General features: G+C 72.9%; 198 protein-coding genes, 3 tRNA genes and 5 pseudogenes (2 of these 206 running past the window's edge). 116 read left to right on the top strand and 90 right to left on the bottom strand.

Annotation, left to right across the window (positions count from 1 at the left end; translation table 11 throughout):
- The 3 genes from dhaM to AC5K6T_RS23220 all read left to right on the top strand — a co-directional run.
- On the top strand, positions 1-168 hold the 3' portion of the coding sequence (gene dhaM / locus AC5K6T_RS23230; protein WP_493211851.1) for a dihydroxyacetone kinase phosphoryl donor subunit DhaM. Its footprint begins 225 nt before the window's first position; only the last 168 of its 393 coding nucleotides appear in the window; the start codon falls outside the window, past its left edge; it ends in the stop codon at positions 166-168.
- Positions 152-460: an HPr family phosphocarrier protein gene (locus AC5K6T_RS23225; protein ID WP_493211849.1), complete on the top strand. Its 309-nt coding sequence runs from the start codon at positions 152-154 to the stop codon at positions 458-460. Before dhaM ends, AC5K6T_RS23225 begins: the two co-directional genes overlap by 17 nt.
- Before the next feature lie 75 nt (positions 461-535).
- Positions 536-1,006 carry an ATP-binding protein gene (locus AC5K6T_RS23220; protein WP_493211847.1) on the top strand — a complete coding sequence of 157 codons (471 nt, stop codon included), beginning with the start codon at positions 536-538 and terminating at the stop codon, positions 1,004-1,006.
- Between the two features lie 283 nt (positions 1,007-1,289).
- Here AC5K6T_RS23220 and AC5K6T_RS23215 read toward each other — a convergent pair whose 3' ends face one another.
- The 7 genes from AC5K6T_RS23215 to dnaB all read right to left on the bottom strand — a co-directional run bounded on the left by AC5K6T_RS23215 (position 1,290) and on the right by dnaB (position 10,065).
- Positions 1,290-1,685 carry a hypothetical protein gene (locus AC5K6T_RS23215; protein WP_493211846.1) on the bottom strand — a complete coding sequence of 132 codons (396 nt, stop codon included), beginning with the start codon at positions 1,683-1,685 and terminating at the stop codon, positions 1,290-1,292.
- A 39-nt stretch (positions 1,686-1,724) separates the two neighbouring features.
- Positions 1,725-2,039, bottom strand: coding sequence for a hypothetical protein (locus AC5K6T_RS23210; protein ID WP_493211844.1), 315 nt, complete (start codon positions 2,037-2,039; stop codon positions 1,725-1,727).
- A gap of 39 nt (positions 2,040-2,078) precedes the next feature.
- Complete coding sequence (locus AC5K6T_RS23205) at positions 2,079-4,436, bottom strand: TniQ family protein (RefSeq protein WP_493211842.1); 2,358 nt, start codon at positions 4,434-4,436, stop codon at positions 2,079-2,081.
- A complete protein-coding gene (locus AC5K6T_RS23200; protein ID WP_493211840.1) occupies positions 4,436-5,554 on the bottom strand; it encodes an AAA family ATPase in 1,119 nt (372 codons plus the stop codon). The genes AC5K6T_RS23205 and AC5K6T_RS23200 overlap by 1 nt, the downstream gene beginning before the upstream one ends.
- Positions 5,551-7,680, bottom strand: a complete 2,130-nt coding sequence (locus tag AC5K6T_RS23195; RefSeq protein WP_493211839.1) for a TnsB C-terminal domain-containing protein — start codon at positions 7,678-7,680, stop codon at positions 5,551-5,553. The genes AC5K6T_RS23200 and AC5K6T_RS23195 overlap by 4 nt, the downstream gene beginning before the upstream one ends.
- Positions 7,677-8,396, bottom strand: a complete 720-nt coding sequence (locus AC5K6T_RS23190; protein WP_493211837.1) for a TnsA-like heteromeric transposase endonuclease subunit — start codon at positions 8,394-8,396, stop codon at positions 7,677-7,679. Before AC5K6T_RS23190 ends, AC5K6T_RS23195 begins: the two co-directional genes overlap by 4 nt.
- A gap of 202 nt (positions 8,397-8,598) precedes the next feature.
- Positions 8,599-10,065 (bottom strand): replicative DNA helicase, encoded by a 1,467-nt coding sequence (gene dnaB / locus AC5K6T_RS23185; protein ID WP_493211835.1) that lies wholly within the window; start codon positions 10,063-10,065, stop codon positions 8,599-8,601.
- A gap of 460 nt (positions 10,066-10,525) precedes the next feature.
- Here dnaB and AC5K6T_RS23180 point away from each other — a divergent pair, with 460 nt between their 5' ends.
- Complete coding sequence (locus AC5K6T_RS23180; RefSeq protein WP_493211833.1) at positions 10,526-11,863, top strand: MATE family efflux transporter; 1,338 nt, start codon at positions 10,526-10,528, stop codon at positions 11,861-11,863.
- Between the two features lie 316 nt (positions 11,864-12,179).
- Here the strand turns inward: AC5K6T_RS23180 and rplI are convergent, their stop codons facing one another.
- From rplI to rpsF, 4 genes are all read right to left on the bottom strand, one after another.
- Positions 12,180-12,626 (bottom strand): 50S ribosomal protein L9, encoded by a 447-nt coding sequence (gene rplI / locus AC5K6T_RS23175; RefSeq protein ID WP_493211831.1) that lies wholly within the window; start codon positions 12,624-12,626, stop codon positions 12,180-12,182.
- Between the two features lie 18 nt (positions 12,627-12,644).
- On the bottom strand, positions 12,645-12,881 hold the full coding sequence (gene rpsR / locus AC5K6T_RS23170) for a 30S ribosomal protein S18 (protein ID WP_003949403.1): 237 nt from the start codon (positions 12,879-12,881) through the stop codon (positions 12,645-12,647).
- Between the two features lie 59 nt (positions 12,882-12,940).
- Positions 12,941-13,525: a single-stranded DNA-binding protein gene (locus AC5K6T_RS23165; RefSeq protein ID WP_493211824.1), complete on the bottom strand. Its 585-nt coding sequence runs from the start codon at positions 13,523-13,525 to the stop codon at positions 12,941-12,943.
- A gap of 72 nt (positions 13,526-13,597) precedes the next feature.
- The gene (gene rpsF, locus AC5K6T_RS23160) at positions 13,598-13,888 is read right to left on the bottom strand and encodes a 30S ribosomal protein S6 (RefSeq protein WP_019324683.1); all 291 of its coding nucleotides are present in this window, start codon (positions 13,886-13,888) and stop codon (positions 13,598-13,600) included.
- Between the two features lie 283 nt (positions 13,889-14,171).
- On the opposite strand from rpsF, the gene AC5K6T_RS23155 reads away from it, so the two are divergent.
- From AC5K6T_RS23155 to AC5K6T_RS23145, 3 genes are all read left to right on the top strand, one after another.
- Positions 14,172-14,480: a hypothetical protein gene (locus AC5K6T_RS23155; protein WP_493211821.1), complete on the top strand. Its 309-nt coding sequence runs from the start codon at positions 14,172-14,174 to the stop codon at positions 14,478-14,480.
- A 359-nt stretch (positions 14,481-14,839) separates the two neighbouring features.
- The gene (femX, locus tag AC5K6T_RS23150; protein ID WP_493211820.1) at positions 14,840-15,961 is read left to right on the top strand and encodes a peptidoglycan bridge formation glycyltransferase FemX; all 1,122 of its coding nucleotides are present in this window, start codon (positions 14,840-14,842) and stop codon (positions 15,959-15,961) included.
- A 108-nt stretch (positions 15,962-16,069) separates the two neighbouring features.
- Positions 16,070-17,101 (top strand): alanine racemase, encoded by a 1,032-nt coding sequence (locus AC5K6T_RS23145; protein WP_493211818.1) that lies wholly within the window; start codon positions 16,070-16,072, stop codon positions 17,099-17,101.
- A 233-nt stretch (positions 17,102-17,334) separates the two neighbouring features.
- Here AC5K6T_RS23145 and AC5K6T_RS23140 read toward each other — a convergent pair whose 3' ends face one another.
- Together AC5K6T_RS23140 and AC5K6T_RS23135 are read right to left on the bottom strand one after the other, a co-directional pair.
- Positions 17,335-18,867, bottom strand: a complete 1,533-nt coding sequence (locus AC5K6T_RS23140; protein ID WP_493211816.1) for a glycosyltransferase family 87 protein — start codon at positions 18,865-18,867, stop codon at positions 17,335-17,337.
- Positions 18,868-19,022: 155 nt separating this feature from the next.
- Positions 19,023-21,728, bottom strand: a complete 2,706-nt coding sequence (locus AC5K6T_RS23135) for a transglycosylase domain-containing protein (RefSeq protein ID WP_493211814.1) — start codon at positions 21,726-21,728, stop codon at positions 19,023-19,025.
- 385 nt (positions 21,729-22,113) lie between these two features.
- Here AC5K6T_RS23135 and AC5K6T_RS23130 point away from each other — a divergent pair, with 385 nt between their 5' ends.
- The 3 genes from AC5K6T_RS23130 (at position 22,114) to AC5K6T_RS23120 (ending at position 25,269) form a co-directional block, all read left to right on the top strand.
- Positions 22,114-22,797 (top strand): PadR family transcriptional regulator, encoded by a 684-nt coding sequence (locus tag AC5K6T_RS23130; RefSeq protein ID WP_493211812.1) that lies wholly within the window; start codon positions 22,114-22,116, stop codon positions 22,795-22,797.
- Positions 22,798-22,842: 45 nt separating this feature from the next.
- The gene (locus AC5K6T_RS23125; RefSeq protein ID WP_493211811.1) at positions 22,843-23,925 is read left to right on the top strand and encodes an inositol-3-phosphate synthase; all 1,083 of its coding nucleotides are present in this window, start codon (positions 22,843-22,845) and stop codon (positions 23,923-23,925) included.
- Between the two features lie 81 nt (positions 23,926-24,006).
- Complete coding sequence (locus tag AC5K6T_RS23120; RefSeq protein ID WP_493211809.1) at positions 24,007-25,269, top strand: MFS transporter; 1,263 nt, start codon at positions 24,007-24,009, stop codon at positions 25,267-25,269.
- A 145-nt stretch (positions 25,270-25,414) separates the two neighbouring features.
- Here the strand turns inward: AC5K6T_RS23120 and AC5K6T_RS23115 are convergent, their stop codons facing one another.
- Positions 25,415-26,857: a CCA tRNA nucleotidyltransferase gene (locus AC5K6T_RS23115; protein ID WP_493211807.1), complete on the bottom strand. Its 1,443-nt coding sequence runs from the start codon at positions 26,855-26,857 to the stop codon at positions 25,415-25,417.
- Between the two features lie 344 nt (positions 26,858-27,201).
- Here AC5K6T_RS23115 and AC5K6T_RS23110 point away from each other — a divergent pair, with 344 nt between their 5' ends.
- From AC5K6T_RS23110 to trxA, 7 genes are all read left to right on the top strand, one after another.
- Positions 27,202-29,766: a DUF6049 family protein gene (locus AC5K6T_RS23110; RefSeq protein ID WP_493211805.1), complete on the top strand. Its 2,565-nt coding sequence runs from the start codon at positions 27,202-27,204 to the stop codon at positions 29,764-29,766.
- Between the two features lie 45 nt (positions 29,767-29,811).
- Positions 29,812-32,082 (top strand): murein biosynthesis integral membrane protein MurJ, encoded by a 2,271-nt coding sequence (murJ, locus tag AC5K6T_RS23105; protein WP_493211804.1) that lies wholly within the window; start codon positions 29,812-29,814, stop codon positions 32,080-32,082.
- Between the two features lie 118 nt (positions 32,083-32,200).
- A complete protein-coding gene (locus AC5K6T_RS23100; protein ID WP_493211802.1) occupies positions 32,201-33,895 on the top strand; it encodes a protein kinase family protein in 1,695 nt (564 codons plus the stop codon).
- A gap of 18 nt (positions 33,896-33,913) precedes the next feature.
- Positions 33,914-34,651 (top strand): RNA polymerase sigma factor SigM, encoded by a 738-nt coding sequence (gene sigM, locus AC5K6T_RS23095; RefSeq protein WP_493211800.1) that lies wholly within the window; start codon positions 33,914-33,916, stop codon positions 34,649-34,651.
- Positions 34,648-35,799 carry an RsmA family anti-sigma factor gene (locus tag AC5K6T_RS23090; protein ID WP_493211798.1) on the top strand — a complete coding sequence of 384 codons (1,152 nt, stop codon included), beginning with the start codon at positions 34,648-34,650 and terminating at the stop codon, positions 35,797-35,799. The genes sigM and AC5K6T_RS23090 overlap by 4 nt, the downstream gene beginning before the upstream one ends.
- 188 nt (positions 35,800-35,987) lie before the next feature.
- Positions 35,988-36,950, top strand: a complete 963-nt coding sequence (gene trxB / locus AC5K6T_RS23085; protein WP_493211797.1) for a thioredoxin-disulfide reductase — start codon at positions 35,988-35,990, stop codon at positions 36,948-36,950.
- A gap of 46 nt (positions 36,951-36,996) precedes the next feature.
- Entirely contained in the window at positions 36,997-37,329 is a 333-nt protein-coding gene (trxA, locus tag AC5K6T_RS23080) for a thioredoxin (protein WP_493211796.1), read from the top strand.
- A 105-nt stretch (positions 37,330-37,434) separates the two neighbouring features.
- Here trxA and AC5K6T_RS23075 read toward each other — a convergent pair whose 3' ends face one another.
- The 9 genes from AC5K6T_RS23075 to rpmH all read right to left on the bottom strand — a co-directional run bounded on the left by AC5K6T_RS23075 (position 37,435) and on the right by rpmH (position 44,346).
- On the bottom strand, positions 37,435-38,052 hold the full coding sequence (locus tag AC5K6T_RS23075) for a GNAT family N-acetyltransferase (protein WP_493211794.1): 618 nt from the start codon (positions 38,050-38,052) through the stop codon (positions 37,435-37,437).
- Positions 38,053-38,362: 310 nt separating this feature from the next.
- A complete protein-coding gene (locus AC5K6T_RS23070; protein WP_493211793.1) occupies positions 38,363-39,469 on the bottom strand; it encodes a ParB/RepB/Spo0J family partition protein in 1,107 nt (368 codons plus the stop codon).
- Positions 39,466-40,539 (bottom strand): ParA family protein, encoded by a 1,074-nt coding sequence (locus AC5K6T_RS23065; protein ID WP_493212192.1) that lies wholly within the window; start codon positions 40,537-40,539, stop codon positions 39,466-39,468. Before AC5K6T_RS23065 ends, AC5K6T_RS23070 begins: the two co-directional genes overlap by 4 nt.
- 270 nt (positions 40,540-40,809) lie before the next feature.
- Positions 40,810-41,526: a 16S rRNA (guanine(527)-N(7))-methyltransferase RsmG gene (rsmG, locus tag AC5K6T_RS23060; protein ID WP_493211791.1), complete on the bottom strand. Its 717-nt coding sequence runs from the start codon at positions 41,524-41,526 to the stop codon at positions 40,810-40,812.
- A 136-nt stretch (positions 41,527-41,662) separates the two neighbouring features.
- The gene (locus AC5K6T_RS23055; protein WP_493211789.1) at positions 41,663-42,175 is read right to left on the bottom strand and encodes a Jag family protein; all 513 of its coding nucleotides are present in this window, start codon (positions 42,173-42,175) and stop codon (positions 41,663-41,665) included.
- Between the two features lie 15 nt (positions 42,176-42,190).
- Complete coding sequence (gene yidC, locus AC5K6T_RS23050) at positions 42,191-43,456, bottom strand: membrane protein insertase YidC (RefSeq protein WP_493211787.1); 1,266 nt, start codon at positions 43,454-43,456, stop codon at positions 42,191-42,193.
- Positions 43,457-43,459: 3 nt separating this feature from the next.
- Positions 43,460-43,819 (bottom strand): membrane protein insertion efficiency factor YidD, encoded by a 360-nt coding sequence (yidD, locus tag AC5K6T_RS23045; protein ID WP_493211785.1) that lies wholly within the window; start codon positions 43,817-43,819, stop codon positions 43,460-43,462.
- On the bottom strand, positions 43,816-44,187 hold the full coding sequence (gene rnpA, locus AC5K6T_RS23040; RefSeq protein WP_493211784.1) for a ribonuclease P protein component: 372 nt from the start codon (positions 44,185-44,187) through the stop codon (positions 43,816-43,818). Before rnpA ends, yidD begins: the two co-directional genes overlap by 4 nt.
- Positions 44,188-44,208: 21 nt before the next feature.
- Positions 44,209-44,346, bottom strand: a complete 138-nt coding sequence (gene rpmH, locus AC5K6T_RS23035; protein WP_016644655.1) for a 50S ribosomal protein L34 — start codon at positions 44,344-44,346, stop codon at positions 44,209-44,211.
- 401 nt (positions 44,347-44,747) lie between these two features.
- Here rpmH and dnaA point away from each other — a divergent pair, with 401 nt between their 5' ends.
- The 9 genes from dnaA to AC5K6T_RS22990 all read left to right on the top strand — a co-directional run bounded on the left by dnaA (position 44,748) and on the right by AC5K6T_RS22990 (position 58,537).
- Positions 44,748-46,712 carry a chromosomal replication initiator protein DnaA gene (dnaA, locus tag AC5K6T_RS23030; protein WP_493211782.1) on the top strand — a complete coding sequence of 655 codons (1,965 nt, stop codon included), beginning with the start codon at positions 44,748-44,750 and terminating at the stop codon, positions 46,710-46,712.
- A 1,389-nt stretch (positions 46,713-48,101) separates the two neighbouring features.
- Positions 48,102-49,232 carry a DNA polymerase III subunit beta gene (gene dnaN, locus AC5K6T_RS23025; protein ID WP_493211780.1) on the top strand — a complete coding sequence of 377 codons (1,131 nt, stop codon included), beginning with the start codon at positions 48,102-48,104 and terminating at the stop codon, positions 49,230-49,232.
- A gap of 209 nt (positions 49,233-49,441) precedes the next feature.
- The gene (gene gnd / locus AC5K6T_RS23020) at positions 49,442-50,317 is read left to right on the top strand and encodes a phosphogluconate dehydrogenase (NAD(+)-dependent, decarboxylating) (RefSeq protein WP_493211778.1); all 876 of its coding nucleotides are present in this window, start codon (positions 49,442-49,444) and stop codon (positions 50,315-50,317) included.
- A gap of 82 nt (positions 50,318-50,399) precedes the next feature.
- Positions 50,400-51,539, top strand: a complete 1,140-nt coding sequence (gene recF / locus AC5K6T_RS23015) for a DNA replication/repair protein RecF (protein ID WP_493211776.1) — start codon at positions 50,400-50,402, stop codon at positions 51,537-51,539.
- Between the two features lie 34 nt (positions 51,540-51,573).
- Entirely contained in the window at positions 51,574-52,101 is a 528-nt protein-coding gene (locus AC5K6T_RS23010; protein ID WP_493211774.1) for a DciA family protein, read from the top strand.
- Between the two features lie 765 nt (positions 52,102-52,866).
- Positions 52,867-54,939, top strand: coding sequence for a DNA topoisomerase (ATP-hydrolyzing) subunit B (gene gyrB, locus AC5K6T_RS23005; protein WP_493211772.1), 2,073 nt, complete (start codon positions 52,867-52,869; stop codon positions 54,937-54,939).
- Positions 54,940-54,981: 42 nt separating this feature from the next.
- Positions 54,982-57,573 carry a DNA gyrase subunit A gene (gyrA, locus tag AC5K6T_RS23000; RefSeq protein WP_493211770.1) on the top strand — a complete coding sequence of 864 codons (2,592 nt, stop codon included), beginning with the start codon at positions 54,982-54,984 and terminating at the stop codon, positions 57,571-57,573.
- Between the two features lie 18 nt (positions 57,574-57,591).
- Positions 57,592-58,374, top strand: a complete 783-nt coding sequence (locus AC5K6T_RS22995; protein ID WP_493211768.1) for a DUF3566 domain-containing protein — start codon at positions 57,592-57,594, stop codon at positions 58,372-58,374.
- 86 nt (positions 58,375-58,460) lie between these two features.
- Positions 58,461-58,537, top strand: a tRNA-Ile gene (locus AC5K6T_RS22990).
- Positions 58,538-58,618: 81 nt separating this feature from the next.
- On the opposite strand, the pseudogene AC5K6T_RS22985 reads toward AC5K6T_RS22990, so the two are convergent.
- Positions 58,619-59,141: pseudogene (locus AC5K6T_RS22985) on the bottom strand (tyrosine-type recombinase/integrase); the annotation flags it as partial.
- A gap of 72 nt (positions 59,142-59,213) precedes the next feature.
- Here AC5K6T_RS22985 and AC5K6T_RS22980 point away from each other — a divergent pair.
- From AC5K6T_RS22980 to AC5K6T_RS22970, 3 genes and pseudogenes are all read left to right on the top strand, one after another.
- Positions 59,214-59,561, top strand: a pseudogene (locus AC5K6T_RS22980) (transposase); the annotation flags it as partial.
- Between the two features lie 71 nt (positions 59,562-59,632).
- The gene (locus tag AC5K6T_RS22975) at positions 59,633-59,929 is read left to right on the top strand and encodes a hypothetical protein (protein WP_493211766.1); all 297 of its coding nucleotides are present in this window, start codon (positions 59,633-59,635) and stop codon (positions 59,927-59,929) included.
- Between the two features lie 25 nt (positions 59,930-59,954).
- Positions 59,955-60,353, top strand: coding sequence for a transposase (locus AC5K6T_RS22970; RefSeq protein ID WP_493211764.1), 399 nt, complete (start codon positions 59,955-59,957; stop codon positions 60,351-60,353).
- Between the two features lie 800 nt (positions 60,354-61,153).
- On the opposite strand, the gene AC5K6T_RS22965 is transcribed toward AC5K6T_RS22970, so the two are convergent.
- Complete coding sequence (locus AC5K6T_RS22965; protein ID WP_493211762.1) at positions 61,154-61,588, bottom strand: DUF6344 domain-containing protein; 435 nt, start codon at positions 61,586-61,588, stop codon at positions 61,154-61,156.
- Positions 61,589-61,948: 360 nt separating this feature from the next.
- Here AC5K6T_RS22965 and AC5K6T_RS22960 point away from each other — a divergent pair, with 360 nt between their 5' ends.
- Together AC5K6T_RS22960 and AC5K6T_RS22955 are read left to right on the top strand one after the other, a co-directional pair.
- Complete coding sequence (locus tag AC5K6T_RS22960; RefSeq protein WP_003999697.1) at positions 61,949-62,077, top strand: DLW-39 family protein; 129 nt, start codon at positions 61,949-61,951, stop codon at positions 62,075-62,077.
- A gap of 277 nt (positions 62,078-62,354) precedes the next feature.
- Complete coding sequence (locus AC5K6T_RS22955) at positions 62,355-63,665, top strand: hypothetical protein (protein WP_493211760.1); 1,311 nt, start codon at positions 62,355-62,357, stop codon at positions 63,663-63,665.
- A gap of 295 nt (positions 63,666-63,960) precedes the next feature.
- On the opposite strand, the gene AC5K6T_RS22950 is transcribed toward AC5K6T_RS22955, so the two are convergent.
- Positions 63,961-65,640 (bottom strand): serine/threonine-protein kinase, encoded by a 1,680-nt coding sequence (locus AC5K6T_RS22950; protein WP_493211759.1) that lies wholly within the window; start codon positions 65,638-65,640, stop codon positions 63,961-63,963.
- A gap of 490 nt (positions 65,641-66,130) precedes the next feature.
- Positions 66,131-66,679, bottom strand: a complete 549-nt coding sequence (locus AC5K6T_RS22945) for a helix-turn-helix domain-containing protein (RefSeq protein WP_493211757.1) — start codon at positions 66,677-66,679, stop codon at positions 66,131-66,133.
- Positions 66,680-66,859: 180 nt separating this feature from the next.
- Between AC5K6T_RS22945 and AC5K6T_RS22940 the strand changes: the two genes are divergently transcribed.
- From AC5K6T_RS22940 to AC5K6T_RS22930, 3 genes are all read left to right on the top strand, one after another.
- Positions 66,860-66,932: transfer RNA gene (locus AC5K6T_RS22940), tRNA-Ala, on the top strand.
- Positions 66,933-67,162: 230 nt separating this feature from the next.
- Entirely contained in the window at positions 67,163-67,426 is a 264-nt protein-coding gene (locus AC5K6T_RS22935) for a hypothetical protein (RefSeq protein WP_493211755.1), read from the top strand.
- Complete coding sequence (locus AC5K6T_RS22930; RefSeq protein ID WP_493211753.1) at positions 67,423-67,809, top strand: PIN domain-containing protein; 387 nt, start codon at positions 67,423-67,425, stop codon at positions 67,807-67,809. The genes AC5K6T_RS22935 and AC5K6T_RS22930 overlap by 4 nt, the downstream gene beginning before the upstream one ends.
- A gap of 567 nt (positions 67,810-68,376) precedes the next feature.
- Here AC5K6T_RS22930 and AC5K6T_RS22925 read toward each other — a convergent pair.
- Both AC5K6T_RS22925 and AC5K6T_RS22920 read right to left on the bottom strand, forming a co-directional pair.
- Positions 68,377-69,501, bottom strand: coding sequence for a sensor histidine kinase (locus AC5K6T_RS22925; RefSeq protein WP_493211751.1), 1,125 nt, complete (start codon positions 69,499-69,501; stop codon positions 68,377-68,379).
- Positions 69,498-70,214 (bottom strand): response regulator, encoded by a 717-nt coding sequence (locus tag AC5K6T_RS22920; protein ID WP_493211750.1) that lies wholly within the window; start codon positions 70,212-70,214, stop codon positions 69,498-69,500. The genes AC5K6T_RS22925 and AC5K6T_RS22920 overlap by 4 nt, the downstream gene beginning before the upstream one ends.
- 345 nt (positions 70,215-70,559) lie before the next feature.
- On the opposite strand from AC5K6T_RS22920, the gene AC5K6T_RS22915 reads away from it, so the two are divergent.
- The 6 genes from AC5K6T_RS22915 (at position 70,560) to AC5K6T_RS22890 (ending at position 73,384) form a co-directional block, all read left to right on the top strand.
- Positions 70,560-71,087: a hypothetical protein gene (locus tag AC5K6T_RS22915; RefSeq protein ID WP_493211748.1), complete on the top strand. Its 528-nt coding sequence runs from the start codon at positions 70,560-70,562 to the stop codon at positions 71,085-71,087.
- Positions 71,088-71,380: 293 nt separating this feature from the next.
- Positions 71,381-71,563, top strand: a complete 183-nt coding sequence (locus AC5K6T_RS22910; RefSeq protein WP_493211746.1) for a hypothetical protein — start codon at positions 71,381-71,383, stop codon at positions 71,561-71,563.
- Between the two features lie 17 nt (positions 71,564-71,580).
- On the top strand, positions 71,581-71,919 hold the full coding sequence (locus AC5K6T_RS22905) for an ArsR/SmtB family transcription factor (protein WP_493211744.1): 339 nt from the start codon (positions 71,581-71,583) through the stop codon (positions 71,917-71,919).
- A 139-nt stretch (positions 71,920-72,058) separates the two neighbouring features.
- The gene (locus AC5K6T_RS22900) at positions 72,059-72,211 is read left to right on the top strand and encodes a DUF6126 family protein (RefSeq protein ID WP_493211743.1); all 153 of its coding nucleotides are present in this window, start codon (positions 72,059-72,061) and stop codon (positions 72,209-72,211) included.
- Positions 72,212-72,461: 250 nt separating this feature from the next.
- On the top strand, positions 72,462-72,959 hold the full coding sequence (locus tag AC5K6T_RS22895; RefSeq protein ID WP_493211741.1) for a hypothetical protein: 498 nt from the start codon (positions 72,462-72,464) through the stop codon (positions 72,957-72,959).
- Positions 72,956-73,384: a pyridoxamine 5'-phosphate oxidase family protein gene (locus tag AC5K6T_RS22890; protein WP_493211739.1), complete on the top strand. Its 429-nt coding sequence runs from the start codon at positions 72,956-72,958 to the stop codon at positions 73,382-73,384. Before AC5K6T_RS22895 ends, AC5K6T_RS22890 begins: the two co-directional genes overlap by 4 nt.
- Before the next feature lie 447 nt (positions 73,385-73,831).
- On the opposite strand, the gene AC5K6T_RS22885 is transcribed toward AC5K6T_RS22890, so the two are convergent.
- From AC5K6T_RS22885 to AC5K6T_RS22860, 6 genes are all read right to left on the bottom strand, one after another.
- The gene (locus tag AC5K6T_RS22885; RefSeq protein WP_493211737.1) at positions 73,832-74,173 is read right to left on the bottom strand and encodes an ArsR/SmtB family transcription factor; all 342 of its coding nucleotides are present in this window, start codon (positions 74,171-74,173) and stop codon (positions 73,832-73,834) included.
- 514 nt (positions 74,174-74,687) lie between these two features.
- The gene (locus AC5K6T_RS22880) at positions 74,688-75,044 is read right to left on the bottom strand and encodes a zinc ribbon domain-containing protein YjdM (protein WP_493211735.1); all 357 of its coding nucleotides are present in this window, start codon (positions 75,042-75,044) and stop codon (positions 74,688-74,690) included.
- A 39-nt stretch (positions 75,045-75,083) separates the two neighbouring features.
- Positions 75,084-75,479 carry an STAS domain-containing protein gene (locus tag AC5K6T_RS22875; protein ID WP_493211733.1) on the bottom strand — a complete coding sequence of 132 codons (396 nt, stop codon included), beginning with the start codon at positions 75,477-75,479 and terminating at the stop codon, positions 75,084-75,086.
- Positions 75,480-75,523: 44 nt separating this feature from the next.
- On the bottom strand, positions 75,524-75,946 hold the full coding sequence (locus AC5K6T_RS22870) for an ATP-binding protein (RefSeq protein ID WP_493211731.1): 423 nt from the start codon (positions 75,944-75,946) through the stop codon (positions 75,524-75,526).
- On the bottom strand, positions 75,946-76,353 hold the full coding sequence (locus AC5K6T_RS22865; RefSeq protein WP_493211729.1) for a pyridoxamine 5'-phosphate oxidase family protein: 408 nt from the start codon (positions 76,351-76,353) through the stop codon (positions 75,946-75,948). Before AC5K6T_RS22865 ends, AC5K6T_RS22870 begins: the two co-directional genes overlap by 1 nt.
- Positions 76,350-78,104 carry a SulP family inorganic anion transporter gene (locus AC5K6T_RS22860; protein ID WP_493211728.1) on the bottom strand — a complete coding sequence of 585 codons (1,755 nt, stop codon included), beginning with the start codon at positions 78,102-78,104 and terminating at the stop codon, positions 76,350-76,352. The genes AC5K6T_RS22865 and AC5K6T_RS22860 overlap by 4 nt, the downstream gene beginning before the upstream one ends.
- Positions 78,105-78,851: 747 nt before the next feature.
- On the opposite strand from AC5K6T_RS22860, the gene AC5K6T_RS22855 reads away from it, so the two are divergent.
- From AC5K6T_RS22855 to AC5K6T_RS22835, 5 genes are all read left to right on the top strand, one after another.
- The gene (locus AC5K6T_RS22855) at positions 78,852-79,268 is read left to right on the top strand and encodes a hypothetical protein (protein WP_493211727.1); all 417 of its coding nucleotides are present in this window, start codon (positions 78,852-78,854) and stop codon (positions 79,266-79,268) included.
- A gap of 253 nt (positions 79,269-79,521) precedes the next feature.
- Positions 79,522-80,439 (top strand): hypothetical protein, encoded by a 918-nt coding sequence (locus tag AC5K6T_RS22850; RefSeq protein WP_493211726.1) that lies wholly within the window; start codon positions 79,522-79,524, stop codon positions 80,437-80,439.
- A complete protein-coding gene (locus tag AC5K6T_RS22845) occupies positions 80,436-81,593 on the top strand; it encodes a peptidoglycan-binding protein (RefSeq protein ID WP_493211724.1) in 1,158 nt (385 codons plus the stop codon). Before AC5K6T_RS22850 ends, AC5K6T_RS22845 begins: the two co-directional genes overlap by 4 nt.
- The gene (locus tag AC5K6T_RS22840; RefSeq protein ID WP_493211722.1) at positions 81,590-82,264 is read left to right on the top strand and encodes an ABC transporter ATP-binding protein; all 675 of its coding nucleotides are present in this window, start codon (positions 81,590-81,592) and stop codon (positions 82,262-82,264) included. The genes AC5K6T_RS22845 and AC5K6T_RS22840 overlap by 4 nt, the downstream gene beginning before the upstream one ends.
- Complete coding sequence (locus tag AC5K6T_RS22835; protein ID WP_493211720.1) at positions 82,264-83,493, top strand: ABC transporter permease; 1,230 nt, start codon at positions 82,264-82,266, stop codon at positions 83,491-83,493. The genes AC5K6T_RS22840 and AC5K6T_RS22835 overlap by 1 nt, the downstream gene beginning before the upstream one ends.
- Before the next feature lie 14 nt (positions 83,494-83,507).
- On the opposite strand, the gene AC5K6T_RS22830 is transcribed toward AC5K6T_RS22835, so the two are convergent.
- The gene (locus AC5K6T_RS22830) at positions 83,508-84,167 is read right to left on the bottom strand and encodes a response regulator transcription factor (RefSeq protein WP_493211718.1); all 660 of its coding nucleotides are present in this window, start codon (positions 84,165-84,167) and stop codon (positions 83,508-83,510) included.
- Positions 84,168-84,338: 171 nt separating this feature from the next.
- Here AC5K6T_RS22830 and AC5K6T_RS22825 point away from each other — a divergent pair, with 171 nt between their 5' ends.
- Positions 84,339-87,233 (top strand): nSTAND1 domain-containing NTPase, encoded by a 2,895-nt coding sequence (locus AC5K6T_RS22825; RefSeq protein WP_493211717.1) that lies wholly within the window; start codon positions 84,339-84,341, stop codon positions 87,231-87,233.
- A gap of 411 nt (positions 87,234-87,644) precedes the next feature.
- Here AC5K6T_RS22825 and AC5K6T_RS22820 read toward each other — a convergent pair whose 3' ends face one another.
- The gene (locus tag AC5K6T_RS22820; RefSeq protein ID WP_493211715.1) at positions 87,645-88,352 is read right to left on the bottom strand and encodes a DUF5324 family protein; all 708 of its coding nucleotides are present in this window, start codon (positions 88,350-88,352) and stop codon (positions 87,645-87,647) included.
- A 271-nt stretch (positions 88,353-88,623) separates the two neighbouring features.
- Between AC5K6T_RS22820 and AC5K6T_RS22815 the strand changes: the two genes are divergently transcribed.
- Together AC5K6T_RS22815 and AC5K6T_RS22810 are read left to right on the top strand one after the other, a co-directional pair.
- Complete coding sequence (locus tag AC5K6T_RS22815; RefSeq protein WP_493211713.1) at positions 88,624-89,157, top strand: peptidylprolyl isomerase; 534 nt, start codon at positions 88,624-88,626, stop codon at positions 89,155-89,157.
- A 326-nt stretch (positions 89,158-89,483) separates the two neighbouring features.
- Entirely contained in the window at positions 89,484-90,350 is an 867-nt protein-coding gene (locus AC5K6T_RS22810) for a rhomboid family intramembrane serine protease (RefSeq protein ID WP_493211712.1), read from the top strand.
- A 328-nt stretch (positions 90,351-90,678) separates the two neighbouring features.
- Here AC5K6T_RS22810 and crgA read toward each other — a convergent pair whose 3' ends face one another.
- Entirely contained in the window at positions 90,679-90,933 is a 255-nt protein-coding gene (gene crgA / locus AC5K6T_RS22805) for a cell division protein CrgA (protein ID WP_493211710.1), read from the bottom strand.
- Positions 90,934-91,099: 166 nt separating this feature from the next.
- Between crgA and AC5K6T_RS22800 the strand changes: the two genes are divergently transcribed.
- Genes AC5K6T_RS22800 through AC5K6T_RS22775 form a run of 6 tightly spaced genes read left to right on the top strand, consistent with a single transcriptional unit; the run spans position 91,100 to position 95,491 of the window.
- The gene (locus AC5K6T_RS22800) at positions 91,100-91,879 is read left to right on the top strand and encodes a DUF881 domain-containing protein (protein ID WP_493211708.1); all 780 of its coding nucleotides are present in this window, start codon (positions 91,100-91,102) and stop codon (positions 91,877-91,879) included.
- A 19-nt stretch (positions 91,880-91,898) separates the two neighbouring features.
- Positions 91,899-92,594 carry a class E sortase gene (locus AC5K6T_RS22795; protein WP_493211707.1) on the top strand — a complete coding sequence of 232 codons (696 nt, stop codon included), beginning with the start codon at positions 91,899-91,901 and terminating at the stop codon, positions 92,592-92,594.
- 15 nt (positions 92,595-92,609) lie between these two features.
- Entirely contained in the window at positions 92,610-92,807 is a 198-nt protein-coding gene (locus tag AC5K6T_RS22790) for a hypothetical protein (protein ID WP_493212228.1), read from the top strand.
- Entirely contained in the window at positions 92,804-93,442 is a 639-nt protein-coding gene (locus tag AC5K6T_RS22785; protein WP_493211705.1) for an aminodeoxychorismate/anthranilate synthase component II, read from the top strand. The genes AC5K6T_RS22790 and AC5K6T_RS22785 overlap by 4 nt, the downstream gene beginning before the upstream one ends.
- On the top strand, positions 93,439-94,701 hold the full coding sequence (locus AC5K6T_RS22780; protein ID WP_493211703.1) for a class E sortase: 1,263 nt from the start codon (positions 93,439-93,441) through the stop codon (positions 94,699-94,701). Before AC5K6T_RS22785 ends, AC5K6T_RS22780 begins: the two co-directional genes overlap by 4 nt.
- A gap of 34 nt (positions 94,702-94,735) precedes the next feature.
- Positions 94,736-95,491, top strand: coding sequence for a class E sortase (locus AC5K6T_RS22775; RefSeq protein ID WP_493211702.1), 756 nt, complete (start codon positions 94,736-94,738; stop codon positions 95,489-95,491).
- Positions 95,492-95,780: 289 nt separating this feature from the next.
- Here the strand turns inward: AC5K6T_RS22775 and pknB are convergent, their stop codons facing one another.
- From pknB to AC5K6T_RS22745, 6 genes are all read right to left on the bottom strand, one after another.
- Positions 95,781-97,793, bottom strand: coding sequence for a Stk1 family PASTA domain-containing Ser/Thr kinase (gene pknB, locus AC5K6T_RS22770; protein ID WP_493211701.1), 2,013 nt, complete (start codon positions 97,791-97,793; stop codon positions 95,781-95,783).
- Between the two features lie 169 nt (positions 97,794-97,962).
- Positions 97,963-99,441: a peptidoglycan D,D-transpeptidase FtsI family protein gene (locus AC5K6T_RS22765; RefSeq protein WP_493211699.1), complete on the bottom strand. Its 1,479-nt coding sequence runs from the start codon at positions 99,439-99,441 to the stop codon at positions 97,963-97,965.
- Positions 99,442-99,724: 283 nt separating this feature from the next.
- Entirely contained in the window at positions 99,725-101,170 is a 1,446-nt protein-coding gene (locus tag AC5K6T_RS22760; RefSeq protein WP_493211697.1) for an FtsW/RodA/SpoVE family cell cycle protein, read from the bottom strand.
- Positions 101,171-101,197: 27 nt separating this feature from the next.
- On the bottom strand, positions 101,198-102,751 hold the full coding sequence (locus AC5K6T_RS22755) for a Stp1/IreP family PP2C-type Ser/Thr phosphatase (RefSeq protein ID WP_493211695.1): 1,554 nt from the start codon (positions 102,749-102,751) through the stop codon (positions 101,198-101,200).
- 140 nt (positions 102,752-102,891) lie between these two features.
- Positions 102,892-103,401, bottom strand: coding sequence for an FHA domain-containing protein FhaB/FipA (locus AC5K6T_RS22750; RefSeq protein ID WP_493211694.1), 510 nt, complete (start codon positions 103,399-103,401; stop codon positions 102,892-102,894).
- 10 nt (positions 103,402-103,411) lie between these two features.
- Entirely contained in the window at positions 103,412-104,293 is an 882-nt protein-coding gene (locus AC5K6T_RS22745) for an FHA domain-containing protein (RefSeq protein WP_493211692.1), read from the bottom strand.
- A 629-nt stretch (positions 104,294-104,922) separates the two neighbouring features.
- On the opposite strand from AC5K6T_RS22745, the gene AC5K6T_RS22740 reads away from it, so the two are divergent.
- From AC5K6T_RS22740 to AC5K6T_RS22725, 4 genes are all read left to right on the top strand, one after another.
- Positions 104,923-105,006 (top strand) — tRNA-Leu (locus tag AC5K6T_RS22740).
- 496 nt (positions 105,007-105,502) lie between these two features.
- Entirely contained in the window at positions 105,503-106,966 is a 1,464-nt protein-coding gene (locus tag AC5K6T_RS22735) for a DUF2252 domain-containing protein (protein ID WP_493211690.1), read from the top strand.
- A 357-nt stretch (positions 106,967-107,323) separates the two neighbouring features.
- Positions 107,324-108,079: a J domain-containing protein gene (locus tag AC5K6T_RS22730; protein ID WP_493212190.1), complete on the top strand. Its 756-nt coding sequence runs from the start codon at positions 107,324-107,326 to the stop codon at positions 108,077-108,079.
- A gap of 90 nt (positions 108,080-108,169) precedes the next feature.
- Positions 108,170-108,499, top strand: a complete 330-nt coding sequence (locus AC5K6T_RS22725; protein WP_493212189.1) for a rhodanese-like domain-containing protein — start codon at positions 108,170-108,172, stop codon at positions 108,497-108,499.
- A gap of 210 nt (positions 108,500-108,709) precedes the next feature.
- Here AC5K6T_RS22725 and AC5K6T_RS22720 read toward each other — a convergent pair whose 3' ends face one another.
- The 6 genes from AC5K6T_RS22720 to paaA all read right to left on the bottom strand — a co-directional run bounded on the left by AC5K6T_RS22720 (position 108,710) and on the right by paaA (position 113,748).
- Positions 108,710-109,846, bottom strand: a complete 1,137-nt coding sequence (locus tag AC5K6T_RS22720) for an acyl-CoA dehydrogenase family protein (RefSeq protein WP_493211688.1) — start codon at positions 109,844-109,846, stop codon at positions 108,710-108,712.
- A 150-nt stretch (positions 109,847-109,996) separates the two neighbouring features.
- Positions 109,997-111,064, bottom strand: coding sequence for a 1,2-phenylacetyl-CoA epoxidase subunit PaaE (gene paaE / locus AC5K6T_RS22715; RefSeq protein ID WP_493211687.1), 1,068 nt, complete (start codon positions 111,062-111,064; stop codon positions 109,997-109,999).
- Positions 111,064-111,597, bottom strand: coding sequence for a 1,2-phenylacetyl-CoA epoxidase subunit PaaD (gene paaD / locus AC5K6T_RS22710; RefSeq protein ID WP_493211685.1), 534 nt, complete (start codon positions 111,595-111,597; stop codon positions 111,064-111,066). Before paaD ends, paaE begins: the two co-directional genes overlap by 1 nt.
- The gene (paaC, locus tag AC5K6T_RS22705) at positions 111,591-112,325 is read right to left on the bottom strand and encodes a 1,2-phenylacetyl-CoA epoxidase subunit PaaC (protein ID WP_493211683.1); all 735 of its coding nucleotides are present in this window, start codon (positions 112,323-112,325) and stop codon (positions 111,591-111,593) included. Before paaC ends, paaD begins: the two co-directional genes overlap by 7 nt.
- The gene (paaB, locus tag AC5K6T_RS22700) at positions 112,322-112,609 is read right to left on the bottom strand and encodes a 1,2-phenylacetyl-CoA epoxidase subunit PaaB (protein WP_493211681.1); all 288 of its coding nucleotides are present in this window, start codon (positions 112,607-112,609) and stop codon (positions 112,322-112,324) included. Before paaB ends, paaC begins: the two co-directional genes overlap by 4 nt.
- Entirely contained in the window at positions 112,606-113,748 is a 1,143-nt protein-coding gene (gene paaA / locus AC5K6T_RS22695) for a 1,2-phenylacetyl-CoA epoxidase subunit PaaA (protein WP_493211679.1), read from the bottom strand. Before paaA ends, paaB begins: the two co-directional genes overlap by 4 nt.
- Before the next feature lie 608 nt (positions 113,749-114,356).
- Between paaA and AC5K6T_RS22690 the strand changes: the two genes are divergently transcribed.
- The 3 genes from AC5K6T_RS22690 to AC5K6T_RS22680 all read left to right on the top strand — a co-directional run bounded on the left by AC5K6T_RS22690 (position 114,357) and on the right by AC5K6T_RS22680 (position 117,590).
- The gene (locus AC5K6T_RS22690; protein ID WP_493211677.1) at positions 114,357-115,232 is read left to right on the top strand and encodes a DUF5819 family protein; all 876 of its coding nucleotides are present in this window, start codon (positions 114,357-114,359) and stop codon (positions 115,230-115,232) included.
- The gene (locus AC5K6T_RS22685) at positions 115,229-116,587 is read left to right on the top strand and encodes an HTTM domain-containing protein (RefSeq protein ID WP_493211676.1); all 1,359 of its coding nucleotides are present in this window, start codon (positions 115,229-115,231) and stop codon (positions 116,585-116,587) included. Before AC5K6T_RS22690 ends, AC5K6T_RS22685 begins: the two co-directional genes overlap by 4 nt.
- A 235-nt stretch (positions 116,588-116,822) precedes the next feature.
- Complete coding sequence (locus AC5K6T_RS22680; protein WP_493212187.1) at positions 116,823-117,590, top strand: TrmH family RNA methyltransferase; 768 nt, start codon at positions 116,823-116,825, stop codon at positions 117,588-117,590.
- 220 nt (positions 117,591-117,810) lie between these two features.
- On the opposite strand, the gene paaN is transcribed toward AC5K6T_RS22680, so the two are convergent.
- The gene (gene paaN / locus AC5K6T_RS22675) at positions 117,811-119,502 is read right to left on the bottom strand and encodes a phenylacetic acid degradation protein PaaN (protein WP_493211674.1); all 1,692 of its coding nucleotides are present in this window, start codon (positions 119,500-119,502) and stop codon (positions 117,811-117,813) included.
- A 172-nt stretch (positions 119,503-119,674) separates the two neighbouring features.
- Between paaN and AC5K6T_RS22670 the strand changes: the two genes are divergently transcribed.
- Positions 119,675-121,192, top strand: a complete 1,518-nt coding sequence (locus AC5K6T_RS22670) for a 3-hydroxyacyl-CoA dehydrogenase (RefSeq protein ID WP_493211672.1) — start codon at positions 119,675-119,677, stop codon at positions 121,190-121,192.
- Entirely contained in the window at positions 121,189-121,779 is a 591-nt protein-coding gene (locus AC5K6T_RS22665; RefSeq protein ID WP_493211671.1) for a TetR/AcrR family transcriptional regulator, read from the top strand. The genes AC5K6T_RS22670 and AC5K6T_RS22665 overlap by 4 nt, the downstream gene beginning before the upstream one ends.
- A 195-nt stretch (positions 121,780-121,974) precedes the next feature.
- On the opposite strand, the gene AC5K6T_RS22660 is transcribed toward AC5K6T_RS22665, so the two are convergent.
- Positions 121,975-122,481, bottom strand: a complete 507-nt coding sequence (locus tag AC5K6T_RS22660) for an Lrp/AsnC family transcriptional regulator (RefSeq protein WP_493211669.1) — start codon at positions 122,479-122,481, stop codon at positions 121,975-121,977.
- Positions 122,482-122,654: 173 nt separating this feature from the next.
- Here AC5K6T_RS22660 and pdhA (AC5K6T_RS22655) point away from each other — a divergent pair, with 173 nt between their 5' ends.
- The 5 genes from pdhA (AC5K6T_RS22655) to AC5K6T_RS22635 all read left to right on the top strand — a co-directional run bounded on the left by pdhA (AC5K6T_RS22655) (position 122,655) and on the right by AC5K6T_RS22635 (position 128,729).
- On the top strand, positions 122,655-123,800 hold the full coding sequence (gene pdhA / locus AC5K6T_RS22655; RefSeq protein ID WP_493211668.1) for a pyruvate dehydrogenase (acetyl-transferring) E1 component subunit alpha: 1,146 nt from the start codon (positions 122,655-122,657) through the stop codon (positions 123,798-123,800).
- Complete coding sequence (locus AC5K6T_RS22650; RefSeq protein ID WP_493211666.1) at positions 123,797-124,801, top strand: alpha-ketoacid dehydrogenase subunit beta; 1,005 nt, start codon at positions 123,797-123,799, stop codon at positions 124,799-124,801. The genes pdhA (AC5K6T_RS22655) and AC5K6T_RS22650 overlap by 4 nt, the downstream gene beginning before the upstream one ends.
- On the top strand, positions 124,801-126,309 hold the full coding sequence (locus AC5K6T_RS22645; protein ID WP_493211664.1) for a dihydrolipoamide acetyltransferase family protein: 1,509 nt from the start codon (positions 124,801-124,803) through the stop codon (positions 126,307-126,309). Before AC5K6T_RS22650 ends, AC5K6T_RS22645 begins: the two co-directional genes overlap by 1 nt.
- 141 nt (positions 126,310-126,450) lie before the next feature.
- Positions 126,451-127,392 (top strand): NTP transferase domain-containing protein, encoded by a 942-nt coding sequence (locus AC5K6T_RS22640; protein WP_493211662.1) that lies wholly within the window; start codon positions 126,451-126,453, stop codon positions 127,390-127,392.
- Complete coding sequence (locus AC5K6T_RS22635) at positions 127,389-128,729, top strand: molybdopterin molybdotransferase MoeA (RefSeq protein ID WP_493211661.1); 1,341 nt, start codon at positions 127,389-127,391, stop codon at positions 128,727-128,729. Before AC5K6T_RS22640 ends, AC5K6T_RS22635 begins: the two co-directional genes overlap by 4 nt.
- 277 nt (positions 128,730-129,006) lie before the next feature.
- On the opposite strand, the gene AC5K6T_RS22630 is transcribed toward AC5K6T_RS22635, so the two are convergent.
- Complete coding sequence (locus AC5K6T_RS22630) at positions 129,007-130,122, bottom strand: potassium channel family protein (RefSeq protein WP_493211659.1); 1,116 nt, start codon at positions 130,120-130,122, stop codon at positions 129,007-129,009.
- Between the two features lie 110 nt (positions 130,123-130,232).
- Between AC5K6T_RS22630 and AC5K6T_RS22625 the strand changes: the two are divergent.
- Positions 130,233-130,886, top strand: a pseudogene (locus AC5K6T_RS22625) (potassium channel family protein); the annotation flags it as partial.
- Between the two features lie 125 nt (positions 130,887-131,011).
- Here AC5K6T_RS22625 and AC5K6T_RS22620 read toward each other — a convergent pair.
- On the bottom strand, positions 131,012-131,860 hold the full coding sequence (locus AC5K6T_RS22620) for an ABC transporter permease (protein ID WP_493211658.1): 849 nt from the start codon (positions 131,858-131,860) through the stop codon (positions 131,012-131,014).
- Positions 131,857-132,876, bottom strand: a complete 1,020-nt coding sequence (locus AC5K6T_RS22615) for an ATP-binding cassette domain-containing protein (RefSeq protein WP_493211656.1) — start codon at positions 132,874-132,876, stop codon at positions 131,857-131,859. Before AC5K6T_RS22615 ends, AC5K6T_RS22620 begins: the two co-directional genes overlap by 4 nt.
- Positions 132,877-133,204: 328 nt before the next feature.
- Here AC5K6T_RS22615 and AC5K6T_RS22610 point away from each other — a divergent pair.
- The 5 genes and pseudogenes from AC5K6T_RS22610 to AC5K6T_RS22590 form a co-directional block, all read left to right on the top strand.
- A pseudogene (locus AC5K6T_RS22610) lies at positions 133,205-133,339 on the top strand (NAD(P)H-quinone oxidoreductase); the annotation flags it as partial.
- A 314-nt stretch (positions 133,340-133,653) separates the two neighbouring features.
- Positions 133,654-133,833, top strand: coding sequence for a hypothetical protein (locus AC5K6T_RS22605; RefSeq protein ID WP_493212227.1), 180 nt, complete (start codon positions 133,654-133,656; stop codon positions 133,831-133,833).
- Positions 133,802-133,939: a DUF7848 domain-containing protein gene (locus tag AC5K6T_RS22600; RefSeq protein ID WP_493212186.1), complete on the top strand. Its 138-nt coding sequence runs from the start codon at positions 133,802-133,804 to the stop codon at positions 133,937-133,939. Before AC5K6T_RS22605 ends, AC5K6T_RS22600 begins: the two co-directional genes overlap by 32 nt.
- A 13-nt stretch (positions 133,940-133,952) precedes the next feature.
- Entirely contained in the window at positions 133,953-134,759 is an 807-nt protein-coding gene (locus AC5K6T_RS22595; RefSeq protein WP_493211654.1) for a phosphotransferase family protein, read from the top strand.
- A 78-nt stretch (positions 134,760-134,837) separates the two neighbouring features.
- Positions 134,838-135,818 (top strand): NAD(P)H-quinone oxidoreductase, encoded by a 981-nt coding sequence (locus tag AC5K6T_RS22590; RefSeq protein ID WP_493211652.1) that lies wholly within the window; start codon positions 134,838-134,840, stop codon positions 135,816-135,818.
- Positions 135,819-136,011: 193 nt separating this feature from the next.
- Here the strand turns inward: AC5K6T_RS22590 and AC5K6T_RS22585 are convergent, their stop codons facing one another.
- On the bottom strand, positions 136,012-136,941 hold the full coding sequence (locus AC5K6T_RS22585) for a hypothetical protein (protein ID WP_493211650.1): 930 nt from the start codon (positions 136,939-136,941) through the stop codon (positions 136,012-136,014).
- Between the two features lie 299 nt (positions 136,942-137,240).
- On the opposite strand from AC5K6T_RS22585, the gene AC5K6T_RS22580 reads away from it, so the two are divergent.
- Positions 137,241-137,783, top strand: a complete 543-nt coding sequence (locus tag AC5K6T_RS22580) for a bacterial proteasome activator family protein (protein ID WP_493211648.1) — start codon at positions 137,241-137,243, stop codon at positions 137,781-137,783.
- 506 nt (positions 137,784-138,289) lie between these two features.
- Here AC5K6T_RS22580 and AC5K6T_RS22575 read toward each other — a convergent pair.
- Positions 138,290-139,996 (bottom strand): protein kinase domain-containing protein, encoded by a 1,707-nt coding sequence (locus tag AC5K6T_RS22575; protein WP_493211647.1) that lies wholly within the window; start codon positions 139,994-139,996, stop codon positions 138,290-138,292.
- Between the two features lie 356 nt (positions 139,997-140,352).
- On the opposite strand from AC5K6T_RS22575, the gene AC5K6T_RS22570 reads away from it, so the two are divergent.
- Complete coding sequence (locus tag AC5K6T_RS22570; protein ID WP_493211645.1) at positions 140,353-141,954, top strand: protein kinase domain-containing protein; 1,602 nt, start codon at positions 140,353-140,355, stop codon at positions 141,952-141,954.
- A gap of 619 nt (positions 141,955-142,573) precedes the next feature.
- Here the strand turns inward: AC5K6T_RS22570 and AC5K6T_RS22565 are convergent.
- A complete protein-coding gene (locus AC5K6T_RS22565) occupies positions 142,574-143,266 on the bottom strand; it encodes a response regulator (protein ID WP_493211644.1) in 693 nt (230 codons plus the stop codon).
- Between the two features lie 380 nt (positions 143,267-143,646).
- On the opposite strand from AC5K6T_RS22565, the gene pdhA (AC5K6T_RS22560) reads away from it, so the two are divergent.
- From pdhA (AC5K6T_RS22560) to AC5K6T_RS22550, 3 genes are read left to right on the top strand one after another with little or no spacing between them, the layout of a single operon-like run.
- Positions 143,647-144,834 carry a pyruvate dehydrogenase (acetyl-transferring) E1 component subunit alpha gene (pdhA, locus tag AC5K6T_RS22560; protein WP_493211643.1) on the top strand — a complete coding sequence of 396 codons (1,188 nt, stop codon included), beginning with the start codon at positions 143,647-143,649 and terminating at the stop codon, positions 144,832-144,834.
- A gap of 1 nt (position 144,835) precedes the next feature.
- Positions 144,836-145,816 (top strand): alpha-ketoacid dehydrogenase subunit beta, encoded by a 981-nt coding sequence (locus AC5K6T_RS22555; RefSeq protein WP_493211641.1) that lies wholly within the window; start codon positions 144,836-144,838, stop codon positions 145,814-145,816.
- A 10-nt stretch (positions 145,817-145,826) separates the two neighbouring features.
- The gene (locus AC5K6T_RS22550) at positions 145,827-147,293 is read left to right on the top strand and encodes a dihydrolipoamide acetyltransferase family protein (protein ID WP_493211640.1); all 1,467 of its coding nucleotides are present in this window, start codon (positions 145,827-145,829) and stop codon (positions 147,291-147,293) included.
- A gap of 125 nt (positions 147,294-147,418) precedes the next feature.
- Here AC5K6T_RS22550 and AC5K6T_RS22545 read toward each other — a convergent pair whose 3' ends face one another.
- Positions 147,419-148,315, bottom strand: a complete 897-nt coding sequence (locus tag AC5K6T_RS22545) for a D-alanyl-D-alanine carboxypeptidase family protein (RefSeq protein WP_493211638.1) — start codon at positions 148,313-148,315, stop codon at positions 147,419-147,421.
- A 275-nt stretch (positions 148,316-148,590) separates the two neighbouring features.
- Here AC5K6T_RS22545 and AC5K6T_RS22540 point away from each other — a divergent pair, with 275 nt between their 5' ends.
- Both AC5K6T_RS22540 and AC5K6T_RS22535 read left to right on the top strand, forming a co-directional pair.
- Complete coding sequence (locus AC5K6T_RS22540; RefSeq protein ID WP_493211636.1) at positions 148,591-149,241, top strand: GntR family transcriptional regulator; 651 nt, start codon at positions 148,591-148,593, stop codon at positions 149,239-149,241.
- A complete protein-coding gene (locus AC5K6T_RS22535; RefSeq protein WP_493211634.1) occupies positions 149,238-150,539 on the top strand; it encodes an MFS transporter in 1,302 nt (433 codons plus the stop codon). The genes AC5K6T_RS22540 and AC5K6T_RS22535 overlap by 4 nt, the downstream gene beginning before the upstream one ends.
- A gap of 347 nt (positions 150,540-150,886) precedes the next feature.
- On the opposite strand, the gene AC5K6T_RS22530 is transcribed toward AC5K6T_RS22535, so the two are convergent.
- Entirely contained in the window at positions 150,887-152,476 is a 1,590-nt protein-coding gene (locus AC5K6T_RS22530) for an IS1182 family transposase (protein ID WP_493204997.1), read from the bottom strand.
- A 246-nt stretch (positions 152,477-152,722) separates the two neighbouring features.
- Positions 152,723-153,547: a maleylpyruvate isomerase family mycothiol-dependent enzyme gene (locus AC5K6T_RS22525; RefSeq protein WP_493211632.1), complete on the bottom strand. Its 825-nt coding sequence runs from the start codon at positions 153,545-153,547 to the stop codon at positions 152,723-152,725.
- Positions 153,548-153,765: 218 nt separating this feature from the next.
- On the opposite strand from AC5K6T_RS22525, the gene AC5K6T_RS22520 reads away from it, so the two are divergent.
- Entirely contained in the window at positions 153,766-154,572 is an 807-nt protein-coding gene (locus AC5K6T_RS22520; protein WP_493211631.1) for a carbon-nitrogen family hydrolase, read from the top strand.
- 169 nt (positions 154,573-154,741) lie between these two features.
- Here AC5K6T_RS22520 and AC5K6T_RS22515 read toward each other — a convergent pair whose 3' ends face one another.
- Both AC5K6T_RS22515 and AC5K6T_RS22510 read right to left on the bottom strand, forming a co-directional pair.
- Entirely contained in the window at positions 154,742-155,233 is a 492-nt protein-coding gene (locus AC5K6T_RS22515) for an LURP-one-related/scramblase family protein (protein WP_493211630.1), read from the bottom strand.
- The gene (locus AC5K6T_RS22510) at positions 155,230-156,249 is read right to left on the bottom strand and encodes a GlxA family transcriptional regulator (protein WP_493211628.1); all 1,020 of its coding nucleotides are present in this window, start codon (positions 156,247-156,249) and stop codon (positions 155,230-155,232) included. Before AC5K6T_RS22510 ends, AC5K6T_RS22515 begins: the two co-directional genes overlap by 4 nt.
- A 282-nt stretch (positions 156,250-156,531) precedes the next feature.
- Here AC5K6T_RS22510 and AC5K6T_RS22505 point away from each other — a divergent pair, with 282 nt between their 5' ends.
- A complete protein-coding gene (locus AC5K6T_RS22505; protein ID WP_493212185.1) occupies positions 156,532-156,918 on the top strand; it encodes a cupin domain-containing protein in 387 nt (128 codons plus the stop codon).
- Between the two features lie 203 nt (positions 156,919-157,121).
- Here the strand turns inward: AC5K6T_RS22505 and AC5K6T_RS22500 are convergent, their stop codons facing one another.
- Positions 157,122-158,420 carry a M18 family aminopeptidase gene (locus AC5K6T_RS22500; RefSeq protein ID WP_493211627.1) on the bottom strand — a complete coding sequence of 433 codons (1,299 nt, stop codon included), beginning with the start codon at positions 158,418-158,420 and terminating at the stop codon, positions 157,122-157,124.
- 223 nt (positions 158,421-158,643) lie between these two features.
- Positions 158,644-160,470 (bottom strand): acyl-CoA dehydrogenase, encoded by a 1,827-nt coding sequence (locus tag AC5K6T_RS22495; protein WP_493212184.1) that lies wholly within the window; start codon positions 160,468-160,470, stop codon positions 158,644-158,646.
- A 162-nt stretch (positions 160,471-160,632) separates the two neighbouring features.
- Between AC5K6T_RS22495 and AC5K6T_RS22490 the strand changes: the two genes are divergently transcribed.
- The 3 genes from AC5K6T_RS22490 (at position 160,633) to AC5K6T_RS22480 (ending at position 164,833) form a co-directional block, all read left to right on the top strand.
- Complete coding sequence (locus AC5K6T_RS22490; protein WP_493211626.1) at positions 160,633-161,115, top strand: SseB family protein; 483 nt, start codon at positions 160,633-160,635, stop codon at positions 161,113-161,115.
- A gap of 1,025 nt (positions 161,116-162,140) precedes the next feature.
- The gene (locus AC5K6T_RS22485) at positions 162,141-163,118 is read left to right on the top strand and encodes a pirin family protein (protein WP_493211624.1); all 978 of its coding nucleotides are present in this window, start codon (positions 162,141-162,143) and stop codon (positions 163,116-163,118) included.
- Between the two features lie 470 nt (positions 163,119-163,588).
- Positions 163,589-164,833, top strand: coding sequence for an AI-2E family transporter (locus AC5K6T_RS22480; protein ID WP_493211622.1), 1,245 nt, complete (start codon positions 163,589-163,591; stop codon positions 164,831-164,833).
- Here AC5K6T_RS22480 and AC5K6T_RS22475 read toward each other — a convergent pair.
- Positions 164,788-166,953, bottom strand: a pseudogene (locus AC5K6T_RS22475) (SpoIIE family protein phosphatase); the annotation flags it as partial. The gene AC5K6T_RS22480 and the pseudogene AC5K6T_RS22475 overlap by 46 nt on opposite strands.
- A gap of 251 nt (positions 166,954-167,204) precedes the next feature.
- Between AC5K6T_RS22475 and aspS the strand changes: the two are divergent.
- Entirely contained in the window at positions 167,205-168,968 is a 1,764-nt protein-coding gene (aspS, locus tag AC5K6T_RS22470) for an aspartate--tRNA ligase (protein ID WP_493211620.1), read from the top strand.
- 443 nt (positions 168,969-169,411) lie between these two features.
- Here aspS and AC5K6T_RS22465 read toward each other — a convergent pair whose 3' ends face one another.
- The gene (locus AC5K6T_RS22465; RefSeq protein ID WP_493212182.1) at positions 169,412-170,290 is read right to left on the bottom strand and encodes a helix-turn-helix domain-containing protein; all 879 of its coding nucleotides are present in this window, start codon (positions 170,288-170,290) and stop codon (positions 169,412-169,414) included.
- A 148-nt stretch (positions 170,291-170,438) separates the two neighbouring features.
- Positions 170,439-170,984: an ATP-binding protein gene (locus AC5K6T_RS22460; RefSeq protein WP_493211618.1), complete on the bottom strand. Its 546-nt coding sequence runs from the start codon at positions 170,982-170,984 to the stop codon at positions 170,439-170,441.
- Positions 170,985-171,140: 156 nt separating this feature from the next.
- Here AC5K6T_RS22460 and AC5K6T_RS22455 point away from each other — a divergent pair, with 156 nt between their 5' ends.
- The 4 genes from AC5K6T_RS22455 to AC5K6T_RS22440 all read left to right on the top strand — a co-directional run bounded on the left by AC5K6T_RS22455 (position 171,141) and on the right by AC5K6T_RS22440 (position 172,906).
- Positions 171,141-172,022, top strand: a complete 882-nt coding sequence (locus AC5K6T_RS22455) for a helix-turn-helix domain-containing protein (protein WP_493211617.1) — start codon at positions 171,141-171,143, stop codon at positions 172,020-172,022.
- A complete protein-coding gene (locus AC5K6T_RS22450; protein ID WP_493211615.1) occupies positions 172,010-172,222 on the top strand; it encodes a DUF397 domain-containing protein in 213 nt (70 codons plus the stop codon). The genes AC5K6T_RS22455 and AC5K6T_RS22450 overlap by 13 nt, the downstream gene beginning before the upstream one ends.
- Positions 172,223-172,351: 129 nt before the next feature.
- The gene (locus AC5K6T_RS22445) at positions 172,352-172,564 is read left to right on the top strand and encodes a DUF397 domain-containing protein (RefSeq protein WP_493211614.1); all 213 of its coding nucleotides are present in this window, start codon (positions 172,352-172,354) and stop codon (positions 172,562-172,564) included.
- A gap of 129 nt (positions 172,565-172,693) precedes the next feature.
- Entirely contained in the window at positions 172,694-172,906 is a 213-nt protein-coding gene (locus tag AC5K6T_RS22440) for a DUF397 domain-containing protein (protein ID WP_493211612.1), read from the top strand.
- A gap of 108 nt (positions 172,907-173,014) precedes the next feature.
- Here the strand turns inward: AC5K6T_RS22440 and AC5K6T_RS22435 are convergent, their stop codons facing one another.
- From AC5K6T_RS22435 to AC5K6T_RS22425, 3 genes are all read right to left on the bottom strand, one after another.
- The gene (locus tag AC5K6T_RS22435) at positions 173,015-173,380 is read right to left on the bottom strand and encodes a PH domain-containing protein (RefSeq protein ID WP_493211610.1); all 366 of its coding nucleotides are present in this window, start codon (positions 173,378-173,380) and stop codon (positions 173,015-173,017) included.
- A 94-nt stretch (positions 173,381-173,474) separates the two neighbouring features.
- Positions 173,475-175,193, bottom strand: a complete 1,719-nt coding sequence (gene metG / locus AC5K6T_RS22430) for a methionine--tRNA ligase (protein ID WP_493211609.1) — start codon at positions 175,191-175,193, stop codon at positions 173,475-173,477.
- Positions 175,194-175,375: 182 nt separating this feature from the next.
- Complete coding sequence (locus AC5K6T_RS22425) at positions 175,376-177,448, bottom strand: VWA domain-containing protein (RefSeq protein WP_493211608.1); 2,073 nt, start codon at positions 177,446-177,448, stop codon at positions 175,376-175,378.
- 258 nt (positions 177,449-177,706) lie between these two features.
- On the opposite strand from AC5K6T_RS22425, the gene AC5K6T_RS22420 reads away from it, so the two are divergent.
- On the top strand, positions 177,707-179,800 hold the full coding sequence (locus tag AC5K6T_RS22420) for a PhoX family protein (RefSeq protein ID WP_493211606.1): 2,094 nt from the start codon (positions 177,707-177,709) through the stop codon (positions 179,798-179,800).
- Positions 179,801-179,865: 65 nt separating this feature from the next.
- Here AC5K6T_RS22420 and AC5K6T_RS22415 read toward each other — a convergent pair whose 3' ends face one another.
- The 3 genes from AC5K6T_RS22415 to AC5K6T_RS22405 form a co-directional block, all read right to left on the bottom strand.
- A complete protein-coding gene (locus AC5K6T_RS22415) occupies positions 179,866-181,803 on the bottom strand; it encodes an FUSC family protein (RefSeq protein WP_493211604.1) in 1,938 nt (645 codons plus the stop codon).
- A gap of 373 nt (positions 181,804-182,176) precedes the next feature.
- Positions 182,177-183,136 carry a hypothetical protein gene (locus AC5K6T_RS22410; protein ID WP_493211602.1) on the bottom strand — a complete coding sequence of 320 codons (960 nt, stop codon included), beginning with the start codon at positions 183,134-183,136 and terminating at the stop codon, positions 182,177-182,179.
- Between the two features lie 507 nt (positions 183,137-183,643).
- Positions 183,644-184,090, bottom strand: a complete 447-nt coding sequence (locus AC5K6T_RS22405; protein WP_493211600.1) for a hypothetical protein — start codon at positions 184,088-184,090, stop codon at positions 183,644-183,646.
- A gap of 199 nt (positions 184,091-184,289) precedes the next feature.
- Between AC5K6T_RS22405 and AC5K6T_RS22400 the strand changes: the two genes are divergently transcribed.
- Positions 184,290-185,504: a PP2C family protein-serine/threonine phosphatase gene (locus AC5K6T_RS22400; RefSeq protein WP_493211598.1), complete on the top strand. Its 1,215-nt coding sequence runs from the start codon at positions 184,290-184,292 to the stop codon at positions 185,502-185,504.
- A gap of 29 nt (positions 185,505-185,533) precedes the next feature.
- Here the strand turns inward: AC5K6T_RS22400 and AC5K6T_RS22395 are convergent, their stop codons facing one another.
- Positions 185,534-185,758 carry a hypothetical protein gene (locus tag AC5K6T_RS22395; protein WP_493211596.1) on the bottom strand — a complete coding sequence of 75 codons (225 nt, stop codon included), beginning with the start codon at positions 185,756-185,758 and terminating at the stop codon, positions 185,534-185,536.
- A 116-nt stretch (positions 185,759-185,874) separates the two neighbouring features.
- Entirely contained in the window at positions 185,875-187,341 is a 1,467-nt protein-coding gene (locus AC5K6T_RS22390; protein ID WP_493211594.1) for a M64 family metallopeptidase, read from the bottom strand.
- 180 nt (positions 187,342-187,521) lie between these two features.
- Between AC5K6T_RS22390 and AC5K6T_RS22385 the strand changes: the two genes are divergently transcribed.
- Positions 187,522-188,865: a helix-turn-helix domain-containing protein gene (locus AC5K6T_RS22385; RefSeq protein WP_493211592.1), complete on the top strand. Its 1,344-nt coding sequence runs from the start codon at positions 187,522-187,524 to the stop codon at positions 188,863-188,865.
- Between the two features lie 469 nt (positions 188,866-189,334).
- Complete coding sequence (locus tag AC5K6T_RS22380) at positions 189,335-190,003, top strand: GAF and ANTAR domain-containing protein (RefSeq protein WP_493211590.1); 669 nt, start codon at positions 189,335-189,337, stop codon at positions 190,001-190,003.
- 157 nt (positions 190,004-190,160) lie between these two features.
- Here the strand turns inward: AC5K6T_RS22380 and AC5K6T_RS22375 are convergent, their stop codons facing one another.
- Positions 190,161-190,991 carry a hypothetical protein gene (locus AC5K6T_RS22375; RefSeq protein WP_493211588.1) on the bottom strand — a complete coding sequence of 277 codons (831 nt, stop codon included), beginning with the start codon at positions 190,989-190,991 and terminating at the stop codon, positions 190,161-190,163.
- A gap of 428 nt (positions 190,992-191,419) precedes the next feature.
- Here AC5K6T_RS22375 and AC5K6T_RS22370 point away from each other — a divergent pair, with 428 nt between their 5' ends.
- Entirely contained in the window at positions 191,420-192,382 is a 963-nt protein-coding gene (locus AC5K6T_RS22370; protein ID WP_493211586.1) for a nucleoside hydrolase, read from the top strand.
- 157 nt (positions 192,383-192,539) lie between these two features.
- On the opposite strand, the gene AC5K6T_RS22365 is transcribed toward AC5K6T_RS22370, so the two are convergent.
- Complete coding sequence (locus tag AC5K6T_RS22365) at positions 192,540-193,070, bottom strand: hypothetical protein (protein WP_493211585.1); 531 nt, start codon at positions 193,068-193,070, stop codon at positions 192,540-192,542.
- Positions 193,071-193,271: 201 nt separating this feature from the next.
- Between AC5K6T_RS22365 and AC5K6T_RS22360 the strand changes: the two genes are divergently transcribed.
- Positions 193,272-194,195, top strand: a complete 924-nt coding sequence (locus AC5K6T_RS22360) for a Dyp-type peroxidase (RefSeq protein ID WP_493211583.1) — start codon at positions 193,272-193,274, stop codon at positions 194,193-194,195.
- Here AC5K6T_RS22360 and AC5K6T_RS22355 read toward each other — a convergent pair.
- A complete protein-coding gene (locus tag AC5K6T_RS22355) occupies positions 194,167-194,595 on the bottom strand; it encodes a luciferase domain-containing protein (protein ID WP_493211582.1) in 429 nt (142 codons plus the stop codon). The two genes, AC5K6T_RS22360 and AC5K6T_RS22355, sit on opposite strands and share 29 nt — an antisense overlap.
- Before the next feature lie 444 nt (positions 194,596-195,039).
- Between AC5K6T_RS22355 and AC5K6T_RS22350 the strand changes: the two genes are divergently transcribed.
- The 4 genes from AC5K6T_RS22350 (at position 195,040) to AC5K6T_RS22335 (ending at position 197,399) form a co-directional block, all read left to right on the top strand.
- Complete coding sequence (locus AC5K6T_RS22350) at positions 195,040-195,447, top strand: sortase-dependent protein (RefSeq protein ID WP_493212180.1); 408 nt, start codon at positions 195,040-195,042, stop codon at positions 195,445-195,447.
- Positions 195,444-196,130: a class F sortase gene (locus tag AC5K6T_RS22345; RefSeq protein WP_493211581.1), complete on the top strand. Its 687-nt coding sequence runs from the start codon at positions 195,444-195,446 to the stop codon at positions 196,128-196,130. Before AC5K6T_RS22350 ends, AC5K6T_RS22345 begins: the two co-directional genes overlap by 4 nt.
- Positions 196,131-196,351: 221 nt before the next feature.
- Positions 196,352-196,843 (top strand): RNA polymerase sigma factor, encoded by a 492-nt coding sequence (locus AC5K6T_RS22340; protein ID WP_493211580.1) that lies wholly within the window; start codon positions 196,352-196,354, stop codon positions 196,841-196,843.
- Positions 196,827-197,399: a hypothetical protein gene (locus AC5K6T_RS22335; protein WP_493211579.1), complete on the top strand. Its 573-nt coding sequence runs from the start codon at positions 196,827-196,829 to the stop codon at positions 197,397-197,399. Before AC5K6T_RS22340 ends, AC5K6T_RS22335 begins: the two co-directional genes overlap by 17 nt.
- Positions 197,400-197,772: 373 nt before the next feature.
- Here AC5K6T_RS22335 and AC5K6T_RS22330 read toward each other — a convergent pair whose 3' ends face one another.
- Together AC5K6T_RS22330 and AC5K6T_RS22325 are read right to left on the bottom strand one after the other, a co-directional pair.
- Positions 197,773-198,228 carry a tellurite resistance TerB family protein gene (locus AC5K6T_RS22330; RefSeq protein ID WP_493212178.1) on the bottom strand — a complete coding sequence of 152 codons (456 nt, stop codon included), beginning with the start codon at positions 198,226-198,228 and terminating at the stop codon, positions 197,773-197,775.
- A 182-nt stretch (positions 198,229-198,410) separates the two neighbouring features.
- Positions 198,411-199,442 carry a sporulation protein gene (locus AC5K6T_RS22325; RefSeq protein ID WP_493211578.1) on the bottom strand — a complete coding sequence of 344 codons (1,032 nt, stop codon included), beginning with the start codon at positions 199,440-199,442 and terminating at the stop codon, positions 198,411-198,413.
- 508 nt (positions 199,443-199,950) lie between these two features.
- Between AC5K6T_RS22325 and AC5K6T_RS22320 the strand changes: the two genes are divergently transcribed.
- Both AC5K6T_RS22320 and AC5K6T_RS22315 read left to right on the top strand, forming a co-directional pair.
- Positions 199,951-201,285 (top strand): hemolysin family protein, encoded by a 1,335-nt coding sequence (locus AC5K6T_RS22320; RefSeq protein WP_493211577.1) that lies wholly within the window; start codon positions 199,951-199,953, stop codon positions 201,283-201,285.
- Positions 201,282-202,304: a hemolysin family protein gene (locus AC5K6T_RS22315; protein WP_493211576.1), complete on the top strand. Its 1,023-nt coding sequence runs from the start codon at positions 201,282-201,284 to the stop codon at positions 202,302-202,304. Before AC5K6T_RS22320 ends, AC5K6T_RS22315 begins: the two co-directional genes overlap by 4 nt.
- A 50-nt stretch (positions 202,305-202,354) precedes the next feature.
- Here AC5K6T_RS22315 and AC5K6T_RS22310 read toward each other — a convergent pair whose 3' ends face one another.
- Positions 202,355-202,813 (bottom strand): FMN-binding protein, encoded by a 459-nt coding sequence (locus tag AC5K6T_RS22310; RefSeq protein WP_493211575.1) that lies wholly within the window; start codon positions 202,811-202,813, stop codon positions 202,355-202,357.
- A gap of 7 nt (positions 202,814-202,820) precedes the next feature.
- Complete coding sequence (locus AC5K6T_RS22305) at positions 202,821-204,176, bottom strand: ferredoxin reductase family protein (protein ID WP_493211574.1); 1,356 nt, start codon at positions 204,174-204,176, stop codon at positions 202,821-202,823.
- A gap of 296 nt (positions 204,177-204,472) precedes the next feature.
- On the opposite strand from AC5K6T_RS22305, the gene AC5K6T_RS22300 reads away from it, so the two are divergent.
- Positions 204,473-205,219, top strand: coding sequence for a response regulator transcription factor (locus tag AC5K6T_RS22300; protein WP_493211573.1), 747 nt, complete (start codon positions 204,473-204,475; stop codon positions 205,217-205,219).
- 50 nt (positions 205,220-205,269) lie between these two features.
- On the top strand, positions 205,270-206,733 hold the full coding sequence (locus AC5K6T_RS22295) for a sensor histidine kinase (protein WP_493212176.1): 1,464 nt from the start codon (positions 205,270-205,272) through the stop codon (positions 206,731-206,733).
- Positions 206,734-206,872: 139 nt separating this feature from the next.
- On the opposite strand, the gene AC5K6T_RS22290 is transcribed toward AC5K6T_RS22295, so the two are convergent.
- The 5 genes from AC5K6T_RS22290 to AC5K6T_RS22270 form a co-directional block, all read right to left on the bottom strand.
- A complete protein-coding gene (locus AC5K6T_RS22290) occupies positions 206,873-208,195 on the bottom strand; it encodes an MFS transporter (RefSeq protein ID WP_493211572.1) in 1,323 nt (440 codons plus the stop codon).
- A gap of 92 nt (positions 208,196-208,287) precedes the next feature.
- Positions 208,288-209,514: an acyltransferase family protein gene (locus tag AC5K6T_RS22285; RefSeq protein ID WP_493211571.1), complete on the bottom strand. Its 1,227-nt coding sequence runs from the start codon at positions 209,512-209,514 to the stop codon at positions 208,288-208,290.
- 189 nt (positions 209,515-209,703) lie between these two features.
- Entirely contained in the window at positions 209,704-211,488 is a 1,785-nt protein-coding gene (locus AC5K6T_RS22280; protein WP_493211570.1) for an FAD-binding oxidoreductase, read from the bottom strand.
- A gap of 171 nt (positions 211,489-211,659) precedes the next feature.
- Positions 211,660-212,463, bottom strand: a complete 804-nt coding sequence (locus AC5K6T_RS22275) for a beta/alpha barrel domain-containing protein (RefSeq protein WP_493211569.1) — start codon at positions 212,461-212,463, stop codon at positions 211,660-211,662.
- A gap of 430 nt (positions 212,464-212,893) precedes the next feature.
- Positions 212,894-213,985 carry a VOC family protein gene (locus tag AC5K6T_RS22270; protein ID WP_493211568.1) on the bottom strand — a complete coding sequence of 364 codons (1,092 nt, stop codon included), beginning with the start codon at positions 213,983-213,985 and terminating at the stop codon, positions 212,894-212,896.
- Between the two features lie 427 nt (positions 213,986-214,412).
- Between AC5K6T_RS22270 and AC5K6T_RS22265 the strand changes: the two genes are divergently transcribed.
- The 6 genes from AC5K6T_RS22265 to AC5K6T_RS22240 all read left to right on the top strand — a co-directional run bounded on the left by AC5K6T_RS22265 (position 214,413) and on the right by AC5K6T_RS22240 (position 219,948).
- Positions 214,413-214,856 carry a MarR family winged helix-turn-helix transcriptional regulator gene (locus AC5K6T_RS22265; protein ID WP_493211567.1) on the top strand — a complete coding sequence of 148 codons (444 nt, stop codon included), beginning with the start codon at positions 214,413-214,415 and terminating at the stop codon, positions 214,854-214,856.
- An 836-nt stretch (positions 214,857-215,692) separates the two neighbouring features.
- Positions 215,693-216,949: a sedoheptulose 7-phosphate cyclase gene (locus AC5K6T_RS22260; protein ID WP_493211566.1), complete on the top strand. Its 1,257-nt coding sequence runs from the start codon at positions 215,693-215,695 to the stop codon at positions 216,947-216,949.
- On the top strand, positions 216,946-217,791 hold the full coding sequence (locus AC5K6T_RS22255; protein WP_493211565.1) for a cupin domain-containing protein: 846 nt from the start codon (positions 216,946-216,948) through the stop codon (positions 217,789-217,791). The genes AC5K6T_RS22260 and AC5K6T_RS22255 overlap by 4 nt, the downstream gene beginning before the upstream one ends.
- Positions 217,788-218,291: a cupin domain-containing protein gene (locus AC5K6T_RS22250; RefSeq protein ID WP_493211564.1), complete on the top strand. Its 504-nt coding sequence runs from the start codon at positions 217,788-217,790 to the stop codon at positions 218,289-218,291. The genes AC5K6T_RS22255 and AC5K6T_RS22250 overlap by 4 nt, the downstream gene beginning before the upstream one ends.
- A gap of 71 nt (positions 218,292-218,362) precedes the next feature.
- Positions 218,363-219,271 (top strand): NADP-dependent oxidoreductase, encoded by a 909-nt coding sequence (locus AC5K6T_RS22245; protein WP_493211563.1) that lies wholly within the window; start codon positions 218,363-218,365, stop codon positions 219,269-219,271.
- Positions 219,272-219,435: 164 nt separating this feature from the next.
- The gene (locus AC5K6T_RS22240; RefSeq protein WP_493211562.1) at positions 219,436-219,948 is read left to right on the top strand and encodes a MarR family winged helix-turn-helix transcriptional regulator; all 513 of its coding nucleotides are present in this window, start codon (positions 219,436-219,438) and stop codon (positions 219,946-219,948) included.
- A gap of 396 nt (positions 219,949-220,344) precedes the next feature.
- Here the strand turns inward: AC5K6T_RS22240 and AC5K6T_RS22235 are convergent, their stop codons facing one another.
- Positions 220,345-220,956 (bottom strand): TetR/AcrR family transcriptional regulator, encoded by a 612-nt coding sequence (locus AC5K6T_RS22235; RefSeq protein WP_493211561.1) that lies wholly within the window; start codon positions 220,954-220,956, stop codon positions 220,345-220,347.
- 121 nt (positions 220,957-221,077) lie between these two features.
- On the opposite strand from AC5K6T_RS22235, the gene AC5K6T_RS22230 reads away from it, so the two are divergent.
- From AC5K6T_RS22230 to AC5K6T_RS22220, 3 genes are all read left to right on the top strand, one after another.
- Positions 221,078-221,845: an SDR family oxidoreductase gene (locus AC5K6T_RS22230; protein ID WP_493211560.1), complete on the top strand. Its 768-nt coding sequence runs from the start codon at positions 221,078-221,080 to the stop codon at positions 221,843-221,845.
- 98 nt (positions 221,846-221,943) lie between these two features.
- Positions 221,944-222,303, top strand: a complete 360-nt coding sequence (locus AC5K6T_RS22225; RefSeq protein WP_493211558.1) for a hypothetical protein — start codon at positions 221,944-221,946, stop codon at positions 222,301-222,303.
- 298 nt (positions 222,304-222,601) lie between these two features.
- Positions 222,602-224,656 (top strand): TerD family protein, encoded by a 2,055-nt coding sequence (locus AC5K6T_RS22220; protein ID WP_493211556.1) that lies wholly within the window; start codon positions 222,602-222,604, stop codon positions 224,654-224,656.
- A gap of 159 nt (positions 224,657-224,815) precedes the next feature.
- Here AC5K6T_RS22220 and AC5K6T_RS22215 read toward each other — a convergent pair whose 3' ends face one another.
- Positions 224,816-227,164: an esterase-like activity of phytase family protein gene (locus tag AC5K6T_RS22215; protein WP_493211554.1), complete on the bottom strand. Its 2,349-nt coding sequence runs from the start codon at positions 227,162-227,164 to the stop codon at positions 224,816-224,818.
- Between the two features lie 295 nt (positions 227,165-227,459).
- Here AC5K6T_RS22215 and AC5K6T_RS22210 point away from each other — a divergent pair, with 295 nt between their 5' ends.
- Positions 227,460-227,681 carry a hypothetical protein gene (locus tag AC5K6T_RS22210; protein ID WP_493211553.1) on the top strand — a complete coding sequence of 74 codons (222 nt, stop codon included), beginning with the start codon at positions 227,460-227,462 and terminating at the stop codon, positions 227,679-227,681.
- A gap of 896 nt (positions 227,682-228,577) precedes the next feature.
- Positions 228,578-229,845, top strand: partial view of a peptidase gene (locus AC5K6T_RS22205; RefSeq protein WP_493211551.1) — the 5' portion only. Its footprint extends 25 nt past the window's final position; the window shows 1,268 of its 1,293 coding nt (coding positions 1-1,268); the start codon lies at positions 228,578-228,580; its stop codon lies beyond the right edge, outside the window.

Here is a 229,845-nt window from a genome sequence, read left to right as displayed (position 1 = left end):
CTGACCGCCCGCACCGTGTTGGAAGACCACCCCCGCCCGGACGTCCTGATCGTCGACGCCCCCTTCGTCGAAGGAGCCGTCGCGGCCGTCGTCACCGCCGCGTCCGGCGCCGACCTGAAGACCGTCGCCGACGCCGCCATGGAGGCCCGCCATGTCCGCAAGCTCTGACTCCACCGCCACGGGTGCCACGAGCGCCACGACCGCCTCCCCCCGTGAGACGGCCGTCGTCCTGCCCGCCCATCTGCACGCCCGCCCTGCGGGTCGACTCGCCCGCGCTGCAGCCGGGTTCACCAGCGCCATACAGCTGGAACACGCCGGCCGCACGGTCAATCCGACCGGTGTCCTCGCCGTGATGGGCCTGGGCGCCACGGCCGGAAGCACCGTGACGGTCCGCGCCGAAGGCCCCGACGCGGAACAGGCCGTCACCGCGCTGGCCGGCATTCTCGCCACCGCCGAGTGACCCGCTGCCACGCCACCGCTCCGGACGAGCCGCCGACTCCGCCATGAAGATCCGAGACGAGTGGAGGTGGCCGAGATGACCACCCTGGCCCTGCCCACGTCCGACACCGGCGTGGACCCGCCCCCGCGGGCCGAACACGTCTGCCCGGTTCCGCACATCCCGGAGGGCGTCTTCGCCGTACGCCGCCGCGCACGCGCGGTCCTGTCCCGCTGGGCCCTGCCCACGGGGACAGCCGACGACGCCCTCCTGGTGATCTCCGAGCTCATCACCAACGCGATCGCCCACGCACGGCCCCCTGCCGTGCTGCGGCTGTCCCTGTCCGGGAGCGGCGGCCGGCGGGCCCTCCTCGTCGAGGTCACGGACGCCGGGCCGGTACACCGGCCGCGCCCGTCCCCCGGTCCGCGGCCCGCCGCCCACGCGGAGCAGGCGGAGCAGGCCGAACACGGTCGCGGGACCGGCATCGTCGCCGCCGTCGCCAGGCGTCACGGCACGTCCCGCCGTCCCGGTGGAATCACCCGATGGGCGGAACTCTCCCCGGCGGACTGACCCGGGCGGTGCCGCCGCCACACGCCCCCGCGGCCCCCGCCCCGCCGGGCGGCCCGCCCACGCGAGAACCGCGGGACGAACCGCCGCGCGGCGGGTGTGACGCCCCGGAACGCCCCGCGTTCGGTGAACCACGCTGCCGCTGTAGGTTCTCACTTTCGGTATCATGCGCCGACGCTATGACCTGGAGGCTTCCCTCCAGTCTCACGACGTGTCGGCAGGCGGCTGTCTCAGATCGGTGTCATTTCCTCAGACTGTCCAGCGGGCTGCACCACTGCCAGGGGCGTCACGAACCTGCTTCGACACCCATCCGTTCCACCCACTCACGCACGGACACTGCTCGCTCGATACGGCCGACGATGTCTTTCTTGGACGCTGTGTCCAGGGTCTCCGGGATCTTGTCGAAGGTGCCGGGAAGGACGTCGAGCAGACCCAAGATCTGCTCTCCGGTGTTGACGGTCAACAGTTGCTGGCACCTCCACTGCAGCGGCATCTCGGGACGGTGCGCAAGCCGCTGCACGATCGTCGGGAACAGGTAGTGCGTCGCCTCCGCGGCGAGGTGCTCCCGGAGCCAGTCGACCGGGAGCCGCTGGCTGAAGCCATGCATGGCGGCCTCCTGGGCCAGGTCCAGGAGCTGAGCGGTGTCGGCGGCTCGGACGGTGCGGGGAAGGGGCGGGGCCATGTCGCGATGATGCCAAGAAGCCAGTGCGGCGCCGAGAGGTCAGCTGGGCCGGGATTCGATCTGCTGACGGGCAGAGCCCCAGACATCCTCGAACTCCTCGAAGGTGAGTTGTTCGGGGTCGTGGCCTTCCCATTCCGAGACGGGCAGCTCGGCGGTGATCCCGAACCTGCTGTCGTACTCATGCGGGTGGCCGGCGTCTTGGGCCCGCTGCCACTCAGCGAGAGAGGCGGCTGCGACCGGCGTCAGCTCGGGCCCTTCGAGTTCGACCTGCCGGGTCACCCAGCCGTCAGCGTCGATTTCGAAGTAGAACCAGGTGTCTTCTTCATCCCAGTAGCAGCGCATCCACGTTGTCACAGGACCATGATGGCGTTCGCGGTGCCATGCGTCCGAATGTCAGATGCATGTTCGACTGCGCTCGCCGGGGTGGAGGAAGGTGCGGTGGCTTGGGCCCCCTGGAGGGCGGAGGGGGATGCCGTGACGGTGGGCCCAGACGTTCATGGCTGAGACGCTGATGCCCTTCTCCCGGGCGAGTTCGGGAAGTGGACGCTTGCGGGACACGTACTGCTCGAACAGCCATGCCCGTTCGATGTTGGTGCGACGCCGTCCTTGAGGAGGCCGGACCGCGATGCCGTACTCGCGGGCGAGTCGGCTGATGGTCTTCAAGGTGAATCCGGTGCTCTCTGCGATGGTCTTGAACGACTGGAGTTCGACCTCATAGAGGTGCCTGAGTGTCTTGTCGGGCAATACGGCGCGAGCGGCGTGCATGACGCGGCCGGTGCCGTAGTCGCTGCGGCGCCGACGCGGCAGGCCGGGGGCCGGGTGCTGGTCCAAGCAGTGGTGGGCGGCTTCGGCGGTGGTGGCCAGGGCGCGTGCTGCCCGTCGCAGTGAGAGGTTGTCGACGCGAACGAGTCGGTGGAGTTGATGCAGGTCGATTCCGTGCGGGTCCGGACCGGGGAGGCTGAGGCCGACGAGCAGGTCGGCGGGGGGTTCCCAATCGGTCGGCTCGTGGATGCCGTTGTCGGTGAGGAAGGACTGGCCGGCTTGGTCCAGTGCTGCGGCGAGTTCGGGTGTCTGGACTTTCGCAAAGCGGGTTATCTCGATGCCGAACTGGTAGTCGTCCTCCCGCGCGACGGCAGGCGCGAGACGGACGGGGAGTCCGCTGAGGCGTTGGAACAGGATGCAGCGGGCCACCTTCCCGCGCCGGCCGAGGCCCGGAGTGACTCCGGCAGACCGGGCGATGGCCTGCCATTGTCCCTCGGGTAGCAGACTGTCGTAGCGGAGCCGTCGGCGGCGGGCGTAGTCAATGGGTCCGGGGTGATGGTCGAGATGGTCGGCAAGCCGGTCCAGTGCGACATGGACAGCGGGCCAGCACGGGTCGTCCTGCATGACTTGCAGGACGCGGGAGATCGTCAGCGCGTCGGTCGCCGAGCCGAGTGCGTGGGCGGCCTGGCGATGTTCGAGGTGGGTGCCGACCAAGAGAAGGGCCGCGGACAGGACTGATTGGAGAACCGGGAGTTGGATGGCCTGTTCCGGGCTCAGCCGCAGGGCCCAGGAACGCCAGAGCATGGAGGGAGTGCGGGCCGCGCGGGAGCCGGAGAGGGCGTCGCCGTTGGCAGGTCGTCTCGGAACTGTGTTCACCGTGCGGTAGCGAAGTTGGAAGCTGGGTCTGAGCGAGGGGCCGAGGGCGGCCAAGTGGACGGACTGAAGCACCGGGCTGATGTCCTGGCCCCATTCGTCGACAGTCGTCGTGCTGATCTGCGACCGATTTTCGCGCAGGTCGTCCAGGAGCGGCCGCATAGCGGCTCCCGCGCGGGCGAAGTCGGGTTGGGCGAGGACGTGCAGGGCGGCGGTGACCGCCAATGCGGTGCTGGCCGCGTGCGGGGGCGCCATGAACCCGGGACGGGTGGTCTTTCCCGGGGCGGTCGGTGCGTCCCGCCGGGTGGCGTCCTGGTGGGCGGTGACGAGGTCTCCGGGCAGCCTGTCGGCGAGTTCGGCCGGCGGAACATCGAGGGTGCAGGCGCCGAGCGCGCGGACGTCCGCGAGCAGGCGTGCCGCTGGTTGTAGATGGTTCGCGTAGACGCCGAAGTCCGCGCGGTCCGCGTCGATCGCGGCGAGGAGCCTGCGCTGAGCCGACAGCGCCGGGTGGGACTCGGGGAGGAAAAGTGTGCGCGCTGCGGTGAGGTCGCCCAGGCAGCGGACGCGCCTTCCGTTGCCTTGACCGGGCCGTGGGTTGCCGCAACGGCCGGGTTCCGGGACGAGGTAGCGCGAGGGCGGCTCTCGTCGTTGGGGGCGTTCGCATGCGGGGCAGTTGTCGGCCAGCATTCTGCGGTGCCGCGGGCAGGCGAAGGCCCAGCCCAGGCGCCACCACAGTTCCCAGCGTCCGCCGTTCGCGGCGAGGCAGTCGGGGCAGAACCGCGATCCTCGGCCGCGGCCCCAAAGGGCCGAGCGGTTCACCAATCCGGTCGCCGTGTCGATCATCAGCGCCGTGCCCTGGTAATGGGAGTTCGTCATTGTGTTGACCTGTCGCGTGCTGACGCCGGTGGCGAACGCGATGGCAGCGGCCTCCCGCGGCAGCAGGGTGATCCCGCGCTCTGCCGGCAGGGGACGGCCTTTTCGGGCGGGCAGGCCCAGCCCGGCCATGAGGTTCCCTAGCGGGGTGTGCAGCCGGTGCGCCAGCGCTTCGAGCCAGGAATCGAGGGCTTCGCCGGGCAGCGGTTCCAGCCTCAGCGGCAGTGTCCTCAGCCGCGTCATCACGCCTTCCTCATGCGGGCGGGCCGAGGCCGGCTCGTCAGCCGGTTCGCCTCAAGGGCCAAGGCAATTTCGCGTCGGGCGTGTTCGGATGCCTCGTCGTTCTTCACCGCGTCGAGAAGGGCGCGGGAGAGGTGTTCCGTGCCGGTGCGGACCGCGCGCTGGCACCCACGGTTGATCAAGGTCATCAACGACCCGATGTGGCCGGTGCTGCGAGCGAAGAGGTAGTCCGAGAGATCGTCGGCGAGCATCCCGGGGTGTTTGTCGGCGAGGACCACACGCTGTTCGAGAGTCAGCAGCATCTGCCGCCATTGAAGACGTCCCGGCTCGTCGTCGATCGTGAAAGGCGGCATGCCCAGCCTGGTGGTGCGGCGCCCGGTCTGGGCCAAAGCAGCGTCGCCGCTGGCGCCTCCCTCGCTGAACAGTCCCTTGCCAGCGAGCCCGACACCGATCATCACCAAGGTCACCGGGAACTCGTTGGCTATCCACTTGAGGTGGTTGCTGACCTCGACCCCGGTCGAATTGCCCCACTTGAGGAAGTGGAGGTCGTCGAGGACGAGGAGACGAACCTCGCAGGACAGCACACAGTCGAGAGCCTGCTGGCCCAATTGCGCGGTGGTTCCCCGGAACCGTCCCGGATGCCCGAAGAACTCCAGCAGGGCCCGGTTCAGATCCTTCATCCCGGTGTTGCCCGTCAACCCCACCCGGCAGACGGGCCAGCGTTCATCCCCGGCGGACGTGAACTCCCCTTGTTCCGCGATCTCGCGGCGGTGGAAGTCGCGGGCGAATGCCAGGACCGAAGTGGTCTTGCCCAATCCGGGAAAGGCGTCGATCGCCACGGCGCCCTTGGCTTTGTCGCCGTCTTGCAGGTTGCTGTCGACGATGTCCCACAAGTCTTCGTGCAGTTGGGCCAGTTGCGGGGTTTTGATCGGCCCGATATTGGCATGCCATAGCCGACGCAGCAGGTCGTACTCGATCCTCGCGGCGTCACCGAGCGCCTTCAGCGCAGTTCGCGTCAACGTCTCGGGCTGAATCCGGCGCCGGGTCCGAGCGAACTCCCTGAAGTCCTCCTTGCGGGACAGAGCCAGGTTCTCCAGGACCAGCGGAACGGCCGTGCTCACACGTCCTCCAAGGCATCGGCGTAGAAGTCGTTCTCCTCGGCGACGTCCTCCAGATCGGCCTCGTCGTCATCCCCCGTCTCCGTCACCACATCGGGTTCCTGCGGTTCCGTGGTCTCCTCGTCCTGACCGAGGGCCTTGCGTACGGACGGAAGCGAGACGACCATCTCCACCTCACTCTCCGGAAGTTCGATGGCGGCCTGCTCGCGCGAGAGCCGCAGGGCCATGCGCCGCTCGGCGATCGTGGTGCCCAGTCCGAGGTTCCACCGCTGAAGCAAATCGGCGACAGCGAGCCGGTCGTCGGGGAAGCGATACTTCGAGGCGGCCAGCTGCCGGGCGAATGTCAACGCGTCCTCGCTCAGTGGCATCTTGGCCGACGGTGCGTGCTCCCAGGTCAGGGTGTGCCATTCGCGGGTGTCGGGGTTGCGGAAGTAGATCTTGGTGATGTCGTCGGGGTCCACTTGGAACGGCCAGCCGTTCTTGACCGGACTGTCGTAGGGGCTGCGGACGCCCGGCTCGGGCAGGCCGGGTCCGCTGTAGCGGCGGCGGCCGATCTCGACCCCGTAGTGCTGGACCGTGCGCCACTTCGTCTGCAGGAACTCAAAGGCCAGGTCCCGGTCGCGGGGCGCTTCGATGTAGCCCGCCCGGGCCATGCCGTGCTCGAACATCTTCGCCGGGGACATCCGCAGCCCCGGCAGGCCCGGATCGACCAGGCTCGAGTGCGGTCTGCAGTGATAGACCACCGCGGTCCACTCCCAGATGATTGCCTCAAGCTCGTCGAGGAAGAAGAACGCGTCGTCCTCCGGACTCTCGCCCCGCGAGTGGATGTCGGGCCCCTTGTAGCCGGGCAGCACCTGCAGCAGTCCTTCCCGCAGGGTCCGGAAATAGCGCTCCACCGGGCCCTTGTCGCGGCCCGTTCGTAGCCTCGCCGGCTGAATCGAGATGCCCATCCGGCGGCAGACGCTGGTCAGATGCTCCGAGACGTAAACCTTGCCGTGGTCGACGACCAGCGTCTCGGGGACCAGAGGAGGCGAGGCGAGCCCCGGCCCGGTGACGCCCTCGACGTCGACCAGGACGGTGCGGGGGATGCCGTGCTCGGGCCAGACCGCGTGTCGCGGCCAGTCCCGCCCCGCCGGCCTCGGCCGAAACGACTGGAAGAGCACCGCGCTGACATCCACCGCCTTCGTCGAGACCGGCGTCAGCCGGATCCCCGTGATGCAGCGGGTGTACCAGTCCATCCCGACACTCAATTCGGCCTGAACCCACTTGAGCGTCAGCGGGTCGAATGCGAAGACGTCCAGGCGGGTGGAGTCCATCAGCAGGTACTCGCCCGGCCGTGTCGGCCGCAGCTTGCCGTACTGACCCTCCGGCCGACCTGCGATATCCCGGTTGCGCTTCGTACTCAGCCGGAACAGCGGATGTCGTCGCTCCAGCTCCTCCAGCAGCCGAAATGCCGTCGCCCGACTCGGCTGCGGCACCACACCCTCGCCGAACCGCGCGATCACCCGAGCCCGAGTCCGCTCGATCACCATCGTCCGCGACGGCCTCGACTGATCGGTGTGCTCGACCATCACCTCCACCGCGGTCTCCACCCACCGGTCATCGACCGCGATCTGCGACTTCCGAGTCGGCCCCTTCTTGGGCGCGAGGCCAGCCTCTCCGTGATCCCGGAACTCGGCAATCCACCGCTTCAAGGTGCGCAAGCCCACTCCGAGTTCGGAGATCTTCGCCGCGTATCTGGCCTCCAACGGCCTCTCCGGCGAGTACTCGGAACGAGGTTCCCCGTCGCGTGCGAGTTCGGGGCTGCCGGACCGATACCCCGTCAGCACCTCGCGAACGTGCTCAGCTCGTTCCAGGACCTTCCGCTTCTCCGCCTCGGCAAGCTGCCCGAGAACCACTGAGGCGATCTCACCCTCGTCATCCGCCGACGGCCCCGGACCGTCAGGACTGATCACAGCGCGGTCGGAGAACAGCAGTTCCTTGAGAGACAGCCTCAGAAGTCGCGCATGGCCATCCTTCAAGACCACTTCGTTGCCCGCCGTGGTTGCAGCCATCTCCACCACCTCGACGGACTCCCCGTCGTAGCGGAAGCGCGTACCGACTCCAACTCGTGCCGCAGCCCTGCTCACGCCGCCCTCCTCAGGGTGTGCGAAGGACTGAGCGGCCGGTCGAGATCGGTGACTAGAACCTGCGTCCAGAGCAAATGGTGCATAGCAGCACGGACTTGAGGCACCGGACGGTCCGGCAGACAGCCCGCGGCCTGCCCCAGAAGGAGCCCGTCAAGATCCGCATCCCGGAGCTCTTCCAGAGCCTCACGGCTGAACAGCCAGTCCCTGCGGTAACCCGCCAGGAACCGGATGTTCTCCAGCTCCACGGCCGGAGGCTCGCTCCAGACCTCGTACTTCCATCCCCGCGATTCCACCGCCCGCCGGGTCCAGCCGAAAGTGAACTCCACCTCCGGCTTGGACAACCGGTGCAGCGGCTTGACGTCGACGACCACCGGCACCTGCCCAGTGAGCAGGAGATAGTCCGGAATGTGCCGACGCACCTTCCCCTCCAGCACCGTCTTCAGCAAGAAGGGCTGGGCCACGATGCCGCGTACGGACGGATCGAAGTCAGCAAAGAGCAAGCGCGACAGTTCCAGGCGCGACTCGTAGATCACGTGATCGCGCATCGTTGCCGACCAGTAGGTGCCCGAGTAGTGCTTCTGGCCCTTGTACCAGCGAAACGTCCGCCACGGACGAGCCGACTGCAGGAGGTCGACAGGTGCCGTACTCCAGTCCCGGTCCTCCGCGAGAACACCACGCTGCTGACGGATGCTGACCGTCGCAGTGACGCTATCCATCGCACACCCCCAGCCCACGGGCGATACCCCGCACAGCCAAGGGTGTCAGCGGAACATCGGTGGGCGGAGCGAGCCGGAATCCCCCTCACCCAAAAGGGTGAACGCTTCGACCAGTGAGTCTCACGAAGATGGCATAAGTGCCACCGATGTGCCATCGGAGCTGAGATTGTGCCGCGAAATTTGAGACCCTACAGCCGCCCCGTCAGGTCTGTGCCATGTCCACGAAGCGGGAGTAGTGGCCCTGGAAGGCCACGGTGATGGTGGCGGTGGGGCCGTTGCGGTGCTTGCCGACGATGATGTCCGCCTCGCCGGCGCGCGGGGACTCCTTCTCGTAGGCGTCCTCCCGGTGCAGCAGGATCACCATGTCGGCGTCCTGTTCGATGGAGCCGGACTCACGCAGGTCGGAGACCATGGGTTTCTTGTCGGTGCGCTGCTCGGGGCCACGGTTGAGCTGGGAGAGCGCGATCACGGGGACCTCCAGCTCCTTGGCCAGGAGCTTGAGGTTGCGGGACATGTCGGAGACCTCCTGCTGGCGGCTCTCGGAGCGCTTGGAGCCGCCGGACTGCATCAGCTGGAGGTAGTCGATGATCACGAGTTTGATGTCGTTGCGCTGCTTCAGGCGGCGGCACTTCGCCCGGATCTCCATCATCGACAGGTTGGGGGAGTCGTCGATGTAGAGCGGCGCGGAGGACACCTCGGGCATCCGCCGCGCCAGGCGCGTCCAGTCCTCGTCGGTCATGGTGCCGGACCGCATGTGGTGCAGGGCGACCCGGGCCTCGGCGGACAGCAGACGCATCGCGATCTCGTTGCGGCCCATCTCGAGCGAGAAGATCACGCTCGGGAGGTTGTGCCGGATGGACGCGGCGCGGGCGAAGTCCAGCGCGAGCGTGGACTTGCCCATCGCGGGACGGGCGGCGATGACGATCATCTGGCCCGGGTGGAGGCCGTTGGTGAGGGAGTCGAGGTCGGTGAAACCCGTGGGCACGCCCGTCATCTCGCCGCTGCGGGAGCCGATGGCCTCGATCTCGTCGAGGGCGCCCTCCATGATGTCGCCGAGCGGCAGGTAGTCCTCGCTGGTGCGCTGCTCGGTGACGGCGTAGATCTCCGCCTGGGCACGGTTGACGATCTCGTCGACGTCGTCGTCGGCCGCGTATCCCATCTGGGTGATGCGGGTGCCGGCCTCCACCAGGCGGCGCAGGACCGCCCGCTCGTGAACGATCTCGGCGTAGTACTCGGCGTTGGCCGCGGTGGGGACGGTCTGGACGAGGGTGTGGAGATACGAGGCGCCCCCCACCTTGTTGATCTCGCCTCGCTTGGTGAGCTCGGCGGCGATCGTGATGGGGTCTGCGGGCTCGCCCTTGGCGTAGACGTCGAGGATCGCCAGGTAGATCGTCTCGTGGGCGGGCTTGTAGAAGTCGTGCCCCTTGAGGATCTCGACGACGTCGGCGATGGCGTCCTTGGACAGCAGCATTCCGCCGAGGACGGACTGCTCGGCGTTGAGGTCCTGGGGCGGCACCCGTTCGAAGGCCGGACCCGAGCCCTCCCATGCGTCCCGGTCGTGCTGCTCGTCGCGGGAGCGCGGCGCGTCACTCCGCCTGCGGGAGGCCGGGAGGCGGTCGCTCGGCCCGCTGTCGGCCCACGGGTCGTCCAAGGGCTCGGAAATACTCACCGAGCCACCTCCTCCCGTCCGCCGAGCGGACCTCACCGTGCCCCTCTGTTCTACGGCACGGCACCGACAAAACGAGAAGCCCAACTCCGTTTCTGGCGCGTCGGTTTTGTAGCGATTGCACGGTCGACGGATGGAGCGGGCGCCGGACCACGGTAGGCCCTCGGGCACCGTCAGCCAATCTGGTTATCCACAGGCCATGTGGACGACGGCCCCGATGCTGTGGAGAACTCCGCGAAACCTGTGCACGACCCGGTGGACAGGCCTGTGAACAAGCCCCCACCCGCTCCGAAAAGAACGCCTTGACCTGTGGTTTCCCTACCCACCGGCTGTGCAGGAGAAAAACTTCCCCAGTCGGCCCAAGATCAGGTCCAGCGCTGTGGGCAAGCACACCCACAGTGACGATCGGTAAGGGTCCCAAGTCGATTGCATCTCTTACCTGTGGATGATTACATTGACCGCCATGACCCACGCTCCAGCGCCGCCCCAGGCGGGCCCTCGCCGCCACGACCGAGAGATCCTCACGCTCGCCGTGCCGGCGTTCGGCGCACTCGTCGCCGAGCCCCTCTTCCTGATGGCCGACAGCGCCATCGTCGGCCACCTGGGCACCCCGCAGCTCGCCGGGCTCGGCATCGCCTCCGCCCTCCTCGCGACCGCCGTGAGCGTGTTCGTCTTCCTCGCCTACGCCACCACGGCCGCGGTCGCCCGCCGCGTCGGAGCGGGCGACCTCAAGGCCGCCATCCGCCAGGGCATGGACGGCATCTGGCTGGCCCTGCTGCTGGGTACCGCCGTCATCGCCGTCGCCCTGCCCACCGCGTCCCCGCTGGTCGACGTCTTCGGCGCCTCACCGACCGCCGCCCCGTTCGCGACCACCTACCTGCGGATCTCGGTGCTCGGCATCCCTGCCATGCTCGTCGTGCTGGCCGCCACCGGTGTGCTGCGCGGGCTCCAGGACACCAGGACGCCTCTCGTCGTCGCCGTCGCCGGCTTCGTCGTCAACGCCGCCCTCAACGCCGGCCTCGTCTACGGTGCCGGACTGGGCATCGCCGGATCCGCCTGGGGCACGGTCGTCGCCCAGTGGGGCATGGCCGCCGTCTACCTCACCGTGGTGGTCCGTGGCGCCCGGCGCCATGGAGCCTCGCTGCGCCCCGACGCCGACGGCATCAGAGCCTCCGCGACCGCGGGCGTACCCCTGCTGGTCCGCACCCTGTCCCTGCGAGCCGTACTGATGATCGCCACGGCCGTCGCGGCGCGTCTGGGCGACGCCGATGTGGCCGCGCACCAGATCATCGTGTCCCTGTGGGTACTGCTCGCTTTCGCTCTCGACGCGATCGCCATCGCCGGGCAGGCCATCATCGGCCGGTACCTCGGAGCCGACGACGCCGCCGGGGCCCGGGACGCCTGCCGCCGCATGGTGCAGTGGGGCATCGGGGTCGGTCTCGTGCTCAGTGCCCTCGTCGTCGTCACCCGGCCGGAGTTGCTGCCCCTGTTCAGCGGCGACCCCGCCGTCACGGACGCCGCGCTGCCCGCACTCGTCGTCGTGGCCCTCTGCCAGCCCGTCTGCGGAGTGGTCTACACACTGGACGGGGTGCTGATGGGTGCCGGGGACGGGCCCTACCTGGCCTGGGCGATGCTGGTGACACTGGCGGTCTTCGCGCCTGTCGCCCTGCTCGTTCCCGTGCTGGGCGGGGGGCTCACGGCCCTGTGGGGGGCCATGGCGCTGATGATGACGGTGCGCATGGCGACACTGTGGCTGCGCATGCGCTCGGGCCGCTGGATCGTGACCGGCGCGACGCGCTGACGTTGCCCTCCCGGCCCTCCCGGCCCTCCCGGTCCGCCCTACCCGCCTACCCGCCTACCCGCCCGTCTGACCGGCCCGGCCCGGTCCAGCCCCCTGCGCACGGTTCCGGGGTGCGCCGGGTATCCAGCCTCCCGGACGGTGTTCCGCTGCCGCCCCGGTCGCCCTGCCGAGGGTTCGGCGAACGACGTTTCACGTGAAACAGCCGTGTTTGCCGGAGAAGGGCGGATGGACACGCGGAAGGGGCCGCACCTGACGGACCCGGTTGGATCCCGACGGTGCGGCCCCTTCCTTCAGCTACACGAGCCGAGTGCGGTGATCAGCCCGCGACGACCTCGACGTTGACCTTGGCGGCCACCTCGGGGTGCAGACGCACGGACGTCTCGTGGGCGCCCAGGGTCTTGATCGGCGCGCCGAGCTCAATGCGGCGCTTGTCGACCTCGGGGCCACCGGCAGCCTTGATCGCCGAGGCGATGTCGGCCGGGGTGACGGAGCCGAAGAGCCGGCCGGCGTCGCCGGAGCGGACGGCCAGACGGACGTTCACACCCTCGAGCTGGGCCTTGACGGCGTTGGCCTGCTCGATGGTCTGGATCTCGTGGATCTTGCGAGCACGACGGATCTGCTCGACGTCCTTCTCGCCACCCTTGGTCCAGCGGATGGCGAGCTTCCGCGGGATCAGGTAGTTGCGAGCGTAGCCGTCCTTGACGTCGACGACGTCGCCCGCGGCACCGAGGCCGGAGACCTCGTGGGTCAGGATGATCTTCATGTTTCGGTCACCCTTCCCTTAGCGCGCGGTGGAGGTGTAGGGCAGCAGCGCCATCTCACGGCTGTTCTTGACGGCCGTGGCGACGTCACGCTGGTGCTGCGTGCAGTTGCCGGTCACGCGGCGGGCACGGATCTTGCCGCGGTCGGAAATGAACTTCCGCAGCATGTTCGTGTCCTTGTAGTCCACGTACGTGACCTTGTCCTTGCAGAAAGCGCAGACCTTCTTCTTAGGCTTGCGCACAGGCGGCTTCGCCATGGTGTTTCTCCTGTGTGATCAAGAAGTGTGGGTACGGCCCCCACCCCGGATCCGGGGATCTAGAAGGGGGGCTCGTCCGAGTAGCCGCCGCCGCTGCCGGAGCCACCGCCCCAGCCGCCGCCACCGCCCTGGTTGCCACCGGCGGGAGCGCCGGTCGCCCACGGGTCGTCGGCGGAGGCGCCACCCTGCTGCTGCTGGCCGCCGCCGGAGCCGCCGCCCCAGCCGCCCTGCTGCTGCTGGCCGCCACCGCCGCCGAAGCCGCCGCCCTGGGCACCGCGGCCGGCGGTCTTGGTGACCTTGGCCGTGGCGTTGCGCAGGCTGGGCCCGACTTCGTCGACGTCCAGCTCGAAGACCGTGCGCTTGACTCCCTCACGGTCCTCGTAGGACCGCTGCTTCAGCCGGCCCTGCACGATCACGCGCATGCCTCGCTGGAGCGACTCGGCGACGTGCTCCGCCGCCTGCCGCCAGACGGAGCAGGTCAGGAACAGGCTCTCGCCGTCCTTCCACTCGTTCGTCTGCCGGTCGAAGGTGCGGGGAGTGGACGCGACACGGAACTTCGCGACCGCCGCACCGGAGGGGGTGAAGCGCAGCTCGGGGTCATCGACAAGGTTGCCGACGACCGTGATGACGGTCTCGCCTGCCATGGGGGAACCTCTCGGCGGGTTTGCTGCTGGCTGCTTGCTACTCGAAACCCGAGATCAGCTGAGCGGGAGAGCTCAGTGGGTCTCGGGACGGAGGACCTTGGTCCGGAGGACCGACTCGTTCAGGTTCATCTGGCGGTCGAGCTCCTTCACGACCGCAGGCTCGGCCTGCAGGTCGATGACCGAGTAGATGCCCTCGGGCTTCTTCTTGATCTCGTACGAGAGACGACGACGGCCCCAGGTGTCGACCTTCTCGACCTTGCCGCCGCCATCACGGACGACGGAAAGGAAGTTCTCGATCAGCGGGGAGACAGAGCGCTCCTCGAGATCGGGGTCGAGGATGACCATCACCTCGTAGTGACGCATGTGGAACCCACCTCCTTCGGACTCAGCGGCCACGGTCGTTCCGTGGCAGGAGGGTTGTGATGCGCACGCACCAGTGCCGTCGGTTCTTCAGTAGAACAGCCCCCACTGACAATCGGGCTCTCGCAAGGAGATCCCGGGCCGCGGTCTGGGCAGACACCGGTGCAGACGGTACAGAGTACCCGCACACCGGCTTCCGGTTGAAATCAGTCCGCCGGGGCCGTCAATCTGTACACATCGGGTGTGTAAGGCGCTACGATGCGCCGCCTTCCGCAGGAGGTGCCCCATGGCACAGGCATTGCGACCCAACACCGCCGGCTCTCTGCTGGCCAGCGACGGCAAGCCCCATCCGCTCCAGGACACGCTGATGGCCGTGACCCTGGTGCTGGGGATCGTCTCCTTCGTCACGGCGATGTTCCACAGCCTCCATCTGCTCAGCTCCTGGACCGGTCTGGTGGGGATCTTCACCGGCGCCTACGGACAGTGGATCTCCGAGACCACCCGTGAGCGCTTCGGGCTGATCCTGGGCCTCGGCGCCTCGGCCGTCGGCTTCTTCCTCGGCATGGCACACGGGGGCCTGTTCGGCGGCCTCTGACGCACCGGGGCACAGCCCCCGCAGTGCCCCGGGCGCCGCCTCGCCCCGCTCGACGCGAAGCAGCCGCCCACGGGCGGCCGGATCCCCCCTCCGGCCGCCCGTCCGGCATGTCCGCGCGGCCGAAGGGAGCCTGCCGCCCCGCCGCCCCTCGGACGGCCCAGGCACCGGCAGGTGGCGACCGTGCCGACGGTGCGGGTCTGCACCCCCGTCAGGCGGCCCGGGCCGGCGGCGGCATGCCGTCCGGCCGGGCCGTCAGGGGTCGCACGCCCGGTCGGGCCGCGCGCCGGGCGCAGTAGGCTTCGCGCGAGAGCCGGAGCCCCTGTACCCATGGGGACACACCAGCCCGAGGAGCGCCCCGAATGAGCCTGACCCTGAGGACCATCAGCCGCGAGCAGCATCTGGCGTACATCCAGACCCTGCCGTCCGCGAGCCACATGCAGGTCCCGGCCTGGGCTGACGTCAAGGCGGAGTGGCGCTCGGAGAGCCTCGGCTGGTTCGACGACCGTACCGGGGAACTGGTCGGCGCGGGGCTGGTTCTCTACCGGCAGCTCCCGAAGATCAAGCGCTATCTCGCCTATCTGCCCGAGGGTCCGGTGATCAACTGGTTCGCGCCGAACCTCGAGGACTGGATCCAGCCGATGCTGGCCCACCTCAAGCAGCAGGGCGCGTTCTCCGTGAAGATGGGCCCCCCGGTGATCATCCGGCGCTGGGACGCCGCGTCCATCAAGCAGGGCATCCAGAACCCCGACGTGAAGCGGCTGCGCGACATCGAGGCCGACTTCATCGAGCCGCGCGCCTTCGAGGTGGCGGACAAGCTGCGCCGCATGGGCTGGCAGCAGGGTGAGGACGGCGGCGCCGGCTTCGGCGACGTACAGCCCCGCTACGTCTTCCAGGTGCCGCTGGCCAACCGCTCGCTGGAAGAGGTCCACAAGAACTTCAACCAGTTGTGGCGCCGCAACATCAAGAAGGCCGAGAAGGCCGGCGTCGAGGTCGTCCAGGGCGGCTACCAGGATCTTCAGGAGTGGCAGCGGCTGTACGAGATCACGGCCGTCCGCGACCACTTCCGGCCCCGCCCGCTGTCGTACTTCGAGCGCATGTGGTCGGCCCTCAACAGCGAGGACCCCAACCGGATGCGGCTGTACTTCGCCCGTCACGAGGGCGTGAACCTGTCCGCGGCGACGATGCTGATCGTCGGCGGGCACGTCTGGTACTCCTACGGCGCCTCGGACAACATCGGCCGCGAGGTCCGGCCGTCGAACGCCATGCAGTGGCGGATGCTGCGCGACGCCTACGCGCTCGGCGCCAGCGTCTACGACCTGCGCGGCATCTCCGACTCGCTGGACGAGTCCGACCACCTCTTCGGCCTGATCCAGTTCAAGGTCGGCACGGGCGGCCAGGCCGCCGAGTACCTCGGCGAGTGGGACTTCCCGCTGAACAAGCTGCTCCACAAGGCACTCGACATCTACATGTCGCGCCGCTGAGCGAGCACACGGCTGTCGCGCCACGGTCCGGGCCACAGGCTTCGGTACCGTCGACAGCCGGCATCCCTGAGACAGACCGCAGCAACGAGAAAGGTTCCGGGTCCGGCCATGGCGCTCACGCTCTACGTCGACACCGCGCGCTGGCGGGCGCACCACAAGCACGTCCAGGAGCAGTTCCCCGGGCTCGTCCCGGTCTGCAAGGGCAACGGCTACGGGTTCGGGCACGAGCGGCTGGCGGAGGAGGCCACCCGGCTCGGTGCCGACATCCTCGCCGTCGGTACGACGTACGAAGCCGCCCGGCTCAAGGACTGGTTCGGTGGTGACGTGCTGGTCCTGACGCCGTACCGGCGCGGCGAGGAGCCGGTGCCGCTGCCGGACCGGGTGATCCGCTCGGTGTCGTCGGTGGACGGCGTGTACGGGCTGGTGGGCGCACGCGTGGTGATCGAGGTGATGTCCTCGATGAAGCGGCACGGTGTCAGCGAGCAGGATCTGCCGCAGTTGCACGCCGCGATAGAGAACGTCCGCCTCGAGGGCTTCGCCATCCACCTGCCGCTGGACCGCACCGACGGTTCGGACGCGGTGGAGGAGGTCATCGGCTGGATGGACCGGCTGCGGGCGGCCCGGCTGCCGCTGCACACGATGTTCGTCAGTCATCTGAAGGCCGAGGAACTGGCGCGGCTGCAGCAGCAGTTCCCGCAGACCCGTTTCCGCGCCCGGATCGGCACGCGGCTGTGGCTGGGCGACCACGAGGCGACGGAGTACCGCGGCTCGGTGCTGGACGTCATGCGTGTCGCCAAGGGCGACCGTTTCGGATACCGCCAGCAGAAGGCGGCCTCGGACGGTTTCCTGGTGGTCGTCGCGGGCGGCACCTCGCACGGGGTGGGCCTGGAGGCTCCGAAGGCACTGCACGGCGTGATGCCGCGGGCCAAGGGTGTGGCCCGGGCCGGCCTGGCCACGGTCAACCGGAATCTGTCCCCGTTCGTCTGGGGCGGCAAGCAGCGCTGGTTCGCCGAGCCGCCGCACATGCAGGTGTCGATCCTGTTCGTGCCGGCGGACGCGCCCGAGCCGGCCGTCGGGGACGAGTTGGTGGCCCATCTGCGGCACACGACCACACAGTTCGACCGGCTCGTGGACCACTGACCGCCTCGTGGACCACTGACCGGCCTGTGGACCACCGGCCGCCGGTCCGTACGGACCGCTGACCGGCACCTGGGCCGCCGCTCCGCCACCGGGCCGGCCGCAGGTGCCGTAGGCGGCCGTGAGCCCGTCGCCGGCCACCGGACGGCACCGGCCCGGCCACGTGACGCTGCCGACGGCCGTACGCAGATGTCCCGCGTACGGCCGCTCGTTGCCCTGCCGCGCGCTCTGTTCGCTCAGAGCGAACGACCCTCGGCGTCCTGCTCGGCTCCGTCCGCCGTGGCGCCCGTCCCCGCCGCGCCCCAGGCCACCGGTGTGCCCGCATAGGCCGCATGCCGAGGGTGACGGGCCGCAGCCCCGAGGGCGAAGGCGTCGGGCGCGCCGTCGAGGACTCCGCCCGAGGGGTCGTCGACGCCGTCGCGGCGCACCACGTCGCGCTCCGGCAGAAGGATGTCGCGGACGACGACGACGCACAGGTACAGCGTCCCGGCCAGGTGCACCCCGATCGCCCAGTGGTAGCCGTCCGTCGGCAGGCCCTTGTGGGCGTCACCGCTGGTCGTGTACGCGAGATACATCCAGATCCCGAGGAAGTAGACCACCTCGCACGCCTGCCAGACGAGGAAGTCCCGCCACCTGGGCCGGGCCAGCACGGCCAGCGGCACCAGCCACAGGACGTACTGCGGCGAGTAGACCTTGTTGGTGAGGATGAACGCGGCGACGATCAGGAACGCCAGCTGGGCGAAGCGGGGCCGGCGAGGGGCGGCCAGGGCGAGCCCGGCGACGCCGGCGCAGCACAGCAGCATCAGCAGCATGGCGAGGGTGTTGACGGTGTCGGTGCTCAGCGGATGGTCGGAGTTCTGGGCCAGGATCAGCCAGAAGGACCCGAAGTCGACGCCCCGCTCCTGGCTGAAGCGGTAGAACTTCGACCACCCGTCGAAGGCGAAGAGCATCACCGGCAGGTTCACCACCAGCCAGGCCCCGGCGGCACCGGCGAGGGCCCTGCCGAAGTCGCGCCATCTGCCGGCCCGCCAGCACAGGACGAGCAGCGGCCCCAGGAGCAGGAAGGGATACAGCTTGGCGGCCGTGGCGAGCCCCAGGAGCACGCCGAACGCCAGGGAGCGGCCCCGTGACCACATCAGCATCGCCGAGGCCGTCAGAGCGACCGCCAGCAGGTCCCAGTTGATGGTGGCGGTGAGTGCGAAGGCGGGTGCGAGGGCGACGAGGAGACCGTCCCAGGGCCGTCGCGCGTGGGTGCGGCTGACGCAGACGGCGATGACCGCCGCGCAGGCCATCAGCATCCCGGCGTTGACCATCCAGTACCACTGCTCCTGGTCCTGGATGCTGCCGGTGCCGGGGGTCAGCCAGGCGGCGACCTCCATGAAGACGCCCGTCAGGACGGGGTACTCGAGGTACTCCATGTCACCGGGCAGCCGGTCGAAGTACGGCACAAGCCCGTCGGCGAAGCCACGCCCGTTGTAGAGGTGCGGAATGTCGGAGTAGCAGGCGTGGGTGTACTGCGAGCTGGCTCCGAAGAACCACCCGCCGTCGTAGCAGGGTGCCTTCTGGACCAGGCCGAGGGCGAACATGCCGATCGCCACGAGCGCGATGATCCGCACGGGGGTCCACCGGGTCGTCCCGAGCAGGGCATGCCGTCCGAGAGGCCCACCGATCAGTTCGCTGCCGTTCTCGGCGATCGGATCGGCCCGGGTCGGCGCCACCGGATCGGATCGGCGGGCTTGCGTTCGTTCTGCACTGGGCATGGGGCACATCCTGCCGTACAAGTCCGGGGGAACGGCGAGGGCCGCCGCACCCGGTGGGTGCGGCGGCCCGGTGTTTCACGTGAAACACGCACGGTTTCACGTGAAACACCCGTGTGGGGCGAAAGGGCGGCGTCGCGTGCGGGACGGGACGTGCGTGGCACGCGTCAGCCGGTCGGGCCCCCGAAGAGGCCGCCTCCGCCGTTGTTGCCGCCCCCGTTGCCGTTGCCCCTGCTGTCGCCGTCGGTCGGCGATTCCGTGGGTGACGAGGTCACTCCGCCGTCCGTACCGCCCGTGTCGGTGCCGCCGGTGTCCGTACCGCCGGTGTCGGTTCCCCCCGTGGTGGTGGTGTCGTCGCACTTCCACCACCTGGTACAGGTCTCGGTCGGCGTCGGCGACGGCTCGGGGAGACTCGGCGTCGGCGTCGGGGTCGGGCTGGGCTCCTCCGTCTCGGACGGCGTGGGAGTGGGCGTCGGGGTGGGCTCGGCGTTGACCACCTCACCGATCGGCTGCGGCGTCGGGAACCTCACCAGCGGCTGGCCCTCCATCGCATCCGCCATGTAGTCGTGCCAGATCTCCGAGGGGAACGAGGCGCCGTGGATGGAGGTCTGCTTGCCCGTGCCGTACATCGGAAGGAACTTGCGGTCCTTGACCTTCTCGTCGTCGGGGTAGCGGAACATGCTGACCGCGGTCGACAGCTGCGGGGTGTAGCCCACGAACCAGGCCGACAGGTTGTTGTCGGTGGTGCCGGTCTTGCCGGCCACGTCGCGGCCGGGCAGCTTCGCGTTGGTACCGGTGCCCTTGTCCACCACGGTCTTCAGCACGTCGGTGACGTTGTCGGCGACCTTGGAGGTGAAGGCCTGCTTCGTCTGCACCTTGTGGGTGAAGACCGTTCCGTCCTTGCTGGTGACCTTCTGCACCGAGTACGGCTCGCGCTGCTTGCCGCTGGCCGCGAAGGTGGCGTAGGACCCCGCCATGCGGATCGCGCTGGGGTCGGAGATGCCGATGGAGAACGACGGGAAGCCGGTGCCCGCCAGGCTCGACTCGCGCAGACCGGCGTTGACCGCGGCCTCCTTCACCTTGTCCAGGCCGACGTCCATGCCGAGCTGGACGAAGGCGGAGTTCACCGACTTCCGCATCGCCTCACGCAGGTCGATCTTGAAGTCCGGCGGAGAGCCCAACGACTCCTTGCCGTCGTTCTCCTGGAGCCACTCCTTGCCCTCCTCGTTGTGCCAGACCGACCCGTCGTAGTTCTTGATCTTCAGGTCGTTCTGGCCGCTGTACAGGCTCTTCGGCGAGGCGATGGTGCGCTCGTCCTGGGCCTGCACCTCACCGAGGTCGGGGTCCCGGACGCCCCACGTCATGGCCGCCGCGAGCACGAAGGGCTTGAAGGTCGAGCCGACCTGGGCTCCGGTTTCGTCGGCGTTGTTGGTGAAGTGCTTGGTGGCGTCCGTGCCGCCGTAGACGGCCTTGATCGCGCCGGTCGCCGGGTCCACGGAGGCCGCGCCGAACTGGACGTGGGTGTCCGTGTCGGGGCGCCGCTCGGGGTCGATGTTCTCCTTGCGGACCCGCTTGACGACACTCTCCAGGCTGTCGACCTTCTTCTTGTCGAAGGTCGTGTAGATCGACAGACCGCCCCGCTGGAGAACGTCCTGGGTGATGCCGGTCTCGTCGCTGTGGCTCGCGATGTAGCCGTTGGCGAGGTCGACGAGGTAGCCGACCTGACCGCTCAGCGCCGTGTTGAAGCGCGGGTTCTGGACCTTGGGCAGCTCGGTGTACTTGGCGCGGGTCGCCTGGTCCAGATGGCCGTACTCGACCATTTTGTCCAGCGTGTCCTGCATCTGGCGCAGTGCGCGCTTCTTGTTGGCCTCGGGAGTGGCCGCCTGGTCGATACTGACGGCACCCGCCGGGTCGAAGTACGTGGCGCCCTTCAGCGTGGCCGCGAGGAAGGCGCACTGGCCGGGGTTGAGATCGATGGCGTCCTTGTTGAAGTACGCGCGCGCCGCCGCCTGGATGCCGTAGGCGTTGCGGCCGTAGTAGGCGGAGTTGAGGTAGCCCTCCATGATGTCGTCCTTGGGGACCGACGTACCCACCTTGATGGAGACGAACAGTTCCTTGAACTTGCGCGACACGGTCTGCGACTGGTCGTTCAGCATCGCGTTCTTCACGTACTGCTGGGTGATGGTCGAGCCGCCCTGGGTGTTGCCGCCGCGGGCCATGTTGAACACGGCGCGGGCGATGCCCTTCGGGTCGATGCCGCTGTCGTCGCGGAAGGTCTTGTTCTCCTGGGAGATGACCGCGTTCTGCATCTCCCCGGGGATCTGGGACAGGTTGATGATCTGCCGGTTGGTCTCGCCGCCGGTGGCGACCATCTCGGAGCCGTCGGCCCAGTAGTAGACGTTGTTCTGCGCCGTCGCCGTCAGCTGCACGTTGGGCACGCTCACCAGCGCGTAGCCGACGCCCGCGACGGCGACCATGCCGCCCAGGAAGGTCAGGCCCAGGCCGGTGACGAGCTTCCAGGACGGCACCCAGCGCTTCCAGCCGTACCTGCCCGTGCGCGGGTAGTCGACGATCCGCCTGCGGCCCGGGGCGGCGTCCCGGTCCCTGCCGGCACCGGACGGGGCGCCGCGCCGACCACCGTGGCCGGGCTCGGGCGCGCGGCGGCGTCCGCCGCCGCGCTGGGCTGCGCGCCGGGCCGCGGCACGTCCGCCGTACAGGCTCTCCTCGCCTCCCGTTCCGTACGCGTCGGAAGGAGACCCGGTGGCGCCTCGCGGTTCCGCGCGGCGGCCGGAGGACGAGCCGGACTGGCCGCGCCGGGCCGCGGCGCGTCCGCCTCCCTGCGGCTGCGGCGGTTTGCGACGGTGCTCGCTCATCGAACGACTACTCCTCGGGCAGGCGCACCGTGGTGCGCCTGGAAACGGCGGCTGGTTTCCGGTCCCCCCGAAAGTACGGACGCGGTCGCTTCCGCACTCATCCGTACGACACCGGCAACCATGACGTTCCCCTGCGTCACACGGTTCCCGGCGGTATGCATGCCGCACAGACTACGCACCGCCAAAACCCGTCGGGCCCCGAAGTTCACCCCAAATCAGGCAACTTACTGCCGACGAATCAGTGATGTGACGCCGTTCACGACTCCCCCTCTTGTCGCACCAGCAAGGCCGTTCTATCGTGCTGATGTATCGAGTCGATACATCAGCACGGCATACGAACCGACACGGGGCCCGCTCGACGGGTCGCGGCAGAGAGGAGGCGACGATGAGCCGGCGTTCCGGGATCCTTGAGTTCGCCGTACTCGGCCTGCTCCGCGAATCTCCGATGCACGGCTATGAACTGCGTAAACGACTCAATACGTCACTGGGTGTGTTCCGCGCGTTCAGCTACGGGACGCTCTACCCCTGCCTCAAGACGCTGGTCGCCAACGGCTGGTTGATCGAGGAACCGGGGAGTGCGCCCGAGGACGCCCTCGCCGCCTCCCTCGCGGGCCGGCGCGCCAAGATCGTCTACCGGTTGACGGCGGAAGGCAAGGAACACTTCGAGCAGCTGCTCGCGCAGACGGGACCCGACGCGTACGAGGACGAGCACTTCGCCGCCCGCTTCGCCTTCTTCGGGCAGACCTCGCGCGACGTGCGCATGCGCGTGCTCGAAGGCCGCCGCAGCCGTCTTGAGGAACGCCTGGAGAAGATGCGCGCCTCGCTCGCGCGCACCCGGGAGCGCCTCGACGACTACACCCTCGAGCTCCAGCGCCACGGGATGGAGTCCGTGGAGCGCGAAGTGCGCTGGCTGAACGAGCTCATCGAGAGCGAGCGTGCCGGACGGGACCTCAGGGCCTCCGCCGACGGGAAGCCCGCTCAGCAGGACACCACCACTGGAGCGACGGGCGGCCTGCCCCGGACCGGGGAGACGTCCCGGCCGGATACGCCCGACGACACCGCCACGTGAAGCTCCCGCAAGGGCTTCACCTAGTACACACAGGGAGCAACCGGAATGGGTTCGGTTCGCGTAGCCATCGTCGGCGTGGGCAACTGCGCCGCGTCGCTGGTGCAGGGCGTCGAGTACTACAAGGACGCCGACCCGGCGTCCAAGGTCCCGGGCCTGATGCACGTCCAGTTCGGCGACTACCACGTCCGTGACGTGGAGTTCGTCGCGGCCTTCGACGTCGACGCGAAGAAGGTCGGCCTCGACCTCGCGGACGCCATCGGCGCCTCCGAGAACAACACCATCAAGATCTGCGACGTGCCCTCCACGGGCGTGACCGTCCAGCGCGGCCACACCCTCGACGGCCTCGGCAAGTACTACCGCCAGACCATCGAGGAGTCCGCCGAGACCCCGGTCGACATCGTCCAGACCCTCAAGGACCGGCAGGTCGACGTCCTCGTCTGCTACCTGCCCGTCGGCTCCGAGGACGCGGCGAAGTTCTACGCGCAGTGCGCCATCGACGCCAAGGTCGCCTTCGTCAACGCCCTCCCAGTCTTCATCGCCGGCACCAAGCAGTGGGCGGACAAGTTCACCGAGGCGGGCGTCCCGATCGTCGGCGACGACATCAAGTCCCAGGTCGGCGCCACCATCACGCACCGCGTCATGGCGAAGCTGTTCGAGGACCGCGGCGTCATCCTGGACCGCACGATGCAGCTGAACGTCGGCGGCAACATGGACTTCAAGAACATGCTCGAGCGCGAGCGCCTGGAGTCCAAGAAGATCTCCAAGACGCAGGCCGTCACCTCGCAGATCCCCGACCGGGAGCTCGGCGAGAAGAACGTCCACATCGGCCCGTCCGACTACGTGGCCTGGCTGGACGACCGCAAGTGGGCCTACGTCCGCCTCGAGGGCCGTGCCTTCGGCGACGTCCCGCTGAACCTGGAGTACAAGCTGGAGGTCTGGGACTCCCCGAACTCCGCCGGCGTCATCATCGACGCGCTGCGCGCCGCGAAGATCGCCAAGGACCGCGGCATCGGCGGCCCGATCCTCTCCGCGTCGAGCTACTTCATGAAGAGCCCGCCGGTGCAGTACTTCGACGACGAGGCCCGTGCCAACGTCGAGAAGTTCATCCAGGGCGAGGTCGAGCGCTAGAGGCGTTCGCCACCCACCGGGCCGGGAGGGTCCCCGCGGCAGTGCGCCACGGGGACCCTCCCGTATGTGAGGCTGTGCCCCATGGCCGTCGTCCGCGATCTCCGGGTGCTGCTGCGCTTCAGCGGCTTCCGGCAGCTGCTCGCCGTGCGGCTGCTCTCCCAGGGCGCCGACGGCGTGTACCAGGTCGGCCTGGCCACCTACGTCGTGTTCTCCCCGGAGAGGCAGACCTCCGCCGCCGCCATCGCCTCCGCCATGGCCGTGCTGCTGCTCCCCTACTCCCTGGTGGGACCGTTCGCCGGGGTCCTGCTGGACCGCTGGCAGCGCCGCCAGGTCTTCGTCCACGGCAACCTGCTGCGCGCCACCCTGGCGACGGTCACCGCCGTCCTGATGATCGCCCAGGTCCCCGACTGGCTGTTCTACGCCTCCGCGCTGTGCGTGACCGCCGTGAACCGCTTCGTGCTGGCGGGCCTGTCGGCGGCGCTGCCGCGGGTGGTGGACCGCGAGCGGCTCGTCATGGCGAACTCCCTGTCACCGACCGCGGGGACTCTCGCCGCGATCACGGGCGGCGGTCTGGCCTTCGTGGTGCGCCTGGCGGTCTCCGACTCCGACTCCGTGGTGGTGCTGCTGGGCGCCGGGCTGTACCTGTGCGGGGCCCTCGCCGCACTGCGCGTCCCTCGCCCCCTGCTGGGCCCGGACGGCGCTCTCGACCGGCCGCGGCTCGGCGCAACCCTGTCCGGCACGGCTCGGGACCTGGCCGCCGGGGTCCGGCATCTGGCGTCCCCGGCCCGCCGGGAAGCGGCCGAGGCGCTCGGCGCGATGACCCTCATGCGGTTCTGCTACGGCGCCCTGTCGGTGATGGTGCTGATGCTCTGCCGGTACGCCCTGACCTCCAGCACGGAGGACGGGCTCGCCCTGCTCGGACTGGCTCTCGCCGTGTCCGGGGCGGGGTTCTTCGCGGCGGCCGTGATCACTCCCTGGGCAGCGGTGCGGCTGGGCGCGGGCCGGTGGATCGCCGTGTGCGCGGCGGCCGCCGCCGTGCTGGAGCCCGCGCTCGGCCTCCCCTTCGCCACCGGGCCGCTGCTGGTGGCCGCGTTCGTCCTGGGCCTCACCACGCAGGGCGCGAAGATCTCCACCGACACGATCGTCCAGTCCGCGGTCGACGACGACTTCCGCGGCCGCGTCTTCTCCGTCTACGACGTCCTGTTCAACATCGCCTTCGTCGCCGCCGCCGGCGTGGCCGCACTGATGCTGCCGCCGGACGGCCGCTCCGTACCCCTCGTGCTCACCGTTGCCGCCCTCTACGGTGCCGTCGCGGTGGCCATGGTGCGGTTCGAACGCCGCTGAGCGTCGGGCCGTGTCGGTGAGGGGCGGTGTTTCACGTGAAACACCGCCCCTCACCGACACGGCCCGACGGCCTCTCCTCGCGAACCGGAACGCCGGAAGGGCGTCGTGTTTCACGTGAAACACGACGCCCTTCCTCTGGCCGGACTCAGGCGTCCCGCTGAGCCGCCCACCACTCCTCAAGGGCCTTCGTGGCTGCTTCCGCGCCCAGCGGGCCGTGCTCCAGTCGGAGTTCCAGAAGGTGCTTGTAGGCGCGGCCCACGGCGGGGCCGGGCTTGACCCCGAGGATCTCCATGATCTGGTTGCCGTCAAGGTCCGGGCGGATCGCGTCCAGCTCCTCCTGCTCCTTGAGCTGCTCGATCCGCTCCTCCAGTCCGTCGTACGCACGGGACAGCGCGACCGCCTTGCGCTTGTTGCGGGTCGTGCAGTCGGAGCGGGTCAGCTTGTGCAGCCGGTCGAGCAGCGGGCCGGCGTCGCGGACGTAGCGTCGGACGGCCGAGTCGGTCCACTCACCGGTGCCGTAGCCGTGGAAGCGCAGGTGCAGCTCGACCAGGCGCGAGACGTCCTTCACCAGCTCGTTGGAGTACTTGAGCGCGGTCATGCGCTTCTTCGTCATCTTCGCGCCGACCACCTCGTGGTGGTGGAACGAGACCCGGCCGTCCGTCTCGAACCGACGGGTGCGCGGCTTGCCGATGTCGTGCAGCAGCGCAGCGAGACGGAGGATGAGGTCGGGACCGTCGGTCTCCAGCCCCATCGCCTGTTCCAGCACGATCAGCGTGTGCTCGTAGACGTCCTTGTGACGGTGGTGCTCGTCACTCTCCAGCCGCAGCGCCGGCAGCTCGGGCAACACATGCGCCGCGAGCCCGGTGTCCACCAGCAGGGTCAGGCCCTTGCGGGGATGGTCGGACAGAATGAGCTTGTTCAGTTCGTCCCGGACACGCTCCGCGGACACGATCCCGATGCGCGCGGCCATCTCCGTCATGGCCGCGACCACCTCGGGGGCGATCGCGAAGTCCAGCTGCGCCGCGAACCGGGCGGCCCGCATCATCCGCAGCGGGTCGTCCGAGAACGATGCCTCCGGTGTGCCCGGCGTGCGCAGCACCCGCGCCGCGAGGTCGTCCCGGCCGCCGTACGGGTCGATGAACGTCTTCTCCGGCAGGGCGAGCGCCATCGCGTTCACCGTGAAGTCACGGCGGACGAGGTCCTCCTCGATGGTGTCGCCGTACGACACCTCGGGCTTGCGCGAGGTGCGGTCGTAGGCCTCCGACCGGTAGGTGGTGACCTCGATCTGGTAGCCGTCCTTCTGGGCGCCGACCGTGCCGAAGGCGATGCCCACGTCCCACACGGCGTCGGCCCACGGACGCACGATCTTCAGAACGTCCTCGGGACGGGCGTCGGTGGTGAAGTCCAGATCGTTGCCGAGCCGGCCGAGGAGGGCGTCCCGTACCGATCCGCCCACCAGAGCAAGGGAGAACCCGGCCTCCTGGAAGCGGCGGGCGAGCTCGTCGGCGACGGGAGCGACCCGCAGCGGCTCGGTCAGCGCGCGGTCTCGCTCAGGGGCAATGAGGTGGTCTTCGTTGGCGTTCGGCACAACAGAAGAGGGTACGTGGCCCCGGCGCCCGCGAGCGCCCCCATTACAGGGGAGGGCCGAAGGCGGGCGAGGCCGAGGGCGGGGACGCCCCCGCGACGCCTCGTATGTCCCGCACCGCACCCGTGTGACGCATCTCAAGGCAATCCGTATCCGTCCCGGCCAAGCGCCCATAAGGAACGGACATCGGCCGCCCGCCGATCTTGTGGAGCAGTCCGCGGCACCTACGCTCAGGGCGCATCGTTACCATGCCTGGACGCACACTGCGACGCGCACTGCGACGCACACTGCAGCGAACACTGCAGCACACCTTGCGACGACCACTGACGACGAGGACGGACGAGCGCGTGGCCGAGGCGGCAGACTTCCCGGGGACCCGTCCCTCACCTGCCCGCCGCCTGCTGCGGCGCACCGCCGCCGTGCTCGCCACCGCACCACTGCTCGCCGGTCTCGTCCACCTGGCCGCCGGCCCCGCGGAGGCCGCCGCACGGGAGGGGACGCGGAACTCGGCGCGAGCCGTCTCCGGCTCCAGTACCGTCTCCGTCGCCCTGGACTCGCTCAGCCCCGCGCTGCCCACCGAGGACGACACCCTCACCGTCTCCGGCACCGTCACCAACCGGGGCAAGCAGGCGATCACCGAAGGCCGTCTGGACCTGATGCTCGGCCCGGAGATCAGCACCCGGTCGGGGATCGACGACGCCTTCCGTCGCTCGGGCTACACACCGGGCGCGGACGGCTCGACGGCGGGCGACTCCCAGGAGCTTCCCCGGCTCGTCCCCGGGGTCGCGGAGCACTTCAGCATCTCCGTGCCCGTGGAGGACCTCGGGCTCGGCGCGGCCGGGGTCCACCAGCTCGGGGTGCGGATCTCCGGGCAGACCTCCGCACAGCCCTGGGAACAGGTGCTGGGCTTCCAACGGACCTTCCTGCCGTGGCAGGGCGACGGAGCGGACACCACCACCAGGACGACGTTCCTGTGGCCGCTGATCTCCGACGTCCGCACGACCGCGGAGACCGGCTCCAACGACAAGCAGACGCCGGTGTTCCTGGACGACTCCCTCGCCGAGCAGATCTCCCCCGGCGGGCGCCTGGAACAGCTCGTGGCCCTCGGCAAGGACCTCGACGTGACCTGGGTCGTCGACCCGGACCTGCTGGCCTCCGTCGACGCCATGACGGAGAGCTACGAGATCCAGGGTGCCGACGGCACCACCACCCCGGGACGCAGCCAGACCGCCGCCAAGCGGTGGCTGGCCGAGCTGCAGCGGGCGGTGGCCGGGGAAGAGGTCGTCGCGCTGCCCTTCGGCGACACCGACCTGGCGTCCCTCGCGCACAACGGCACCCGCGTGACCGGCTCGCTGAGCCACTTCAAGGAGGCCACCGACGTCGCCGCCGGCACCGTGGAGACGATCATCCATGTGAAGCCCTCCACCGACTTCGCCTGGCCGGTCAACGGCGCCGTCGATCCGTCGATCGTGAAGGTCGCCACCTCCGCGGGCGCCGACACCGTCATCGCGCGCAGCGACAGCCTCCGGGAGAACGCCGGACTCCCCTACACGCCGTCCGCGCCGCGCCCCATCGGAGGAGGCACCACCGCGGTCGTCGCGGACGCGCGGCTGTCGACGTCGTTCCAGGGCGATCTGACCACGGCGTCGGCCGACACCCTCGCCGTGCAGCGTTTCCTGGCGCAGAGCCTGTCGCTGAACCTGCAGACGAACCGCGAGCGCAGCATCGTGGTGGCCCCTCAGCGCATGCCGAGCGCCAGCCAGGCCCGGACGATGGCGCACGCGCTGAGCGCGCTCCAGCAGGGCACCTGGAGCGCGTCCCGGAGCCTCACGGACACCGCGGCGGCCAAGCCGGACCCGAACGCGACCACGACCGTGCCCGCCGCCTCGGCCTACCCCGCGTCACTGCGCAGGCAGGAACTGCCGCGCACGGCGTTCGAGCAGATCGCGGCCACGCAGCGCAAGCTCGACGGGTTCGAGGTGATCCTCACCGACAAGTCCCGTGTGGTGACGCCGTTCGGGCGGGCCATGAACCGCGCGATGTCCACCTCCTGGCGGGGTCACGCCGTGGCGGCGCAGAGCTACCGCAACGGCGTGGAGGGGTATCTCGACGACCTCGCGGCCCAGGTCGTACTGATCGACAAGTCGGAGACCAAGCTCTCCGGGCGCAGCGCCACCATCCCCGTCACGGTGCAGAACAACCTCGTGCAGGGCGTCGAGCACCTGGTGCTGCGGCTGAGGTCCACCAGCCCGAACCGCCTGGAGATCGGCGGCGAGGCCTTCAGCGATCAGCCGGTGTCGGTGTCCGGCGGGCACAGCCAGTCGGTGAAGTTCACCACCTCGGCCAACGCCAACGGCCGGGTCACCGTGATCGCGCAGCTGTTCACGGAGGACGGGCAGGCCTACGGCGACCCGGTCACCTTCGACGTGAAGGTCACCGAGATCACGGCCACGGTCATGCTGGTCATCGGCGGGGGTGTGCTGCTCCTGGTGCTGGCGGGCTTCCGCATGTACACCCAGCGCAAGCGCGCCGCCGCGCAGAACGGCCCGGACGGGACACACGGGGCGGACGACCCGGACGGCACCGACAGCACCGACAGCACCGACAGCACCGACAGCACCGATGGCAACGATGGCAACGGCGGCACCGACCTCCCGGGGGACGCGTCCGCAGCCGGCCCCGAGAACTCCCCGGGCCCCGAGAACCCGCAGCACCCCGGGGACCGTCTCACCGGGCAGGACGACGACGCCGCGACTCCGGACCGCAGCGGCCCGGCCGCGCGCACCGGGGCGGCCGGGGAATCGGGCCGGCGATCCGGGGCAGACGGGCCGGAGCAGCCGAGTGACCCGACCCCGGACACCGCAGCGGAAAGCCCGGACCCGTCCGGAACGGGTGAGAGAGTGGACCGTTGAGGATGTCGTGGCCGGTGGGCCGGGGACGATGAGGTGGGGTACACCATGAACGCGCCGTACGACGGTGACCGCGGCGGGGCCGCGGGCGGCTCGGGCCACCCCGAGGGCCCGCCGCCCGAGCACGGCCAGGTACCGCCGCAGCACCCCGCGGACATGTACCTCCAGGACGCCTACGCCCAGGACCCCTACCGGGACCGGGACCTCGCCGCCCAGGACCCGGTGTCCGAGGCGCTCTACGACCGCGCCGCGCACCCGCCGCCGCCCCCGGGCAGCTACCCGCAGCAGCCGCTGTACGCGCAGCCGCAGCAGGCGCCGTACGCGCCCGACCCGCGCGTGTGGGCGCAGACGCCGCCGCCCGAGCCGGACAGCGCGACCCAGCACCTGCCGTACGGCGACGACCCGCGCACCACCGAGTACGTCGGGGTCGACGACCTGGTGACGCAGGCCGGCGAGGAACACCACGAGCCGGACGCCTTCGCGCACCTCTTCCGCGACCAGCAGCAGACGGGTCGCCTGCAGGACCAGGCGGCCGTGCCCGGCCCCGCCCCCGCACCGCTTCCGGGCCGGGACCCTGCGGTGGACCACGGCCCGCCGCAGACGCCCGCCGCGCAGCCGCAGGCTCCCGTGCCGCAGTCCGCCGAGCCTCCCGCCCCGGCCGCGGCATCGGCCACGGCGGCGCGCAGAGGCGGCCGGGCGACGAGCCTGCTCAAGTCCAGCGCGGTGATGGCCGCGGGCACGATGGTCTCCCGCCTCACCGGCTTCATCCGCTCGGCGATGATCGTCTCCGCGCTGGGCCTGCTCCTCCTGGGCGAGTCCTTCCAGGTCGCGTACCAGCTGCCGACGATGATCTACATCCTCACCGTCGGCGGCGGTCTGAACTCGGTCTTCGTCCCGCAGCTCGTGCGGGCGATGAAGAACGACGAGGACGGCGGCGAGTCCTACGCCAACCGGCTGCTGACGCTGGTCATGGTGATCCTCGGGGTGCTGACCGTGGTCGCCATGCTCGGCGCGCCGCTGCTGGTGCGCGCCCTGTCGAACCCGTTGGCCTCCAACCCCGAGGCGTTCGACGTCGCGGTCACCTTCACCCGCTACTTCCTGCCCTCGATCTTCTTCATGGGCGTCCACGTGGTGATGGGGCAGATCCTCAACGCCCGCGGCCGTTTCGGCGCCATGATGTGGACGCCGGTCCTGAACAACCTCGTCATCATCGTGACGCTGGGCCTGTTCCTGTGGGTGTACGGCACCGCCGAGCACTCCGGCATCACGGTGGAGAACATCCCCGACCAGGGCGTCCGGCTGCTGGGCATCGGCATCCTGCTCGGTCTGGTCGTGCAGGCCCTGGCGATGATCCCCTACCTGCGCGAGACGGGGTTCCGGCTGCGGCTGCGCTTCGACTGGAAGGGGCACGGCCTGGGCAAGGCCGCGATGCTGGCCAAGTGGACGATCCTGTTCGTGCTGGCCAACCAGGCGGGCGCGCTGGTCGTCACCCAGCTGGCCACCGCCTCGGTCGTGGACACCAAGATCGACGGCACCGGGTTCAGCGCCTACGCCAACGCCCAGCTCATCTGGGGTCTGCCGCAGGCCATCATCACGGTCTCGCTGATGGCGGCCCTGCTCCCGCGCATCTCCCGCTCGGCCGCCGAGGAGGACGCGGGCGCCGTGCGCGACGACATCTCCCAGGGGCTGCGGACCACGGCCGTCGCGATCGTGCCGATCGCCTTCGGGTTCATCGCGCTCGGCGTCCCGATGTGCACCCTGATCTTCGGATCCTCCGGTGCGTCCGCGGCCACGAACATGGGCTACATGCTGATGGCCTTCGGCCTCGGCCTGATCCCGTACTCCGTCCAGTACGTCGTCCTCCGCGCGTTCTACGCCTACGAGGACACCCGCACCCCCTTCTACAACACCGTCATCGTGGCCGCCGTGAACGCGGGCGCCGCCGCCCTGTGCTTCCTGCTGCTGCCGGCCCGCTGGGCCGTGGTCGGCATGGCCGCCGCCTACGGCATCGCCTACGGCATCGGAGTGGGGGTCGCCTGGCACCGGCTCCGCAAGCGGCTCGGCGGCGACCTGGACGGGGCGCGGGTACTGCGCACATACGCCCGGCTGTGCATCGCCTCGGTGCCGGCCGTGCTGCTCAGCGGCGCGGCCTGTTACGGCATCACCCAGGCGCTGGGCCACGGCTTCATCGCCTCCCTGGCCGCACTGCTGGCCGGTGGCGCTCTGCTGCTAGGCGTCTTCTACGTGGGTGCCCGCAGAATGCGCATCGAGGAACTCAACTCCATGGTCGGCATGGTGCGCGGGCGTCTCGGTCGCTGAAAAGGAGGAGGACTCGCGCAACCATCGTCCGTCCCTGTGTGTCGTGCACAGCGACGGACTGTGGGCACAATTGGATTCGGCGTCGCACGGCGCGCAACGGATGGGGAGGCAGACGACGGTGGCGGAACGGAGCAGGGCTGCCGTCGACGTGGCAGACACCAGCGGCGAGCAGCCGTTGACCGCCGAGGCGGACCAGGCGGACCAGTCCACGGCCGACGGGGCGGACCAGAGCGGGGAGCGGGCCACGGAGAACAGCGAGGCACAGGGGAGTGACGGGGCTTCGGGTCCTGACAGGGCCTCACCGCCCGAACTGCACAGCGGGCACAAACTCGCCAGGCGGTACCGCCTCGAGGAGTGCGTCACCCGTCTGGACGGATTCAGCAGCTGGCGTGCGGTGGACGAGAAGCTGCGCCGTGCCGTCGGCGTGCACGTCCTGCCCGCCGAGCACAGCCGCGCCCGTTCCGTACTCGCCGCCGCCCGGTCGTCGGCCCTGCTGGGCGACCCCCGCTTCGTCCAGGTCCTCGACGCGGTCGAGGAGAACGACCTCGTGTACGTCGTGCACGAGTGGCTGCCCGACGCGACCGAGCTGACCGCGCTGCTGGCGGCCGGTCCCCTGGAACCCCACGACGCCTACCAGTTGGTCAGCCAGACCGCCTCCGCCATGGCCGCGGCCCACCGCGAGGGCCTGGCGCACCTGCGTCTCAACCCCAACGCCGTGCTGCGCACCTCCAGCGGACAGTGGCGCATCCGCGGCCTCGCGGTCAACGCGGCGCTGCGCGGCATCAGCTCCGACACCCCCCAGCGCACCGACACCGAAGCGATCGGCGCCCTGCTGTACGCCTCCCTCACCCAGCGGTGGCCGTACGAGAGCGACGCGTACGGCCTGTCGGGGCTGCCCAAGGACGTCGGCCTCATCGCCCCCGACCAGGTGCGCGCGGGCGTCCACCGCGGGCTGTCGGAGCTCGCCATGCGGGCGCTGGTCAACGACGGCGCGACCGCGTCCCGGCACGAGGCCGCCTGCACCACTCCGGAGGAACTGGTCAAGGCGATCGGCGAGATGCCGAGGATCCGGCCGCCGGAGCCGGCGTTCGCCGCGCCTCCCGAGTACCAGCGCACGACCTACCAGCAGGGCAGCTACGGCCGCCCGGCGCCGCACCCCGGCGCCGCACAGCCGGTTCCGGCCCCGCCGCCACCCCTGCAGACCGGTACCGGCAGGATCCTGAAGTGGGCCGTGTCGGCGCTGCTCATCGCCGCCCTGGGCCTGGGCAGCTGGCAGCTCGCGGACGCGCTGATGGACCGGGGCGGCAAGCCCCCGGAGACCAACAAGACGCAGACCACGGACGACGGCGAGAAGAACAAGCCCGAGAAGCCGCAGCCCGTGGCGATCCAGAACGCCCGGGACTTCGACCCGTTCGCCTCGGACCAGTCCGAGAAGCCCGGTGACATAGACAAGGTCTACGACAGCGCCCCGGGCACCTACTGGCAGACCGACTACTACCTCAGCGCCCGCTTCGGCAACCTCAAGTCCGGCGTCGGCGTCATCCTCGACCTCGGCAAGGTCCAGCAGGTCGGGAAGGTCTCGGTCACCTTCGTGGGCAGCACCTCGGTCGAACTGCGTGCCGCCGAGGGGACCGCCCAGCCGCAGAGCTTCGACGCGTTCACCAAGGTGGCCGACGGCACGGGCGCCACCGTCGACCTCGAACCGGGCAAGAAGCTCACGTCCCGGTACCTGCTGGTCTGGCTGACCGAACTGCCGCTGCAGTCGGACGGCAAGTACCGCGGCAGGGTCGTCGACATCAAGGTGACCAGCTGAGAGGAGGGGGGTGGGGGCGTGCGCAGCGAGCGGCAGGTGCCACCGGACGGGGCGGAGGAGACCGACGAGGCCCTGCTGGCCCGGCACGTCGCCGGTGACCCCGACGCCTTCGGCGAACTCGTGCGGCGCCATCGCGACCGGCTGTGGGCCGTGGCGCTGCGGACGCTGGGGGACCGGGAGGAGGCCGCCGACGCCGTGCAGGACGCGCTCGTCTCGGCGTACCGGGCCGCGCACACCTTCCGGGGGAAGTCCGCGGTCACGACCTGGCTGCACCGGATCACGGTGAACGCCTGCCTCGACCGGGTCCGCAAGGCCACCTCGCGCAGGACGGCCCCGGTCGACGACACCGAGCGCCTGGAGCAGCTGCTGGAGCCGCACGAGTCGGCTTCGGCACCCGCGGAGCGCAACGACCTCCACCGGCAGCTCATCGAGGCGCTGAGTACGCTGCCGCACGATCAGCGGGCCGCCCTCGTCCTGGTGGACATGCAGGGCTATCCCGTCGCCGAAGCCGCCCGCATCCTCGATGTGCCGACCGGAACGGTGAAGAGCCGGTGCGCGCGCGGCAGAGCCAGGCTGCTGCCGCTGCTCACCCATCTGAAGCCCGGGCACCCCACGGACGGCGCAACACCGGGCGAGGAGCGGAACCGGACGCACGGGACATCCGTCCCACCGGCAGCGGGACCGCGATCGGCCGGCCGGCGTACTCCCGGACCGAGCGACTCAGCCACAGTGAAGGGCGGAGGTGGGCGAGCGTGACTTCCACGACGGACACGGCCGGGCACCCGGACGTCGCCGAGCTCTCCGACTTCGGCGAGGGGCTGCTCCCACCGTCCCGGAGCACCGTCGTACGGCGCCACCTGGGCACGTGTGCCCTGTGCTCGGACGTCTACGCGTCTCTGGAGGAGATCAGAGACCTGCTCGGCACTCTGCCGGGCCCGTCACGGATGCCCGCGGACGTGGCCGGCCGTATCGACGCCGCTCTCGCGGCGGAGGCCCTGCTCGCCTCGACGGCAGGAGCCGGGCACTCGGCTTCCGGGCCCGTCGCAGCGCCCGATGGGGGAGTCCACGAAGCCTCGCAGGAAGCCCCGCTCGACACCGGACACGCAGCCGAGGCGGCCACGGTCACCGAGGCGGCCGGGGCTGCGGCGCCCGAGGAGACGGACCGGAACGCCGAGCCTCCCGGACCACCCGTCGCGGACGGGCCGGCCGCAGCTTCCTCCCCGTCGTCGGCCACGCGGTCCCTGTCCGGCCCTCCTGCCGCGGCCCGTGCCGGCGTCGCGGGGAGTGGTGCGCCCTCGCCGCACGGCGCCGGCCATGTTTCACGTGAAACACCGGCTCCGCCCGACCGCCCCGCCGGCCGTCCCCGGGCCACGACGGGCCCCGGCCGCACAGTGACCCGCTCCAGCAGACGCAGGGTCGCCTTGCTGGGTACGGCCCTCACCGCCGCCGTCGCCGTCGGGGTCGGCTCCTTGCTGGTCTCCTCATGGCGCGGCGACTCGCCGGCCGGCTCACCGGAGCGGGGGGAGCGTGCCGCCATGGCGGACACCTTCGCCGCGGGGACCCTGGAGCGGACAGTGGACGGTCTTCTGGGCACCGAGGAGAGCGCGAGCAGCGGTTCGCGCACCCCGCGCCTCGGAGTCGAGAATGCCGCTCCCCAGGACGATCCGCAGGTGCTCCGGGGGATGGCGGTTCCCGCCTGTGTGCGCCAGGGCCTCGGCCGCACGGAACCGGCGCTCGCCACCGAGGAGGGTGTCTACAGCGGTCGACCGGTGTGGCTCGTCGTCCTGCCCGATCCCACGGACAACAGCCGGGTCACTGCCTACGTGGTGTCCGCGGAATGCGTGGCTCAGGATTCCGCGGACAAGGCCGAGGTCCTGCTGAAGGACACCTACCCGCGTCCATGAGGCTCCTCGCCCCTGAGTCAGGTGTGCTGCCGGGCCTCACCCGGTCGCCTGCAGCACGCGTGGGCCGCTCCTTCGTGTGCCCGGACACAGCGGGAATGCGCGCCCCTTAGGATCCGTTGGGTGGGGTGAGACTTCCGAGAGAAGCTGCCCCGGTCGAACGACGCAGTCCAGAGACGAGGAATCAAGCCGTGAGCGACGTCCGTAACGTGATCATCATCGGCTCCGGGCCCGCCGGCTACACGGCGGCGCTCTACACCGCGCGCGCGTCGCTGAAGCCCCTGGTGTTCGAGGGTGCCGTCACCGCGGGCGGCGCGCTGATGAACACCACCGAGGTGGAGAACTTCCCAGGCTTCCAGGACGGCATCATGGGTCCGGAGCTCATGGACAACATGCGGGGCCAGGCGGAGCGCTTCGGCGCCGAGCTGGTTCCGGACGACATCGTGACGGTCGACCTGACCGGGGAGATCAAGACGGTCACCGACACCGCGGGCACGGTCCACCGGGCCAAGGCCGTCATCGTCGCCACGGGCTCCCAGCACCGCAAGCTGGGCCTGCCCAACGAGGACGCGCTCTCCGGCCGGGGTGTCTCCTGGTGCGCCACCTGTGACGGCTTCTTCTTCAAGGACCAGGACATCGCCGTGATCGGCGGCGGCGACACCGCGATGGAGGAGGCCACCTTCCTCTCGCGCTTCGCCAGGTCCGTGACCATCGTCCACCGCCGTGACACCCTGCGTGCCTCCAAGGCCATGCAGGACCGGGCGTTCGCCGACCCGAAGATCAAGTTCGTCTGGGACAGCGAGGTCGCCGAGATCCAGGGCGACCCGAAGCTTTCCGGTCTCAAGCTGCGCCATCTGAAGACCGGAGAGCTCTCCGAGCTTCCGGTGACCGGTCTGTTCATCGCGATCGGCCACGACCCGCGCACCGAGCTGTTCAAGGGCCAGCTGGACCTGGACGAGGAGGGCTACCTGAAGGTGGCCGCTCCGTCGACGCGGACGAACGCGACCGGTGTCTTCGGTGCCGGCGACGTCGTCGACCACACCTACCGCCAGGCGATCACCGCCGCCGGCACCGGCTGCTCCGCCGCCCTCGACGCCGAGCGGTTCCTCGCCGCCCTCGCGGACGAGGACGAGGCCGAGCCCGCGACCGTCTGACACTCACCCTTCCCCACCCCACGCACAACCACTTAAGGAGCCCCACGTGGCCGGCACCCTGAAGAACGTGACCGACGACTCCTTCGAGACGGATGTCCTCAAGAGCGACAAGCCCGTTCTGGTGGACTTCTGGGCCGCCTGGTGCGGACCGTGCCGCCAGATCGCCCCGTCCCTGGAGGCGATCGCCGCCGAGCACGGCGACAAGATCGAGATCGTCAAGCTGAACATCGACGAGAACCCGGCCACCGCTGCCAAGTACGGCGTCATGTCCATCCCGACCCTGAACGTCTACCACGACGGTGAGGTCGCCAAGACCATCGTCGGCGCCAAGCCGAAGGCCGCCATCCTGCGCGACCTCGAGGACTTCATCGCCGAGTGACGCCGTTCGTCCGAGACGCGTCGACGTTTCACGTGAAACACGGAGAGGGCCGGCCCCAGAAGGGCCGGCCCTCTCCGTGTGTGCACGGCGGTATGCGGCACGCTGTCACAGGGGCCGCAGCACCGGCTCCTTCTGCACCACGCCCAGCAGCCGGTCCAGCGCCATCTCGACGTCTTCCTTCCAGGAGAGCGTGGTGCGCAGTTCCAGCCTCAGCCGCGGATGGACGGGGTGCGGGCGGACCGTCTTGAAGCCGACGGCGAGGAGGTGTTCGGCGGGCAGCAGACAGCCGGGCCGTTTCCACCGCGCATCCCCGAACACCTCGATCGCCCGAAAGCCGCGCCGCAGCAGATCTTTGGCCACGGTCTGCACCATCACTCTGCCGAGCCCCTGCCTCTGGTAGCCGGGCAGGATGAAGCCCGTCATCAACTGGACGGCGTCGGGCGAGACCGGGCTCGTGGGGAACGCCGCCGAGCGGGGAACGTAGGCCGGGGGCGCGTAGAGGACGAAGCCGACGGGGACGTTGTCGACGTACACGACTCTTCCACAGGACCCCCAGTCCAACAGAACCGCGGAGAGCCATGCCTCCTTCTCCTCCGCCGCCGTACCCGCGCCTACCGCGGTTTCCCCGCTGACTGGGTCGAGTTCCCAGAAGACGCACGAGCGGCAGCGTTGTGGAAGGTCCTGGAGGTTGTCCAGGGTGAGCGGTACGAGCCGACGCCCCATGAAGGCTGTTCCTCGCTTCCTGCGCCCGCGGCATCACGAGCGGCCGTCAGGGCACTGTGTTCTCTGAGCAGGCCGACCACAAACCCGCCGACGGCGCCCAGGCCAAGTCCCGCGCTCAGCAGTCCAGTCCGGCTCATCGTTCGCACGGCCTCTGCCTCCCCTGAGAGGTAATGCCAGGTTGATGCGCCTTTCCCGATCGCATCGTATCCACCCAGCGATTCGCTCGATACCGGCAAAAAGCAAAGAGCGAGCCGTGTTCCGGTACACACCGGACACGACTCGCTCATCCGCGAACGGACGCGGTCGGAACTCAGTTCTCGGCGTCCTCGGCGTCCTCGGCTGCGTCGAGCAGGCTCTTCTGGAGAACGGGGCCCTCCCCGGGTGCCAGGGTGCCGAGGATGCGCTCAAGATCCTCCACCGAGGCGAACTCGACCGTGATCTTGCCCTTCTTCTGTCCCAGGTCGACCTTCACCCGTGTCTCGAAGCGGTCCGACAGACGGCCCGCGAGATCGGACAGAGCCGGGGAGAGCCGGGTGCCGGCCCGGGGGCCCTTGGCCCGCGGTGCCTTCTGCGGCCGCGACCCCATCAGCGTGACGATCTCCTCGACCGCCCGTACCGACAGCCCCTCGGCGACGATCCGGTGAGCGAGCCGGTCCTGCTCCTCCGGATCGTCCACGGACAGCAGAGCCCGGGCATGGCCCGCGGACAGCACCCCGGCAGCGACCCGGCGCTGGACGGTGGGTGACAGCTTCAGCAGCCGCAGGGTGTTGGACACCTGCGGGCGGGACCGGCCGATACGGTCCGCGAGCTGGTCGTGGGTGCAGTTGAAGTCCTTCAGCAGCTGATCGTAGGCGGCCGCCTCCTCCAGCGGGTTCAGCTGAGCCCGGTGGAGGTTCTCCAGGAGCGCGTCCAGGAGAAGCTTCTCGTCGTCGGTGTGCCGCACGATCGCGGGGATGGCCTCCAGGCCCGCCTCACGGCACGCCCGCCAGCGTCGCTCACCCATGATGAGCTCATAGCGCCCGGTCCCGACCTGACGGACGACGACCGGCTGGAGGAGACCGACCTCTTTGATGGAGGTGATCAGTTCGTACAGAGCGTCCTCGTCGAACACCTCGCGCGGCTGCCGCGGGTTGGGCGTGATGGCGTCCAGCGGGATCTCCGCGAAGTGGGCGCCGATGGGAGCCGCAGGGGCGTCCGCCGGGGCAGGTTCCGGGAAGTCCTCTGTTTCACGTGAAACAGGCGGCAGAGTGGCCACCTTCGCGGCTGCCACGCCACGCTCGGTCAGCAGGACCGGCGCCGGTGCGGAGGCCGCGGCCGAGGCACTCCCCACTTCGTCGGCAGCCGGTGTCTTCTCCGTGGATGCCGCGGGGATCAGTGCGGCGAGCCCACGGCCCAGTCCCCTTCGTCGCTCGCTCACTGGATCCCCTCCACCATGCTCGGGTTGTTCTGGGCGCCGATGTGGGCGCGCGTCGGGTCGTAGCTGACCCCCACGCCCTTCAGCGCGATCTCTCGTGCGGCTTCAAGATAGGACAGCGCGCCGCTCGATCCAGGATCGTAGGTCAGTACCGTCTGGCCGTAGCTCGGCGCCTCGGAGATGCGCACCGAGCGGGGGATGCTGGTCCGCAGCACCTCCTCGCCGAAGTGGTTGCGTACCTCGTCGGCGACCTGCGACGCCAGGCGTGTCCGGCCGTCGTACATGGTGAGCAGGATCGTCGAGACATGCAGGGCTGGGTTGAGATGCCCCCGCACCAGGTCGACGTTCCGCAGCAGCTGCCCCAGTCCCTCCAGCGCGTAGTACTCGCACTGGATGGGGATGAGAACCTCCTGGCCCGCGACGAGGGCATTGACGGTCAGCAGTCCCAGCGAGGGCGGACAGTCGATGAGGACATAGTCCAGAGGCTGCTCGTAGGCCTGGATGGCCCGCTCCAGCCGGCTCTCCCGGGCCACCAGCGAGACCAGCTCGATCTCCGCACCGGCGAGATCGATCGTGGCCGGGGCGCAGAAGAGGCCCTCCACGTCCGGGACGGGCTGGACCACATCAGCGAGCGGCTTGCTCTCGACCAGAACGTCGTAGATCGACGGGACCTCGGCGTGGTGATCGATACCCAAGGCCGTGGACGCGTTGCCCTGTGGGTCGAGGTCGACCACGAGGACCCGGGCACCGTGCAGAGCCAGGGAAGCAGCGAGATTGACGGTCGTCGTCGTCTTGCCGACCCCGCCCTTCTGGTTGGCGACGACGATGATCCGGGTCTGCTCGGGCCGTGGCAGGCCCTCCCCGGCGCGCCCCAGAGCCTCGACCGCCAGCTGGGCGGCACGACCGATGGGAGTGTCGTCCATCGGGGGCGGTGTTTCACGTGAAACATCCTCCCCCAGCGACTCGGTACGGGGACCAGGGACCGGATCGGTCATCGGTCCCGCGATGTTGGCGTCGGACCGCAAGGATTCACTCTCCTCGACTTCAGGCTCGCAATGAACAGAGCCTCCCATGTCTTCGGGGTCGTGAACCAGTGAGGCTGTGGCTTCTGTGGAGAAATCCACCTCTGTGGATACCTGAGATCCCGGTTCGAGTGAACGGGAACGCCTGTCGGGCGAGCCAAGGGGCTTACGGTCGCGAGGTTCGGCCGCGGCGCGGCCCCGACTGATGATGCCGTGCAGCAGGGAGCGACGTTTCACGTGAAACACGATGCACAGCACCGACGGCCGAACTGTCGCGACACTCCGTAATGCGCAGCTTTGGCAGCTTATGTGGAGTACGCGTCAACGGCGACGGCGTGCCCGGCCCGTGCGGGCGGCCTTCGCCCGTTTGGCCGCGAAGCGGACACCCCCCGGGCTCTCGCCGACCTCCACCCGGACGACCGTGGACAGCGGGTCGACGACGCCCTCACCCACCTGGAGGACGGACGTACCCACGGCACCCAGCTTGCTGAGTGCCGTGGCGGCGCTCCTGAGCTCCTCCTCGGCGGTGTCTCCCTTGAGCGCGAGCATCTCCCCGTACGGCCGCAGCAGAGGGACACCCCAGGTGGCCAGGCGGTCCAACGGGGCCACAGCGCGTGCGGTGACCACATGCACCGGAGGCAGCTTGCCCATGACCTCCTCGGCCCGGCCGCGGACAACGGTGACATGGTCCAGGCCCAGCAGCTCCACCACCTCGGTCAGGAAGGTCGTACGCCGCAGCAGCGGCTCCAGGAGCGTGATCTTCAGGTCCTCGCGCACAAGCGCGAGAGGAATCCCCGGGAGGCCGGCGCCGGAACCGACGTCGCAGACCGTGACGCCCTCGGGCACGACCTCGGAGAGCACCGCGCAGTTCAGCAGGTGCCGCTCCCACAGACGCGGCACCTCGCGCGGCCCGATCAGACCACGCCGCACTCCGGCCTCGGCCAGCAGCTCGGCATACCGGACCGCGTCCGGGAAGCGAGCGCCGAACACCTCACGTGCCTGCTCGGGCGCAGGGGGGAGCTCCGCTGCCTCCGTCACGAGGGACCGTCCTTCCTTACGCATCGGCGCGACGGCGCCGACACCACCACCGTCACAACAACCATCAGAACTATCAGGCTGACAAAACTGGGCCCCGTCTGCGCTGCAGACGGGGCCGATGGATCGTGTGGACCGGTCAGGCGGGCAACACGACGACGAAGCGCTGGGGCTCCTCGCCCTCGGACTCGCTGCGCAGCCCCGCCGCCTTGACGGCGTCGTGCACGACCTTGCGCTCGAACGGAGTCATCGGCTTCAGCCTCACCGGGGAGCCGGTGTTCCTGGCCTCGGCCGCGGCCTTGGCTCCGAGCTCGGCGAGCTCGGTGCGCTTCGCGGCCCGGTGGCCCGCGATGTCCAGCATCAGCCGGCTGCGGTCACCGGTCTCCCGGTGCACGGCCAGGCGCGTCAGTTCCTGGAGCGCTTCGAGTACCTCGCCGTCCCGGCCGACCAGCTTCTGCAGGTCGCGGCTGCTCGCGTCGCTGATGATCGAGACAGAGGCGCGGTCGCCCTCGACGTCCATGTCGATGTCGCCGTCGAGATCGGCGATGTCCAGCAGACCCTCAAGGTAGTCCGCCGCGATCTCGCCCTCCTGCTCCAGGCGGGTCAGGGTGTCTGCACCCTCGGCAGCGGCGGAGGTGGTGCCTTCCGTCACGGGATGGGCTCCTTCTTACTTCTTGGACGGGGACTTGGGACGCTGCGGACCCTTGCGCTGCCCGGACTGAGCCTTGCTGCGGGTTCCGGCGCCGGGCTTGGCCGCGGCCTTCTTCTGAGCGGCCGGAGCGGAGTCCTCGGGCGTGTCGGACTTCTCCAGCGAGGTGGGCTCGTCGGAGGCCTTCTGGCCGCCGGACTGCCGCTGCGCCTTGCTCTGCCGCTTGGGCTGCTGCCGCTTGGCGGGCGCGGTGGTCGTCGTCGGGCCGTCCTCGGTGACGGTGGCGACGGTGCCCTCGCCCTGCACCACGGTGCCGTCGGCCTGGGCCGCGAGGCCGGCCTTGCCGAGCCCGGTGATGAACTTGCGCTCGTAGTCGTTGCGGTCCCGGCCCTTGGCGACGATGGCCTTGACGATGGCCCTCTCACGGCGGTTGCGCGTCTTGCCGTGGTGCGTGACGTGCTTGTGGAGACGCTCCAGGTAGGCGGCCTGGGCCTTGGAACCCGGGGTCGGGTTGTTGTGGATGACGTACATCTGCTGGCCCATGGTCCACACGTTGGTGGTCAGCCAGTAGACGAGGACACCGACCGGGAAGTTGATGCCGAAGACGGCGAAGATGACGGGGAAGACGTACATCAGCATCTTCTGCTGCTGCATGAACGGCGTCTTCACGCTGGTGTCGACGTTCTTCGTCATCAGCTGGCGCTGCGTGTAGAACTGCGACAGCGACATCAGGATGATCATGACCGCGGTGACGACGCGGACGTCGGTGATGGAGGAGCCGAGCGCCTCCACCTTGGCCGCGCTGTCGGTGAACTTGGCCGCGAGCGGGGCCCCGAAGATGTGGGCCTTCTGCGCGCTGTCCAGCAGCCGCTCGTCGATCACGCCGATGGTGTCACCGTTGGCGATGCCGTTGAGCACGTGGTACAGGGCGAAGAAGAACGGGGACTGGGCCAGGATGGGAAGGCACGAGGAGAGCGGGTTGGTGCCCGTCTCCTTGTACAGCTTCATCATCTCTTCGGACTGGCGCTGCCGGTCGTTCTTGTAGCGCTCCTGGATCTTCTTCATCTCGGGCTGGAGCGTCTGCATGGCCCGGGTGGCCTTGATCTGCTTCACGAAGAGCGGGATCAGGCAGATCCGGATGAGGATCACCAGGGACACGATGGACAGGCCCCAGGCCCAGCCCGTATCAGGCCCGAAGATCGCACCGTACAGGCTGTGGAACTGCACGATGACCCATGAGACGGGTGTCGTGATGAAGCTGAAGAGGCTGGCAATCGTGTCCACTAATCATGCTCCTTGGACATGGGACGGGGTCTCGGCGGCCGGGCTGGACGGTCCGGGCGAAGCGGGTCCGTCGGTGGCCGGTTCGGCGGAGGGCCCGCCCTTGCGTGCGCGCCAGGCGTTGCGCAGCAGTTCGTGCCATCGCGGGCGCTTGCGCGGCGGGACGTGGTCCACACCGCCCAGCGACCACGGGTTGCACCTCAGGATGCGCCAGGCGGTCAGCGCCGTGCCCTTGACGGCACCGTGCCGGTCGATGGCCGTGTAGCCGTAGTGAGAGCACGACGGGTAGTACTTGCACACCGGCCCGAGCAGTGGACTGACGGTCCACTGGTAGAGCTTGATCAGTGCCAGCAGCGGGTACTTCATCGCGCGCCCCCTCCCAGGAGCCGCTCCAGGGCGGCGTCCAGGTCTCGGGCCAGCTGTTCATGGTCGGCGTCGCCCGCACCGGGCAGCGCTCGTATCACTACCAGGCTACCGGGGGGCAGCTGGGCCACTCGGTCACGCATCAGATGACGAAGCCTGCGCTTGACCTTGTTGCGGACGACGGCGCCGCCCACGGCCTTGCTCACGACGAAACCCGCACGGGCCGGAGGAGCGCTCTCCCCAGGCGCGTGCGGGTCCGTTTCACCGCTTCGAAGGTGGACGACGAGCAGCGGGCGTCCGGCCCGGCGTCCTCGTCGTACCGCGGTCGCGAAGTCCTCGCGCCGCCTCAGCCGGTTCTCGGTGGGCAGCACGACGGCATGACCTGACCGGGATCAGGCGGACAGACGGGCGCGACCCTTGCTGCGGCGGGACGCCAGGACGGCGCGGCCGGCACGGGTCCGCATCCGCAGCCGGAAGCCGTGGGTCTTCGCGCGACGACGGTTGTTCGGCTGGAAGGTGCGCTTGCTCACTCGGGGGCTCCAGAAAGAATCGGTAGTGGCGGGGTGCCGTCCTGGCTGTCACCGTGCGCCCACGAGTAGCTCGCGTTAACGCCCGAGTGCACCGCTTTCCGATCACCTAGACGCGATCTGTGCCCATCGGAGGCAGGCGGCAGCAGCCATCGACAACTCGACCTGGTTACGGTACGCGCGGCTACGCCATCCGGTCAAACCAGGGACCGGTGGGAGACACTGTCCACAGCCTGGGGACAACAACTTGAACCGTACCGGCCGCGCTGACTACCGTGGCTGGACTCCGATTCGTTCCCTTGTCCCCCGCACAGCGGGTTTGTACCTCCCGCCCCACCCCCGACCTACATCCCGATCCGTCCCGCACACCACACGTTCGTGGGACCTGTGAGAGAGCGTGCCCTGTGGCTGACGTACCTGCCGATCTTGCCGCAGTGTGGCCGCGCGTTCTCGAGCAGCTCCTCGGCGAGGGGCGCGGGCAGGGCGTCGAGGTCAAGGACGAGCACTGGATCCGGCGCTGCCAGCCGCTCGCGCTGGTCGCGGACACCGCGCTGCTGGCCGTACCGAACGAGTTCGCGAAGAACGTGCTGGAGGGCCGGCTCGCGCCGGTCGTCAGCGAGACGCTCAGCCGGGAGTGCGGCCGCCCGATCCGCATCGCGATCACGGTCGACGACTCCGCGGGCGAGCCGGCCGCCCCGCCGCCGGGCAGCCAGGCGCCCGCGCGCCGCGACGAGCCGGAGCCCGCCCCGTACGAGCGGCACGAGCACTACGGCCGGCATCGCGCCGAGCCGCTGCCGGGCACCGGCGAGCAGCTGCCCACCGCCCGCCCCGCCTACCCGGCGGAGTACCAGCGCCCCGAGCCGGGCGCCTGGCCGCGTCCCGCGCAGGACGAGTACAGCTGGCAGCAGCCGCGGCTGGGCTTCCCCGACCGCGACCCGTACGCGGCGCGCGACAGCTACGCCGACCGCGACCCGTACGCCTCCCCCTCCGCACAGGACTCCTACGGCTCGGCGGCCGCGGACTACCGGCCGCAGCCGCCGGAGCGGCCGTCGTACGACCCGTCGCGGCCGGAGTTCGACGGCGGCGGGCGCGGGGACCGTGCGGACCGCGGGGACCGTGCGGACCGTGCGGACCGTGCGGACCGTGGGGACCGTGGGGACCGTGGGGACTACGAGCAGCGCGACGCCCGCCGCGAGCTGGCCGAGCCCCACACGGGCCCGGGCCCGGGCCCGGGACACGGTGCCGCGCACCGCGGTGGGGGACCTGCGGGCTCGGGTCCGGGCGGCACCGGTCCGCTGGGCACCCGCACCGCGCCCGGTGGCGGTCCGGGGGAGCCCACGGCACGCCTGAACCCCAAGTACCTCTTCGACACGTTCGTGATCGGCGCGTCCAACCGCTTCGCGCACGCCGCGGCGGTGGCCGTGGCGGAGGCGCCCGCCAAGGCGTACAACCCCCTCTTCATCTACGGGGAGTCCGGGCTCGGCAAGACGCACCTGCTGCACGCCATCGGGCACTACGCGCGCAGCCTCTACCCCGGCACGCGCGTGCGGTACGTGAGCTCGGAGGAGTTCACCAACGAGTTCATCAACTCCATCCGCGACGGCAAGGGCGACAGCTTCCGCAAGCGCTACCGCGAGATGGACATCCTGCTCGTGGACGACATCCAGTTCCTGGCGGACAAGGAGTCGACGCAGGAGGAGTTCTTCCACACCTTCAACACGCTCCACAACGCCAACAAGCAGATCGTGCTCTCCAGCGACCGGCCGCCCAAGCAGCTGGTGACGCTGGAGGACCGGCTGCGGAACCGTTTCGAGTGGGGCCTGATCACCGACGTCCAGCCGCCCGAGCTGGAGACGCGCATCGCGATCCTGCGCAAGAAGGCCGTCCAGGAACAGCTCAACGCCCCGCCGGAGGTGCTGGAGTTCATCGCCTCCCGGATCTCGCGGAACATCCGCGAACTGGAGGGGGCGCTGATCCGGGTGACGGCGTTCGCGTCGCTGAACCGGCAGCCGGTGGACCTGGGCCTGACCGAGATCGTCCTGAAGGATCTCATCCCCGGCGGGGAGGACTCCGCCCCGGAGATCACCTCCACGGCCATCATGAGCGCCACGGCGGACTACTTCGGGCTGACCGTGGAGGACCTGTGCGGCACCTCGCGCGGGCGGGCGCTGGTCACGGCGCGGCAGATCGCCATGTATCTGTGCCGTGAGCTGACGGATCTGTCCCTGCCGAAGATCGGCGCACTGTTCGGCGGCCGGGACCACACCACGGTCATGCACGCGGACCGGAAGATCCGCAACCTGATGGCCGAGCGGCGCTCGATCTACAACCAGGTCACCGAGCTCACCAACCGCATCAAGGCCGGCTGACGCCCCGGGGCACGAGGCGTGCCCCTCGCGGCCTCCGGGCCTCCGGACCTCCAGACCTCCCGCACGGGGCCCCGGCGTCCCCCCGGCGTCCCCCGGCCGCCCGCGGGAGAACCTCGGCCCCCTGGCTCGCCGACGGCCGGCGCCGGGTCTCCCGAGCCGTCGAGGCGCCGGGTCGCCGGGTCGCCGGGTCGCCGAGCAGCGGCTCGGCCCGCCCCGGGCGGTCCGCCGGCGCGCCGCTCCTTCCTGGTGCCCGGCACGGCGCCTCGGCAACTCGGCGCCTCGGCGTGGCTGCGCCCCGTCGCGCCGGAGCCCGGGCTTCCCCGTGGCCCGCCGTTCCGGCGCCCGGACGCTCCGGCGCAGGGTCGCCCCGGCGTCCTGGTGCCGCGGCGTTCCGGTGACCCGAGGTCCGCCTCCCGGTGCCCCGGGGTGCGGGCCCGTCGGCACTCGCGGCCGCCCAGCCCGGGAGCCCTCTGCCGGGGCCTCTGACGGACCCGGCGGCGCCTGCGCAGAGCCACCCGGAGACCGTGCGGCGGCGCTCCGGCGGCCCCGCGCAGGCGCCCCGCACCGCGTCCCGCGACGTCCTTCCCGTCTCCGCCGGGTCATCCCGTGTTCGAATTCAGGCCGGGTTACGGCCACTCTCCACAGATTCGGCCACTTTCTTCCGTCCACACCCTGGGGACTGCCGAGTTGTCCCGAACCGTGTCCACAGAAGGCCCTGTTGAAGGACCATCAGACCAGGTCACCTGCCTGTGGATTCGTGGACGAAGGTTCTCCACAGACTGTGGAGAACTCTTCCGTCCACACCCTGTGCACAAGGTTTTCCACCGACAACCCACAGGCTGAGGACGGTTGTCCCCAATGATCCCCGGCTTCTCCACACGTCTGTCCACTGTTCGGCAACGCGGCGCACCCGCCCACCGGGTCGAGTGAAAGGCGTCACACGACGTTGCCCGGTTGCCTTGTGGGAAAGACGCGTAAAGCTGGGGACGACGCTGGGGAGAACTCGGCCCCTCCTGTGCACGGGGTGTGCAGAACTTTCCGTTCTCCACAGAAGGCCCCGGTTGTCCACCGCCTCCGCCCACAGGGTCCGTGGATAAAATTTCGGCGCTGACCTGCGAAAACGAAGTTATCCACGGTATCCACAGGCCCTACTACTACTCCCGACCAGAGAGAGTCCGGGAATCGCTTTGAAGCGGGGGCTGTGCACAACTCGCCCTCCGGCGCCCGACCGCGCCTCGTCACGACTTGACCCCGAGGGGCACCAGCTGTCAGTGCCGTGCGTCAGACTGGTCCCCGGTGTCCTTCCCGTCCCAGGGGCCCGCGACACCGAGACAGACGACGAAGCGAAGCAGGGCGAGAAGCGCCGGCAACAGCAGGAGGCGGCTTACGGTGAAGATCCGGGTGGAACGCGACGTACTCGCGGAGGCAGTGGCCTGGGCGGCGCGCAGCCTCCCGGCCCGTCCGCCGGCGCCTGTCCTCGCCGGCCTGCTGCTGAAGTCCGAGGACGGCCAGCTGAGCCTGTCGGGCTTCGACTACGAGGTGTCCGCGCGGGTCAGCGTCGAGGCGGAGGTCGAGGAGGAGGGCACCGTCCTGGTGTCCGGCCGGCTGCTGGCCGACATCTGCCGGGCGCTGCCCAACCGTCCGGTGGAGATCTCCACAGACGGTGTACGGGCGACCGTGGTGTGCGGCTCCTCCCGCTTCACCCTGCACACCCTGCCGGTGGAGGAGTATCCGGCGCTGCCGCAGATGCCCACCGCGACCGGCACCGTCCCCGGTGAGGTCTTCGCCTCCGCCGTCTCCCAGGTCGCCATCGCGGCAGGCCGGGACGACACACTGCCCGTCCTCACCGGTGTGCGCATCGAGATCGAGGGCGACACCGTCACCCTGGCCTCCACCGACCGCTACCGCTTCGCCGTCCGCGAGTTCCTGTGGAAGCCGGAGAACCCGGAGGCCTCCGCCGTCGCCCTGGTGCCCGCCAAGACCCTGCTGGACACCGCCAAGGCCCTCACCAGCGGCGACAGCGTCACCCTGGCGCTGTCCAGCTCGGGCGCGGGCGAGGGCCTGATCGGCTTCGAGGGGGCCGGCCGCCGCACCACCACCCGGCTGCTCGAAGGCGACCTGCCGAAGTACCGCACGCTGTTCCCGACGGAGTTCAACTCCGTCGCGGTGATCGAGACCGCTCCCTTCGTGGAGGCGGTCAAGCGTGTCGCCCTGGTCGCCGAGCGGAACACCCCGGTGCGGCTGAGCTTCGAGCAGGGCGTGCTGATCCTGGAGGCCGGTTCCAGCGACGACGCACAGGCTGTGGAACGGGTCGACGCCCAGCTGGACGGCGACGACATCTCGATCGCCTTCAACCCGACCTTCCTGCTGGACGGCCTGAGTGCGATCGACTCCCCGGTGGCGCAGCTGTCCTTCACCACCTCCACCAAGCCCGCGCTGCTCAGCGGCCGGGCCGCGCTCGACGCGGAGGCGGACGAGGCGTACAAGTACCTGATCATGCCGGTGCGGCTGAGCGGCTGAGCGGCTGCCCCGTCCGGCGGGTGCGCGGCGTCGTCCACAGGCTGGGGGGGGGAAGAGTTCCCCGGCCTGTGGGAAAGCCCCAGGTGAGGCCGTGGATGCGGGGTCACGTGTGAGCGCGTGGGCCCACAGGTGTGCGTGACCGTCCAGGGTTAGGCTCGGACAAAGGTACGAAGGTGCCTCACACGCCACAGCAACCTAAGGAACAACTGATGGAGCTCGGTCTCGTCGGCCTCGGCAAGATGGGCGGCAACATGCGCGAGCGGATCCGCCGCGCGGGCCACACCGTCGTCGGATACGACCGCAACCCCGACCTCGCCGACGTGGGCAGCCTGGAAGAGCTGGTGGGCAAGCTCAGCGGCCCCCGGGTCGTCTGGGTGATGGTTCCGGCCGGGGACGCGACGCAGTCCACCATCGACCGGCTCGCCGATCTCCTGGAGCCCGGCGACGTGGTCGTCGACGGCGGCAACTCCCGCTGGACGGACGACGAGAAGCACGCGGGGGAACTGGGCGCCAGGGGCATCGGCTTCGTCGACGCCGGTGTCTCCGGCGGCGTGTGGGGCCTGGAGAACGGCTACGCCCTCATGGTGGGCGGCGACGCCGCCAACGTGGCCCGGGTCCGGCCGGTGTTCGACGCGCTCAAGCCGGAGGGCGACTTCGGCTACGTCCACGCCGGCCGGGTCGGCGCCGGCCACTTCGCGAAGATGGTCCACAACGGCATCGAGTACGCCATGATGCAGGCCTACGCCGAGGGCTGGGAACTGCTGGAGAAGGCCGACTCCGTGGACAACGTCCGCGAGGTCCTCCGCTCCTGGCAGCAGGGCACCGTCATCCGCTCCTGGCTGCTGGACCTCGCGGTCAACGCCCTCGACGACGACCAGCACCTGGACAAGCTGCGCGGCTACGCCCAGGACTCCGGGGAGGGCCGCTGGACGGTGGAGGCGGCGATCGATCACGCCGTGCCGCTGCCCGCGATCACCGCGTCGCTGTTCGCGCGGTTCGCCTCCCGCCAGGACGACTCGCCGCAGATGAAGATGATCGCCGCGCTGCGCAACCAGTTCGGCGGCCACGCCGTCGAGCAGAAGTAGCCCGTCCGGAAGCACGTCCGAGCGCACGGACGACGCCACACGCACACGCCATCAGGGGACCGAGGGAGGCCGGCGAAAGACCATGCACGTCACGCACCTGTCGCTGGCCGACTTCCGTTCCTACCAGCGGGTCGAGGTTCCGCTCGACCCGGGCGTGACCGCGTTCGTCGGCCCCAACGGACAGGGCAAGACCAACCTGGTCGAGGCCGTCGGCTACCTCGCCACCCTGGGCAGCCACCGCGTTGCCTCCGACGCGCCCCTGGTCCGCACCGGGGCCGACCGGGCGGTGATCCGCGCCCAGGTGCGCCAGGGCGAACGCCGCCAGCTGATCGAGCTGGAACTCAACCCCGGCAAGGCCAACCGCGCCCGCATCAACCGGTCCTCGCAGGTCAGACCGCGTGACGTGCTGGGCATCGTACGCACCGTGCTGTTCGCGCCGGAGGATCTCGCGCTGGTCAAGGGCGATCCCGGGGAACGGCGCCGGTTCCTCGACGAGCTGGTCACCGCCCGCTCCCCCCGGATGGCGGGCGTGCGCTCCGACTACGAGCGGGTCCTCAAGCAGCGCAACACCCTGCTCAAGACCGCGGCGCTCGCCCGCCGGCACGGCGGCCGCCGCACGGACCCCGCCACCGGGACGGACCTGTCCACGCTCGACGTGTGGGACCAGCACCTCGCACGCGCCGGCGCCGAGCTGCTCGCCCAGCGCCTCGACCTGATCGCCGCCCTCCAGCCGCTGGCCGACAAGGCGTACGAGCAGCTGGCCCCCGGCGGCGGGCCGGTCGCCCTGGAGTACAGGCCGTCGGCGCCCGGCCCGGCGCACACGCGCGAGGACCTCTACGCCCAGCTCATGGCCGCGCTCGCGGACGCCCGCAGGCAGGAGGTCGAACGCGGCGTCACCCTGGTCGGCCCGCACCGGGACGATCTGCTGCTCCGGCTCGGCCAGCTGCCCGCCAAGGGCTACGCCTCGCACGGCGAGTCCTGGTCCTACGCCCTGGCCCTGCGGCTGGCCTCCTACGACCTGCTGCGCGCCGAAGGCAACGAGCCGGTGCTGGTCCTCGACGACGTGTTCGCGGAACTCGACGCCCGGCGCCGGCAGCGGCTGGCCGAGCTGGTGGCCCCCGGCGAACAGGTCCTGGTCACGGCGGCGGTGGACGACGACGTACCGCAGGCGCTGGCCGGCGCCCGCTACACCGTGGCGGACGGCACCGTGGAGCGCCGGTGAGCGGCCCCGGGCCCGTTCCGGGAAGGGAGCGGCGATGACAGCGTCCGAGCTGGGCGGAGCGGCCGAGCCGTCGGGGGTCGACCTCGCGCGGGTGGCGCTGCGCGCGGCGAGGGAGGCGGCACGCGCGCGGGGCGACGCCGCCCTGCAGAAGAAGCAGGCCCGGCGCGGGGGCCTGCGCTCCGGCGCACGCGCCGACGGACGGGACCCGATGCCCCTCGGGCCGGCGATCAACCGGCTCATCAGCGAGCGCGGCTGGGAGACGCCGGCCGCCGTGGGCGGGGTGATGGGCCGCTGGCCGCAGATCGTCGGCGAGGACCTCGCCAAGCACTGTGTGCCCGAGCGGTACGACGAGGACGAGCGGGTGCTGACCGTGCGCTGCGACTCCACGGCGTGGGCGACCAACCTGCGCCTGCTCGCGCCCACCCTGGTGGCCCGTCTCAACCAGGATCTCGGCCAGGGGGCGGTCCGCCTCCTGAAGGTGCTGGGCCCCGGCGGCGCCCCGCGCCGCTACGGCCCGCTGCGCGCCCCGGGCAGCACCGGCCCGGGTGACACGTACGGCTGACCCGCCTCGTCGGCCGGCCCGCCCGCCCCGGCCCGCCCGCTCCGGCCCGTCGCCGCGGGCGGGTCGGCAGGCTGCCGTCAACCCCGTCACCCCGTCACCCCGTCAATCCCATTAATCCGATCAATCTGTCAGCCCCGTCAATCCGTCGGTGGTGTCGGCCATGTCGGTCGTGCAGGCCGGGGCCCGCCCGCCGGCGCGGCCCGGGCTCGGCGGTGCGCCGCGCACCTCCGTTCTCCCGTCCCACGGAACCAGGACCGGGAGACGCGCACCCCTGTCCGCAGCGTCGCCCCCCGCCCCGCGGCCGCCCCGCCCCGCCGGCCGTGCCGCTGCGCCTCAGCGCCCCTGCTCACCCCCGTGGCGCACGTCCTGCGGACTGTCCGCACAGAGGTGAGCGACCTCACAATCGCGGCCACTGAGGCGTCCTTTGTCCACAGGTTTGTTCGGTTTGTCGTACAACCGCACAGGGGTGCGCATCACGGGTGGGCCCCGGAGTAGCGATGGGTTGACGGGCCGAAGCGCTGAGTGGCTCCGTGAGCCTCTTGGAGCCCCCATCCGCATATCGGGACCCGGCCGAGACCGGTTCAGGGCGGCACATGAGGACTCAGGCACCGGCAAACCCCCATCACTGTCAGTCCTACCGGTAGACTGGAAGACAATCCCGCCCCTCACAGAGGGGGACGCCCGGGAGAAGCTGAGCAACGCTGATCAAGGCTTATCAACGCAACATGCCGCAGCCGCTCCGGCAACCGCCGACGAGCTCGGCTCGTGCTGTGCCAGAAAGGGCGCTTCGTGGCCGATTCCGGCAACCCCAACGAGAACATCCCGTCCACCGACGCCGACGCGGCCAAAGCCCCGAACGGCGAGGTCACAGCGTACGACGCCAGCGCGATCACGGTCCTCGAAGGTCTGGACGCGGTCCGCAAGCGGCCGGGCATGTACATCGGCTCGACCGGTGAGCGAGGTCTGCACCACCTGGTGCAGGAGGTCGTCGACAACTCCGTCGACGAGGCCCTCGCCGGGCACGCGGACACCATCGACGTCACGATCCTCGCCGACGGCGGCGTGCGTGTGATCGACAACGGCCGTGGCATCCCGGTGGACATCCACCCCGTCGAGAAGAAGCCGGCCGTCGAGGTCGTCCTGACGGTGCTGCACGCGGGCGGCAAGTTCGGCGGCGGCGGCTACGCGGTCTCCGGCGGTCTGCACGGCGTCGGCGTGTCCGTCGTCAACGCGCTGTCGACCAAGGTCAGCGTCGACATCAAGCGCGACGGCTTCCGCTGGACGCAGGACTACAAGCAGGGAGTCCCCACCGCCCCCCTCGCCAAGCACGAGGCGGTCGAGGAGTCCGGCACGACGGTGACCTTCTGGGCCGACCCGGACATCTTCGAGACCACGGAGTACTCCTTCGAGACGCTCTCCCGGCGCTTCCAGGAGATGGCGTTCCTCAACAAGGGCCTGACGATCCGGCTCACCGACGAGCGGGAGTCGGCGAAGGCCACCTCCGGCGCCGACGAGGCGGGTGCCGACGAGAAGGCCGAGGTCAAGGCCGTCGCGTACCACTACGAGGGCGGCATCGTCGACTTCGTGAAGTACCTCAACTCCCGCAAGGGAGAGCTGGTCCACCCCACGGTCATCGACCTGGAGGCCGAGGACAGGGACAAGCACCTCTCGGTCGAGGTCGCGATGCAGTGGAACAGCAGCTACACCGAGGGCGTCTACTCGTTCGCGAACATCATCCACACGCACGAGGGCGGCACCCACGAGGAGGGCTTCCGCGCGGCGCTCACCAACCTCATCAACAAGTACGCGCGGGACAAGAAGCTGCTGCGCGAGAAGGACGACAACCTCACGGGTGACGACATCCGCGAGGGCCTGACCGCGATCATCTCGGTGAAGCTGAGCGAACCGCAGTTCGAGGGCCAGACCAAGACCAAGCTGGGCAACACCGAGGCGAAGACCTTCGTGCAGAAGGCCGTCTACGAGCACCTCAGCGACTGGCTGGACCGCAACCCGGTCGAGGCCGCCGACATCGTCCGCAAGGGCATCCAGGCGGCCACCGCGCGTGTGGCGGCCCGCAAGGCGCGGGACCTGACCCGCCGCAAGGGCCTGCTGGAGACCGCGTCGCTGCCGGGCAAGCTGTCGGACTGCCAGTCCAACGACCCCGTCAAGTGCGAGATCTTCATCGTCGAGGGCGACTCCGCCGGCGGCTCGGCCAAGTCCGGCCGGAACCCCGAGTACCAGGCGATCCTCCCGATCCGCGGCAAGATCCTCAATGTCGAGAAGGCGCGGATCGACAAGATCCTGCAGAACCAGGAGATCCAGGCGCTGATCTCCGCCTTCGGCACGGGCGTGCACGAGGACTTCGACATCGACAGGCTCCGGTATCACAAGATCATCCTGATGGCGGACGCCGACGTCGACGGCCAGCACATCAACACCCTGCTGCTGACGTTCCTGTTCCGCTTCATGCGGCCGCTGGTCGAGGCCGGGCACGTGTTCCTCTCGCGCCCCCCGCTGTACAAGATCAAGTGGGGCCGTGAGGACGTGGAGTACGCCTACTCCGACCGGGAGCGCGACGCCCTGATCGAGATGGGCCGCCAGCGCGGCAAGCGCATCCGCGAGGACTCCATCCAGCGCTTCAAGGGCCTCGGCGAGATGAACGCCGAGGAGCTGCGCGTGACCACCATGGACCAGGAGCACCGGGTGCTCGGCCAGGTCACCCTCGACGACGCCGCCCAGGCCGACGACCTCTTCTCGGTCCTGATGGGCGAGGACGTCGAGGCCCGCCGCCAGTTCATCCAGCGCAACGCCAAGGACGTCCGCTTCCTCGACATCTGAGTCGGTCTCAGCTGACCGCACCAGGAAGGACCCCCACCAGCAATGACCGACGAGAACACTCCTGTGACGCCGGGCGAAGAGGCTCTGGCGCTGCGCGTCGAGCCCGTCGGGCTCGAGACGGAGATGCAGCGCTCGTACCTCGACTACGCGATGTCCGTCATCGTCTCCCGTGCGCTGCCGGACGTCCGTGACGGCCTCAAGCCCGTGCACCGACGCGTGCTGTACGCGATGTACGACGGCGGCTACCGACCCGAGCGCGGCTTCTACAAGTGCGCCCGTGTCGTCGGCGACGTCATGGGCAACTACCACCCGCACGGCGACAGCTCCATCTACGACGCCCTGGTGCGCCTCGCGCAGCCGTGGGCGATGCGCATGCCGCTGGTCGACTCCAACGGCAACTTCGGCTCCCCGGGCAACGACCCGGCGGCCGCCATGCGCTACACCGAGTGCAAGATGGCGCCGCTGTCGATGGAGATGGTCCGCGACATCGACGAGGAGACCGTCGACTTCACGGACAACTACGACGGCCGCTCCCAGGAGCCGACCGTCCTGCCGTCCCGCTTCCCGAACCTGCTGATCAACGGCTCGGCCGGGATCGCGGTCGGCATGGCGACCAACATCCCGCCGCACAACCTGCGCGAGGTCGCCTCGGGCGCCCAGTGGTACCTGGAGAACCCCGAGGCCTCGCACGAGGAGCTGCTGGACGCGCTGATCGAGCGCATCAAGGGCCCCGACTTCCCCACCGGCGCGCTCGTCGTCGGCCGCAAGGGCATCGAGGAGGCGTACCGCACCGGTCGCGGCTCCATCACCATGCGGGCGGTCGTCGAGGTCGAGGAGATCCAGAACCGCCAGTGCCTGGTGGTGACGGAGCTGCCCTACCAGGTCAACCCGGACAACCTCGCGCAGAAGATCGCCGACCTCGTCAAGGACGGCAAGATCGGCGGCATCGCCGACGTCCGCGACGAGACCTCCAGCCGCACCGGCCAGCGCCTGGTGATCGTCCTGAAGCGGGACGCCGTCGCCAAGGTCGTGCTGAACAACCTCTACAAGCACACCGACCTGCAGACGAACTTCGGCGCCAACATGCTGGCGCTGGTCGACGGCGTGCCGCGCACGCTCTCCCTGGACGCGTTCATCCGTCACTGGGTGCAGCACCAGATCGAGGTCGTCGTCCGCCGTACGCGCTTCCGGCTGCGCAAGGCCGAGGAGCGGGCGCACATCCTGCGCGGCCTGCTGAAGGCCCTGGACGCCATCGACGAGGTCATCGCGCTGATCCGGCGGAGCGACACCGTCGAGATCGCCCGGCACGGCCTGATGGACCTGCTGGAGATCGACGAGATCCAGGCGAACGCGATCCTGGAGATGCAGCTCCGCCGCCTCGCGGCCCTGGAACGGCAGAAGATCGTCCAGGAGCACGACGAGCTCCAGGCGAAGATCGACCAGTACAACCGGATCCTGGCCTCGCCGGTGCGCCAGCGGGGCATCGTCAGCGAGGAACTGGCCGCGATCGTCGAGAAGTACGGCGACGACCGCAAGACACAGCTGGTGCCCTACGACGGCGACATGTCCATCGAGGACCTGATCGCCGAGGAGGACATCGTCGTCACCGTCTCGCGCGGCGGCTACGTCAAGCGCACCAAGACGGACGACTACCGGGCGCAGAAGCGCGGCGGCAAGGGCGTACGCGGCACGAAGCTGAAGGAAGACGACATCGTCGACCACTTCTTCGTCTCCACCACCCACCACTGGCTGCTGTTCTTCACCAACAAGGGCCGGGTGTACCGGGCCAAGGCCTACGAGCTGCCCGACGCCGGCCGGGACGCGCGCGGCCAGCACGTCGCCAACCTGCTGGCCTTCCAGCCCGACGAGGCGATCGCCGAGATCCTCGCGATCCGCGACTACGACGCGGTGCCCTACCTGGTCCTCGCCACCAAGGGCGGCCTGGTGAAGAAGACCCCGCTCAAGGACTACGACTCCCCTCGCTCCGGCGGAGTCATCGCCATCAATCTGCGGGAGCGCGAGGACGGAACCGACGACGAACTGATCGGCGCCGAACTGGTCTCGGCCGAGGACGATCTGCTGCTGATCAGCAGGAAGGCACAGTCGATCAGGTTCACGGCCACGGACGACGCGCTGCGTCCGATGGGCCGTGCCACCTCGGGTGTGAAGGGCATGAGCTTCCGCGAGGGGGACGAGCTGCTCTCGATGAATGTTGTCCGACCGGGTACGTTCGTGTTCACTGCCACCGACGGCGGGTACGCGAAGCGGACCGCCGTCGACGAGTACCGCGTCCAGGGCCGCGGCGGCCTCGGTATCAAGGCCGCCAAGATCGTGGAGGACCGCGGTTCGCTCGTCGGCGCGCTGGTGGTCGAGGAGACCGACGAGATCCTCGCCATCACGCTGTCCGGCGGCGTGATTCGTACGCGAGTCAACGAGGTCAGGGAGACGGGCCGTGACACCATGGGCGTCCAACTGATCAATCTGGGCAAGCGCGATGCCGTGGTCGGCATCGCACGCAACGCCGAGGCGGGGCGCGAGGCGGAGGAGGTCGACGGCGACGTGGCCGTCGACGAGACCGCCGAAGGCACCGCGCCCGCCGGCACGGACGAGGGCGAGGCGCCCTCGTCCGAGTAGCACGAGGAGAGAGTCATCGTGAGCGGAGCCACGGGCGCCGGACCGTCCGGTCCTTCGGCGGGCACCCCCACCGGAACGGACGACGGCGGCCGTGGGCCGGCCGCTCAGAGCGCGCACGGCGCCCAGGGCAGGCACGGCGCCCACGGCACCGGTGGCGCGAGCACATCCGTGACCACATCCTCGTACGACACTCATGGATCCCAGGGGGGAACTGTGACGGACACCCGAGGCCCGCACACCCAGCAGTACGCGGCTGGAGCGGGCCCGGCCGCACCCGGCGCCGACGTGCAGACGGCGTCTCCGCTGCCGGGCGAACGGCAGCCACAGCAGCAGGCGGGGCCCTACCACCCGCCGCAGGCCTACCCGGCCGAGGGCGCCTCCACGAGCGGCGGCGTGCGCCGGCCGCGCACCGGGGCACGCACCACACCGCGGGTGCGCAAGGCACGGCTGCGCGTGGCCAAGGCCGACCCGTGGTCGGTGATGAAGGTTAGCTTCCTGCTCTCCATCGCGCTGGGCATCTGCACCGTCATCGCCTCGGCGGTGCTGTGGATGGTCATGGACGCCATGGGCGTCTTCTCCACGGTCGGCGGCACCATCTCCGAGGCCACCGGCTCCAACGAGTCCAACGGCTTCGACCTGCAGTCCTTCCTGTCGCTGCCGAACGTCCTGATGTTCACCACGATCATCGCGGTCATCGACGTGGTCCTGGCGACGGCCCTGGCCACCCTCGGCGCCTTCATCTACAACCTGTCCGCCGGCTTCGTGGGCGGTGTGGAGCTGACGCTCGCCGAGGACGAGTGACGGGCCCGGGTAACCGATTTTGGGACTGCGCCGGTCGTGCGCTAATCTTCAGGGGTCAGCGCGCGGGACACACCGCACAGCGCGGCGGGGCTATAGCTCAGTTGGTTAGAGCGCATCCCTGATAAGGATGAGGCCACAGGTTCAAATCCTGTTAGCCCCACCAGCGAAAAGGCCCCCGGATCATTGGTCCGGGGGCCTTTTGACGCCATCACTTGACACCATCGCTTGACACCAACAGCGCCGGTCAGCCGATGAGCGGATCTTCCAGGAGGTCGGCGAGCAAGCATGCCGACAGTTCCCGCTCGCTGTCGCCGACCACGTGCGTGTACACGTCCATGGTCATGCTGATCCGGCTGTGCCGGAGGATCGCCTGAGCCATCTCGGGGTGCACCTTCAGGAAGGCGAGCAGGGTCCCGCAGGTGTGCCGGGCGAGCCGGACCGTGATGCGGGGGACGCCGGCCCGCTTCACGAGCCGATCGAAGGTCCGCGAGAAGCCCACGGGGTCGATCATGCCGCCATGCTCCGAGGAGAAGATCAGGTCATGGCCGGGCTCCTGCGACCAGTGTTTCACCGGCGATCTTCCGTTCCAGCTCTTGCCGCTCCCGGCGCTCTTCCAGGGCGCGGGCGCAGAACTCGGGCAGAGGCAGCAGCGCCTGTGACGACTCGGTCTTGAGGTCCTTGAGGACCAGGCCCTCACCCTTGACCCGCTGCACCTGCTTGACCGGGGTGGACCGGCGAGCCTCGAAGTCGATGTCCTGCCAGCCTAGGGCGTGTTTCGAAAGTCCCGCCTGCCTGGCGGCGTCTGGCACGCACGCTCGCCGCGTTGTCGGGCTCGCCCCGATACATCCAGGGTGCCCAGGCCGGGCAGCGGCCGGCCCCGGCGCAGACCACTGCGGGTGCGGGGCGACAAGGCGTACTCGTCCCGCGCGAACCGGGCCTACCTGCGAAGACGCGGGATCCGGTGCACCATCCCGGAACCGGCCGACCAGATCCGCAACCGCAAGCGCCGTGGCCGGTCCGGTGGCCGTCCGCCGGCTTTCGACCGCGAGGACTACAAGTCCCGCCACGCCGTCGAGTGCGGGATCAACAGGCTCAAGCAGCACCGGGCCGTCGCGACCCGCTATGACAAGCTCGCCGTCCGGTTCGAGGCCACCGTCCAGATCGCGGCGATCCACCAGTGGCTGTGAGCCACCGGCCCGGCGCACAGCCGTGCCATCCTGGCCGTCAGCTCGATCAGCACTGCACAAGGGGAGGGCCCGTGGCCGCCGAGTACTACTGCGCCGACAGCGAGAACGGCGACCACATCGACGACCCCTCCGAGGACGCCTTGTTCATGCTGATCGGCGACCTGAACGGGACGGACAACACCTTCGTCGTCATCCAGCCCGACGAAGACGACCCCGCCTGGTTCGCCTCCGTCGCAGTCCTGGACGAGGGCGGATACGAAGTCGTCCGCCGCGACACCACCCGCCGCGAACACGACGTCACCGTCGAGGCCAACCGGGATCGCATCGCGGGCGACCTCACCAAATGGCTAGCCGCCCGCGCTTCCTAAAACACGGCCTAGGCCCAGGACCTCAGTGCGGCGGAGGCCGAGAACGCGTGAGCGTGCGGTGCGGATGTACCGCGCTTCCGAGCCGAAGCCCGTCATCCGCCGCATGGCGGAGGAGCTGGGTGTGCACCACGGGGCTCTGCGCAACTGGATCCGTCAGGCAGAGGCCGACGCCGACGAGCGAGGCGACATGCTCACCACCGCCGAACGTGAGGAGCTGGCCGCCGTCCGCACGGAGAACACCCAGCTCAAGCGCGCGAATGAAGTCCAGCTGGTCAGCCACTCCCGCACAGCGGGGCCGAACGCGGCGCTTACGCGTCCTCTTGCAAGTGATGTCATGGTCATGAACTCTCAGGACCGACATGGACGGTTCCGAGCGCCTCTGTGTACGAGGCATGAGCTTCCGGACATACCCGTAGGCCCGTGAGCTGCCCGCGGACGGTCCGGGCACCGGCCCGCCGGCTCGGGCGCCGGCCCGTCGGCTCGGGCGCCGGCCCGTCGGCTCGGGCGCCGGCCCGTCGGCTCGGGCGCCGGCCCGTCGGCTCGGGCGGCTGTCCGTCGGCCGGGGGAAGCCCCGTCGGCCGGGCGGTGCTGTCGTTGGTTGCATGCGGTTGGCGTGTGGCCTGTGGTGCCGGAGCGCGTGAAGGCCCGGCCGCCGAAGGGGGCGGCCGGGCCTTGCCCATGGGTGTTGGCGCACATCAGAGGCCGTGACGACATGGGCGCGTCACGGAGCGGGCGTTGTGCGGTGAGGCGGTGACAGCACAAGGGGCTGAACGGATCGACGGGTCTGGTGCGTGGGGCCGGCGGACCGACGGCGAGGTTCCCGGAGAGCTGGGGGCGGCTCGGCCGGGGTGGGCCGGGGGCGCTGGGACCGGCCGCGAAGGGGGCCCTGCCCGGGCGGTGGCCGTTCCGGTGCGGCCTGGTCCGTGTGGTGTCTGTTGCGCGTCGTGCCTGGTCCGGGTGGGCCTGGCGGGACCTGTGGTGCCTGGTGGCGCCGGGCCTGGGGCCGGGCTTCGGCTGCCGGTGGCGCTGGTGCCGGTGGAGCCGTACGGCACGGAACCGGCGGGGGGTCCGGGGCGTGACGTGGTGGGGGTCTGCGTCCGGCTGTCGTGTGGTGCGACCGCGGACCGGAGAGCGGTGGTGCTGCCGTGCACCTGTACGGCCGGCGCGTGCCGTGTGACCTGCCCGCGCGGAGACGCGGAGGCGGTACGGGCAACGCTGCGGAGGTCATCGCTGGAGGGGCGTCGTGGTGGTGGTCGCGGCCGCTGCGCCGGCGGGGTGCGCGCGGGTGGGGCCGGTGGCACCGCCGTCGGCGTCCGGGGCACAGGAGTCGCTGTCGGCGGCCGTCGATCCCGCGGCCGACTCCTCCGTCTCGGCCGGCGCGAGGTGGCGGCACGTGGGGGTCTTGCCGTGGGCCTCCGCGCGGATGCGCTGCTTCATCGTCGGCGGCAGTGATCTGGTGTGGGCCGGCGCTGCCCACGAGGGCATCGCGCCCTGCGGCAGGACCGGGTCGCCGCTGTTGCGGGCGGTCCCGGTCTGGGGTACCGAGGGGGTCGCGGCGGCCGGGCCGGCCGTGGTGGCGACGAGTCCCAGCGCCGCGCACAACGCCAGGAAGGCGGTGGCGAAGGCGGTCCACAACTGCATGACCTTGTTCCGGGCCATGGATCCTCACTTTCGGATGGGGCGATTTGCGTACTTTCCTCATGATGTGTATGTGGGCCTCGAAGTGGTGGACCTCCACCCGTGGCGCGTCGATCGTCGGATGAACACCACTCGGACGGGTGCACGCGTACCTGAAATGGCCGTCACGGAATGCCCCAGATCAGCCGGAGAGGCCGGAAGACAGTCGAAATGTCACGTTCCGTGGAGGTGTGATCACCCTCAGATCGCAGCGGCCGGTCATCGCCGACTGCGCTGAGCCGGAGCGGAGTTGAGGCCGGACGCAGGTCACCGATCGATATCGGTCGGTGTGTATAGTCGGGCGCCAGAGGTCCCTTACGTCAAGAAAGACGAGGTCGCGCGGTGAAGAAGCTTCTCCTGGTCGCACTGGCCGCCATCGGCGGGCTCCTCGTGTACCGCCAGATCCAGGCGGATCGCGCCGAGCAGGATCTGTGGACGGAGGCGACCGACTCCGTGCCCACGGGTTCCTGAGTGCCAGCACTCCAGATTCCGAACAGACCCCGGCCGCCCGCGCGGCCGGGGTTTTGTGTGTCCGGGCCGCGCGGCAGGATGGGCCCCGGCCGACGAGGAGGGGTGGCACGGGATGGCGCGGCGTACGGGGTGGTGGCCGGCTGGGGCGGAGGGCGGCCGTGTCCCGGCCCGGGTGCTCCGGCGCGCGCCCTGGAAGCCGGGAAAGCCCCGGACGCTCCGGACGCCTCGGGGGTCCCGGGTGCCGTGGGGTGCACGTACGCGGGCGGCAGCCTCACTCGTGGGAGCCGTCACCGTGCTGGGCGCGGCGACGGTGGCGTACGCGCCGCCCGCACCGGCCGCTGACCCTGCGGACGGCTACGCCTTTGTGGACGGCGCCCGCCGGGTCAGCGCGGCCGAGAACAGCACCGGCGCGGAGCGCCTGGAGCTGGGGGCCGCCTACCGCAGCGGTATCGCGCGCGGCGGGCAGGCCTACTTCCGGATCGCACTGGACGCGGCCTCCGACGCGTATGTCGCCGTGACCGCGGTTCCGCCGCCGGGCACCGAGGTCTCCGTGCTCGACGGCCTGAAGGTGTCCGTGCAGGACGTCGACGGCGGTGTGTGCGACCAGGACACCGAGACCTTCGGCAGTGTCCGGAGCGCCCGCCCGCTCACGGCGTGGAGCATGCGGGAACTGACGCCCCGTCGCACACGTTGTCAGAACGCAGGCACGTACTACGTCGTCGTCGAGTCGGTCCGCGCCCAGAGCTCAGGCGCGGCGTCACTTGAGGAAGGGGGAACCTCCGGGGCCGGGGCGCCCGGGACCGAGGACTGGGAGCTGGAGCTCGTCACCGTGTCGGAGCCGGCGCTGTCGCGGGGCGAGGCCACCGAAGCGCCCGACTCCTGGAACTCCGCCACGCCGACCCCTCTCACCGGCGAGCCGGAGAGCGTCGCCGGCGGCGCGGGCTTCACGCGGGCCACCCGCCTGGGGCAGGGAGTGTGGCAGGACGCCATCCGGCCGGGGCAGACCCTGTTCTACGCGGTACCGCTGGGCTGGGGGCAGCAGTTGTACGCCGACGTCGAGCTGGGCAGTTCACCCGACGGATCCGGCGCCACGGCCGGCGCCCTCGACCTGACCCTGTACAACCCGGCCCGTGGTCCCGTCGACCACGAACGCGCCGGCTACTACGGCCGTCAGCAGTCAGCCGAGCTGGACCCGCTGCCACCCGTCGCCCACGCGAACCGGTACGCCGTGACCTCCAAGGTGAAGGGCATGCGGTTCGCGGGGTCGTACTACCTCGCCGTGCATCTCGCGGACCAGGTGGCAGAACGTTTCGGCGACGGGCCCCTGGGGCTGACCCTGCGGGTGCGTGTGACAGGCGCGGCCGGACCCGGGCCGGACTACGCGGGGGAGCCCGTACCGAAGGGGGTGTTCGGGAGCGCGGGCTCACTGCCGGGCGGCTCCGCACGGGGCGGCGGCTCCGCCGCGGGACGGGGCGGAGCGGACGGGCCGATGACGGCACTCGCGGTGGGCGGGATCGGCGTCGGCACCACGCTGGTGCTCGGCCTCGCGGTGTGGACGCTCGTGGCGCGGAGGCGGGCGGCGGAGTAGGTGTCGGCCATGTCGGCTATGTCGGCGATGTCGGTGGGGTCGGCGGTAGGCACGGTACCGGCGGTGCAGGTCGCGTCGGGACGGGGCGGGCGCCGCCGCGCTGCGGCGGGCTGCGGGGTGGTGAGGCCCGTGGCGGCGGCCCCTTCCTCGCGGGACGGCACCGCTCGTCGTCGGTCGGACGCTGTGGCTGCGCGCTTCCCGTGACCCGTTGCCCGTCCCGGCCGGACCCGTCCCGGCCGGACCCGTCCCGGCCGGACTCCGTCCCGGCCGCCCGGGACCGTGGTGGCCGGGCGCGTCAGATGTGGGCCAGAGCCCAGAAGCCGACGACATAGCAGACGAGCGCGAGCAGCAGGACCGGGACGGTGACCGCGGGCGGCGGGCCGGGGCGTTGGCGTCGACGTCGGCGGCGTCGACCGTCGGCGCGCGGCGTGGGACTCGCCGACGGCGCTGTGCGCGCGGCGGCGGGAACCTGCGCGTCCCGCGCGGTGTACGAGGCCGTGGCGGCATCGCTCTGCGGCTGGAGCGGCGAGCTCGGTGGAGGCGGCTGGAGCGGCCGGGACGCGAAGGGGCTGCGGGCGGGGCCGTACGGGGCCGGAGGGCGGGCCGTGGACGCCGGGGGCACCGGCTGCGGTACGGCGGGTGCCGGGCGGGGGCGGGGCGGGCTGCCGGGAACGGGCGGATGCGAGGCCGTGTCCGGAGCCGCATCCGGTGGGAGGTGGGTCCCCGGGTGCGGCGGCCATGGGGGAGGAGGGGCGTTGGACGGCGTGCGGTCCGGAGCCCCGGGGGCGGGCGGGGTGCGAGGAGTGCCGGTGCCGGAGGGGACCACGTCCGGCGGCTGCGGAGGGGACGGCGGCGGGGAGAGGCCCTGCGGCGGGGCGGCCGGCGGCGGGGGCGGCAGGTGGAAGCTCCCGGTGTCCGACATGGAGACCGGCCGGGCGGACGAGGGCGGGCTGTCCGCCCGGCGGGGATCGCGGGGCGCGGAGCCCGTGCCGGCCCCGTCGGGGCGGTGTGGCGGGGACGGAGGTGAAGCGGCGGGGTCCCGGGAGGGCACGGGGGAATCCGTTCCCGGAGCGTCCTTCGGGCCGGGCGGCCGCCGCAGGGGCCCTTCGGGGCCGAATCCGGGTGGCAGCGGGCCGAGTTGGTCGAAGATCTCGATCGTCTCGTCGTCTGGAGCCTGTTCCGGCAGCAGTTCGGCCACCGAGGCCAGCGCCTTGCGGGCCCCCGTGGCCGTGCGGAAGCGCGCGTGCGGGTCCGGCTGGAGCAGAGTCGCCACGATCTGCCAGAGGGGCTCGGGGACGCCCCGGGGCGCGCCGGGCGTGCCGTGCGCGGTGAAGTGGTCGACGAGCGCCGCGGCGTCCGGCTTGGCCCCCTCCAGCAGGTACAGCGCGACCAGTCCGACCGCGAACAGGTCGGCGGGGAAGTCGGGTTCCTCGCCGAGGAGTTGTTCGGGGGCGAGGTAGCCGGGGGTGCCGACCACGAGGTTGGTCTCGGTCAGGCGCGGTTCGCCCAGCCGCATGGCGATGCCGAAGTCGGACAGGCGGAGCCGGGGGCGCGCCGTGCCGGTGGCCTCCAGCAGGAGGTTGGCGGGTTTGATGTCGCGGTGCACGACGCCCTCCGCGTGCACCGCGGCCAGGCCGGAGAGGAGCTGGTCCAGCAGCGTGGTGACGAGTGCGGGCGGCAGTGGTCCGTAGTCCCCGACGAGGTGCACCAGGGACCCTCCGGCGACCAGGTCCATGGTGAACAGGACCTTGTCGTCGTCGGCGGCCCAACTGGCGGGCGCGAGGACATGGGGGTGGTCGATCCGCAGCGCCTGCTCGCGGACGAACCGCAGCAGGGAATGGGCGTCACGCTGCTGGAGCACCTTGGCGGCCACGTAGCGGCGCCTGCGGTGGTCCCAGGCGCGCCACACGGCGCCGACGCCGCCGCGTCCGATCGGGTCGGCCAGCTCGTACCGGCCGGCGAAGACCTCACCCATCGTTGTGCGCTGCTCCTCCCCCTGCGGAAGACGCCTGTCCCGGTCCCCCCGGGGCGTCTGTCCCGGCCCCCAGGGCACTCACTCCCCCCGCTCCCCCGGTTACTCCCCCGGCAACGCGCCGGTACTCCCGCGGACGTCGGCCTGCGCGGTGGTCCCCCGCCGGATGGCGCGGCGCCGGCGCCGGTGCCGGCACCGATGCCGGGCAGTGCCGTGCGGTGTCGTGCCGGGGAGCCTGCGGCCGTGCCGGGGAGCCTGCGCCGGCACGGAGGGCGGAGGGTGCGGTGCACCGCCGGGCGCGGCCCCGTGCGGCCGGCGCAGACGCCCCCTCGTCTCTCGTCCGGCCGTCACACGTCGGCCGAGCGGCCTCAGCCACCGCCACCGTACGGCCCCGGCCCCGGCTCCGACCCCGGAACCCGGAGCCCGGAGCCTGGAGCCCTGGACTCGCAGAGCCACGGACTGTCCGGCGCGGGAGCCCGGAGCCGTACCGGCGTCAGTTCTGGTGCGCCTGGTAGTGGGCGACGGCGTCGGAGGTGCGGCCCGCGCCGTACACGCGGAGGAACTCGGCCAGTTCCGGGTGGGTGGGTGCCAGGGAGTCGGCGGCGTCGATGATGTCGCCGGCGGCCGCGACGGAGCGCAGCAGCGACTGGATCTCGCGGACGACGCGTTTGACGGTCGGGGCACCCGAGGTGCTCGACGTCTGGGTGACATTGCTCAGCACGGAACCCCCCTGCGACCTCTTGATCTCGTCCATGCGCTCGGTGGCCTCGGCGGCGCTGACGCTGCCGTCGGCGACCTGAGCGGCCAGCTCCTGGAGCTGCTGCACGCGTTGGACGACGGCCGGGTTGCCGATCTTCGCGCGCTGACCGCTCATCAGCTGGGACAGCATCGGCGCCGACAACCCCAGCACCCCCGCGAGACGAGCCTGGTTGAGGCCAAGATCGTCGATGAGCTTACGGAAGAGCGCCCCCAGTGGCTCCCCGTACCAGTTCCGCTGCAGTTCCCGCGCTCTCGCGGTGGCTTCCTGCTGTGCGGCATCCATTGCGTCTCCCCATCGCTACCCCTGAAACCGCGGTTCGCTGTAGCGAACCACGCCGAGCATCCTACGGAGAGTGGTCGGTCGCAGGGGAGCCCCAGTCTTTTTGCGAGATCCCCCGGATCACCCGGTACTCTGTTCCACAGCGCCCTCCCGGTACGCACGACCTCGGGGGACGCTCGTCACGGGGCCTTAGCTCAGTTGGTAGAGCGCTGTCTTTGCATGGCAGATGTCAGGGGTTCGACTCCCCTAGGCTCCACAAGTGAAATGCCCTCTGACCTGCGGAAACGCGGTTCCGGAGGGCATTTTTCGTGCCCACGAGTGGGCGCATCGGTGCCCACTGGAGGCGGGGGATGCCTTGAATCCCAACGGGTTCGGTGGATCTTGTCTCCCCTGTGGGTCCCCTGGGATCTGCGGGGCGAAGGGAGTGTCGGAGGGGGCTCCGGCGAACAGCCTGCTTGTGTGTAGACGTGGCCGTATACTCGCTTCATGTCCGATGCCATGATCCGAGTGCCGTCTGAGGTGCGTGACCGTCTCGCGGTCATCGCGGAGTCCCGGGGTACATCGATCCGCTCGCTGGTGCAGGAGTTCGCGGAGACGACGCTCACGGATGAGGAACGGCGCGAGCGTGCGGAACGGACACGCGCCTACCTGGCCGAGCACTTCGGTGTCGAGGTGAGTGACGAGGAGAGCGTGGCGATGGGTCGCAAGTTGCGCGATGCCTTCGCGGGACAGCAGGGCGCCGCCGCGTGATCCAGCACCACCTCGTCCTGGACGCACCCACACTGCTTGCCCTGGCGGGGAACCGGCAGGTGTCCGCGCTGGTCCACCGGGCCCACTTCGAGCCGGAGATGCGGCTGTGGGCTCCGGTACTGTCGATCCTCGAAGCGGACGCGGAGCATCTTGGCATCGCGGAGCACGTCGGCCAGCTCGATGTCATCCACACGGTCGACCTCGACTGTCCGGGCATGCTCACCGTCGCGCAGCTGCGCAGGGACGGCGTCCCATTCGGGATCGCGGCTGCCGTGCACGCTGTGCGCCATCTTCCCGAGTGGGGAGCGGATGCGCTGGTGGCCACGGTGTCGCCGAAGGTGTACGAGGGTCGGGGTGTGCCGGTCCTCGACCTCAACCGCTGACATCCGACGGCTTCGTCACTGCTGTGAGCGGGGCATTGAGCGGCTGAATTCGGACTTGGGCGACGTAAGCGATCTCGAAGAGGCGATGGAGCTGTATCCCTCCGCCAGCAGGACGTTCGGCTGCACGCGCATGGCGCTGAAGTCTGGGATCAGCTTCCTGGTGACCGGGGCACGGAGCGGCAGGGGCAGCTCGCCGACGCCGTCGACCTCGATGCGCAGGGTACGGGCGGGCATCTCGATGCGGGTGGTGAAGTCCCCGCGCCCCCTCGCGTCGCCGAGCAGTTCCGCCAGGTGTTGGCGTGCCCCTCGCCTCGTGGATGTCCCGTTCCCCTGCTGACCGGCGTGCTCTTGCGGCTGTCCTGAAGATGCTGGTGCCGGGGAGGAATCCGTACCCGGCCGCCAGAGAGGTCCAGCCGGATTCCCGGAGAGGAGCGGACCGGTGGAGCCGCCGCGCTCACGGCCGAGGTGCGGCGCGGCGGGATCCGTCGGTCCGGGCCGGCGGGAGCGCGACGGGCGTGCGGCCGCGTTCCGTCGGACGGCGCCGCCCGGCACCGGGCGGGGTCGTGCTCAGGCGGGCCGGGTGGGGGCCCGTAGCTCGACCTTGTATCCGCCCTGTGGGGTGGCTTCGGCGGTGAGGACACCGTCGAGCAGTTCGGCGCGTTCCCTCAGGCCGATCAGACCGTGGCGGGCGCTGGGCAGGGCGACGGGCGGGCGGGTGGGGGCTGTGTTGGCGACGGTGACGCCGAAGTGCTGCGCGTCGTGCCAGAGGCGAACCTCGGCGCGGGCGCCGGGGGCGTGCTTGCGCACGTTGGTGAGGGCTTCCTGGACCGTGCGGTAGACCGTGCGCTGGGCGGTCGTGCTGATGCCGGGCGGGAGCACGCCGGTCAGGGTGGCCTCGATGCCGCTGTTGGCGATCAGCTGCCGGAGGTCGGCGAGGGTGGGCTGGGGGGTGAGTTCGGTCTCCTTGCCGCCGGAGGCCCGCAGCAGGGCGACCATGTGGCGGAGTTCGTCGAGGGTGTTCGCGCTCAGGGTGCGGATGGCGCGGGCGCCGTCGCGGGCCGTGGGGTCCTTGGCGGCCACCTGCAGGGCTCCGGCCTGCACGGCGATGAGGCTGACCTGGTGGGAGACGACGTCGTGCATCTCGCGGGCCAGTTGGGCGCGCTCACGGGCGAGTACGGTCTGGGCGTACAGGGCGCGTTCGTGTTCGCGGGCCTCCTCGACCTCGGCGAGCTGGCGGGCCATGTCGTGTCCGGCCTGGACGAGCTGGCCGAACAGCACGGGGGCGAAGGACGCGGCCAGCGTGTAGACGAACTGGATGAGCGTCCAGGTCCGGTCGCCGCCGGAGAACGTGTCGGACAGGGGCCGGTCGAGGGTGTCCGCCGCCGCGTTCAGCAGGGCGCAGCCGGCCAGCAGCGGACGGTTGCGGGTGCGGGTGGCCAGTGTGTACAGGGCGGTGATCGGCGCGACGGCCACGTCCATGAACACGGTCATGGGCAGGGTCAGCAGGAAGACGGTCAGCGGGAGGCGCCTGCGCAGGGCCAGCCCGCCGCAGGCGACGGCGGCAGCGGCCCACATCACAGGGGTGCCCTCGCCGTAGAGGTTGATCCAGGCGTCGAGCGCGGCCAGTGCGACGAGGCCCGCGTCGACGGCCCGGGGCGGCACGCGCCGCCACGGCGTCCGGCCCGTGCTCACGGCCCGTCGTCCCCCGCCGTGCTGTCGCCCTGGTCGCCCTGGCCGCCGTGGCCGCCGTGGTCGCCCTGGCCGCCGAGCAGCCCGGCGCGCTCCGCGAGGAGCGCCGCCTGGACGCGGCCGGCGACCCGCAGCTTGGTGAGGATCGAGCTGACGTGGTCCTTGACGGTGCCCGCGCTCAGATGGATGCGGGCGCCGATGTCGGCGTTGGACAGTCCTTCCGCGATCAGGACGAGGACGTCACGTTCGCGGTCGCTGAGCAGGCCGACGCGTGCCATGTCCGCGTCCTGGGGCGCGCCTGCCCCCGGATGGCCGCGCAGCAGCGCCCGGGAGGCCTTCGCAGACATCACCACCCCGCCCGCGGCCAGGGTGCGTACCAACTGGCCGAGCTGTTCGGGCTCGGTGTCCTTCAGCAGGAATCCCGCGGCTCCCGAGCGCAGCGCGGTCAGGACGTACTCGTCGGTGTCGAAGGTGGTCAGCATCGCCACGCGCGGCGGTGCGGGCAGTTCCCGGATCTGCCGCAGGACGGTCAGGCCGTCCACGTCCGGCATGCGGATGTCGAGGAGCACGACATCCGGCAGCTCGCGCCGGATCACCTCGGCGGCCTGTGCTCCTTGCGCGGTCGCCACGACCTCGATGCCGTCGGAGGCGTTCAGGATCAGTTCGAACCCGGACCGCACCAGCGCCTCGTCGTCCACCACCACTACCCGGATCACCGGCGTTCCGCCTCACACTCGTTGCTCTGTCCGGTCTCGTCGCTCTGCCCGGTTCTCCGGCGGTCCGTACACCCGCATCGGGGCGTCCGCGTTCCCCTGCCGTGATCGCCTGCCGTCGACAGTACGTCCGGCACGGTTCGCGGTGGCGCGATCACCGTGCACACCGGACACCTGGCGGACCGGCTCCAGCCGTTCGGGGGGAGCGCTCCGGCCCGTCGGCGGGCAGGTGGGCGAGGGACGGCGGATGGTGGCCGCGGTCCTCGTCCGGTGGAATCGGTCCGTGGGTCCGCCCGACCGAGTCGGCGGGCCGAGTCGCTGCCCGAACCCTTTGAGGACCACCCATCCATGCCCCTCCTGTACCTGCGTCAGCCCGTCCGTGCTCTGCGCCGCTGTGCGGCCCGGCCCTCCGTGTCGTTCGGGGCTGTGTACGGAGCGGTGCTGGCCAGCTCCGTGGTGGCCGCCTCGACGGAGCGGGGGGAGGTGTCGGCCGGCGACCGGCTCAACAGCGTCCAGTGGCTTCTGGTCACGGCCGTCGCATCGGCCCTGGCGCACGGCTACGCGCATCTGATCGCCCTGCGCGGCGACCGTGCCCATCACGGTGTGCGTGCCGCGGTGCGGCTGTTGCTGTCGGAGTGGCCGCTGGTGCTGGCGACGGTGCCGACACTCGTCCTGCTGCTCGGCGCGGCCCGGGGGTGGTGGCCCTCGGCGGGCATCGAGTTCGTGGCCTTCGCCGTGAACGTGGTGCTGCTGTTCGCCTGGGGCCTGCTTGCGGCCCGCGCTGCCGGTCGCACGTGGGGCTCCGCCTTGAGGATCGGCACGGCGGACGCCTTGCTCGGGCTCGCGGTCGTCGTGGCCAACGCCGTCATCAGCTAGGGCGTGTTTCGAAAGTCCCGCCTGCCTGGCGGCGTCTGGCACGCACGCTCGCCGCGTTGTCGGGCTCGCCCCGATACATCCAGTATCGGGGCGACCCTCCGCCTTGCGATCGCACGCACCAGACGCCGCCAGGCCTGCCCTTCGGGCAGACGACGCTACTTTCGAAACACGCCCTAGCCGGTGCCGCGGCAGGACGGCCGGTTCGAGCAGCTCTCGCCCACCCCTACAATTGAAGAGTTCTGCAATTGATTAATTGCGGTGCTCCCTAGATCATCCAGTGTCCGGAGGCCGGAATGAGCGAAGCTGCCGAGGCGCTGCTGGCACGCGTACGCGCGGCTCGCGCCGGGCTGACGGCGGCCCTGGACGCCGCGGACGCGTACGCCGTGGCGGTGGCCCAGGACGAGTTGGACGACGCGGTACGGCTGGCGCGTCGGCACGGGCTCGACGTCGGCGTGCCGAGGGCGACGGAGGAGTGAGCGGAGAGGTGACCGGGATGCCGGTGCCGTTGTACGAGGCCAAGGCCGAGTTCTTCCGCATGCTCGGCCACCCGGTGCGCATCCGCGTCCTCGAACTGCTGCTGGACGGGCCGAAGCCGGTACGCGACCTGCTGGCGGAGATCGAGGTCGAGCCGTCGAACCTGTCGCAGCAACTGGCCGTCCTGCGCCGGTCCGGCATCGTCACCGCCGCCCGGACCGGCTCGACGGTGGTGTACGAGCTGGCCGGCGGGGACGTCGTGGAGTTGCTGGCCGCCGCGCGCAGCATCCTGTCCGTGCTGCTGGCGGGGCGGCGGGACATGCTGGCCGAGCTGCGCCGTTCGGAGGCGGCGCGATGACGGGCGGCGTCCTCCGGTTCCGGATGCCGTGGTCCCCGGGCGGGCGCACGGCGCACGTCGGGTGTGGACGGCTGGGCCGGGACAAGGGGAGGAAAAGGGACCGGGACAAGGGGAGGAAAAGGGAAAGGGGAGAGGTGCGGTGAGCGACGCCAGGGACGACAGGCCCCGTGACGCGGAGAGCCGGAAGGAGCGGGGCGTCGCGCTGCGCGCCTTCTTCTACATCCTGGGCACGCACCTGATCGCGGGCTTCGTGATGCTTCTGTTCTACCTCGGCCAGCACGCCCAGAAGTAGCGCGGCTTGCGTGCGGCGTCCCGCGGTCGCCGCACGCGCCCCGCAAGGGCCGAACGGCCCACAGACCCGGCCACGGTCGGCCCTGGTGCGCGCCCCGTGCGCCCGGGCACGATCGGAGAGGCCCGTGCGCGGCCTCCCGTGGTCGGGGCTGCCCAGGCGGCGGCCGGGGCTGCCCTGCCGCCGTGTCCGAGGACGTCTTCACCCGGGCCGTTGCCATGGTCGCTGGACGAGGGAGAAAGGACGGCCAGGGGTGATCGCTGTAGTGGGGCATCCCGATCTCAGCGCCCCGACGCTCGCGCTGCTGGAGGAGGAACTGCGGTCCCGGCTGGCCGGCCTCTCCAGAGCGGGCAGGGCCGGGCTGGTCCGCGCGGGCCGGGGGTTGCCGGTGGCGTTCGGGCGGGCCGCCCGCAGGGCGGGGCTGGCGCTGGTGACGGTGCTGCCGTCGTGCGACGGTGTGCCCGCGCAGCTGGCCGGGCCGGACCGCAGGGCCGCGGGTGAACTGCTGTTGCTCTCCGAGCAGGTGCGGCTGGTGGAGTACGACCCGGACGACCGCGGGGCCTGCATCGGCGCGGACGAGAGCCTGCTGCGTGCCTGCGGCCGTCTGCTGGCCGTGTGGGACGGCTCCCCGTCGAACGCGCGGGACGCGACGGCCCACCTGGTGGCCTACGCCCGCAGCCACGGAATCGACGTCGAGGTGCTGTGGCCTTCGGGAGCCGGGCACCGGACCCCGGGCGGGGTGCCGTCATGAGCACTCCGCTCCCGTCCTCGCGCTCCGGTCCGCGGATGGTCGAGCTGAGCCGGGAGGAGTCGCTCGGACTGCTGGCCGGCGTGTCCGTTGGGCGTGTCGGCTTCACGCACCGGGCCCTGCCGGTGATCCGGCCGGTCAACCATCTCGTGAACGGCGCCGGCGACATCGTCGTCCGCGCCCACGCCGGGGCGGCGCTGCTGTCCACCGCGTCGGTGTCGGAGGTGGTGGTGTACGAGGCCGACCGGATCGACGAGGAAACGCACACCGGCTGGAGCGTGCTGGTCACCGGCATTGCGAGCCGCCTCACGGATCCGCAGGCCCTCGACCGGTACCGCGCCGAGCTCACGCCCTGGATCGGCGGGGAGATGGAGCACGTGGTGCTCATCCGGTCCGAGCTGGTGACCGGCTACCGGCTGGTGCGCTGACCAGGGCCGCCGTGCGCGGGGCATCGGCACCGGTTCGAGCGGTGAGGTGCGGCCCCGGTGCTGGAGGTGCGGCATCGTCCGATGCCACACCTCCCCAGGACGGCGCTGGTGCCGCGGCGGGCGGCGTGCGCCCCGCCGCGACGCCGGGCACGCACGGTCGCCGCACCGCCCGCAGGCCCGAGTACGTGCCGTGCGAGGCCTTCCGGCCGGCCCGCCGAGAGCATGCGACGGACGCCGCTCCTCGACGGGCGGACCTCACCTGCCGCGACACTAGGGCGTGTTTCGAAAGTCCCGCCTGCCTGGCGGCGTCTGGCACGCACGCTCGCCGCGTTGTCGGGCTCGCCCCGATACATCCAGTATCGGGGCGACCCTCCGCCTTGCGATCGCACGCACCAGACGCCGCCAGGCCTGCCCTTCGGGCAGACGACGCTACTTTCGAAACACGCCCTAGGACGGCCGCTTCGCCTCGCCCTGCAGGTCGGCCAGCAGCTCGGCCTGTCCGGCGAGCACGCCGGACAGGATGGTCCGCGCGACCCGCAGGAGTTCCGCGACCTGCGGGCTCGTGAGCGAGTAGTACACGGTCGAGCCCTCCTTGCGGGTCACGACCAGATTCGCCCGGCGCAGCACGGCCAGCTGCTGGGACAGGTGCGCGGGCTCGATGCCGACCTCGGGGAGCATCTCGGCGACCGCGTGCTCCCGCTCGCTCAGCAGTTCCAGGACGCGGATGCGGGCGGGATGGCCCAGTGTCTTGAAGAACTCGGCCTTCAGCTGGTAGAGCGGCGTACTCATCGTGCCGTCCCCTCTCCGGCACAACACCACGGCCCCACCGGCCGGGACTCGGCGCATCGCATCCACCCACTCGTCAAGAACATGTGGTCCATCCTCGCCTGCGGTGCCGGCCGCGCCGAACCCGCGGGTAAGGAACCGGGCCGTCCGGTCCGACAGTGACGACCTCATGACTTGCCAACATTAGCAAGTCGTGAGGTCCTGTGCGGGGCGTGGGCGCGGATCGCTCCGTCGCGCGGTACCGGCGGGGTCCGGCCCAGGTGTCCGGCCTGCCGTCTCCGGCGCCGCCCGGCGCGGGCGCTCCTCCCCCGGCCCGCGTGTGTGCGCCCGGGCGCGACCCGGCCCTGCGTGCGGACCACCGCCGTGGCGGCGGACCACGGGGCGCTGCTGCCGTGGCGGCCGGATCACGGGGCGCTGCTGCCGTGGCGGGCGGACCACGGGGCACCGCCGCCGTGGCGGCCGGGCACGAAGACTCCCCGGCCTCGTCCACGCGGTCGCCACCGGGGCGGGAGCCGGGTCAGACCTTCTTGACCACGCCGGACTTGAGCTGCATGGCGCCGAAACCGTCGACCTTGCAGTCGATGTCGTGGCCGTCCACACCGTCGACCAGGCGGATGTTGCGCACCTTGGTGCCCGCCTTGATCCCGGTCGGGCTGCCCTTGACCTTCAGCGTCCTGACGACCGTCACGGTGTCGCCGTCGGAGAGCACGTTGCCGACCGCGTCCCTGACCGGCCTGCCGCCCGGGTCACCGTCCGGGGACTCCTCGGTCGGTGACCACTCGTGCCCGCACTCGGGGCACACCAGGAGCGCGCCCATCTCGTAGGCGTACGACCCGGAGCATGCGGGGCAGGGGGGAGGGTTCTTCTCACTCATGGCACAGGTGTCCTTCGGTAGGTGTGCGTCGGATGCGGGTCAGGCCGGCCAGCCGTCGGTGCGCCACGCCTGGTGTCCTTCGTCGGGGGCCGAGGGGCGCCGGGCGTGGGCGGCGAGTGCGGCGGCCAGGTCGCCGTGGACGGGGATGTCCGGGCAGTCGCCCTGCGGGACCAGCGAGCCGTCGGCGGGGATCGCGGCCAGTTCCAGGCTCCGGCCCGCCCCGGCGAGGCGGCGTGCGGCCTCGGTGATGGCCAGCTGGCCGTCCGCGGACCAGCTGCGCAGCTCGGTCAGGTCGAGGACGACCGGTCCGCTGCCACGGGCGACGACCCAGCCGACCGCGCCGGCGAAGCGGCGGACCGCCTCGGGGCCGAGGTATCCGGCGACGGAGAGGATACCGAGACCCTGCTCGCTGGTGTAGCGCCACTCGATGGTCATGGGGTGAACTTCCTTGCGGTGCGGCCCGTCGGGTCCGGTCGGTTTCACAGGGGGAGGGTGATCCAGATGCTCTTGCCCCGTCCGTCGGCGTCCGGGCGGACGACGGCGCTGCCGCCCCTGCCCAGGGTCAGCTCCATGACGGTGGCCAGCCCGCCGGTCCCGCCGCCGAACGCGCCGTACAGCGGGGGCTGGTGGGGGTGGCGGTCGTGCACGGCGAAGGCCAGACAGTCCGGGCCCGCCGCGTAGACGACGGTCAGCTGCGGGGAGCGGACGGCGGCGTGCCGCACGCTGTTGGTCACCAGTTCGCCGAGGATCAGCAGAGCCGGGTCCACGGCGGGATGGCGCAGACCGATGCCCCACTCCACCAGCGCCAGCTCGGCCGTCTCGCGGGCCATGCGCACGGCGGCAGGCGTGGCCGGCACGGTGAGCACGTGCCGGTGGGGGAGCGCTTCCAGTCGGGGGGACATCAGGCCTCCGCCCCGGACAGGCGGAAGCCGCTGACCCTCTTCGGGTGCAGCCGCAGCACCGTGTCGTGGGGGCCGTGCGCCCAGCCGGTGAGCGTACGCCGGTGGTGGGCCGCCTCGTCGGGGTCGGCGATCACCGTGGCGGGGCCGGACACCGTCACCGTCCAGCCGGTGCCCGCCGCCACCCGGATCTCGTCCACCTGGTACGCGACCTCCCCGGGTACGGAGGCCGCCCGGACGGGGGCCCGGACGATCAGGTGTCCGTACTCCCGGACATGCCGGGCGGGCCGTACGACGGTCTGCCCGCGCAGGGGATACACCAGGCGGCCCAGGCTGCTGCCCTCCACCAGCCACAGTGCCTCCGCGCCGGACATTTCGGCCATGCGCAGGGTGGCGGGGGGACGTTTCATCGCACGGGCTCCTCACTCGTCTCGGGGCCCTCGGCCTGCTCCGGCACGGTGGTCCGCGTCTGCCGGGCGGTGCCCGCGGGCAGGACTCCCTCCCGCGCGAGGTGGTCGCGGGCGGCCCGGATCGCCTGCGGTGTGGTGGCGTGGTCCCGGCCCTCGTGCCGCAGCGCCTCCAGCGCGCCGACGGAGTCGAGGACCCGGCGCTGGCCGGGACGTATCCCGGAGGCGAGGACGAGGATGCCGCGCCGGGCCAGCTTCTCCACGACGTCCTTGAGGACCAGCGCACCGGTGGCGTCCAGCGTCGACACCCGGGACATGCGCAGGATGACGACCCGGACGTCGGCGACCTCGGTCAGTTCCAGCAGGAAGCGGTGCGCGGCGGCGAAGAACAGCGGCCCGTCGATGCGGTAGGCGACGATGTGCTCGGCGAGCAGCGCGTGCTCCTCCGCGCTGTGGTCACCGCGGTCGAGGGGCACCTCCTCCAGGCGGGCCTGTCCGGCCACGGCTCGCAGGGCGAGAGCGCCCGCCACGGCGAGGCCGATGATCACCGCGTACACCAGGTCCAGGGCCAGCGTCGCGACGGCGGTGAGCACCAGGATCAGCGCGTCCGAGCGGGACGCCCCGGCCATCGCCCGGAGCGAGCCGACCTCGACCATGCGGATCGCGGTCGCCAGGAGCACGCCGGCGAGGGCGGCGAGCGGGATCTTCGAGACCACGGGCGCCGCCGCGAAGACGATCACGGCGAGGACGGCGGCGTGGGTGAGGGCGGCCAGCCGGGACCCGGCGCCGGTGCGGACGTTGACCGCGGTACGGGCGATCGCGCCGGTCGCGGGCACGCCGCCGAACAGCGGGGCCGCGATGTTGGCCAGGCCCTGGCCGAACAGCTCGCGGTCGGGGTCGTGCTGCTGGCCCACCGTCATGCCGTCCGCCACCGAGGCGGACAGCAGCGACTCCAGGGCCGCGAGCGCCGCCACCGCCGCGGCCGGCGCCAGCAGGGTGCCGAGCGAGCCCGCGTCCAGAAAGCCCAGCGAGGGGGCGGGGAGCCCGGCCGGGAGGTCGCCGATCGGCGCCGCGTCCAGGCCCGCGATCCGGACGACGGCCGTGGCCGCGACGACCGCGACGATGGAGAACGGCACGGCCGGCCGCCAGCGGGCGCCGGCCAGCATGACCGCGGCCACCGCCGCGGCGCAGCCGACGGCCGTCCAGTTCGGATGCCGGGCGAACTCCTCGACGGCCCGCCAGGCGACGGGCAGCACGCGGTCGCCTTCCGGCCTGGGCACGCCGAGGGCGTTCGGGATCTGCTGCAGACCGATCACACAGGCGATGCCCAGGGTGAAGCCCTCGACCACCGGCGCGGGTACGTACTTCATGTACCTGCCTGCTCTGAGCGCGGCCAGCGCGACCAGCATCACGCCGGCCATCAGCCCGACGGTCAGCACCGCGCCCGGTCCGTACCGGGCGACGATGGGCACCAGCACCACGGTCATGGCACCGGTCGGCCCGGACACCTGGACGCCGGACCCGCCGAACACGGCGGCCAGGGCGCCCGCGACCACGGCGGTCGCCAGGCCCGCCTCGGCACCCAGCCCGGAGGAGACCCCGAACCCGAGCGCGAGGGGAAGGGCCACGATCGCCACGGTCAGGCCGGCCAGCAGATCCCGCCGGGGGGAGCGCCGCATCTGCGCGAGGTCGGCGCGGGCGGGCAGGAGCGCGGTGAGGCGGGCTGCTGCCGCCCGGCTGATTCCCGCGATCATCGCGCGGCGGTCTCGGCCGCCCGGGGGCCGGCCTGCCCCGCGGGCTTCCCGGTGACGGACCGGTGAGCGGCCCGCGGCAGGCCGCGGACGCCGCCGCCGGCCGGCCGGCGGGCGACCGCGGAGCCTTGCCGCCGCGAGGCCGGGACACCGGACCGGGGCACCACCGCGGACTGCCGGGACAGCCCGGCCGGCTCCGTCTCGGCGGCCCCCGGCAGGTCCCGCGCCGGCCGCCGCCGGTGCCGGAGCAGCTCCCGGAGCGGGTCCGGCACCCGGATGCGTGCGGGATCCCCGAGCAGCCGGACGCACTCGGTCCTGACCTGGCGCAGCGGAACGGACACGACCCCTCGACTTCCCCTCTCGGCACTCCCGTCCGTGCGGACGGACACGGTTGCGCTGCGCCCGCGGCTACCGGTGGAGCGGGCACAGCAACCTCAGCATGTATGGACTTGCGAAATTTTGCAATTCAGACATCCGTCAGCACCCGTCCGCCCCGGCGTCCGCCCCGGCGTCCGCCCCGATGTCCGCACAGACGTCCGCCCCGGCGGACGTGCGGCCCGCGGCCGGCGGCGCGTCCCCGGCGGGCCGGGCCGTGTCACCCGTGCCCCCGGCCGGCCCGTGCCCTGTCACCCGTGTCCCCGGCGGGCCGGGCCGTGACCTGTACCCAGGTCCGATGTGGCCGTCGGGCCGCCTTCCTATCGTCGACCGCGTTGCGTCCGCACCAGGGCGCAGCCGAACAGGGAGGTAACGGTGGGTTTGAGGAAATGGCTCCCGGCCGCCGGGGCCGCGGTCGCGCTGGCGGCGTCGGGCGTGCTGGCCACCCCGGGCGCGGCGAGCGCCGACAACGGGGACAACAAGGCCGGCTGCGCCCGGGGCGAGATCTGCTTCTGGTACGACGGCGGCACGGTGTACCAGAAGCAGTTCTGGTACACGGCCAACCACGGCGGCAACAACTTCATGTACGCCAACCAGGGCACCTACCGGGTCTCGGACCGGCCGGTGCAGGACAACGCGCTGCAGGTCACCAACCGTGACACCGAGTGCCGGATCCGGGTCGGCAATCTCTCCGGCGGGGTGTGGACCTGGCGGGAGTTCCCGAACAACGGCGTCCGGTACCACCTCGGCGACGTCAACAACCGCAACGACCGGCACGAACGACTCTGCTGAGGCGTGCCGCGGAAGCACCGTCGTCCGCCCGCGGGCGGGGCCCCGCGGGCGTCCGGCGCGGTGCGCCGCAGGGCCCGGGGCGGGCCGCGTACGCCCGGTACGCGGACCGCCCCCGGCGACGCGGCCGGGCGCCGTGCCGGGCACCGCGGCCCGACGGGACCTTCGCGGCACGCCCCTTCACCACCCCCCACGGGACCGGATCCGGTCGCCGGGCGGGCCGGACCGGTCCCGCCCGGCACCCAGGGAGACGCCGATGCGAGAACGACGTACGGGAGCGGCCCTCGGGGCCGTGGTGGTCGCGGCGGTGCTCTCCGCGTGCGCGGCCGAGGCCGCCCAGGCTCCCGACCTGACCGCTGTCCCCACGGACAGGGTCGCCGACGAGATCTTCCGGGCCGACGACATCGAGCTGATCGAACACGTCAGGAACCGGCTCACCGCCGACTGCATGGACCGGCGCGGCTACCCCCAGCTCAAGCGGACCGAACCGGCCCGGCGGTCCAAGCCGTTCACCGACATGAACGTCCGGCCGCCGCTGTTCGCCACCCGCACCGACGCACAGGCGAGACTGCTCGGGTTCGGCGAGCACGAACGCCCCGCAGGCGCCGGAGTGCTCAGCCACGACCGGGACTTCGACAAACAGTTCGAGAAGTGCCGGGACGCCGCGGGCCGCAGGCTCGGGCCCGGGTTCTCCGAGGTCCAGAACCAGAGCTACCGGCTCTACAACGACGTCGCCGACGAACGCGACGCCCTGCTGAAGTCCCCCGAGGAGGCCGCGGTCACCGCCGCGGCCGTGCGGCCCCTGCTCGCCTGCGTCGAGGACATGGGCTTCGGCCAGCGGATCCCCGGCGCCCGGACGCTCGACAGCTTCGGGATCGGCCGGCCCGCCGGCCGCTACGAGGGCACCGAACCCCCGCGGCCGCAACGCGTTCCCGGAACCGTCGAGGTCCTCCCGGCCGTACCCGGGCGGCGCTATGTACCGACGGCCGAGGAGTCGCGGCTGGCCGTCGCGTCCGCCCGGTGCGCGCGCCGGACCGGGTTCGGGGAGAAGAGCGCCGCCCAGCGGGTCCGGATCCTGCGGAAGGCCGTCGCCGCACACGGCTCCGAGATCGCCGGACTGCGGCCGCGGGTCGAGGAACTGGCGAAGGCGGCGGCGAAGCTGGCCGGGCGGTGAGCGGGCCGGCCCTGGCGGCCAGGCGTCGCCGCGCGGTCCTGTCGGTCGCCGCGGCCGTCCTCGTCGCGACCCTGGCCCTGACCGTCGGGATCCTGGTCGGGCCCTCGGTACGGTCACCCGCGCAGGCGGTCGCGGACGCCGCCCCGCCCGCCTCCTCGCCGGTCACGGTCGCCGCCGAACGCCGGGTGCTGTCCGAGCCGGTCATCGCCCGCGGCACGGTCCGGCCGGGCACCTCGGTGAAGGTCACCGCACCGGCGGGGCTGAGCGGCGACACGGCCGTCGTCACCCGTGTCGCCGTGCGGGCCGGGACACCGCTGAAGGAGGGCGCGGTCCTCGCCGAGGTGTCCGGCGCGCCGCTGTTCGGTCTCGTCCTGCCCTTCCCGCTCTACCGCGACCTGGGCGGCGGCCTGCGGGGCCCGGACGTCGAAGCGGTGCAGACGGCGCTGCGGCGGCTCGGCACCGGCGTCCGGGTGACCGGAGTGTTCGACGCGGCGACCGGACGGGCGGTGGAGGGCTTCTACCGGGCCCGGGGCTACCGGCCGGCGCGTCGGGACGGGACCGCGGGGCTGCGCAGGACCGACGTCGTGGCCCTCGACCGGGCCGGCCGCACCGTCTCCGCCGTACGGGTCCGCGTCGGCAGTGTGCTGCGCGGCCCCGACCCGGTGCTGCTGGAACTGGACACCGCCGCAGTGACGGTGCGGGCCGCGGTGGACGGCAGGCAGCGTGCGCTGGTGCGGACCGGCGCCACCGCCGAGGTCGCCGACGAGACCGGGGGCGCGGCCGCCCGGGCCGTCGTCCGCAAGGTGGCCGAGCGGCCCGGGGCGGACGGCTACGCGGTCACCCTGGCCTTCACCGGCGACGCGCTGCCGCCCGGTGAGGACCGCACCGTCCTGGTGACCATCGAGCCCGCACGGAAGACCGGACCGGTGCTGGCCGTTCCGGTCGCCGCCGTGTACGCGCGCCCCGACACGGTCACGTTCGTGACGGTGGAGGGCCGGGACCACCGTCTCACCGACGTGGTGGTCGACACCGGCCGGTCCGCCGGAGGCTGGGTCCAGGTGACGCCGAAGCGGCCCGGCCTGGACGCGGGCACGCGCGTCGTCGTCGGCCGTCCGGCGGGGAGGGCCGGTGCGGACGAGGGGGACGGGCCGTGACCCCGGTGCTGTCCCTCAGATCGGCCGGCCGCAGCTACGACGACGGGCACGTCGTGCGCGCCCTCCGGCCGACCGACCTGGACATCGCACGCGGGGACTACGTCACCGTCACCGGGCCGTCCGGGTCCGGCAAGTCCACCCTGCTCAACCTGATCGGACTGCTCGACCGGCCCGACACCGGGACCTGCCGGGTGCTCGGGCGGGACACCGCGGGACTGTCGGAGGCCGAACGCGGCGCACTGCGCGGCGAGCTGTTCGGGTTCGTCTTCCAGGCCTTCCACCTGGTTCCCGGACGCACGGCGGTGGAGAACGTGGAACTCGGCATGCTCTACGGCCGCCGTCCGGCGGCGCGGCGGCGGGTGCTGGCCCGGGAGGCGATCGAGCGGGTCCGGCTGGCACACCGCGCCGACGCCGACCCGCGGACCCTCTCCGGCGGGGAGCGCCAGCGGGTCGCCCTGGCCCGCGCCGTGGCCGGGGACCCGCTCCTCCTGCTCTGCGACGAGCCGACGGGCAACCTCGACGGCGCCAACACGCGGAACGTCCTGGAGCTGCTGCGCCGGCTGCACGGTGCGGGCATGACCCTCGTGGTCGTCACGCACGACCCGGACGTGGCCGGGCAGGGGACCCGGCGGCTGCGCGTCGACGACGGTGTCGTACGGGAGGAGGCCTGATGTCCGGTGATCCGGCCCGGCCGGTACGGTCCCGGATGCGGGCGCGCGACCTGCTCACCGAAGCGGCCCTCTCCCTGCTGGCCCAGGCTGGGAGGTCGGCGCTGACCGCGGCCGGCGTCGTGCTGGGCTGCGCCGCGCTGGTCGCCGCCATGGGGCTCTCCGCCACCCTGTCCCGCCAGGTCTCCGACTCCTTCGACGTCGCGCGCGCCACCCAGGTCGTGGTGCGCCAGGCCGGGGACACCGGCGGTCCGGCCGCCGGGGCGGTGCCGCCGTGGCAGCGGCCGGCGGCGGTGGAACGGCTGCGGCGGCTGAACGGGGTGGACGCCGCGGGGCCCCGGCTGATCCTGCCCGAACGGCCGCTCACCCGCACGCTGTCCGCCGGGAAGTCCGCCACCCGGGCGAGGATCGCCGGGGTGGACGCCGGCGCCCTCGCCGTGATCGGGCCCCGTCTGGTGCGCGGCCGCGCCTTCGACGGGTTCCACGACCGGTCCGGCGCGCCCGTCGTGCTGCTCCCGGCCGGCCTCGCTCGGGAGCTGGAGATCGACCGCGTCGGTGTCGCCGTCTTCATCGACGACCGTCCCCACACCGTGCTGGGCGTGTTCGACGACGTGGCCCGGGAGCCGGCCACCCTGGCCTCGGTGGTCATGCCCTTCCGTACGGCCCAGGGCCTGGCCGGCGGCTCCCCGGCCGCGCCGCCCGAGCGCGACGTCCTCGTCCGGGTGCGCCCCGGCGCGGCCCGGACCGTCGGCGGCCAGGCCCCGCTCGCGCTGCTGCCGGAGGCCGCGGACCGGCTGGAGGCGGCCGCCCCGCCCGACCCCCTCACCCTGCGCCGCGAGGTCGAGGGCGGCGTCACCGACCTGGTCCTCGTCGCGTCGCTGATCGCCCTCGCGGTGGGTACCTTCTCCATCGCCACGGCGGCGACGGCCGGGGTCGCGGCCCGCGCCCCGGAGATCGGGCTGCGCCGTGCGGTGGGCGCCCGGCCGGTCCACGTCTTCGTCCAGCTGCTCACCGAGACGACCCTGCTGGGGGTGGTCGGCGGCATCGTCGGCAGCGCGGCCGGCGTCGTGACCGTGGTGGCCGTCGCCCTGGCGAACGGCTGGACGCCGGTGCTCGACGTGCGGACCGCGGTGCTGGCCGCGGCCGGCGGGGCGGCGACCGGACTCGCGGCCGGGCTGCTGCCGGGCTGGCGGGCGACGCGGGTGCAGCCGGTGGTGGCGCTGCGGCAGTGAGCCGGGGCGGACCGTCACCCGCCGCCGCCCTGCCGGGCCCCGCCGCGCCGGGCCAGCGCCACCGCGTGCGCACGGTCCCGGGCCCCGAGCTTCATCAGCAGGTTCGTCACGTGGTGCTTGACGGTGCGGACGCTGATCGTCAGGTCCTCGGCGATCTCGGCGTTCGCCGAGCCGTGGGCGATGTGCTCCAGAACCTGGCGTTCACGCGCGGTGAGGGACGCCGGGGGCGCGTACGGGGCCGAGGGCAGCCGGCGCAGCAGCCGGGCGCCCACGGCGGGGCTGACCCAGCGGCCGCCGGCCCCGACGACGACGATCGCGTTGGCCAGTTCCCAGGACAGGGCGGGACGCAGGACGACGCCGGCGACGCCGGCCCGTCCCAGCTCACCCAGCTCGGCGTCGGTCACGGACGGCGGGGCCACCAGCACCGCCGCGGGGGCGGACCGGCCGGCGGTCGCCGGGCTGTCGGTGACCACGACCACCGGGGCCCGCGGCCCGCCGGGCGGGTGGGTCCTGCCGTGCCGCACCACCAGCGACCGGGCGGCCCGCAGCGCCGTCTCGACCTCGCGGGACACGAACCGGCCCGCGAGTTCCGTCCTGACGATCAGGTGCGGCGAGCCGGGACGCCCCGGAAGCCCGGGCCGGGCGGGTGAGATCGGCTCGCAGTAGTAGTACACGGATGGTCCCCCTCGGCAGCCGCTGCGCGTCGTCGTCCGGCTCCAGGACTACCGGCGCCGGTGTTGTTCGCGTTCGGTCCCCTGGTGCCGAACACACAACTCCTGAAAAATCAGGTCCGCCGCGCACGCCGCGGCAGGCGGGAACGACGGGGGAGACGGGGAGGAGGGCCGGTGCCGCGCAAGGAGACGCCGCTCGGACCGGGAGACGGTCCGCTCGTGGAGTTCGCGGCGGATCTGCGGCGACTGCGGAGAAAGGCCGGCAGCCCGCCGTACCGGGAGCTCGCGAAGCGGGCCCACTACTCGATCTCGACCCTCTCCTCGGCGGCGTCCGGTCTGCGGCTGCCGACGCTGGCGGTGACGCTGGCGTACGTCGGTGCCTGCGACGGTGACCTGCGGGAGTGGGAACGCCGCTGGCGGGAGACGGCGGGGCGGCTCGGCGAGGAGCGGTCCGGCCCCGGCGGGGAGGAGCCGGAGGCGCCCCCGCCGTACGCGGGCCTGCGTCCGTTCCGGGAGCAGGACGCGCAGTGGTTCTTCGGCCGGGAGCAGGTGGTGGAGGAGCTGATCGGACGGCTGGCACGGCAGCGGTTCATCGTGCTGCTCGGGGCCTCCGGATCGGGCAAGTCCTCGCTGTTGCGGGCGGGCCTGGTGACGGGCCTGCGGCCGGCCGCGACGCCGGTGCCGCTGACCCCCGGACCCCGGCCGCTGGAGGAGTGCGCGGTACAGCTGGGCGCGCTGGCGGGGCTCACCCCGGGCGGGCTGTACGGGGAGTTACGGCAGGACCCGGCGAACCTGGGCCGTGTGGTGCGGCAGATCACCGCCCGCTCCGGCGGGCCCGGCGGGTTTGCCGGCCCGGTCGTGCTGGTCGTCGACCAGTTCGAGGAGGTCTTCACCCTGTGTCAGGACGACCGTGAGCGCGACGGTTTCATCGAGGCGCTGGTGGCCGCGGCCGGGGACCGGTCCGGCGACTGCCGGGTGGTTCTCGGTGTGCGAGCCGACTTCTACGCCCACTGCACCCGCAACCCCGTGCTGGTGGAGGCGATGCGTGAGGCGCAGGTACCGCTCGGGCCGATGAGCCTGGACGAGCTGCGGCGGGCGGTGGTGAAACCGGCCCAGCGGGCGGGGCTCACCGTGGAGGGCGCGCTGCTGGCGACCCTCACGGCGCAGGCGCACGGCCGCACCGGAGTGCTGCCCCTGCTGTCGCACGCCCTGCTGGAGACCTGGCACCGCAGACGCGGCAACCTGCTCACCCTCGCCGGTCTCGAAGCCGTCGGCGGCATCGAGGGCGCGCTGGTCAAGAGCGCGGAGGCGTTCTACACGGCCCTGGACGCCGAGCAGCGCGACGCGGCCCGCCGGCTCCTGCTGCGGCTGACCGCTCCCGGGGTGGGCACGGAGGACACCAAGCGCCGTATGACCCGCGCGGAACTGGACGAGGACCCCGTCACCGTCGCCGTGGTGGAACGGGCCGCCGCCGCCCGGCTGGTCAGCCTCGACGAGGACCGGATAGAGATCACCCACGAAACGCTGATCGGCAGCTGGCCCCGGCTGCGGGAGTGGCTCTCGGCCGACCGGGACCAGCGCCGCGCACACCGCCGGCTGACCGAGGCCGCCGAGGTGTGGGCGGCCGCCGGAGAGGACCCCGGCGCCCTGTACCGGGGGGCGCGCCTCCAGGCGGCCCGCCGGCTGGCGGACTCCGCCGACGTGGGGCTCAGCTCCCGCGAGCAGGCCTTCCTCGCGTCGAGCACCGCCGCGGAGGCGGCCGAGCTGCGGTCCGCCGTGCGCCGGACCCGGCGGCTGCGTGTCCTCCTGGCCACCCTGGGCGTGATGACGGTGCTCGCCACGGTGGCCACGGTGCTCTCGGTCCGGGCGAACGGGGAGATCACCCGGCAGCGCAACGACGCCGTCGCGCTGAACGCGGCCGCGGAGGCGGCCCGGACGTATCCGGCCGACCCCGCGCTCGCCGTCCAGCTCGCGCTCGCCGCCTACCGGCTGAGACCGCAGCGCACCACCCGCGACGCCCTGCTCAGTACGCTCATGACCACCTGGGCGGCGCACCGCGCGGAGGCCTACACGCTCGATGTGAGCGACGACGGCACGCTGCTGGCCGTGGGGAGCCGTGACCACACCGTCAGCCTGTGGGACGTCCGCGATCCCCGGCACCCCGTGCGGGCGGGCACGGTGACGGGGCACACGGACGCCGTGCAGGCCGTCGCGCTGAGCCCCGGGCGGCGGATCCTCGCCACGGCGGGCGCCGACCGGACGGTACGGCTGTGGGACGTCGCCCGGCCGGCGAGCCCCGCGGCGCTGTCGGTCCTGACCGGCCGGGGCGGCGGCGTCCGCTCGGTGGCCTTCAGCCCCGGCGGCCGTCTGCTGGCCGGCGGCTACCAGGACGGCACGGTGCGCCTCTGGGACATCGGGGACGCCGCCCGGCCGCGGCGCCGGGCGGTGCTCGGCGGGCACACGGACACGGTCCGGTCGGTGGCCTTCAGCGGGGACGGACGCCTCCTGGCCACGGCCGGCCAGGACGGGGCGGTCCGGCTGTGGGACCTCGGCGGTCCCGGCCGGCCTGCGTTGCGGGCCACCTGGAACGCCCATGAACTGAACGTCTTCTGGGCGGAGTTCCACCCCCGTGACCGCCTGCTCGCCACCGCGGGCGGCGGCCGGGAGGCGGTGCGGCTGTGGGACGTCACCGACCCGGCGCGGCCCCGACGGGTGGCGGGGATCACCGGGCACAGCGACGTCGTCGGCCAGCTCGCCTTCAGCCCGGACGGCCGCATGCTCGCCACCGCGAGCGACGACCGGTCGGTGCGGATCTGGGACGTCGGCACGCCGAGTGCTCCCCGTGACCGGGCCGTGCTCACCGCCTACACCACCGCCGTGATGGGGGTCCGCTACAGCCCGGACGGCAGCACGCTGCTGACCGGCGTCTTCGACGGAACCGTACGCCTGCTGCCGACCGACTTCGAGCGGGCCGTCGCCCACGCCTGCGACGGCGTCCGCCCGTCCCTCAGCCGGGGCTCCTGGCACCGCCACCTGCCGGACGTCCCGTACCGGCCGCCCTGCGGGTGAGCGGCGGTCCGACGCAGTGTGGGGCCGGTCCCGGCCCGGGACGCCCGTCGTCCGAGCCGGCGGATGATCTCGTCGTCGTCGCCGTCCGGCACCGCCTTGACTCCCGGCCGGCCGTGGATGAACTCCCTCCGGACGCCTTCGCGCTCGGCGGCGGCGGCGATGCGCTCGAACTCCTCGGCCAGCGTCTGCGGCCGACCCTCGGTGACGTTCACCACACGCCTCCCGCGGTCAGCCTGGTGCTGCGGCGGGAGTGTGTGCCGGGCGTCGCGGCGGGGCGAACGTCGCCTGCCGTGAACGTCGCCTGCCGTGTACGTCGCCTGCCGTGTACGTCGCCTGCCGCGGCACCGGTGCCGCGGCAGGCGGATCTTGCCCGGCGCGGCACCGGTCGCCCGCCGGACGTGGGCATGCCCGTCAGCGCTGCTCTTCCCCTTGCTCCTCCGCCTCCTTGGCGGCGACCTCCGGGTCGAGGACGTCGCTGCCGTCCACGGAGGTGAGGGAGTCGTCCTCGGAGACCTCGGTGGCGGCGGGGGGCTCGACCAGCCAGTCGGGGTTGGCCTGCTTGTCCCACCACTTCCAGACGGCGTAGGCCGCGCCCGCGAGAACGCCCGCCACGGCGAGGGCCTTCACCGCGCGGCCGGCCCGGGCGCGCCGCTCGTGGCGGCGGACCAGCCGGTGGATCTCCTCGGGGGTGACCTGGCCGCGCAGCGCGGCCAGCGCGGCGGCACCGCGTGCGGCCGCCTCGTCCCTCGCCGGGCCCGCGGCGGCCACGGCCTGTTCGATCCTCGGCCGGGAGTACTCGGCGGCCTGCCGGGAGTACTCGGCGGCCTGGCGGGCGGCGTCGCGGGTCAGCGTCGCGGCCTCCTGGGCAGCCTGGTCGACCTTGGGCGGCACATGGGTGCGCGCCTCCGCCAGACGGGGCGCCAGATGGCACTCGTACTGGGCGCGTGCCTGTTCGGCGGCCTGTGAAACCATCGGCGCGAGCCGGACGCGCGCCTCCTGTGCGTAGTGTGCCGCCTTCTCCTTGGCCGTGTCGGCGTAGGGCGCCACCACTTCCGCGGCGTGCAGCACGCTGTCCCTCGCCGAGCCGGTCGCGGCGCGCACGCTGTCGATGCGGGTCACGGGATCCTCCTCCTCGGTGGCGTACGGTATTTCGACTTTCCACCCTTTTACGGATCATGCCTGCTGGTGCGCCGGGCGGCACGCGAGGGCGGGCATATGGGTTCCGACGGATCTGATCGACCCCGGAGCGGACGAGAACAGTGCAACAGCAGCCTGTCGTCGACCATGCCACGGATTGCCGCGCCGCGCTGCGGAACAGCGGTGCCGGACGACGCGGGGCGCCGGGCGTGCGAGGATCGGGGGGTCACACGAAGACAACGGAAGGCAGATCGTGGCCGAGAAGCTCTACGCCACCCTGAAGACCAACCACGGCGACATCGTGGTCCAGCTGTTCCCGGACCAGGCGCCCGAGACGGTCAGGAACTTCGTCGAGCTTGCCCGGGGCGAGCGCGAGTGGGTCAACCCGGCCACCGGCGCGAAGTCCACCGAGAAGCTCTACGACGGCACGGTCTTCCACCGCGTCATCAGCGGCTTCATGATCCAGGGCGGCGACCCGCTGGGCAACGGCACGGGCGGTCCGGGCTACCAGTTCGGGGACGAGTTCCACCCGGACCTGCGCTTCGACAAGCCGTACCTGCTCGCCATGGCCAACGCCGGCCCGGGGACCAACGGCTCGCAGTTCTTCATCACGGTCTCCCCGACCGCGTGGCTGAACCGCAAGCACACCATCTTCGGTGAGGTCTCGGACAAGGCCGGCCAGAAGGTCGTGGACGCCATCGCCGCGGTGCAGACCAACCCGCGCACCGACCGCCCGGTGAACGACGTGGTCATCGAGTCGGTCGTGGTCGAGCAGCGCGAGGGCTGAGGCCGGTCCGGGACCGCCGGCCGGACCGGAGTCCGGCCGGACACCGGACCCGGTGGTCCGGTCGCACACCGGACCTGGTCGCACACCGGACCCGGCCGGGCTGCCGGACCCCGGCCCGTCCGGCCGGGTTCGCTACCCCACGGGAACCATTGGCCCCGCTCGTCCGTAAGGATGAGCGGGGCCTTCTCGGGCCGCCCCGCCCTTCCAGGGCGTGTTGCGAAAGTCCCCGCCCTGAGGGCGGACGACGCCACGTTCGCAGCACGCCCCAGCCGGACCGCCGGACCTCCGGACGCCGCCGGCCGACCCGACCACCGAGGTGACCAGACATGGAGCAGCAGACACCGGACGCCCAGCCCGTCCCGGTGTGCTACCGCCACCCGGACCGCGAGACGGGCGTGCGCTGTACCCGCTGTGACCGGCCGATCTGCCCCGAGTGCATGATCAGCGCGGCGGTGGGCTTCCAGTGCCCCGACTGCGTGCGCGGCGGGGAGGGCCGGGCGCGGGCGGTCGCCCCGCGGACCGTGGCGGGCGCCACCGTCGTCGGGGACACCCGGCTGGTCACCAAGATCCTGATCGGGATCAACCTCGCGGTGTTCATCGCGGTGCGGGCGGACTCCTCGCTGCTGCAGCACCTGGTGCTGTACGGGGCCTGGCCGCCGCAGCCGTTCGCGCCGGCCTCGGGGGTCGCCGGAGGCGAGTGGTACCGCTTCGTGACGTCGATGTTCGCCCACCAGGAGTTCTGGCACATCGGCTTCAACATGCTCAGCCTGTGGTGGATCGGCGGACCCCTGGAGGCCGCGCTCGGCCGGGCCCGGTACCTCACCGTCTACTTCGTCTCCGGACTGGCCGGCGGCGCGCTGACGTATCTGATCGCCTCCCCGTCGCAGGGCTCGCTCGGCGCCTCGGGCGCGATCTTCGGGCTGTTCGGTGCCACCGCGGTCCTCATGAGGCGCCTGGACTACGACATGCGCCCGGTGATGGTGCTGCTGGCGATCAACCTGGTGTTCACCTTCGGCGCCAGCAACATCGCCTGGCAGGCGCACATCGGCGGACTGGTCGCGGGTGTGATCACGGGCTACGCCATGGTGCACGCGCCACGGAAGCGGCGGACGCTGGTCCAGTACGGCACCTGCGCCCTGGTCCTGGCGGTGTCGGTGCTCCTGGCGGTGCTCAGAACCGTTCAGCTGACCTGAGAGCGATCGGTTGTCCACAGAATGTGCCGGCTCTTGCGCATGCTGTGGGCGGACGACGGCGCCCCCTGCGTCTCATCTGCGTTTTCGCAGGTGAAGCAGGGGGCGAAAGAGTGTTCGGAGGAGTGCCGCGCAGTCGTACCGGCGTCAACCCTCCATGAGTTATCCACAGATCGTAGTCTTTTCCCCAGGGGGATGTGGATACGCCGTCGGGCCTGTGGATAACTCGGTGGACAGTCCTGGGCAGAGCTGGCGGAGGAAGCCGGTGGGTGCTAAGGGAGAACCCGCGCGGGACGGTGCGGGGTACCCCCGCCGGTGCTGCGGTGCGCCGTCACTTCCACTGCGTGGAGACGCCGAACCCGGCCGCGATGAAGCCGAAGCCGACCACGATGTTCCAGTTGTCCAGGCCCTCGACCGGCAGCGAGCCGTCCGTCACGTAGAAGACGACGATCCAGGCCAGTCCGATGAGGAACATGGCCAGCATGACGGGCGCGACCCAGGCGCGGTTGGTGAGCTTGATGGCCTGCGCCTGCTTCGACGGCGGCGGCGTGTAGTCGGCCTTCTTGCGGATACGTGACTTCGGCACGAGGGTCTCTCCTGTCGATGCGCTGCGTGGCCGCGCAGGTTCCTTGGGTCGGGCTGGTGCGGTGTGCCGCGAGGACGCATCGGGTGACACATCTGGCGACACTGAGGGCTCCCCCGGACGTCCGTTAGCGTAGTGCTTCCGTGGCGCCGAAGGAGATAAGGGTACGTTGAGCAATTCTGCCGACTCCCCCCGGTCGGATTCCAGTGCCGACCGCCGGGGACGCTTCCGTCCCGTGCGTGTGCTCACGGTCGCCGTCTTCGCGCTCGCCGGTCTGATCTTCTTCACCAGCTTCAACACCGCCAAGGGCACCAACATCCGCACGGACGCCTCCCTGCTGCGGCTCTCCGACCTCATCCAGGAGCGCAGCCACAAGAACGGCCAGCTGGACGAGTCCAACGCCGCCCTGCGGGCCCGGGTCGACTCCCTCGCCGGCGCGGGAGACGGCGGCACCGGCGCGGAGAAGGACCGGCTGGCCGCCCTGGAGAAGCGCGCGGGCACCCGGAAGCTCACCGGCGAGGCGCTCACCGTCACCCTGAACGACGCCCCGCCGAACGCCACCGCCCGGCTGCCCGGCTACCCGGAGCCGCAGCCCGACTACCTGGTCATCCACCAGCAGGACCTCCAGGCCGTGGTGAACGCGCTGTGGCAGGGCGGCGCCGAGGGCATCAAGGTCATGGACCAGCGGCTGATCTCCACCAGCGCGGTGCGCTGCGTGGGCAACACCCTGATCCTCCAGGGCCGCGTCTACTCACCGCCGTACAGGATCACGGCTGTGGGCGACCCGGAGAAGCTCCGCGAGGCGCTCGGCGCGAGCCCGGCGATCCAGAACTACATGGTCTACGTCAACGTCTACGGCCTCGGCTGGAAAGTCGAGGAGGACGGGAGGGTGACGCTGCCGGGCTACTCGGGCACAGTGGACCTGCACTACGCCCAGCCCGTGGAGTGACGTCCCCCTGGAGGCGCCGGTGCGCGTCCTCGTGCGGTCCGCCAGCGAGCTCTGCATCACCGCCGGCACCCTGATCGTGCTCTTCGTCGCCTACCTGCTGTTCTGGACCGGCGTGCGCGCCGACGCGGCGATGGACGAACAGGTCGGCCTGCTGCGCGCGCAGTGGGCCCGGCAGCACGCGCCGTCCGGCCCGTCGCCGTCCGGCCCGTCCGGCGGCGGCAGCCCCGCCGCCGCCCGGCCCTACGCCGAGGGCCGCCCGTTCGCGATCATGTACGTCCCGCGGCTCGGCGCCGGCTGGCGCAAGCCGGTCCTCGAAGGCACCTCCGCCGCCACACTCGCGAAGGGCCTCGGCCACTACCCCGCCACCGCCCGGCTCGGCGGGAGGGGCAACTTCGCCGTCGCCGGACACCGCCGCACCCACGGCGACCCCTTCAAGGACTTCCCCCGCCTGCGGCCCGGGGACGCGGTGGTGCTGTCGGACGGCACCACCTGGTTCACCTACCGCGTCGACAGGGGGCCCTACCGCACCGTCCCCGCCGACGTGGCGGTCGTCGACCCCGTCCCGCGCGCCTCCGGCTACACCCGCCCCGGCCGGTATCTCACCCTCACCACCTGCGACCCCGAGTGGGGGCACAGTCACCGGCTGATCGTCTGGGCGCACCTCGACGGGACCCAGCCCGTGGACACGGGCGAACCGGAGGCCCTCCGCCGTTAATCTGGTGCGGGCGGCGTGAGTCTGGGCCGTGGCACGGACGGAAGGGACGGCATGTACGGCTGGATCTGGCGGCATCTGCCGGGCAACGCGTGGGTGAGGGCACTGATCTCCCTCGTGCTGGTCGTGGCGGTCGTCTACGTCCTCTTCCAGTACGTCTTCCCCTGGGCGGAACCGCTGCTTCCCTTCAACGATGTGACGGTGGACAACCAGTGAGCGCGCGCATTCTCGTCGTCGACAACTACGACAGCTTCGTCTTCAACCTCGTGCAGTACCTGTACCAGCTCGGCGCCGAGTGCGAGGTGCTGCGCAACGACGAGGTGGCGACCGCGCACGCCCAGGACGGCTTCGACGGCGTCCTGCTCTCGCCCGGCCCCGGCGCCCCCGAGCAGGCCGGCGTCTGCATCGAGATGGTCCGCCACTGCGCGGCCACCGGCGTCCCCGTCTTCGGCGTCTGCCTGGGCATGCAGTCGATGCAGGTGGCCTACGGCGGGGTCGTGGACCGTGCGCCGGAGCTGCTGCACGGCAAGACCTCGCCGGTCGAGCACGAGGGCAAGGGCGTCTTCGCCGGACTGCCCTCGCCCTTCACGGCGACCCGCTACCACTCGCTGGCGGCCGAGCCCGGCACGGTGCCGGCCGAACTGGAGGTGACCGCCCGCACCCGCGACGGCATCGTGATGGGCCTGCGGCACCGGGAACTCCCGGTCGAGGGCGTGCAGTTCCACCCCGAGTCGGTGCTGACCGAGCACGGTCACCGGATGCTGGCCAACTGGCTGGCCGAGTGCGGCGACGAGGGCGCTCCCGCCCGGTCCGCGGGGCTCGCCCCGGTGGTGGGCAGGGCCTCGGCGTGACCTCCGACTGGTACGGCCCTCAGGGGTACGCGGCGGCGGAGCAGCCGTACGCGCCGTACCCCTCCGACGTGCCGTACCGGACGGAGTCCCCGGCCGCGCCGGCGTCCCGGGCGGCGCAGGCGCCCCCGGCCCCGGGAGCGTCCCCGGCCGCCGCGCCGGTCCACCCGTACCCGCCGTACGGCCCGCACGGGACGGCCCACGACGCCGGCCGGGCGACGGCCCCCGACGCCCGCGGGGCGGGGGACCGCGGGCAGCACGCCGGGTACGGCGGAGGCCCGGCCGGTCACCGGGACGCCGCGGGCGGGCTCGACGACGCGACCGTGGCGCTGCGGACCGCGGACATCCTCGGCGCGTCCATACCCGGCCCGCCCCCGGGTGCGCCCTCCGGCGCGGTGGGGGCCCCGGAGGCGGCGGGGGAGGGCGCGACACCGGCGGGAGGCCGGGCGGCCCGCAGGAAGGCCGCCAAGGGGCGCCGCGGGCGGCACGGCGGCACCACCCGCCCCGCCGGCCCCGCCGGCCCCGGGGAGGCGGAACCCGGCCGTCCGCTGACCCGGATGGAGGCCCGCCGGCTGGCGCGCAGCCGCAGGCCCGGCCCGGCCGTCGTGGTGAGCCGGGCGATCGGCGAGGTGTTCATCACCACCGGCGTGCTGATGCTGCTGTTCGTCACCTACCAGCTGTGGTGGACGAACGTCCGCGCCCACGCGCAGGCCGGCAGCGAGGCCAGCGACCTGCAGAAGGACTGGGCGAGCGGCCGGCGCAGCCCCGGCACCTTCGAGCCCGGCGAGGGCTTCGCGATCCTGCGCATCCCCGACCTGGACGTGGTGGTGCCGATCGCCGAGGGGGTCAGCGGCAAGAAGGTGCTCGACCGGGGCATGGTCGGCCACTACGGCGAGGGCGACCTCAAGACCGCGATGCCCGACGCGAAGACCGGCAACTTCGGACTGGCCGGGCACCGCAACACCCATGGAGAACCGTTCCGGTACATCAACCGGCTCCGGCCCGGCGCCCCGATCGTGGTCGAGACCCGGGACACGTACTACGTCTACAAGATGACGTCGACGCTGCCGGTGACCCCGCCGAGCAACGTCAGCGTGCTCGACCCGGTCCCGAAGGACTCCGGATTCACCGGTCCGGGCCGCTACATCACCCTGACGACATGCACACCGGAGTTCACCAGCAAGTACCGGCTGATCGTCTGGGGCAAGATGGTCGAGGAACGGCCGCGCAGCGAGGGCAAGCCCGACGCGCTCGTCAGGTAGGCGCCGGCCGCGGTCAGTCGAGGGCGGGAGAACAGTGGCAGCGACCACCGAAGGCACCGGAGCGCAGACGGAGGCGGGCCGGCCGCAGCACCGGGCGGCACGCCGCCGGCCCGGCCCGATCGCCGCGGCCGTCAGCGTCCTCGGCGAACTGCTCATCACCGCGGGCGTGGTCCTCGGACTGTTCGTCGTGTACTCGCTGTGGTGGACCAACGTGCTCGCCGACCGCAAGGCGGACCGGGAGGGCGACGACGTCCGCGACCACTGGGCCCAGGACGCCGGCTCCGGCGGGCCCGGCGCCCTGGACACCAGGGACGGCATCGGCTTCCTGCACGTCCCCGCGATGGGCGGCGACGAGATCCTGGTGAAGAAGGGCACCTCCGCCGAACTGCTCAACGGCGGCGTGGCCGGGTACTACACCGAGCCGGTCAGGGCGGTCCTGCCCACCTCGGGCCGCGACGGCAACTTCTCCCTCGCCGCGCACCGCGACGGCCACGGCGCGAAGTTCCACGACATCGACAAGCTGCACGAGGGCGACCCGATCGTCTTCGAGACCAAGGACAGGTGGTACGTCTACAAGGTGTTCGCCACACTGCCCGAGACCTCGAAGTACAACATCGGGGTACTGGCGCAGATCCCGCCGGAGTCCGGCCGGACGAAGGCGGGCAAGTACATCACCCTGACCACCTGCACGCCCGTCTACACCAGCCGCTACCGCTACATCGTGTGGGGCGAGCTGGTCCGGGTGCAGAAGGTGGACGGCGAGCGCACGCCGCCGAAGGAACTCGGCTGACCGGCCCGCGCCCCGTTCCCCCCGCGCCCCGTTCCCCGCGTTCCCGGTTCCCCGCGTTCCCGGTTCCTGCTTCCCGGCCCGCGGCTGACCCGTCGTCGGCCCGGTCCGGCCCCCGCCGGCTCAGGCCCCCTCGACCCGCGGCGGTGTCCGCGGCGCCGCAGCCCGGCCTTCCGGCACAGAGCCCCGGCCCCCTGCGCTGAGGGGACCGGGGCTCCGTCCTGCGCGGGCCGGGCGGGCGCGGTAGCGGCCGGCCGGGAAGCGGCGGGTCAGCCGCGGGCCGGGCGGCGGGTCAGCCGAGACCGCCGATGAACCCGTCGCCGCCGCCGTCGCCGCCGTTGCCCCCGTTGCCGTTCCCGCCGTCGTTCTGGCCGAAGCTCACCGTCCTGAGGGTGATCTGCGTCCCGGCCGGGTCGTCGGTCTTCCGGTTGGGCTTCGGGCTCTGGTCGATGACGAACGCGTTGTCGCTGCTGTCGCCGTCGAACACGATGTCGGTGAAGCCCTGGGAGGCGAGGATCTGCTTGGCCTGGGCCACCGTGCGGTTGCGCACCTCCGGGACCTGCACCTCGTTCTTCTGCTTCTCGCCGATGTTGATGGTCACCGCGGAGCCCGGGTCGGCCTGCTCGCCCTTGCCCGGCACGGTGTCCACGACCACGCCGGCCAGGCTGTCGTCGTCGACCGGCACGTTGACGCAGTTGCCCTGGAGGTCGTTGGCCTCCATCTGGGCCTTGGCGGCGTCACAGCTCTGGCCGGTCACGTCCGGCACGGTGGCCTGCTCCTTCTCCTTGGCGACCGTGAGGGTGACGGTGGAGCCCTTCTCCACCTCGTCGCCCAGTGCGGGGTCCTGCTCCAGGACGGTGTCGGGGTCGGCCGTGGACGACTCCTCGTAGGTCACCTTGACGGTGAAGTTGTACTTGTCGCCCTCCAGGAGGGACCTGGCCGTCTCCAGGGACTTGCCCGTCACGTTCGGCACGGCGACCTTGGGCGCGCCCGTCGACACCACCAGGTTGACGGTCGAGCCCTTGTCGACCTCGGTGTTCGGCTTGACGTCCTGCTCGCAGATCTTGTCCTTCGCCGTGTCCTCGCACGGCTTGGAGGTGAAGGCGAGCTCCAGGCTGATGTTCTCCGCCATCTGCTGGGCTTCGCTCTTCGTGTGGTCGACGAAGTTCGGCACCGTGGCGACGCCGTTGTCCGCCCCGTCCCCGCTGAAGATCCATTTGCCGATCAGGACGGCCCCGACCAGGACCAGGACGGCCGCCACGACCAGCAGGACCGTGGAGCTGCTGGACTTCTTCTGGCGCCGCCGGTCGGGCCGGTCGTCGTAGCCGAAGCCGCCGTCGTCGGGGTTCATGGGGGGCAGCATCGACGTGGCGCCGGGCTCCGCCTGGCGCAGCGCCGTGGTCGCCTGGTCGTCCGGGTAGCCGCCGTAGCCGACCGAGCCCATCGCGGCGGTCGCGGCGACCGGCTGGCCGTCGAGGCAGGCCTCGATGTCGGCGCGCATCTCGTCGGCGGACTGGTAGCGGTAGTCCGGGTCCTTCACCAGCGCCTTGAGGACGATCGCGTCCATCTCCGGCGTGATCTCGGGGTCGAACACCGACGGCGGCTGGGCCTCCTCGCGCACATGCTGGTAGGCCACCGCGACCGGGGAGTCGCCGACGAAGGGCGGGCGGACCGTGAGCAGCTCGTAGAGCAGGCAGCCGGTGGAGTACAGGTCCGAGCGGGCGTCGACCTGCTCGCCCTTGGCCTGCTCCGGAGAGAGGTACTGGGCGGTGCCGATGACGGCCGCGGTCTGGGTCATCGTCATGCCGGCGTCGCCCATGGCGCGGGCGATGCCGAAGTCCATCACCTTGACCTGCCCGTTGCGCGTCAGCATGACGTTGGCGGGCTTGATGTCGCGGTGCACGATGCCGTTGCGGTGGGCGTACTCCAGGCCCTGGAGGATGCCGATGGTCATCTCCATGGCCCGCTCGGGCAGCAGCTTGCGGCCGCTGTGCAGCAGCTCGCGGAGCGTGGAGCCGTCGACGTACTCCATGACGATGTACGGGATCGAGACCCCGTCGATGTAGTCCTCGCCCGTGTCGTAGACCGCGACGATCGCGGGATGGTTGAGCGAGGCGGCCGACTGGGCCTCCCGGCGGAACCGGGCCTGGAAGGACGGGTCGCGCGCGAGGTCCGCGCGCAGCGTCTTCACCGCCACGGTGCGGCCCAGGCGGGTGTCATGGGCGAGGTAGACCTCGGCCATGCCACCACGGCCGAGCACGTGGCCCAGCTCGTACCGGCCGCCGAGGCGACGCGGCTCTTCCATAAGCTCCTACCAGCCCTCTCCGTGGGTCCCGATCCGCACACTCGTACGGTCGGAGGCTGCCGTCCGGGCCTACCGTACCCGGCTCTCCTTGTGCGACCTGGCCAAGCCCGTCACCTGATACAGGACCGGTACCGCAGCGTGCACCGATGCGAAGGGGGTGTGAGCGGGGTCACTTCTTGCTGTCGATGACCGCCTTCATCACGGACCGCGCGATGGGGGCGGCCAGTCCGCCACCGCTGATGTCGTCGCGGTTGGCCGCGCCGTCCTCGATGACCACGGCGACGGCGACCGGCGCGCTGCCGTCGGCGAGCTTGGCGTAGGAGATGAACCAGGCGTACGGCTTCTCGCTGTTGTTCAGACCGTGCTGGGCGGTACCGGTCTTGCCGCCGACCGTGGCCCCGTCGATCTTCGCGTTGCCGCCGGTGCCCTGCGGGTCGTTGACCACCGACTCCATCATCTCCTGGAGCTTCTGCGCGGTCTCGCCCGAGACGGCCTGGGACATCTCCTGCGGCTCGGTCGTCTCGATGGTGTCCAGGTTGCCGGACTTGAGCTGGTCCACCATGTACGGCCGCATCAGCTTGCCGTCGTTGGCGATGGCCGCGGTCACCATGGCCATCTGCAGCGGGGTGGCCCGGTTGGAGGCCTGCCCGATGCCGTCCATCGCGTTCTGCGGGCGGTTGTCCTCGGGGTAGATGCTCTCCGCCGCGCGGACCGGAATGTCCAGTTCCTTCTGGTTGTACCCGAACTTCTCCGCCTGCTCGATCATCTTGTCGCCGCCGACGGAGTCGGAGAGCTTCGCGAAGACGGTGTTGCAGGACACCATCAGGGCGTAGCGCAGGCTGGCGTTCTTGCACTCGCCGTGCTGGTTGGTGAGGTCGGTGGTGGTGTCCGGCAGCTGGTACGGGTCCGGCGTCTTGGTCTTGTCGTCGATGCCGGAGACCACGCCGTTCTCCAGGGCCGCCGCCGCGGTGACGACCTTGAAGGTGGAGCCGGGCGGGTAGGTCTCGCGCAGCGCCCGGTTCAGCATCGGGTCGTCGGGGTTCTTGCTCTTCTGCAGGTTCTGCCAGGCCTCGCCGTCCTTGTCGGAGTACCCGGTGATGGTGGACGGGTCGTAGGACGGGTAGGTGGCCATCGCCAGGACCTTGCCGGTGGACGGCTCCAGGGCGACGACCGCGCCCTTGCCGCCCTGCTTCTCCAGCCCCTCGAACGCGGCCTTCTGCGCGGCCCCGTTGAGCGTGGTGACGACGTTGCCGCCCTGCCGCTCCTTGCCGGTGACCATGTCCAGGGTGTTGCGGAAGAACAGCCGGTCGTCGGTGCCGGTGAGGAAGGAGTCCTCGACCTTCTCCAGCAGGCCGCCGTCGAACGCCTGCGAGGTGAAGCCGGTGACCGGCGCCCACATCTCGCCGTTCTTGTACGTCCGCTTGTACTTGAAGTCACCGCTCTTCGCCGCGGCCGAGCCGGTGATGGGCTGGCCGTCGACGATGATGTCGCCCCGCGGGTGCTCGTAGCGCTCGATGGCGACCCGGCGGTTGTTGGAGTCGGTGCGCAGGTTCTCCGCCTGGGCGAACTGCAGCCAGTTGTCGCGGATCATCAGTGCCAGGACGAGTAGTCCGCAGAAGATCGCGATTCGGCGCAGGGGCTTGTTCACGTCCGGCCTTTCCACAAGGTGTCGGGTGCGCCTGCTGCTGCAGAGCCTCGTTCTCGGTGATGCTGGCGCTGGTCCTCGGCCGCCCCACAGTGTAGAGGTACGGCCTGAGAGGGCACCGGGACGGTTGAGGCGCCCGCTCGGTCAGTAGACGTCCCGGGCCGCCCGCCGGTTCCCTTGCGGGGGCGGGCCCGGTGGCCTCGCCCCGGGGGCGGGACGCCGGCGGCGGGCGGTGCCGCCGTGGTGACCGGGTTCACGGGGAGCGGTGCGGCGCGTGCCGCTCCGGTCACGAGCCGGGGCGGACCACCTGGGTCATCTCGGCGTCCGGGTTGGGCGCGGGGGACGGCGCGGGCCGGCGCGCGGTGTCGCTGATCCTGAGCAGGATGCCGATCAGCGCCCAGTTGGCGATGACCGAGGAACCGCCGTACGCGAGGAACGGCATCGTCATGCCGGTCAGCGGGATCAGCCCCATCACACCGCCGGCCACCACGAACACCTGGAGCGCGAAGGCGCCGGACAGGCCGATCGCGAGCAGCTTGCCGAACGGGTCGCGGGCGGCGAGGGCGGTGCGCACGCCGCGCTCCACGATCAGCGCGTACACCAGCAGGACCGCCATCAGGCCGGCCAGGCCGAGCTCCTCGCCGAAGGTGGCGAGGATGAAGTCGGAGTTGGCGGCGAAGCGGATCAGCTCGGAGTGGCCCTGGCCCCAGCCGGTGCCCAGGGTGCCGCCGGAGCCGAACGCCCACAGCGCCTGCATGGCCTGCTCGGAGTGGCCGCCGATGCCCTGGCGGGAGAGGGTGTACTCGCGCATCGGGTCGAGCCAGGCGTCGACGCGCTGCTGGATGTGCGGCTCGAAGCTCGCCACGCCGACCGCGCCGGCCGCGGACATCAGCAGACCGAAGACGATCCAGCTGGTCCGCTCGGTGGCGACGTACAGCATGATGACGAACATCCCGAAGAACAGCAGGGACGTGCCGAGGTCGGTCTCGAAGACCAGGATGAGGATCGAGATCCCCCAGACCACCAGGATCGGGCCGAGGTCCCGGCCGCGCGGCAGGTACAGCCCCATGAAGCGGCGGCTGGCGAGCGCCAGCGCGTCCCGCTTGACCACCAGGTAGCCGGCGAAGAACACCGCCAGGACGATCTTCGCGAACTCGCCCGGCTGGATGGAGAACCCGGCGACCGAGATCCAGATCTTGGCGCCGTAGATGTTCTGGCCGAGGCCCGGCACCAGCGGCAGCAGCAGCAGGAACAGCGCGCCGACCATGGAGATGTACGTGTAGCGCTGCAGGACGCGGTGGTCCTTGAGGAAGATCAGCACGACGATGAACAGCGCGATGCCCATCGCCGTGTACAGCAGCTGGCGGGGCGCGGCGGTGCCGGCCTGGCCGATGGACTGCAGCAGCTTCGACTGGTCAAGCCGCCAGATCGCGACCAGCCCGAGCCCGTTGAGCAGCGTGGCCAGCGGCAGCAGCAGCGGGTCCGCGTAGGGCGCGAACCTGCGGACGACGAGATGGCCGACGCCGGCCAGCAGGCCGAGGCCCAGTCCGTAGGCCAGCAGTCCGGGCGGCACCTCGTCGTTGATGGCCAGGCCCACGTTGGCGTAGGCGAAGACCGGGATGACGACGGCGAACACGAGCAGGGCGAGCTCGGTGTTGCGCCGGCTGGGTGCGCCGACGGCGCCGATCGTGGACGTGTGGTGCGTCGACGGGTTGGTAGTGCTGCTGCTCATCGTGTGACGGGGCCTCTCACCGCTCGCCTACTGCTTGCCGCACAGCGAGACGACCTTCTGCTCTTCCTCGGACAGGCTCGGGCCGGGGCTGGGGGCGCTCGCGGACGGGGTCGGGGTCGGGGTCGAGGCCGACGGCGCCGGCGAGGACGGGGCCGACGGGGACGTGGCCGAGGGGGACGGCGACGCCTTGGACGTGAACGAGGCGGGGCTGGCTCCGGTGGCGCCGCCGGCCTGCCCCTCGCCGGTCTCGGCGTTGCGCTCGCTCTCGGCGGCGCGCCGCTCGGCCTGCTTGCGGCAGGCCGAGGCCTGCACCGACAGCTCGTCGATCTTCGCCTGGGCGTTCTTCAGGCCGCCTTCGGCGATCGTGGCCTTGACCGCCTTCTGCTGGTAGGGCGGCAGGTACTTGAGTTCGATCTCGGGGTGGTCCTTCTCCACCTCCGACAGGGACACCCAGGCCAGGTCCTGGCTGATGCCGCGGTAGAGGGCGATGTGCTCGCCGTTGGTGCCGACGTAGTACTGCGTCTGCGTCCAGCGGTAGCCGCCGTACAGGCCGGCGCCGACGACGGCGAGGGCGAGCCCGATGTACAGGGAGCGCTTGAGCCACTTGCGGCGGGGACGCTCCTTGACGAGGTCCTCGTCGCCGTATCCGAAGCCGTCGGCGGGGACGAAGCCGGTGACGTCGCCGGAGCCGGGCGGGCCGAACTCGCCGCCGCCGTGCTGCGGCCTGCGGCCGAGGCCCGAGGCGCGGCCGGCCGGGGTCTGCATGATGCCGTTGTCGTGCAGCGGGTGCTGGTTCTCGGCGACCGCGCCGACCACCACCGGCGCGTCGGAGAGCTGCTCGGCGAGGGTGTCCCCGGTGTCCAGGTCGAGGACGTCGGCGACGATGACGGTGATGTTGTCGGGGCCGCCGCCGCGCAGGGCGAGCTGGATCAGCTCGTGCACGGTCTCCTGCGGGCCCTGGTAGCTGGCGAGGGTGTCCTCCAGCGTCTGGTGGGACACCACCCCGGACAGGCCGTCGGAGCAGATCAGGTAGCGGTCGCCGGCCCGGACCTCGCGGATCGACAGGTCGGGCTCGACGTGGTCGCCGCTGCCGAGGGCCCGCATCAGCAGCGAGCGCTGCGGGTGGGTGGTGGCCTCCTCCTCGGTGATGCGGCCCTCGTCGACGAGCCGCTGCACCCAGGTGTGGTCCTGGGTGATCTGGGTGAGGACGCCGTCGCGCAGCAGGTAGGCGCGGGAGTCGCCGACGTGCACCATGCCGAGCCGCTGGCCCGTCCACAGCAGTGCGGTCAGGGTGGTGCCCATGCCCTCCAGCTGCGGGTCCTCCTCGACCATGTGGCGCAGCTGGTCGTTGGCCCGCTGCACGGCGGTGCCGAGGGAGGTGAGCACGTCGGAGCCGGGGACGTCGTCGTCGAGGGCGACGATGGTGGAGATGGCCTCGGAGGAGGCGACCTCGCCGGCGGCGGCGCCGCCCATGCCGTCGGCGATGGCGAGCAGGCGCGGCCCGGCGTAACCGGAGTCCTCGTTGCCCTCGCGGATCATGCCCTTGTGCGAGCCGGCGGCGAAGCGCAGTGACAGACTCATGCCCACCTCGCCCGTCGGCTCCGCATGCAGCCGGTCGTGTCGAGCCACACTGCCCACCCTCCGGTCGGGAGCGCGCCGGGGCCCGTGCTGCCGGCCGCCGCTGCGTGCTCGCTCCGCTCGCGCTCATTCATGATGTAGCACTACTTCCGCAGCTCGATGACGGTCTTGCCGATGCGGATCGGCGCACCCAGCGGAATCGGTGTGGCGGTGGTCAGCCGGGCGCGGTCGAGGTAGGTGCCGTTCGTCGAGCCGAGGTCCTCGACGATCCACTGGCCGTCGCGGTCCGGGTAGATCCTGGCATGCCGGCTGGAGGCGTAGTCGTCGTCCAGCACGATCGTGCTGTCGTGGGCCCGGCCCAGGCTGATGGTCTGGCCCTGCAGGGCGACCGTGGTACCGGTCAGTGTGCCTTCGGTCACCACCAGCTTGGTGGGCGCGTTGCGGCGGCGACCGCCGGAGGCGGGCTGCTGGCGCTGCTGGGGCGGCGCCTGGCGCGCGGCCTGCTGCGACCGGCCCGCCTCCCGCCGCGCCCCGCGCTGGGTGACCCGCGTACCGAACAGGTCGCTGCGGATGACCTGCACGGCCACGATCACGAACAGCCACAGTACGGCCAGGAAACCCAGCCGCATGACCGTGAGGGTCAGCTCTGACATTGCCCCCGGATCACCCTTCGGCTTGCCTATAGATAACGGTGGTGCTGCCCACGACGATTCGCGAGCCGTCGCGGAGCGTAGCGCGGGTGGTGTGCTGCCCGTCCACCACGATGCCGTTGGTGGACCCGAGATCCTGGATCGTCGGGGGCGTTCCGGTCCGGATCTCGCAGTGCCGGCGGCTCACGCCGGGGTCGTCGATCCGCACGTCGGCCTCGGTGCTGCGGCCCAGCACGAGCGTCGCGCGGGAGATCTGGTGGCGGGTGCCGTTGATCTCGATCCAGTAGCGGGTGCGGCCGCCGGCCGCGGGGGTGCCGGGGGCCGGGCCGTGTCCCGGGCCGGCCGCCGGCGGCGGGTAGCCGTAGCCGCCCGGCCGGGCGCCGGGCGGGGGTGCGGCGGGCATGGGCGGGGCGCCGCCGGGCCGGCCGCCGCCCGTGGCACCCGGCGGCGGGTAGCCGTAGCCGGCGGGGCGCCGGGGCGCCTCGGGGCCGGGCTGCGGAGGCTGCTGGGGCTGGCTGCTGGAGGAGGCGAGGGTGCGGCTGCGCACCCGGTACAGGCCGGTGTCGAGGTCGTCGGCCTTCTCCAGATGGACCTTGATGGGGCCCATGAAGGTGTAGCGCTGCTGCTTGGCGTAGTCCCGGACCATGCCCGCGAGCTCGTCGCCGAGCTGCCCGGAGTAGGGGCTGAGCCGCTCGAAGTCCGGCGTGCTCAGCTCCACGATGAAGTCGTTGGGCACGACCGTCCGGTCGCGGTTCCAGATGGTCGCGTTGTTGTCGCACTCCCGCTGGAGTGCTCCGGCGATCTCCACGGGCTGGACCTCGGACTTGAACACCTTGGCGAAGGTGCCGTTGACCAGACCTTCGAGACGCTGCTCGAAACGCTTCAGGACTCCCATGGGGCACCTCCTCCGTCGCTGTCGTCCTGTCGTGCTGCCGCTTCTTGCCTGGCTGTTTCCTACTGGTACTGCTTACTGATCGTATCCACGCAGCCGTGGATCGGCTGGTTCCCCCTGGTGAACCGGCCGGCAGGTGTCGCCGGGGGCCGACCGGGGGCGTCGGCCCGGAGGCCCGACCGTGGTGCCGGCCGGGGCCGGCGGGGGTGCCGACTGGTTGCCGGCGCTTTCCGACCGTTCCCCCCGCAAGGCCCGTTCGAACTCCGCGGGGGTCCGCTTCTGCCATGGATCGTAGAGGCGGTCACGGACCAGTGTCCCGCACGCGGCGGTGGTCGCGGTCCGGCTCCTGGGCGGACGGAGGGGACCGGTACACGGTTGATACGTGTCGATGACGGTCTCCGGGTGCTGTGACGGGCGGCGGGCAGGGAGCCCCCGGGGGAGCGGGGGCGCGGGGGGACGCCGGGCGCCCGGGGGGGGGGCCGAGGGGCTCCCGGGAGGGCCCGCGGCGTCGTGTGAGGTCCGGGGCGGTGCCCGGTGGAAAGGGATGTGAATCCACCCCGTCCAGCGTGCTAATGTTCTGGATGTCGGAAGGCGCCGGGACGAGAGGAACGGAGCCGGAGGACACACCCAATGCGCGGGTGGCGGAATAGGCAGACGCGCTGGATTCAGGTTCCAGTGCCCGCAAGGGCGTGGGGGTTCAACTCCCCCCTCGCGCACCGGACGAGACGGTCGTCATCGTGAAAGCGATGGCGGCCGTTTCGCGTTGCCGTGGCGGGGCCGGCGCCGGGTGCGCGGGCTTCCCGGGGCTTCCCGGGGCGTTCCGCGGTGCGGCGTTCCCGCGGTGCCCTGCCGCGCGTGGCCGTGCCGTGCGCCCGAGGTGCTGCGGTGCGCCGCCCGGCGCCGTGGTGCGGGCCGTGGTGCGGGCCGTGGTCGGCGCGGGTGTGCGCATACATACCCCTGCATCCCCGTGGCCCCCCGTGGCCCTCTGTGGCTCCGAGGCCTCCGTGGCCCCGTGGCCCCCGGTTGCGGCCCGCGCGCCCGGCGTCCCCGGCCGCCGGCGCCGGTGTGACGAAGGCCACGGGCGCGGGGGCCGGAGGCGGGGCGGGGACGGCCCCGGGCGGGGACCGCCGGGGGCGGGGACGGCGCACGGGGCGGAGTTGTCCACAGGATCTGACGGGTTTCGGCCACCGGCGGTACGGTCGGGCCTGGTCGATGTTCACGTCGGTGCGCGCGCAGGGGTGCGCGGCCGCGAGCACGGGGGAGGCGGTCCGAGTGGCCGAGGCCGGAGCGGAGCGGCGGCTGCCGCGGGTGCGGGGGTTCGCCGAGTGGCCGGGGGCTGCCTCGCCCCGCGAGGAGGGCAGGGAGCTGCGCCGCCGGGTGCCGCGGCACGAGCACGCCGGGCTCGACCCCGACCCGGCCCGCCCCGACGCGGTCGCCGCGGTGGAGGAGTCCGGCCGCGGGCGGCTTCCCGAGCTGACCCCGATACGGGTCGGCCGGATGGCGGCCACACCGTTCGCCTTCCTGCGCGGATCCGCGGGCCTCATGGCCCACGACCTCGCCCGCACGCCCATGACCGGCATCCGTGCCCAGATCTGCGGCGACGCCCACGCGGGGAACTTCGGCCTGTACGGCGACGCCCGCGGCGGCCTCGTGATCGACCTCAACGACTTCGACGAGACGGTCCCGGGCCCCTGGGAGTGGGACCTCAAGCGGCTCGCCGCCTCGCTCGTACTGGCCGGCCGGGAGGCGGGCGCCGACGAGGACACCTGCCGGGACGCCGCCCGGGACGCTGCGGGCGCCTACCGCCGCACCATGCGGCTGCTGGCGAGACTGCCCGTGCTCGACGCGTGGAACGCCATCGCGGACGAGGAACTCGTCTCCCACGCCGACGCCCACGACCTGCTCGGCACGCTGGAGCGGGTGATGGAGAAGGCGCGCGCCAACACCAGCGGGCGCTTCGCGGCGAAGTCGACCGAGCCGGTGCCCGGCGGCGGACGCCGCTTCCAGGACGCCCCGCCCGTGCTGCGCCGGGTCCGCGACGAGGAGGCCGCCATGGTGGCCGCGTCCCTCCAGGACTACCTCGCCACCGTCGCCGAGGACCGGCTGCCGCTGCTCGCCCGGTACGCCGTGCACGACGTGGCGTTCCGCATCGTGGGCACCGGCAGCGTCGGCACCCGCTCCTATGTCGTCCTGCTGCTCGACCACCGCGGGGAGTCCCTGGTCCTCCAGGTCAAGGAGGCCCGCCCCTCCGCGCTGCTGCCGCATCTGGCCACCGCAGGGCTTCAGGTGCCCGCCGCCGGGCACGAGGGCCGGCGGGTGGTGCTCGGGCAGAAGCGCATGCAGGTCGTCAGCGACATCCTGCTCGGCTGGACCACCGTCGACGGGCGCCACTACCAGGTGCGGCAGTTCCGCAACCGCAAGGGCAGCGTCGACCCCTCCGCACTCGCCGCCGACCAGGTCGACGACTACGCCCGCATGACCGGGGCGCTGCTCGCCCGCGCCCACTCGCACAGTGCCGACCCGCGTCTCGTCGCCGGATACTGCGGCAAGAACGAGCAGCTCGACGAAGCCGTCGCCGCGTTCGCCGTGGCCTACGCCGACCGGACCGAGGCGGACCACGCGGGGCTGGTGGCGGGTATCCGCGCGGGCCGGATCGCAGCCGAGATGGGGGTCTGAGGCCATGAGCGGAAGCGGAGCGTCCGCGGGACGGGAGGGCGTGGGGGCGTGGCCTACGCTGGTCGGGTGACGAGCTCGGAGAAGGCGCAGGAGCAGGGCGGGGCCGACGTGACCGGGACCACCGGGACGACGGGCGCGGCGCCCGGTGAGGCCGCGGCCGGAACCCGGCCGGCGGAGCCGGCCGCGCCGGCCGGCCGTCCTGAGCCGGACGAGACCGGTGGGGCTGCCGGGGCCGCTGAGTCCGCTGAGTCCGCTGGGACTGCCGGGGCGGATGGGGCGGCCGGTGCTGCCGGGTCTGCCGGGTCTGCCGGGTCCGCCGCTGAGGCATCCGGGGCGTCCGGTGCGCCGGAGGAGCGGCTGGAGCGGGCGGTGCGGGCCGCCGAGCAGGCGCTGATCGAGTTCGAGATCGCGGTGGAGACGTTCCGGGTCGAGGTCGAGAACTTCTCCCGGCTCCACCACCAGCGGCTCGGCCCGATGTACGCCCGGCTGGAGGAGCTGGACGCGCTGATCGCCGAGGCGCGCGCGGCCCGCACCGAGGACCCCGAGGACCTGCGCCGGGCGCAGGAGCTGCGCGCCCGGGTGCTGCCGATGCCCAGCGTCGAGGAGCTGTTTCACGGCTGGATGGACGGCGACGGGCTGTTCCCGGAGGCCTCCGCGATGCTCACCGACCGGCCCGTGCAGCCGCCGGCCCGGGTGCGCCCGAGCGAGGAGGCCCGCAAGCTGTACCGCGAGCTGGCCCGCAGGGCCCACCCCGACCTGGCCCAGGAGGACGGCGAGCGCAAGCGGCGTGAGGAGTTCCTCACCCGGGTGAACGCCGCCTACGCCCGCGGTGACGCGGAGCGGCTGAGGGAGCTGGCCGAGGAGTGGGCGAGGGGGCCGGAGCCGGAGGACCGGGGCCCGACCCGCGGCGAGGAGCTGTACGCCCGCCTGGACTGGCTGGCCCGGCGCAAGGAGATGCTCGCCGTGGTCGCCAAGGAGCTGGAGGAGAGCGCGATCGGCGGAATGCTCCGGCTCGCCCCGGACGACCCGGACCGTCTGCTGGACGAGATCGCCGAGCAGCTGCTGGCGGAGGTCGCCCAGCGGGAGGCCGAGCTGGCCGAGGCCCGGGGGTAGGGCGGCTCCGGGACGGCTTCCCTTTCCGAGCGAGCTGTGGGGAGGGGCTCGGGCGGGGTCGGGTAGCGTCGGGGCATGACTTTCCCAGGAGTGCCCACGGTCGGGATCGCGCAGCTCAAGGACGACGACTTCCTGCTGGACGTCCGCGAGGACGACGAGTGGCAGGCCGGTCACGCCGAGGGGGCCCTGCACATCCCCATCAGCGAGTTCGTGGCCCGGTACGGGGAGCTGACCGAGGCGGCTCCGCAGGACGGCCGCGTCCATGTGATCTGCCGCTCGGGCGGGCGCTCGGCCCAGGTCACCCGGTACCTCGTGCAGCAGGGCATCGACGCGGTGAACGTCGGCGGAGGCATGCAGGAGTGGGCGGCCGCCGGCCGTTCCGTCGTGACGGACGCGGGGCAGCCCGGCTTCGTCGTGTGAGCTCCCTGAGACCCGCTGAGTCCCGCTGAGTCCCGCTGGGATCCTCTGAGGTCCCCCGAGTCGCCCGCGGGGACGCCGTGCCCGGTGGGTCCCGTGGGGTGCACGGGTCCCGTGGGTCCTGTGCGGCCCCAAGTGTCCCGTGGACACGGGTGCCCGCTGCCCGCTGCCGGGATGCCGGGTGAGGGAGCCCGGACGGGCGGTGACGGGCGGTCAGCCGGAGAGCGGGTGGGCCGCCAGGAGGTCGCCGAGCGCGTCCTCGTGGGCGGCCGCCGGGCCCAGGGACAGCTCCAGGTGCTTGGCCCAGGCGTGGTAGCGGTGCAGGGGGTAGCTGACGTCGGCGCCGAATCCGCCGTGCAGGTGCTGGGCCGTCTGCACCACGCGGCGTACACCCTCCGCGGCCCAGATCTTGGCGACGGCCACGTCCCCGGAGACCGGCAGCGCCCCCGGCGCACCGCAGGACAGCCGCCAGGCCGCCTGCCACAGGGTGACCTCCATGGCGCGCAGGTCGATGTAGCGGTCGGCGGCCTGTACGGCGACGGCCTGGAACGTGGCGAGCGGGTGTCCGAACTGCTCCCGCCCGCCGGTGTACTCGGCGCTCATCCGCAGCACGCGCTCGCCCAGGCCCAGCGCGAGCGCGCAGGTCCCGGTGGCCAGCAGTTCCCGCAGCCACTCCCACGCCCCGTCCGCCGTGACGACCCGGCTCTCCGGCAGGCGGACCGCGTCCAGCCGCAGCTCGCCGAGCCGCTCGCCGGTCGTGGAGACCTGCTCGGCCAGAGCCGTGCCCGGACGGCCGCGCGGGACCAGGGCGAGCACGGTGCGGCCGGCCGGCGTGTGCGCGGGGACGAGGACGTGGTCGGCGTCGTAGGCCCACGGCACCGCGGTCTGGAGGCCGTCCAGCAGCCACTCCCGGCCGTCCCTGCGGGCGGTGACGGCCTGTTCGGCCGGGTCGTGTCCGGTGCGGCCGTGCGGGGCGACCGTCAGCACCACCTCGCCGCGGCCGGTCGCGGCGAGCAGACCCGCGGTCGGCCCGGGCTCCGCGAAGGCCTGGAGGCACGCTGCGGCCGCGCAGCTCTCCAGCAGCGGGACGCGTGCCAGCACCTTGCCGGACTCGCGCAGCACCCGGCAGAGCGCGACCGCGTCCAGGCCCGCCCCGCCGTGCTCCCCGGTGAGCAGCAGGCTCAGCAGGTCCGCCTCGGCGAGCCGGGCCCACAGCCCCCGGTCGAAGCCGGCCGCGACCGCGCCGGGGGTCAGCGCGGGGCTCGGCACGGAGTCGGGCGCCACGTCGGCGAACACCCCGAGAGCCGCCTCGGCGGCCGCTTCCTGCTCCTCGGTGAAGGTGAAGTCCACGGTCCCGGCCTCCCGACGGCTCCGCCGATCCGGCTCCGGCACCGGATCTGAATCTGACGGACCGTCAAGATAGGGCAGGGGGCGGGAGAAGGGAATGCGCGGTCCGGTGCGCGGCGGGCGCGGCCGGGGCGGCCGGCGCGCACCGCGGTGTCAGCGGTCGAAGTCCAGCTCCACCCGTTCCGTCGCCGGGTGGGACTGGCAGGCCAGCACATAGCCGGCTTCCGTCTCCTCCGGTTCCAGGGCGAAGTTGCGGTCCATGCGGACCTCGCCGGAGACCAGGAAGGCCCGGCAGGTGCCGCAGACCCCGCCCTTGCAGGCGTAGGGGGCGTCGGGGCGGTTGCGTAGCACCGTCTCCAGCAGCGACTCGCCGTCCTGCACCGGCCAGGTGCCGCCGCGGCCGTCGAGGCGTGCGGTCACCGTGCTGTGCGCGGGGGCGGCGGCGGTGCGGGGTCTGACGGTGTCCGCGCCGTCCACGTGGAAGATCTCCTCGTGGATGCGGGCGCGCGGCACGCCGAGGCCGCGCAGCGCCTGCTCGGCGCCCTGCACGAGCCCGTGCGGCCCGCACAGGAACCAGCCCGCCACCTCGTCCACCGGCAGCAGCGCGGGCAGCAGACCCGTCAGCCGCTCCTCGTCCAGGCGGCCCGTGGGCAGTCCGGCCTGCTGCTCCTCCCGGGACAGCACCGTCACCAGCTGGAGCCGCTCGGGGTAGCGGTCCTTCAGGTCGGCGACCTCCTCCAGGAACATCGTCGAGGCGGCCGTGCGGTCGCCGCGGATCAGGCAGAAGCGGGCCTCGGGCTCCCGGGCCAGCAGGGTGGAGACGATCGACAGGACCGGGGTGATGCCGCTGCCGCCGACGATCGCCGCGTACCGTCCGGGTGCCGGGTCCAGGGTGAAGCGGCCGGCCGGGGTCATCACGTCCAGTTCGTCCCCGACGTTCACCTCTTTGAGGGCGTACGTCGAGAACGCGCCGCCGTCCACCAGACGCACACCGACGCGCAGGGTGCGTGGGCCGTCCTCGCCGGGGCCGGGCGCGGGGGCGCAGATCGAGTAGGTGCGGCGGACCTCGGTGCCGTCCACCCGCCGGCGCAGCGCCAGGTGCTGGCCGGGGGTGTAGCGGTAGGCGGCGCGCAGCTCGGGGGGCACGTCGAAGGTGAGGGCGACGGAGTCGTCGGTGAGCCGGTCGACCGCGGCCACCGGGAGCGGGTGGAAGCGGGCCATCACAGCTCCTTGAAATGGTCGAAGGGTTCCCGGCAGGCCAGGCAGCGGCGGAGTGCCTTGCAGGCGGTGGCCGAGAAGCGGCTGAGCAGCTCGGTGTCGGCGGAGCCGCAGTGCGGGCACGTCACCGCTTCCGGGGCGGCCGGGGCGGCTCCCGTACGGGTGGGGCCGAGCGACAGCGGCACGGGTCCGCCGTCGCGGCGGACGCGCGGCGGCGCGATACCGAACTCCCTGAGCTTGCGGCGTCCTTCGGGCGAGATGTCGTCCGTGGACCAGGCGGGCGAGAGCACCGTGCGGACGGTGACCTCGCGCATGCCGTGCCGGTGCAGCACGCGCTCGATGTCGGCCGACATCGTCTCCAGTGCCGGGCAGCCGGTGTACGTCGGCGTCAGTTCGACCTCGACGGCGTCCGGGCCCTGCAGGTGCACGGACCGCAGCACTCCGAGCTCCTCCAGGGTGAGCACCGGCAGCTCGGGGTCGGGCACCGACCCGGCCAGCGCGAGGAGTTCGCTCTCCAGCGGGGTGAGGGTCACCATGACGCCCCCGGGTGGCTGCGGTGCAGGTGCTGCATCTCGGCCAGCATCCGGCCGAACGACTCGGTGTGCAGGCCCTCCCGGCCGGCCCCGGCGGTCCAGGCCCCGCCGCGCGGGCCCTCGGGGACGCTCAGGGTGGCCTGCCGCAGCACGTCCTCCACGGCGGTGAGCCAGGCCGCCTCCAGGGCGGCGCCGTCCACGTCCAGGCCTTCGACCGGGCGGAACATCTCGCCGGTGTACCGCCACAGCGTGTCGCAGGCGCGCTGCATCCGCGTGCGGCTCTCGTCGGTGCCGTCCCCCAGGCGCAGGGTCCACTGCCGGGCGTGGTCGCGGTGGTAGTCGACCTCCTTGACCGCCTTCGCGGCAAGCGCCGCGAACGGGCCGTCGCCCGAGGCCAGTTCGGCGTACAGCAGGTGCTGGTAGGTGGAGAAGAGGAGCTGGCGCGCGATGATGCCGGCGAAGTCGCCGCCGGGCTGCTCCACGAGCTGGAGGTTGCGGAAGGCACGCTCCTCGCGCAGGTACGCCAGCTCGTCCTCGTCGCCGGCCATCGACAGCAGCACGCGGGCCTGGCCGAGCAGGTCCAGCGCGATGTTGGCGAGGGCGACCTCCTCCTCCAGGACGGGTGCGTGGCCGATGTACTCGCCGAGGCGGTGGGAGAGCACCAGGGCGTCGTCGCCGAGGGCGAGGGCGGCCGCGGTCGTCGCCGCGGTCGCGGTCGGGGGCGTGCTCACAGGTGCTTCACCCCGTCCGGGATCTCGTAGAACGTCGGGTGCCGGTAGGCCTTGTCGGCGGCCGGTTCGAAGAACGGGTCCTTCTCGTCGGGCGAGGACGCGGTGATCGCGGACGAGGGCACGACCCACAGGGAGACGCCCTCGCCGCGCCGGGTGTACAGGTCGCGGGCGTTGCGCAGGGCGAACTCCGCGTCCGGTGCGTGCAGGCTGCCGGCGTGGGTGTGGGAGAGGCCGCGGCGCGAGCGCACGAAGACCTCCCACAGGGGCCAGTCGGTGGTGCTCATGCGTGCGCCTCCTCGCGCTCCCCGGTGAGCGGGGCGGTGTTCTCGGCGGTGCTGTCCGTGGTGCTGCCGGTGGTGCTCTCGGTGGTGCTCTCGGCGGTGTGCCGGGCGGTGGGATCCGCGGGGAGGGCACCGGCCGTGGCGGGGGCGTGCTTCGCGGCGTAGGCCGCGGCGGCCTCCCGCACCCAGGCGCCCTCCTCGTGGGCGCGCCTGCGCTGGGTCAGGCGCTGTTCGTTGCACGGTCCGTCGCCCTTGAGCACGCCCCAGAACTCGGTCCAGTCGATCGGGCCGAAGTCGTGGTGCCCCCGCTCCTCGTTCCAGCGCAGGTCCGGGTCGGGCAGGGTCAGGCCCAGGGACGCGGCCTGGGGGACGCAGATGTCGACGAAGCGCTGGCGCAGCTCGTCGTTCGAGTGGCGCTTGATCTTCCACTCCATCGACTGCGCGGAGTGCTGGGACTCGTCGTCGGGCGGGCCGAACATCATCAGCGAGGGCCACCACCAGCGGTCCACCGCGTCCTGCGCCATCGCGTGCTGCTCCGGGGTGCCGTTGCTCAGCGCCAGCAGCAGCTCGTAGCCCTGGCGCTGGTGGAACGACTCCTCCTTGCAGATGCGCACCATCGCGCGGGCGTACGGCCCGTAGGAGCAGCGGCACAGCGGCACCTGGTTGGTGATCGCGGCGCCGTCCACCAGCCAGCCGATCGCTCCGACGTCCGCCCAGGTCAGCGTGGGGTAGTTGAAGATCGAGGAGTACTTCTGGCGGCCGCTGTGCAGCTTGTCGAGCAGTTCGTCGCGGCCGGTGCCGAGGGTCTCCGCCGCGCTGTACAGGTACAGGCCGTGGCCCGCCTCGTCCTGGACCTTGGCCATCAGGATCGCCTTGCGGCGCAGCGAGGGCGCGCGGGTGATCCAGTTGGCCTCCGGCTGCATGCCGATGATCTCGGAGTGGGCGTGCTGCGCCATCTGGCGTACGAGTGTCGCGCGGTAGGCGTCCGGCATCCAGTCGCGCGGCTCGATCCGCTCGTCCGCGGCCACCGCGGCGTCGAAGGCGCGCTGGAAGGCTTCGGTCTCGGCGGCGGTGGCGGCAGCGGCGCCGGGGCCGTGCCGTGCCGGTGTGCCGGCCGTCCGATGCGCGGCTGCTGTCGCCATGAGATCCCCCTCGACCTGGGCTCCGTGCGGATTCTCCCGACCGATCGTTCGGTCCGTACGATCCCATGGTGGGTCGGGCGCCTTAAGGTGTCAACCGTTGTGGACAACCGGCGCGGCCCGCGACCGGGGCCACCCGGGCGGCGGCGGGTGAGGCCCCGCCCGGGTGGGCGCCTCACCGGGCGGGGGCCGCGGCTTCCGGCCGGAGGGCTGCGCGGGGCGGGTGGGGCTGAGTACCGTTCCGCGTGCGCGGGCCCGGTGCGGCCCGCGAGGGCCGGGGGACGGCGGGCACGGGCCGCGGCCCGTCCGCGCCGGGGGTTCGCCGCGACGACCGGGCCGCTCGATACGGCCGGACCCGGTCGTATGTCCGTATCGCTGGATGGCTGTACCGCTTGTGTCGCTTGTATCGCTTGTATCGCTTGAATCGCTGTACGGGGATCCCACCGGGATCTCACCGGACATCGGGGAATCGGAATCGGAATCGGGGCGTGATGGACGCGCACGGCGCACGGGAGGCGGGCGACGGGCGCACGCCTGCCCGCAACGGCCCGCCGGAGCCCCGGCAGGCCCCGTCGGCCAGGACCCCGGCCGCTCACCCGGCTCCCGGGCCCATGGCACCCGGGCCCCGGGCCGCCGGCCAGGGCACCGAGCCGGCGGCCGGGGAGCCGTCCGCCGACGGGCCCCCGGCCGCCGTGGATGCCCGGCCGGTCCCCGCGCCCCGGAGCGAGCCCGGTGCCGCCCTCGGCGGACCCTCCGGTGCCGCGGTGGTACGCGGTGCCGCCCCCTCCGACGGGCCCGGCGCAGGGGTGCCCACGGCGGGCGGCGCCGGGGCGCGGGCCCGGGCCGGGATCGGCGCGCTCTCCCCGGGGTACCAGGCCGGCGTGGTGCTGGCGCTGGCCGGGGTCGCGGTGGCCGTGTGCGTCCACCTCGGCATGGTGTTCCTGCACGTCGCACCGTCGAACACGGTGTCCAGGCGGCACGCCGCGACGATCGACGCGTGGGTGTACCCGGAGTTCGAGCAGAACTGGAAGCTGTTCGCGCCCAATCCGCTCCAGCAGAACGTCGCCGTCCAGGTCCGCGCCCGGATCGGGACGGCGGACGGCGGACGGCGTGTCACCGGCTGGCACGATCTGTCGGCGCAGGACGGCCGGGCGATCGACGCCAACCCGCTGCCCAGCCACACGCAGCAGAACGAGCTGCGCAGGGCCTGGGACTTCTTCCTCGCCACGCATGACGCGGACAACCGTCCGTCCGGGGAGCGCGGCCTGTTCGCCGAGTCGTATCTGCGCCGGATCGCGGTGCTCCGCCTGGACCGGGCCGGAGCGGTCCCGCCGGGCGCGGTCGTCGAGCGGGTCCAGGTGCGCTCCCGCACGGTGAACGTGCCGCCGCCGCGCTGGAGCGGGGAACAGGTGTCGCCGAAGCCGGTGCACCGGGTACTGCCCTGGTGGACGGTGTCGCGGGACGAGGCCGAGGGGGTCGTCGGGTGAACCGGTTCTCCCTCGCGGTGTCCGGGGCCATCGGCCGGGTCACGGAGGCGGCGCTGGGCCCGTACCAGACCGCGGTGATCCGGATCGGCTTCGCTCTGACCTGGCTGCTGTTCCTGCTGCGCGAGTTCCCCCACCGGCACGAGCTGTACGGACCCGACGGGCCGTGGAGCTGGGAGCTGGGGCGGCAGCTGGTGGATCTCAACCACGCGTTCACCGTGCTGGTGTGGTCGGACAGCCGCCTCTGGTTCGAGTCGGTCTACGTGCTCGCCGTGCTGTCCGCGGCCGGGCTGCTGCTGGGCTGGCGCACCCGGACGATGTCCGTGCTGTTCATGACCGGAGTGCTCTCGCTGCAGAACCGCAGCGTGCTCATGGGGGACGGCGGCGACAACGTCCTGCACCTGATGAGCATCTACCTGGTGTTCACGCGCTGCGGCCGGGTGTGGTCGCTGGACGCCCGCCGGGCGCGTCGCCGTGCGGCGGCGGGTGCGCGGGGCGAGCCGGCCGTGGACCGGGCGGGCCCGGTGCTGTGGGGGCTGGCCGGGCTGCTGCTGGTGGCGTCCACGCTGGCCGGGAAGCTCGGCGAGGACTGGCTGCTGGAGGCGACCGGGTCCGGCCGTACCGGACTGCCGGTGCTCGCGTGGACCTTCGTGGTGTCCGCGGTCAACGGAACCGGCGCCGTTCCGGCGCTGCTGTGGTCGGCGTGGGCGGCCCAGGGCCTGTGGTGGTGGGCCGGCCGCCGGGCCCGGACCGGGAAGGGGACGGGGCAGCCGCGGATCCTGCTCGACGTGGTGGCGAACCTGCTGCACAACGGCGCGCTGCTGGTGATCATGGCCGAGGCGTGCCTGATCTACGCGACCGCCGGCTGGTACAAGATCCAGGGCTCGCGCTGGCAGGACGGCACCGCCGTCTACTACCCCCTCCACCTGGACTACTTCTCGCCCTGGCCGGCGCTGAGCGATGCGCTCACCGCCAGCGGCACCCTGGTGATGCTGGTCACGTACGGGACCGTGCTGGCGCAGGTCGCCTTCCCCTTCACCCTGTTCCACCGGCGGGTGAAGAACGTCCTGCTCGCGGTCATGATCACCGAGCACGCGGTGATCGCGGTCGTGCTCGGACTGCCGTTCTTCTCACTTGCCATGATCGCGGCGGACGCGGTCTTCCTGCCCACGGCGTTCCTGTTGCGGGCGGACGCCGTCGCGGCCCGCGCGCGGGGGCGGCTGGTACGCGCCGCCGGGCGGGGCGGGCGCCCCGGACCCCGGGAGGGGCCGGAACGCCGGGAGGGGCCGGAACGACGGGAGGGGCCGGCCGGGGAGACGGAGGGGCACACGGCCCCGGCCCGGGCCACCCGGACGTAGGCTTCGCCGCATGAACGACCCCGCGGACGGCCCGTCGGCCGCCTCCCCCGCCCGCACCGGCTCCGCGACGGAGCCGGGTCCGCAGGGCGCCCCGGGCGAACCGGCCGGGGCCGGGAGCGCCCCGCGCGATCCCGGGGGACCCGGGGCGCGGGCGGCTCCGGACGCACGCGGCGCCGGTGCGGCGCCCTCGCAGGCCGCCGGTGGTCCCGCGCCCGCCGCCCCGGCGGGCGGCTCGCTGCCCGCCCGTGACGCCGTGGCGCGCTGGCGCCGGCTGGCCGCTGGTGGGGGCTGCGTCCTGCTGGACGGGTTCCACGCCCTCAAACACGCCCTGCGCTTCGGCGCCGAGGTCCCGGTCGCGGTCACGGCGGGCCGGGACGCGGCGCTGGCGCTGGCGGAGGAGCTGGCGCCGGATGTGCGGGAGACGCTGGAGGGGCTGCTGGCCGAGGTGCCGCAGCCGGTGTACGCGTCGCTGGTGCCGCGTCCGCACCCCACCGCCGTGGCGGCCCTGGCCGTACGGCCGCCGCGCGCGGCCAACCTGGCGCGGCTCGCCCGCTCCCCGCGGACCGCCCCGGTCGTGGTCCTCGACGAGCCGCGCAACCTGGGCAACGCGGGCGCGGTGATCCGGCTCGCCGCCGGGTTCGGGGTGACCGGCGTGGTCACCACCGGCACGCTCGACCCCTGGCACCCGACGGTCGTACGCGGCGGGGCGGGGCTGCACTTCGCGACCGCGGTGGAGCGCCTGGATCCGGCCGGACTGCCCGCCGGGCCGCTGTTCGCGCTCGACCCCGAGGGGGACGACATCCGGGGTGTGCGGCTCCCGGACGACGCCGTCCTCGCCTTCGGGTCGGAGCGCAGCGGGCTGTCGGACGCCGTACGCGCGCGTGCCGACCGGCTGGTGGCCCTGCCGATGCGCCCCCAGGTCTCCAGCTACAACCTCGCGACGAGCGTGGCCATGACGCTGTACCACTGGAGCCTGGGCGGCGCTCCGGGCCCGGTGCGCTGAGCGCTCCGCCGGGAGCGCCCGGTGTGACGCCGGCCGGCCGCGGCGCCCGGGTGGCGGGTCGCGCAGTACCCCGCGCCCTTCGGGGGCTGCCGCACCGCGGCGGGCCTCGCCCGCCGGCTCGGCAGGCGCCGCCCGGTGCGGCGGCCCCCGGCCGGCCCGGTGCCCCGGCCGCGGACCGGCCCGGTGCGGCGGCCGCGCCGGGCCGAGGGCGCGCGGGGGCTCAGGCCTGGCGGCGGACCTCGACCACGCGGAACCGGTTCGCCACGAACGCCCCGTCGCACAGGGCCGCGTTGGCCGCCGGGTTGCCGCCCGAGCCGTGGAAGTCGGAGAAGGCGGCGGTCTGGTTGACGTACACCCCGCCGGTGAGGTTCAGGGAGAGCTGGGCGGCCTCCTCCAGGCAGACCTCCTCGACCGCCCGCTCGGCCTCGCTGTCGGTGGTGTAGGCGCCGACGGTCATGGCGCCCTTCTCGCGGACCGTGCGGCGCAGCAGCTCCACCGCGGCGTCGGTGGAGTCGACGGCGACCGCGAAGGACACCGGTCCGAAGCACTCGCTCATGTAGGCGGCCTCGTCGTCCGGCTTGGCCCCGTCCAGCTTCACGATCACCGGGGTGCGCACGACCGCGTCCGGGAAGTCCGGGTTGGTGATCTCGCGGGAGGCCAGCGCGACCTCGCCGAGCCCGGCGGCGGCCTCCAGACGGGCCTTGACGTCGGGGTTGACGACGGCGCCGAGCAGGCCGCAGGCACGCGCGTCGTCGCCGAGCAGGCCGTCCACGGCGCGGGCCAGGTCGGCGGTGACCTCGTCGAAGGTCTTCGGGCCCTGGTCGGTGCGGATGCCGTCGCGGGGGATCAGCAGGTTCTGCGGGGTGGTGCACATCTGGCCGCTGTACAGCGACAGCGAGAAGGCCAGGTTGGCGAGCATCCCCCGGTAGTCGTCGGTGGAGTCGACGACGACCGTGTTGACCCCGGCCTTCTCCGTGTAGACCTGCGCCTGGCGGGCGTTGGCCTCCAGCCAGTCGCCGAACGCCGTCGACCCGGTGTAGTCGATGATCCGGATCTCCGGGCGGGTGGCCAGGGTCTTGGCGATGCCCTCGCCGGGGCGCTCGGCGGCCAGCGCCACCAGGTTCGGGTCGAAGCCGGCCTCGGCGAGCACCTCGCGGGCCGCCCGCACGGTCAGCGCGAGCGGCAGCACCGCACGCGGGTGGGGCTTGACCAGGACCGCGTTGCCGGTGGCGAGGGAGGCGAACAGCCCCGGGTAGCCGTTCCAGGTGGGGAAGGTGTTGCAGCCGATGACGAGGCCGATGCCGCGCGGCACCGGCGTGAACTGCTTGGTGAGCGCCAGCGGGTCCCGCTTGCCCTGCGGCTTGGTCCACTCCGCGGTGCCGGGGGTGCGCACCTGTTCCGCGTACGCGTACGCCACGGCCTCCAGGCCGCGGTCCTGGGCGTGCGGGCCGCCCGCCTGGAACGCCATCATGAAGGCCTGGCCGGAGGTGTGCATGACCGCGTGCGCGAACTCGTGCGTGCGCCGGCTGATCCGCTGGAGGATCTCCAGGCACACCGCGGCCCGCAGCTCCGCGCCCGCGTCCCGCCAGGCGCGCAGGCCGGCCCGCATGGCGGGCAGCAGCACGTCGAGGTCGGCGTGCGGGTAGGCGACGCCGAGCTCGATGCCGTACGGGGACCGTTCATCGCCCACCCAGTCGTCGGTGCCGGGCTGGCCCAGGTCCAGGCGGCCGCCGAGGAGGGCGTCGAACGCGGCCCTGCCCGCCGCGGCGTCCAGGCTGCCGTGCTCGCCGTACGCCTTGGGGTGCTCGGGGTGGGGGGACCAGTACGCGCGGGTGCGGATCGCTTCCAGCGCCTGGTCGAGGGTGGGCCGGTGCCGGGCGATCAGCTGGTGCGCGGTGAGTTCGGCGGCCATGCGGGACCAACTCCTTGGGTGGAGAACTCTTCGTTGAGCTCGTGGCGGAGCCCGTGACCTGTCCCGGAACATGGGCGGGAACAGGCGGTCAGAGTTAGAGTAACCGAACGATCGGTCGGTTCAAGGGGGTCCGCCGCATCTGTGGAGAACCCCGTGCGGGAGGATCGCGCCCATGACAGCACTCGACCTCAGCAGCCCCGTGGCAGTCGTCGGCACCGGCACCATGGGCCAGGGCATCGCCCAGGTCGCGCTGCTCGCGGGCCATCCCGTACGGCTGCACGACACGGCGCCCGGCCGCGCCCGGCAGGCCGCCGACGCGATCGGCGCCCGGCTGGACCGGCTCGTGGAGAAGGACCGGCTCACCGCCGCCGGCCGCGACGCCGCGCGCGCCCGCCTGCTGCCCGCGGCGGACCTCGCCGAGCTCGCGGACTGCGCGCTGGTCGTCGAGGCGGTCCTGGAGCGCCTCGACGTCAAGCAGGACCTGTTCCGCGCACTGGAGGACGTCGTCGCGGACGACTGCCTGCTCGCCACCAACACCTCGTCCCTGTCGGTCACCGCGATCGGCGGCGCCCTGGCGAACCCCGGCCGGTTCGTCGGCCTGCACTTCTTCAACCCGGCCCCGCTGCTGCCGCTCGTCGAGGTCGTCTCCGGGTTCGCCACCGACGTCACCTCGGCCACCTGCGCGTACGAGACCGCCCGCGCCTGGGGCAAGACGCCGGTCGCCTGCGCCGACACCCCCGGCTTCATCGTCAACCGCATCGCCCGGCCCTTCTACGCCGAGGCCTTCGCCGTCCTGGAGGCCCAGGGCGCGGACCCGGCCACCATCGACGCCGTGCTGCGCGAGTCGGGCGGCTTCCGGATGGGCGCGTTCGAGCTGACCGACCTGATCGGGCAGGACGTCAACGAGTCGGTGACGCACTCGGTGTGGCGGTCCTTCTTCCAGGACGTGCGCTTCACGCCGTCGCTCGCCCAGCGGCGCCTGGTGGAGTCCGGCCGGCTCGGCCGCAAGAGCGGGCACGGCTGGTACGACCACGCCGACGGCGCCGAACGCCCCGAGCCGCACACCGCGGAGCCGGCCGAACCGCCCGCCTACGTCGTCGTCGAGGGCGACCTGGGCCCCGCGGGTGACCTGCTCGCCCTCATCCGGGAGGCGGGCATCCAGGTCCGCGAGGAGGACGAGGACCACGGCACCCGCCTGGTGCTGCCCGGCGGCGGCCAGCTGGCCCTCGCCGACGGCCAGACCTCGGTGGAGTTCCGCGACGTCGTCTACTTCGACCTCGCCCTGGACTACCGGCGGGCCGGCCGCATCGCGCTCTCCGCGTCCCAGGACACCGCCCCGCGCACGCTCTCCGAGGCCGTCGGCCTGTTCCAGGCGCTCGGCAAGAAGGTCAGCGTGATCGGTGACGTCCCCGGCATGATCGTGGCCCGCACGGTCGCCCGGATCATCGACCTCGCGCACGACGCCGTCGCCAAGGGCGTGGCCACCGAGGAGGACGTCGACACCGCGATGCGCCTCGGCGTCAACTACCCCCTGGGTCCCTTCGAATGGAGCCGCCGGCTGGGCCGGAACTGGGCCTACGCCGTCCTCGACGACCTGCACCTGCGCGATCCCTCCGGCCGCTACGCGCCGTCCCTGGCGCTGTACCGCCACGCGTACGCCTCCGACAAGCGGGAGGGGAGCACCTCATGACCACCGCCAGGCGTGACACCTACACCCCCGAGACCCTGCTGTCCGTGGCCGTCCGGGTCTTCAACGAACGCGGCTACGACGGCACGTCCATGGAGCACCTGTCCAGGGCGGCCGGCATCTCCAAGTCGTCGATCTACCACCATGTCGCCGGCAAGGAGGAGCTGCTGCGCCGCGCGGTGAGCCGGGCGCTCGACGGGCTGTTCGGGATCCTCGGCGAGGAGCACGCGCGCGGGGGACGCGCCGCCGACCGCCTGGAGTACGTCGTCCGGCGCATGGTCGAGGTGCTGGTCGCCGAGCTCCCCTATGTGACGCTGCTGCTGCGGGTGCGCGGCAACACGGACACCGAACGGTGGGCCCTGGAGCGGCGCCGCGACTTCGACCACCAGGTCGCCGAACTGCTGAAGGCGGCCGCGGCGGACGGGGACGTGCGCGGCGACGTGGAGGTCCGGCTCGCCACCCGGCTGGTCTTCGGCATGATCAACTCGATCGTCGAGTGGTACCGCCCCGACGGGCGCGGCGGCACCGAGCGCGAGGTGGCCGACGCGGTGGTCCTCCTGGTCTTCGGCGGGCTGCGCCGGGACGGCTGACCGCACCGGCCGCGGCGGGCGGCGGGGCCGCGCCGCGTCGGCCGGTGAGGCGGCGGCGGGGCGGCCGGTGAGGCGGCGGCGGGGCGGCCGGTGAGGCGGCGGCGGGGCGGCTGCTGAGGCGGCCGGGGTGCGCCCAGCGGACGGTGAGGCCGGGGTGCGGGATCGGCCCAGCGGACGGTGAGGCCGGGTGCGGGATCAGCCCAGCGGCTCCAGGTCCTCCTCCTCGAAGACCAGCAGCGTCCGGCTGCTGAGCACCTCCGGTATCGCCTGCAGCCGGGTGAGCACCAGCTCGCGCAGCGCCCGGTTGTCTGAGGTGTGCACCAGCAGCAGCACGTCGAAGTCGCCGCCCACCAGCGCGATGTGGGAGGCGCCGGGCAGCTGCCGCAGCTGTTCGCGCACGGTGCGCCAGGAGTTCTGGACGATCTTCAGGGTGATGTACGCCGACGTGCCCTGGCCCGCGCGCTCGTGGTCGACCCGCGCCCCGAAGCCGCGGATGACGCCGTCCTCCACGAGCCGGTTGATGCGCGCGTAGGCGTTGGCGCGGGAGACGTGCACCCGCTCCGCCACGGACCGGACCGAGGCGCGCCCGTCGGCCTGCAGCATGCGCAGGATGTCCTGGTCGACGGCGTCGAGCGGACGCGGCGGCGGAGCGGCCCCGGCGTCCGCCGCCTCGGCTCCCTCGGCCATTTGTTCAGATGCCATGTCCCCCCGCCTCCCTATCATGGACGTACTGCATCCATCTCAGGCTGTGGAGAACCGATTGTCCACAGCATGGCGGTGCCTGTAGCCAAAATGTGCCGACGACCGAACAATCGGTAGGTGAGGCGCATCACAGACGCTGCGCCTCCTAGCCGCTCCCACGAGGAGGTGCCGTCATGACGGTCATGGAGCAGCGGGGCGGGTACCGGCCGTCGCCGCCGCCCGCCTGGCAGCCCCGCACGGACCCCGCGCCGCTGCTGCCGGACGCCGAGCCCCACCGCGTCCTCGGGACGGACGCGGCCGCCGAGGCCGACCCGCAGCTGCTGCGCCGGCTGTACGCGGAGCTGGTGCGCGGACGCCGGTACAACGCGCAGGCCACGGCCCTCACCAAGCAGGGCCGCCTCGCCGTGTACCCGTCCAGCACCGGCCAGGAGGCCTGTGAGGTGGCCGCCGCGCTGTGCCTTCAGGACCGCGACTGGCTCTTCCCCAGCTACCGCGACACCCTCGCCGCGGTCGCCCGCGGTGTCGACCCGGTGCAGGCCCTCACCCTGCTGCGCGGCGACTGGCACACCGGCTACGACCCGCACGAGCACCGGGTGGCCCCCCTGTGCACCCCGCTGGCCACCCAGCTGCCGCACGCCGTGGGCCTCGCCCACGCCGCCCGGCTGAAGGGCGACGACGTGGTCGCCCTCGCCCTGGTCGGCGACGGCGGCACCAGCGAGGGCGACTTCCACGAGGCGCTGAACTTCGCCGCCGTCTGGCAGGCTCCGGTCGTCTTCCTCGTGCAGAACAACGGCTTCGCGATCTCCGTGCCGCTCGCCAAGCAGACCGCGGCCCCCTCCCTGGCCCACAAGGCCGTCGGATACGGCATGCCGGGCCGACTGGTCGACGGCAACGACGCGGCCGCCGTCCACGAGGTCCTCGCCGAGGCCGTGCGCCGTGCCCGTGAGGGCGGCGGACCGACCCTGGTGGAGGCCGTCACCTACCGCATCGACGCCCACACCAACGCCGACGACGCCACCCGCTACCGCGGCGACGCCGAGGTCGAGACCTGGCGCGACCACGATCCGATCCTGCTGCTGGAGCGGGAGCTGACGGAGCGCGGACTGCTCGACGAGCAGACGGTGAGCCGGGCCCGCGAGGACGCCGAGGCCATGGCCGCCGCACTGCGCGAGCGCATGAACCAGGACCCGGTGCTGGACCCCATGGACCTCTTCGCCCACGTCTACGCCGAACCCACCCCCCAGCTCCGCGAGCAGCGGGCCGGGCTGCGGGCCGAGTTCGAGGCCGAGGCCGACTCCCGGGAAGGGGCCACGCGATGACCACCGTCGCCGTGAAGCCCGCCACGATGGCGCAGGCGCTCACGCGCGCGATGCGCGACGCGATGGCCGCCGACCCGTCCGTGCACGTCCTCGGTGAGGACGTCGGCGCCCTCGGCGGCGTCTTCCGCGTCACCGACGGCCTCGCCGAGGAGTTCGGCGAGGACCGCTGCACCGACACCCCGCTCGCCGAGGCCGGCATCCTCGGCACGGCCGTCGGCATGGCCATGTACGGGCTGCGCCCGGTCGTCGAGATGCAGTTCGACGCCTTCGCCTATCCCGCGTTCGAGCAGCTCATCAGTCATGTCGCCCGCATGCGCAACCGCACCCGCGGCGCGATGCCGCTGCCCGTCACGATCCGCGTCCCGTACGGCGGCGGCATCGGCGGCGTCGAGCACCACAGCGACTCCTCCGAGGCGTACTACATGGCGACTCCGGGGCTCCATGTCGTCATGCCAGCCACCGTGCCCGACGCCTACGGCCTGCTGCGCGCCGCGATCGCCTCCGACGACCCGGTCGTCTTCCTGGAGCCCAAGCGGCTCTACTGGTCGAAGGACTCCTGGAATCCGGACGACCCCGAGACCGTCGCCCCGATCGGACGCGCGGTGGTGCGCCGCACCGGCCGCAGCGCCACCCTCATCACCTACGGCCCGTCCGTGCCGGTCTGCCTGGAAGCGGCCGAGGCGGCGCGCGCCGAGGGCTGGGACCTGGAGGTCGTCGACCTGCGCTCCCTGGTGCCGTTCGACGACGAGACGGTCTGCGCCTCGGTGCGGCGGACCGGACGAGCCGTCGTCGTGCACGAGTCGGGCGGCTTCGGCGGGCCGGGCGGGGAGATCGCGGCCCGCGTCACGGAGCGCTGCTTCCACCACCTGGAGGCGCCGGTGCTGCGGGTGGCCGGATTCGACATCCCCTATCCGCCGCCCATGCTGGAGAAGCACCACCTGCCCGGCGTCGACCGCATCCTGGACGCCGTCGCGCGTCTGCAGTGGGAGGCGGAGAACTGATGGCACAGGTGCTGGAGTTCAGGCTGCCCGACCTCGGGGAGGGGCTCACCGAGGCGGAGATCGTCCGCTGGCTGGTGCAGGTCGGTGACGTCGTCGCCGTCGACCAGCCGGTCGTGGAGGTCGAGACGGCCAAGGCGATGGTCGAGGTGCCCTGCCCCTACGGCGGTGTGGTCACCGCCCGGTTCGGCGAGGAGGGCACCGAACTGCCCGTCGGGGCACCGCTGCTGACGGTCGCCGTCGGCGCGGCGGCCCCCGGCGACGGGGCCGGAGCACCCGGCGGCGCGGCCCCGACCCCGCACCCGGCATCGCACCCGGCATCGCACCCGGCGTCGGGCGCGGCGTCGGGCGCGGCGTCGGGCGGGGCGCCGGGCGTGGCATCGGGCGTGGCATCGGGCGTGGCGCCGGCTCGCGGGCAGGGCTCGCCCGAGGGATCGGGCAACGTCCTCGTGGGATACGGCACGAGCGCGCCCCCGGCACGCCGCCGCAGGGTGCGCCGGACAGCCCCGGCCGAGGCGCCCCCGGCACCGGGAGCCGACACCGCGGCTGCTCCCCCGGCACCCGCCGCGCCGGTGGCCGTGGACGCCACGGGCCCTGTCCCGGTGATCTCCCCGCTGGTTCGCCGCCTCGCCCGTGAGAACGGGCTGGACCTGCGGAAGCTGACCGGCTCCGGGCCCGAGGGCCTCATCCTGCGGGCCGACGTGGAGAGCGCGCTGCGGGCGGGCACGCGGGCGGGCCGCGCCGGGCAGGCCGACGGGGTGCACCCGGCCGGCGCACCGGTCACGGCGCCCGCCGCGTCTCCGGTCCGCTCCTCCGCCCACGCGGGGGTCCGCATCCCGCTCAAGGGGGTGCGCGGTGCCGTCGCCGACAAGCTCGCGCGCAGCCGGCGCGAGATCCCGGACGCGACCTGCTGGGTGGACGCCGACGCCACGGAGCTGATGCGGGCGCGGACCGCGATGAACGCGGCAGGCGGGCCGAAGATCTCGCTGCTCGCCCTGCTGGCCCGGATCTGCACGGCGGCCCTCGCCCGGTTCCCCGAGCTCAACTCCACCGTCGACCCCGAGGCCCGGGAGGTCGTCCGGCTCGACGAGGTGCACCTCGGCTTCGCCGCCCAGACCGACCGCGGTCTCGTCGTGCCGGTCGTCCGGGACGCCCACGTCCGGGACGCCGAGGCACTGAGCGCCGAGCTGGCACGGCTCACCGAGGCCGGGCGGTCCGGGACCCTCACACCGGCGGACCTGACCGGAGGCACCTTCACCCTCAACAACTACGGGGTGTTCGGCGTGGACGGCTCCACGCCGATCATCAACCACCCCGAGGCCGCGATGCTCGGGGTCGGCCGGATCGTGCCCAGACCGTGGGTGCACGAGGGCGAGCTGGCCGTCCGGCAGGTCGTGCAGCTGTCGCTCACCTTCGACCACCGCGTCTGCGACGGCGGCACGGCGGGCGGCTTCCTGCGCTATGTGGCGGACTGCGTGGAGCAGCCGGCCGTCCTGCTGCGCACGCTCTGACGAGGGCCCTGCCGGGACCCGCGCGGTCCCGCCAGGGCGGAGGCCCTGGGCCGGGGCCTCCGCCCTGCCCCGGGCCGGCGCCCCGGCCCAAGGGGCGGACCGGTGTTCCCGCAGGCCCGGCCCGCCCCGCATACTCGGGACGTGAGCGAGAACGCGCCCATCGACCCGGGCCGGGATCCCGGCGGGGAGCCCGGCTATGACGCCGTGGTCCTGGCCGGCGGCGCCGCCCGGCGGCTCGGCGGCGCGGACAAGCCCGGGGTGCGGGTGGGCGGGCGCGCACTGCTCGACCGGGTGCTCGACGCCTGCGCGGACGCCGGGACCACCGTCGTGGTGGCGGCGGCGCGCCCGACGTCCCGGCCGGTGCGCTGGGCGCGCGAGGAGCCGCCGGGCGGCGGTCCGCTCGCCGCGCTCGACGCCGGGCTGCGCCATGCGGCCGCACCCCATGCCGCCGTGCTCTCCGCGGATCTGCCGTTCCTGCGTGCGCACACCCTGCGCGCACTGCTGGCCACGGTGCGGGCGGACGGCACCGACGGGGCCCTGCTCGCCGACGCCGGGGGACGGGAGCAGCCGCTGGTGGCGGTCTACCGGACCGCGGCCCTGCGCGAGGGGCTCGCCGCGCTCACCGCCGAGCACGGTTCCCTGGCCGGGCTGCCGCTGCGGCGGCTCACCTCACGGCTCGCTCTGAGCCGCCTCACCGACCCCGTTGCGGCGTTCGACTGCGACACCTGGGACGACATCGCCGCCGCCCGGGTCCGTATCAGGGAGCATGAGCACGTGTTGGATGAATGGATCTCCGCAGTCAAGGACGAGCTGGGCATCGACCTGGACGTCGACACCGCCACCCTGCTCGACCTGGCCCGCGACGCCGCGCACGGCGTGGCCCGGCCGGCGGCGCCGCTGACCACCTTCCTCGTCGGCTACGCCGCCGCCCGCGCGGGCGGCGGCCCCGAAGCGGTTGCCGAAGCCTCCCGCAGGGCGACCGCCCTGGCCCTGCGCTGGGCCCAGGAGGACGCCGCCGACGGCACTCCCGCGACCGGCAGCGGCACCGGCAGCGGCACCGGCAGCGGTCCGGACGCCGGATGACCGCCCGCGGACTCGGCCAGGACGCCGACGACCTCGACGTCGAGGAGGCGCTCGCGCTGGTGAGACCCGTGGGAGGCGGCACCTCGGCGGTGCCGCAGCCGTCCGGCGGAGGCGGTCACCGGCCGTCCGGGCGGCCGCGGGCCACCGTCTGGTCCGAGGCCCGCGCCGTCGCCGCCCGCGCGGCACGGCGCAGCCCGCGCCGCGCCCCCGAACCGGCGCCGCTCGGCGCCGCCCTCGGTCTCGTCCTCGCCGAGCCGCTCACCGCCCTCACCGACCTGCCCTCCTTCGACACCTCCGCGATGGACGGCTGGGCGGTCGCCGGGCCCGGCCCGTGGACCGTACGGGACGAGGGCGTCCTGGCCGGACACACCGCGGCCGGCCGTCTGGACGACGGCGAGGCGGTCCGGATCGCCACCGGTGCGCGCATCCCCCCGGACACCACCGCCGTGCTGCGCAGTGAGCACGGCCGCGAGGACGGCGGCGGCCGCCTGCACCCGACCCGCGAGGTCGTCCACGGCCAGGACATCCGCCCGCGCGGCCAGGAGTGCCGCAGCGGCGACCAGCTCCTGGCGGTCGGCACCCTGGTGACCCCGGCCGTGCTCGGCCTGGCCGCGGCCGCGGGCTACGACACCCTCAGCGCCGTCCCCCGCCCCCGTGCCGAGGTGTTCGTCCTCGGGGACGAACTGCTCACCGAAGGCCTGCCGCACGACGGCCTGATCAGGGACGCCCTCGGCCCGATGCTGCCCCACTGGCTGCGTGCGCTGGGCGCGGAGGTCGTCGCCGTGCACCGGCTCGGCGACGACGCCGAATCCCTGCACCGGGCTGTCACCGGCAGTGACGCCGACCTCGTCGTCACCACGGGCGGCACCGCGGCCGGCCCCGTCGACCACGTCCAGCCCACCCTGCGTCGTATCGGCGCGGAGTTCCTGGTGAACGGGGTGGCCGTGCGCCCCGGGCACCCCATGCTGCTGGCCCGTACCGGGGAGGCACAGCACCTCGTGGGCCTGCCCGGCAACCCCCTCGCGGCCGTCTCCGGGCTTCTCACCCTGGCCGAGCCGCTGCTGCGGACACTCGCCGCCCGCCCGGCGCCCCAGCCGTACGCGATGCCGCTGCGTGACGCCGTGCACGGGCATCCGCACGACACCCGCCTCGTGCCGGTCGCGCTGCGCGCCGATCACGCCGTACCGCTGCACTACAACGGTCCGGCGATGCTGCGCGGGATCGCGGTGGCCGACGCCATGGCCGTCGTACCGCCCGGCGGTGCCGCGGCGGGGCAGGACGTGGAACTGCTGGATCTGCCGTGGGCGACCGCGGGGACCGGTGTGTGCCTGACCTGACCCGCTGGGTGCGCATGGCCCGCTGGGTGCGTCTGACGTGACCCGCTGACGGGCCGGGAGGAACTGGGTGAAATCGGTAGGAACTTGGAGAGATAGGGAGGGACTGGGAGGAAGGCGATGCACGGGTGTTTCACGTGAAACGTCGCCGACCGGGTGTGTTTCACGTGAAACACACCCGAAAGCACCATGCCCCAGCCGTCGCGCGGCCGGTGCGGCGTGTGCAGGCCGTTCTTCCGCGGCCGCCGGCCGCCGGTCGCCAGCCGCGGGCCGGTCGTGGTCACTCCTCCTCGATGGTTTCGGCGCGCCGCACGGTGACCACCCGGTCGCCGGGACGCAGCGGCGCGGCACGCTCGTCGGTGTAGTCCAGCACCTGGCGCCCGCGTACGACGGCCATGACCAGGTCGGCACAGGCGCTGGGCGACCGGCCCGCCTCGTCGGCCGTCACGGGCCGCTCGACCAGATCGAGGCCGGTGCCGAGGGTCATCAGGTCCTCCAGGGTCCGGGCGACCACCGGGCTGACCATCGACACGCCCAGCAGTCGGCCGGCGGAGCTGGAACTGGTGACGACGGTGTCGGCGCCGCTCTGCCGGAGCAGGGGCACGTTCTCGTCCTCGCGGGCGGCCACCACGATGGTCGCGTGCCGGTTGAGCTGGCGCACCGTGAGGGTGACCAGGGCGGCGGTGTCGTCCCGCTGGGGAGCGACGATGACCCGGGCCGCGGAGTTGGCCTCCGCCTTCAGCAGCGTCTCGGACCGGGTGGCGTCCCCGGTGACCGACACCAGCCCGTCGTCGCCGGCCGAGGTGGCCGCCTTGCGCTGGGCGTCCACGACCACGATCCGGTCCTTCGCCACCCCCTGGCCGATCAGCGTGCGGACCGCGTGCCGCCCCTTGGTCCCGTACCCCACGACCACGATGTGGTCGCGGGTGCGGGCCCGCCAGCGGTGGATGCGCACCTGCTGGCGGGTGCGCTCGGTGAGCACCTCCAGCGTGGTGCCGACCAGGATGATCAGGAAGACCACCCGCAGGGGCGTGATGAGCAGGATGTTCACCAGCCGCGCGGTGTCGCTGACGGGCGTCACGTCGCCGTAGCCCGTGGTGGAGAGGGTGACCGTGGCGTAGTAGGCCGCGTCCAGGAAGCTGACGGACCCGTCGGCGTTGTCGTTGTAGCCGGCGCGGTCGAACCAGACGATCAGCGTGGTCAGCGCCAGCACCGCCAGAGCCAGGGCGAGGCGTCGTATGACCTGCTGGAGCGGGGGCATGGCCGTCCCGGTCGGCATCACGATGGAGCGTCCGGCCTCGGCGTCGTCGCGGGCCTCGACGCGCGAGCGGTGCCACAGCGACCGGAACAACGAGTACCTCGTCGTCCCGGCCGGTGCCTTCTGGTCGTGCTTCATCGCGTGCCCCCACGGTTGTGATCGGGAAAACTCTGCACCATGGTCGCGGGGCGGGTCACGTGCGCGTGCGCACAACACGTCCCCCCGCGGGATTCAGTCGAGGAGGCCTTGTGCGTGACCACACCGTCGTCGTCGGATTCGGTACGAAGGGACGTACCGCGATCCGGACCGTCTGCGCGGCGGGGCTGCGGAAGAACCAGGTGGCCGTGATCGACCCGAGCGCGAAGGCGGTCGCGGCCGCGGCGGCGGAGGGCTTCGAGGCGGTGGTGGGGGACGCCACCCGCAGCGATGTGCTGCGCCAGGCCGAGGTGCAGCGCGCGAAGAAGATCATCGTGGCGACGCAGCGGGACGACACCGCCGTGCTGGTGGTGCTCACCGCCCGTCAGCTCAACCCGTCGGCGACGATCGTGGCCGCCGTCCGCGAGGAGGAGAACGCCCCGCTGCTGCGGCAGTCAGGAGCCGACGAGGTCGTCACCGGCGCGAGCGCGGCCGGACGGCTGCTCGGGGTGTCCGCCCTGAGCCCGGCCGCGGGCCTGGTCATGGAGGACCTGATGCGGCAGGGCAGCGGCCTGGAGATGATCGAACGGCCGGTCACCAAGGCCGAGTCGGGGCATCCGCCGCGCGAACTGCCGCAGCCGGTCGTCAGCGTCGTCCGCGGACACCGGGTGCTGGCGTACGACGACCCGGCCGTCGGTGTGCTGGAGCCGACGGACCGGATCGTGGTGATCGTGCGCGCCCAGGAGAGCGGCGCCGCGGGTGGCTGAGCGGCGGGTGGCTGAGCGGCGGGTGGCCGGAGCGGACCGTTGAGCGGCCGCCCGGCCGGGTAGGGTCGCCCGCCCGGAGCGGGACGGCGGCCCGCCCGGGTACGGCGGGCCGCCCGGCGGGGGTGTCACTTGCGGTTGTACAGCCGCATCGTGACCGGGCCGAAGACCAGCACGAGCAGCACGGCCCAGCCGAGGGACCAGGCGACGTCGGCGGCCGGCCAGTGACCGGCCATCAGCTCGCGCACGGCGGAGGCGAGGTGGGTGACGGGACTGTTGTTGACGAAGGCCTGGAGCCAGCCGGGCATGGTGCGGGGGTCGACGAACACGTTGGACAGGAACGTCAACGGGAAGATCACCATCATGCTGACGCCCATCACCGACTTCTCGGAACGCAGCAGCAGCCCGAACATCGTCCAGATCCACGAGAACGCGAACGAGAACACGATCAGCAGCGCCACTCCGGCGGCCACGCCGCCCACCCCGCCGTCCGGGCGGTAGCCGAGGAGCAGGCCGACCGCCAGCATCACGGCGGACGCGATCGTGTAGCGCAGGGCGTCACCGAGCAGGTAGCCGACCATCGTCGACGGCCGCCAGATCGGCAGGGACCGGAAGCGGTCGAAGACGCCCTTCTCGATGTCGGTGTTCACCGAGACGCCCGTGTACATGGTGATCATCACGACCGACATCACGAGGATGCCCGGCAGCAGGAACTGGATGTACTCCTTCGGCGATCCGGCCAGCGCCCCGCCGAAGAGGTACGTGTACATCAGCACCATCATGATCGGGAACGCGGTGACGTCGAAGAGCTGCTCCGGCACGTGCTTGATCTTCAGGATCGCGCGCCAGCCGAAGGTCAGGGACGCGGACCAGGCACTCGGCCGGGCCGGGCGCTGACCGGCCACGAGCAGCGCGGCGAGCGACTCGGCGCTGACGGGGGCGAGTTCCCGGGTCTCGGTGGTGGACGTGGTGCTCATGCCGCTGCCTCGCCTTCGGTGTCGCGCGGAGTGCGGGGCGCTCGGGTGCCGTGCCCGGTCAGCGCGAGGAAGACCTCGTCCAGGCTGGGCTGGCCGAGGGAGAAGTTGTCGACGGTGATGCCGCCGCGGGCCAGTTCGGCGAGCGCGCGGGAGGCCTGCTCCGCGGCGCTCCGGCCGTCCGCCGCGCCGGTGCCGGCCCGGGCCGTCAGCGCGACGGGGTCGGGTTCGAGCTGGACGTCGGCGTCCAGGGCCAGCCGCAGGACGCGCTCGGCCTCCGGGCGCTGTGCCGGGTCGCGCAGCCGCAGGTGGACCGATCCGGCACCGACGGAGGCCTTCAGTTCGCCCTTGGTGCCCTCCGCGATCACCCTGCCCTGGTCGATCACCGCGATCCGGGACGCCAGCTGGTCGGCCTCGTCCAGGTACTGCGTGGTCAGCAGGACGGTGGTGCCCTGGGCGACCACGGCCCGCACGATGTCCCACACCTGGTTGCGGCTGCGCGGGTCCAGGCCCGTCGTCGGCTCGTCGAGGAACAGCAGGTCGGGCGTGTTGAGGATGGACGCGGCGATGTCGATCCGGCGTCGCATGCCGCCCGAGTAGTTCTTGACCTGTCGGCCGGCGGCCTCGGTGAGCCCGAAGGCCTCCAGCAGCTGGGCCGACCGCTCGCGCGCCGCCTTCCTGCCGTGACCGAGGAGCCGGCCGAGCAGCACCAGGTTCTCGGTGCCGGTGAGGTCCTCGTCGACCGACGCGTACTGTCCGGTGAGGCTGACCCGGCCGCGTACCGTGTCGGCCTCGCGTACGACGTCGTGGCCGAAGACGTGGGCCTCGCCGCCGTCCGGCCTGAGCAGCGTGGCGAGCACCTTGACGGTGGTCGTCTTTCCCGCGCCGTTCGGGCCGAGCACGCCGTAGACCGTGCCCGCGGGCACCGCCAGGTCGACTCCGTCGACCGCTCTGGTCTCGCCGAAGGTCTTGACCAGGCCCGCGGTCTCGATGGCCAGACCGGACGTCTGCTGGCTCATGGTGGGTCGTCCTTCCGCGTATGGGGTTACGCAGGGGAGACCTTCACGGTGCCGCAAATTCATCGCAGGCGCATCGGGATTTCCCCGGGGACGGGGCGTGCCCGCGCCGGCGGCCGCTGCGGGCACGCCCCGTCCCGCGCCGACGGTGTCCCCGGGCCTGCGGCGACGGGCCCGGGACGCGGGCCGTGTGGCCGGCGCCCGGCGCGGGACCCGGGTGCGGCGGGCGCCGGACCCGTGGTGCCGGGCGTGCGGTGACCGGGGTGGGAGGAGGGGCGCGGGGCGCGGGGCGCGCGGTGCGGGGGCGGCACGGGCGAGTAGCGTCCGGTGCATGCATGCGATCACGATTCCCGGACCCGGCGGTCCCGACGCACTGGTCTGGGCGGAGGTGGCCGACCCGGTGCCCGGACCGGGCGAAGTGCTCGTCGACGTGGCGGCCAGCGCCGTCAACCGGGCCGACATCCTTTCGAGCGTAGACCCAAAGTCCGACTCTGTGAGTGCGTGATTACGGACAGCAGCACCCGCAGACGAAGGGGACGGCAACACCATGACCGACCGGCCGACGAACCCCGCCCGACCGCGCGGCGTAGAGGAGCTGGCGGCGGCAGTGCCCATGCCGGACCTTGAGCCCGTGGCGCATCCTGACTGCCGCGTGTGCTTCGCGGCGGACCGGGGCCGGACGGTCGCACGGACACAGGGGGCACCCCAGCGCGTTGCCGACTTCAACCGGGTGATCACTGGGCACCCGCACCGGGCCGACCAGGGCGAGGGGGCGGAGCGGTGACCGCGAACGCCCCGGAACGCTCGCCGCATCCCCGACCGGATGACCAGCCGGACGACGAAGCACCTACCGGCAACACGTTGGCCGAACGGGTGGAGGAGTTGGGGGCTGCAATTGAAGAGCACTTCAAGGAACTGGCAGGCGCTGATGGGACACCGATTCCGACGCTTTCGCGTTGAGGCAGACTGCGAACCCGACGCAGAACCCCAGACGCACGCCATGCAGTGCGCCGTATGCGGCGAATCCCCTTCACGCGCTGCGGGGCCCGTGTGGGCCGTCGTGTGAGAGTCTGGGGACCGTGGCGACTCAGCGAATGTCATTCGATGATCTACCGTCCCCCGTACTTGCTGGGGTTGAATCTCGCGCCGGGGAAATCATCAAGACCGAAACGGTACGGCAAGGCTTCAATAGCGAAATCGCGGCGCGAATCTTCACCGCTGGCGGTTCCTTCTTCGTCAAGGGCTTGAGAACCGACCACAAGCGCGTATGGACTCAGCGCCGGGAAGCCGAAGTAAACCCGTACCTCCGAGGAATCGCGCCCGCGCTTCTCTGGCAGGTGGAAGACGCCGGATGGGTGCTCCTGGGGTTTGAGGTACTGGACGGCCACCACGCCGACTACTCGGCAGGTTCGCCGGACCTCCCCAAAGTGGCCGATCTTCTGTGCCGACTGGGGGAAGTCCCCTGCCCCGAAATCGAGTTGCGGCAGGCGGAACAACGTCTTGAGGGGTACGCGGCCAAGCCGTCCGACGTTGCGCACTTCGCGGGCAACTCCCTGCTTCACACAGACCTGAACAACGAGAACGTCATGGTGGACGGCTCCGCCTTTCTCGTTGACTGGGCTTGGGCAACACGCGGTGCCGCATGGTTGGACGCTGCCCACTGGACGGTGTGGCTCATGGCGGCAGGCAAGCAAGAGCCCCAGTCGGCCGAAGCATGGGCGGCACGTGTTCCCGCGTGGCAGACGGCAGCACCGGAAGCCGTGACGGCTTTCTCGCTGGCGACCGCGAATCTGTGGGAGGAAATCGCGGGTGCCGACCCGGACCCGTGGACGGCCACTGTCCTTGACGCTGCCCGACGCTGGGCGGAGTACCGGAAAGCCGTCTGAACGCCCCTCAGCGGCCCCGTCCGTGTATCGGCCCCGGTGACGCATGGGCGGGGCCTTTGTCGTAGGTAGCGTGAGCCCATGCATGCGATCACGATTCCCGAACCCGGCGGTCCCGACGCACTGGTCTGGGCGGAGGTGGCCGACCCGGTGCCCGGACCGGGCGAAGTGCTCGTCGACGTGGCGGCCAGCGCCGTCAACCGGGCCGACATCCTCCAGCGGCGCGGCTTCTACGACCCGCCGCCCGGCGCCTCGCCCTACCCCGGCCTGGAGTGTTCGGGGCGGATCGCCGCGCTCGGCCCCGGCGTCTCCGGCTGGTCCGTCGGCGAGGAGGTGTGTGCGCTGCTGGCGGGCGGCGGGTACGCCGAGAAGGCCGTCGTCCCGGCCGGCCAGCTGCTGCCCGTGCCCAAGGGCCTGTCCCTCACCAGCGCGGCCGCGCTGCCCGAGGTCGCCTGCACGGTCTGGTCGAACGTGTTCCTGACGGCCCACCTGCGGCCCGGCGAGACGCTGCTCGTGCACGGCGGTTCCAGCGGCATCGGCACCATGGCGATCCAGCTCGCCAAGGCCGTCGGCGCGAAGGTCGCCGTCACGGCGGGCAGCGCCGAGAAGCTGCGGCGGTGCGCCGCGCTGGGCGCCGACGTCCTGGTCAACTACCGGGAGCAGGACTTCGTCGCCGAGATCGCCGAGGCCACCGACGGCGCCGGGGCCGACGTCATCCTCGACAACATGGGCGCCGCGTACCTGGACCGCAACATCCAGGCCCTCGCCGTCAACGGCCGCCTCGCGATCATCGGCATGCAGGGCGGCACCAAGGGCGAGCTGAACATCGGCGCGCTGCTCCACAAGCGCGCCGCGGTCACCGCCACCTCGCTGCGGGCGCGCCCGCTGGAGGAGAAGGCCACCATCGTCGCGGCCGTCCGCGAACACGTCTGGCCGCTGATCGACGCCGGGCACGTGAGCCCCGTGGTCGACCGCGAGCTGCCGATGAGGGACGCCGCGGAGGGACACCGGGTGGTCGAGGAGAGCGGGCACGTGGGCAAGGTGCTGCTGGTCGCGGACTGACGCGGTCAGGGCCGGCCGGCCGGCCGGGCCGCGGGCCGTGGGCCGAGCGTCCGCACGGCCGGCGTGCCCGCCCGGCCGCGGGGCCGTCCGCGGGAGTGGGGCCCTATGCGGGAGTGGGGCCGTACGCCGCAGTGGGGCCGCTGTGCGCCGGGCCCGGGGTGGACGCCCGCCCGTACGCGTACGGCCGTACGGGCTATCCGCGTCGCAGCCGCAGGCCGACGAAGGCCAGGCCCAGGCCGAGGCCGATCAGCACCAGCCCGCTGCCGAGCGGCAGCACCTGCAGGACGGGTTCGGCCGGTTCGACGGCCCGCCCGCCCGCGGGCGGCGTGGCGGCCTGCCGGGCCGGGGGCGCCGAGGGCCATGCGGTGGGGGCCTGCGGCAGGGCGGCCCCGGAGCCGTCCTCCTCGCCCGCGGCGGGCGCCGACGGGACGGTGTCCGGGTCGCGTCCTGCAGCCGCCCCCGGCGGGGTCTCCCCGGCCGGTCCCGTGTCCGGGGAGACCCCGGGGGTGTCCTGGGCGCCCGCGGGCCCCTCGGTCCGCACCGCGGCGCCGCCGTCCGTTCCCTGCGCGGTCCGCCGCTCGTCCGTGCCGGAGCCGGTGTCCTCCCGCGTGACCGCTCCGTCCGGTGTCCGCTGCGCCCGTCCGGGTGTCCGGCCGGTCTCCTCGATTCCCGTCCCGGGGTCCGCGTCCTCCTTGTCTTCCTTGTCTTCCTTGTCTCCCTTCCGCCCGGGCAGCCTCCGCCCTTCCCCGGCCCGGCTCCCGGCCCGGGACGGATCGCCGGACGGCGCGACGACGGGGCCGGCGGACGGCCCGTGCGGGGCGGACCGGTGAGTGGTGGGAGGAGCGGAGGCCGGTCCGTGAGCGGCGGGCGGGGACGCGGTGGTGGCGCCGTGACCGGAGACCCCGGGCCGGGCGGGCCGGGCCGAGGACGCGGCGGGGTCCCCGCCCGGGCCGTTCCGGGCGGGCGGCGCGACGGTGTGCGCGGCGGTCCCGCCGGCCCGGCCGCCGGGTCCCCCGGGCCCGGCGGGCCCGGCGACGGCGGCCCCGGGGACCGCGACCACGCCGGCCACCAGGGCGACCGGCACCACCCCCCACACCCTCACCCTCCACGACCAGCGACTCACCCCTCCAGGCTCACACCGGCTCCCCGCCCCGGCATGTCGGACTCCGCCACCCTGCCGACCCGCCGCCCAGCCGAGCGTCGCCGCCGAGCCCCGGCCGGTCCCGCCCGGCGGCCCCCGCCCGCCCCGGCGCCACGCCCCCGCCACGCCCCCGCCAGGACGCCCGCCAGGACGCCCGCCAGGACGCCCGCCAGGACGCCCGGCGGGTGCCTCGCCCCGAACCCCCGCCCGGGAAAACGGTGGATCACCCTCCACGGGGGGCACCACGATGATGAGCTGTAGGGGTGCGAGAGAATGGCGGCATGGAGATGCCGAGAAACGAAAGGCCGCCGGAGAAGCCGCAGATCCTGGTCGTGGGCCAGGACGGGATGGCGCTCAGCGGCGGCAACGGAGACGAGGACTCCCGCGAGATCCCGGTGACGGAGCAGGTCGAGCAGCCGGCCAAGGTCATGCGGATCGGCAGCATGATCAAGCAGCTGCTGGAGGAGGTGCGGGCGGCGCCTCTGGACGAGGCCAGCCGGGCCCGGCTCAAGGAGATCCACCGCAGTTCGGTGAAGGAGCTGGAGGACGGCCTGGCACCGGAACTGGTGGAGGAACTGGAGCGCCTCTCCCTGCCGTTCACCGACGGCACGACCCCGTCGGACGCGGAACTGCGCATCGCTCAGGCGCAGTTGGTGGGATGGCTGGAGGGGCTCTTCCACGGCATCCAGACCACGCTGTTCGCCCAGCAGATGGCCGCGCGGGCCCAGTTGGAGCAGATGCGCCGCGCGCTGCCGCCGGGCGTGGGCCACGAGGGCGACGAGCAGGGCATGACAGGCGGCCGCTCCGGCGGGCCCTACCTCTAGCTGGGGCCGCCGGTACCTCCGGCACCGCTGGTACCTCCGGCACCGCTGGTACCTCCGGCACCGCTGGTACCTCCGGTACCGCCGGTACCCACCGCCGGTACCCACCGCTGGGACCGCACCGCCGGTGCCCGCAGGACCGCCCCGTTCACAGCGGGCCGGTCGAGGCCCACCGCGGTCCGTCGCGTGCCCCCGACGGGGCGCGGGGAACCGCGCGACCGGCCACCGCGGTGCCGCGGTCGGCCCGCGTCGTACCGCGGCGTCTCCCGGTGAAGGAGCCCGGCTGTCACCGGTCCCCGGCCCGGACCGTGCGCACTGCGCGGCGCCCGCCGCAGACCGGCGCCGGGCACCCCGGCGGCCGGGCACCGGCACGGCGCCCTCGCCGCGCCCGCCCCACGGACGGGCCCGGCCGCATCACCGCGCGGCCGGGCCCGTCCGTGGGGCCTGCCCGTCAGGTCCGCACCCGGGGCGGACCCCCGGCGGCCGCGGCCCCGCCCGGTGGCGTCACCTCACCCGGCGGGGTAGCCCGTGGAGACGTTCAGCTGGATGTCGCCGGGGTCCGCGGGATCGACGTCCGTGCCGGCCGCGGGGAACTGCTCCAGGACGGTCCCGTCGCCCCACGTGTTGTTGTCGACGTCCTTCTTGGTCAGTTTCCAGCCCGCGGCCTGGAGGCAGGACCGCACCGAGGTGATGTCCTTGAACCGGAAGTCGGGCAGCACCACCTTGTCCGGGTCGTCGTAGGACTCGGACGGCGCGGTGCACTGCGTCGGGTCCATGGTGCGGGAGGTGTCCGGGGCCCGGTAGCCGTCCTTTGGGGAAGCGGACGCGGACACCGAGGCGCTCTCCGCGCCGGCCTTGCCCGCGTCGCCGTTCCGGCCGTCGCCGCCGTTCATCGCCAGCACCGCGACCAGACCGCCGACGGCGAGCACGGCGACCGCGGCCGAGCCGACGATCACCGCGCGGTTGCCGCCGCCTCCGCGGCCGGGCGCGGACGCCTGCTGGGGGCTGACGCCGTACGGCGGCGGCGTCGCCGGCCCGTGCTGGTGCGCCGGGGGGCCCGCGGCGGCGTACGGCCCGCCGTAGCCGCCCTGCTGCGGGTAGCCGTACGCCGGTGACGGCGCGGACGGACCCGACGGCGCCGGGGCCTGTCCCGGAGCAGGGCTCTGCCCCGGAGCCGGGGTGCTGTACGGGTTCGGGGCCGGAGCCGGCTGATACGGCGTCTGCACCGGTCCGGGCGGCGCCGGGGCGGCCTGGTCGACCGGCGGGAACACGGAGGCGCCCACACCCGCCCCGCTCGCGGCCGGCGGGCCGGGCACGATGCTCGGCGCGGCCGGCTGGAGGGAGGCGGCGACCCGCAGGCACTCGTCGCGCATCGCGACCGCGGTCGGGAAGCGTTCGCCGGGGTTCTTCCGCAGCGCGCGGGCGATCAGCGCGTCCACGGCCGGCGGCAGCGCGCGGTTGACGGAGGAGGCCGCCACCGGCTCCTCCTGCACATGCGCGTAGACGATGGCCAGCGGCGCGTCCGCGTCGAACGGCAACCGCCCGGTGACCAGTTGGAACAGCATGATGCCGACCGAGTACAGGTCGGAGCGGGCGTCCACGCCGCGGCCGAGGGCCTGCTCCGGGGACAGGTACTGCGGGGTGCCCACGACCATGCCGGTCTGCGTCATGGAGGTGACGCCCGACTGCATGGCGCGCGCGATGCCGAAGTCCATCACCTTGACCACGCCGCGCCTGGTCACCATCACGTTGCCGGGCTTGATGTCGCGGTGGACCAGCCCCATCTCGTGGCTGATCTCCAGCGCGGCCAGCACGTCCGCGGTCACCTTCAGCGCCTTGTCGGCGGGCATCGCCCCGTGCTGCCGCACGTCCTCGGCGAGTACGGAGCCCAGTGGGCGGCCCTCGACGTACTCCATGACGATGTACGGCGTCGTCATGCCGTCCACGTCGTCCTCGCCGGTGTCGAAGACGGAGACGATGTTGGTGTGGGTGAGCTTGGCCACGGCCTGCGCCTCGCGGCGGAACCGCTCGCGGAACGCGGCCTCGCGGCCCAGTTCGGTGTGCAGCGTCTTGATCGCCACCTGGCGGTCCAGGACACTGTCGTAGGCGAGGTGCACCGCGGCCATGCCGCCCTGGCCGAGCAGATCACGCAGCTGGTAGCGGCCGCCGGCCACCGCGCGTGCCGTGTAGCGGTCCTGTGCGCCGTCCTGGCTCATCGTCTAGCGTCCCCCATCGGCGCCGGCAGCGGCGGCTCGGCGGCCCGCGGCTGCTGTGCTCCCCGTGATCGAAATGAGTTGATCCCGGCCAAGTCTGCCCCAGGGCACCGACACGTCAAGCGCGGTGCCCGTTCCGTGACCGTACGCGAAAGAACCGTCGCGGAAGCGTGACAGCGGCCGTACGGGCGGCTCACAGGATTTGCGCCACGGCCGGAAACCACGGTTTCATGGCCGGTCGGTCTCCTGCCCGCGACGGCGCCGTCCCGGGCTGCCGGCCCGCGCGGAGGCTGTAGCGTGGCCGACGGAGACCGTGACAACACCGCGCGCACCGCGGGCAGAAACGACGGCGAGGACTGATGGCACAGCAGCAGCGCGCCCAGGGCCCGTCCGACCCCGAGGCGACTGGCGGCGGCATGTCGGACGCGCCGGACGCCTGGGGCAACGGAGGGCTCGTCGGGGACGGCCGGTACCGGCTGACCCGCAGGCTCGGCCGGGGCGGCATGGCGGAGGTGTTCGCCGCCGAGGACGTGCGGCTCGGCCGCACCGTCGCCGTCAAACTGCTCCGCGCCGACCTCGCCGAGGACCCCGTCTCCAAGGCCCGCTTCACCCGTGAGGCGCAGTCCGTCGCCGGGCTCAACCACCATGCGATCGTCGCCGTGTACGACTCCGGCGAGGACCGGATCGGCGGCCAGTCGGTGCCGTACATCGTGATGGAGCTGGTCGAGGGCCGCACCATCCGCGATCTGCTGCTCAACGCCGAGGCGCCCGGCCCCGAACAGGCGCTGATCATCGTCTCGGGGGTGCTGGAGGCGCTCGCCTACTCGCACCAGCACGGCATCGTGCACCGCGACATCAAGCCCGCGAACGTCATCATCACCCACAACGGTGCCGTCAAGGTGATGGACTTCGGCATCGCGCGCGCCCTGCACGGCGCGTCGACGACCATGACGCAGACCGGCATGGTCATGGGCACGCCGCAGTACCTGTCCCCGGAGCAGGCCCTCGGCAAGGCCGTCGACCACCGCTCCGACCTCTACGCGACCGGCTGCCTGCTCTACGAACTCCTCGCGCTGCGCCCGCCGTTCGTCGGCGAGACCCCGCTGGCGGTGGTCTACCAGCATGTGCAGGACATCCCGGTGCCGCCGTCCGAGGTCTCCGACGCCTCGCCGCCGGAGCTGGACGGCCTGGCGATGCGCGCGCTCGCCAAGGACCCCGACGACCGTTTCCAGACCGCCGAGGAGATGCGCGGTCTGGTGCAGTACGCGCTGCAGATGCTCTACGACCAGGGTGGCCACACCGGCACCTGGAACACCGGGCCCGTGATGCTGCACGAGAGCGGGCCCACCGCGGCGATGGGCATGGCCGGCACGACCGTCATGCCGCACGCGACGGACGCCTCGGGCACCACGCAGATCGCCCAGCCGATCCTGCCGCCCTACGGCCACGGCGACGACGGCGGTTTCGAGGGCAACGGCAACCGGGGGAGCGGCCGCGGCAAGCTGTGGATCCTGGCCGTCCTCGCGGTGATCGCGATCGCGGCCGGGGTCGCGCTGGCGCTGCAGAAGGGCGACGGCGGCGGAGCCGGGACCGGGACCTCGCCGACCCCGACGGTGTCGCAGAGCACCGAGGAGGAGACGGCGACCGACGAGCCGACCGACGAGCCGACCGAGGAGCAGCCCACGGACGAGCGCACCGACGACAACGGTGGCGGCGGCTGGGGCTGGACCCCGGACCCGACGCCGACGTGGACGCCGTCCAGCACTCCGACGGAATCGCCGAGCACCGAGCCCACCGACACCGAGCCGACGGACACCGAGCCCACCGACACGGAGCCTACGGACACCGAGCCCACGGACACCGAGCCGACGCCTCCCGCGCCGACCGAGACCGGTGGCGGCGCCGGCGGTGGTGCCGGCGGCGGTGGGGGTGCCGCCGGCGCGGGCACCACGGGCGGCTGAGGCGGCCGACGGCCCCTCCCGGCCCTGGCGTCTTGCGCCCTCTCCGCCGGTGTCTCGCGCCCTCTCCGCTGCTCCGGCCGTCTCCCGGCTGTCTTCCGGCCCGGCTGTCTTCCGGCCGTCTCCCGGCCCGGCTGTCTTCCGGCCGTCTCCCGGCCCGGCCTGCTGACGGCCCGCCGCCGGAGCTCGGCCGGCTCGCTCGCCGTACGGGGGCCACGCGCGCGTGCGGTCCCGCACGGACTCGCCCGCCCAGCCGAAGGCCCCGCTCTCACTCGTCTCACTCGGATGTCCCCCGGGCGGAGCAGCGGCGCCCGCCCGGCCGCGCGCATGAGCTGCGGGCGAACCCGAAGCACGGGGAAGGCCCGAAGCACGGGGAAGGCCCGAAACACGGGGAAGGCCCGAAACACGAGGCAGGTCCGAGACACAGTGAAGGTCCGAGACACGGAGCAGGTCTGATCCGGCACGGGCAGGTCTGATCTCTGATCCGGCAACGCGTTCCGCGGCAGGCGGCACACCTTCGCGGCGCGGTGCGCGGGGCACCGGGAACCGGCGGAACGGCCATGCAGAGGGATTGTCGATTACTGACCGGTTGGTTCAGTCAATTGATGACCGACTGGTTGGTTCAATTCGTTCCCGTCGTTCCCGTCGTTCCGGTCGTTCCGGTCGTTCCCGCCTGCATCCGCGCCACATATGCGGCGGCCTGCGCGCGTCGCTGCATCCCCAGTTTGGACAGCAGGCTGGAGACGTAGTTCTTGATCGTTTTCTCCGCGAGGTGCAGCCGCGCACCGATCTGCCGGTTGGTGAGGCCTTCCCCGATCAGTTCGAGGATGCGGCGCTCCTGCTCGGTCAGACCCGCCAGCCGGTCCGCCCCGCGGCCGCCTCCGGCGCGCAGCCGCTCCAGCACGCGCGCGGTCGCCGCCGGGTCCAGCAGGGACCTCCCGGCGGCCACGTCGCGGACGGCGGTCAGCAGCTCCTCGCCCCGGATGGCCTTGAGCGCGTATCCGGACGCCCCGGCCATGATCGCGTCGAAGAGGGCCTCGTCGTCCGCGTACGAGGTCAGCATCAGGCACCGGACGCCCTCCTCCGCCGAGCGGACCTCGCGGCAGACCTCCACGCCGCTGCCGTCCGGCAGCCGTACGTCCAGGACCGCCACGTCGGGCCGGGCGGCCGGGATGCGCACCAGCGCCTCGGCGGCCGTGCCCGCCTCGCCCACCACCTCGATGTCGTCCTCCCCCGAGAGGAGCTCGCTCACCCCCCGCCGGACGACCTCATGGTCATCCAGAAGGAATACCCGGATTTTTCCGTCTTCGCGCACAGGGTCAGTGTCACACGGCCCAGGTGGCCCCGCTTCGGAAGGACTCTTCCCGCAACCTGGGTCACCGGGATAACGTGCCGTTGTTCCGGCCCCCTGCAAGGCTGTGACCAGGAGATGTTTCCCGGCCTTCGCGATTTACTTGGAAATCCAATCAAAATCGCAGGTCAGGAGGGGTTTCACAGAAATGTGAAGCACTGGGTAACGTGCCTTGTGCAGGGTGCTCGCCGGGGCACCTGTCACGCCTGTCCCCGCCCGCGCCGCACCCACCCCGTGCGTCCGCGGAGAACGCAGGTGAGCCGCCCCCCAGGCACCTGAACCGGAGCCAGGGGGACCCCAGGCACCCGGCGAACCCGGGCAGCCGGACCGACGGAGGAGCACACGTGAGCGTGGAGAGCACGGCCGCGCGCAAGCCGCGAGGCGGCGCCGGAAGCAAGGCCGGCAGCACCGGCACCAAGCGGGCCACCCGCGCGGGCGGCAGGAAGAGCACCGAGCCCGGGCTCGTGCAGCTGCTGACACCCGAGGGCGAGCGCGTCAAGAACGCCGACTACGACGCGTACGTCGCCGGCATCACCCCCGAGGAGCTCCGCGGCCTCTACCGCGACATGGTTCTCACCCGGCGCTTCGACGCCGAGGCGACCTCCCTGCAGCGCCAGGGCGAGCTGGGCCTGTGGGCGTCGCTGCTCGGCCAGGAGGCCGCCCAGATCGGCTCCGGCCGCGCCACCCGCGAGGACGACTACGTCTTCCCGACGTACCGCGAGCACGGCGTCGCCTGGTGCCGCGGCGTCGACCCGGCCAACCTGCTGGGCATGTTCCGCGGCGTGAACAACGGCGGCTGGGACCCCAACAGCAACAACTTCCAGCTCTACACGATCGTCATCGGCTCCCAGACCCTGCACGCCACCGGCTACGCCATGGGCATCGCCAAGGACGGCGCGGACTCCGGGGTCATCGCCTACTTCGGCGACGGCGCCTCCAGCCAGGGCGACGTCAGCGAGGCGTTCAACTTCGCCGCCGTCTACAACGCCCCGGTCGTGTTCTTCTGCCAGAACAACCAGTGGGCGATCTCCGAGTCCAACGAGAAGCAGACCCGTGTGCCGCTGTACCAGCGCGCCCAGGGCTTCGGCTTCCCCGGCGTCCGCGTCGACGGGAACGACGTGCTGGCCACGCTCGCCGTCACCCGATGGGCCCTGGAGCGCGCCCGGCGCGGTGAGGGACCGGCCCTGATCGAGGCGTGGACGTACCGCATGGGCGCCCACACCACCTCCGACGACCCCACCCGCTACCGCCACGACGACGAGCGCCAGGCCTGGGAGGCCAAGGACCCCATCCTGCGCCTGCGCCGGTTCCTCGAGGCCGAGAACCACGCGGACGAGGGATTCTTCGCGGAACTCGAAGCCGAGAGCGAGACGTTGGGCAAGCGAGTGCGCGAGGCGGTCCGCGCCATGCCGGACCCGGACCACTTCGCCATCTTCGAGAACGTGTACGCGGACGGGCACGCGCTCGTCGACGAGGAGCGCGCCCAGTTCGCCGCCTACCAGGCGTCGTTCGCGGACGTGGAGGGGGTCTGACATGGCAGCGGAGAAGATGGCCCTGGCCAAGGCGCTCAACGAGTCGCTGCGCCGCGCCCTGGAGGCCGACCCCAAGGTCCTCGTCATGGGTGAGGACGTCGGCAAGCTCGGCGGCGTGTTCCGGGTGACCGACGGACTGCAGAAGGACTTCGGTGAGGAGCGGGTCATCGACACCCCGCTCGCCGAGTCCGGCATCGTCGGCACCGCCATCGGGCTCGCCCTGCGCGGCTACCGCCCGGTGGTGGAGATCCAGTTCGACGGCTTCGTCTTCCCGGCGTACGACCAGATCGTCACGCAGCTCGCGAAGATGCACGCCCGCTCGCTCGGCACCGTCAGGCTGCCGGTCGTCATCCGCATCCCCTACGGCGGCGGCATCGGCGCCGTCGAGCACCACTCGGAGTCCCCCGAGTCGCTGTTCGCGCACGTGGCGGGCCTGAAGGTGGTCTCCCCGTCGAACGCCTCCGACGCGTACTGGATGATGCAGCAGGCCATCCAGAGCGACGACCCGGTGATCTTCTTCGAGCCGAAGCGGCGCTACTGGGACAAGGCCGAGGTCGACACCGAGGCCATCCCCGGCCCGCTGCACCGGGCGCACGTCGTGCGTGAGGGCACCGACCTGACGCTCGCCGCCTACGGCCCGATGGTCAAGACCTGCCTGGAGGTCGCCGCCGCGGCCGCCGAGGAGGGCAAGTCGCTGGAGGTCCTGGACCTGCGCTCGGTCTCCCCGCTCGACTTCGACGCCGTCCAGGCCTCGGTGGAGAAGACCCGCCGCCTGGTCGTGGTGCACGAGGCCCCGGTGTTCTTCGGCTCGGGCGCCGAGATCGCCGCCCGGATCACCGAGCGCTGCTTCTACCACCTGGAGGCCCCGGTGCTCCGGGTCGGCGGCTACCACGCCCCGTACCCGCCGGCCCGCCTCGAGGAGGAGTACCTGCCGGGCCTGGACCGGGTGCTCGACGCCGTCGACCGCGCCCTGGCGTACTGAGGAGAGGGGCGTGACGACGATGACTGACGCGTCCGTACGCGAGTTCAAGATGCCCGACGTGGGCGAGGGACTCACCGAGGCCGAGATCCTCAAGTGGTACGTCCAGCCCGGTGACACCGTCACCGACGGACAGGTGGTGTGCGAGGTCGAGACCGCCAAGGCGGCCGTCGAACTGCCCATCCCCTACGACGGTGTGGTGCGTGCGCTGCACTTCACCGAGGGCACCACGGTCGACGTGGGCACGGCCATCATCGCGGTGGACGTCTCCGGCGGGGCCGCGCCCGCGGAGCCCGCCCCGGCCGCCGCCCGGCCGGCCCCGCAGCAGCAGCCGCAGCAGGAGCCGCAACAGGAGCCGCAGCAGGACGAGTCCCGGCCGCAGGCCCGCCAGCCGGTCCTCGTCGGGTACGGCGTGGCCGCCAGCTCGACCAGGCGGCGCCCGCGCAAGGGCCCCGAGGTGGCCTCCCCGGCGGCGCCCGCACAGGCCGTCCAGGCCGTCCAGGCCGTCCAGGGCGAGCTGAACGGCCGGGCCCCCGCGGCTCCGGCGCCCGCGGCTCCGGCCGCCCCGGCGCCGGAGCGGCCGCTGGCCAAGCCGCCGGTGCGCAAGCTCGCCAAGGACCTCGGCGTCGACCTGGCCACGGTCACCCCGACCGGCCCGGACGGCATCATCACCCGCGAGGACGTCCACGCCGCGGCGGCCCCCGCGGCGCAGCCGGCCGGCCCGGCCCCCGAGGCCGTCCCGGCGGCCGCCGGGACCGCCCCGGCGGCCGAGGGCACCGCCCGGGAGACCCGTGTCCCCGTCAAGGGCGTGCGCAAGGCGACGGCGGCGGCGATGGTCGGCTCGGCGTTCACCGCGCCGCACGTCACCGAGTTCGTCACGGTCGACGTCACCCGCACCATGAAGCTCGTCGAGGAGCTGAAGCAGGACAAGGACATGCAGGGCCTGCGGGTCAACCCGCTCCTGCTGATCGCCAAGGCCCTGCTGGTCGCCATCAAGCGCAACCCGGAGGTCAACGCCTCCTGGGACGAGGCGAACCAGGAGATCGTGCTCAAGCACTACGTCAACCTGGGCATCGCCGCGGCCACCCCGCGCGGCCTGATCGTGCCGAACGTCAAGGACGCGCAGGACAAGACGCTGCCGCAGCTGGCCGAGGCCCTCGGCGAGCTGGTGTCCACCGCGCGCGAGGGCAGGACCTCGCCCGCGGCGATGCAGCAGGGCACGGTGACCATCACCAACGTCGGCGTCTTCGGCGTCGACACCGGCACCCCCATCCTCAACCCGGGCGAGTCGGCGATCCTCGCGGTCGGCGCGATCAAGCTCCAGCCGTGGGTGCACAAGGGCAAGGTGAAGCCGCGTCAGGTGACCACCCTCGCGCTGTCCTTCGACCACCGCCTGGTCGACGGCGAGCTCGGCTCGAAGGTCCTCGCGGACATCGCGGCGATCCTGGAGCAGCCCAAGCGCCTGATCACCTGGGCGTGAACCGGCAGCACACCTGACGAAGGGGCCCCGCCGCCCGTCGGGGCCCCTTCGTCGTGCCCCGGCGCCGGGTGCGCCGGCCCGCGTGGCGCCGCCCGGCCAGGTCCTCGCCGTGCCGGGCCGCGGGGTCAGCCGAGGCGGGCGAAACCGTGGTTGAGCAGCTTCGTCGCGTCCGACTTGCGGGTGGTGGCGCTGGTCGAGGACAGCACGGTGCCGTAGACCGTCCTGCCGTTGCGGGTCGCGGCGAACACGAGGCAGTAGCCGGCCACCTTGCCCGAGCCCGTCTTCACACCGGTCGCGCCCGCGTAGGAGCCGAGCAGCGGGTTGGTGTTGGTCCAGGTGGGCATGGTCCGCACCCCGCCGGTCCGGGTCACCGTCTTCGCCGTGTACTTGCGGGTCTTGACGACCGCGCGGAAGGTGCTGCTCGACATCGCGCTGCGGGCGAGCTTGGTCAGGTCGCGCGGCGTGGAGTAGTTGGCGCCGTTGCTGATGCCGTCGAACGAATCGAAGTGGGTGTTCTTCAGGCCCAGGTTCTTCGCCGTGGTGTTCATCTTGCCGATGAACGACTTCACCCGGGCGGCCCGCGTGCTGCCGGTGCCGAACTTGTCGGCCAGCGCGTACGCCGCGTCGCACCCGGACGGCAGCATCAGCCCGTACAGCAGCTGGCGCACGGTGACCTTGTCGCCGACGATCAGCCGGGCCGAGGAGGCGTTCTTGGAGACTATGTAGTCGCTGTACGCCTTCTGGACGGTGACCTTGGCGTTCAGGTCGAGGCGCGGCTGCGACAGCACCACCCTGGCCGTCATGATCTTGGTGGTGGAGCCGGTGGCGCGCCGGGTGTCGGCGGACTTGGCGTAGAGCGTCGCGCCCTTCGCGTCGCTGACGTAGCCGCCCTTGGCGGCGATGGCCGGCGCGGCGGCCGCCTGCGCGGGGGCGGCGACGACCGCGCCGGCGGTGATCACGGCGCCGGCGGTGAGGCCGACGGTGACGGCCCGGCGGATCCGGGCGCCAGAAATGCTGCTCATCAAGAGGATTACCCCGAATGGTTAGGTGAAGTCCCTTTGGGTGCGGCCGCGTGGAGAGGGGTCGACAGGGCTGCACGGGTGAGACTCACCACCGGGGCGGAAGGTTGCGCACCGGATCGCGTCGCCCCCGCGCGGGGGCGACGTGCCGTCCGGGGCCGCCCCCGGCCGGTGCCGGGGAAGAGGGGCCTGCCGCCGTCCGAGGCACGGCGTTCTGGCCGCCGTCCGCATCGTGGACCGGGCGCTCGATGCGTACGTGTTGTATCTATCCTGTCGGCATGTCCTTGGCCGTGAAGCATCCCCCCGCCGCCGAACGCGTCTACAGCCACGTCAAGCAGGGTGTGCTCGACCGCCGCTACGAGGGCGGCACCCTCCTCACCGAGGGTGAACTCGCCTCCGCCGTGGGCGTCTCCCGCACTCCGGTCCGCGAGGCGCTGCTGCGACTGGAGGTCGAGGGGCTGATCAGGCTCTACCCGAAGAAGGGGGCCCTGGTCCTGCCCGTCTCGGCGCAGGAGATCGCGGACGTGGTCGAGACCCGGCTGCTCGTCGAGGAGCACGCCGCACGCAAGGCGGTCCCCGCGCCCCCCGGGCTGGTCGAACGGCTGGAGGCACTGCTGGAGCGGCAGGAGCGGCAGGCCGCCGCCGGCGACCTGGCCGCCGCCGCCGTCACCGACCGCTGCTTCCACGCCGAGATCGTCCGCAGCGGCGGCAACGAGATCCTCTCCCGCCTCTACGACCAACTCCGGGACCGCCAGCTCCGTATGGGGGTGGCGGTCATGCACTCCCATCCCGACCGCATCGCCAAGAACATCACCGAGCACCGGGAGATCCTCGACGCGCTGCGGGCCGGGGACGCCGAGACGGCGGTCGCGCGCGTCCACCGGCACGTGGGCTGGTTCTCGCATCTGGCCCGCGGGGAGGTGCGGTGAGCGCGACCGCACCCGGCCTGCCGGGCGATCCCCCCGGCGGCCGGCGCGCCGTCGCCGTGTGGGGCATCGGCGTCTGCGTCTACTTCGTCGCCGTCATCTTCCGCACGTCGCTGGGCGTCGCCGGGCTCGACGCGGCGGACCGCTTCGGCGTGAACGCCTCGGCCCTGTCGACGTTCTCCATCCTGCAACTGCTGGTGTACGCGGGCATGCAGATACCCGTGGGCCTGCTCGTGGACCGGCTCGGCACGAAGAAGGTGCTCGCTCTGGGGGTGGTGCTGTTCACCGCCGGGCAGCTGGGGTTCGCTCTCTCCCCGACCTACGGTTCGGCGCTCGCCTCGCGCGCGCTGCTCGGCTGCGGCGACGCGATGACCTTCATCAGTGTGCTGCGGCTCGGCTCGCGCTGGTTCCCCGCCCGGCGCGGCCCGCTGATCGCGCAGCTCGCCGGGCTGGTGGGCATGGCCGGCAACCTGGTGTCGACGCTGCTGCTGGCCCGGCTGCTGCACCGGCTCGGCTGGACGTCCGCGTTCGCCGGCAGCGCGCTGGCCGGCGTGCTGGTGCTGGTGCTGTTGCTGCTGTTCCTCCGGGACCACCCCGAGGGCCATGAGCCGGAGCCCGTGCCGCACCGGGGGGCCGCGTACGTGCGCCGCCAGATCGCCGCGTCGTGGCGGGAGCCGGGGACGCGGCTGGGGCTGTGGGTGCATTTCACCACGCAGTTCCCGGCGATGGTGTTCCTGCTGCTGTGGGGGCTGCCGTTCCTGGTCGAGGCGCAGGGCCTCACCCCCGCCTCCGCGGGCTCGCTGCTGACGCTGGTCGTCCTCTCCAACATGGCCGTGGGTCTCGTCTACGGCCAGACCGTCGCCCGGCACCACGGCGCGCGGCTGCCGCTGGCGCTGGGGACCGTGGGGGCGACGGCCCTGCTGTGGGCGGTCACCCTGTACTGGCCGGGGGACCGGGCTCCGCTGTGGCTGCTGGTCGTGCTGTGCGCGGTGCTGGGGGCGTGCGGGCCGGCGTCGATGATCGGCTTCGACTTCGCGCGGCCGGCGAATCCGCCCGAGCGGCAGGGCACCGCGTCCGGCATCACCAACATGGGCGGCTTCGTCGCCTCCATGACGACCCTGTTCGCGGTGGGGCTGCTGCTGGACGCGACCGGAGGCGACTACCGGGCCGCCTTCTCGGTCGTGTTCGTCCTGCAGGCGCTGGGGGCCGGGCAGATCCTGCGTCTGCGGCGGCGTGCGGCCCGCCGCGAACGGGAACGCCTGGTGGCCAGCCGCGTGTCCTCGGTCCACGTGCCGGTCTAGGGCGTGTTTCGAAAGTCCCGCCTGCCTGGCGGCGTCTGGCACGCACGCTCGCCGCGTTGTCGGGCTCGCCCCGATACATCCAGTATCGGGGCGACCCTCCGCCTTGCGATCGCACGCACCAGACGCCGCCAGGCCTGCCCTTCGGGCAGACGACGCTACTTTCGAAACACGCCCTAGGTAGCTGGTGTTAAGCGGGGCTTCCTGGGCGTGCGGTGTCGTCACTGGGGCGTCAGGGGCGTGTCGCCGGGGCGGTGCTCCGGGCGGCCCGTGGCCTGGTCTTGAGGCTGTTGAGGGTTTGGTGCGTCCGGGTGCGGTCGTTCGTGTGTGCCCTGGGCCTTGCTGGCCGGTCAGCCGGTGGCGATGGCCCAGTTTCCAGCGGCTGTGGACATGATTCCGAGCACGCCGAGCCGCGCGATGTTGGCGGCGGCGGCCAGCAGGGAGAAGTCGGCGGCGACCTTGGCCCGCCCCCGCACCCGGGCCCGGCGTCCGCCGTGTCGCCGCCGCATGAGGTGGGCGATCTTGCGTTCGACCTTGGGCCGGGTGGCCCGGTAGGTAGCCAGCCAGGCCGGGTCGGCGCTGCGTGCCCGGCCGCGTGCCAGGTGTTCCTCGTGCGGGCCGATGGTGATGACGCGTCCGTCCCTGGCGGTCGTGCACTGGGCCGCGAGCGGGCAGGCGGCGCAGGCGGCCTTGAAGCAGGCCGCCCCACGGCCGTCGGACTTCGGGCGGATGGGGACGGTCACCTGGTTCGGGCAGGTGACCTGCCCCGCCCCCAGGTCGACGGTGAAGGCGTCCTTGGAGAACCGTCCGCCGGGCGCGTTGGCGGCCTGCACTTTGACCATCACCTCGACGCCGGCCCCGTCCAGCTCGGCCAGCAGCGGTCCGGTCCCGTAGGCGGCGTCGCCGTAGACCTCGGCCCGCTCACCCGCGGCCCCTTCGTTCGGGGCGGGCGCGTTCAGGACGTCGGCCAGCAGCTCGGCGGCGGGCTCGGCGTCGCCGGCGTTGCCCGCAGTGACTGCGGTTGCGGTGATGACCTCGCTGTCGGGGTCTTCGGCCACGTGCCCCTTGTAGCCGTCGAAGGACCGGTTGACGGTTTTGTGCCCGTGCCGGGCCTCGGGATCGACCGTGGAGATGACCCGGTCCGTGGCCACCTTCCGGGCAATCCGGAACACTCCGTCACCGTCCTGGTCCAGGTCCTGGCCGAGCACGGTGGCCAGCAGGCGCGCGGCCTGGTCCGCCTCCGGCTCCAGCACCCGGCCCTCCAGCACGGCCAAGAGCGCGTACCCGTCCCGGGCCCGCGAATCGATCAGCGCCTCCCGCTCACCGGCGTCCGTCCAGTCGATGACCGGCTTGGCCGTGTCGGTGTAGGCATCGCCGCTGGTCAGTTGCGCCCGCAGCTCGGCCCGCAGCCCGTGATCGGCCGCCCGCAGCAGGCCGCGGACGGCCGAGCGGATCAGCGTGATGGTGTCCTGCGTGGCCACGGCGTCATAGACCGGAGCCGAGTCCAGCACCCGCCGACGACCCACCAGCCCGGCCTGGGCGGCCACGTCCACCGTCCGCTCGAAGATCCGGTCCGGGCGGGCGGACGCGGCCAGCCGCGCGCGCATGTCCACCAAGACGGTGTGCACGAACCCGGGATGATCGAAGTCCAGCCCGCCGGCGGCGTACTTCCAGCGGACATCGAATGCGAACCGCTCGACCGCTTCACGGTCGGACAAGCCTTCCAGGCGCTGCAGGACCATCACGACCGCCACGATCACCGGCGGCACCGACCTGCGGCCGTCCTCGGCGAACAGATCGGCGAACATCTCATCGGGGAACAACGCCCGGCACTCGCGGTGCAGCACCGCGTAGATCGAGTTCGGCGCCAGCCGACCCTCGCAGAAACCCGCCGTGGAGGAGAGCAACCCCGGCTGCATCGGGGTCCGGCCCACTGCCATCGCTCAACCTCTCCCCACACCCAGCGACCAACACCAAGCAGCCTGGCACACGTTGAAGAACCGACGCGAGCTCACACGATTAACACCAGTCACCTAGTGCCGTGGCAGGCGACGTGTGCCCCGTGGTGACGCCGCCCGGCACGCACGCTCGCCGCACCGCGGCAGTGCCTGCCCGTGCCGGTTGTTCCGGCGGCCCGGAGGGGCGGGCCGTGCGGGCCCGGTCGCGGCGGGCTGTGCGAGGGGCCGCTACGGGGTGACCGTGAAGTTCCTCAGGATCGTCGCCGTCAGCTCCGGGTCGCCCTCCGCCTTCACCCGGTCGGCCACGGCCTCCGGGGCGACCCGCCCGCAGGCGAGGCGGACGTAGGTCTCCCAGTCGAGGGTGAAGGAGGCGGCGGGGCCGAGGGCGGGGGCGGTCTCCAGGGTGCCCCGGCCCTGGATGTCCACCCGGACGGTGCGCAGGAACTCGACGGGCCCCTGCACGTCGAAGACGACGGCCGAGCTGCGCGGAGCCTGCGCCCGGCCCGCGATCACCTCCGGGAGGGCGTCCAGCAGCACGTCACGGGCGACGTGCGCGCCGGGGGAGTCGAGGTTGCCGGGCCGGCCGAGGGCGGTGCGCAGGTCCTGCTCGTGCACCCACGCCTGGAAGGCGTGGCCGCGCATGGACTCCTCCAGCGTCAGCTCCGCACCGAGCGGGCCGCGCACCGTGGCGCCGGGGTCGCGGGACTCGTTGCGCAGCTGGCGGTTGCGGCGGATGACCGTGTACTCCAGCTCGGAGGTCATCTCCGGGGCGGTGTGGTGTCGGCGGACGTCGACCTGCATCTCCATGTAGCGCTGGTGGTCGTTGGTGACGTGGAACAGGTCGCGCGGCAGGGTGTGGATGGGCCGCGGGTCGCCGAGCATCTCGCAGTCCAGGCCGATGACATGGGACACGACGTCGCGCACGGACCATCCCGGGCAGGGGGTGCGCCGGTTCCAGTCCGCCTCCACCAGTCCCTGCACAAGCTCGGATATCGCGTCGATGGAGTGGGTCCAGGCGTCGGCATAGGGCTGGAGGGCGGGATGGAGACTCACGGAACGGACCCCTCGGCGGTCGGTGCACGGGCAGGTGGTGGCGGTTGCCAGTGGGAGGTGGCGGCTGTCGGCGGGCGTCTGGGACTCTTTTCGGCTCTCGCCTTCGCTCGAACCGGGGAGACCCCCAAGTTACGCTGCTCCGAGGCACCCCGGCAGTGCTTTCGTGTGACGATCGTAGGCCCCCGGGGGGACGGTTCGACGGCCAGGACGGTGGTACTGTGCGCGTTTCCCTTCTTCAGATTGCCGTAGACGAGGGCGAATCGGTCGCTTCCCGCAGGGAGCGGGCCGCGGCCATGGTGCGGGAGCAGGCCGGTTCGGCGGACCTGGTGGTGCTGCCCGAGCTGTGGACCACGGGCGCGTTCGCCTACGAGGACTTCGGGCGTGAGGCGGAGCCCCTGGAGGGGCCGACGTACGAGGTCATGGCGAAGGCGGCGAGCGACGCGGGTGTCTGGCTGCACGCGGGGTCGGTGCCCGAACGGGACCCCGACGGGCCGCTGTACAACACGTCCCTCGTCCTCTCCCCCGCCGGTGAGCTCGCGGCCGCGTACCGCAAGATCCACCGGTTCGGCTTCGACCAGGGTGAGGCTGTGCTGATGAGCGCGGGCAGTGAGCTGGTGACGGTGCGTCTGCCGCGCACCACGCTGGGGCTGGCTACCTGCTACGACCTCCGTTTCCCCGAACTCTTCCGTGGGCTTGTCGATGCGGGTGCCGAGATGCTGGTGGTCCCGGCGGGGTGGCCCGAGCGGCGGCGGGCCCACTGGACGCTGCTGGCTCAGGCCCGGGCGGTCGAGAACCAGGCGTACGTCCTTGCGTGTGGAACGGCCGGGGTGCATGCGGGGGTTCCCCAGGCGGGTCACTCGATCGTGGTGGATCCGTGGGGGGAGGTGCTCGGCGAGGCGGGGCCCGGCGAGGAGGTCCTCGCCGTGGAGGTCGACCCCGCGCGGGTCGGACGGACCCGGGAGCAGTTCCCCGCGCTGAAGGACCGGGTGCTGGGGGTGCTGGGGGTGCTGCCGCCGGCCCCGTGAGCACGGCCTTCCCGGGGGCGTCGTCGTTGCCGCACGGTTCCGCGCACCCTGTGACGGGGTGGGCCGGGCTCCGGGGCGGGTGCCGTGCCGCTGTGGCCTGCCGCGCCCCGGCACGCTCCTCGGGGTTTGTGCGAGGGTGCGGTGTCCCGCGGTCCGGTTGCCTGCGGGGTCAGTCCCGGGCCTTCTCCGAGAGGTGGATGGTGCAGACGGCCACGGCGACGAGGAGGGCCGGGTCGGCGTCTTCGCGGACGACGTCCACGCCGTAGGTGTCGCGGATGTGGAGCCATCTGCGGGAGACGACGGCGAGCAGTTCGCCGTCGTACTCCACGACGAACTCCCGGTCGGCGATCCGGCCGCTCACGTCGAGTTCGGTCGTGCCGTCCGCCAGGGACACCCGGTAGTGGTTGCGCAGCAGCGACAGCCGCTTGCGCCGGATCGTCGCGAGCGGCTCGCCGTCCCGCTCGATCACCATCGTGTCGCGCAGGGCGAGCACCTTCTGCCGGATGTCGATCAGTACCCGTCCCCGGGTGTCCTTCAGCTCGAAGGTGTCCCGCAGCCGCATGGCCTTGCCGTCGACGAGGAACACCTTGCTTCCGCGGTCGTCCTCGATCCAGTAGTCGTCGCCGAAGCCGAGGAGCCGTTCGCGTACCTGGAGTCTCATGTCACGACGGATTCCCCGGCGGCCGCTCCGAAACGCCGCCGGTAGGCCGACGGGCTGAGCCCGGTCTCCCGGCGCAGCCGGGCGCGGAGGTTCGCGGCGGTGCCCAGGCCGCTCTCACGGGCGACCGCGTCGAGGCGTTCCTCGCCGCGTTCGATCAGGCGGCAGGCCAGGGCGACGCGCTCACCGGTCAGCCAGGCCAGCGGCGTGGTGCCCAGTTGCGCCTGGAAGCGGCGGTGCAGGGTGGCCGGGGACACGGCGGCGCGGGCCGCGAGGTCCGTGACGGTGAGGGGCTCGCCGAGCCGTCCCTGCGCCCAGGCCAGCAGCGGGCTGAGGGACGTGTCGGGTACCTGCGGCACCGGGCGTTCCACGAACTGGCGCTGGCCGCCGTCCCGGTGCGCGGCGAAGACCAGGCGCCGGGACACCGCGTTGGCGATCTCGGCGCCGTGGTCGCGGCGTACCACGTGCAGGCCCAGGTCCAGGGCGGAGGCGCTGCCGGAGGCGGTGAGGATCTCCCCGTCGTCGACGAACAGCACGTCCGGCTGCAGCAGCACCCGCGGGAAGCGGGCGCGGAAGGAGTCGGCCCACATCCAGTGGCAGGCCGCCCGCCGCCCGTCCAGGATCCCGGCCTCGGCCAGGGTGAACGCGCCGGAGCAGAACCCGAGCAGCCGGGCGCCGCGGGCATGGGCCCGGCGCACCACGTCGAGGACCTCGGCGGAGCGGGGCCGGTCGGTGTCCGGGCGGTTCGGCACGATCAGGGTGTCCGCCTCGTCGGCCGCCGCGAGGCCGTCGACCCCGGTCAGGGTGAAGAACCCGTCCCTCATCCGGGTACGGCTGTCGGCCGCGCAGAGCCGCAGGTCGTAGAGCCGTCGTCCCAGCTCGGGCCGGTCGAGGCCGAAGATCTCGATGGCGCAGCTCATCTCGAACGGGTTGGAGTTCTCGTCGACGACGAGGACGATCCGGTGCGGCCGGCCGGTCCGTCCGGGCTCGGGCGGGGTGTGAAAGGATCGTTGCGGCATATGCGATTCCTAGCACTCGCGGCCGCCGGACGCCACCGCGAGGATCGACGCATGACCAAGCACCCCGCCGCATCCATGCCCCCCGCCGAGTCCGCGGCCCCCGCGGAATCCATGCCTCCCGGTGGATCCGTGGCGTCCGCGGATTCCGTGCCTCCCGCCGGATCCGTGGCGTCCGCGGATTCCATGCCCTGTGCCGAGTCCGTGGCCTCTGCCGAGTCCGTGGCTCCCGGCGGGGCCGTGCCTCCCGGCGGGGCCGTGCCTCCCGCCGGGTCCGTGGACCCTCTGCAGCCCGTGTCCCTCGCCGCCGCCCTCGGCTCCTTCACGCAGCGGTGGAGTCCGCGCATCGTCACCACGGTGAACGACTACGACGTGCGCGTCGCCAAGGTCGAGGGCGAGCACCTCTGGCATGTGCACGATGACACTGACGAGTTCTTCCTGGTGCTGCGGGGCGAGCTGCGGATCGGGCTGCGCGAGCCGGCGGGCGAGCGGACCGTGGTCCTGCCCGCGGGCTCCGTCTTCACCGTCCCGCGCGGCACCGAGCACAGGCCCTTCGCCCCGGTCCCCACGGAGATCCTGCTTCTGGAGCCCACCGGCACCTCCACCGTCGGCGACCGCCACGAGGAGGTTCCGGCGCACGTGGACGCCACCACCGGGCACGCCCTGCGGTGAGCCACCCCCCGTGGCCGTCGCGGTATCCCTCCCGGCGGCGGTGCGCGATGCTGCTGGGCCGGCGAAGGGGAGGGACTGGAGGATCCGGGCCGCAAGTGGCGTCGTGGGCAGGCCGTTCGCGGCCCTTTTCCTCCCCTTGCAGTCGGGGATGGTGGGTGGTGGTGGGTGGTGGTGGGTGGCGGGTGGTGGGTTGGGGGGTGCGGCTACTGGTGGAGGAAGGCGGTCAGGGAGCGGGTGAGGAGGCGGGGGTCCTCGGTGCCGCAGAGTTCGCGGGCGCTGTGCATGGAGAGGATCGCCACGCCGATGTCGACGGTGCGGATGCCGTGGCGGGCCGCGGTGATCGGGCCGATCGTGGTGCCGCACGGCATCGCGTTGTGGGAGACGAAGGTCTGGAAGGGCACGCCCGCCGCCTCGCAGGCCGCGGCGAACACGGCACGGCCCGAACCGTCCGTGGCGTAGCGGTTGTTGACGTTCACCTTCAGGATCGGCCCGCCGTTGACGCGCGGGTGGTGCGTCGGGTCGTGCCGCTCGGCGTAGTTGGGGTGCACGGCGTGGCCGGTGTCGGAGGAGAGGCAGACCGTGCCCGCGAAGGCCCGCGCCCGGTCCTCGTACGATCCGCCGCGCGCGAAAAGGGAACGTTCCAGCACGCCGCCCAGGAGCGGGCCGTCCGCGCCGGTGTCGGACTGGGAGCCGTTCTCCTCGTGGTCGAACGCGGCGAGTACCGGGATGTGCGGGAGGTCCGCGCCGCCCGCCGCGGCCGCGGTCAGCGCCACCACTCCGGCGTGCACCGACAGCAGGTTGTCCATCCGCGGGCCGGCCAACAGCTCCCGGTCGCGGCCGAGGTAGGCGGGCGGCTCCACGGAGTGGGTCATCAGGTCCCAGCCGACGACCTCGGCGGCCGGGACGCCGGTCTCCTCCTCCAGGAACGCGATCAGGTCGCCGTCGTGGACGTCGTCGCCGAGCCCCCACACCGGCTGCAGGTGGCGCTGCTTGTCCAGCTTGAGGCCGTCCGACGAGACCGAGCGGTCCAGGTGGATGGCCAGCTGCGGCACCCGCAGCAGCGGCCGGTCGACCGTCACCAGGCGCGTCGACCCGTCCCGCAGGGTCAGCCGGCCGGCCAGGCCCAGGTCGCGGTCGAGCCAGGAGTTCAGCAGCGGGCCGCCGTAGACCTCCACGGCCACCTGGCGCCAGCCGTGCGCGCCGGTGTCGGGCTGCGGCTTGACCCGCAGGTTGGGCGAGTCGGTGTGCGCACCGATGATCCGGAACGGCGTGTGGGACGCCGCTCCCTCGGGGACGTACCACGCCACGAGGGCGCCGCCCCGCGTGACGTACTTGCCGCCGCTCGTGCCGTCCCAGGCGTCCGTCTCGGCGACCTGCCGGAACCCCGCCTTCTCCAGCTTCTCCGCCGCGCTCGCCACGGCGTGGTACGGCGTCGGGCTGGCCGCCAGGAAGGCCATCAGGTCGTCGGTGTGGCTGCGGTCGGTGCGTGGGGGTTGGGTCATGGGGTTCACCTTAACGACGGACGAGGGCCCGCTCCCCTGCTCGGGGAGCGGGCCCTCGTCGAGGCGGGTGCCCGGTTGCCGGAAGTGTCCGGACAGGTCGGGAAGAGGCCCGGGGCCCGAGCCGGAACGGCCCGGAACGGCCCGGAACGGCCCGGAACGGCCCGGGGCGGACCCGGGGAGCGGTACCGGAGGCGGAACCGCGGGTGGGGGGTGGCGCCCAGAACTAGAACGCGGCTTCGTCGAGCTCCATGAGGTCCAGGTCGGCGGTCCCGGAGAGCTTGCGGGCGAGGGTCACGCCCGGCAGGACGTTGGCCGCGAAGAACTTCGCCGCCGCGATCTTGCCGGTGTAGAAGGCCTTGTCCTTCGCCGAGGCCGTCTGGAGCTTCTCCGCGGCCACCGCGGCACCCTTGAGGAGCAGGTAGCCGACGACGACGTCGCCCGAGGCCATCAGCAGGCGGGTGGTGTTCAGGCCCACCTTGTAGATGTTCTTGACGTCCTGCTCGGTGGCGGCCAGGTCGGTGAGCATCAGGCCGACGATGGCCTCCAGCTCCACGGCCGCCTTCGCCAGGTGCTCGCGCGCGCCGGCCAGCTCGTCGCCGCCGGTGCCCAGCGCCAGGAACTTCTTGATGTCCTCGGCGAGGCCGTTCAGGGCGGCGCCCTGGTTGCGGACGATCTTCCGGAAGAAGAAGTCCTGGCCCTGGATCGCCGTGGTGCCCTCGTACAGGGTGTCGATCTTGGCGTCGCGGATGTACTGCTCGATCGGGTACTCCTGCAGGAAGCCGGAGCCGCCGAAGGTCTGCAGCGACTGCGCGAGCTGCTCGTAGCCCTTCTCGGAGCCGTAGCCCTTGACGATCGGCAGGAGCAGGTCGTTCAGCGCGTGCTCGGCCTTGGCGTCCTCGCCGGTGGCCTCCTTCACGGCGATGGAGTCCTGCACCGAGGCGGTGTAGAGCACCAGGGCGCGCATGCCCTCCGCGTACGCCTTCTGCGTCATCAGCGAGCGGCGCACGTCGGGGTGGTGGGTGATGGTCACCTTGGGCGCGGTCTTGTCCATGAACTTCGCCAGGTCGGGACCCTGGACGCGCTCCTTGGCGTACTCCAGGGCGTTGAGGTAGCCCGTGGAGAGGGTGGAGATCGCCTTCGTGCCGACCATCATGCGGGCGAACTCGATGATGCGGAACATCTGGCGGATGCCGTCGTGCCGGTCACCGATCAGCCAGCCCTTGGCGGGGTGGCGGTCGCCGAAGGTCATCTCGCACGTGTTGGAGGCCTTCAGGCCCATCTTGTGCTCGACGTTGGTGGCGTAGACGCCGTTGCGCTCACCGATCTCGCCCGTCTCGAAGTCGAAGAGGTACTTCGGGACGAGGAAGAGGGACAGGCCCTTGGTGCCGGGGCCGGCGCCCTCGGGGCGGGCGAGGACGTAGTGGAGGATGTTCTCCTCCATGTCGTGCTCACCGGAGGTGATGAACCGCTTCACGCCCTCGATGTGCCAGGAGCCGTCCTCCTGCTGCACGGCCTTGGCGCGGCCGGCGCCGACGTCCGAACCGGCGTCCGGCTCGGTGAGGACCATGGTGGAGCCCCAGGTCCGGTCGACGGCGATCTGGGCCCACTTCTTCTGCTCCTCGGTACCCTCCTCGAAGAGGATGCGCGCGAACGCCGGGCCGGAGGAGTACATCCACACGGCCGGGTTCGCGCCCAGGACCAGCTCCGCGTAGGCCCAGATCAGCGACGGCGGCGCGGTGGTGCCGCCGATCTCCTCGGGCAGGCCCAGACGCCAGTACTCGGAGTCCATGAAGGCCTTGTAGCTCTTCTTGAAGGACGGCGTGACCGGCGCGGTGTTCGTCTCCGGGTCGAAGACCGGCGGGTTGCGGTCGGCGTCGGCGAAGGACTCGGCCAGCTCGTTCTCGGCGAGCCGCGTCAGCTCCTCCAGGACGCTCCTGGCGGTGTCGGTGTCCATCTCCTCGAACGGGCCGGTGCCGTACAGCTTGTCGCGCCCGAGTACTTCGAAGAGGTTGAACTCGATGTCGCGGAGATTCGACTTGTAGTGCCCCATGGCGACGGCTCCGTAGAGAGAGATCGGCGAGGCATCGGTTCCTCGCACCTGATTCACGATTCACGTACCAACAAGTGGATACGATGATGCTACCCGCCAGTAATAAGATGCAACCCCCGGCGGCCCGAGTGTGAGAAGGGTCTACTCGGTACCCTTGCGGCCATGTACGGATACGGCCAGCCCATGGACGGGGGCGCTGCTCAGCAGCAGTACGCCGCACCGCAGCAGCACATGCCCGGCGGGGCCGGCGGTTACGGTCAGCAGCCGCCGCTGTACCCGGAGCCGTCGCCGCCCTCGCTCGCGGACGCCGTGCGGGCCTTCACCACGGGGCAGATGCCGGGGGAGGACTTCCAGCAGGTCTTCGCCACGTCGAAGGTCTACTGCCCCCGCGGCGACAACCCCGGGTTCCTCGCCCTGCACAACACCCAGCAGCCGGTGATCCCCATGTTCACCTCGCTGAAGGAGCTGCGGCGGTACGCGGGCAAGGAGTCCAAGTACTTCGTGATCACCGGCGCCGAGGTGATCGACCTGCTGCCCACCGGGTACGGCTTCGTCCTCGACATGGAGGGTGAGCACCGGATCGTGTTCGACGCGAAGGCCGTGGAGCAGATGGTCGAGTTCGCGATGCGGCGGATGTACGGCTGAGACTCTTGCCCCGGTCGTGGTCGTGGTCCCGGTTGTGGTTGTGGTCCCGGTCGTGGTTGTGGTCCCGGTCGTGGTTGGGGTTGTGGTCCCGGTTCGGGTCGTGGTCCCGGTCGTGGGGCTGGGGCTTGCCTGCCGCGTGTTGTGGTTGTGGTTGCGGCTGTGGGTGTTTGCCGGGCGCTGTTCCGGTTTCGGTGCGGCGCTCTCTCTTTGGTGCGGCGCTCTTGAGGGGGAGCGGTGCTCTCGCTGTGGAGCGGTGTTCACCCGCCTGTTCGCCGGTGTGTCGGCGCCGTCGCCTTACGGAGCGCCGCTCTCGAAGTAGAGCACCGCTCTCGTCGAGGTAGAGCACCGCTCTCGGGGCGGAGCGCTGCTCTCGCTCCGGTCGCTCCGGTCGCTGCGGTGCCCGTCGGTGTGTGAGCACTGTTCTCGCATCTGCCTGCCGCTCTCGCGCAGGAGCACTGCTCTCGCTTCATAGCGTTGGTCCTGTCTCGGAGCACTGTTCACGCGGCAGATCGCTGCTCGCGTCGTAGAGCGCCGCTCCCTCATTGGATCGCCGCTCGCATCTCGGAGCGCTGCTCGCGCACCAGGGCATCGCTCCCGCCGCAGAGCACTGCTCGCCGTCGCAGAGCACTGCTCGCCGTCGCAGAGCACTGCTCTCGCCGCAGATCGCTGCTTCCACCCCAGATCCCAGATCGCTGCTTCTGTCGTGGAGCACTGCTCGCGCGCCCGAGTGCCACTCCCGCCACAGAGCACTGCTCGCATCTCGGAGCGCTGCTCTCGCCCCAGATCGCTGCTTCTGTCGCAGAGCGCTGCTCGCGTCGTAGAGCACTGCTCGCGTCCGAGGTTGCCACGCTCGCGGGGCACGTGGTGCTGCTGTCTCAGGTTCGCCGCGCCGCCTCCGTCCGGTCCTCGACGTGATCAAGGCCGGTTCTCGCGCCCCGGGGGAATGCCCCTCGGGGCTTGCGCGTTGGGAGGGGTAGCAAGAAGTTCAATCGTCAACTAAAATCGAGGCACAAGGAGGTACCGACATGCCTGCAGTGACCGTCGAGAACCCGCTGATGCTGGCCCGCGTGACCGCGTCGGCCGACGCGGTGGCACGTCCCGTGCTCGCCGTCACCACCGCGCCGAGTGGCTTCGAGGGTGAGGGCTTCCCCGTGCGCCGTGCGTTCGCGGGGATCAACTACCAGTACCTGGATCCGTTCATCATGATGGATCAGATGGGCGAGGTGGAGTATCAGCCTGGGGAGCCGAAGGGCACGCCGTGGCACCCGCACCGTGGCTTCGAGACCGTCACCTACATCATCGACGGGATCTTCGACCACCAGGACTCGCACGGCGGCGGCGGCACCATCACCAACGGCGACACCCAGTGGATGACCGCTGGTTCCGGCCTGCTGCACATCGAGGCCCCGCCGGAGCACCTGGTGGTGTCGGGCGGGCTCTTCCACGGCCTCCAGCTGTGGGTGAACCTGCCGGCCCGGGACAAGATGATGGCGCCGCGCTACCAGGACATCCGCGGCGGCAACGTCCAGCTCCTCACCTCCCCCGACGGCGGTGCGCTGCTGCGGGTCATCGCCGGCGAGTTGGACGGCCACGCCGGTCCCGGCATCACGCACACGCCGATCACGATGATCCACGCGACGCTGGCGCCGGGTGCGGAGATCACCCTGCCGTGGCGGGAGGACTTCAACGGGCTGGCGTACGTTCTGGCGGGGCGGGGCAAGGTCGGCGCCGAGCGGCGCCCGGTCCGCCTCGGGCAGACCGCGGTGTTCGGCTCCGGCTCCTCGCTGACCGTCCGCGCGGACGAGAAGCAGGACTCCCACACGCCGGACCTGGAGGTCGTGCTGCTCGGTGGCCGTCCGATCCGCGAGCCCATGGCGCACTACGGCCCGTTCGTCATGAACTCCCAGGACGAACTGGTGCAGGCCTTCGAGGACTTCCAGAAGGGCCGGCTGGGTGAGATCCCCGCCGTGCACGGCATGGACGCGAGCGGCCCGCGGGTCTGACCGGCGGTCCTGTGCGCGGGCGGCGGGCGGCGGGCGGCGGGCAGGCCGTCCACCCGTCGCCCGCCCCTCCCAGGCCGGTCCTGCTCCGGCTCGTCCTTCCCCGGTCGGTGCTCCGGCTCGTCCTTCCCCGCTCGTGCTCCGGCTCGTCCACCCCGCTCGTGCACCGGCTCGTCCTTCCTCAACCTGCCCTTCCCCGGCCCGTCCGGCCCCGGTCCGTCCACCGCGCTCGTGCACCGGCGCTGGCCCGTCCGCCGCACCGTGCACGCCCCCCCGTCCGTCCGCCCCCGTGTCGCCCCCGCCCTGCCCTCGCCCCCGCCCCGCCCCCGCCCTGCCCCCGCCCTCGGCCGGCCGGCGAGCCGGGCGTCCGGGGCGGCGGGGTGCCGGAGCGGGTCTGACGCGGTGTCAGGCGGTGTCACCCGGGCGGGCCGTCCGCGCAGGACAGCCCGGCCGGGGCGTGGTCCGCTGGACGGGTGCAGGACGACTCCGCAGCCCTCCTCCCCCGTCCGGCCCGCCGGGTCGGCGCCTGGTGTCTGCTGGCGCTGCTCGTCGCGGGGGTCGGCTGGGTCGGGGTGCAGCTGTGCGTGGAGTTCCGTACGGCGGTGGTGCCGGTGCTGCTCGCGCTGCTCGGTACCGCGCTGCTGCGGCCGCTGCACCGGCGGCTGGTCAGCGCGCACGTGCACCGGTCGCTGGCCGCCGCGCTGACCTGTGTCGCCGTGGTCGCCGTCGTGGGCGGCGCGGTGTACATCGTCGTCGCCGCGCTCATCGAGACCGGTGATCAGATCGTCGCCTCCCTCAGGGAGGCGGCCCGGTCGGTCGCCCGGCACTTCGGGGCGGCCGGCACCTCCCTCGGCGACCTCGCGGCCAACGCCCGCACCCTGCTGTCCCGGTTCGGCAGCACCGCCGCGTCCGGGCTGATCAGCGGGGTCAGCGTGGTCGGCGAGAGCATCGCCATGGCCGTGCTGGCGCTGCTGCTGGTCTTCTTCTTCCTGCGCGACTCCCACAAGGCCGCCCACACGTTGCGCTCCCTCGCCCCGCAGGGCGGCGCGGAGGTGCTGGAGGCCATCGCGCGGCGGGCCTTCCGGGCCGTCGAGGGGTTCATGCGCGGGACCACGTTCATCGCCGTCATCGACTCGGTGTGCATCACCGCCGGGCTGCTCGTGCTCCAGGTGCCGGGCGCGCTCGGGCTCGGGGCGCTGGTGCTGGTCGGCGCCTACATCCCGTACCTCGGCGCGTTCATCTCCGGCGCGGTGGCCGTGCTGGTGGCGCTCGCCGACCGGGGGTTCGTGATCGCGCTGTGGGCGCTCGGGGTGGTGCTGGCCGTGCAGGTGCTGGAGGGGCATGTGCTCCAGCCGGTGATCCAGAGCCGGACCGTGCAGATGCACCCCGCGGTCGTCATGCTCACCATCACCGCGGGCGCCTCCGTCGCGGGCATCCTCGGCATGCTGCTCGCCGTGCCGCTGACCGCGGCGGCCTTCGGGGTGCTGCACGAACTGCGGTCCCGCTACGGGGCCGCCGGGCCGCCGTCCGCGGAAGCGGCCGGGCCTCCGCCCCCCGGGCCGGGCGGTCCGTCGCCCCCGGACCCGGCGGGGCCGCCGTACGCACCGGGTCCGCCGTCCGGGCCGCCTGCGCCGCCGCCTCCGTCCGGGCCTCCTCCGTCCGGGCCGCCTCCGTCCGGGCCTCCTCCGCCGTCCGCGCCGTCCGCGCCGTCTTCGTAGAGGTCGAACCAGATGCTCTTGCCCTCGCCGCGCGGCTCGACCCCCCACGCGTCGGCGAGCAGCCCGATCAGTACCAGGCCGCGCCCGGAGGAGGCCAGCTCGCCGGGGTGGCGCTTGTGCGGGAGGTCGTCGCTGGTGTCGGAGACCTCCACCCGCAGGCGGCGCGGGCCGTGCCCGTCGACCTCGGCGACCAGGAGCGCGTCGGCGTCGGTGTGGACCAGGACGTTGGTGAGCATCTCCGACACCAGCAGGACGGCGGAGTCGAGCTGGTCGGGGGAGGCCCAGTCGTGCAGCAGCTCCCGCAGGTGCTGCCGGGCGGCCGCGATCCGCTCGGGCTCGGCCTGCGCCACGGTCAGCATGGTGCGCCGGACCGACGGCGCTGCGGCCGTGCCGGCGGGCCCCGTCCCGCAGCCGCAGCCTTCGCCGGGCCGGCACAGCAGCAGGAAGGCGATGTCGTCCTGGCGCCGGTCGGCCAGCGGACCCGGGGTGTGGTGCGAGGACGGCCCGTGCACGGCCTGCACCAGGTCGTCGGCGAGTTTCTCCAGATCGCCGCCGTGCTGTTCCAGGATGCGTCGGACGCGGGTCCAGCCGGTGTCCAGGTCGTGCCCGCCGGTCTCGAACAGGCCGTCGGTGCAGATCATCATGATCTCGCCCGGTTCCAGGGTGAGCCGGGTGGTGGGGTAGTCGGTGTCCGGGTCGATGCCCAGCGGCAGTCCGCCCGCGGTGGAGCGCATCAGCACCGTGCCGTCCGGCATCCGGATCACCGGGTCCAGGTGGCCTGCGCGGGCCGCCTCCACCACCCCGCGGACCGGGTCGACCTCGACGTACAGGCAGGTCGCGAAGCGCAGGTCGGTGCGGTCGTCGCCGGAGTGGGTGATGCCGTGGAGGAAGCGGGAGGCGCGGGAGAGGACGGCGTCGGGGCGGTGTCCCTCCGCCGCGTAGGCACGCAGCGCCGTCCGCAGCTGGCCCATCAGGCCGGCGGCCCGTACGTCGTGCCCCTGTACGTCGCCGATGACCAGGGCGATCCGGCCGCCGGCGGAGGGGTCGCCGCCGGGCAGCGGGATCAGGTCGTACCAGTCGCCGCCGACCTGGAGGCCGCCGCCGGTCGGGATGTAGCGGGCCGCCACGGACAGGCCGGGGATCTCGGGGCCCAGCGTGGGCAGCATGGAACGCTGGAGTCCGTCGGTCAGCTCCCGCTCGGACTCCGCCGCCCCGGCCCGTGACAGCGCCTGGGCCAGCATGCGGGCCACGGTCGTCAGGACCGACCGCTCGTCCGGGGTGAACGCCACCGGGCAGGTGAAGGCGGCCATCCAGGCGCCGATCGTGCGCCCGGCGACGGTCAGCGGCAGGAACGCCCACGACTCGCGGCCGAACTGCTGGGCCAGCGGCCAGGTCAGCGGGTAGCGGCGGCCGTAGTCCTCCGGGGAGGCCAGATAGACGGCCCGGCCGGTGCGCACCACGTCGGCGGCCGGATAGGCGGTGTCCAGGGACATGTGCGCGAAGGGGCCCTCGTCGCCGGGCCGCTGTCCGTGGTGGCCGATGACCGTGAGCCGGTCGCCCGACACCCCGAACACCGCCAGCCCGTCCGGGGAGAACCCGGGCATCGACAGCCCCGCCGCCACCCGCAGCACCTCCGCCGTGGAGCGTGCCTCGGCCAGGGCCCGGCCCGCGTCCAGCAGGAACGCCTCCCGGGAGCGCCGCCAGTCGCCGGTCACGGTGGAGCGGTTCGCCGAGGTACCCGGTGCGGGCTCGGTGACCTCCTGGAGGGTGCCGATCAGTTCGTAGGAGTTCCTGGCGGGGTCGTAGGTCGGCTTGGAGCGGCTGCGGACGACCCGGACGGTCCGGCCCTGCTCGTCCATGATCCGGATCCGGACCTCGGCGAGGGTGCCCTCGGAGACCGCGAGCTGGACGATCCCGGTGATCTCGTTCCAGTCCACGGGGTGCAGCCGGGACCGGACCTGGGGCTCGGTGAGGGTCGCCTCCTCGGCGGGCAGCCCGAGCAGCCGGGCGGCCTCCGCATCCACTCTGACCAGGCCGGTCGACGTGTCCCAGTGCCACAGGCCGGTCGCGAGAGCGGCGAGAACCTGCTCCACGGCAGGCAGGGGCTCACCAGTGCGCATTGCCCCACTTTAAGAAAGAGTGTTCGCTTCCTGCCACCGAAGGGGGTGCGGACGGATGCGGCGGACCTTCCGCGGCCGGCGGGCGGGCCTCCCATCCGGGCACCCGCCACGGGGTCCGGAAAGGGGGCCCGGATCGGAGGCCCGTAAAGGAGGGAAGCCGATCTCCGCGTGCCCGGTACCCTGGGGTTGTTTCACGTGAAACGTGCTCCCGGTATACGTGCCCCCGATCCGCGAAGGCTGGATGAACGACGATGCATCGGTACAGGTCCCACACCTGCGGCGAGCTCCGCGCCTCTGACGTCGGCACCGACGTCCGGCTGAGCGGCTGGCTGCACAATCGGCGCGACCTGGGCGGCATCCTCTTCATCGATCTGCGGGACCACTACGGCATCACGCAGCTCGTCGCCCGGCCCGGTACGGCGGCCTACGAGGCCCTGGACTCCCTCTCCAAGGAGTCGACCGTCCGCGTCGACGGCAAGGTGGTCTCCCGCGGCGCCGAGAACGTCAACCCCGAGCTGCCCACGGGTGAGGTCGAGGTCGAGGTCGGCGAGGTCGAGCTGCTCGGCGCGGCCGCCCCGCTGCCCTTCACGATCAACGCCGAGGACGGCGTCAACGAGGAGCGGCGCCTGGAGTACCGCTTCCTCGACCTGCGACGCGAGCGCATGCACCGCAACATCATGCTGCGTACGGCGGTGATCTCCGCGATCCGCCACAAGATGACGGCGCTGGGCTTCAACGAGATGGCGACGCCGATCCTGTCCGCCACCTCCCCCGAGGGCGCCCGCGACTTCGTGGTGCCCTCCCGCCTGAACCCGGGCCGGTTCTACGCCCTCCCGCAGGCCCCGCAGCAGTTCAAGCAGCTGCTGATGATCTCCGGCTTCGACCGCTACTTCCAGATCGCGCCCTGCTTCCGCGACGAGGACGCCCGCGCCGACCGCTCGCCGGGCGAGTTCTACCAGCTCGACGTGGAGATGAGCTTCGTCGAGCAGGAGGACGTCTTCCGGCCGATCGAGCAGCTGATGACCGAGCTCTTCGAGGAGTTCGGCGGCGGCCGCCACGTCACCTCGCCGTTCCCGCGGATCCCGTTCCGCGAGGCGATGCTGAAGTACGGCTCGGACAAGCCCGACCTGCGGGCGCAGCTGGAGCTCGTCGACATCACCGACGTGTTCGAGGCGAGCGAGTTCAAGGCGTTCGCGGGCAAGCACGTGCGGGCCCTGCCCGTGCCGGCCGTCCAGGACCAGCCGCGCAAGTTCTTCGACCAGCTCGGCGACTACGCGGTCGCGCAGGGCGCCAAGGGCCTGGCCTGGGTCCGCGTCGGCGAGGACGGCGCGCTGTCCGGCCCGATCGCCAAGTTCCTCACCGAGGAGAACGTCAAGGTCCTCACCGAGCGCCTCGGCCTGGAGGCCGGGCACGCGGTGTTCTTCGGCGCCGGCGACGTCGACGAGGTCTCCAAGATCATGGGCGCGGTCCGTGTCGAGGCCGCCAAGCGTGCCGGCCACTTCGAGGAGAACGTCTTCCGCTTCTGCTGGATCGTCGACTTCCCGATGTACGAGAAGGACGAGGACACGGGCGCGATCGACTTCTCGCACAACCCGTTCTCCATGCCGCAGGGCGGCCTGGAGGCCCTGGAGACCCAGGACCCGCTGGACATCCTGGGCTGGCAGTACGACATCGTCTGCAACGGCGTCGAGCTGTCCTCGGGCGCGATCCGGAACCACGAGCCGGAGATCATGCTCAAGGCCTTCGAGATCGCCGGCTACGACCGCGACACCGTCGAGGAGAAGTTCGCGGGCATGCTGCGCGCGTTCCGCTTCGGCGCCCCGCCGCACGGCGGCATCGCCCCCGGTGTCGACCGCATCGTGATGCTGCTCGCCGACGAGCCGAACATCCGCGAGACCATCGCCTTCCCGCTCAACGGCAACGCCCAGGACCTGATGATGGGCGCGCCCACCGAGCTGGAGGAGGCCCGGCTGAAGGAACTGCACCTCTCGGTGCGGGTGCCGCAGCCGAAGTAGGCCGACCGCGCGGAGGCGCCCCGGACCTCGGGTCCGGGGCGCCTCCGCGCTTCCCGGGCCGGTCCCGTGCCCCCGCACATGATCCTGACCGGGGGACGTGTCGCCGCTTCTTCCACCGCCGACAGCGTCAGCCCCACGTCGTCACCGCATCCGGTTCAACGGGCGTTGTCGGCCTGTACCCGAGCACTTCCTGGCCGACGGAACTGACGGTGCGGGACGCCGACCACACACCGCCCGAGCATCCTCACATCACCGTCGAGAGGCTTGAGCGCACCGAACACGGCCGTTTCCTGAGACCTGCAGCCATGCCGCCTTCGCGGAGTTCGGTGATACGGCCGGGGACGTTGATCTCCTGATCGCGGCCCTGGCTTCCCGGAGCCGCTTCACACAGGTCCTGCCACGCTCGAAGGGGAGACGCGTCCCCGAGGATCGTCGTTCTCATGCTAGGCGTCGTCCGGGGGATCGGGTCGGCAGTCGCGGCACCGGCCGGAAGCCGACGGGGTGCGGAAGGGACGGTCGCAGCCGTCGCAGGTCTGACGCGGGGGCCGGGGCCCGGGAGCGGGCGGGGCCGGGGGACGGAGCGGCGGCAGGGGCGGGAGCTGGGCGGTGAGGCGGTGGGCCAGGAAGGCGGCCGGGCGGATCAGGGGTTCCCTCGGGAGGCCGTCGGCGAGGGCGTGGCGCACGGCGGTCGGGCTGACCTCGCGTTCCAGCCAGGAGACGACTCCGGGGGCGAGGTGCTCGGCGTCGGTGGCTGACAGGAGCAGGCGGGGGTCGAGCCGGCGGAGGCCGGAGAGGACGTCGAGGGCCTTCCGCAGGAGCTCGGGGGAGGTGTACGACGGTTTCGGCACGTCGGGGAGGCGCTTGCGGGGCGGTGGCCGGTCCGGTGCGCCCGGTGCCGCGCGCCGGGTGGGCCCGCCGGAGGGGGCGGCCGGGGCGGACCGGTGCCCGGGCCGGTTGCAGGAGACCGTGCGGGTGACGATCCGGCCGGTGCGCGTGCGCTCCCGGTCGCGGCGGAGGTAGCCGTGGGTCTCCAGCTCGCGCAGGGCGGCGGCGATACGGGTGGGACCTTCGGGGAAGCGGCCCGCGAGGGTCTTGATGTCGACGGCGGTGCCCGGACGCACCGACTGGATGTAGGTCGCCAGCCCGATGGCGAGGAGGGACAGCTCCTGGTGCTGGGCGAGGTGGTTGCCGATCACCGTGAAGTTCTCGGTGTGGCGGGCGTTGTCGTGGACGACGCCGGATGCGGACCGCGCGTGGGGGTGGTTTTTGCCCGAGATACGGGACTGGGTGTGCGGGGGCGCGCTAGGGTTCTGGTTGTCCATCGGGAAGCGGCTTTCTTCCTCGGTGGTCAGGCCCTCGCAGGGATCGCTACTCCCGGCGGGGGCCGTCGCATGTCCGGCGTGGTCGATGTGCTGCTGCGGTGAGCGTAAGGCAGGCAACCGGGCCCGAATCCAGCCCGGTTGGGCATATTCACTCGCGGGAGTGAGTTTGCCCGGCGGGAGGGAGGGGTGGGGCTTGGCGGGGTTCTTTGTCCCCAGTGGGTACTTCACAGGGAGCGCAGGCCGGACCGGAGTGCGAGGGATCGGGCTCCGGTGACTCCGCTGCCGGGAGGGTGAGTTCGGCCCAGACAGTCTTGCGAGGGTGCAGCCCCTGAGCGACTCCCCAACGGTCGGCGAGGGCGTCGACGAGCAGCAGGCCGCGGCCGGACTCGTCGTCCGAGGCGGCCTTTCGCGGGTCCGGCAGACGGCTCCCGCGGGTGTCGCTGACCTCGATGCGCAGCGTCGCGCCGACGACGTACAGCAGGAGCCGGAAGCTCCGGCCGGGGACCCTGCCGTGGGTGGCCGCGTTGTTCGCCAGCTCGGCGACGATGTGCGCGGCCGGGTCCGACGGGAGTCCCCAGGCGGTCAGTTGCCGGGTGGCGAGCAGCCGGGCGAGACGGGCGCCGCGCGGTGTGGGCGACAGCAGGACGCTGAAGTTGCGGATGTGGCTGTCGGGTTGGGGCGTTTCTGGAATCACGTCACTCAGCGTGGCCGGATGCGCTTAGCGTGAGTAGTGACGACTCCGTTGCGTACGGTGACTGTCCGGGTCTTGTCCGGTGGTGTCCGGGCCTGTCGGGCCGGTGCGCGCGGGTAAGGGCGCCGCGGTACGCGGTGGTTCGGCGAAGGGGTGCGCATGTCGGTGGACGGTGAGGTACGGCTCAGGACCGAGGCGGACGAGCCGGGCTGGGAGGTGGATCCGGACGACGAGTGGGGCGTGGCCGTGGTCGCCACCGTGGGACGGCAGTTGAAGCTGCGGCGGGAGGCGGCGGGGATGCGGGCCGCCGAGTTCGGCGACGCGGTGGGGTACGGCGAGGACCTCGTCTACAAGATCGAGGGCGGAAAGCGGATTCCCCGGCCGGAGTATCTGGACAAGGCCGACGAGGTGTTGGGGGCGGGTGGCCTGATCTCCGCGATGAAGGAGGACGTGGAGAAGGTCCGGTATCCGAAGAAGGTGCGCGATCTGGCGGACTTGGAGGCGAAGGCGTGCGAGATCGGAGTGTACGTCGGGCTCAGCATCCATGGCCTGTTGCAGACCCCGGAGCATGCGCGAGCCTTGTTCGAGGTATCCCAGTCCTTCTACTCGGAACCGGAGCTGGAGCGACTGGTGGCCGCTCGGATGGGGCGAAAGTCGATCTTCGAGCGCTCCCCACGGCCAGCGCTCAGTTTCGTCCAGGAAGAGGTGACGCTACGCCGACAGGTGGGAGGCACAATGGTGTGGCGTCAGCAACTCGCGCACCTGCTCGAAGTCGCCCAGTTGCGCAACGTAACCCTCCAGGTGATGCCGACGGACTCTGGGGCGCATCCTGGGCTGAGTGGCAAGATCGAGGTGCTGAAGTTCGAGGACGGCACGGCGACTGGGCGCTCCGACGGTGCATACAACGGCCGTCCGACCTCTGACCCGAAACAGCTTCGCCTCCTTGAGCTGCGATACAGCACCATTCGGGCACAGGCTCTCACCCCAAGGGAGTCGCTGGCCTTCGTCGAACAACTGCTGGGAGAGACATGTTCCGCGTGATCGCCACCGGGGACGACTCCGAACTGGCCTGGTTCAAGAGCAGTTACAGCGACGGCCCCGAGGGCGACTCCTGCGTCGAGATCGCGGCCGCCCTCGGCACCGTCCACGTCCGCGACTCCAAGTACCGCGAGGCTGGTCCCCGTCTGGTGCTGGCTTCGGGAGCCTGGGCGGAGTTCGTGGCGTATGCGTCGGGGGGCTGACGCCCCGGGCGCGCCCCGGGCCGGGTTGTCGTAGGGCGCGGGGCGTTCTGGTACGCCTCGGAACAGGGTGTCCGGCGGGCTCAGGAAGGTCCTGCCGTGGTCGAGTATCGAGCAATTGCTGGGAGAGACATGATCCGCGTGATCGCCACCGGAGACGCCTCCGAACGGGTGTGGTTCAAGAGCAGCTACAGCGATGGCAATGAGGGCGACTCCTGCGTCGAGGTGGCCACTACCCCCGGCATCATCCACGTCCGTGACTCCAAGTACCGCGAGGCTGGTCCCCGTCTGGTGCTGGCTTCGGGAGCCTGGGCGGAGTTCGTGGCGTATGCGTCGGGGGGCTGACGCCGCGGGCGCGCCCCGGGCCGGGTTGTCGTAGGGCGCGGGGCGTTCTGGTACGCCTCGGAACAGGGTGTCCGGCGGGCTCAGGAAGGTCCTGCCGTGGTCGAGTATCGAGCAATTGCTGGGAGAGACATGATCCGCAAGGCCTCCGCCGGGGACGCCTCCGAACGGGCGTGGTTCAAGAGCAGCTACAGCGACGGCACCAACGGCGACTCCTGCGTCGAGATCGCGGCCGCCCTGGGCACCGTCCACGTCCGCGACTCCAAGTACCGCGAGGCTGGTCCCCGTCTGGTGCTGGCTTCGGGAGCGTGGGCGGAGTTCGTGGCGTATGCGTCGGGGGGCTGACGCCCCGGGCGTGCCCCGCGCCTGGTTGTCCGCAGGCGCGGGGTGTTGCCGTAGCGCCTCAGCGCAGGGTGTCGGGCCCGGGAGGGAGCCTGTCGTAGCCGGCTTCCGTCACCGGGCCACGTACTGGGTGAGGATGGCCTGGACCTCGTAGATGTCGACGCCCTTGGTGAAGGTCTTGGTGATCGGCATCTGGGCGCCGGAGACCCAGATCTTCAGCTCGGCGTCCAGGTCGAAGGTGCCGGCCGTCTCCACCGCGAAGTGGGTGATGCTGCGGTAGGGGATGGAGTGGTACTCGGTCTTCTTGCCGGTGATGCCCTGCTTGTCGATCAGGATCAGGCGGCGGTCGGTGAGCAGGATGGTGTCGCGGATCAGCAGGTAGGCGGCGTGCACCTGCTCGCCCTGGCCGAGCAGCCGGGCGTAGTCCTGTGCGGCCTGCGCCGGGTCGATCGGGTGCGCGTTGCCGAAAAGAGCCATGGAAAGGAACCCCCCACTCGGATGTCGTGCGAGCGTGTCTGCCGCATGATCACGGCCAGGTATACCGGCTGGGCGGGGGATCCGAGAAGGGCTGTTACGCGGCTGTTTCGCCGCCGAAGCGCTCCTTGTACGCGGCCAGGTCCTCGTCCGTCAGCTTCGCGAAGAGCACCGGCGGCACGGTGAACGGCGTGCCGGCCGGGACGGAGGTCAGGGACCTCGCCTCGTCGGCGGAGACCCAGGTGGCGGTGTCGTCGGCGAGGGCGAAGGCCCGGCGCATGGCGGCCGAGCTCGCCGGGATGAACGGCTCGGAGACCACCGCGTACAGGTGGATCAGGTTCATCGCGGTACGCAGGGTCAGGGCCGCCCCGTCCTTGTCGGTCTTGATCTCCAGCCAGGGGGCCTTCTCCTCCAGGTAGGAGTTCCCGGCCGACCACAGGGCGCGCAGCGCGGAGGCCGCCTTGCGGAACTGCAGGGCCTCCATCTGCTCCTCGTACTCGGTGAGCAGCCGGGCGATCTCCTCGCCGAGGCGCGCCTCGGCCTCACCGGGCGTGCCGCCCTGAGGTACGTCGTCGCCGAAGCGCTTGCGGGAGAAGGAGAGCACCCGGTTGACGAAGTTGCCGAGGGTGTCGGCGAGGTCCTTGTTGACCGTGGCCGTGAAGTGCTCCCAGGTGAAGGAGGAGTCGTCGGACTCGGGCGCGTTGGCGATGAGGAAGTAGCGCCAGTAGTCCGCCGGGAGGATCTCCAGCGCCTGGTCGGTGAAGACGCCCCGCTTCTGCGAGGTGGAGAACTTGCCGCCGTAGTACGTCAGCCAGTTGAAGGCCTTGACGTAGTCGACCTTCTTCCACGGCTCGCGCACGCCCAGTTCCGTCGCCGGGAACATCACGGTGTGGAACGGGACGTTGTCCTTCGCCATGAACTGCGTGTAGCGGACGTCGGTGTCGACGTCGTACCACCACGACTTCCAGTCGCGGTTCTCCGGGTCCTGGTCGGACCACTCCTTCGTCGCGCCCAGGTACTCGATCGGGGCGTCGAACCACACGTAGAAGACCTTGCCCTCGGCCGCCAGCTCCGGCCAGGTGTCGGCCGGGACGGGCACGCCCCAGTCGAGGTCGCGGGTGATGGCGCGGTCGTGCAGGCCCTCGGTCAGCCACTTGCGGGCGATGGAGGAGGCCAGGTGCGGCCAGTCGCCCTCGTGGCGGGAGACCCAGGCCTCGACCTCGTGCTGCAGCCGGGACTGGAGCAGGAAGAGGTGCTTGGTCTCGCGCACCTCCAGGTCCGTGGAGCCGGAGATGGCCGAGCGCGGGTCGATCAGGTCGGTGGGGTCCAGCACACGGGTGCAGTTCTCGCACTGGTCGCCGCGGGCCTTGTCGTAGCCGCAGTGCGGGCAGGTGCCCTCCACGTAGCGGTCGGGCAGGAAGCGGCCGTCGGCCGGGGAGTACACCTGGCGGATCGCCCGCTCCTCGATGAACCCGTTCTCGTGCAGCCGGCGGGCGAAGTGCTGGGTGATCTCCACGTTCTCCGGGCTGGAGCTGCGCCCGAAGTAGTCGAACGCGAGTGCGAAGCCGTCGTAGATCGCCTTCTGGGCGTCGTGCGCCTGCGCGCAGAACGCGTCGACCGGCAGTCCCTGCTCCTTGGCGGCCAGCTCGGCGGGCGTGCCGTGCTCGTCCGTGGCGCAGATGTAGAGGACGTCGTGACCGCGCTGGCGGAGGTAGCGGGAGTAGACGTCCGCCGGGAGCATGGACCCCACCATGTTGCCCAGGTGCTTGATTCCGTTGATGTACGGAAGGGCGCTGGTGATGAGGTGTCGAGCCATCGCGGCTGCTCCCAGGTCTGGCCGGTGTACGAACGGTGAAATCGTATCCGACACGGGCAGGCCGCCCCCTTCCCTTTTCAAGGGGTGGAAGGGGGCGGCCGCCGGGTCCGGAACGAGGTGTTCTGTCGGGGTTCGCCGTCGGCTTCCGGTGGGCCTGCCGTCGGCTCTCGGTCGGCCTCCGGTCAGGGCTTCCAGGTCGCCAGTACGCCGGTGTAGAGCTCGGCGTCGGTGAGCTCGCGGGGCGTGGGGCCCGCGTGGAAGAACGACGTGTTGCCGGTCTTCAGCTTCCGCAGGTAGTCGAACGCCTTGTTGTCGTGCTCACCGAACGCGACGAAGGAGAAGAACACCTCCGGGTGGCTCTTCGCCGCCCCGGTGAGGGCCTGCGTCGCCGGGGTCTTGGCGTCCGGCGCGCCGTCGGTCTGGAACACCACCAGCGCGGGGGTGCCGGGCGCCGCGTTCTCCCCGTGGTGGGCGAGTACGGCGTCCACGGCCACGTGGTAGCTGGTGCGGCCCATCCGTCCCAGCCCGGCGTGGGTGTCGTCGACCCGGGTCGCGTGCTCGGCGAGGGTCAGGTCGGTGGTGCCGTCGACCTCGGTCGAGAAGAACACCACGTGGACGGCGGTCGCCCCGGGGTCGAGGTGCGCGGCCAGGGCCAGCGTCTGGTCCCCGAGGGCCTGTGCCGAGCCGTCCTTGTAGTAGCCGCGCATGGACGCCGACCGGTCGAGAATCAGGTAGACCTTGGCGCGGGCGTCGCCCAGACCGTGCGCGTGGAGGGTCGCCGCCGCGGCGTCGTAGGCGGTGCGGAGGGTCTTCGGGACCGTGACCGGGGCGGAGGCCGGGGCGGGGGCCGGGGCCACCGCCGGAGTGGCCGCCGGGGCGGCCTCCTCCGTGGTCCCGTCCGCTGTCGCGGGCTCCGGCGCGGCGGCCGGTGCCGGTGCCTCGTCCGCCGTGGCGGGGGCGACGGCCGTCTCGTCCTCCGACGCGGGGGCGGCCTCGGCCGGTGCCGGTGCCGGTGCCGGTGCCGGGTCCGCCTGCGCCTGACCGGCGGCCTGCCCGGTGGCCTCCTGCCGGGCCGTGCCCTCCTCGACGACGGCCACGATCTCGGCCAGCGCCGCCATGTCGGGCTCGAACGCCGGTTCGGCCGTGGCCTCCGGGGCGGCCTCGGCCGTCGCCCCGGAGGCGGCGGGCACCTCGGCCTCAGGCTCGGCCGCGGCGGGCTGCTCCTCCTCGGCGGCCGGCTCCTCCTCGGCGGCCTCGGCGGCGGCCGTCGCCCGGGAAGCCGCCTCCCGCACAGGCGCCTCGGCCGCGACCGGCGCCCCTTCAGCGACCGGGTCCTCGGCCGTGACCGGCTCGGACTCCTCCGTCACGGCCTCGGGCGTCGACGCCGCCTCTGCCGCGGGCGTCGCCTCGGGCGTCTCCGCAGCCGCCGTCGGCTCGGCCTGCCGTTCCTCGGCTTCCGGCTTCTCCACCTCGGCCACCTGCGGCTTCTCGGCCTCCGCCTCGGGCGTGGACTCGGCCTCTGCCGCGGGCGTCGCCTCGGGCGTCTCCGCAGCCGCCGCCTCGGCCTCCGCAGCCGTGACCGGCTCGGACTCCTCCGTCACGGCCTCGGGCGTCTCCGCAGCCGCCGTCGGCTCGGCCTGCCGTTCCTCGGCTTCCGGCTTCTCCACCTCGGCCACCTGCGGCTTCTCGGCCTCCGCCTCGGGCGTCGACTCCGCCTCCGCCTCGGGCGTCGACTCCGCCTCCGCCTCGGGCGTCGACTCGGCCTCCGGCTGCTCGGCAGCCCGATCCACCACGGGGTCGGCCACCGCCGGGTCCGGCGCCTGGGGTGCCTCGGCCGAGGCGGTCTCCGTCCCGGTCTCCGACTCGGTCCCCGCCTCGGGCGGAGCCGCCTCGGCCGTCGGGCTGCCGTCGGCCGGACGCTCGTCCGCCGGTGCCGACGGCTTGGGGACGGCCACGTTGTCGAAGGCCGCCGAGACCAGCTCGTGCTCCCCCGGCCCGGTACCGGACGCTGGGGTGCGGGGCTCGGGGACCTGGGCGGCCGCGGCCGGTGCGCCCGAGGTCTGCTCGGGGACCCGGGCGGAGCCCTGCCCGGAGTGCTGCCCGGCGCCCTGTCCGCCGTCCTGCCCGTCGGCCGGTGCGGGGGCGGTGGCGTCGCCGGCCGGCTGCGCGGGCGCCTGGGGCGCACCCTCCGGCTCTGCGGGCCGGGAGGTGCGTGACCGGCCGAATGCGTTCCGCAGGAGAGTGAGAATGCCCATGTGCGCAACCCTTCGCGTGAGTTGTTCCCGTCGATCCCTGGCCAGGACGGACACGTAAGGTTAGCGGGACCGTGTGCGGATCTTGGGGAGGGGCGGGCAGGCGTCCGCCGGTGCCGTCGACCGCCACGCCGGATCGATCTCAACTCCCTTTCAGATGTGTCGCGTTCACCACGGGTTAACGCAGCGTCCCCGCTCCGGCACACGGATGCTCCTAGCGTCCCTGACGCTGAATCCAAGGGGAATCCAGGGGAGAACGAAGTGCGCATGCAGTTGCCGATCATCCGGACCAACGATTCGCATCCCGGCGGTCGATCCGCCCTGACCTGCCGTTTCCGCTGTGGCGACGCCTGTTTCCACGAGGTGCCGAACACCAGCGCCAACGAGTACGTCGGTGACGTCATCGCCGGCGCGCTCAGCCGCCGCTCCGTGATGCGTGCGGCCGCGGTCGTCACCGCGGCCGCCGCCGCGGGCACCGCCGCCACCGTGTCCGCGCCGGAGGCCGCCGCCGCGAGCCGCTCCGGCCACGGTCACGGCCATGGCCACGGTCACGGCCACTCCCACCACCACAACCGCGCCGCCCGGGGCCTGCGCTTCGAGCCGGTCCCGCCGAACACCGCCGACCAGGTGACGATCCCCGAGGGCTACGCGCAGAACGTCGTCATCCGCTGGGGTGAGCCCATCCTGCGCGGCGCACCCGCCTTCGACCCGGACCACCAGACCGCCGCCGCCCAGGCCGGACAGTTCGGGTACAACTGCGACTTCCTCTCCCTGCTGCCGCTGCACGGGGAGTACAACCGCCAGATCCTCGTCGCGAACCACGAGTACACCGACGAGGTCCTGATGTTCGCCGGCTACGACTCGGACAACCCGACCCGGGAGCAGGCCGAGATCGCCTGGGCGGCGCACGGCCTGGCCGCCGTCGTCGTCGAGGGCAACCGCCGCGACGGCAAGCTCGTCCCGGTCGCGCGGCACCACCTCAACCGCCGGATCACCGCGACCTCCGAGTTCCGCCTGACCGGCCCGGCCGCCGGTTCGGACCTGCTGAAGACCTCCGCCGACCCGACCGGCCGCAAGGTCCTCGGCACCCTGAACAACTGCTCGGGCGGCACCACGCCGTGGGGCACCACCCTGCACGGCGAGGAGAACTTCAACCAGTACTTCGCCAACGGCAGCAGCGCCACCGACAAGCGCTACGGCATCGGCACCGGCGCCACCGGGCGCAAGTGGGAGCGTTTCGACCGGCGCTTCGACCTCGCCCAGGAGCCCAACGAGGCGCACCGCTTCGGCTACGTCGTCGAGTTCGACCCGTACGACCCGACGTCCACGCCCCGCAAGCGGACCGCGCTGGGCCGCTTCAAGCACGAGGGCGCCACGGTCCGCCTCACCCACGACGGCCGGCCGGTCGTGTACTCCGGTGACGACGAGCGCTTCGACTACTTCTACAAGTTCGTCGGCTCGAAGAGGATGAGGCGCGGCTCGTCCCGCTCCGCCCGCGAGCACAACCTGACGCTGCTCGACGAGGGCACCCTGTACGTCGCGAAGCTGACCGGCGACTCCCCGGCCATCGAGATCGACGGCTCCGGCAGGCTCCCGAGCGACGGCGAGTTCGACGGCTCCGGCGAGTGGATCCCGCTGGCCACCGCCACCGCACGCGGCGCGGTCTCGCACGTCGAGGGCATGACCGCCGAGGAGGTGTTCGTCTTCACGCGCCTGGCCGGGGACAAGGTCGGCGCGACGAAGATGGACCGCCCCGAGGACATCGAGCCGAACCCGCACACCGGCAAGGTGTACGTGGCGCTCACCAACAACAGCCGCCGCGGCACCGCCGGCAACGCCCCCGCCGACGAGGCCAACCCGCGCACGGCCAACAAGCACGGGCACATCCTGGAGCTCACCGAGCGCTGGAACCGGGCCGACTCGACGAGGTTCGCCTGGCAGCTGTTCCTGGTCGCCGGCGACCCGGAGGACCCGGCGACGTACTTCGCCGGGTTCCCCAAGGACCAGGTCAGCCCGATCTCCTGCCCGGACAACGTGGCCTTCGACCCGCACGGCAACCTGTGGATCTCCACGGACGGCAACCAGCTCGGCTCGCACGACGGCCTCCTCGGCGTCGCCACCCGCGGTGCGCGCCGCGGTGAGCTGAAGCAGTTCCTGACCGTGCCGGCCGGTGCCGAGACCTGCGGCCCGATCGTGCAGGACCGCCGTGTGATCGTGGCCGTGCAGCACCCGGGCGAGCTGGACGGCGCGACCGCCGAGCAGCCGCTGAGCGCCTGGCCCGACGGACCCGGCAGGATCAACCGGCCGGCCGTCGTCGCCGTCTACCGCAAGGACGGCTGCGACATCGGCGTGTGACCGCCGGCCCGGGGACGGCGGCCGGCCGTCCCCGGAGGTCCTGCGCCCTCGGCGCGGCTGCGGCCTCAGCGCGGTGAGGCGATCGCGCGTGCCGCCGCGACCTCGTGGCGCAGCGGTTCCAGGACGCTGTCCGCCGGGCCCGTGAGGTCCGTGCGGACGGCGACCAGGACCTCCGCCGCGCGGACGCCCGCCGCCAGCTCCCGCAGCTGCCCGGCGATCTGCGCGACCTCAGCCTCGGACGGCGGGGCGGCTCCGTGCCGGACACGGACCCGCGCCGCCGTCGTGGCGTCCACGATCCGCTCCACGGCGACGACCAGCGGCCACCAGGCCGCGGCCCGCCGTCCGGTGGGCGGCGGCTCGGTCAGCGCGCGCTGGAACTCCGTACGGACCACCGACAGGTCGCGGTACAGGCGCCGCCGCATCCGGGCCCGGCCGCCGGCGTCGGCGGGCCGCGCGAACGCCGTCTCCACATAGCGGGCGGTGTCCGCGACGGCGTCCGCGAGCCGGTCGCCGACCCGGGTGTGCCAGCTCTCCGGCCACAGCAGATAGCCCGCGACCAGGGCGATCGCGCAGCCCATCAGGGAGTCCCCGAGCCGGGGCAGCAGCAGGCCGGTGCCCTGCTGGTTCAGGGTGTCCGACAGCAGCAGGATCACCGGGGTGATCGCCGCGGTCTGGTAGCCGTACCCGCGCGGGGTGAGCACCGGGATCAGGGGCGCCAGTACGAGCATCACCGGTACGTCCCACCAGCCGCGCGGCACCTCCGCGAGCACGGCCGCCGCGACCAGCAGCCCGCCCACGGTGCCGAGCGCCCGCAGCAGGGCGCGCGAGAACACCGAGCCGAAGTCCGGCTTGAGGACGAACGTGATGGTCAGCGCCACCCAGTACGAGCGCGGCACGTCGATGATCGACACCAGCACCTGGGCGATGCCGATGCACAGGGCGAGCCGCAGCCCGTAGCGCCAGGACGCCGCGGAGAGCGTCACGTTGCGGGCGGCGCGGGCGGCCCGCACCCGCAGCGCGGCCGGGCGGCCGAGCCGGTCGTCGATGCCGCGGAGGTCGACGTCCGGGGCGGTGACGACCTCGGCGGTGTGCCGCAGCGCGTGCTCCAGGGCGCGGCTCGTCTCGTCGGACGGTCCGGGGAGCCCGAGCGGCATCGGCCCGGTGGTTCCGGCACGGACCGCCTCGGCGAGGCGGCCCACGGCCTGCGGGACCTGCGGCGGCAGCGGCTCGCCGCGCAGATGGGCGGCCGGTGCGGCCTCCACGACCGGGATGAGGGAGTTCAGCTGGGCGAGCAGCCGGGTCAGCTCGGGGCTGCGGCCGTGGTGGCGGGCGCGCCGGGCGAGCACCAGGTCGTAGGACTCGTTCAGCGACCGGGTCACGGCGTGCCGGGCGTTCTCGTAGCTTCCGGTGCCGCAGGCGGCGAGGAGGCCGGCGACGGCCTGGTAGGCGTCGGCGACGGCGGACCGCTCGGGCACCCCGGACCGCAGCGGCCACGCCAGCAGGGCGAGCGCCAGCACCAGCAGTCCGCCGCCGGACATCAGCAGCGGCGCCAGCCACCACGCGCCGGGCAGCGGCAGACCCGCCCCGATGACCGCGTTCAGCAGCAGCAACAGCCCCGACACGGAGGCGACGGCCCCGATCGTGGAGATCATCCCGGAGACCAGGGCGACGCCGGTGACGGCGGCGACGGCGGTCCAGCCGTGCCCGTAGGCGAGCGCGCCGAGGGTGATGCCGACCGCGCCGAAGGCCTGCGGGACGGCGATGTTCAGGATGCGCATCCGGTACGCGTCCGCGGTGTCGCCGATGACCCCGGACAGGGCGCCCATGGAGGCGAGCGCACCGTACGCGGGCCGGCCGGCGGCGAGGCCCAGCGCCAGGGGCAGCGTCAGCGCGATCGCGGCCCGCGCGGCGGCCGGCTTGTTGACGGGGGCGGCCGGCTGGGGCCGCAGGTTCCGCACCAGCCAGTCGGGAGGGGTGAGGCCGATGGGGAACTCGCGGGACATGCGCCCATTATGAGCCGCCCGTTCCGAGCCACCCGTTTCGGGCCACCCGCTCCGAGCTGGTGGTTCCGATCCGTCGGGTTCGATCCGCCGATCTCGATCCGCCGATCTCGATCCGCCGAATCTCGGGCCGCCCGCCCCGCCCCGATCCGCCCGCCCCGATCCGCCCGTTCCGATCCGCCCGTTCCGATCCGCCCGTTCCGATCCGTCGGTTTCGGGCCGTCGGTTTCGGGCCGTCGGTCTCGGGCCGCCCGTTCCGAGCCGCTGCCGTGATCCGCGTGAGGTTCCCCGTGCCCGGCGCGGCCGGCCCACCGGCTGCCGGGTTACGGCGGCTGGACCGGTCGGCCCCGAGGGAGGCGCTCCGGGGCGGGCCCCGTCACGGGTCCCGGTGGGGTCGGCCGTCGCCGTGCGGTGTGTATCCCGGCCGGGGCGGCGTCCCGGTGCCCCGGGAGGGGTCGGGGGTCTGCGGGCGCGGCCGGCCGAAGCGGGGCCGGGGTGCGGCGGGGGTGAGGCTGCGCCGGCCGGCGGTGCCGGTGAGGCGGGTGGCGGCGGCCGCGGTGAGGCCGAGGGCCAGCAGCAGCCAGGACGCCGTGCGCAGGGACTCGGTGAGGGCGTCGTACACGGCGCCCGCCGCCGCGGCCGACACCCCCTCGGGCAGGTCGGAGACGGTGAGGTGGCGTCCCACGGCCACGGCGACGCCCAGCAGCGCGCCGCCGAGGGCGGTGCCGAGGGCCGTGGCGGTGACGGCGCGGCGGCGGCAGGTGGCCACGGTGATGCCCGCGGCGGCGAGCAGGACGGCCGCGCCCGGGAGCCATACGGCGGCGAACTCCATCACCTGAAACCCCTTCCGCAGATGTGGCAGTTCACCGGCCGGCACCACCGCGACCTGCCGGTGCGTGACGGGGATGTGGCGGGCCAGCGGCACATGATCGGCCGTCAGGCGGTGCTTCACGCGGGCCGTGACGGCTGCCAGGTCGATGGTGACGGGCCCGGTTCCCTCGCCGCGCAGGGCGCGCAGTACGGCGTCGTGCGCGGACCGGTTGGCCTGGTCCCAGCCCGCGCGGAACGCGGCGGTCCCGGTGAAGGACCGTACGGCGTCGCGGAGGTAGGGCTGTTCGGTGTCCCCGTGCAGTTCGTGTGCGAGGCCGTCCCCGACGGTGTCCGCCACGGCGTCCTGGACGGCGGGGTCGCCGGCCAGCGGCGCCATCGCGTGGACGTAGCGCCCGGTGTCCGCCAGGCCGTACGCCGTCCAGGCCGCCAGCGCGCCGAACGGCAGCAGCAGGCAGGCCAGGGCGATGAGGGCCGCGGACAGGGCGGTGCGGAGGCGGGGGAACACGCTTCCAGACAAGGAGCCTGGGGCGGCGGGCGCGAACGGGGTGCGGCCGTACGGGCGCACCCCGGAGGGCGCCGTCCGGCCGGTCGCCGACCTGGAAGCGTGCCCCGAACTGGGCGTTCGTGCCTCAGGTGGAGGCTTCACCCGAACGGGTGTTTCCTGGTTCTGGGGAGAGGAGGCCGACCACGCGCACCACTCCGGCTCTGCGGACCCTGACCGCGGTCCTGCTCGTGAGCGGAACCCTCGCCGTGAGCGCGGCGGGTGCCACGGTGGCGAGCGCCTCGGGTTCCTGGAGCCGGAGCGCGTCCGGAGCCTCGCCGGGCGACCGGGAGTCGGTTTCCGTCGCCTGGTGAGTGGAGGGATGAGGGAAACGTGAACCCCGGCCCGCCGGGGTTCACGTGTGTGTGCCGTGCCCGGCCCGCCGGGGTGGGTGTGCGTGTGCCCGGCCTGCCGGCGTGGGTGTGTGTGCCGTGCCCGGTTCGCCGGGGTGCGCGTGTGGGTTCTTCGGGGTCAGGGGATGCGGTGGCCGGCCGCGTCCTCGTGGGTGTAGTAGCGGTAGAACAGCACGACGAAGGTGACGGCCGCGATCGGCAGCGACATGCCCACCGACCGGAGGATGCTCGCGCCGGTCTGCGCGTAGAGGAAGCCGAAGGCGCAGCCCGCGAACACGGCCCAGAGCACCGCGTGCAGCTCGCGCCGTACGAACGGGGCGGCCATGCGTACGGCGGTCCACAGGACGATGAACGCGATGGTGCTGACGAAGCCGAGCAGGACGTTCCAGCCGGTGATGGCGCCGCCGCTGCGGTTGTTGGCCGCGGCCCAGTAGCCGTAGACCAGTCCGAGTGCGACGGGTGTCGCCCAGTTCGCGATCTCGTGGGTGCGCGCGCTGAACACGTCGGGCAGTCCGGCCGGGCCGGCCGGGCGGCCCCTGCCGAGCGCGGGTGCCGCATGAGCCATGGGAGCACTCCTCTCTCTCCTCGCCCCCCGGATTCCAGAGCACACCCCGGCCAGGCCGACGGCAAGTCGGTGCCGGGCGGTCGTGGCCGCCCGGCGGGGGCCGGGCCGCCGACCGGATGCGAGGGCGGGGCGGGCGTGCTTCGCTGGGGCCGTGAGCGGTGATGGCGCTGGACCCGTGAGCGGTGCCGGCGCGGGACCCGTGAGCGGCGGCGCCGGGCGGCCCGGGAGCGGCCGGAGCGGCGGGCACCGGCTGCTCGACCGCTACCCCCGGGCCCGGCGCCGGGACGTCCCGTACCGGCATCAGCTGCTGAGGGTCGGCGACCGCAGTGTGGCCTGGGTGCCTCCGCTGGTGCTGCTCGTCGGCATCGTCGCCCTCGACTACGTGACCCCCGCAAACTTCCGGATCATGTCCTGGCTGGTGCTGGTGCCGGGAATCGCCGCCGCGATCTGCGGGGTCACCGCCACCGTCGTCTACGCCGTGCTGGCCCCGGTCACCTATGTCATCGCCGAGAACGCCCTGCCGGACCAGTACCAGGCCGGGCTCGCCGATCTGATCCTCGCCGCACTGGGCGGCATCCTCGCCGTCATCGTCTGTGTGGTCCGGGTGCGCGGTGAGAACCGTATGGTGCGGATGCGGGCCATCGCCGACACCACCCGCCGTACGGTGCTGCGGGCGCTGCCGCCCGGGTTCGGGGGGCTCGACCACGCCTTCGTCCATCTCGCGGCCGACGCCGAGGCCCGGGTCGGGGGCGACTTCTACGACATCCAGCCCGGGCCGTACGGGTCGCGGGTGCTCCTCGGGGACGTCCAGGGCAAGGGACTCGCCGCGGTCGACATGGCGGCGGCGCTGCTCGGCACGTTCCGTGAGGCCGGGTACCACGAGGCGGATCTGCGGACGATCGCCGCGCGGCTGGAGCTGCGGATGCGGCGGCACCGCGCCCGGCGGGAGGCGCTCGGCCTGCACGACGGGGACCGTTTCGCGACCGCGATCCTGCTGGGGTTCCCGCCGGACCCGCCGGATGCCGTGGACATGATCATCTTTGGTCATGAGCCGCCGCTGGTCGTCGGGCCGCAGGGGGTGCGCGAGCTGGCGCCCGGGGACACGCTGCCGCTGGGGCTGGCCGAGCTGGTGCCCCCGGCGGGGCCGCCGCCGGTGCGGAGGGTCGTTCTCGGGGACGGGGAGACACTGCTGATGACGACGGACGGGGTGACGGAGGCGCGGGACCGGGAGGGGGTCTTCTATCCGCTCGCGGCGGAGGTGGCCGCGGCGGTCGCCGTGGATGTGCGGGTGGCGGAGCCGGGGCGGCTGGTGGCGTTCGTCCGGGACGGGACGCTGCGGCACAGCGGGGGGCGGCTGGCGGACGACACGACCGTGTTCGCCGTGCGGCGCACCCGCGCCGGCCGTCCGCGGTGAGCCTGCCGGACCTGTCGGCCCGGTCCGGGTCATTCTCCGGGGCGGGCGGGGGCGCTGTCCTCGGCCCCGCGGTCGCCCTGGCGGTCGGCCGCGGTCGCGCTCGGGACGGCGGAGGACGCCGTGACGAGCGCGGCCACCGCGAGGGCCGCCGCGGCGAGCGCGCGGACGAGGCGTGCGGGCGGGTGTCCGGGGCGTCCGGTGAGGGCAGGGGGACCGGAGGGGGGACCGGAGGGGGCGGTCGGTCGGTCGAGCACGGCAACCTCGCAATACAGCGACGGGTTAAGCACCCTTAATGCGCTCCCCAACCTAGGGTTTCCGGGGCCCGACCGGAAGAGGCGGACGGCGGTCGGGCGCCCGGCGGGGCGGATCGTCAGCGCAGGATCCACGTCAGGGAGTTGGACGCCGACGCCCGCGCCGACGGGTCGCGCAGGGACGGCGACCCGTCCGTCAGCGTCGCCCGCACGGTGTGCGGACCGCGGCCCCTGAGGCCCAGTTCGGCCGGGGTGACCCGGAGGCGGTCCGTCGCGCGGCCGACGCGCCGGCCGTCCGCGTACCAGGTGACGCGGGGTGCGGCCAGACCGGTGAGCGGGGCGAGGGCGACGGTGAGGCGGGTGGTGCGGGAGACCGGGGCGGTGGTCGGGACGCTGCTGGTCAGGGCGTCGGCGTGGGCGTAGAAGCCGGCGATCATGGCCTCGCGGCCGACCAGGTTGAACTCCGTCGAGGCCAGCGTCCGCATGATCGAGGTCTCGGTGGGGCGGTACACGCCGGTCTCGTAGTAGCCGCCCCCTTCGTACGTGCCCACGGCCGAGCCCGTCGGGTCCGGCTCGCCCAGCCAGCGGTGCCACTTGGTGGTGCCCAGGTCGCGGCGGGTGGAGAGGTTGACGTCGGGCGCCTCGGGGCCGGGGTAGGGGCCGAAGCCCTCGTACTGGTACTCGTCGGCCAGGTGGCCTATGGAGTGCCCCAGCTCGTGGGCGCCGATGAGGTACGAGGACGGGTTGTCCGAGGACATGGTGGCGATGCCCCGGTAGGCGGCACCGTCCGGCGGGGTGTCGAAGGTGTAGCCCGCGCCGCCGTACTTGGCGGAGTCGGCGATCACGAACACGATGTCCGCCGCGGGGGCGCGGCGCGCGTAGCCGGTGACCGCGTCGGTGTCGACGCAGAGCAGGCGCTCGATGTCCTCGCAGAAGAAGGACGAGCCCAGGGCGGTGTCGCGGGTGACGTCGGCGGTGGGGTCGCCGCTCACGCCCGAATCCGCCGAGGCGGCCTCCACCAGCCAGATGTTGAACAGGCCCCGGTAGCTGCGGTACGGCTCGATCGCGAAGACCGCCTCCAGCGACCGACGGGCGTCCTCGGCGAAGTCCTTCTGCCGGTCGGCCGGGTAGCCGTCCCCGATGACCACCAGGTCGAGGCGGGCGGAGGCCGGGCCGGTCCGCTGGAAGGCGCGCACCGGGGTGTCCGCGGTGTCCCGGGCGGAGGGGCCGCGCGGGGTGGCGGTGGCGGGGTGGCGGGGGCGGTCCGGCACCTCGACGTGGCGGGGTCTGCCGTGCGGGCCCGGGAAGTACTCGACCTCGTGGGAGCCGGCTCCGGCGGGGTGCGCGGCCGGTTGTGCGGCCGGACGTGCCCCGGTCGCCCCGGTCGCCCCGGTCGCCCCGGTCGTGCCGGTGGCCCCGGTCGCGCCGGTCGCCCCGGTGGCCGGGACGGCCGGGGGCGCCGGGGTGGCCGGGGCCGTCCCGGCCGTGCCGGCCGTCCGGGGTCCGGGTACGGCGCCGGCCTGGGCGGCGGGTCCGGCCGCGAGCAGGGCCGCCGTCGCGGCCAGGGTCGTGCCGAGCGACGTCAACCACCGTGTCCTTGGGTGTCTGAGCACTGCGAACCCCTCGAAAGCAGCGAGTTAAATATGCTTAAGTGGCTGATTAAGTTAGAGGGGTTGGTAGTCAACGCACAAGAGTCGAGCGGGAGTTGACGTACCTGATCGTCAAGGAGTCTGGTGATAAGTGGACTTACTGGCATGATGAAGCGCATGCCTGAGCGGGACGACCCCGAGACCATCGGCCGGCGCGTGCAGCGGCTGCGGCACGAACGCGGCCTGACCCAGAAGCAGTTGGCCGAGCCCGCCTATACGCCCGCCTACATCTCCACCCTGGAGGCCGGCCGGGTGCGGCCCTCCGACGAGGCGCTGCGCCACCTCGCCGAGCGGCTCGACGTCGCGTTCGAGGAGCTCGCCACCGGCAGGCCCGCCCGGCTCGCCACCGACCTGCGGCTGAGGCTCACCGAGGCGCAGCGCACCCTCGCCACCGGGGACGCCGAGGAGGCCGCCGCGCTCTACGCCGAGCTGCTGGCACAGGCCGAGGCCCACGGCCTCGTCGACGAACAGGCCACCGCGCTGCTCGGCCTCGGCGAGTGCGGCCTCGACACCGGGGACATCGCCGCCGCCCGGGAGCACTTCGAGCGGGCCGAGCACACCCTGGACGGCAGGCCGCTGCCCGCCCGGGTCCCCGCCCTGCGCGGCCGGGCCGTCGCCCACTACCTCGCCGGTGAACTGCGCTACGCCGTCTACCTGCTGGAGTCCACCCTCGACGAGCTCAACCGGGGCGGCCTGCACGACCCCGACGCGCTGCTGCTGCTCTACACCGGCGCCATCGCGCCCTACATGGACATGGGCGCGCACGCCCGCGCCGCGCAGGCCGCCGAGTTCGCGCTCGCCCTCGCCCCGCAGGCCGGCGACCCGGCGCTGGTGGCCCGCATGCACCGCTCCGTCGCCCGCACACTGCTCGCCGAGGGCCGCGTCGCCGAGGCCGACGCCTCACTCGCCAAGGCCGCCGAGATGTACCGGCAGCTGAAGATCCGCACCGAGCTCGCCAACTGCCACTGGATGCGCGGCTACGTGTACGCGCAGAACGGCGAACTGGAGAAGGCCGAGCACGAGCTGCGGGCCGCCCAGGAGATGCTCGCCGCGCGCCGCTCCGCCCTCTACCGCAGCCAGGTCGCCGTCGAACTCGCCGACGTCCTGCACCGGCTCGGCAAGTCCGGGGAGGCCGGCGAGCTGCTGCGCGGAGTGCTCGGCGACCTCTCGCCGGAGCGGGGGGCGGTGCACGCGGCCGCCGCACACCGCCTCCTCGGCATCATCGCCGAGGACACCCGCGACACCGAGGCCGCGGAGGAGCACTACGTACGCGCCCTCAGCCTGCTGGAGCGGGCCGGCGCCGCCGGGGACCTGGCCGACCTGTGCCGGCTGCTCGGGGACCTGCTGCGGCGCGCCGGACGCGTGGAGGCCGCCCTCGACGCCTACCGGACCGGCCTCGGGCACCGTACCGCCCCCGGCACCACCACCCTCGGCCCCGCCCCCGCCCAGCCTCCGCTGTGAGCGGTCGCGCGGGGCCGGGTCTCCCGGGAGCCCCGGCCCCGCGCGGTCCGGCCTTCGTGTCGGCCTCGTGCGGTCCGGCCTTCGTGTCGGCCTCGCGCGGTCCGGCCTTCGTGTCGGCCTCGTGCGGTCCGGCCTTTGTGTCGGCCTCGTGCGGTCCGGCCTTTGTGTCGGCCTCGTGCGGTCCGGCCTTCGTGTCGGCCCCGCGCCGCCCGGCCTTCGTGCCGGGCCCGGACGGTCCGGCCTCGGTGGGCGGCCCCGCCCCGCCCGGTCCCGGTGTGCGGCCGGACCGGCCCCCTGCACCAACCACCCCGCCCGGCCTCGCCCTGCACCCCCCGCCTCGCCCCGCCGCGACGGGCGTCGTCGTTTCGGCTCGCGTGCCACGGGTAGCCGGACGGCGTCCGCGCGCGGGTGACCCCGCCCCCGGTCCCCGCCGACGCAGGTGAGAGACGTCCGGGAGGAGGGACCCGCGATGGGGCGCACCGACGACCCCGGGGAGATGACGGCCCGGCTGTGCGACCTCGCCGTCCGCCTGCTGCCGGTGAACTGCGCGGGAGTAATGCTGTACGGGGACGGCATGCCCGTGCCGCTGGCAGGTACCGGGGAGCGGGCCGTGCGGGTGATGGAACTGCAGGCCACCCTCGGCGAGGGGCCGTCACTGCTCGCCGCGCGGACGGGTGCGACGGTGCCGGCCGTGGACCTCGCGGAGGGGGCGGACGCCGCGCGCTGGCCGGTGTTCGCGCCGCTGGCTGTCGCCGCCGGGGTGCGCGCCCTGACCGCGCTGCCGCTCGGCTGCGGCCCCTGCTGCGTCGGCACCCTCGACCTGTGCGCCGCCGGGTCCGGCCCGCTGAGCGGCCGCGACCTGCTCACGGCGCAGTCCCTGGCCGGAGTCGTCACCCTGACGCTGACCGGTCTGCGGCCCGGCGACGAGGACGGCACCGGACCGGAGCAGCCCTGGCTCGGTGAGCTGGCCGCCGGGCACGACCCCGTGCACCAGGCCGTCGGCATGATCATGGGCGGTCTGCGGGTCGCCGCCGACGAGGCGCTCGCCCGGCTGCGCGCCCATGCCTTCGCCCGCGGCCGCACCCTGCCCGAGGCGGCCCGGGACGTGGTCGGCCGCAGAGTACGGCTGGACGCGTGAGCCGCCGCCCGGGGACGGGCCGCCCCGAGGACGTCCCGCCGGGGACGGGCGCCGCGTGCCGCGCCGTCCGCGCGGTGCGGGTGGGCCACGCCGCCCGGCGCCGCCCGGCGCCGTGCGGCCGCGGACGGTCCGCCGCGCGTCGGGGGCGCGCCGCGCCCTACACCTCCACGCGGCCCTGCCTGCGGACCGCGGCCAGCCGCTGCGCCCCCAGAACCACCGTCGCCGTCAGCGCCTCGGGGCCCATCTCCGTCAGCCCGCCGGTGACGACCGTGAAGGCGTCCTCGCCGACCCGGACGGCGGCGGTGCGCAGGAACAGCGTGACCGGCTCGCCTCCGCCGTCCTCGCCGTCCTCGCCGTCCGGCCCCGGCCCGCCGTCCTCGAAGGTCTCGCTGACCGTGACCAGCAGGCCCTGCCGGGCGTCCCCGCTCTCGGGCAGCGCGCCGTCCCCGACCGTGACCGCCAGCCGGGTGCCGCGGGAGGAGGCCGCGGTGAAGCGGGCGCACTTCCGCGGCAGCGTCCCCAGCCAGGCCAGGGCCTCGTCCACCTCCGCGGGGGGCCGCGCGGTGACCTGGTGGCGCAACTGCGCGCCGTCCCAGCCGTCGTCCAGGCCCACGACCGCCCGGGCCGGGGCGCCGAGCAGCTCGTCCGCGTACAGCGCGTCCAGCAGCCGCCCACAGTCCGGCTGCTCCGCCTTCGCCTTCAGGAACGCGTCCCGCCAGGTCGCCGCGCCCTGCGTCGGCGCCCACTGCTCGCCCAGATCGGCCGGGCCGACCAGCGCCGCCTGTGCCTGGGCCTCGGTCAGCGCGGGCGCGGCGGAGGCGGGCACGCTCGGTTCCGCGGGCTTGGCGGCGGCGCTCGCCGCGGCGGCGGGCCCGGTGGTCTCCCGCCGGGCGTCCAGGCCGAGCGTGGAACACGACGTGGTGGCGGTCAGCGCGCCCGCGCACAGCAGGGCGACGACAAGGGCGCTCGGGAACGCGGGGCGGGTCATCGGGGCTGCCTCCGAGGGGACTTGCGGCGGGAACGTAGCTCAACGGCACCATTGCCCCGCGCCTCTCACCAGTGCGGCGACCCGTCCGGGTGATCACCGTGACCGCCGCCGTGCCCGGTCGCCCCCTCGCCGCCGTGCCCGGTCGCCCCTTCGCGGCCGAGTCCGGCGGCCCCCGCGCCGCCGTGCAGTGCGCCGTGCTGTGCTGTCCTGCGCCGCCGTGCTGCGCCACTCTGCTGCGCCGCCGCGTCCGGTGGCCCTCGTTCCGGTGGCCTTCGTTCCGGTGGTCCTCGTTCCGCTGCGCTGTGCCGGGTGACACGCGTGCCCGCCGTGCGCGTGGGCGGGGGACGGGGCGGCCGGATCCGCGTAGGGTCGCCGGCGTAGGAGCCGTGCGCAGGGCCCCCCGCCGGGCCCGGTGAGAGGAGCCCGCCGTGACCGGTCAGCCCATCCCGGTGATCATCGACTGCGACACGGGGGTCGACGACGCCCTCGCGCTGCTCTTCGCCGTCCGGCACCCGGGGCTCGATCTGCGGGCCGTCACCTGCGTCGCCGGGAACACCGGAGTAGACGGCGTGGTACGCAACACGCTCGTCGTGCTGGAGCGGGCGGGTGCCCCCGACATCCCCGTCGCGCGCGGTGCCGAGCGGCCGCTGATCGAACCGGCCCGGTCGGCGCGGCACGTGCACGGGGAGGACGGGATGGGCGACCTGGGACTGCCCGCCCCCACCCGGAACCCGGTCGATCTGGACGCGGTGTCGCTGCTGCGCCGCGAGATCCTGGCCTGCCCCCGGCCGGTCACCCTCGTCCCGACCGCCCCGCTGACGAACGTCGCGCTGCTGCTGCGCACCCACCCCGAGGTCGTCCGGAACATCGAGCGGATCGTGTTCATGGGCGGCGCGGTGGCCTGCGGGAACGCCACCCCGGTCGCCGAGTTCAACGTGTGGCACGACCCGGAGGCGGCCGCGGTGCTGCTCACCGCCGGGGTGCCGATCACCATGTACGGGCTCGACGTGTTCCAGCGGGTCCTGGTGCCGGGGCCGGACGTGCGGCGGCTGCGGGCCAGTGACGAGCCGGGGGCACGGCTGGCGGGCGAGCTGCTGAGCCACCGTCCGGCCACCCCCGACGAGGACGGCGACGACCCGGCGGGCGGCATCGGGGACGCGGGAGCGGTGTGCGCGGTCGCCGACCCGGCCGGCCTGACCACCCGTCTGCTCCCCGTGGAGGTGGCCCTCGGGCCCGGCCCGACCCGCGGGCAGACCGTGGTGGACCTGCGGGCCCGGCCCGGCGAGGCCGAGATCCACGGCGGTGGCCGCGAACAGGCCCTCGTCGACGTCGCGTTGGACGTCGACGTCGAGCGTTACGTCGCGCTGTACCTGTCGGCCGTGGAACGCTGAGCACCTCCCGGCCGGCCGGTGGGGTCCGCTCCGGCCCACGGCAGTGCGTGACGCCGGCACGAGCACGTTCCGCACGCGGCACGCCCGCGAGGGGGAGCCGCCCCGCCTCGCGGGGGCGGCTCCGCGGAGCGGAGGGGGCGGTGTCCCCGGGCCGGGCTCAGTAGCGGACGGCGCGGGCCACCTCGGCCTTCACCGTGCCGGACAGCGCGCGGTTGCTGCGCGCGGTGCCCTCCTCGGTCTCCCCGGACGGCACGTCGGGCAGCGTGAGGACCACCGCGTCGAGGAGGTTGCCGTTCTGGTCGGTGAAGTTCACCTGGACCACGAAGGACTTGGTGGAGCCCGCCGTGTTGACCACGCTCACCACGACCGTGGCCCGGCCGTCGGAGTCCTTCGACGGCAGGTCGAGCTGCACGTCGTCGCTGACGTCGGCGCCGCCCGTGATGTCGTCGAAGCGCCGCCCCACCTCCGCGGTCGCCGACGCCAGCACCTCCGGAGCGTCGGACGCGGCGGACTGCACCGCCGACGCCACCGACTCCACCGCCGAGGCGGCCCTGCTCACGGACGAGGACGGGCTGTCGTCGTCCGAGCAGCCCGTCACGGACACGGCCGCCAGCCCGGCCAGAACCAGCGCGGCGCCCGCCGCCCGACGGGTGAGGAAACCCGGCATGTCGCCTCCAGAGGTCTGCACGGTCCTCTCCAGTGAAGGGCGCGGGGCGCACCGACGCATGCCGGGGCGTCCGTACGGTGCACCGCCTGCCGCACGGACGGGACGGCGTGCCGCCGGGGCCGTGCTGCGTCGCGCCCCCCGCGCGCACTGCCGCGAGGGCCTGCCGGTCCGTAGCGTCATGGCGGGGAGAGCCGTCGGGCGGCGGCCGCTCAGGGAGGGCTCATGTCGATGTCACAGCCGGTGCCGGCACCGCCGACCGCTGCCGCGACGTTCCTCGTGGTCACGGTGAAACCCGGCGGAGAGGCCCGGACCCGGGCACTGCTGTCCGAGTCGGCGGGTCTGGCGCGCGCCGTCGGGTTCGGGCATCCCCAGGGGCGGCTGAGCTGTGTCACCGGGATCGGCGCCGACGCCTGGGAGCGGATCACCGGCGGTGCCCGGCGCCCGGCCGGGCTGCACCCCTTCCGTGAGCTGGCCGGTCCTCGCCACCGGGCCGTGTCCACCCCGGGCGACCTGCTGTTCCACCTCCGCGCCGACCGCCCCGACCTGTGCTTCGCGCTCTGCGCGGAACTCGTCCGCGGCCTCGGCGACGCCGCCGCCGTCGAGGACGAGGTGCAGGCCTTCACCTACCTCGACTCGCGCAACCTGCTGGGTTTCGTGGACGGCACGGAGAACCCCGTGGGTGCGGCGGCCGCACGGGTCGCGCTCGTCGGGGACGAGGACCCGCTGTACGCGGGCGGCAGTCACGCCGTGGTGCAGAAGTACCTCCATGACGTGGACGGCTGGGAGAAGCTGACCGTGGAGGAGCAGGAACGCGTCGTGGGCCGCGGCAAGCTGAGCAATCTGGAGCTGTCCGCCCCCGGTTCGCACGTCGACGTCAACTCCCTCTCCGCGCCGGACGGCACCGACCGCGAGATCCTGCGCGGCGCGATGCCGTTCGGCAGGCCCGGACACGGCGAGTTCGGCACGTACTTCATCGCCTACGCCCGCGACCCGGAGATCACGGACACGATGCTGCGCCGGATGTTCCTGGGCACGGCGGAAACCGGACCGGACCCGCTGCTGGACTTCTCCCGCCCGGTGACCGGCACCCGCTTCTTCGTGCCGCCGGCGGAGTTCCTCAACGGCCTCGGCCGGCGCGGAGACTGAGGGGTCCGGAGGCGGCGGGGGCGTCCGACTGCCGGGGCAGCACGGTGACGCGGTTCAGGTTGCACCCGTCGCCGCCCGCCCGCAGCTCCTCCGTCTGCTGGGCCTTGAGGGCGACACTGACCAGGCTCAGCAGCAGGTCGACGTCCGCGTCGCAGTCGAGGTGCACGGTCACCCACCGCGAGCCCGGCACCAGCCGGATCGCCGTGGACGCCCCGAGGCCCGCGGCGACGCGCCGAAGAGCCCGGTCGGTCAGGTGGAGGTCGACGTCGTGGCCGGTGTGGAAGTGGACGATCTCGCCGTGCCGGGAGCGGAGTGCCTGGCCCGTGCCGCAGTCCGCCGGACCCGCGGTGAGGTCCGGCCAGAGCGTGAGGCGTTCCCGGGCGCGCTGGGCAAGGGTCATGGCTCCATGGTTGCCCTCTTACCGCTCGGACACCAGAGGTTGAGCGTTCCGTAACCCGGCCGTGAGGAGCGTTTTCGGCTGCCTCGGCCGGTTCTCGCCGGGCATGTCCGGTGAAACCGTCCCGTCACGGACAGCGGGCCGGTCCGGTCCGGCGCGTCCGCCCCCGGTCCCCGCGCTCTTTGCCTGCTCTTTACAACCCGGTGCCGGGCCGGCTCGTCTCTCCGCTCGGTCCGTCACCGACAGCCCACGGGCGACCGCTCCTTCACCGGGCGCCCCACCGGCGGGTCCCGCACCGGCGGGTCCCGCACCGGCGGGTCCCGCACCGGCGGGTCCCGCACCGGCGGGTCCCGCACCGGCGGGTCCCGCACCGGCGGGTCCCGCACCGGCGGGTTGTTCACCGACGGGTCCATGACCGACGAGGACGAACGAGAGAGAGCGAAGACCATGCGACGAACCGTGCTGGGCGCCCTGGCCGTTGCCTGTGCCGCCGTACTGGCGGGAGGCGGCGCCGCCGTCGCCGAGACCGCCTCCCCGGTCCCCAGCGTGCGGCCGAGCGAGAGCAAGCCGCCGCAGTCCGACCCCACCGCCCGGCCGGCGCCCTCCGAGAGCGCGGTGCCGTCCGCCGTGCCGGCCGAGAGCGACGTGCCGCGTGAGGCGGCGTCACCCGTGCCGACCCGCGTCCCGGAGGGCGGCCAGGTGTCCGTCGTCCCGCGCGGCGCGCCCGACACCGGCGCGGTGTCCCCGGACGGTTCCGGCACGGCCGGCGCGGTCGGCGGTGCTGCGGCGGCGGTGCTCGCCGCGGGCGGCACGGTCGCCTTCGTCGTACGCCGCCGGCGGGCGAGCGGGGCGTGAGGCAGGTCCTCGGGCGGGCGGTCGCGCCGGTGTGCGCGGCCGTGCTCCTCGCGGGCTGCGCGGGCGCGGGCGGGGACGCCGGCGGTGACCGGCCGGCCGGCCCGGCCCGTTCGGCCGGCGCGGCCGGCGGCGGCTCCCGGGCCGCCGGACAGGGCGGCGCCGACCGGCCGGCCCGCTCCGGCACCGGCCCGGCACGGCCGGGTGCGGAGCCGGTGCGGCTGCGGATTCCGGCGGCCGGCGTCGACACCCCGGTGATGCGGCTCGGGCTGGACGCGGACGGCGGGGTGCAGGTGCCGCCGGTGACCGCGCACGACCGCGCGGGCTGGTACCGGCACTCGCCGGTACCGGGCCGGACCGGGCCGTCGGTGCTCCTCGGCCACGTCACCGTCGGCGCGTACGGGGACGGTGTGTTCCGCCGTCTGGACCGGCTGCGGCCCGGGGACCGGATCGAGGTGACCGCGGCGAGCGGCCGGACCACGGAGTTCGCCGTGACCGTCGTACGGACCGTCCGCAAGGCCGCGTTCCCGGCGGACGACGTCTACGGCGACGTGGCCCGGCCGGAGCTGCGGCTGATCACCTGCGGCGGGCCGCGCGGCGCGGACGGGTACCGGGACAACGTGATCGCCTTCGCCGTCCTGGCGGACGGCACGGGAGCCCCCGGCGGTACGGACGCCACCGGCTGACCGCCCTCCCCGGCACCCTCCGGCATCCCGCACCGCGTCCCGTGCCCGTCCGGCACCAACCCGTCCGGCACCACCCCCGTCCGGCACCACCCCCGTCCGGCACCACCCCCGTCCGGCGTCACTCCCGTCGGGGCCCGGCTCCCGGCCGGGGCCCGACGGTGCCGGAGGCCCTTCCGGCCCACCGGCATGCTTGGCCGGTGCCCTCACGACCCTGGAGAGCGTTGAAACGGTCCCGCGACGAGGCGGCGGCGGAGCTGTTCGCCGCCCTGTACCCGCGTCTCGCCGGCTGGTGCCGGCGTCTCGTCGACGACGACGAGACCGCCCACGAGATGGCCTCCGAGGCGTTCACCAGACTGTGGGCGCGCTGGACGCGGGTGGAGGAGCCGCGCGGCTTCCTCTACGTCACCGCGGCCAACCTCGTCCGGGACCACTGGCGCAGACTGGAGCGCGAGCGCAGGGCCATGCGGCAGGTGACGCACGAGGCGGCGGTGCGGGGCCCCGCCGAACCGGCCGACCCCTCCGTGCGGCTGCTGGTCCAGGCCCTTCCCGACCGGCTGCGCATACCGATCCTGCTGCACTATTACGCCGACATGCCGATCCGGGAGGTGTCCGCGCTGACCGGGCGTAAGGAAGGAACCGTCAAGGCCGACCTGCACGCGGCCCGCGAACTGCTCCGCGTCCACCTGAGGAGAAGCGTTGACCACTCGCTTTGACGGCGACGAGGGGGAGTTCGGCCCCGACGACCCGTTCACGGTGCTCCTCGGCCCGCCCGCCGACCGGCTCGCCCCGCCCGCCGGCCGGTTCGAGACGGTCCGCCGTGCCGCGTCCCGCCGCCGACTGCTGCGCACGGCCGCCGGGGCGGCCCTGACCTGCGCCGCGCTGGCCCTCGCCGCGCTGCCCCTCGCCCTGACGGGCCCGGACGCCCCGGCCCGTCCGGCACCCCCGCTCGCCCCGCCGCCCGCGCCGGGTTCCTCCGCCCCGCCCACCGGCTCACCCGGCCCGTCGCCCGTACGTCCCTCCCCGGCCCCGTCCGGCCCGGCCGGGGAACCGACGCCGCGCGCCGAGGAGTCACGCGCCCCGGGCGGCCGGACCTACCGGCCGGGCCCGGCCACCCCCTCCGAGAGCCGTACGGGAGGCCCGTCGGCGGCGGGTGGCGACGCTCTCTCGGCCTCACCCGCCGACCGTACGTCCGCGGCCCCGGCCGCCGGCTCCGGGCCCGCGGACGTCCCGAGCCCGATCCCGACCAGGACGGTGCCGCCGACACCCTGACCGCCGCGCCCGCCCCGCGCCGGGGCACTGCCGCCGCTCCACCCGTGCCGTCCCGCCCGGTGTCCGGGCGGGACGGCAGGCGGACGGCACGGGTGGGCGCAGCCCGTTCACCCGAGCCTGCGGACCTTGTCCCGGCTGCCCGTCCGGGTGCGGGCTCCCGGTCCGAGTCCCGGTCCGAGTCCCGGTCCGAGTCACGGTCCGAGTCACGGTCCGGGCCCCGGACCGAGTCCCGGTGCCGGCCGCCTCCCGCGGCGGGTGCCGGGGCGTTCTCCCCCGCGTTCTCCCCCGCGTTCTCCCCCGTGTTCTCCCCCGTGTTCTCCCCCGTGTTCTCCCCCGCGCCCGGTGGGCGCGGGGCCGGGTGCCCGCGAGATGCTCAGAGGTCGAACTCGTGCGGCGGCAGGTCCAGCGCGTAGCACGCCTCGCGGACCACGGCCTGCTCGTCCTTGTCGAAGTGGCCGTCCGCGCCGCCGATCACGATGCCGATCTGGACGACGGCACGGGCCTCGGCGGGCTTCTTCTTCGCCTTGGCGATCTCCTGCATCACGCTGACCTTGCCCAGGGCGAAGTCGGCGGTGAGCTTGCCGAGGTTGTCCTCGAAACGGCGGTGCAGGTCGGGGGCGGGGAAGTTCTTGAGCACCTCGTTGGTGGCGATCAGCTGCGCCACCCGCTGCCGCTCCGACGGGTCGACCGTGCCGTCGGCGGCCGCGACCATGGCGCACATCGCCATGCTCGCGTCGCGGAAGGCGCCGCTGGTGAGCTCGTTCTTCTTCGCCGTCAGCTGGGTCTGCATCTGCGACGCGGACTCCTTGAGGCGGTCCCACAGGGCCATGAGAACTCCAGACATTCGAATCGGTTCGTAGCTGCCGCACCGTGGAAACTGGCGGTGGGCCGGTTTGGTTCCCTCCCGCCGGGCGCACGCTCGCTCCTGTCCGCGGCCGCCCCGGCCCACACCCACCCCCTCCGCCGCGGCCCCCGCCCGCGCCTCCCGCCCTCCGGCGTCCCGCCGCCTCCTCAGTCGTCCTCGCCCGTGTCCTCGTCGTCGCCCTCGAAGAAGTCGCCGATCTCGTCGACCACCTCCGCCGCGACCATCCCGCCCACCACGCCCACGGCGAGCCCGGCCGCGCCCGCCGCGACGGCCGTGCCCAGGCCCGGTCCGGAGTGGTGGCCGTGGTGGCCGTGGTCGCCGTGCTTGCCGGGCTCGTGGTGACCGGACCAGCCGTCGTGCCCGTACGGGGCGTGGCCGCCGTACGCGTCGTGGCCGCCGTACGCGGCGTGCGGTGCGTGGTGTTCGGCGATCCGGCGGATCCAGCCGTCGACCTCGGCGGTGAGGTCGCGCGGCTCGTGGCCGAGGGTGAAGCGGGTCAGGGCGTCGTGCCCGGCGGAGTGGAGCCCGCCGCGCCGGTCCGCCTCCAGGACGACCTCCAGTCCGGCCGGGGAGGCCAGGAAGGTCAGCTCGACCTCCTGGAACAGGTGCGCGTACTGCGGCGCCGGGGTCAGCTCGATCTCCTGGTAGAACGGCAGCTGCTGGCCGGTGCCGCCGATGTGCCCGTACTCCAGGTCGGCGGACCGGAAGCCGAAGCCGAGCCCGCCGAAGGCCTGAAGGACCGCTTCCTGCACGGGCAGCGGGCCGACGGCGAGCGGGTCGAGGTCGCCCTTGTCCCGGGCGCCCGCCACCCCCAGTCCGGTGCGCACGCCGAGCACGACGCCCAGCGTCTGCCCGTGCAGCTCGGTGACCGGGGTCTCCCAGGGCAGGGCCACGGCGAACGGCAGGTCGAGCCGCTCACCCGCCGCGAGGCGGAAGCCGCCGCCCACGGTGAAGCCGTCGAAGGCGACGAAGCCCTCGCTCTCCCCGTCCTCGTGCTCGGCCTCGACCCGTGCCACCAGGTCCAGCGTGACGTGGTCGATGGCGAAGTCGGCGTCCCCGCCCTGGAGGCGGACCTGCCCGGACAGGGTGCCGCCGGGGAGGGCCGGGCCGGGGTCGAGGACCGTGTCCACCGAGGGCCCGCCGATGCCGAGCGAGCCGAGCAGCCGTTTGAACACCATCGCGACGTCCACTCCTTCATGACGTGTCTGGCAGGTACATGCCCGACCGGTACGGGTGCGGCAGGTGTGGGCCGGGCATACCCACGGGAACAACCGGGGAGGCCCGGCCGTTGTCCGCAGGCGCAGGGAAGCCTAGGGCGACCGGGTTCCGCTTGGGGCGATCTTCTGGTCATTGATGGAGGAATGTCCGAAAAGCAGCCCCGTGTGACCGCGGCCATTGACCCGGCCCGAGCCGACCTGGATGCTTTGCCCGTCCTTTACGCTTGGCGGGAGGGCCGCACACCCTCACCCCACCCGCAGCACACGACGAGCGCACCACACCGCGCACCACAGCGCACGACACCGTAACGACCTGCAACGACCCGCAACGACACTGCACGACAGCGCACGACAGCGAACGACAGAAAAGGAGACACGGTCCCGCCATGGGCGAGCCTCCCAGTACCGGCCGTGCCGCACCCGGCCGGCGCAATGCCCGCACAGCGTCCGACAGCGCGGGGGTGGCACGGTGACCGAGGTCCTGCTGCTCCTGCTGGCCCTCGCCCTGACCCTGGCCTGCGCCGTGTTCGTGGCGGCGGAGTTCTCCCTGACCACCGTCGAGCGCGGTGAGCTGGAGCGGGCCGCGCGGGCGGGCGAGCGCGGAGCGGACGGCGCCCTGAAGGCCGCCCGCTCGCTGACGCTCCAGCTGTCCGGCGCCCAGCTCGGCATCACGGTCACCTCGCTGGTGATCGGCATGCTCGCCGAGCCGTCCCTCGCCGCCCTGCTCAGGGGCCCGCTGGAGGCGGCCGGACTCGGCGGGGCCGCGTCGACCGCGGCGACCGTGCTCGGCGTGACCCTGTCCACCATCGTGCTGATGGTCGTCGGCGAACTGGTCCCCAAGAACTGGGCGATCTCGCGCCCGCTGGCCGTCGCCAAGGTCGTGGCCGGCCCGCAGCGCGGCTTCACCACCCTGTTCGGCCCGTTCATCCGCCACCTCAACAACACCGCGAACCGTTTCGTACGGCGCTTCGGCCTGGAGCCCGCCGAGGAGCTGGCCTCCGCCCGCAGCCCCGAGGAACTCGTCGCGCTGGCCCGGCACTCCGCCGCCGAGGGCGCCCTGGAGGCCGACTCCGCCGAACTGTTCGTGCGCACCCTGCACCTGGCCGAACTCACCGCCGAGAACGTGATGACGCCCCGCGTCGACGTGCAGGCCCTGGAGGCCCACGCCACGGCGGCCGACGCCGCCGACCTCACCCACGCCACCGGACTGTCCCGCTTCCCCGTCCACCGCGGCAGCCTCGACGAGGTCATCGGCACCGTCCACATCCGCGACGTGCTCGCCCTCGCCCCGGACCGGCGGGCCGTCACCCCCGTCACCGACCTGGCCACCGCGCCCCTGCTGGTCCCCGACACCCTCCGCGCCGACCAGCTGCTGGAACGGCTGCGCGCGAGCCGCACCATGGCCGTCGTCATCGACGAGTACGGCGGCACGGCCGGTGTGGCCACCATGGAGGACATCGTCGAGGAGGTCGTCGGCGAGGTCCGCGACGAGCACGACCCCGTCGAGACCCCCGACCTGCAGCCCGCCCCCGCCACCGCCGACGGCCGCGCCGTCTGGGAGGCCGACGGCGGCGCCCGGCTCGACCAGCTCGCCGGGACCGGACTGCGCGCCCCGGACGGGCCGTACGAGACCGTCGCCGGACTGGTCGCCAGCCGGCTGGCCCGCATCCCCGCCCCCGGCGACACCGTCGACGTGGACGGCTGGCAGCTGCACGTCCTGGAGGTGGCGCACCACCGCGCCGCCCGGGTCCGCGTCACCGAACCGCAGCCCGAGGCCCGCCCGCTGGCCGAGGAGGCCCGATGACCGTCCTGCAGCTCGCCGTCGGCGCCCTCACCCTGCTCACCAACGCGTTCTTCGTCGGCGCCGAGTTCGCGCTGGTCTCCGTACGCCGCAGCCAGATCGAGCCGCGCGCCCAGGAAGGCCACAAGCGGGCCCGGATGACCCTGTACGCGCTGCGGCACCTGTCGGCGATGATGGCCACCGCCCAGCTCGGCATCACCGTGTCGTCGCTGGTGCTCGGCGCGGTCGCCGAACCCGCCATCGCGCACCTGCTGGAGCCCGCGTTCGAGGCGGCCCACGTGCCGCACGCCCTGGTGCACCCCGTCTCGTTCGTCATCGCGCTGACCCTGGCCACGTATCTGCACATGCTGGTCGGCGAGATGGTGCCCAAGAACATCGCGCTCGCCGCCCCGGTGCCGACCGCGCTGCTGCTCGCCCCGCCGCTGGCCGCCCTGACCCGGGCCCTGCGCCCCGTCGTGTTCGGGATCAACGCGTTCGCCAACGCCCTGCTCCGACTGCTGCGCGTCGAACCGAAGGACGAGGTGGAGGCCGTCTTCACCGACGACCAGCTCGCCCGTATGGTCGTCGACTCCCGTGAGGCCGGCCTGCTGTCGCCCGCCGACGGCGAACGCCTGCGGGACGCACTGGAGCTGGGCACCCGCCCGGTCGGCGAGATCCTCGTCCCCGCGCGCGGCATGCGCACCGTGGACGCCTCGGTCACCCCGGCCCGCCTGGAGCGGATCGCCGCCGAGGCCGGCTACTCCCGCTTCCCCGTCACCGGCCCCGACGGCACCGTCCTCGGCTACCTGCACATCAAGGACACCCTCGGGGTGCCCGACCGCGACCGTCCCTTCCCGCGCGGCGCCCTGCACCCCGTCACCCGGGTCCGCATCGACACCCCCCTCGACGACACCCTCACCGCCCTGCGCGCCGACGGCAGCCACCTCGCCGCCGTCACCGGCGCGGAGGGGACCGTGCTGGGCTTCGTCACCATGGAGGACGTCCTGTCGGAGCTGGTCGGCCCGGCCCCGGCCGCCGCCTGAGCCGCGCGGCGGGGCACCGGGCGGCCGCGCGGCGGGGCGCGGCCCGGTGCTCAGCCGCGTGCCGCGTCCAGCGCCGACTGGAGCGAGCGGCGGTAGCCGTCACTGGTGTACGTGGCGCCGGAGACGGTGTCGATCGCCGCGCTCTGCGCCGTCAGCGCCTCGCGCGTCAGCCGCGGGATCGCGGAGCTGTTGATCCGCCGGTCCCGCGGGTTGTCCTGCGGGTAGGCGACCGCGGTGACGTCGGTGAGCCGGCCGTTCTCCAGGGTGACGCGCACCTGGACCGGGCCGTAGCGGGTCCGGACCGCGTCCCCGGTGAGCGTCCGCGTGCCGGTGGCCGGACCGGCCCGGTGGGGCGAGGCGCCCGCACTGCTCGACGGCGCGGGCAGCACGCCGGCGACCACCGGGGCGGAGTGCGGCTTCAGGGTCAGCAGCATCACCAGGCCGGAGATCGTCGCGGCGCTCGCCAGGACGACCCGGCGCAGCGGACGGTTCCTCTTCAACGGGTGCAAGACGGCCTCACAGCTCGAAGGACTCGTGGTGGATGCGGCGGTTCGGGACCCCGGCCTCGCGCAGGGCCGCGTACACGTCCCGCGCGAACCCGTGCGGGCCGCACAGGTAGACGTCGTGGTCCGCGAGGCCCGGTACCGCCGAGGACAGGTGGTGCGCCGTCAGCGCGGGCCGGGTGCCGTCCGCGCCGTTGAGGGCGTAGAGCACGCGCGCCCCACGCCTGCGGGCGACCGCCTCCAGTTCCCCGCCCAGGGCGAGGTCCTGCACCGCGCGCGCCCGGTACAGCAGGGTGACCTCGCCGGGCAGCGTCTCGAACAGGGCCCGCAGCGGGGTGATGCCGACCCCGCCCGCGATCAGCAGGGACCGGCGGGCGGTGCGCCGTTCGGCGGTCAGCGCCCCGTAGGGGCCCTCCGCCCACACCCGGGTGCCCGGCCGCAGCAGCCGGACGGCGGCGCTGTGCCCGCCGAGCGCCTTGACGGTGATCCGCAGCAGGTCCGGGCGGGGCGGCGCGGACAGCGAGTACGGCGTGGACGTCCAGCGCAGGCCGGGCGCGAGGAACCGCCAGCGCAGGAACTGCCCCGGCCGCGCGCCCAGCTCGGACAGCCGGCGGCCGCGGACGACGACGGAGTACACGTCCGGCGCCTCCTGCTGCACGGAGTCCACGCGCAGCCGGTGGCGCAGGTTGAGCCGTACCGGGGCCAGCACGCGGTACCAGCCGACCAGGGCGGCGACCCCCAGGTACAGCGCGTACCAGGCGGCCCGCACGTACGGGCGGCCGGTGAGGTCGGCGCCGAGGGCGAGCTGGTGGCCGAAGGCGAGGAACACCGCGGCGTAGGTGAGCAGGTGCGCGTAGTACCAGAACTCGTGGCCGACCCTGCGGCGCACCGCGCGGGCCGAGAGGACCCCGACCGCCAGCAGGACGCCCGCGCCGGCGGTGGCCTTGAGCATCTCCGGGTAGTCGAACACCACGGTGAGCGCCTCGGCCACCACCGTCGAGCCGTCCTGGGCGGCGTACCCGAGCAGGATCAGCACGGCGTGGGCGACGAGCAGGCAGACCGTGTAGCGGCCCGCCATCGCGTGCCAGCGGCTCACCCGGTCCGAGCCCACGCCCCGCTCCAGCAGCGGGACGCGCGCCATCAGGCCCACGAGCACCGCACAGGCGTAGCCGCACAGCAGTCCCGTGATCCGCCCCGCCCCGGTCAGCCATCCGGCGGTGCCCACCACCGACCCCGTGTCGGACCACCACAGGGCGACCACGGCCGCGGCCCCGCCCCACAGCAGGGCCAGCACGGCGCCCGCCGGGGAGCGCCGGGGCGCGTCCGGCGCCGGGGGCGCGGCCCCGCGCTGCGCGTACACCGTCGACATGGGCACGTCCCTTCTCCGCCGTCCGTCCGGCGTCCCGCGGCTGTCCCGGACGCCTTCCGGGCCGTCCGCGGGCCACTGTGCCGAGGCAACCTCTGAGCCCGCTCTGAGCGGGCGCCCGGCGCACGGCCGGCCACGCGGGCGGCGCGCCGGGCGCCGCGGCGTCCGCGCAGGTGGCGGGGGTGGCCCGGGTGGCGTATGGGGGAGCCGGGGAGCCGGGACGCAGAGCGCACTCATAGCGAACTCAGAGGTCCGCGCGGCCGTGCGCGCCCCGGCGAGGGCGCATCCTGGTGGATGAGATGAGCACCCGCCACCGCGGCACCGGCCGCCCCGCCCTGACCCGGACCGACGGCACACCGGTCCGCATCCTCGTCGTCGACGACGACGCCGACCTCGCCGAGGTCCTCTCCGGCGCCCTGCGCTACGAGGGCTGGGAGGTCCGCACCGCCGGCGACGGCGCCGAGGCCGTCGCCGGCATGCGCGAGCTGCTGCCCGACGCGGTGGTCCTCGACGTGATGCTGCCCGACACCGACGGCTTCGCCGTGCTGCGCTCCCTGCACGAGGTGCGGCCCGACGTGTGCGTGCTGTTCCTGACCGCGCGGGACGCGGTCGAGGACCGCATCGCGGGCATCACGGCGGGCGGCGACGACTACGTGACCAAGCCGTTCAGCCTGGAGGAGGTGGTGGCCCGGCTGCGCGGGCTGCTGCGCCGCGCCGGCATGGCCCGGCAGGCGGAGGAGGGGCCCCGGCTGACCGTCGGCGACCTGGTCATGGACGAGGACGCCCGGGAGGTGACCCGCGGCGGCGAACTCGTCGAGCTGTCGCCGACCGAGTTCGAACTGCTGCGGCTGCTGATGCGCAATCCGCGCCGGGTGCTCTCCAAGGCGCAGATCCTGGACCGGGTGTGGTCCTACGACTTCGGGGGGCAGGCCCACGTCGTCGAGCTGTACATCTCCTACCTGCGCAAGAAGGTGGACGCCGGCCGGGACCCCATGATCCACACGGTGCGCGGGGCCGGGTACGTCCTCAAGCCGGTGGTCCGGTGAAGGCGCCCGCCCGGTGGACGCGCCCCGGGGCCCGCGCAGGGCGGTCCCGGCTGCGCGGGCTGTGGACCCGGCTGCCCCGGCCGCACACGCTGCGGGCCCGGCTCACCGCGGGGCTCGTCGTGCTGCTCGCGGTGAGCTGCGCCGCCGTCGGTGTGGCGGCCGTGGTGGGGCTGGACGGCTTCCTGACCGGCCGGCTGGACCAGCAGCTGCGCGACGCCGGCGTGCGGTTCCCGGCGAGCCTGGAGCACGGCGCGCGGCCGCCCTCCGACCACGACGGCGACGAGGACGGCGACACCCGCCGCCAGTCGGTCGGCACCTTCGGCGCCCGGCTGGCGGGCGGCACCGTCACCAACGCCGCGGTCGTGACGTCCGGCAGCGGTGCGGGCGCGCGGGCCGTCCCGCTGGACGCCGCGGACCGTGACCGGCTCGCCGCGGTCCCCGCCGACGGCGCCGGGCACACCGTCGAGCTGTCCCGGCTCGACGAGTACCGGGTGATGGCGACCCGGGGGCAGGACGGCGACGTGCTGATCTCCGGGCTGCCCATGGAGCCCGTCGAGGCCACCGTGCACCGGCTGGAGGTGGTGGCCGCGCTCGTCTTCGGCGCGGCCCTCGCCCTCACCGGCGTGGCCGGCGCGCTGTGGGTGCGCTGGTCGCTGCGCCCGCTCGGCAGGGTCGCCGCGACCGCCACCCGGGTGAGTGAACTGCCCCTGTCCACGGGTGAGGTGGCCCTGCCGCCCCGGGTTCCCGGAACGGATCCGCGTGGCGAGGTCGGCCGGGTCGCCGACGCCTTCAACCGGATGCTCGGCCATGTCGAGGACGCGCTCACCAAGCGCCATGCCAGCGAGGAGCGGCTGCGCACCTTCGCCGCCGACGCCAGCCACGAGCTGCGCACGCCCGTGGCGTCGATCCGCGGGCACGCCGAACTGGCCCTGCTCCACCCCGAGCCGGTGCCGCCCAAGGTCACGCGGGCGCTGGAACGCATCGAGGCCGAGGCGGCCCGGATGGGGGAGATGGTCGACGAACTGCTGCTGCTGGCCCGTCTCGACGCGGGCCGGCGCCTGGAGGACGACCCCGTCGACCTCACCCGCCTCGTCCTCGACGCCGTGACGGACGCGCAGGCCGCGGGCCGTGACCACCGCTGGACCCTGGAGCTGCCGGAGGAGCCGGTGACCGTCCGGGGTGACGCCCACCGGCTCCACCAGGTGCTGGCCAACCTGCTCACCAACGCCCGCCAGCACACTCCGGCCGGCACCGAGGTCACCGTCCGTCTGGACACCGACGGCGGCCGGGCGCGGCTCGCGGTCCGCGACGACGGGCCCGGTGTCGCCGCGGACATCCGGTCCCACGTCTTCGAGCGCTTCACCCGCGCGGACCGCCGCCGCGGGCCGGGCACCGGGGCCGGCCTGGGCCTGTCGATCGTGGCCGCGGTCGTGGAGGCCCACGGCGGGTCCGTCTCGCTCGACAGCCGTCCCGGTGCCACCACGTTCACGGTGCGGCTGCCCGCCGGCACCTGACCGCAGGCCGGGAGAAGAGCCGGCCGCCGGGCCCGGAGCGGCCCGCCTCACGGTGACGCGGCCGGGCGGCGGGACGGCCCCGGCGCCGGCCGCTCGGCGGCCGCCGTCGCGTCACCGTGACCCGCCGCCCGCCGTCGCGTCACCGTGACGACCCGCCGCCCGCGACAGCCCTGCCGGTGGGCGGGCCGGCGGCCGGGCCGGCCGGACCGCCGCCCACGGCGTCGGCGGACGCGTCGGCGGCCGGAGCCCCGGGCGCCGGGACCGCCTTCCGGCGGCCGGCGGGCACCAGGGCCAGCAGCAGGGCCGCCGCCGTCAGCGCCGCGCCCGCCGCGGCCACGGCCGGCAGGGCGTGCCCGCGGGCCAGCAGGAGGCCGCCGAGCCAGCTGCCGAGCGCGATGCCCACGCAGAACGCCGAGTTGTTGACGGTCAGCGCCATCGTGGACGACGACGGGCCGGCCGCGGACACGATGGCGGTGTTGAGGGCGGGGATCGTCGCGAAGTAGGCGGCTCCCAGCAGGCAGAACAGGACCGCCACCGCCCACCGGCTGCCCGGCGGCAGCGCGAGCAGCAGCAGGCCCGCCGCGGCCGTGCCCAGGGTCACGGGGACGGCCGCGGCCGGGAAGCGGTCGGCCGCCCGTCCGCCGGCCGTGTTGCCGGCGATGCCCCCGAGCCCGTACAGCAGCAGGAGCACGGTGACACCCCGCGAGCCGAACCCGGCGGACTCGGTGAGGTACGGGGAGGCGTAGGTGTAGAGGGCGAACACACCCGCGGTGCCCAGCATGATCACCACGGCGACCAGCAGCATCGGGCCCGGCAGCGTGAACCGGCGCCGGCCGCCGGGGACACCCGCACCGGACGGTTCCGGCGCGGCCCCCGCTGTGGCCCCCGGTACGGCCCCCGCTGTGGCCCCCGGTACGGCCTCGGGTACGGCGCACCGGGCGAGCAGCGCGGTGGCGGCCAGGCTCAGCGCGGCGAGTGCCCAGAACGTGGCGCGCCAGCCGAACTCGTTCCCGATCAGGGTGCCGGCCGGCACCCCGGCCACGCTGGACAGGCCGATGCCGAGCGTGATCTTCGCCCCCCAGGCGGCCCGCCGGTCCGGCGGCGCCATGTCCCGGGCCGCCGCCACGAAGGCCGCGATGAGGGTGGAGTGGACGACGGCGCTCACCACCCGGCCCGCCAGCAGCCAGCCGAACCCGGGGGCCAGCGCGGCCAGCGCGTTCCCCGCCACGAACACACCCATCATGGCGGGCAGCAGCGTGGCGCGGCGCAGCCGTGCGGTGGCCGCGGTGACGAACGGGCCGACCAGGACGACCGCGACGGCGTACACGGTGATGAGCAGGCCGACGGCGGTCAGTGAGACGCCGACGTCCCGCGCGACGGCGGGCAGGATGCCGGCGATGACGCTCTCGGCGGTGCCGATGCAGAAGGTGCACACCATCATCGCGAGGACGGGCAGCGGCATGGGGGTGGTCTCCTCGGTGGTCGGCCCCGCCGGACGCCGGTGCCCTCCGGGCGGAGGCCGGGAGGGCACCGGCGGGCCGGGGTGCGGGCGGGTCAGGGGGTGCCGACGGTGACCGGCCGGTCACCGCCGTCGCCCGCGGGCGCGGGGCCCGCGGCCGTGCGCCGCGCGTCGGCGGCGGCCCGCGCGGCCCGCGCGGCGCGGGTGCGGCGCGCCCAGGCCCGCACGGCGGGCCGCTCCACACCGGCGTACAGCAGCCAGGCCAGCAGCAGGCTGACCGCGGCGGTCAGCGCGGCCACGCCGACGGCCTCCGCGAGCGAGCCCGCCTCGCGGTAGCCGAACCGCTCCTGCAGGACGGACAGCAGGATCTGGTGGACCAGGTAGAACGCGAAGGACACCTCGCCGAGCCACACCCACGCGCGCCCGCCGACCGCGGTGCCGCGCCCCTGGGCGTCCCGGGCCGCCGCGGCGGAGATGAGCAGCGCGAACGGCACCACGACCACGGCGTTCAGGGAGAACAGGAACGGCACCTGCAGGCTCAGCGCGTACGCCGCCACCGTGAGGGCCAGCGCGGGCAGCACCCCGAGGCCGATCCAGCGGCCGGACAGCACGATCCGGGCCATCAGGATGCCGAGCAGGAAGTCCAGCACCCGCGCGGGCGGGAAGATGTAGACGAGCCACATCTGGGTGATGGAGTGGCCGTACAGCGGCGAGTTGGCGTGGTTCGGCCCGAACGGCTCACCGGCGGGGAGCAGTTGCACGAGTAGCGGCAGCAGCACGATCGCCGCGGCCGTTCCGCCGGCCCACCACCACAGCCGCTCCGCGCGGATCCGGCGCACCCCGCGGTACAGCGCCGGGAACAGCAGGTAGAAGACCAGCTCGCAGGAGAGCGACCAGCTGGGGTTGTTGATGCTGAAGAACACGTCGTCGCGCGGTATCCACGCCTGCAGGAGCAGGAAGTTGGGGATGCCCCGCCCCCAGGTCGCCGACACGTACGCGTAGGAGGCCAGGGCCAGGAAGAAGGTGACGACGTGGTTGGGCACGATCTTCACGACCCGGCGTCCCCAGAAGGCGCGGGTGGTGTCGTCGTCGCGCGCCGACCAGGCCAGCACGAAGCCGCTGAGGATGAAGAAGAAGGTGACGCCGGCCCAGCCGCCGTTCTTCAGGGCGGCGGCGAACGGGCCGTGCCCCTCGCCGGAGGCGGAGTAGGCGTCGAGCAGCGACAGATGGAAGAGGAAGACGAGGAAGGCGGCGAAGAACCGCATCCCGGTCAGTGAGGACAGCCGGGGCGAACGCCCGGGCAGGGTGGAAGCGGCGGACACGAGGATCACCTCGACGTGGGAGGGCGGACGGAGGGGACGCCCCGGCCGGCCGGCCTCGCGCGGCACGCGCGGCGGCCTGCCCGGCGGGAGCGGCGGCAGACATCCGGGGATGCCCGGCGGGACGGGGCGGGCAGACGCCGGGCGGCGGCTGCCGGAAGGGGGCGGGAACGGGCGGGCGCCCGGCGGGTGTCACGGTCGGGCGGGGCGTACCGACTGGGCGTGCCGGAAGAAGCCGGTGGGGTCCCAGCGGGCCTTCACCTTCTGCAGCCGCCGGTAGCCGCCCTTGTAGTACAGGTCGTGCCAGGGGACGCCGGAGCTGTTCCAGTGCGGGTCCCCGAGGTCGACGTCGGCGTAGTTGACGAAGCAGCCGTCGGTGGTGTCGTTCGGCACCGGCACACCGCCGGTCGCGGCGAACATGTCGCGGTAGCACTCCCGCACCCAGGCGATGTTGGCCGCGTCGTCCGCCGCGTCCTCCCACAGGGAGACGACCTGGTACTTCAGCACCGAGTCCCGCTGCGGCACCGCGGTCGCGTCCGGCGCGACGCGGTTCACCGCACCGCCGTACGAGGCGATCATCAGCAGCGCGCCGGGGTTGTGGAAGTCGTCGCGGGTCAGGTGCCGGTGGGCGGCGGCGATCTGGGCGTCGGTGTACGTGCGGCGCGCGTACACCGACTTGCCCTTGAAGCGGATCGTGGGGTCCGGGCCGGTGAACCCCGGCCACTGGGTGGCGTGCAGCCACGGCATCCGCCGGTACTGGCGGACCTGCGGCCGGACCCCGACGCCGGCCCCGACCTCGGCCGTGTAGCTGCGCAGCAGCTGCTCGGCACCGGGCGCACCGGCGTCGACCAGCGAGTCCAGCACCACCGCGCCGCCCGACTTGTGGAACGGCTTGAGCTGGCTGAACAGCGCCGTGTAGGGGGAGTCGGGTGCGCTGTTGCGGGTGTGCCAGTCGCCGTGGTTCTGCATCAGCCGGGTGAAGCGGGCCTCGGTCAGCTCCTCCCACGGCCAGGCGACCTCGCTCAGCCACACCTCGCGCGGCGGCGTGGGCAGCTGGTCGGCGGGGTCGTCGCCGCGGGCGTCGGGGGAGCGCAGCCAGTAGCGGGTGACCACGCCGAAGTTGCCGCCGCCGCCTCCGGTGTGTGCCCACCACAGCTCCCGGTGCGGGCCGCGGCTGTCGCGGGTGGCGGTGACCACGCGGGCGCGGCCGTCCGACCCGACGACCACGATCTCGATGCCGTACAGGTGGTCCACCGCGAGGCCGTCGCGCCGGCTCATGGAGCCGTAGCCGCCGCCCTGGATGTGGCCGCCGGCGGCGACCGTGGGGCAGTTGCCGGCCGGGAGGTAGACCCCCCACCCCTTGTAGAGCCGGTCGTAGACCCGGCCGAGGGCGGCGCCGGGCTGGACGGAGAAGGCCCGGCGGCGCTCGTCGTAGGCGATGTCGTCCATCCGGGACAGGTCCAGGACGACCGCGATGTCGTCGCTGGTGGTGAAGTCCTCGTAGCAGTGGCCGCCGCTGCGCACCGCCAGCCGCCGGCCGGAGTCGACCGCGTGCTGCACGGCCCGTACGACGTCGGCGGTGGAGGTGGCCAGGACGATCCGCTCGGGGCTGCCGGTCCAGCGCTGGTTGGTGCCGCGCCGCAGATCGGCGTAGCGCCGGTCGGCGGGCCGCACCGTGACCGGCGGCTCGCCCGCGGCGGGCCCGGCGTCCGTGGTCGGGCCGCCGGGGTCCGTCCCCGCCGCGGCGGCGGGGCCCAGCCCGGCCGCGGTCACCGCGAGGGCGCCGCCCGCCGCGGCGGTGCCGGACAGGAACGTCCGGCGGTGCACCCGGGTACGGGCTCCGGGGCGCGCCGCGGGGCGCCGGGCCGCGGCGCCGGCCGTCGGTGCGGCGGAGGAGTCCGCGTCCGAGGGATCCGAGGGGCCCGAGGCGTCCGAGGGGTCCGAGGGGTCCGAGGAAAGGGAGACAGGGGAAGGCATGGGTGAGAGTCCTTGGAGTGAGGGGAGTGAGAAGCCGACGGGAGAACGGGAGGACACCGGCGGGCGGGGAGCGGGCGGGGAGCGGGCGGGCCGGCTCGGCCGTGCGGTGCCGACCGCTGCGGTGACCGGGAAGGCCGGCCGCGAGCCGGTGAACCCTCCCGGTCGCAGTGCTCAGGGAGCGTCGAGGGTGTCCAGGCGGAGGCCGAACCAGTCGAGGACGCGGACGACGCGGTGGGCCTCCGCGAGGTCGGGGGCGGTCGGCCCGGTGACGACGCCGTGCCGGGCGAACGCCGTCAGGGCGCGCGGTGACAGCGCCACGGCCGTCCCGGGGAGCAGCAGCCGCTCGGCGAGCTCCGCCCCCCGGTCCGGACCGGCGCCGGGCTGGGTCGACCAGAGCAGGTACGGGGCCGGTGCGCCGCGGCCGAGGGCCTCGGCCCAGTCGGGGGAGGCGAGGTCGCGGCGCAGCAGGTCGTACAGCAGGTGGGCTCCGGCGATCCCGGCGCGGGACCGCATCGCCTTCGCCTCCCAGCCGCCGATCAGGTCGAGGCGGGCGTCGACGAGGGCGTCCACGGCCGGGACGCAGTACTCGATGGCGACGGGCCGCGCCTCGGGGGAGGCGGTGGCCGCCTCGGACAGCAGCCTCCGCATCAGCCGCCGGTAGCCGGCCGGGCCGTGGACGGGGCCGGCGAGGCGGGTGCCGTTGGCGGAGAGCCGTCCGGTGGAGCGTGCCCCGGGTGCGGGTGGCGGCAGCTGGTCCTGGACCGGGCCGGCCCGTCCGCCGAGGCCGGGACGGAAGCCGACGGCGGGGTCGGACGCGGGGCCGAGCGTGGTGCCGGTGCCGGTGCCGGTGCCGGGCGCCGGGGCGCCGGACTCCGGGGCGGACCGCCGGCGGTCCAGCCAGACCGCCACGCGGGCCGCCGCCGCTCTGCGCAGCGGCCCGGCCGGACGGGTCGGTGACGGGGCGAGCGTGTTCATGAGGAGTTCCCTGAAGGGTCGGGTACGGCGTACGCGTACGGAGTACGGCGTGGTGGCGTGCGGGCCGGGACGCGCCGGGTGCGCGGCACGGCGCGGCCGGTGCGCGGCCGCTCCGCGTGGTGCGACGTGGCCGGACGGGCTGTCGTGCGATGTGCCGTTGTGCGATGTGCCGTTGCGCGACGCGCCGGGGCCGGACGTGCCGTTGTGCGATGTGCCGGGATCCGACGTGCCGGTGTACGGGGCGCGGGTGCGGCGTACCGCGTGCGGCGGGCCCTGGGGCGGCGCTGCGCTGCGCGACCGGGTGCGGCCTGCCGCCGGCGCCCCGGCGCGGGTGCGGCGGTGAAGGGTGGTGAAGGCGGGTCGTGTCGTGGACGGGAGACCGGGTGCGGGGTGGGAGGCCGTGGGGCGGGCGCGGACGCGGGCCCGGTGGTCAGGGGCGGTCGTGCCAGCGCAGGTCGCCCGGTGCGGCGCGGCGGGCCGTGGTCCGGCGTTCGTACGGCAGTGATCCGTCCGGCATGTTGATGATCTCCATCTGGATGCCGATGGGGGTGCTGAAGTAGAGCCACCGGTCGCCGGCGATCGGGCCCTGGGTGATCGTCTCCGGCTCGCCCATCAGGACCACGCCCGGCTGCTCGCGCAGGTACGCGGCGGCCGCGTCCACGTCATCGACGAAGAAGGCCAGGTGGTGGCCGCCGACGTCGCTGTTGCGCGGCGGCCGGGAGCGCAGGGCGCCGGTTCCGCTCTGGATGAGTTCGCAGTTGGCGGTCGGTCCGGTGCGCAGCAGTGTCCGCCGCGACTGCTCGGCGCCGGGCGGCCAGTGCCCGTCCGTCGCGGTGCCGGGCCCCTCGGTGCTCTCCACCGTCTCCGCGCCGAGTACGCCGGTGAAGAAGGCGACGGCGGCGTCGAGGTCGGCGACGGTGTAACTGACGTGCTCCACGCCCAGCAGGCCCAGGGAGTTCCGCACGGCGGTGGTGCGCGGGCCGGGCGCGGGGACGAAGCGCCGCCCGTCCGGCCGGCCCGGTCCGCGCACCGACAGCAGCATGCCCCAGGGGGTGAGGAACCAGCGGCGGGACCTGCCGGGAGGGCCGGCGGGGGCGCCGCCGGGGGCGGCCGACGGCCCCAGGCGGACGGTGCCCGCACGGCGCAGGTGCTCCTCGGCCGCGTCGGGGTCGGCCACCGCCAGGGCGAGGTGGTGGCCGCCGACGTCGTTCGGGCCGGGCGGGGAGAGGAGCTGGCCGGGGGCCGTGTACTCGAAGAGCTCCAGGTTGGTGCGGGGGCCGAGCCGGACCAGTGCGACCTCGGCGCGGGCCCGCGGGTGGACACCGAGTTTCCGGGTCATCCAGTCCCCGGAGGGGTCCTCGACGGGCCCCTCCCGGTAGCAGAGTTCGCCCCCCAGGACATCGGTGACATAGGCGACGGCCTCGTCGAGGCACGGCACCGTGAAGGCGTAGTGGTCCACCGCTCGGGCGGTGGGCAGGCCGGCGAGCACCGGCGAGGACGACGCCGTGACGGCGTTGAGCATGGTTCCCCCTCGAAACGGCACGCCGGTTCCGGGTCGGTACGCGGCGCACGGATGCTCGGACGTCGGCCCCGCCTCGCGACCGGGGGCCGACCGAGAGCGACAGTATGACAATGTCGTTGCGTGCGCAAGGAACTACTTTGGTGGTCACCCTCTCCCCTCCCCCTTGAAAGCGCCTTTGAGCTGTGGTTTCGCCGATTTGTGAGAGGCGGTCGAGCCTTAGTCGAGTCAAGGAGTTGTGGATCTCTATGTGTAGGCATGGAAAAGGTGTGTCGTTGGAGGGTTTCCTCGGCTGGCGGGGGCTCGTACCCTGGGTTTGTTCTGGCCGTCCCGGTCGTCGTGGGACTGAGCCCCGCCTCCCCCCTCACCGCGGTCCGAAGGCCCCACGGCGGGCGGTGGAACCCTCGGGCACTCTGGAGAAGTCGACATCATGCGAGCGCGCAAGGAAGACAGCGTCGAGCTGTGGAGTCAGCTGTCGGTACTCGTCGCGGAGGTCGGGACCGCGCTGGACCGCAGGCTCTCGGAGGACTACGAGCTGGGCCTCACGGACTTTCTCGCCCTGAGGGCGCTCGCCAACGGCGACCCGTCGGGCATCCGCATGAACGAACTCGCCCAGCTCCTGGGCCTCAACCAGTCGTCCGCCACCCGTGCCGTGCAGCGTCTGGAGTCGCGCGGCCTGGCCGGGAAGGGGGCCCACGCGACCGACCGCAGGGGCGTGGTGGTGCGCATCACCGACGCCGGCCGCGACCTGGCCGCGGAGATAGGCGGCCTCTTCCGGCGCGAGGTCGGCATGGCGCTGGAGGTCGCGTCCATGGACAGCAGGACCAGCTCCGTCGTCGCCCGGCTGCGGTACGCCCCGAAGCTCGACCGCTGACCCGTGCCCCGCCCGGACCGGCCCTCGGTCCGAGCGGGTGCACCGCCGAACCGGCCCGAGCAGCCGCTCTCAGCCGCTCTCAGCCGGTCCGGGCCGGCCCGCGTCGCGCCGCCCGCGTCGCGCCGCCCGTGCCGCGCGCCGCCCGTGCCGCGCGCCGCCCGTGCCGCGCGCCGCCCGTGCCGCGCGCCGCCCGTGCCGCGCGCCGCCCGTGCCGCGCGCCGCCCGTGCCGCGCGCCGCCCGTGTCGCGCGCCCCCCGTGTCGCGCCGAGCCGCACCGGCCCGCAGCGCACCGCCCCCGCCCTGCACCGGCCCGCAGCGCACGGTCCGCCGCGCACCGGCCGCACCGGCCGCCGCGCCGGCGCACGCCCGCGCCGGCCGCCGCGCCGGCACACCCCCGCCGAAGCCCCCGTCGTCCGCCGGCGGGGGCTTCGCCGTCCCGGTGGCAGGGCGCTCCGTGCGGCGTCCGGGCATTCCGGCCGGCCGGTGCCGAAAGGCCGCGAAGCCGTCCCGCTTCTTGCGGGGGCATGCATCAGTCGAGCACTTTTGGCCATCCCGGAACGTGGCGGGCGGGGGGAATCCCAGGTGGCGGGCGGTTTCGTACCGCAGTGCAGCCGCTTTCCGGCCGCCGCTGCCGTCGCCCGACCAGCTATGTTCTTGCGTACGCAATGAAATCTGTGTCAGTGTCGATATCGGCGACGGGGGGCAGGCCACGACGCCGTGGCCACGTCCCGCGCAGGCGGCCCAGGAGGCTTCGCGGCGCGGAGACCCGAGAGCACTGCCCCGACCGGATTCGCAACGAACCCGAACCGAGACTCTTCGTCGGAGGCGGAAGCCTGATGCAGCAAGGAACCCAGACCGCGCGGAACAACGACGGTCTCTTCGCGGTGGGCAGCCCGGTCACCCACTGGTCCGTACAGACCAGCAACCCGGTCCAGTACGAGATACGGGCCTGCGAGAACCTTCTCGACCCCGAGAACTCCACCATCCTGGAGGACGCCTCGGGCAACGGCGGCCAGCGCCGCTTCATCGTCACCGACCGCGTGGTCGACTCGCTCTACGGCGAGCGCATCCGCGCCTACTTCGACCACCACGGCGTCGAGCACCGCGTGCTGGTGCTGGACGACGGCGAGACGCACAAGTCCGTGGATGCGGTGCTGCAGGTCACCGAGGCCCTCGACGCGTTCGGCGTCGACCGCCGGCGCGAGCCCGTCATCGCCGTCGGCGGCGGCGTGCTGATGGACATCGTCGGCTTCGCGGCCAGCCTGTACCGCCGCTCCACCCCGTTCATCCGCATCCCCACCACGCTGATCGGCCTGGTGGACGCGGGCGTCGGCGCCAAGACCGGGGTCAACCACAACGGCCACAAGAACCGGCTCGGCACCTACTTCCCCGCGGACCGCACCCTGCTGGACCGCTCCTTCCTGGCCACGCTCGACGCACGGCACATCAGCAACGGCCTGGCCGAGATCCTCAAGATCGCCCTGATCAAGGACGCGCGGCTGTTCGACCTGCTGGAGCAGCACGGCGCCGACCTGCTGCGCGACAGACTCCAGAGCCCGGCCGCCGTCGGCCCCACCCCCGCGGACGTACCCGTGGACCAGCGCCTCGCGGCCCGCGGGCTGCACCTCGACCCGGCGACCGAGGTCGTCGAACGGGCCATCCAGGGCATGCTGGAGGAACTCCAGCCCAACCTCTGGGAAAAGGTCCTGGAACGCGTCGTCGACTACGGCCACACCTTCAGCCCGACCATCGAGATGCACGCGCTGCCCGCGCTGCTGCACGGTGAGGCGGTGGCCGTCGACATGGCGCTCACCACCGTCATGGCCGAGCGCCGCGGCCTGGTCAGTGCCTACCAGCGGGACCGCATCCTCGGCGTGATGGCGCGGCTGGGCCTGCCGGCCTGGCACCCGCTGTGCACGCCGGAGGTGCTCGGCGACGCCCTGCGCGACACCGTGCGGCACCGTGACGGCAAACAGCGGCTGCCGCTCCCGGTCGGCATCGGCAGCGCGCTGTTCGTCAACGACGTGACCGAGGCCGAACTCGCCGCCGCGGCCGAGTCCCTGGCGGCCCTGGGGTCCGGAGTCTCCCGGTGACCACCGCAGCCGACGCCCGCCCCGGCCCGGCCCCGTCCGCCGGCCCGCCGTCCGGCCCCGCCTCCGGCGGCCGTACCGTGCCGCACGGAACGGAGGCGTCCCCGGACGTGACCCCCTGGCGTTCGCTGGGGACCGTGGCGGGCGCCGCGACCGTGCACGGTGTGCACGGCGCGGCCGGCCGCACCCGCTGGAAGTGCTTCGCCGGGCGCCGCCGGCTCGACTCGCCCACCGAGGCCGTCGAGTGGGCGTCCGTCCCCCCGGGCGGACTCAGCGGGGAGCACCGCCACACCCGCACCGAGGAGATCTACCTCGTGCTGCGCGGGCAGGGCGAGTTCCTCTTCAACGGCGCACCGCACCCGGTCCGCCCCGGAACGCTCGCCCTGACGGCCCCCGGCAACGTGCACGGGCTGCGCAACACCGGGGACCACGACCTCGACTGGTGGGTCATCGAGACCCTCGCACCCGGCACCGACGCCGTCCTGTCCGGAGCCGGCCACATCCACCCGGGAGTACCGCCCATGGGCGAAGCAGTCATCCACGACCTGTTCAAGGAGCGCACCGTCTCCACCGGAGGGGTCTTCACCGGCCCGCTGCGGCAGGTGGAGGTCGTCGAACTCGACGCCGGCCAGCGGACCCGGCTGGGCTCCCCCGACGCGGAACTCGCCGTCTTCGTGCACGAGGGGACCGGCCGGGCCACCGCCGACGGCAGCACGGCGGACCTGGCACCCGACACCTGCCTCACCCTCGGCGCGGCGACCTCCACCGGCGTCGAGGCGGTCACCCCGCTGCGGCTGCTGATCGTCACCCTGGCCGTCCCGCGGCCCGCGACGGAGGCATCGTGATCGTCTCGACGACCGGGGAAGCGGTCCGCACCGTCGTCCCCACGGACACCCCCACGGACACCCCCACGGACACCCCCACGGGCGCGGACGCGGACATCGCCACGGGTACGTCCGTCCCCACGGGCGCGGGCGAGGGCACGAGCGGCGACCGTGGTGGCGGTGGCGGTGGCGCGGTGGCCGCGTGGACGTGCCTGGTGCGCCGGGGCATGCTGCACAGCGAGTGCGAGGCGGTGGAGCACTGGCGGCTTCCGCACCGCGCCGTGCTGACCTCCACCCCGCAGCACGGGGTGGAGGAGGCGGTGCTCGTCCTCGACGGCGAGCTGCGGCTCACCACGGAGTCCGCGCGGCACACCGTACGGGCCGGCCAGCTGGCCCTCCTCCCGCACGGCGTCCGGGCCCGCCTGGTGGCGCACCGGGCCCCGGTCAGGCTGCTGACCGTCCGGACGCTCACCGCCTCCGTCACCGGCCGGCTGCCGGCCCGCGTCCCCGAACTGGTCTGATCCCGAAGGGCGGTGCGGCGCGGCGGTCCCGCGGCGCCGCACCGCCCCCGGCCACGAAAGCGAACAAGCCCATGCGTGCTGTAGTCCTGACGTCGTTCGGCGGCCCGGAGGGGCTGTCGGTCTCCGAGGTCGCCGAACCGGCCGGCCCGGACCCGGACGGCGTCCTCATCCGTACGGCCGCCGCCGCGGTCAACCCGGTGGACCTGCAGACCCGCGCCGGTCTGCACGCCGCACACAGCCCTCTCCGCCCGCCGATGGTCCTCGGCTGGGACGTGGCGGGCACCGTCACCGCGGTGGGCGAGCGGGTCACCCGCTTCCGGCCCGGCGACCAGGTCGTGGCGATGTCGGCGCAGATGGCGACCGGGCGCGGCACCTACGCCGAGACCGTCGCCCTGCCCGCGGACATCGTCGCCCCGGCACCGGAATCGGTGGAGCCGGCCGCGGCCGCGGGCCTCCCGCTGGCCGGGCTCGCCGCGGCACAGGCGCTCGACGCCCTCGCCCTGCCCGCCGGGGCCACGCTGCTGGTCACCGGCGCGGTGGGGGCGGCCGGCGGGTTCGCCGTGCAGCTCGCCCGGCTGCGCGGCTGGACGGTGGTGGCGCAGGTGCGGTCCGCCCGGGACGAGGACGAGGCCCGCATGCTGGGCGCCGACCAGGTGGTGGACGAGGCCGGCCTTCCGGCGGCGGCCGTCGACGGCCTGCTGGAGACGGCCGGCCTGACCGGCGCGATCGGCGCGGTGCGGGACGGCGGGCGCGCGGTCTCCATCGTGCCGACCCGCGTGCCGGCCGCCGAGCGCGGCATCGACGTGGCCGTCTCCTACGTGGAGCAGGACGGCCCCCGCCTGGCCGAGCTGGCCGCCCTGGTGGACACCAGGGAGCTGCGGCTGCGCACCGCGAAACGGCTCGGGTTCGAGGACGCGGCCGAGGCCCACCGGCTCCTGGCGGCAGGCGGCGTACGGGGCAAGCTCCTCCTCCTGCCCTGACCGGCCCGGCCGTGACCGGGCGCCGGCCGCCGGACCGGGGACGCCCCCGGACCGACGGCCGGCGGTCCGCACCCCCGCACCCACCCCCGCACCCCCGCACCCCGCACCCTCTGACACCCCCACTCCCCCCACTCCCCCCCACCCCGAGGACGGACCGCACCTACGTGGCAGAGCCGCACACGAACGAAGACCGTGACACCCCTGACACCCCTGACGCCCCTGACGCCCGTGATGCCGAGGAGGAGAACATCTCCCGGCTCTGGGAGCGCGTAGTTCCCATGTACTCCCTGCTGGAAGGCCAGCTGGACCGGACGCTGACGCACCGACACGCCATCGGACTGGGCCAGCTGATGGCGCTCGGGGTGCTGGTGGACGAGCAGCCGGGGTCCGCCACCGTCAGCGGCGTCGCCCGGCGCCTGGGCCTGAGCGTCTCGGCGGCCAGCCGTATGCTCGCGCACCTGGAACGGTCCGGCTGGACGGACCGAGTGGCCTGGCCGTGCGACCGGCGGGCCAGCCGGGTCGCCATCACGGAGGCCGGCCTCGACCTGTGGAGGCGCGCCAGCGAGACCCTCGACCGCGAACTCGACCACGCCTTCACGGCGCTGAGATTCGACGAGCGGTACGCGCACGTGGCGGCCCGCCTGTGCCGCGCGGGCGAGGAACCGCCCACCCCCTGAGAACCCTGAGCCCTGCGCCCTGAGCCCTGAGCCCTGCGCCCTGAGCCCTGAGCCCTGAGCCCTGAGAGCCCGGTGAGCCGGCCGGCCGCCGGGCTCCGGCGCAGCCGCGCCGCACCGCGCGCTCCAGGCCCGGCCCGGCCGGCGCGAGCGCGTACGGAGCGCGGGCCCGCGTGTCCCCGTACGGAGGCGGCGCCCCGCGCGTCCGCGCACGGAGGGGGTGCCCCGCGCGCCCGCATGCGCGACGGCACCGGCGACTCCGCGGCAGGCTCACCCCGAAACAGCGACTCCGGTCTCTATCGTTGCTGAATCAGCTGCTCCGGTTTGCAAGCAATCCGGAGCAAGCAACTCCGAATCCGGTGAAGTCAAGGCTGGAGTGTCTGATTCCGGCCCTGGAGCTCAAGAATCGCTCGAAGGCGGCCAGATCGTCATGGCGAATTCAGCCACCCGGCGCAGCTCCTCCGTGCTGGCTCCGTCCCGGGCCTGCTGCGACATGCCCTGGACGACCGCCGCGAAATAGACCGCCAGTGCACGAGTGTCGGTTTCCCGGGGGAGCGCCCCCCGGGCCCGGGCGTCCTCCAGCCGGGCCTCGAAGGACCGTACGTTCGCCCTGCGGCGGTCGCGGAGGTCCTTCTCGATGTCGGCGGTCTGCGTGGAGTAGTTGGTCGCGGCCGTGATGACCAGGCATCCCGCGGGATGTCCGGGGTCGGTGTAGGCCGAGGCGGCCTCGTCGAGCATCCGCGCGAAGCCCGCGCGCGGGTCGCTCTCCTCGTTGAGCGCCCTGTCCATGAAGGCGCCGAACGTGCCGCCGTAGCGGTCGACGACCTCGATGAAGAGCGTGCGCTTGTCGCCGAAGGCCGCGTACAGGCTCGGCGGCGAGATCCCCATGGCGGAGGTCAGGTCGGAGATGGACGTGCCCTCGTAGCCGTGCTGCCAGAACAGCAGGGTGGCCTGCACGAGTGCCGTCTCACGGTCGAAGCCTCGCGGCCGGCCGCGCTTCGTCGTAGTCATGGCCGAATTTTACAGCGATCGCTACGGAAGTCGTGTAGGCTTTTACCGTAGTCATCGCTACAGAAGTCTTCGCGGAAGCACTCCGCGCATTCGCTGCAGAACACGATCCGAAGGGGAGACCATGGGCACGCTCACGGGCAGGACGGCGCTGGTGACGGGAGGCAGCCGCGGGATCGGCCGGGCGATCGCCGAGCGGCTCGCAGGCGACGGCGCCACGGTGGCCGTGCACTACGGGCGGAACGCCGCCGCCGCCGAGGAGGTCGTCGAGGGCATCCGCGCCAAGGGCGGCACCGCGTTCACGGTCCACGCCGAGCTGGGCGTCCAGGGTGATGTGGAGACCCTCTGGGAGAGCTACGACCGGCAGGTGCTGGAGCACGCCGCGAGCGCCGGACTCGACATCCTGGTGAACAACGCCGGCGTCACCCCGCGCGGCGAGATCGACGAGACGACGGCCGAGGCGTTCGACGAGGCCGTCGCGGTCAACATGCGGGCGCCGTTCTTCCTCGCCCAGCAGGGGCTGAAGCGGCTGCGGGACGGCGGGCGGATCGTCAACGTCTCCTCCGGGGCGACCCGGATCGCGCTGACCGACATCATCGCGTACGCCATGACCAAGGGGGCCGTCGACGCCTTCACGCTCACCCTCGCCAAGGCGCTCGGCGGCCGCGGCATCACGGTGAACTCGGTCGCCCCCGGCATCATCGACACCGACATCAACGCCTCCTGGCTGCGCGGCAACGAGGCCGCCGAGAAGTCCGCGGCCGAACTGTCCGCCCTCGGCCGGGTGGGCCGCCCCGAGGACGTGGCCGACGTGGTGGCCTTCCTCGCCTCCGACGACGCCCGCTGGGTGACCGGGCAGGTCGTCGACGCCACCGGAGGCTCACAGCTCTGACCGGTGGGGCCCGCCGGGCGGGCCCGGAGCCGAGCACGGGTGTCAACGGGGACACCGCGGCAGCACGCACAACCGACACTCTGCAGCTGGGAGACCCCATGCACGTCGTCATCGCCTGGTGGGAGCAGCACCGCAACGGCACCGCAGTCAGCGCCGGCCCCGCCCGCCCCGCCCCGCCCGCGACGCCCTGCGCCCGCCGGGAGGACCGGGCCTCGTTCACCGCCGACGTCCCCGGCCTGCAGTCCGGCCAGTGGATCACCGACCCGGCGGCGGACCTCCAGGGCCTCGCCCTGATCTGGGACTCGGCGGCCAGCGCCGACCTCAACTGGCCGGACCTGTGCGACCGCACGTTCGGCTACGCGCCCTCCCACCGCTGGGCCTTCGAGCTCTCCGACGCCTCCCCCCAGGGCGACACCCTGACCCTCCCCGCCGAGCTCGACGTCCTCCTCCACGCCTGACGCACAGGCGCTCCCCCCCATCACCACCCTCCCCGCAGGGCCCAGGTTCCCCCGGCCTGGGCCCTGCCCCGTGCGGGATCGCTGTGTCCCGGCACGCCGTCCCAGCGGAGAAGCGCCGTGCGCGCGTTCCGCGGCGGGGCGGCGGCAGGCAGCAGAGGACGGCGTGTTCCCGTACCCGTCTCAGCCCCGCGCATGGGGCACTACAGTCATCCGTTGTGCCGTACGTCACACGGCGGTGCGGGATGGCCGGCCCGGATCGGGGCGGCCAAGTGCCTGAATCGCACTATCTGGGGGCTTCATGCGTGAGTTGGCCAAGGGCTCGAACGTGGTGCTGGCGGCCCTGAGCGACAACGTCGACTCGGTGATCGTCAGTCTGAGCTGGACCAGCCCGGCCGGCGACGGCGACGCCGACGTGTCCGTCCTGCTGCTGGACGCACAGGGCAAGGTGCGCGGCGACGAGGACTTCTACTTCTACAACCATCCGGTTGCCGCCGACGGGAGCGTCCAACTGCTGGGGAAGACCCCGACGGAGAGCGGCGACGAGGACCGTATCGGATTCGACCTGACCGCGATGCCGGCCGGGGTCGACCGGATCGTCGTGGCGGGCAGCCGCTACGAGGGGGCACGCTTCGGGGAACTCGACGACCTGAAGGTGACACTGGCCGACGCGAGCGGGGAGAAGCTCGCGAGGTTCGCCATCGACGACGCCGGAACCGTGAGCGCGATCATCTTCGGCGAGCTGTACCGGCGTGCGGACGCGTGGAAGTTCCGTGCCGTCGGACAGGGCTACGACAGCGGCCTGGCCGGTCTGGCGAGCGACTTCGGTGTCGACATCGACGACGACGCGCGCGCGGAGGCGGAGGAAGAGCCTCCGGAGAGCACCGGCGGCAAGGAGCAGGCCGGCACGGCTGCTTCAGGACCGGCTGCCGGGCAACAGCACGGGGCTTCGCCAGGCCTGGTACCGACTCCTCGCCCACCCGAGGACGAGAACGTACCGCAGCGGGCATCACGTCCGCGTACCGCGAAGAAGAAGGTAACCGTGTCCAGGGCCGGCAGGAAGTCGCTGGCGGACAACGAGTCCTGGAAGCAGGCCAGGCTGTTCCCGGTCTCGGTCCTCAAGAGCGACCGGGACCGCGAGACGCGTGCCACGTCCGTACTGCTGTCGGTGATGGCTCAGGTCCCGGAGCTCGGCCGTCGGCTCACGGCGCCGTTCGGAGCGCCCGCGGGGCGCATGGAGGCGTTCACCGAGGTCTCGTTGCCGCACGGGGACAGCCCGCGGCGCCCCGACGGGGTGATCCGGGTGGAACGGGCCGGCAAGCTGTGGACGGCCCTGGTGGAGACGAAGACCAACGGCAACCCCCTCAGGTCCGAGCAGGTGCAGGCGTACATGGACATCGCCGCACGCCGTGGATACGAGGCGGTGATCACCCTGTCGAACGACGTCGCTCTGGACGGCAGCCCGCTCGTCGACGTCAAGACCGACGGGCGGCGCAAGCACAAGGTGGCCCTGCGGCACCTGTCCTGGGCCGAAGTCGCCCACCAGGCGCAGCTGCTGATCCGGCACGAAGGCGTCGGAGACAAGGCGCACGCCTGGCTGCTCCAGGAACTGCTGCACTACCTGCTGCACGAGAACTCCGGCTGCCACGGCTTCCAGAACATGGGACCGTCCTGGGTTCCCGTACGCAACGGGATCGACGACGAGACCCTCTGCCAGGGCGACCCGCGGGCCCTGGACGTGGTCGAGAGCTGGGAGCGGCTCGTCCGCCAGATCTGCCTCAGCCTCGGCGGCGAACTCGGGCAGAAGGTACTGCCCGTCCAGCGCGCCGGGCGCGGGACGGATCCGTCGGCCCGCCGCAACCGCCTGGCCGACCAGCTCTGCCGCGACGGCAGGCTCCAGGCCGAACTCCGCATCGAAGGCGCGCCCGGCATCCTGTCCATCGGCGCAGATCTGCGCACTGCCAGGCTCCGCACCTCCGTCGAGATCCCCGCACCTGAACAGGGATACCCGCTGACCTGGGCCAAACGCCTCATCCGGCGGCTGTCCGAGGCCCCGGCGGACCTGCATGTCGAAACCCTGGTCGACGGGGAGGCCGGAGGGCCGCGGGGCACACTGGAGCGGCTCCGCCCGGAGCCGGCCGACATGCTCCCGAAGGGTGACAGCCGGATCACCGGCTTTCGGCTGTCCCTGTTCAAGAGCATGGGAAGCCGGCGCGGGAACGCCGAGTCCGGCTTCATCCGCAGCGTGGACGACGCCGTGCACCGCTTCTACTCCACCGTCGTCGTGCACCTCGACCCTCCGGCACCGCGGCGGGCGGCGGCCAAGGCTCCTGCCGGGGTGCCCGGTCCGGCCTGAGCAGGTCGCGCGAAGCGCACGGTGGTTCGGCAGCGCCCCGAGAGGGCGCGGGTCACCGCGCGGCCGGTGACGACGGCGCCGCGTCCGGGCGACGTCGTACCCCGGCTCCTCCGGACACCGCGGCTCCTCCGGCGGGGCGCCCGGTGCCGCGGCGTCCGGTCAGCCGCGGCGGCCGAAGACGCGGCGGCTGGGGCCGAGGTCCAGGAAGACCGTCTCGCCGGTGGCGTCGTCGAGGGCGTCGTTGTCGGTGACGACGTAGACGTGTCCGTCACCGCCCACGGTCAGGCCTTCGAGCTTCTCCTGGGTCCAGCCGTGCGTGGCGCGCAGCGCGGGCAGCACGTCGAGGGCGAGCCTCTTGGGCAGCACGGGCAGGGCGTCCGACGGGGCCGCCGACTGCGGCAGCTCGACCGTGTAGATCCGCTTGACCGCGGCGGCCGGGCCGTTGAGCTTGTCGCGTTCGACGACCGCCAGCCTGTCCCCGACCACGGTGATCTCCGACAGGCCGATCCAGTCGCCGGGCGTGGTGGTGGAGCCGATGCGGTAGCCGTACCAGCTCCAGGTGCCGGCCCGGACGTCGTACCGGCCGAGCCGCACGACACCGGCCGGGTCGGTGCCGACCTCCCGCTGCAGCGCGGCCCAGACGATCTCGCGGCCGCGGCGGTCGGTGGTGGCGGTGACGCCCTCGAAGCCCTGGCCGCCGAGGCCCGCGGCGACGTCCGCCGGAAGGGGGACGACCTGGCGGGTCACGCCGCGGCGGTCGAGCCGGACCAGCTGGTTGCCCGCACCGGTCCTGCCCTCCACGGCCAGCCAGAAGCCGCCCTGCGGGCGGGCGAAGAGCCCCTCGGCGTCGTAGCCGGCCGGCCGGCCCTCGGTGTCCCTGACGGTCAGCTCCCGGCGGATCACCGCGGGCCGGCGCGCCGTGTCGACGGTCAGGATCCGGGTGGGGGAGTACGCGGCGTCGGTGACCGTGTACAGCTGGTGCGGCCGGCCCGGGGCGGCGGACAGCGCGCTGAGCGCACCCCAGCCGATGGGCGCGCCGCCGGCGCCGGCGGCGGAGACGATGCCGGGGAAGCCGGGAGTGCCCCGGCCGAGGCGGAACAGGCCCACCGAGGCGCGGACGCCGGCCTTGGCGTCGTCCACCTCGCTGGACACCGCGAGCAGGCCGCGCGACGGGATCGGCAGCAGCCCCTCGGGGCCGTTGGTGGTCGGCAGCACCTGGCGGAACACGGGGCGGGTGGGCCGGCTGATGTCGTAGACGGCGACGAAGTTGCTGCGCTCGGAGCCGACGAACGCGTAGCGGACGCCCCCGTACTCGGCGATCGCCAGGCCCTCCGGCTCGGTGCCCTTGTTCTCGGTGCGCTCGTCGTTGTGCAGGCCGTACCGTACGGCGAGCCGCTCGAAGGTGTTGCCCGCGTCCCAGACGACCCGGCCGGTGCGGCTGTCGAAGACGGACCAGCCGCGCGTACCGCCGTGCCAGTCGCCCTCGTTGGCGGTGGCGAGATAGCGGTCGTCGATCCAGCCCAGCGCGTCCGGCTCGCGCGGCACGTCGGTGATCGAGCCGGTCAGGTCGATCCGGCCGTCCTCGGCCGTGTCGATGCCGTCGACCGTGGCCGTACCGGCGCTGAACGCCTTGGTGACGCGGCCGGTCGGCAGGTCGACGAGGACGACGCCGTTGTTCTCCTGGAGCGTCACGGCCAGCTGGTTGCGGCCGTTGACCGAAACGTACTCCGGCTCGGGGTCGGCCGGGGCGGCGATCCCGGCGGCGGCCAGGGCGGGCAGCGGCGACCCGTCCGCCTGCGTCAGAGCGACCGCGCGCGTCCGCCAACGGGCGGGCGAGTCACCGCCCTTGAGGTCGACGATCTGCACGAACCCGGCCGGCGCCTGGGGCAGGTCGCCCTCCTCGCCGCCGGGCGGGGTGGCGTCCTCGTCGCGCTCGTTCTCGATGGCGATGGCGGCGTACCGCTTGTCCTCGCTGACCGCGATGGAGTCGGGCTGGCCGCCGAGGTCGAAGGTGGCCACCCGCTCGCGGTCGCGCAGCGAGACGACGTCGAGGCGGCCGGAGGGCTCGGTGTAGCTCCTGCTGGTGTTGACCACGACCAGCACGTACTCGCCGACCACGGACACCGAGGTCGGTTCGTCCTCGGCGTCGCCGAGCCGCGCCAGCGACAGGGTGCCCAGGCCGCGCGGGCGCTCGGGGTCGCGGATGTCGAGGAAGCCGATCCGGCGTCCCGCCGCGTCGGTGTGGACGAGGGTGCGGCCGTCCTCGCTGACCGCCGAGATCTCCGCGACGGTCTCGGTGGCCGGGTCCTCGCCGGCGGGACGGTTCCGGAAGACCGGGTAGGTGGCGGCGCGCTCGAAGACCGTCGCCCGCTGCGGCCGGTGGTGGACGGGGTGCTTCTGGCCCGCGTTCGCCACACCCGCGCCCGCCAGGGTTGTGGCCGCCAGGGTCCCGGCCGCCACGGCGAGGGCCGTCAGCGCTGCGTGGAGTCTGTTGCTTCTGGGGGACATGCGTTCCTCCGGTACGGTCCACTGCGACGCCGGATCGTCCCACCCGCGGACGAGGCCGACCGGGCACCCGCGTGAACACCGGGCGAAGATCCCGGCACCACCGGCAACCGCCCGCCGGCCACGGCGTCCGGCCCGCCGAAGGCCCGCCGCTGCGGCGACCTGCAGGGCGCCCACGGTCCCGTTCTGCCTCACCGGATGTTGAAAACACCAGGTCAGCGGCATGGAGTAGGTGTCCCCGCCGGTGTTTGTGCCGACGACCACAGCGAACGGGCTCCCCCGAGGCGCATACTGAGCCATGACAAAGCCTGCTGCATCGAAGCGTCATCTGCCCACCAGCCCCTTCAAGGCCCCGGTCGCACCGGTTCCCAAGCACTTCGCCGTGGGCGACCAGGTCAGCCACGACATGTACGGTCTCGGCCGAGTGATCGGCATCGAGGACGGGGTGGCGGCGCTGGTGGACTTCGGCCCCGCACAGAAGCGGATCTTGAGCCCTTACGCCAAGATGACAAAGCTGTAGGACCGCTGTAGGACCGCTGTGCCCGGTCACGGCACACCCGGGCCCCTCTGGGACCCGCAACGAAAGAGAGCCCTCCCATCGACCTGACGTCGCTGTTCTCCGCCCCGCAGGGGCAACCCCGCTGCTCCACGGCAGCATCACCGCCTCCGTCGACCGACCCGTTCCGGGCCCCCGACTTCGGCGAGGACGAGACCTGGCCGTCGGAGGACGCGCCGGAGCCCGCTCCGGGCCCACGCGCGTCCCACGCGGGGCGCGGCCCGAGGCGGCGCTAGCTCCCCCTGAGCGACAGCGGCCCCGGCAACCGGCCGCGGGCCGTCTCCCCTGCTGCCGTGCTGCGCCGTGCTGCGCCGTGCTGCCGTGTTCCCCTGTGCTGCGCTGCCGTGCTGCCGCCGTTTGCGCCGTGCTGCCGTGCCGTGACGCCGGAAGGCGCTTGCGCTCGACGGCATCGGCTCCCATGCCGAGGGCTCCGACGCTGAGGGCTCCGACGCTGAGGGCTCCGACGCTGAGGGCTCCGACGCCGAGGGCTCCGACGCCGAGGGCATCGACGCCGACCGCATCGACGCCGACCCGCCCTCGCTCTCCGTACGGGAGGCGGACCCGCGCGGAGGTGCACCTCCTCCGGAGCCACGCCCGGCGTGCGTGCCGACCGGGGCCGGACCGCGTCCCGGACGCGTGCGATGACATGACTCACAGAAAAAGCGCGGCCTGCACGGGCAACTGTCCCGTAGGTGCCGTTTGCGCGTACGGGACGGGCGGCGTTTCGGGCACAGGCACGGAAAACCACCCGTGTCCTTGATCGGAAAGGTCATACGATCGCCGGGGCGCCGCACTGCGTGAGCACTCCGCGGGCGCGCCCTGTCCGTCGCACGTTCTCGCCTCCCGACCAGGGGTCCCTCGTGAAGATTCGCCGTGTTCTCGCCGTCGCCGTCGCCGCCTCCGTGACCGCCCCGGTCGTCCTCCTCTCGGCCGCGCCCGCTCTCGCCGACGAGAAGCCGGCCGGACGGAACCAGACGGCGAAGCCGACGACCGAGGAACTCGAGCGGGCTGTCGACCTCGCGCAGAGCGAGTACGACGCCGCCGTCATCGCGTGGAACGACGCCGTCAGGTTCCTCGACGAGGTCCTGGAGGCGGACACCTACCCGACCAAGGCCGCGGCCGTCGAGGCCAGGAAGGCGGCCGACGCCGCCGCCGAGGCCAAGGCCGAGGCCGACCGGGCCGTCGTGGACGCCCAGGCCGAGCTGGACGCCGCCACCACCGACGAGGACAGGGCAGCCGCGCGGACGGCGCTGGACGAGGCCGGGAAGGCCGCCGAGGAGGCCGCGGAGGCCAAGGAGGCCGCCGACACGAAGGCCGCCGAGGCGGTGACCGCACACGACGACGCCCGCGTCGCCCAGGTCCGGAAGATCGGCCGCCTGCGGAAGGAGCGGGACGAGGCCGGGAAGAAGCTGGACGCCGCGAAGGAGGCCCTCGCCGACGCCCGGGCCGAGGAGGGCCGGGAACCGGGCGGCGCGTGCGTTCCCGAGCCCGGGCTCACCGCCGCCGTCAGCGGGCTGCCCGACAGGGTCGCCGGCGGAACCACGGCGTACTTCACGCTCCGCGTCACCAACGGCACCGGCGAGACGATGGACCAGGTGTACCCGTACGCGGCCGTCCACGCCTTCGACGCACAGGGCCTCAAGGAACTCGACTCCCACCTCGATGTCGAGTGGTCCACCGCCGCGAACCCGGCCTGGCGCGACATCGACCTGCTGGACGGATACTCCGTCGGCTCCCTCGCGGCGAAGGCCTCGGCCGACGTCAGGCTGCGGCTGAAGGCCGACGCGGACGTCCCGGCCGGGCAGGGCGCCGTCCTCGTCGCGGCCGACTACGTCAACGCGGACGAGTCGTGCGGCGGTCACCCGGACCTCAACCGGTTCGAGTTCCGGATCCAGGCCGGGAGCAGCGGCGCCGGCGACGCGGGCAAGGCCGGGAACGCCGAGGGCAGGCCCGCCGGCACCACCGCGCAGGGCGGCGCGTCCACCACCCCGGTGAACGGATCCGGCGGCACCGGCACCGGCAGTGGCTCGCTCGCCGCGACCGGTTCGAACGGTGCTCTGCCGGCGGTCGCCCTGGCGGGCGGCGCGGCACTCGTGCTGGGCGCCGGCGCGATGGCTGCCGCCCGTCG

The organism is Streptomyces sp. B8-7, from assembly GCF_058833805.1.
Note: the sequence above shows the minus strand (reverse complement) of the source record. Positions and strands in the feature narration are given on the sequence as shown.

Coding starts and splice junctions, on each gene's coding strand:
- gyrA (WP_493211770.1), top strand. CDS start 54,982: ATGACCGACGAGAACACTCCTGTGACGCCGGGCGAAGAGGCTCTGGCG.
- pknB (WP_493211701.1), bottom strand. CDS start 97,793: ATGGAAGAGCCGCGTCGCCTCGGCGGCCGGTACGAGCTGGGCCACGTG.
- AC5K6T_RS22750 (WP_493211694.1), bottom strand. CDS start 103,401: ATGTCAGAGCTGACCCTCACGGTCATGCGGCTGGGTTTCCTGGCCGTA.
- AC5K6T_RS23220 (WP_493211847.1), top strand. CDS start 536: ATGACCACCCTGGCCCTGCCCACGTCCGACACCGGCGTGGACCCGCCC.
- AC5K6T_RS23215 (WP_493211846.1), bottom strand. CDS start 1,685: ATGGCCCCGCCCCTTCCCCGCACCGTCCGAGCCGCCGACACCGCTCAG.
- AC5K6T_RS22665 (WP_493211671.1), top strand. CDS start 121,189: ATGACCACCGCCAGGCGTGACACCTACACCCCCGAGACCCTGCTGTCC.
- AC5K6T_RS22760 (WP_493211697.1), bottom strand. CDS start 101,170: ATGAGCAGCAGCACTACCAACCCGTCGACGCACCACACGTCCACGATC.
- AC5K6T_RS23205 (WP_493211842.1), bottom strand. CDS start 4,436: ATGACGCGGCTGAGGACACTGCCGCTGAGGCTGGAACCGCTGCCCGGC.
- AC5K6T_RS22575 (WP_493211647.1), bottom strand. CDS start 139,996: ATGAGCCAGGACGGCGCACAGGACCGCTACACGGCACGCGCGGTGGCC.
- AC5K6T_RS22305 (WP_493211574.1), bottom strand. CDS start 204,176: ATGTCGACGGTGTACGCGCAGCGCGGGGCCGCGCCCCCGGCGCCGGAC.
- AC5K6T_RS22910 (WP_493211746.1), top strand. CDS start 71,381: ATGAGCGAAGCTGCCGAGGCGCTGCTGGCACGCGTACGCGCGGCTCGC.
- AC5K6T_RS22620 (WP_493211658.1), bottom strand. CDS start 131,860: ATGAGCACCACGTCCACCACCGAGACCCGGGAACTCGCCCCCGTCAGC.
- AC5K6T_RS22890 (WP_493211739.1), top strand. CDS start 72,956: ATGAGCACTCCGCTCCCGTCCTCGCGCTCCGGTCCGCGGATGGTCGAG.
- AC5K6T_RS22330 (WP_493212178.1), bottom strand. CDS start 198,228: ATGGCCCTGTGGGACCGCCTCAAGGAGTCCGCGTCGCAGATGCAGACC.
- AC5K6T_RS22490 (WP_493211626.1), top strand. CDS start 160,633: ATGTACGGATACGGCCAGCCCATGGACGGGGGCGCTGCTCAGCAGCAG.
- AC5K6T_RS22290 (WP_493211572.1), bottom strand. CDS start 208,195: ATGCCGCTGCCCGTCCTCGCGATGATGGTGTGCACCTTCTGCATCGGC.
- AC5K6T_RS22235 (WP_493211561.1), bottom strand. CDS start 220,956: ATGACTACGACGAAGCGCGGCCGGCCGCGAGGCTTCGACCGTGAGACG.
- AC5K6T_RS22280 (WP_493211570.1), bottom strand. CDS start 211,488: ATGCCTTCCCCTGTCTCCCTTTCCTCGGACCCCTCGGACCCCTCGGAC.
- AC5K6T_RS22670 (WP_493211672.1), top strand. CDS start 119,675: ATGACAGCACTCGACCTCAGCAGCCCCGTGGCAGTCGTCGGCACCGGC.
- AC5K6T_RS22835 (WP_493211720.1), top strand. CDS start 82,264: ATGTCCGGTGATCCGGCCCGGCCGGTACGGTCCCGGATGCGGGCGCGC.
- AC5K6T_RS22500 (WP_493211627.1), bottom strand. CDS start 158,420: ATGACCCAACCCCCACGCACCGACCGCAGCCACACCGACGACCTGATG.
- AC5K6T_RS22880 (WP_493211735.1), bottom strand. CDS start 75,044: ATGAGTGAGAAGAACCCTCCCCCCTGCCCCGCATGCTCCGGGTCGTAC.
- AC5K6T_RS22315 (WP_493211576.1), top strand. CDS start 201,282: ATGACCGTCCTGCAGCTCGCCGTCGGCGCCCTCACCCTGCTCACCAAC.
- AC5K6T_RS22885 (WP_493211737.1), bottom strand. CDS start 74,173: ATGAGTACGCCGCTCTACCAGCTGAAGGCCGAGTTCTTCAAGACACTG.
- AC5K6T_RS22355 (WP_493211582.1), bottom strand. CDS start 194,595: ATGACCCTTGCCCAGCGCGCCCGGGAACGCCTCACGCTCTGGCCGGAC.
- aspS (WP_493211620.1), top strand. CDS start 167,205: ATGCATCGGTACAGGTCCCACACCTGCGGCGAGCTCCGCGCCTCTGAC.
- AC5K6T_RS22450 (WP_493211615.1), top strand. CDS start 172,010: ATGTTCCGCGTGATCGCCACCGGGGACGACTCCGAACTGGCCTGGTTC.
- AC5K6T_RS22545 (WP_493211638.1), bottom strand. CDS start 148,315: ATGAGCAGCATTTCTGGCGCCCGGATCCGCCGGGCCGTCACCGTCGGC.
- AC5K6T_RS22660 (WP_493211669.1), bottom strand. CDS start 122,481: ATGGCATCTGAACAAATGGCCGAGGGAGCCGAGGCGGCGGACGCCGGG.
- AC5K6T_RS22405 (WP_493211600.1), bottom strand. CDS start 184,090: ATGGCTCATGCGGCACCCGCGCTCGGCAGGGGCCGCCCGGCCGGCCCG.
- AC5K6T_RS23010 (WP_493211774.1), top strand. CDS start 51,574: ATGACAGCGTCCGAGCTGGGCGGAGCGGCCGAGCCGTCGGGGGTCGAC.
- AC5K6T_RS22445 (WP_493211614.1), top strand. CDS start 172,352: ATGATCCGCGTGATCGCCACCGGAGACGCCTCCGAACGGGTGTGGTTC.
- AC5K6T_RS22375 (WP_493211588.1), bottom strand. CDS start 190,991: ATGACCCGCCCCGCGTTCCCGAGCGCCCTTGTCGTCGCCCTGCTGTGC.
- AC5K6T_RS22810 (WP_493211712.1), top strand. CDS start 89,484: ATGGAGCAGCAGACACCGGACGCCCAGCCCGTCCCGGTGTGCTACCGC.
- AC5K6T_RS22350 (WP_493212180.1), top strand. CDS start 195,040: ATGCGACGAACCGTGCTGGGCGCCCTGGCCGTTGCCTGTGCCGCCGTA.
- AC5K6T_RS22590 (WP_493211652.1), top strand. CDS start 134,838: ATGCATGCGATCACGATTCCCGAACCCGGCGGTCCCGACGCACTGGTC.
- AC5K6T_RS22325 (WP_493211578.1), bottom strand. CDS start 199,442: ATGGTGTTCAAACGGCTGCTCGGCTCGCTCGGCATCGGCGGGCCCTCG.
- AC5K6T_RS22735 (WP_493211690.1), top strand. CDS start 105,503: ATGTTCACGTCGGTGCGCGCGCAGGGGTGCGCGGCCGCGAGCACGGGG.
- gnd (WP_493211778.1), top strand. CDS start 49,442: ATGGAGCTCGGTCTCGTCGGCCTCGGCAAGATGGGCGGCAACATGCGC.
- AC5K6T_RS22270 (WP_493211568.1), bottom strand. CDS start 213,985: ATGCTCAACGCCGTCACGGCGTCGTCCTCGCCGGTGCTCGCCGGCCTG.
- AC5K6T_RS22945 (WP_493211757.1), bottom strand. CDS start 66,679: ATGGATGCCGCACAGCAGGAAGCCACCGCGAGAGCGCGGGAACTGCAG.
- AC5K6T_RS23135 (WP_493211814.1), bottom strand. CDS start 21,728: ATGAGCGAGCACCGTCGCAAACCGCCGCAGCCGCAGGGAGGCGGACGC.
- AC5K6T_RS23120 (WP_493211809.1), top strand. CDS start 24,007: ATGGCCGTCGTCCGCGATCTCCGGGTGCTGCTGCGCTTCAGCGGCTTC.
- AC5K6T_RS22210 (WP_493211553.1), top strand. CDS start 227,460: ATGACAAAGCCTGCTGCATCGAAGCGTCATCTGCCCACCAGCCCCTTC.
- AC5K6T_RS22950 (WP_493211759.1), bottom strand. CDS start 65,640: ATGGGTGAGGTCTTCGCCGGCCGGTACGAGCTGGCCGACCCGATCGGA.
- AC5K6T_RS22540 (WP_493211636.1), top strand. CDS start 148,591: ATGTCCTTGGCCGTGAAGCATCCCCCCGCCGCCGAACGCGTCTACAGC.
- AC5K6T_RS22935 (WP_493211755.1), top strand. CDS start 67,163: ATGTCCGATGCCATGATCCGAGTGCCGTCTGAGGTGCGTGACCGTCTC.
- AC5K6T_RS22690 (WP_493211677.1), top strand. CDS start 114,357: ATGGCACCCGGGCCCCGGGCCGCCGGCCAGGGCACCGAGCCGGCGGCC.
- AC5K6T_RS22580 (WP_493211648.1), top strand. CDS start 137,241: ATGGAGATGCCGAGAAACGAAAGGCCGCCGGAGAAGCCGCAGATCCTG.
- AC5K6T_RS22455 (WP_493211617.1), top strand. CDS start 171,141: ATGTCGGTGGACGGTGAGGTACGGCTCAGGACCGAGGCGGACGAGCCG.
- AC5K6T_RS23145 (WP_493211818.1), top strand. CDS start 16,070: ATGGCGCTCACGCTCTACGTCGACACCGCGCGCTGGCGGGCGCACCAC.
- AC5K6T_RS22850 (WP_493211726.1), top strand. CDS start 79,522: ATGCGAGAACGACGTACGGGAGCGGCCCTCGGGGCCGTGGTGGTCGCG.
- AC5K6T_RS22630 (WP_493211659.1), bottom strand. CDS start 130,122: ATGAAGCACGACCAGAAGGCACCGGCCGGGACGACGAGGTACTCGTTG.
- recF (WP_493211776.1), top strand. CDS start 50,400: ATGCACGTCACGCACCTGTCGCTGGCCGACTTCCGTTCCTACCAGCGG.
- AC5K6T_RS22300 (WP_493211573.1), top strand. CDS start 204,473: ATGAGCACCCGCCACCGCGGCACCGGCCGCCCCGCCCTGACCCGGACC.
- AC5K6T_RS22865 (WP_493211729.1), bottom strand. CDS start 76,353: ATGAAACGTCCCCCCGCCACCCTGCGCATGGCCGAAATGTCCGGCGCG.
- AC5K6T_RS22380 (WP_493211590.1), top strand. CDS start 189,335: ATGGGGCGCACCGACGACCCCGGGGAGATGACGGCCCGGCTGTGCGAC.
- AC5K6T_RS22265 (WP_493211567.1), top strand. CDS start 214,413: ATGCGAGCGCGCAAGGAAGACAGCGTCGAGCTGTGGAGTCAGCTGTCG.
- AC5K6T_RS22745 (WP_493211692.1), bottom strand. CDS start 104,293: ATGGGAGTCCTGAAGCGTTTCGAGCAGCGTCTCGAAGGTCTGGTCAAC.
- metG (WP_493211609.1), bottom strand. CDS start 175,193: ATGGCTCGACACCTCATCACCAGCGCCCTTCCGTACATCAACGGAATC.
- AC5K6T_RS22230 (WP_493211560.1), top strand. CDS start 221,078: ATGGGCACGCTCACGGGCAGGACGGCGCTGGTGACGGGAGGCAGCCGC.
- AC5K6T_RS22635 (WP_493211661.1), top strand. CDS start 127,389: ATGACCGCCCGCGGACTCGGCCAGGACGCCGACGACCTCGACGTCGAG.
- yidD (WP_493211785.1), bottom strand. CDS start 43,819: ATGAAGTACCCGCTGCTGGCACTGATCAAGCTCTACCAGTGGACCGTC.
- AC5K6T_RS23065 (WP_493212192.1), bottom strand. CDS start 40,539: ATGGGAGGCTCTGTTCATTGCGAGCCTGAAGTCGAGGAGAGTGAATCC.
- AC5K6T_RS22570 (WP_493211645.1), top strand. CDS start 140,353: ATGGCACAGCAGCAGCGCGCCCAGGGCCCGTCCGACCCCGAGGCGACT.
- AC5K6T_RS22385 (WP_493211592.1), top strand. CDS start 187,522: ATGCCTGAGCGGGACGACCCCGAGACCATCGGCCGGCGCGTGCAGCGG.
- AC5K6T_RS23155 (WP_493211821.1), top strand. CDS start 14,172: ATGGCACAGGCATTGCGACCCAACACCGCCGGCTCTCTGCTGGCCAGC.
- AC5K6T_RS22965 (WP_493211762.1), bottom strand. CDS start 61,588: ATGGCCCGGAACAAGGTCATGCAGTTGTGGACCGCCTTCGCCACCGCC.
- paaE (WP_493211687.1), bottom strand. CDS start 111,064: ATGGCCCGCTTCCACCCGCTCCCGGTGGCCGCGGTCGACCGGCTCACC.
- AC5K6T_RS23075 (WP_493211794.1), bottom strand. CDS start 38,052: ATGGGGCGTCGGCTCGTACCGCTCACCCTGGACAACCTCCAGGACCTT.
- AC5K6T_RS22875 (WP_493211733.1), bottom strand. CDS start 75,479: ATGACCATCGAGTGGCGCTACACCAGCGAGCAGGGTCTCGGTATCCTC.
- AC5K6T_RS22615 (WP_493211656.1), bottom strand. CDS start 132,876: ATGAGCCAGCAGACGTCCGGTCTGGCCATCGAGACCGCGGGCCTGGTC.
- murJ (WP_493211804.1), top strand. CDS start 29,812: ATGAACGCGCCGTACGACGGTGACCGCGGCGGGGCCGCGGGCGGCTCG.
- AC5K6T_RS22860 (WP_493211728.1), bottom strand. CDS start 78,104: ATGATCGCGGGAATCAGCCGGGCGGCAGCAGCCCGCCTCACCGCGCTC.
- AC5K6T_RS22225 (WP_493211558.1), top strand. CDS start 221,944: ATGCACGTCGTCATCGCCTGGTGGGAGCAGCACCGCAACGGCACCGCA.
- AC5K6T_RS22465 (WP_493212182.1), bottom strand. CDS start 170,290: ATGGACAACCAGAACCCTAGCGCGCCCCCGCACACCCAGTCCCGTATC.
- AC5K6T_RS22425 (WP_493211608.1), bottom strand. CDS start 177,448: ATGGGCATTCTCACTCTCCTGCGGAACGCATTCGGCCGGTCACGCACC.
- paaN (WP_493211674.1), bottom strand. CDS start 119,502: ATGGCCGCCGAACTCACCGCGCACCAGCTGATCGCCCGGCACCGGCCC.
- AC5K6T_RS23125 (WP_493211811.1), top strand. CDS start 22,843: ATGGGTTCGGTTCGCGTAGCCATCGTCGGCGTGGGCAACTGCGCCGCG.
- femX (WP_493211820.1), top strand. CDS start 14,840: ATGAGCCTGACCCTGAGGACCATCAGCCGCGAGCAGCATCTGGCGTAC.
- AC5K6T_RS22220 (WP_493211556.1), top strand. CDS start 222,602: ATGCGTGAGTTGGCCAAGGGCTCGAACGTGGTGCTGGCGGCCCTGAGC.
- AC5K6T_RS23225 (WP_493211849.1), top strand. CDS start 152: ATGTCCGCAAGCTCTGACTCCACCGCCACGGGTGCCACGAGCGCCACG.
- AC5K6T_RS22555 (WP_493211641.1), top strand. CDS start 144,836: ATGGCAGCGGAGAAGATGGCCCTGGCCAAGGCGCTCAACGAGTCGCTG.
- AC5K6T_RS22360 (WP_493211583.1), top strand. CDS start 193,272: ATGTCGATGTCACAGCCGGTGCCGGCACCGCCGACCGCTGCCGCGACG.
- AC5K6T_RS22415 (WP_493211604.1), bottom strand. CDS start 181,803: ATGTCCCGCGAGTTCCCCATCGGCCTCACCCCTCCCGACTGGCTGGTG.
- AC5K6T_RS22515 (WP_493211630.1), bottom strand. CDS start 155,233: ATGAGACTCCAGGTACGCGAACGGCTCCTCGGCTTCGGCGACGACTAC.
- rplI (WP_493211831.1), bottom strand. CDS start 12,626: ATGAAGATCATCCTGACCCACGAGGTCTCCGGCCTCGGTGCCGCGGGC.
- rpsR (WP_003949403.1), bottom strand. CDS start 12,881: ATGGCGAAGCCGCCTGTGCGCAAGCCTAAGAAGAAGGTCTGCGCTTTC.
- pdhA (WP_493211668.1), top strand. CDS start 122,655: ATGACGGTCATGGAGCAGCGGGGCGGGTACCGGCCGTCGCCGCCGCCC.
- AC5K6T_RS22495 (WP_493212184.1), bottom strand. CDS start 160,470: ATGGGGCACTACAAGTCGAATCTCCGCGACATCGAGTTCAACCTCTTC.
- AC5K6T_RS22435 (WP_493211610.1), bottom strand. CDS start 173,380: ATGGCTCTTTTCGGCAACGCGCACCCGATCGACCCGGCGCAGGCCGCA.
- AC5K6T_RS22485 (WP_493211624.1), top strand. CDS start 162,141: ATGCCTGCAGTGACCGTCGAGAACCCGCTGATGCTGGCCCGCGTGACC.
- AC5K6T_RS22215 (WP_493211554.1), bottom strand. CDS start 227,164: ATGTCCCCCAGAAGCAACAGACTCCACGCAGCGCTGACGGCCCTCGCC.
- AC5K6T_RS22245 (WP_493211563.1), top strand. CDS start 218,363: ATGCGTGCTGTAGTCCTGACGTCGTTCGGCGGCCCGGAGGGGCTGTCG.
- AC5K6T_RS22440 (WP_493211612.1), top strand. CDS start 172,694: ATGATCCGCAAGGCCTCCGCCGGGGACGCCTCCGAACGGGCGTGGTTC.
- AC5K6T_RS22650 (WP_493211666.1), top strand. CDS start 123,797: ATGACCACCGTCGCCGTGAAGCCCGCCACGATGGCGCAGGCGCTCACG.
- AC5K6T_RS22260 (WP_493211566.1), top strand. CDS start 215,693: ATGCAGCAAGGAACCCAGACCGCGCGGAACAACGACGGTCTCTTCGCG.
- paaB (WP_493211681.1), bottom strand. CDS start 112,609: ATGAGCACCACCGACTGGCCCCTGTGGGAGGTCTTCGTGCGCTCGCGC.
- AC5K6T_RS23140 (WP_493211816.1), bottom strand. CDS start 18,867: ATGTGCCCCATGCCCAGTGCAGAACGAACGCAAGCCCGCCGATCCGAT.
- AC5K6T_RS22600 (WP_493212186.1), top strand. CDS start 133,802: ATGGGACACCGATTCCGACGCTTTCGCGTTGAGGCAGACTGCGAACCC.
- rpsF (WP_019324683.1), bottom strand. CDS start 13,888: ATGCGTCACTACGAGGTGATGGTCATCCTCGACCCCGATCTCGAGGAG.
- AC5K6T_RS23130 (WP_493211812.1), top strand. CDS start 22,114: ATGAGCCGGCGTTCCGGGATCCTTGAGTTCGCCGTACTCGGCCTGCTC.
- AC5K6T_RS22275 (WP_493211569.1), bottom strand. CDS start 212,463: ATGAACACGCTCGCCCCGTCACCGACCCGTCCGGCCGGGCCGCTGCGC.
- paaD (WP_493211685.1), bottom strand. CDS start 111,597: ATGGTGACCCTCACCCCGCTGGAGAGCGAACTCCTCGCGCTGGCCGGG.
- AC5K6T_RS22510 (WP_493211628.1), bottom strand. CDS start 156,249: ATGCCGCAACGATCCTTTCACACCCCGCCCGAGCCCGGACGGACCGGC.
- AC5K6T_RS22755 (WP_493211695.1), bottom strand. CDS start 102,751: ATGAGTCTGTCACTGCGCTTCGCCGCCGGCTCGCACAAGGGCATGATC.
- AC5K6T_RS22905 (WP_493211744.1), top strand. CDS start 71,581: ATGCCGGTGCCGTTGTACGAGGCCAAGGCCGAGTTCTTCCGCATGCTC.
- AC5K6T_RS22870 (WP_493211731.1), bottom strand. CDS start 75,946: ATGTCCCCCCGACTGGAAGCGCTCCCCCACCGGCACGTGCTCACCGTG.
- AC5K6T_RS23190 (WP_493211837.1), bottom strand. CDS start 8,396: ATGGATAGCGTCACTGCGACGGTCAGCATCCGTCAGCAGCGTGGTGTT.
- paaA (WP_493211679.1), bottom strand. CDS start 113,748: ATGGCGACAGCAGCCGCGCATCGGACGGCCGGCACACCGGCACGGCAC.
- AC5K6T_RS23180 (WP_493211833.1), top strand. CDS start 10,526: ATGACCCACGCTCCAGCGCCGCCCCAGGCGGGCCCTCGCCGCCACGAC.
- AC5K6T_RS22530 (WP_493204997.1), bottom strand. CDS start 152,476: ATGGCAGTGGGCCGGACCCCGATGCAGCCGGGGTTGCTCTCCTCCACG.
- AC5K6T_RS23165 (WP_493211824.1), bottom strand. CDS start 13,525: ATGGCAGGCGAGACCGTCATCACGGTCGTCGGCAACCTTGTCGATGAC.
- AC5K6T_RS22915 (WP_493211748.1), top strand. CDS start 70,560: ATGCCCCTCCTGTACCTGCGTCAGCCCGTCCGTGCTCTGCGCCGCTGT.
- AC5K6T_RS22645 (WP_493211664.1), top strand. CDS start 124,801: ATGGCACAGGTGCTGGAGTTCAGGCTGCCCGACCTCGGGGAGGGGCTC.